Origin of the sequence: Nocardia asteroides (genome assembly GCF_021183625.1) — a bacterium.
GTDB classification, from domain to species: Bacteria; Actinomycetota; Actinomycetes; order Mycobacteriales; family Mycobacteriaceae; genus Nocardia; species Nocardia asteroides_A.
Map to the genome: position 1 here is coordinate 3,552,139 of NZ_CP089214.1, position 224,265 is coordinate 3,776,403.

Below are 224,265 nucleotides of genomic sequence, written 5' to 3' on the forward strand. Positions count from 1 at the left end.
AGCGGGTCACCACCGCCGTGCAGTTCGTGCTGGACAACCTGGAGCACTGGGACCGGGCCCAGGCCTTCCTGGAGCAGCTGGCAAGGGACCACCGGAAGTACGGCGTCGAGGCCGCGCACTACGACCTGGCCGGTCGCGCGCTGCTCGCGGCGCTGCGCACCTACCACGGCCGGGACTGGACCGTCGGGCTGGAGGAGGGCTGGACCGACGTCGCCATCCTGATCTCGGCGTCGATGGCGATCGGGGCCAACTCCGACAAGTCCCAGCCGTACTGGGAGGCGACCGTGGTCGGGCACCGGCGGGTGCTGGAGGACCTGGCCATCGTGCGGCTGCAGTCGGACAGCCCGATCCCCTACCTGGCCGGGCAGTACGTCCCGGTGATGCTGCCGCAGCGGCCCAAGATGTGGCGCTACCTCTCCCCCGCGATCCCGTCGAACCCGTACGGCGAGATCGAGTTCCACGTGCGCAAGGTGCAGAGCGGCTGGGTCAGCACCGCGGTGGTGAACGAGACCGCGGTCGGCGACCGCTGGCAGATCGCGGGCCCGCTCGGCAACCTGCACATCGACCGGGAGAGCGGCCGCGACGTGCTGCTGATCGGCGCGGGCACCGGCATCGCGCCGCTGCGCGCGCAGCTGATCGAGATGAGCCGCAGCGGGGTGAACCCGCGGGTGCACTTCTTCATCGGCGGCCGCTACCCGTGCGACCTCTACGACGTGGAGAACATGTGGCAGCTCTCGCAGAGCAACCCGTGGCTCACCGTCGTCCCGGTCTGCGAGCAGAAGACCAATCCGTGGTGGTACCCGCACGCGCCGAGCGAGGAGCCGTACGGCATGCACCGGCGGCTGATCGGTAATCTCGGTGCGGTCGTGGCGAGCTTCGGCGCGTGGGCGGACCGGCAGATCCAGATCGCGGGCTCGGCCACCATGATCGCCGACACCCGCCGCGCCCTGATGGCCGTCGGCACCCCGGAGTCGATCATCCAGAGCGACCCCGTCGGCTAACGGAAGAGAGACATGGACATCGATCCGAGCCCGCTGGACGGCCCCGACCCGCGCGCGGTGGGCGACGGTGAATGGTCGGCGACCGTGGTCGGGCACCACCGGCTCCGGCACGACGTCGCGGTGATCCGGCTGATCGGCGAGTTCGTCCCCTTCCGCGCGGGTCAATCGGTGCAGGTGCGGGTGCCGCAGCAGCCGACGGTGAGCAGGCGGTACTCGCCCGCGCTCCCGCCCTCGCTCGACGGCAAGCTGGAGTTCCACGTGCGCACCGTGCCCGGCGGCTGGCTGAGCGGCTCGATCGTGGCCGACACCCAGCCCGGCGACGAGTGGCGGATCAGCGCCCCGATGGGCAGCTTCACCATCGACCCGGCCGGCGACGAGGTGGTGCTGATCGCGGGCGGCACCGGGCTGGCGCCGATGCGCTCGCAGCTGCTCGAGCTGGCCAGGGCCGAGCAGCCGCCGCGCACCTACCTGTTCGTCGGCGGGCGCTCGCCGCGCGACCTCTACGCCGACGACATGCTCTTCCTGCTCGCCACCGAGCTGCCCTGGCTCACCGTGATCCCGGTCGTCGAGCGGCCGGACGACCCGAGCTGGCCGGACGAGTGGTTCGAGCGCTCCCGGGTCGACATCGGCTTCCCGGCCGAGGAGCAGCTGCACGGCACGCTGGCCGACGTGATCGGCTCGCACGGCGCCTTCGACCGGCATCAGGTGCTGGTCTGCGGCTCGCCGGGGATGACGCGGGCGACCGTGGAGAAGCTGATCGACATCGGCACCCCGGTGGAGCGCATCCAGTACGAGGGGCTGTAGCCGCTCAGAAGAGCGGGTCGTGCCGAATGTGGTCGGCCGGGGTGCCCGCCGCCATCAGCCGGAACTTGGTGGTCTGCACCATCGAGGGCGGCCCGGCGATCTGCACGTCCCGGTCGGTCCACGGGGTGTAGTTCGCCACCACCTTGCCCACCTGGCCGGTGAGCCGCGGCTCCAGCCCGGCCAGGTCGCGCTCCGGGTCGGTGGGGCCCTCGTACCACCAGGGGTTCTCGTCGCTCTCGGTGATCGGGGTGACGGTGAGCCACTTGTTCGCCATCGCCAGCTGGCTCAGCGTCTCCAGGTCGTAGAGATCGCACGGGTGGTGCCCGCCGACGAAGAGGTGCACCTTGGGGTTGGTGCGGCGCTGCGCCATCGCCATGAGCTGGGCGCGCAGCGGGGCCAGCCCGGTGCCGCAGGCCACCATGAGCATGGCGCGCTTGGTGTTGCGCGGCAGCCCGAGCCCGCCGAGCGGGGAGCCGAGCAGCCACTGGTCGCCGACCGCGGTGTTGGTCACGATGGCCGGGCTGACCCAGCCGCCGGAGACCCCGCGCACGTGGAACTCGACCTCGCCGCTCGCGTTCGGCGGCACCGCGGGCGAGAGGTAGCGCCACATCCGCGGCCGGGAGGGGATCTGCACGCTCAGGTACTGCCCCGCCGCGTACTGCATGGGCTGGTCCAGCTGCACCCGGACGACGGCGAGGTTGCGCAGCACCTCGCGGCGCTCGACCACCACCCCGCGCCAGGCCGACGGCGTCGTCTCCTTGGCGGCCGCGCCGATCATCGTGTTCGCGATGACCTCGAGCCCGCCGTCCCAGGCCTGCTCGACCTCGTCGGTCCACAGCTCGGTGCCGGTGAACTGCCGCAGCGCCTTCTTCATCGAGTAGCCGACGGCGATGTAGTGCTCCGGCCGCACCCCGTACTTACGGTGGTCACGGCCGAGCTGGGCCAGGAACGGCTGGAGCTTCTCCGGCTCGTCCAGTTTGTCCAGGGCGTAGGTGATGGCCTGCACCAGGCGGTCGCGCTGGGCGTCCATGGCGGCCGGGAAGAAATCGCGGATCTGCGGGTAATCGGTGAACAAGATCGCGTAGAAAGTCCGCGCGAGCGCCTCTCGGCCCCCCTCTTCCGCGGCAACCGCCTTGAACGTCGTCCTGACCAGCGCGACGGTCCGCGAATCCATTTGTGTCACAACCCCATTTCGCACGAGAACTCTACCGGGGAACACTTCGGCAGCCGATGGAAACGAGTCTAGGTGCAAGTTTGCCAGCGCGGGAGCGATGCACTGGAATATCACGCGCTTATTTCATAAAATACTGGATGGCCTGTTCAAAAAGCGCAATAAACCGACCGAAAGTTTGTGTAGCTGGGCGAATTCGGTCCAGATACCGCTGAAAAGGGCCGAAATGCCAAGAGCCCTCGACGGGCTCCGCTCCGGGAGCGGGTGCGCCGTCGAGGGCTGTTGATTTGCTGGCGAATTCCGAATTCGACGCGCTACCGCGCGTGTCTATTGCGCGGCTGCCAGACCACCAGCGCGGTACTGCGTTGCTGGGGCGCCAGATCCGGCCGGTAGCCCGCCCGCAGGCGTTCCACCTCCGCCGAGAGCTCGGCGACCTGTTCGCGCAATTCCTCGACCTGGTTGGTCAATTCGATGATCCGTTTGATACCGGCGAGGTTGACGCCCTCGTCCTGGGAGAGCCGCTGCACCTCGCGCAGCAGCTCCACGTCCCTGGCCGAGTAGCGCCTGCCGCCACCGGATGTCCGCTGCGGCGTGACCAGGCCGAGCCGGTCGTACGTGCGCAGGGTCTGCGCATGCATGCCTGCCAGCTGGGCCGCGACCGAGATCATGAAGAACTCGGCCCGCGCCGCGTTGGACATCTGTTTCGGATCGTCGGACATTACGCACCTGCCCATCCCGCACGAGGATCGAAGCCGCTGGTCTTCTCCGCCTCCTGATACCGCTGCAGCGCCTGGACGGCATTCTCGTCCAGCCGCGGCGGCACCGCGACCTTGACGGTGACCAGCAGGTCGCCCGCGCCGCCGCTGCGTTTCGGGACACCGCGCCCGCGCACCCGCAGGATGCGGCCGTCGGCGGTGCCGGGCGGCACCTTCACGCCGACCCGGCTGTCCAGCGTCGGCACCGAGACCGTCGTCCCGAGCACCAGCTCCGCGTAGCTCACCGGCAGCACCAGGGTCAGGTCGTCGCCGTTGCGGCCGAAGACCTTGTCCTGGCTGACGTGCACGCTGACGAACAGGTCGCCGGAGGGCGCACCGCGCAACCCGGCCTCGCCCTGTCCGGCCAGCCGGATGCGCTGCCCGTCACCGACGCCGGGCGGGATCCGCACGGTGATCGTGCGGGTCCGGTTCTGCACGCCGGTGCCGCGGCAGTCGACGCAGGGGTCGTCGATCAGCGAGCCGGTGCCACGGCACTCGTCGCACGGTTCGCTGAAGCCGAAGGCGCCCTGGTTCCGGCTGACCACACCGGCGCCGTTGCAGTTCGGGCAGGTGCGCGGGCTGGTGCCCGGCTTGGCACCGCTGCCGTGGCAGGTGGTGCACGGCGCCGGGCTGGTCATCCGCAGCGGGACCGTGACGCCCTGGGCCGCCTCGCGGAAGCCGAGGGTGGTCTCGGTCTCGACGTCGGCCCCGCGCCGCGGCCTGGTGGCCGCGGTACGCGGGCCGCCGCCGCGGTTGAAGAGCCCGCCGAGCAGGTCGCCGAGGCCGCCGTCGCCTGCGCCGGCCGCGCCGCCGCCGAAGATGTCACCGATGTCGAAGTTCTGGGAGAACCCGCCACCGGCACCGGGCTGAAAGCCGCCGCCGCGGCCGAAACCGCCGCCCCCGAACAGCTTCCTGGTCTCGTCGTACTCCCGGCGCTTCGCCGGATCGGAGAGCACGGCGTGCGCTTCGCTGACGGCCTTGAACCGCTCCTCGGCCCGGTTGTCGCCGGGCTTGGCGTCCGGGTGGTTATCCCGGGCGAGCTTGCGATACGCCTTCTTGATCTCGTCCTGCGTGGCGTCGGCGGAGACACCCAGCTCCTTGTAGAAGTCCTTTTCGATCCACTCCCGCTGGCTCACCGAGCATCTCCTCCTCTCGCGTCTCTATCGTCCGGTCGTCTCGGCATCAGCTGCTCCCGATGCCGCGTCGCTCTCGCCGGTCGTGGAATCCGCTGCCTCACCGGTCTTCTCACCCGATTCCGCCGGGTCTCCCGGCACCGCGTCGGTGACTCCGACGAGCGCGTGCCGCAGCACCCGCTCCCCGAAGCGGTAACCCTTGCGCATGACCAGGCCGAGCACCGGATCGGCGCCGCTGCCCTCGTGCTGCACGGCCTCGTGCAGGGTCGGGTCGAAGGCCTCGCCCACCGCGCCGAACTCCTCGAGCCCCTGCTTGCGCAGCGCCTCGGCGAGCTTGTCGGCGACCGCCTTGAGCGGGCCGGACTCCAGGTCGCCGTGCGCGCGCGCCCGGTCCAGGTCGTCCAGCACGCCGAGCAGTTCGGTGACGACGGCGGCCTTGGCCGAGTCGGTGGCGGCCTTGCGGTCGCGCTCGACCCGGCGCCGGTAGTTGGCGTACTCGGCGGTCAGCCGCTGCAGGTCCGCGGTCAGCTCGGCCTCCTTGCCCGCGGCGGGGGCCGCCGCCGCGGGGTCGGAGCCGTTGCCGTTCGACTCGCCGCCGATCTCGGTGTCCGGCTCGGGAGCCTTGTCCGGCTCCCTGACCTCACCGGACTCCGGATCGATCTTGCGCTTGTCGACGAAGGTGACCGGTTCCTGCTGCTCCGAGCTCACTTCTTCTCCGTGTCGACCGGCTCGTCCACGACCTCGGCATCGACGACCTGGTCGTCCGCCTGACCCTGCTGGGGCTGGCCGTCACCGGCCGCGCCGTCGGCGGCGGCGGACTCGTAGATCGCCTGGCCCAGCGCCTGGGACTCGGTGGCGAGCTTCTCCACCGCGGCCTTGACGGCGGCGATGTCGGTGCCCTTCAGCGCCTCGTTCGCCTCGGCGATGGCCGCCTCGACCTTGGACTTGATGTCCGCGGGCACCTTGTCCTCGTTGTCCGCGATGAACTTCTGGGTCTGGTGCACCAGCGACTCGGCCTGGTTGCGGGTCTCCGCCTCCTCGCGCCGCGCCTTATCCTCGGCGGCGTGCGCCTCGGCGTCCTTCACCATCCGGTCGATCTCCTCCTTGGACAGGCCGGAGCCGTCCTGGATCTTGATCGTGTTCTCCTTGCCGGTGCCCTTGTCCTTCGCGGTGACGTGCACGATGCCGTTGGCATCGATGTCGAAGGTCACCTCGATCTGGGGCACGCCGCGCGGGGCCGGCGGGATGCCGGTCAGCTCGAAGGAGCCGAGCAGCTTGTTGTGCGAGGCGATCTCGCGCTCACCCTGGAACACCTGGATCTGCACCGACGGCTGGTTGTCGTCGGCCGTGGTGAAGGTCTCCGAGCGCTTGGTCGGGATGGTGGTGTTGCGCTCGATGAGCTTGGTCATCACGCCGCCCTTGGTCTCGATGCCGAGCGAGAGCGGGGTGACATCGAGCAGCAGGACGTCCTTGACCTCGCCCTTGAGCACACCGGCCTGCAGCGCGGCGCCGACGGCGACGACCTCGTCCGGGTTCACGCCCTTGTTGGGCTCCTTGCCGCCGGTGAGCTCGCGGACCAGATCGGTGACCGCGGGCATCCGGGTGGAGCCGCCGACCAGCACCACGTGGTCGATATCGGCGACCTTGACCCCGGCGTCCTTCACGACCTGCTGGAACGGCGCGCGGGTGCGATCGAGCAGATCACTGGTGATCCGCTGGAACTCGGCGCGGCTCAGCTGCTCGTCCAGGAAGAGCGGGTTCTTGTCCGCGTCGACCGTGATGTAGGGCAGGTTGATCGAGGTGCTCTGCGAGGAGCTGAGCTCGATCTTCGCCTTCTCCGCGGCCTCGCGCAGCCGCTGCAGGGCCATCTTGTCCTTGGTCAGGTCGATGCCGGCGCTGGCCTTGAACTTCTCGACCAGCCAGTCCACGACGCGCTGATCCCAGTCGTCACCACCGAGGTGGTTGTCGCCGGAGGTGGCGCGGACCTCGACGACGCCCTCGCCGATCTCCAGCAGCGAGACGTCGAAGGTGCCGCCGCCGAGGTCGAAGACCAGGATGGTCTGCTCGGTCTCGCCCTTGTCCAGGCCGTAGGCGAGCGCGGCCGCGGTGGGCTCGTTGACGATGCGCAGCACGTTCAGCCCGGCGATCTGGCCGGCTTCCTTGGTGGCCTGGCGCTGGGCGTCCTCGAAGTACGCCGGAACGGTGATGACCGCGTCGGCGATCTCCTCGCCCAGGTAGGCCTCGGCGTCGCGCTTCAGCTTCATCAGCGTGCGCGCGCTGATCTCCTGCGGGGTGTAGTTCTTGCCGTCGATCTCGACGTTCCAGTCCGTGCCGATGTGGCGCTTGACGGAACGGATGGTGCGGTCGACGTTGGTGACGGCCTGGTTCTTGGCGGGCTGACCCACCAGCACCTCACCGTTCTTCGCGAACGCGACGATCGACGGAGTGGTCCGCGATCCCTCCGAGTTCGCGACGACGACCGGCTCACCGCCTTCGAGCACGGCGACTACCGAGTTCGTGGTCCCGAGGTCGATTCCGACCGCACGAGCCATAGTTGTTTCCTCCTTGTTGACGTACCGAGCTGTGTAACGCTGAGCGTGGTCGGCTCAATCCTGCACCCATCTCCGACGGGCGTCAACCGAAACTTGAGCTTGCCCCACTCAACCTTGTCGAATGACCACAACCGGGGGCTCGCGGGATCTATTCCCGGATCGCGGCGGCGAGCTCGTCGTCCAGGGTGACCCGGACCAGCGCGGCGGCCAGCTCGGCCCGCCTGCCGCGCGGCGCGAGCCCGGCGAGTTCGCGTTCGCCCCTCGGCAGCCCCACCGCCGCGGCGCCCTGCCCGGCGCGTTCGTCGAAGTACGGGCCGACCCAGGCCCAGACGTCCTGCACCTCGCGGAGGAAGATGGCGGCGCCGGTCGGGCCGATGCCCGTGAACTCACGGAGCAGTTCGGCGGCGCGCTCGCGGTCACCGTCCGCCTGCTCGGCGAGTTCGCGCAGGTCACCGTGGTAGCGGTCGAGCACGGCGCGGGCGTTCTCGCCGAGCCTGGTCGCGGTGCTCTCGTCGTAGCGGCGGTAGTGGCCGCGGCCGAGCGCGTCGACGAGCTCCTGCCACCCGGCGTCGGCCACCTTCCGCGGCGTGCCGAAGCCGCTGCGCACCAGCTCGCGGGCTGCCCCGATCGCCAGGTCGGCCGCGATCGGCGCGCTCAGCAGGTCGGTCAGCATCAGCAGCCGGAACAGCGGCGCCGGCTTGTCGTCGAGCGTGATGCCGGCCTGCGCGGCGAAGGTGCCGCCCGCCCGCTCCAGCAGCGCCGCGACGACGTCGTTTCGGCTCATGGTCGCCTCCTCTCGGGTCACCGGCGGTCTACCCGCTCGCCGACCGATCAATTTCGGCGGCCCGGACCGTCGGCACTGCCGAGACGACCACCAGAAGGAGGACCGGATGGATCGCGCCGAGATCATCGGGTGGACCGAGGAGGTGCGGCTGGCGGTGGCCGGGTTGCTGGCCACCCTGGAGCCGGCCGAGTGGCAGGTGCGGTCGCTGTGCCCGGCGTGGACCATGCACGAGCTGGCGGCGCACCTGACGCTCTCCACCCGGGACACGCTGCGCGGCACGCTGCGGGCGGCGGTGCGCGCCCGCTTCGACTTCGACCGGATGACCGAAGCGCAGGCGAAGGAGCGGGCAGCCCTGTTCACCCCGGCCGAGTTGATCGCGCAGCTCCGCGCGGACGCCGCCTCCCCGCGCCGCGCACCGGGCGCGGGTCCGCTCGACCCGCTGGCCGACTTCCTCGTGCACAGCCAGGACATCGCCCGCCCGCTCGGCCGCGCCCACGCGGTGCCCCTCGAGCCCACCCTCGCCGCGCTCGACCACGTGCGGACCAGCGTGTTCTGGGGCGCCCGTAAGCGGCTGCGCGGCATCCGGCTGGTCGCCACCGACTGCGACTGGAGCGGCGGCGACGGGCCGGACGAGCTCCGCGGCACCGCCTGCGACCTGCTGCTGGTCGCCAGCGGGCGGGCAGCCGGGCTGGTCGAGGCGACCGGGCCGGGGGTGCAGCGGGTGGCGGCGGCGCTGTAGAACCGCGCCGATCGGAATCCGCGCGGCCCGCCGGTCCGCGTGCAAAGCTGGTGATCATGAACGGGTTCCGGGCGGGGGTGCGCCGATGACGTCGGATGCCGGGCTCGATCCCGCCGCCGTCGAGATCGGCACCTTCCTGCCGCGATCACCGGAGCAGGTCTGGCGGGCGCTCACCGAACCGGCGCTGCTGGAGCGCTGGCTCATGCCGTCGGTGGGTTTCGCGGCGGCCGAGGGCACGCACTTCCTGTTCACCCTTCCCGCCGGTTCGCCGGGCGAGATCGCCTGCGAGGTGCTCACCGCGCGCGCCCCCGAGCAGCTCACCCTGGCCTGGGTCGACGTGCGGGCTCCCCGGCCCGCCCGCTGGCCGCTCGACCTGACCGTCCGGCCGCAGGGCCGCGGCACCAGGCTGCTGCTCACCCAGACCGGGTTCGACATCGCGGACCGGCGGCAGAAGATGGCCCGCAATGCCATGGAGCGCGGCTGGCGCTCCGGCCTCGCCCGGCTGGCCGACCTGCTCGACGAGGTGGATCCCTGAGAAGTGCCCGCGTGGAACAGAACTCGAACGCGGCCCGGCCGGATCTCGGCTAGAGCTGGCTGAGCGCGCCCTCGGCGCTGCGCGCGGCGGTCAGGCAGGCGGTGCTGGTTGCCTGGTCGGCGAGCGGGTGCTTGGCCCGGGAGCGCCACTTCCGGACGGCGTCGAGCGCGGCGGCGCGCATGGCGTCGGGGGCGGCGTCCGGCGGCAGCCCGAGGCGCAGGTGCGAGGCGATGCCGGTGCCGCCGACCAGGCGGTGCAGCTCGGCGAGATCGCCGGCGGGGAGCGGGAGTTCGTCGGTGCGCAGCCTGCCGAGCAGCCGGAGTTCGGCGAAGCCGTGCACGTCGGCGAGCAGGGTGCGCACCCGGGGCAGCAGCCGGTCGGCCTCGGTGCCCGGGTAGCCGCGCAGCACCCGGTCCAGCGCGGTCAGCGCGGAGTGCGCCTTGAGCTGGTCGGCGCGCTGGCCGAATTGGGTGTCGAGCACGGTGCGCAGCTCGTCGACGCCGCTGCGCGCGGTGAGCTCGGCGGCGAGCGCGGCGGAGTCCCTGATCCCGAGCCGGATCAGCGTCACCGCCATCCGGATGCCGAAGAGCCCGAAGCGCTCCGCGATCTGGAAGCGGAGTTCCGGCGGCACCGGCAGCGGGATGTCCTGGCGGGCGAAGCGGTCCGCGGAGAGCAGCGCGGCGCTCAGCTCCGCCGTCGGAACGGCGGCCAGCGCCTCGAAGGCCGCGTACTCCTGCTGGCGCAGCGTGGCGGCGGCGAAGGCGAGCAGCCCGGCGACCGGGATCACCGCCTGGCACAGCCCGGTTCGCTCCAGCTCGCCGGCGAAGCGGGCGGCGACGTCGCGCGCGGAGTGCAGCGCGTCCAGCGCGCCCGCGCCGATCTCGTCCGCCCTGGAGACCACGCCGATCACGCCGAGCGGCCCGGTACCGCCCGCGGTGCCGACGCCGACCCGCTCCAGGAAGCGCACGTCGGCATCGTCCAGCCTGCGCAGCAGGTAGACCACGGCGTCGGCGCCGGGCAGCGCGACGGCGGCGTCGTCCTCCGGGGTGAGCAGCCGCGCGGTGCGGCGGGAGACCTCGCGGGAGAGCGAGGAGGTGCCGGGCGTATCGATGATGGTGGTGGCGGCCAGCGGCGCGGCCGGCCACTCCACCTCCAGGTGGTCGATATCCCGCGGATGGCCGCTCTGCCAGCGCAATCCGTCCAGGTCGAAGGTGAGGCCGTGCGCGCCGCCCGCCCGGCGCACCACCACGTTGGCGCGGTCGCCGTCCGGCGCGAGCGCGGTGACGCTCGGCGTCGGGCCGTTGCGGTACCAGGTGACCACCCGGGTGCACTCGGTGGCGTCGGTGGGCGCGATGTCCTGCCCGACCAGTGCGTTCAGCAGCGTCGACTTGCCCGCCTTGATCGAGCCGGCGAGCGCGACCCGCAGCGGCTGCTCCAGCCGGTGCGCGCAGTCACCGAGCAGCGCGCGCGGCCGCGCGTCCCTGGCGAAGGCGCGGCGCGCGGTCTCGATCAGCGCCTGCGCCTCCGGCACGAGGCCGACGGCGCCACGGGTGGTTCCTGACGTCATCCGGTTACCGTACCGGCGGATTGCCCGGCAGTTGCGGGGTGTCCGCCGGTGCCAGCGCGACGGCGTGCCTGCGCAGTTCGGCGACGACCCGCAGCTGCCGCTCCAGCTCCGCGCAGCGCTCGGCGCGGCGGGAGGATTCCACGCTGGCGGCGTCCTGGGTGGCGCGCAGCGAGTCCTCCAGCGAGCGCAGCGCGCGCTCGGCGACGCCCGTGTAGTGGTCGCGCAGCGCGCGGTGGATGCGGTGCAGCCGGTCCTTCGATTCCTTGCCCGCCTGGAACGCGACGTCGTCGACGAAGCGGCGCACCGCCGTCTTGGCCTCGCCGCGGCGGCGCGCCAGCCTGGCCTGCTTGTCGTCCCGGAAGGCCTTGCCGCCGACCAGGACCCCGGCGCCGAGCGAGATCGGGTTCAGCATGGCGAGCCCGGCGAAGGTGCTCGCCAGCCCGACCATCAGCATGCCGCCGTACGACCCGCGCATGCCGACCAGCAGTTTGCTGCCGAAGCCGATGTCTTTCTCCAGGTCGGCGAGGGTGCCGGAACCCGCACGGCTGTCGCCGGATTCGAGCGCGCCGCGCACGTCGGGCAGCTCGACCGCGCCCAGCTCGGCGAAGTGCTCGGCGACCCGCTCGGCCAGCCGGGCCGCGCGCTCGTGGGTGAAGAGCAGGTTGTCGCCGAGCGCGCTGTCCACGCTCAGCCCGAGCCACTCCGCGATCCGCTCCCAGTGCCTGCCCGGGTCGTGGTCGTCGATCCACTCCTCGCCGTCGCGGGCGATGGCGCGCAGACGTTCGCGCAGGTCGTGGTCGGTGTCGCCGGCCAGGTCGGTGATGCCGTCGCCGAGCGTCTGCTGCCAGGACGCGGTGCGGCGGTGCAGCTCCTCGGCGGCTGCCTTGGCGGTGCGCAGCTCCTGCAGGGCCGCCGCGCCCCGGTCCGGGTCGCGCAGCGCGACGAGCTCGCTGCCGAGCGCGAGCGCGAGATGTTCGGCGGCGGCGGCGATGTCGCGGGCCACCCCGGCGCGCACGGCGGCCTGGTCGCGGGCGACGACCTCGTCGCGCAGGTACTGATAGAGCTCCCCGAAGCCCGATTCCCGGCCCAGCTGCTGGTCCCTGGTACGCATGGCGTGCTCGCGGAGCAGCGCGGAGACCGGGATGATCGGCAGCGGGAGCGCGGCGCGTTCGAGGTGGGCGACGTCGGCCTCGTGCACCCGGCGCCAGTGCGGGTACAGGTCGACCTTGGTGAGCAGCAGCGCGACCGTCGGGCACAGCTCGCGCACCTGGCGCAGGAAGGTGAGCTCGGGCTCGGTGAGTTCGGTGGAGGCGTCGGAGACGACCAGCACCGCGTCGGCCGTCGGCACCATGCCGAGCACCGTCGCCGCGCCCGGCCCCGAGCCGCCGACGCCGGGGGTGTCGACCAGCACGATGCCATCCGCGAGCAGCGGGTTCGGGGCGTGCAGCTCCAGCCGCAGCACCCGGCGGCCCTCGGCGAGCGGGGTGCGCGCGTCGATGCCAGCGACGGCGTCCGGCGGGATCGGAACCCGCACCTCCGGCGCGCCCGCCTCGGTGCCGGCGAGCACCAGCTCGGCGCGCGGCTCGTCGCCGTGCGCGAGCAGCATCGGGAGCGCCGTGCCGCCCCCATCGCCGACCGGGCACAACTCCGCGTTCAGCAGGGCGTTCACGAACCGGCTCTTGCCCTGGCCGAGTTGACCGGCGATCACGATCCGGCGGCGCGGGTCGCGCACCCGCTCGGCCGCGGCGTGCAGGCGGTCCACCAGGTCGGAGCGGTGCGCGGCGCGCGCCACCGCGATGGTCTCGGTGAGCACCGGGAGCAGCGGGAGGGCGGGGGCCGTCGGTGCGGTCATCAAGTCGCCTTTCGTCGCGCGGACGGGCTGTCCGTCCCGGCCGGGACGGACAGCCCGTGGATCATCGCCCGGATCAGTGGAACAGGCCGTGATCGGTGTCGGTGTCGACGTGCGCGTCGCTGCCGCTCTGCGAGGTGCCGAACAGGGAGCTCTCGCCGGTCACCGAGCTCGCTCCCGTCGCGCCGCCGCTGCCACCGCCGCTGAACGAGGTGTCGCCGAAGGCGCTGGAGACGTCGACCGAGTGCCAGGCGCTGTTCGCCGACGAGGCGGCGCCGGTGAGGGAGCCGCCCAGCGCGCCGGAGGCGCTGCCCGCCGCCGATCCGCCGAGTTCGGCGCCCGCCTGCGCGGTGGAGCCGATGGCGGTTCCGGCTTCGGCGGCGCCGTTCAGGGCGCCGCCGAGCTGGCCGGTCGCGGAGCCGCCGAGATCGGTGGCGCCGGTGAGGGTGCCGCCGAGGCCGGATTCCAGACCGGTGGTGACTTGGCCGCCGAGGCCGGTGCTGCCGTTCAGGGCGCCGCCGAGGTTGGTTTCCAGGCCGGAGGTGAGTTGGCCGCCCGCGCCCGCCGCGCCGTCGATCGCGCCGCCGAGGCCGGACTCCAAGCCGCTGCCGAGCTGGCCGCCCACACCCGCTGCGCCGCCCAAGCCGGACTCCAGGCCGCCCGCGAGCTGGCCGCCGAGACCCGCGGTCCCGTCCACCGCACCACCCAGGCCCGACTCCAGGCCGCCCGCGAGCTGGCCGCCCAGTCCTGCGGTCCCGTCCACCGCACCACCCAGGCCCGACTCCAAGCCGCCCGCGAGCTGGCCGCCGAGACCCGCGGTCCCGTCCACCGCTCCGCCGAGGCCCGACTCCAGGCCCGCGGCGAGCTGGCCGCCGAGACCCGCCGTTCCGTCCACCGCTCCGCCGAGGCCCGCGCCCACCTGGCCGCCGAGACCGGCCGCGCCGTCCACGGCTCCGCCCAGTCCGGACTCCAGGCCCGCGGTCAGCTGGCCGCCGAGACCGGCAGCTCCGCCGAGGCCGGTTTCGAGACCGCCCGCCAGCTGCCCGCCGGCGCCCGCGGCGCCGTCCACCGCGCCACCGAGCCCGGTTTCCAGGCCGCCGGCCAGCTGCCCGCCGAGGCCCGCGGTTCCGTCGAGTGCGCCGTCGAGGCCGGTGACCACGCCGCCGGTGACGCCGGAGAGCCCGGTCTCGAGTCCGGCCGCGGTCTCGCCGCCCGCCGCGAGCACGCCGCCGACGGTGCCGGCGAGGCCGGTCTCCAGGCCCGCTCCAGCCTGTGCGCCCGCGTTCAGGGCGCCGTCCAGCGCCCCGCCGAGCTCCGTGGTCGCGTCGACCGCGCCGCCCAGACCGGCACCCAGACCAGCGGCCGCATCCACCGCGCCACCAACACCCGCACCGAGACCGGCGGCCGCGCCGACCGCGCCACCGAGGCCCGCTCCGAGGCCAGCGGCGGAATCCACCGCGCCCTCGACTGCACCGCCGAGACCTGCACCCAGGCCGGCGGTCGCGTCCACCGCGCCACCAACACCCGCACCGACACCGACCGCACCGTCCACCACACCGCCGAGCGCGCCGCCGACGCCAGCGGTCGCGTCCAACGCGCCACCCAGACCAGCGCCGAGGCCGGCTCCGACACCGGCGGCACCATCGAGCGCGCCACCGAGGCCCGCGCCCACGCCCGCAGCGGCGTCGACCGCGCCACCCAAACCGGCCCCCAGACCAGCGGCCGCATCGACCGCGCCACCCACGTCCGCACCGAGGCCAGCGGCCGCGTCCACCGCGCCACCAACGCCCGCACCGAGACCGGCAGCACCGTCCACCACTCCACCGAGCGCGCCACCCAGACCCGCGGCTGCGTCCACCGCACCGCCGACGCCCGCGCCGACACCCGCCGCACCGTCAACCACGCCACCGAGCGCGCCACCCAGACCCGCACCGAGCCCGGCGGCCGCGTCGACCGCGCCACCCAGACCAGCGCCCACGCCGGCAGCGGCGTCGACTGCGCCGCCGACGGCACCACCCAGGCCAGCGGCCGCGTCGACGGCACCGCCGAGACCGGCACCCAGCCCCGCGCCGATACCCGCGACTCCGTCGAGCGCGCCACCGAGACCCGCGCCCACACCGGCCGCGGCGTCGACCGCACCGTTTACGGCTCCGCCGAGACCCGCGCCGAGACCCGCGGCGGCATCGACCGCACCGCCGAGACCGGCACCCAGACCGGCGGCGGCGTCCACCGCACCACCGAGGGCACCGCCGAGACCGGCACCGAGCCCCGCCGCCGCATCGATGGCACCGCCGAGACCGGCTCCCAGCCCCGCCGCCGCGTCCACCGCACCACCGACGGCACCGCCCAAACCGGCTCCCAGCCCCGCCGCGGCGTCGACGACTCCGCCGACGGCACCGCCGAGGCCGGCCCCGAGCCCGGCGGCCGCGTCAACAGCTCCACCCAGCCCCGCGCCGAGGCCGGCCCCGAGCCCGGCACCCAACCCGGCGGCGACGTCCACAGCCCCACCCAGCCCGGCACCCAACCCCGCCGCCACATCCACGGCCCCGTTCAGCGCACCGCCGAGCCCGGCGGTCAGATCGACCCCGGCATCCACAGCTCCACCGAGCCCGAGATCGATATCCGTGTCCACCGACCCCCCGAGCCCGAGATCGAGATCAGCGGCGGCCCCGATGGCAGCCGATCCGGCCGCGCCGATGACAGCGGCCGCGGCCGCCTGAGCCCCCGCCGCCACGATGGCCGACAACTGCGACCCGCCCGCGACGAACGCCGACTCCGCGACCATGGGCGCGACGGCGGCAATGTCCTCGGGGCTCACGTCACCGAGCCCGGCGGCGGCGAGCGCGCCGGTCGGGTTGTTGCAGTACCCCACCGCGGCTTCACGATCACGCAGCAGGTCGAGGATGAACTCGAGGATGGCGTTCGGGGTCATGGGGATCGTCTCCTGGTTTCGGCGGGGCCGATCGGCCCACTGCAGTCGGAATGCCTTTCACGCTAGGAGCGCGTGGTGTTACGCCGAAACGGGGCGCACCCCCAATGCTCGCGGGAACATTTCGTTAGGGGTTCGGAGCGCATTAGGGGAATTTCCCCGAACCTGCCCGGAATCGGTAACGGCGCTCCCCCAGCAACCGACAGAGCTGGTGCGCCGGGTGCGCACGCAGTAGGACAGCGACACATCGGACCAACAGTTCTCGAACGGGGTTCTCGCATGACACAGCGTCTGGCGCTCGGCATCACCGTCGGTGCGTACCGAGCGGCCGTCGCGGCCGCCGCGGCCGACGATCGCGACGGTGAAACCGCCCGGGTCACGGCGCATCCCAGCGTGCTACGGCTGACGGCGGATGCCGCGCCCGCGTTCGGCACGGCAGCCGCGCCGCGCGGCAGGCACTCCGGCGACACCGTGCTCGAGGGCTTCCTCGCCCGGGTCGGCGACCCGGTCGCGATCCTCGCCGAGGACGGATCCGAGCACGTCGCGGAGGATCTCGTCGCTACCTCGATCGCCTGCCTGATCGAGGAGGCGGCCGGGTACGCCGACCCGGTGACGGTCGCCTGCCACCCCGCCTGGTGGTCGAACCACACCGTGGAGGCGCAGCGTGCGGCGCTGGCGCGGGCCGGGCTGGACGACGTCACCCTCGTCCCCGAGCCCGCCGCCGTGCTGCGGCTGCTCGACACCGCGGACGCCACGCGCGCGGACGGCGCGGTGGTGGTCTACGACCTCGGCGCCACCGGCCTCACCGTCTCGGTGCTGCGCACCGGCGCGCAGTCCGGCATGCTCGCCGCCCCGGTCCGCAGCACCGAGGTGGCCGGTGCCGAATTCGATCTGCTCACCATGCGTTACGTGCTGGCAAATGCCATGGGTGAAAACGATTTCGACCCCTTCGACCCGGTGGTGGAACGGGAATTGTCGGCGCTGCGGGAACGGTGCCGGAAAGCGAAGGAAACCCTTTCCCGCGACACCGCCACCGTGGTCGAGGTCCGGCTGGACCCGGCGGCGGAGCCGCAGCGGATCCGGCTGGTCCGCGGCGAGGTCGAGGATCTGCTGCGCGCCCCGCTGCTGACCTCAGCCGAACTCGTCCGCGACGCGCTGCACCGGGCCGGGGTCGATCTCGGCGATGTCCGCCGGATCGTGCTCACCGGCGGCGGCGGCGCGATTCCGCTGGTCACCGAGGTGCTCTCCTCCGAGTTCGGGCTGCCGGTCGCGGCCGCGGGCGACCCGGAGAACGCCGCCGCGCGCGGCGCCGCGCTGCTCGCCGCCGATCTCGCGAGCAGCACGGTGCAGAACACCCCCGCGGTCGCCGCCGCCGACGACACCGCGACGACCAGGATCCCTGCGCTACTCCCCGATCTACCGGACCCGCCGCAACCGCACGGGCGGTTCACCGGCAGGCAGCGGGCCGGGATCGTCGCGGGCGCGGTGACCGCGCTCGCCCTGCTCGCCACCGGCACGCTCGCGCTCGGCACCGGAACCTTCAGCGGTGAGCCGACCCCGCCCAGCTCGGTGCAGAACGCGCCGCAGGCGCCCGACGCCGCAGGTGTCGCGGCCACCGACGCCCCGACCGCCCCCGGCGTCGGCACCGTCGACTCCACCGGCCTGCCGGTGACCGCGGCCCCCGGCACCGTCGCGAATTCCGGCGGCACTCCCGGCACCCCCAACACCCCCGCCGCCCCCGGCACCCCCGCCGCGCCGGGCGCCGCCACCCCCGACGGCCGGCCGACCCAGCAGGCCGGAAACCCGGCCCCCGACCAGCCCGCCCCCCAGGCCCCCGCCCCGGCGAACAACGGCGGCGCGACCCCGCCCCCCGCGAACAGCGGCGGCGCACCCCCGCAGACCGTCGTGATCCAGCCCCCCACCGTGCCGAGTCTGCCGACCCGCGTGCTCACCGACACCATCGACGATGTCGGCGACGGCGTCGGCGGCGTACTCGGCGGCGTCGGTGACGCGGTCGGCGGCGTCGGCGAGGTCCTGGGAGGCTCCGGTGGCTGAGGCTGCCTTCGACACCCTCCCGATCGCGCGCGAGATCCTCCGGGAACTCGAGGCCCGCTCCGCGGAGCCGACGGTCTACCTGGTGCGCGGCCGCTCCGGCACCGGCAAGTCCACCCTGCTCGCCGCCATCAGGGCGCAGCTGCGCTCGGCCGGAATCCCGGCCCGCGACACCGTCTCCGGCCACGCCAGGCCCGTACACACCCCGCCCCGCCCGGCCCCGGCGCGGACGGCCGCTCCCGCGCCGAACCGCCTCCCGCTGCAGGGCCGCCCCGCGCCCCGGCTGCCGGTGCCGAACCGGCAACCGCAGCCCCCGCGCCGCCCCGGCTCCCCCGCCGTGGTCGGCGCCGCACGGCCGCAGCAGGGGTCGCAGCGCGAGGCAGCGCTGGTGATCGACAACGCGCACACCCTCGGCGACGCCGAGCTGCTCGCGCTGTGCCGGGCGATCGACGCCGGGCAGCGCACCGTGGTGATCGCGGCCCAGCCGCGCCCGCACGACCAGCGGCTGCGCCGGCTCGCCGACACCGTCGCGCGGCGCGGCCGGGTGGTCGAGCTGCGCGCGCTCGGCGCGGCCGAGATCGTCCCCTTCGCCCGCGAACTCGGCATGGTGGTGCCGCGCTCGGTGGCCCAGCACATCCACCAGCTGACCGGGGGGAATCGCGGCGGCGTCGTCGCGGCGCTCGCCGCCGCCAGCACGGCCAGGCTTGACGCCGGAATCGCCACGGTCGACGCGGCCGTCACCGAGTGGGCCCGCAGCCTGCTCGGCGCCGTCGAGCCGGACCTGCTGGAGACGCTCGCGGTGGCCACCACCGGCACCGGGCTCGACTCCAGCGAGCTGGTCGAGGTGCTCGGCGTCCCGGCGGGCGCCGCCGACGCGCTGATCGACCGGGCAAGGGCGAGCGCGCTGGTCACCGACGCCGACCTGCTGCTCGACCCGGCCATCGCGCCGCTGCGCACGCTGCTCGGCGACCGCCGCTTCGTCGCGGTGCAGCGCAGGCTGCTCTCCGCGCGGCTGGACGCGGGGCTGCTGCGCGACCACACCGCGCTGCTGCTCGCCGAGTCCGGCGTGCGCGACGCCAGGCTGGCCGATTTCCTCTGCCACGCCGCCGAGAAGGCGGGCGCGGAGGCGGTCCGCTACTACCGCGCCGCCGTCGCCGCGGGCACCGACCCCGACGCCATCGCGCTGCCATGGGCCGAGGCCGCGCTGCGCGCGGGCGACGGCGAGACCGCGCTGCGGCTGGCCGAGCCGGTGCTGGCCCGGCTCGGCGGCGCCGACCCCGGTGTGCCCGGCCCGGCCGACGCCGCCCCCGACCTCGCCACCGCCGTCCGGATCTGCGCGACGGTGCTGGTCCGGCGCGGCCGTACCGCGCGCGCCGCGCAGCTCTACGGCTGGCTCGGCCCGCACCGCGCGGGCGCGGACTGGGCCACCGGCGCCGCCGTGCAGTACCTCGCGGGCGACGCGGCGGGCGCGGCCACCATGTCCGCGTCGGCGCGGCAGTGGCCGCCGACCGAGGCGAACGCGCACACCCGCCGGATCGTGGAGGCGCTGGCGCGCACCGTGACGCCGCGCCCCGACCCCACCGGCCGAGGCCGGATGGCCCTGCTGGAGGACGGCGAGGCGGGCACCGCCGCCGCGGTCTCCGGGCTGATCGGGGTCGCGCACGCGGCCGCGGCCACCGAGCGGCTGCTGCCGTGTGCCGCCACCACCATCGCCACGCTGCTCTGCCTGAGCATCGGCGAGCCGCGCCGCGCCATCGACGCGCTGCGCCGCTCCGAGGCCGACGGCAACGCGGGCCCGCAGCCCGCCGTGCTCGCGGCCTGGGCGGCCATGCTCGGCGGCGACGAGCGCACCGCGGCCGACCGGGTCGCCGCGTTCGACCACGCGGTCCTGGAGCCGAGGGACCGGCTGCTCGCGCACGGCGTCGCGATCGGGCTGGCCCGCCGCTCCGGCGACCACACCGCGCTCACCCTGGCCTGGGAGGCAGCGGTTCCGCTCTTCGACGAGGTCGACGCCGACCTGTTGACGCTGCTGCCGATCGGCGAGCTCTGGCTGGCCGGGATCCGGCTGCGCGACGAGCGCCGGATCGCCCCGCTGGTGGCCGCGGGCTACGGCGTGCTTCGCAGGCTCGGCGAGCCGCCCGCCTGGGCCAACGCCTTCCACTGGTACGGCGTGCAGGCCGCGCTCGCGCAGGAGCGCCCGGACGACCTGCTGCCGCACGCCGGGCAGCTCAGGGCCGCCGCCGAGGCGGGCGACCGGCACGCCGCCGTGCTCGCGCAGGCAGGCCGCACCTGGGTGCTCGTGCTGCGCGGCGAGGTGGCCGCGGTGGAGGTCGAGGCCGCGGTGGCGCAGCTGGCCGCGCTCGGCCTCACCTGGGACGCCGCCCGGCTGGCCAGCGAGGCCGCGCTCGCCGCGCGCGACCCCGCCGCGGCGACCGCGCTGCTCAAACTGGCCCGCACGGTCCGCGCGGACGCCAGGCCCGCCGACACCGCGCCGCGGCCGCGCGCGGGCGCGCCCGCCGCGAACCCGGTGGCAGGCGCCGACACCGCGGCCGTGCTCAGCGAGCGCGAGCGCGAGGTCGCCGAGCTGGTCCTGCTCGGCCTGACCTACCGAGAGATCGGCGCGCGGCTCTACATCTCGGCGAAGACGGTGGAGCACCACGTCGCCCGGATCAGGCGTCGAATCGGTGCCCAGTCCCGTTCGGAGTTATTGTCGATGCTCCGCGCCATGGGACACGGCTCGCTGCTGGTGTGACGCTGGTCGGGAAACCTGTCCGGGCGGACGCCGAAGCGAGGTAAACAGGATGGCCACTGGTGTGGGCCTGCGCATTGCCGACGACGAGTGCGTCGCGGCGATCGCGACCGACAGCGGGGCGGAGGGGGATCTTCCGGAGGGCGAGCCGCACTACATCGTCCGCACCTGTGTGCTGCACATGTCGGACGACGGCGACGCCGCGCTCGGCGGCGAGCCGCCGGAGGGCTACACGCACTCCATCCGGCACTTCGTCGGCGCCATCGGCGACCCGAACGGGGTCACGGTGGACGACGGCGAGGCGTACCGGGCCGAGGATCTGGTCGCGACGGCGCTGTTCTGCCTGATCAACCTCTCCGCCGACTACCTGGTCGGCCCGGCCGAGTTCTACGCCACGCACCCGAACAGCTGGCCGCCGGAGCACGTGCAGGGGCTGCGCGAGGCGCTGGACTACCTCGGGCTGCGCTCGGTGGTGCTGGTCGACGAGGAAGACCTGCCGCCCGCCGCCGGGCTGGATCGCGGCCGGACCCTGGCGCACCACGCGGCCCGCTCGGCGCTGGCCGCGGTGCTCGCCACCCCGGCGGGCACCACCCCGCCGGACCCGTCGGAGCCGCCGGTGCACGCGCTTGAGGTCACCGACGTGATCCCGAGCGTGGACGCCGCGGGCGCCCGCCCGCAGGCGTACTCCGCCGCCATGCCCGCCGCCGATCCGCTGGTGACCGAGCCGGGCGGCGAGCCGGGTAAGCCGGCCGCGACACCGGCCACCGTGCCGCCCGCGCGGCCGGAGCACCGCACCCGCAACCGGATCGTGCTGCTGATCGCCGCCGCGGTGGCGCTCGGCACGGTGCTCGGCGGGATCGGGATGGCGGTGATCTTCCGCGAGTCGTCGGACCCGAAGGTGCCGCCGCTGCCGGATGCACAGTCGTCGCTGCCGCCGGTCACCTCGACCACGGCGCCGGTGCCCCCGCCGCCACTGCCGCTCGGCGACGAGCCGCCGGTCGTGATCACCACGACCACCACCGACCCCGAGCCGACGCCGGAGCCACCGCCACCCCCGCCGACCAGCGAAGCGACGACGACTCCCGCGCCGACCACCGCCCGGACCACGCCCCGGCGGACCACCACGACGCTGGCTCCGTGGCAGCAACCGTGGCCGCCGACCTATCCGCCGGGATTCCCGACCTGGACTCTGCCCGGTGGCCGGTGAACGGGCCGACCGCCCGGTACTCCGGGGTAGATCATCCCGCTCGACCATTGCCCACGACCGATGGCGATTCGTGCCCTAGAGTGTTGCGCTGACCGGACTTTCCCTCTCGGGTGGTCCGCTGAATGAGGATTTTCGTGGGTGCGGTTCGCCCGTTCCCCACTGATGGCTGGCACGTGGGTGCCGACGAAGGGACTTCATGCGCAAGCTGGTGGCGCGTCGCGCCGCGGTCAGGGCAGCCGGCATCGCCGCCGCGACGACCGTCATTCTCGCTCCCCTGCTCTGCTCCGGCGCCGCCACCGCGGCGCCGGACCAGCTCGCCGCCGACGCGCTCCCCGCGGAACTGGTGCAGGCCATCGCCCGCGATCTGCAGCTCACCCCCACCGAGTACCTGGACCGCGCCGCGCGGGCCCAGGAGTTGCGCACCTACGCCTCCGACTTCCGCGCCGAGCGCCCCGGCGACTTCGCGGGCGCCTGGATCGGCCAGGACGGCAAGCCGGTCGTCGCGGTGACCTCCCCCGAGGCCGCGCAGATCGCCACCGCCGACGGCTACCAGACCAGGCTGACCCCGGTGAACGCCGACGGCCTCGAGGGCTCGCTGCAGCAGCTCGGCCAGTGGGTCAACACGCTGCCGAGGGAGGTGTCGCAGGCCATCCAGTCGGTCGCGATCGACTTCCTGAACAGCCAGCTGGTGGTCAGCATCGCCAACACCCCCACCGGCCACATGCTGAACGTGCCGACCCTGATCGCGAACGTGAAGGTCATCCTGACCCCCGGCGGCGGCGGGCCGGTGGAGCGCAGGCCGATGGCGGGCGACACCTACATCACCTCGAATCTCTCGCTGCAGGACAGCAACCTGCAGGGCGTCGATATCTGCTCGTTCGGTTTCAACAGCGTCGACGCCGCGGGCCGGGCGCTGAACATCAGCGCCGGGCACTGCGACCCCAAGCTCGGCGAGGGCGACCAGCGCGCCACCGTGTACCAGCCGAACGTCAGGGACATCCCGAACAGCCCGGCGCTCGGCTCCTTCACGCAGGCCAACCTGGGCGGGTCCAGCGGCCTCGACTTCTCGCTCATCGAGCTGAACGAGCACGCCGTCGGGCTCGGCATGGACCAGCCGTCGGTGCGCGGCTCCAACGGCACCACGCTGCACATCACCGGGGTCGGCGATCCGATCACCGGCGCGCCGATCTGCAAGTCGGGCCAGTCCTCCACCTTCACCTGCGGCTACGTCGTCGCGGATCGGGTGGAGACCCAGCTCTACACCGCGGAGGGGGAGAGTCGCACCATCCGCGGCTTCGCCAGCTCCGCCTGCACCCTCGGGGGCGACAGCGGCGGGGCGATCGTCTCCGGCACGCTCGCCCTCGGCATCACCAGCGGGTCGAACGCGGCCGACGCACCGAGCTGCAACGAGGCCAACGTTGCGCTCGCGCAGTACGGCGGCACGGCGACCCTCGGCATTCCGATCCGGCCCATCCTGGCCGAGATCGATGCCGCCTCCGGCGGTGGCGCGGGCTCCGGGATCACCGTCCGGACCAAGCCGGTCACGAGCTGAAATTCGGCAAACCGTCGGTGACCGCCGACACTCGCCGGATCTGTCCGAATCGCAACCACGCAGCACAGGGGACGAGTAGTGATAGCGGACCGCACACCATATAGTCTGGGCATGCTTCTGCCACGCAACGGCCGCAGGCGGCCGACCGCCCGCTCCGGAACATTCCGCAAGACCGTGATCGCGGCCTCGGCGGCGGCCCTGCTGTTCGGGCCCACCGCGGCAGTCGCCTCCGCCGACCCGGCCAACGACATGGATGCGCTGCCCGCCGAGCTGATCGCCGCCGTGCAGCGCGACCTGAAGATCTCCGCGGACGAGTACCTGAACCGCGCCGACCTCGCACAGCAGGTCGCCGCCTTCGCCACCAACGCCCAGCGGCAGTTCCCGCAGGTGTTCGGCGGGGCGTGGCTGGACGACGCGGGCCGCGCGGTGGTGGCGCTTTCCCAGGGCCCCGGCGCCGACGAGGCGCGGCAGGCCGCCGAGTCCGCCGGGTTCGAGGTGCGCAACGTCGCCAAGAGCGAGGCCGCGCTGCGCGGCGAGAAGAGCGCCTTCGAGCGCTGGCTCGACGGTCAGCCCGCCGAGATCGCGAACCTGGTGCGCGGCGTCGTCATCGACACCGTTAACAACAGCATCGCGGTCCGGGTCGACCAGGCCGGGCTGCCCATGCCGAGCTTCGTCGATCCCTCCCGGGTCATCGTGATGGCCCCGCCGATCGCGGGCGAGCAGGCCCCGAAGCCGCAGGCGACCGAGATCGCCGAGGCCAACGGCCAGCTGGCCGCCGGTGACGGCTACGCCTCGGTGGCAGGCGACACCTCGCTGCGCTGCTCGCTCGGGTTCAACGGCACCGACCGCAACGGCAACGTCGTGAACATCACCGCGGGCCACTGCAACCCGGACATCCCGTCGGCGGGCACCGGCAACGCGGCGGGCGTCTACGAGGTGGCCCGCGGCGACCGGCTCGGCGCGCAGCTCGGCAGCTTCCAGAAGTCGGTCCTCGGCAACCAGGACTACTCGATCATCCGGATCAACGACCAGGTGGCCGGGCGCTTCGCCAACAACACGGTGCGTGCGGGCGGCGCCGCCCCGATCGCCATCGACGGCGTGGCGAGCCCGGTCGTCGGCGCCCCGGTCTGCAAGTCCGGTGCGCGCACCGGCTTCAGCTGCGGCGTGGTGAACGCGATCGACCAGACCGTCCAGGTCGGCGACCGGGAGCTCACCCAGAGCTTCTCGGCCACCATCTGCGCGCTGCCGGGCGATTCCGGCGGCCCGCTGGTCTCCGGCCGGTTGGCGCTCGGCATCTCCAGCGCATCGTCGGTCGCCGACTACCCGGTGTGCGAGATCCCCAACCTGATCGGCGCGCTGACCGGCAATGTGCCGCAGCTCTTCGCGCAGCCGGTGAGCGTCGTGCTCTCGGACAACCCGGGGCTCCGGGTTCGTACCGGCTAGTAGGTACCGGGCAGTAGCCGAGAAGGCCGGGAGCGATTACGCTCCCGGCCTTCTCGCTGTTTCAGAGCCGGTGCGCATGGCCGGACCCGCCGAGATACAAGTCGGCGTAAAACGTCATTGCGCGGTCCAGGTTTCCGGCCCGCTACCGCTCGAACCGGAGGATTTTCGGGGCGCTGAGCGCCACGCTCCCGCATCAGAACCCCCAGCCGGAGGTCCGGGTACCCCTCCATCCGGAAAGCGCCCTACGGCCCCGGAACGCGAAACGGCCCGAACCTCCCAAGGGGAGATCCGGGCCGTGACCTGAACGGCAGTGCTTACTTGGGCTGCTCGGCGGCCGGCTTCGGCTTGTCGGCCCACTTGGAGGTGCCTTCGGCGGCGGTGATGGTGTTCACCAGGTCGATACCGGCGATGGCGAGCGCGGGGCCGCCGATCGCGATGGTGCCGAGGATGCCACCGATGCCCGCACCCGCGATGGCGGCCGGGATGCAGCCGACACCGAAGAGCGGCAGCCCCATGATGCAGCCGGTCACGCCGCCCGCGATGGCGCCGACGGCGGTGCCGAGGAAGCTACCGACCGCGGTCGCGATGCCGAACTGGCTGGCGAACTCGTTCTGCGCCCGCTGGTTCTCGATCGGCGAGGCGATCGGCTTGACGTTCACGTTGACCGTGTTCGCCTTCTCCTCGGGCAGGGCCGGCTGGGTCTCCGGGGTCAGCTCGAGGACCTTGCCGTCCTCCTTGACCACGGGCTTGACCGGGACCGAGATGTCACCGAGCGAGAAGTCGACCGGCAGCGTCATGACGACATTGCCCGCACCGTCCTTGACGCTGTAGTACTCGACCTCGTCGACGCCGTTGGTCTCCTTGGTGAGCTCGAACGTGCCACCCTTGAGGGTGGTGACGACCGTCTTGTCCACCAACTTCACCGAGTAGTTGATCGGGTCCGCGGACGGCTCGGCGGCCGGCGCGGGGTTCGCGTACGCCGTTCCCGCCCCCACGGTCAGCGCGCCGATGACCAGCGCGGCAGCCGCGGCGGTTCTCCGGAGATTCAATGCAGTGTCCAATCCATTTCAGGGGTTGTTCGCGGCCCGCTCTCTCCATACGCGAGAGCTCGTCATCCCGGAGCACAGGCGACCCGGGACCTCCCCGAGCGGTGTGGAAATCGGGCACGGCGAACAGAACGTCGTGAGCCTAATGGAACCGGCCCACGGATGCGAGATTCCTTACTATTGCTAGCGAGTTAGCGTGCCCTTATCGAGCTGGGCCTTCGCCACGGCATTTACCGTGATCATTGCTCCCCCACGGGGTGCGCGCGCAGAATTTCCCGTGACGTTCATCACAGGTGATTTTCCGGTCAAGCCCCAGCAAGACGGGGCAAACACCCGGAGGACAATCGTACGATGGACAGGGTAAGTTACCGGTGAGTAACTTACCCCGGGTTAGGATACGAGCCATTCGAGTACCGGCGGGTTTCCGAGCCCCGGCTCGACCCTGCTCGTGTTGCTTCTAAAAGAAAGGTCGCGACATGAATGCCCTGACACTGACGCTGGGCACGATTGGAGCAGCGCTCAGCCTGTTGTGCTGGGCGTCGTTCTTCGGCGGCGTCCGGGACATCGTCCGCGCCATCATGCTCGGTCAGTCCGCCCCCGATCGCTGGCGGCCGTTCTTCCCGCGCTTCAAGCAGATGGTGATCGAGTTCCTGGCGCACACCAGGATGAACAAGTTCCGCACCGTCGGCTGGGCGCACTGGCTGGTGATGATCGGCTTCATGGGCGGCGCCATCCTGTGGTTCGAGGCGTACGGGCAGACCTTCGATCCGGCCTTCCACTGGCCGATCATCGGCAATACCGCCGCCTACCACCTGTGGGACGAGCTCCTCGGGATCGGCACCATCGTCGGCATCGTGACGCTGATCGTCATCCGCCAGCTGAACCACCCGCGGGTGCCCGAGCGGCTCTCCCGCTTCAGCGGCTCGAAGTTCGCCCCGGCCTACGTCATCGAGACCATCGTCCTGCTCGAGGGGCTCGGCATGGTGCTGGTCAAGGCGGGCAAGATCGCGACCTACGGCCACGCCAACGCCTACACCGACTTCTTCACCATGCAGGTGGCCAAGCTGCTCCCGGCCAGCCCGAACATGGTGTCGATCTTCGCCTTCGTCAAGCTGATGTCCGGCATGGCCTTCCTGTACTACGTCGGCCGCAACATCACCTGGGGCGTGGCCTGGCACCGCTTCTCCGCCTTCTTCAACATCTACTTCAAGCGCGAGTCCGACGGCGGCGTCGCGCTCGGCGCGGCGAAGCCGATGATGTCCAAGGGCCGCGCCCTGGACATGGAGAACGTCGACCCGGACACCGACACCCTCGGCGCGGGCCGGATCGAGGACTTCTCCTGGAAGGGCTGGCTGGACTTCACCACCTGCACCGAGTGCGGCCGCTGCCAGAGCCAGTGCCCGGCCTGGAACACCGGAAAGCCGCTCTCGCCGAAGCTGCTCATCATGTCGCTGCGCGACCACGGCAAGGCCGTCGCGCCGTACCTGCTGGCCGGTGGCCGCAAGGATCCCGGCGGCGACGAGGTCGGGCTGGTGGACGCCGACGGCAAGCCGGACGAGGCCGCGCTGGCCCGCGTCTCCGACGCCGCCAAGGCCGAGGCCGAGCGGCCGCTGATCGGCGACCACGAGGCGAACGGCATCATCGACCCCGAGGTGCTGTGGAGCTGCACCACCTGCGGCGCCTGCGTCGAGCAGTGCCCGGTGGACATCGAGCACGTCGACCACATCATCGACATGCGCCGCTACCAGGTGCTCATCGAGTCGGAGTTCCCCTCCGAGCTGGCCGGGCTCTTCAAGAACCTGGAGAACAAGGGCAACCCCTGGGGCCAGAACGCCAAGGACCGGCTCAACTGGATCAACGAGCTGGAGTTCGACGTCCCGGTCTACGGCAAGGACGCCGAGAGCTTCGACGGCTACGAGTACCTGTTCTGGGTCGGCTGCGCGGGCGCCTACGAGGACCGTGCCAAGAAGACCACCAAGGCCGTCGCCGAGCTGCTCGCCACCGCAGGCGTGAAGTTCATGGTGCTCGGCCAGGAGGAGACCTGCACCGGTGACTCCGCCCGCCGCGCGGGCAACGAGTTCCTCTTCCAGCAGCTCGCCATGCAGAACATCGAGACGCTGAACGCGGTGTTCGAGGGCGTCGAGGATCGCAAGAAGAAGATCGTCGTCACCTGCGCGCACTGCTTCAACGCGCTCAGCAACGAGTACCCCCAGGTGGGCGGCTCCTACGAGGTCGTGCACCACACGCAGCTGCTGAACCGCCTGGTCCGGCAGAAGCAGTTGGTTCCCGTCGCCCCGGTGGCGCAGAACATCACCTACCACGACCCCTGCTACCTCGGGCGGCACAACAAGGTCTACAACGCGCCCCGCGAGCTGATGGCCGCCTCCGGCTCGACCCTGGTCGAGATGCCGAGGCACGGCGAGCGCTCCATGTGCTGCGGCGCCGGTGGCGCCCGCATGTGGATGGAGGAGCAACTCGGCAAGCGGGTCAATATCGACCGGGTCGACGAGGCGCTCTCCACCTCGCCCACCAAGATCGCGACCGGCTGCCCGTTCTGCCGCGTCATGCTGCACGACGGTGTGACCGCGCGGCAGGAGAGCGGGCAGGGTGAAGGTGTCGAGGTCATCGACGTCGCGCAGCTCATGCTCGACGCGATCGAACGGGTCGACGCGGCGGTGCTCACCGAGAAGTTGACGGTGGTGCAGGAGCCCAAGGTCGAGGTGGAGGCCGAGCCGGAGACCGTCGCTGAGCCGGTCGCCGAGGTCGTGGCCGAGCCGGAGTCGAAGCCCGCGGCCGCGAAGCCCGCCGGTGGTGGGCTCGCCATGAAGGGTGGCAAGGCGCCCGGTGGCAAGGGCCTCGCCATGAAGGGCCCGGCGAAGGCGCCCGGTGCCAAGGCAGCGGCTCCGGCCGACACCGATGCTCCCGCGGCCGACGCCGCCGACGCCGAGAAGAAGCCGGCTGCGAAGGCCGGTGGGCTCGCCATGAAGGGCGGCAAGGCGCCCGGTGGCAAGGGCCTCTCCATGAAGGGTCCTGCCAAGGCGCCCGGCGCCAAGGCGGCGGCTCCGGCCGACACCGCCGGCGCGGACGCGGATACCTCGACCGCCGAGTCGGCGGCAGCGGCTCCGGCCGCGGCACCGGCGAAGCCGGTCAAGGGTCTCGCCATGAAGGGCGCGGGCAAGGCGCCCGGTAAGGGTGCGCCCAAGCCGCCCGGTAAGAAGGCCCCGGCCGCCGCATCCGCCGAGGCGGAAACGTCCTCGAACGCGGCAGCTCCTGCCGAAGCCGAGGAAGCCTCCACGACGCCCGCCGAGGCGACCGAGAGCAAGCCAACCGTCGCGGCCAAGGGCCTGGCCATGAAGTCCGGCTTCAAGAAGGCCGGGCCGAAGGCGCCGGGCGCGTCCAAGCCCGCCGCCTCGGCCGAGGCGAGCGCGGCGACGCAGTCGTCGGCTCCGGCCGAGTCGCAGGCCCCGGCGCAGGCCGATGCCACGGCGACGGCGGAAGCCGAGGCGCCGGCTCAGGCGACCGAGAGCAAGCCGACGGTCGCCGCCAAGGGCCTCGCCATGAAGTCCGGCTTCAAGCGCCCCGGCCCCAAGGCGCCCGGCGCCCCCAAGCCGGCTCAGGCCGAGGAAGCTCAGGAGCCGCAGGCCGACGAGTCGCCCGCGGCGGAGACCCCGCAGCCGACGGCTGAGGAGACCCCTGCCCAGCAGGTCGAGGAGCCCCGGGCCGATACCGAGCCCGAAACCGCCGAACCGGAGACCACGGCATCCGCCGAGTCCACCGAGGGCGCGAAGGGCCACAGCGGCAACGGCTCCACCGGCACACCCCCGCCGCCCGCCAAGCCCGGCGGCCTCGGCTTCAAATCGGGAGCCAAGTCTCCCGGCCGCAAGGGCTGACCCACCCCAACGGAAAAGGCGCCCGGATCACCGATCCGGGCGCCTTTTCCGTCGCTACCCGAGCTCAGGGGGTGACGATGGGGAAGGCGGGGTCGAAAGTGTCGAGCAGGGCGACGAGCCGATCGAGTGCGCTTTCATCACCGTCGAGCTGCACAGTGCCCGCCTCGCTGAGCCGCGCGGTGGCGGCGGGTTGCAGCAGCACCGCGATCAACGCCTGCTTGGGCCCGGCGATGGTGAGCTGCGCTTTCGCGGAGTGCCCGCGACGGGCGTTGAGGACCCCGCGCCGGATCCAGGTGTTCCAGCGCTCGCCGGCGTCGGTGAACTCCAGGTTCAGGTGGATATCGGCATCGGCGGCCCGGTCGCCGACGATGTGCACCGCGAGGAAGTCGAAGAGCAGGTCGATCGGCATGGCCAGGATCGTGTCCTGGCTGGCGGTCACGAACGGCGGCGGCTGGGCGCCCGCGCGGAGTTCCTTGGCGGCGGAGAGGAAGATGCCACGCCACTGCGGCCCCTCGGACTGGTAGCCCATCTGCTCGTAGGCATCGGCCTGTACCTGCCTGGCCTCGGTGTTCTCCGGTTCGGCGAAGACCAGCGCGTGCAGGATCTGCACCGCCCACCGGTAGTCGCCCGCCTCGAAGGCCCGGCGGCCCTCGGCCAAAATCCGGTCGGCTCCGGCGAAGGCGACCAGCCGCTTCGCCGATTCCACGGGCGGGTGCGGGTGCAGCGAGACCGGGTCGCCGTCCCACATGCCGAGTTCCTTGGTGAACACCGCGCGCACGTCGTGGTGCAGGGTGCCGTGGTAGCCGCGGTTGGCCCAATCCCGGCGCAGCGGTTCGGGCAGCTCCAGCACCTCGGCGGCTTCGAGCGGCGTGTAGCCCTTGTTCGCCAGCCGCAGCGCCTGGTCGTGGATGAATTTGTAGGCGTCGCGCTGGGATTCGAGGAGGGCGGTGACGTTCTCGGTGCCCCACACCGGCCAGGTGTGCGGGCCGTAGTGCACCTGCACGGCATCGCCCCAGCGCTCGAGGGTCTCGTCGAGGTAGCGGGCGAAGTTGCGGGCGTCGCGGGTGCGGGCGCCGCGCAGGGTCTGGATGTTGTGCAGCGAGTGGTTGGCGTTCTCCGCACACGTCAGCGCGGCCAGTTCCGGAATCCAGATGTGCATCTCCTCCGGCGCCTCGGTGTCGGGGGCGTAGAGGAACTCGAACTCGATGCCTGCCAGTTCCCGCTTCTGGCCGGTCTCGGTGATGGCGTCGGTGGGCGAGAGGTAGGAGATCGAAACCCCCTTCGCGCTGTCGATGCCGATCCCGCAGGTCAGCTGGCCGCGCGGGCCGTGGTCGAGCAGCGCGCCGAAGGCGTAGAAGCTGCGCCGCGCCATCGCGTTCCCGGCGATGACGTTCTCTCCGATGGCGTACTTGTCGAACGCGAGCCCCGGCGCGACGATCGGCACCCGGCCCGAGGCCACCTGCTCGGCGTCGACGACGCCCTTGACCCCGCCGTAGTGGTCGATGTGGGTGTGGGTATAGATGATCGCCGCCACCGGCTTGTCGCTGACGTGCTCGCGGATCATCGACATCGCCTGGCGCGCGGCCTCCACCCCGGCCATGCAGTCGATCACCACCAGCCCGTCCTCGCCCTCGACCACGGTGAGGTTGGCGATGTCGTTGTTGCGGACCTGGTAGAGCCGGTCGGTCACCTTGAACAGCCCGCCGCGGGCCATGAGCCTGCTCTGCCGCCACAGACTCGGCTCCACCGAATCCGGCGCCTCCTCACCCGCCTCGGCGAGGTAGGTGTAGTTGTCCGGATCGAAGGCCACCGTGCCGTCGGGGCCGGTGTAGGCGCCGGGCAGTTCGGCGAGGAGCCCGCGGGTGACATCGGTGAAGTCACGCCGGTCGTCCATGGCGTACCGCTGCACCGCCTGCCGGTTCGCCTCGGCAGTGAACGACGTCGGCTCCTTCGGTCCCTGACACATGTGTCCTCCACGGCAAGTCGCGACGGCGGGATGTGGAGTCAGTGTCGCTGTCACCGCGGGGCGCGGGCCTCACCCGTTTCGGATGAGATCAGGGCATCCGGACGGGGAGAGCCCGGAACGGAAACGCGGCCGCGGCGCTGGTGCACCGCGGCCGCGCATCCCGGCCCGGGAGGACCCGGCTCAGCGGCTGAGCCTCGCGTACCGCGCGAGGTGCTCGTCGGCGGTGCCGAATTCCCGCTGAATGGCCGTGAGCCGCTTGAAGTAGTGCCCGATGGCCAACTCCTCGGTCATCCCCATCGCGCCGTGCAACTGCACCGCGTTCTGCCCGATGAACCGCGCCGCGCGGGCGATCGTCACCTTGGCGGCGGAGGCGGCGCGGGCGCGGGCGTCCGGTTCGGCGTCCAGAGCCGCGGTCACCAGGTGCGAAGCCGCGATGGCCTGCTCCAGCTCCATGTACATGTCCACCATGCGGTGCTGCAGCGCCTGGAAACTGCCGATCGGAACCCCGAACTGCTGCCGCTGCTTGGCGTACTCGACGGTGTCGGCGAGCACCTTGCCCATCGCCCCGACCGCCTCGGCGGAGACCGCGGCGATGGCGCTGTCGATGGTCGGCGCGATCACCTCCCAGGCGGCCCCCTCGACGCCGAGCAGCGCGTTCGGCGGGAGCCGCAGCCCGATGAGGGTGAGGTCGGCGCCGACGCGGTCGTCGATGGTGCGGTAGGAGTGCACCTCGACCCCGGCGGGCGGGTTCGCGGCGTCGAACTCGAGCAGGAAGAGCGAGATGCCGTGCTCGTCCCTGCGCTCGCCGGAGGTGCGGGCCGAGACGATCAGGTGGGTGGCGAGCGGGGCGCTGGTCACGACCACCTTGGCGCCGTCGAGCACCCAGTCCTCGCCGTCCCGGCGCGCGGTGGTGCCCACGTCGTGCAGCACGTGCCCGGCGGTCGACTCGGTGGCCGCGAAGGCGATCCTGGCGTCACCGGAGACGATCTGCGTGAGCACCTCGTCGGCCCGGTCGCCGCCCGCCCGGTCCAGCAGCCCGGCGCCGACCACGACGGTGTCCAGGAACGGCTCGACGACCAGCGCGCGGCCGAGCTCCTCGGCGATCACCCGCAGCTCGACGGCCCCACCACCGGACCCGTCCACCCGCTCGGGCAGCGTGGCGCCGAGAATCCCCAGCTCATCGGCGAATCCGCGCCAGACGGCCGGCTGCCAGCCCAGGTCGGATTTGGCCGCCGCGCGACTCTTCTCCAGGTCGTAGCGCGCACCGAGGTACGCGGCGAGCGCGGAGCGGAGCATCTCCTGCTCCTCGGTCAGGGTGAAGTCCATCAGAGCCCCAATGCTGCTTTGGCGAGGATGTTTCGCTGAATTTCGTTGCTGCCCGCGTAGATCGAGCCCGCGCGGTCGTTGAAGTAACGCAGCGGCGCGACGGCCTGCCACTCGGCGCCGCTGTGGTAGCCGTCGGCGGGCGGGGTGTAGCCCGCCACCGGGCCGCCGGGCATGGCCGCGTGCGGCTGGTAGATCCGGCCGCGCGGCCCGGCCGCCTCCAGCGTGAGTTCGGTGAGCTGCTGGCTCAGCTCGGTGCCGAGCACCTTGAGCATCGAGGAGGCCGGGCCGGGGTTCTTGCCCTTGGCCATGGCTGCGAGCGTCCGGTACTCCAGCACCTCGAGCACGTCGATGCGGATCCGCACGTCGGCGAGCTTGGCGGCGAAGGCCGGGTCGTCGATCAGCGGGCGGCCGTCCGGCCCGGGCTGCTCGGCGGCGGCGTCGCCCAGGTCCTGCGCCAGCACCTGCAGCCACGGCGCCGCTGCCCCGCCGCGCTCGTGCACCAGCAGGTACTTGGCGACGGTCCAGCCCTCGTCGATCTTGCCGAGGACGTTGCTCTTCGGCACCCGCACCCCGTCGAAGAAGACCTGATTCTGCACCTCTTCACCGGAGCTCATGACCAGCGGGCGGATCTCGATGCCCGGCTGGTTCATGTCGATCAGCACGAAGGTGATGCCCTCCTGCTTCTTCGTGCCGCGCGTGGTGCGCACCAGGCAGAAGATCCAGTTGGCCTCGGTAGCGTGCGTGGTCCAGATCTTGCTTCCGGTGCAGACGAAATCCTCACCGTCGTCCACCGCGGCCATGCTCAGCGAGGCCAGGTCGGAGCCGGCCTCCGGCTCGGAGTAGCCCTGACAGAAGAAGACCTCGCCGGTGAGGATGCGCGGGAGGAAGAACTCCTTCTGCTCCTTCGTCCCGAAGGCGATGATCGCCGGCGCCACCATCCGGATGCCCATCGGCGAGAGCGCGGGCGCGCCCGCCAGCGTGGACTCGCTGGCGAAGATGTGGTGCTGGGTCAGGCTCCAATCCTGCCCGCCGTACTCCACCGGCCAGTGCGGCGCCGCCCACCCCTTGCGGTGCAGGATGTGCTGCCACTCCATGCTGGCCTCGTGGTCCGGGTAGACGCTGGTCGCCAGCCGGCCGGCGCGCCGGATCTCCGGCGTCAGCTCGGCGTCGAGGAACGCCCGCACCTCGTCTCGGAAGGCCAGGTCGGCCTCGGACCAGTCGTATTCCATCTGTCCTCCCGGAGGGTTGTCGCTTCCCGCACTCTAGAGCAAAACTGATGGCGTCCGCCAGCACATGTATTGCGCTGGTCAGCAGCCGTGCAGGGTGAGTTCGGTGAACGCCTTGGCGTACCCGGCGGACTGGTAGACGTAGTCCCAGGCCCAGCGCGCCGGGGAGAGCCGCGGGCGGGGGTCGGCGAAGAGCAGTTCGCCGGGCCAGCACTGCCCGAGGATGTAGCGGGCGCGGGAGATGTGCGGGGTGAAGGTCACCACGATCACCCGGGTCCAGCCGCGCTCCGCCGCGAGCCGGGCCAGCTCCCGCCCCTCGCCACGGGTGGTGCGCGGGGCGGGGTCGAAGCAGCGCACCTCGAAGCTGTAACCGCCGTGGCAGATGCGGTTGACCAGGGGGCTGCCGTCGTACGGGTCGGAGAGGAGAACCAGCGGGGCGTAGCCGTCGCGGGCCAGCCGCAGCCCGAGCTCCTCGCGCCCGTCGTGCGCACCGCCGAGGACGAGGATCGCGTCGGCCGGCGCGGGGGCGTCGCGCTGCGGAGTCACGTAGACGGGCCAGAGCGCCGCGACGCAGAGCGCGGCGACCACACCGAGGAGCAGCGCCGCGCGACGGAACCCGGTCACCGCGCGATGCTAGCCCGCCCGGCCGCACCGAGGCGCTGCCCCCACGTTCGCGGCAACCGTGAACGCACGCCGCCGACCTGGGCCGACACCCGCCGGAGCGGCCACGAATCCCGACTTCTCCGCATGTACACCTACTGTTGCCACCCACCTTGCCTCGCTGACGCGACGCGGCCACAGTCGCGGCTTACCAATCGATCATGCGATGCACAGTCTTCGGAACCGGGTACCTGGGCGCGACGCATGCGGCGTGCATGGCCGAACTCGGACACGACGTGATCGGCGTCGACGTCGACCCGGGCAAGGTCGCCAAACTCTCCGACGGCGTGACGCCGTTTTACGAACCCGGTCTGGAGGCGGTGCTGCGCCGCAACCTGGACGCGGGCAGGCTCCGGTTCACCACCTCCTACGCCGAGGCAGCCGCGCACGCCGAGGTGCACTTCCTCGGCGTCGGCACCCCGCAGAAGAAGGGTGAGTACGCCGCCGACCTCGGCTACGTGCACGCCGTCGTCGACGAGCTGGCGCCGCTGCTGGAGCGGCCGTCGGTGATCGTCGGCAAGTCCACCGTCCCGGTCGGCACCGCGGCCGCGCTCGGCGAGCGGGCCCGCGCGCTCGCCCCGGTCGACGTCGAGGTGGCCTGGAACCCGGAGTTCCTGCGCGAGGGCTTCGCGGTGCGCGACACCCTGCGCCCGGACCGCCTCGTCCTCGGCGTCGACCCCGCCCGCGGTGCATCGGAATGGGTGGAGCAGCAGGTCCGCGAGCTGTACGCCGACCTGCTGAACGCCGAGGTCCCCTTCCTGCTGACCGACCTCGCCACCGCCGAGCTGGTCAAGGTCTCCGCGAACGCCTTTCTGGCGACCAAGATCTCGTTCATCAACGCCGTCTCCGAGGTCTGCGACGCCACCGGCGCCGACGTCACCGTCCTGGCCGACGCACTCGGCTACGACGAACGCATCGGCCGCCGATTCCTGAATGCCGGACTGGGTTTCGGAGGCGGCTGCCTCCCCAAGGACATCCGCGCCTTCATGGCCCGCGCGGGCGAACTCGGCGCCGGGCACGCCGTCGCCTTCCTGCGCGAGGTCGACAACATCAATATGCGCCGCCGCAGCAAGGTGGTCGACATGGCCGCGCAGGCCGTCGGCGGCTCGCTGCTCGGCGCCAACGTCGCGGTGCTCGGCGCGGCCTTCAAACCGGAATCCGACGACGTGCGCGATTCACCCGCGCTGAACGTCGCCGGAATGATTCAGCTCAACGGCGCCGTCGTCACCGTCTACGACCCCAAGGCGCTGGAGAACTCGCGCCGCATCTTCCCCACCCTCAACTACGCGACCTCGGTCGTCGAGGCCTGCGAGCGCGCCGACGTGGTGCTGGTACTGACCGAATGGGACGAATTCACCGCGCTGCGTCCAGTTGACCTCGAGCCCGTGGTGCGGGCCAGGCGCATCATCGACGGCCGTAACTGCCTCGATCGTGACGTTTGGCGGAAATCCGGGTGGGTATACGCGGGACTCGGCACGTCGTAGAGTTGACGCCGAGCAGGAGCGACTGCCGGACGACCAGTCCTGCCGCAGGTAACGTCGGACGACGACGGTATGTTCGGACCCGGGCTTACCGTCGGCAACCGGCGCGGGCTCGCATGTCGTGCGGTATTTCGACGAGATGGGCAGCTGATGAGTTCGGTACTGGGAGTTTCGGTGGGGGCAGGGGCCGTCCGTCTGGCACGCCCGCACGCCGGCTCCGCTCCCCAGCCCGGCCCCGCCTATGACGTGCAGACAATCCCGGCCGGTCGGAAGCCGATCGAAGAGCTCACCGCGGAGGCCATCGGCGTCACCTGCGAGGCCACCCCGGATATCGGCGCCACCGCCATCTCCTACCGCAGCGAACAGCAGGCACGCGCCTTGCGCGCCGCCATGGCACGGCAGCAACTCACCAACTACGAGCTGGTCCCCGAGGTCGTCGCCGCGCTGGAGTACGTGCACCGCACCGGCGAGATCCGCGGCATCTCCTCGCTCGTCGTCTACGACCTCGGCAGCTCCGGCCTCACCGTCAGCGTGGTCGACGCGCAGAACCGCGAGGTGCGGCACAGCGAGCGCACCAGCGACATCAGCGGCGACTACCTGGATTCGCTGATCCGCGAGCAGCAGATCGCCTCCGGGCGCATCGCGCACCCGCAAGACCCCGCCGGGCTCGCCGCTTTGGACGCGCTCTGCCGGGAAGCCAAGGAGCAGCTCTCCAGCAATACCGCGGTCGCGCTTCCGAGCGAGCAGGGCCTGGTCCTGTTGGCGCAGGAGAACTTCGAAGCTTTGATCATGCTGGCGATCGAATCGTCGGCGCGGATGGCGCGGGATGTCATCGTGCGCTCCGATCGTCCGGTGCACGGTGTGCTCGCCATCGGCGGCTGCGCGCGAATCCCACTGGTAGCCAAGGTACTCGAGCGCTGGATGGGCGTCCCGGTGATCGTCCCCGCCGAGCCGGAAACGGTGATGGCCCGCGGAGCCGCCCTGCTCGCCCGCCCGGTACGGCCCGTCGCGCCGCCGCCCCAGCACTCGCAGCCGGGGCATCCGCTCGTCGCCGTTCCCGGCGAAAATGGGCTCGACGACGCCGATCTCGCGCCCGCCTGGCTCTCCGCACCCGCCGCGCGCGGGGAACGCCGCGGGGTCAGCGGTGCGGTGCTCGCGGTGAGCGCGCTCGCCGTTCTCGCCGCTATCGGGCTCGGGCTCGGGTACGGGCCGCAGGTGCTGGAGCGGGATTCGCATCAGCAGGGTGAGGGTGATACCGCGGTGCCGACAACCAGTGTTCCGCGCACCACCACGCTCGACCCGTCGATCGCGGTCGCACCCGCCACCACCACCGAGACGGTGCACGAGTCGGTCGCCATCCCGCCTCGCCGCACCGAGACCACCGAGGACGTGGCGCCCGCCCCGGCCCCGCCCGGCCCCAACACCTTCGTTGTGCCCGGCCTGCCGCCCATCGTCGTCCCGACCATCCCGCCGCTCTTCCCGCCGCCGCGCTAGCAAATCCTGCCCGAGCCGGCTCAGGGCTGAGCCACACGGACTACGGCCCTCCCCTAAGCGGTGCGTTCACCGGTCCAGTTCGTTGAGCACCTCGACGATGAGTCCGCGAGCCTCACGGCCGTAAACAGCGGACGACCTGAGCGCCTCGAACATCCGGGCATACATGTCGATTTCCTGGGGCCGCGTGACCTGGATGCTGGCCGTGGGCGTTTCCAGCGCAACCAACGAGTCGTCGAAGATCCAGAATCCGGCCGATCCGACGGCCACCCGTTCGCGCATCAGCGGGATGATGCCCAGCGAGATGTTCTGCTGCGACATCAATTCGAGCAACCGGCCGAGTTGCCCGGCTTGAACCTCGGCAGTCCCGAACCACGTGCGCAACGCTTGTTCTTCGAGCAACGCGACGATGCGTTTACCGCCGTAGCGGATGACCCGCTGGCGTTCGAGCCGGACAGCTACGGCTTCGTCCACATCGTCGGCGGTGCCGAGGAACCGCACCCAGAACCGCAGCATCGAGGCCATGTACTCCGCTGTCTGGAATAGCCCGGGGATCACGTTGTGCTCGTAGATCCGGAACACGGCGGTGTGCTCGTAGCGCTGCGGGGTGTGGGCACCGAGGACTCTTTTCATCCCGGCGCGGCTCTGACGCTTGAATTCGAGGTATGCCGAATCGACCGCGCGAAGCGTCGCGATCAGATCCGCCAGCTGGTCATCGGCACCGCACACCCGGCACCATTCGCGGATGTCGTGGTCGGTGGGCGCCTGGGTGCCGTTCTCGATCTTCGACACCCGGGTGAAGTGCTGGTCCGTGGCGACGGCCAGTGCCCGGCCGGAGAGTCCCGCGTCCTTGCGCAACTCTCGCAGCCGGGCACCGAGCGCTGTGCGCGCCTGTTCAGCCGAGCTCGACGGGCTTGTATTCACGGTGCGGGATCGCCAGCGTCCACACCGCCTCGAATGCCGTGCGGCACCGCTGGATATCGACGGGATCGGTGGACGTGACCTTGGCCGTGCCCACACCGTTTCCGGCGTAGTGCAGGAAAACGACCAAGCGGTCATCGAACAGGTAGAAGTCGTTCCCCGGTATGGCGACCGACGACACGAACCGGCGCGGCACCCAGCGGATATCCTCGCCGGCGTCCACCATCGGCCCCGCGATGCTGTACGACCACCGCTGGTAGTCGCTCAGCGGTTCGGACACGATGCGCGCACGGCGCACCGAACGGCCCGCCTTCACATGACCGCGGAGGGTGGCGCACCAGCCCTGCAACCATTCGAGGTCATCCGGTTCGCCCGCCGCCCACTTCGCCAGGTACGGCAACTCCACCACCGTGCCGTACGCATCGCGCGTCTCGAGGTGAACCGACTCGCGATCGAACGTCGTCAGCAACCGGTCGAACTCGTCATCCGTTATCGACGCCACTGTCTCCCTGCCTGAAGAACGGGATCATCCGGTCCGGAATCTCCACGCACGCCTCCCCTTCCGGAATGTCCATCTGGGCCAGTGATCCGGGATCGGTCACCACCCAGCCCTGCACCACCCACGACCCCCGATCCGTGCGGTACACCGTCGGCGACCCGGTCGGATTCGATTCCGGATCCTTGCCGATGAACGTTAGCCGCATGACTGCTCCCCCTGCCTTCGGTATTGCGAACGATTGCGTCGCAGTGCCCATCGTGAAGGCTCGACACCGGGTGGTCAATTGCTCGCTGTTCAGCCCGAATCAGCGCTGCCGCAACAAATCGCAACAACGTTCCGAGCCACCGCGCCGCCTTCGTACCGTGTGGCTCGGCCCCGACGCCGGGTCGATGCCACGCGGGCACATCTGCCGGAAACGGCTCCGGTGGATGACGAACCCCCGGCGTCGGGAGCCATCGAACGGGAGGGTTCGACATGGTCCTCTGGCAGGTTGTCCTGATCGTCTTCTTCGCGGTCGTGCTCGTGTGGAGCGTCGCGTGGGCGCTGCTGTCCGCCGCGGGGCGACCGTCCGGCCCCTCGGTTGCCGACATCATCGCGCGGATCGAACGCGAGGACGGGTGAGGTGCCGCGGCCCGGCCCTCTATTCCCGTGAGTGCCGCGATCTGGGCGGCTCGTCATTGCGCGGCCACCCCTGCGGCGGCGGCACCGGCGCCCGAGTGCCCTGCGGCGGCGTCGGCGCATCCGCCCACGAGGAACTCGGCTTCATCGGCCGCCGCTTCCCGGACTCCTCCGCCCGGGAAGGACCGGCAGGCCGCCGCACCTGCCCGGTCCCCTGCCCCGGCGTCCGCGCCCCGGCCCGCGCGGGCTTCCGCGGGTCGACCGGCCGCCGACCGGAGCGCACCGGCTCCTTCGCCTTCTTGAACGGCCGCGCAAGCAATGTTGCGATGATCGTCGTGAGCGGCACCGACAGCGCCAGCGCGATACCACCGACTGCGGAGCGGGCGATTTCGATCGCTACCGCATCTCCGACCAGCACATCTTTGAAGGAGCGCCCCGCGACGCTGAAGAGCAGCAGCAGCGGCAGAGCACCACCGGCGTAGGCGAGCACCAGCGTGTAGACGGTGCTGGCGATGTGATCCCGCCCGACCCGCATGGCGGCGGCGAAGATCTCCCGCCGCGTTGCCTTCTCGTCCAGCGCCGCCATCTCGAACGCGGCCGCCGCCTGCGTGATCGTGACGTCGTTGAGCACACCGAGCGAGCCGATGATGAACCCGGCGAGCAGCAATCCGGTGATGCTGACGTGTTGCAGGTACGTGGCGACGTTGGTGTTCTGCTCCTCGGAGAGCCCGGTGATGCGGGTCATCCTGAGCGCGACCCAGGAGAGCCCGGCCGCCAAGACCATCGAGGTCAGCGTGCCGAGCAGCGCCGAACTGGTCCGTAGGTTCACGCCGTGCGCGAGGTACAGCACGGAGTACAGAATCAGCGAACCCGCTACCAGCGCAACCGGAATCGCGGGCTTGCCATCCAAGAGCGCGGGCAGCATGAAGACAACGAGGACGCCGAAGGCGAAGCCGAGCCCGAGTAGCGCCCGCAGTCCGCGCCAGCGGGCGACGGCGATGATCACCACCACGAAGACGATGGTGATGAGCGCCAGCGGAAACCCGCGCGCGTAGTCGTCGAACGAGTACATCGGCGTGCCGGAAGGATCCGCCTGCCGGACGATCCGGATCTCGTCGCCGACCCGCAGATCCGGCTGCCCGGGCCCGGGCGCGATCTCGAAGAGCGTGCGATTGCCCTGGTGTACCCCGGAGTCGATGCTGATCAGCGAACGCTGGCATTCGTAGGCATTCACCCGCGGCGCATCGGGCGCATCGGCGAACACCTTGCCGAGCGAGGGGCTTCCGCAGGGCCCGATGTCCTGCTGGACCACCGTCCCGGCTTCGGTCTGCACCGCGCCACCGCCCGCGTTCTGCATGGGCAGCGGAATCTCGACGTGCTGCTTGCTCGGCCAGAGCAGAACCGTGCCCGCCACCACCAGGATGCCGATCACGGCGAGCAGGCCGACGACCACCCTTGCCGCGGTCGCGCCGATCGCGATGGGACCGGAGTGGTCGTGATGGTGGTGGTGATGATCGCTCACCGGGCGAGCTTAAAGGATGTGGTTGTCATGTCCGCGAGTGCGCGGGAGGGTTGCCGCGAAGGCGGCGGGAAGAGGAATTCGGGAAGGGGCGGCGGAGAGCAGGGGGATGTCTCCGCCGCCCGCGAGCCGACGGCCCAGGGGGGTAGGCGGCCGGACCCGATGATCGGATTGTCCAGGGGGGGTAGACAATCCGACCGGGGCACTCGAAAGTGCCGAGGCCCACTGTACACAAACGTCCTCGTTTTGCGCTAGTCAGTCTTCAAAACTCGGATGTATCCATACATAGGGTTTGTTTCACCCCGCTTAAACAGGGGGTTTACTGCCTGTAGGAGGAGAGAAAGTTCCCGAAGCGCTCGATGGCGACGGCCAGATCGCGGGCCCAGGGCAGCGTCACGATGCGTAGGTGGTCGTGGTTCGGCCAGTTGAAGCCGGTGCCCTGGACCATCAGGATCTTCTCCTGCAGCAGCAGGTCGAGCACGAGTTTCTGGTCGTCGTGGATCTCGTGCACCTCGGGGTCGAGCCGGGGGAAGGCGTAGAGCGCGCCCTTGGGCTTCACGCAGGAGACGCCGGGGATCATGTTGAGCCGCTCCCACGCGACATCGCGCTGCTCCAGCAACCTGCCGCCGGGCAGGATCAGGTCCTCGATGCTCTGGTGCCCGCCGAGCGCCACCTGGATCGCGTGCTGCGCGGGCACATTCGGGCACAGCCGCGAGGAGCAGAGCAGGTCGATGCCCTCCAGGAAACCGGCGGCGTGTTCCTTCGGGCCGGTGATGGCGAGCCAGCCGGAGCGGTACCCGGCCACCCGGTACGCCTTGGAGAGGCCGTTGAAGGTGAGACAGAGCAGGTCCGGCGCCATGGTGGCGAGCGAGATGTGCTTGGCGTCGTCGTAGAGGATCTTGTCGTAGATCTCGTCGGCGAGGAGTAGCAGCTGGTGCCTGCGGGCCACGTCGGCGAGCTGCTGGAGCACCTCGGCGGAGTAGACCGCGCCGGTCGGGTTGTTCGGGTTGATCACCAGCAGCGCCTTGGTGCGGTCGGTGATCTTGGATTCGATGTCGGCGATGTCGGGCTGCCAGCCGTTCGCCTCGTCGCAGAGGTAGTGCACCGGGGTGCCGCCGGCCAGGCTGGTCATGGCGGTCCAGAGCGGGTAATCCGGCGCGGGGATGAGTACCTCGTCGCCGTTGTCGAGCAGCGCCTGCATGGTGATGGTGATCAGCTCGGAGACGCCGTTGCCCAGGTAGACGTGGTCGACGTCGAGCTCGGGGAAGCCGGGGACCAGCTCGTACCTGGTGACGATGGCGCGGCGGGCGGGCAGTATCCCCTTCGACTCCGAGTACCCCTGCGCGTTCGGCAGCGCGGCGATGATGTCGCGCATGATCACGTCGGGGGCCTCGAAGCCGAACGGCGCCGGGTTGCCGATATTGAGCTTGAGGATGCGGTGCCCCTCGGCCTCCAGCCGTGCCGCCTGCGCGTTCACCGGTCCACGAATCTCGTAGACGACGTTCTGCAATTTCGTGGACTGCTCGAGCACACGCTGGGCGGGATGACTGGGGCTCACCCGGTCCATGGTGCCACCAACCGCAACCGGATATCCGGCCCGGCTACCCTCCGGTAGCGAAAGGGTCCTGTTTCGCCGGACTGGACTCCTCGCAGGTCAGCCCTGGCCCCCCGGGATTCGGCGGACCGCCGTGCTGGCGCAGAACTCCTCGATCCGCTCGTCCAGTTCGCGCGCTCCGGCGGCGTCCCGGAAGTGCGGCGCGGCGATCCGCCTGCGCACTCCGCCGAGCCGCTCCTGCAGCTGTTTGATCCGTTTGTCCTCGTCCAGCGCGAGGACCGGCTGCAGCGCCTCGGCGGCGCCGTCCAGGCTGCCGTTCACCAGGTGCGCGGTGGCGTTGTCGACGCGGGCCAGCGATTCGGCGCCGTACGAGCGCTGGTGCGAGGGGCCGCTGGCGTAGAGCTCGATGGCCTGCTCGGTGGCGGCCAGCGCCGGGTCGGCGCGGCCAAGGTCGATGAGGGTCGCGCCCGCGTAGTACTGCGCCTTGGCCGCGCCGAAGCCGAAGACCCCGCCGATCTCGTCGTGCAGCAGGTCGGTGCTGCCCGCGCTCGCCCTGGCGTCCTCGGCGGCGTGGATGCAGCGTTCGACGTCGTCCACGCTGCCGAGCCGGGACCAGATCCGCGCCTCGATGTTCAGCAGCCGCACCCGCGCGGTCGGCGAGTCGGCGTAGTCCAGGCCGCTGCGGGCGAGCTCGACGCCGCGCCGCGGGCGGTCCGACCAGTACTCGACGAGCGCGTGCATGCCCCTGGTCCAGGCGCGCAGCCCGTTGTGGTTGCTCAGCTCCCCGTAGGCGAAGGCCGCGCGCACCTGGTCGCCCGCCGCGTCGTAGTGCCCGAGGTCGGTGCTGGCATTGGCGAGCAGCCCGGACAGGATGCCTGCCAGCAGATAGAGGTGGCTGGTGTCGGCGGGCTGCTGGCGCCCCTCGAGTAGTCGGTAGACGCGGCGGCGCACCCGCGTCATCTCGACCGCCATCGGTACCGGCGGGACGTGCACGTAGTCGTTCGCGATCCGCGACACGTCGGCGTCGAGCTGTTCCAGCGTGGTCGCGCCCACATTCGTGCTCTCGGCCCGGCCCGCGTGTTCGCTGGCCTCATGGGCAGCAGCCATGATCAGATCCCTCTCCGAAACCGCAGTCAGCGCATCGCCTCTCAGTGCGCCGGTGTCTATCAGCGCAAGCAGATCCGCGTCGCTGGAATACCCGATGCGCGCTCCGGCGCGAGCGCGCTGCTGGTTGTCGGGCTGCTGGGGATCGGGCTGCGGAACGGAGTGGCGTTCCTCTTGTGCATGCTCGATCAGCGCCGCGAAACGTGCCCGCACGACATCGTCGGACCTGGCGAGGGATGTATCCAGAGCGGCTTGATTGATCGGTCGTGGGCGGACCCGGGCGCCGCCCGCCTCCCACTTCGATACCAGGCGTTCGTGCACGCCGAGATGGGCGGCGAACTCCCGGATACTCATGCGCTTGGCATCGCGAAGGGCCCGGGCCTCTCTTCCTGACCAGTGCCGGACCACGATGACATCCCTTCCCGCACGAACTCTCCATCCCAGGGTACGGGCGGTTTGTGGGTGCGGCCACAAGGAATTCGCAATCGCTATCAGTGGCAGTGCGAGTGGGGCAGCGCAGGGGCAGCGCTCCGCTGGCGCGGGTGCGCTGCCGAGGCCGGGCGAACCACGCCATGCTGGGTCCATGGCAGGCGAGGAGGCGGCCATGGGCATCGACGAGCCGATCACCGTGCACGACTGGATGGCCCACTACCGCGACGAGTACGGCCTTCCGGTGGCCGAGCGCGGCGGCTACCTCATGCTGCCGATCACCGGGCGGCTCGGGGTGGTGCACGTGCCCGCCGTGCGCGCGCAGCGGGTGCGCGCCGCGCTGGATCGGCACGGGTCGAGGGGTCCCGTGCTGGCCAGGCAGATTCGCTGGAGCTTCCTCGCCGAGCCGGATATCGCGCCGGGGCCGCGGGTGCTGGAGTCACTCGGCCGCAACGGGATCGGATTGCCGGGCATCGGCAGCGCGGTCATGCTGCCCACCGGGTTCGGGCGCTGGACCAGGGAGGGCTGCCACTGGGTGATCCCGCCGGAGCGCGGCACCGAGCTGCCCGCGCTCTCCACCGTGCTGCGCACCGCGCTCGCCGCGACCGCCTAGCTAGGAGAAGTTCAGGTAGGAGCGGGAGGGAGTCGGACCGCGCTGGCCCTGGTATTTGGAACCCGCGGTCGCGCTGCCGTACGGGTGCTCGGCCGGGCTGCTCAGCCGGAACAGGCAGAGCTGGCCGATCTTCATCCCCGGCCAGAGCGTGATCGGCAGGTTCGCCACGTTGGAGAGCTCGAGCGTGATGTGCCCGCTGAAGCCGGGGTCGATGAAGCCCGCGGTGGAGTGCGTGAGCAGCCCGAGCCTGCCGAGGCTGGACTTGCCCTCCAGGCGTCCGGCCAGGTCGTCGGGGAGCGAGCAGACCTCCAGCGTCGAACCGAGCACGAACTCGCCGGGGTGCAGGACGAACGGCTCGCCGTCGGCCGGCTCGACCAGGCTGGTCAGCTCGTCCTGGCGTTTGGCCGGGTCGATGTGGGTGTAGCGGGAGTTGTCGAAGACCCGGAACATGCGGTCCAGGCGGATGTCGATGCTCGACGGCTGGATGGCGTTCTCCAGCAGCGGCTCGACGCCGAGCCGCCCGGCGGCGATCTCGGCGCGCAGGTCACGATCGGAGAGCAGCACGGGGTGAGCGTATCGTCCGGCCGATTGCGCCGGCTCGCCCCGGGTGCGATGACGAGGCAGATATCCTCGCACCTGTTCACCGGCGCGCCCGTCCCCGCCGGTATTCGCCAGTGACCGGAGGTTGTGCCGATGACCGAATCGAACCCGTTCGACCTGACCGGCCATGTGGCCGTGATCACCGGCGGCAACTCCGGGATCGGGCTCGGCTTCGCCCGCGGCTTGGCCAGGGCCGGTGCCGCCGTCTGCGTGATCGGGCGCAATGTCGAGCGCAACGAGGCCGCCGCCGCCGAACTGCGCGGCTTCGGCGGGCAGGTGCTCGCGCTGACCTGCGACGTCGGCGAGGAGCAGCAGGTCGTCGACACCATCGGCCGGGCCGCCGCCGAACTCGGCCGCATCGACTCCTGCTTCGTGAACGCCGGCGTCCCGCAGACCAGCAGCCCGTTCCTGGAGACCAGCCTCGCCGACTTCCGCTCGGTGACCGCGATCAACCTGGACGCCGCCTTCGTCACGCTGCGCGAGGCCGCGAAGGTGATCGTCGCGCAGGGCGACGGAGGCAGCCTGGTCGGGACCGCCAGCCTCGCCGCTCGGCAAGGTCCAGCGCGCGGGCAGTCGTACGCCGCGAGCAAGGCCGGGCTGATCGCCATGATGAACTCGATCGCCGTCGAGCTCTCCCGGCACGGCGTGCGCGCCAACTCGGTGCTGCCCGGGTGGGTCGAGACGCCGATGACCGAGGGGCTCTTCGCCTGGGACCGGTTCCGCGAGCGGGTGCAGCCGCGCGTCCCGGTCGGCCGCTGGGGCACCACCCGCGACTTCGAGTCCGTCGCGGTGTACCTGGCCAGCCCGGCCAGCGCCTTCCACACCGCCGACACGTTGCTCATCGACGGCGGATACAGCGTCTTCTGATGGCTCCGATCGGTGCGGCGATCCGGGTGTCCGGTGGGCTGATGAAGACCGGGGTGCGGGAGACGCGGGAGATCGGGGCGGAGGTGGTGCAGTTCTTCTCCGGGAATCCGCGGGGGTGGAGGGCGCCCGCTCTCGACGTCGCGGACGCCTCCGCCTTCCGCGACTACTGCGGTGCGGCCGGGATCGCTGTCTTCATCCACGCGCCGTACCTCCTGAACGTCGGCTCACCCGACCCCGCTGTGCTCGCGAACACCACTGCCGCGCTGGCCGAGTGCCTGCGGCGGGCCGCGCTGATCGGCGCCGCCGGGGTGGTGTTGCACGCGGGCTCGTCCATCACCCCCGAGTTCCGCGCCGAAGCGTTGCGGCGGCTTCCCGCGGTGCTCGGCCCGCTGCTCGACGCCGCGCCGGCCGGGCCCCGGCTGCTCATCGAGCCGACCGCAGGCGGTGGAGCCGCGCTGGCGTCCGACAGCGCGAGCACCGTCGAGTACTTCGCGGCGCTGGACGACGAGCGGGTCGGGTTGTGTCTCGATACCTGTCACCTGCACGCGGCCGGGGAGGATCTCTCGACGCCGTTCCGGCTCGGCAAGGTGCTGCGGGGGCTGGCTGTCGCGGTGGGGCGGCTGGATCTGTTGCACGTCAACGACAGTCAGGATCCGCGGGGGTCGAAGCGGGATCGGCACGCGTCGCTCGGGACCGGGTTTCTCGGTACGGGGCCGTTGCCGGGGTTGTTCGGGTCGCCGGTGCTGCGGAAGGTTCCGGTGCTGGTGGAGACGCCGGAGGCGGGGGCCGGGGTCGCGCTGCTCAAGGAGTTGCGGGCAGCGCGCGGCGCCACGCGATGAACTCGACCGCCGCGGCGGCCGCCTCTCTTCCCTTGTTGAACTCGTCCGGCTGGGATCGTTTGTCCAGGTCCGCCAGGTCGGTGATCGGCAGCACCTCGTTGATCACCGGTGTCAGGTGCTCGCGCGAGACCTCGGCGAGCCCGCGGCCGCAGGCGTCGACCACCATCTCGAAGTGGTAGGTGTCGCCCTTCAGCACCGCGCCCAGGCAGATCACCGCATCCAGCGCGGGGTCGCTGCGCAGGAGCAGGGTCACCGCCAGTGGCATCTCGAGCGCGCCCGGGACGAGATGCGTCGTCGGCTCCGCGGCACCCGCCGCACGCAATGTCGCGCGGCAGGCGTCGGCCATCCGGTCCACCTGCTCGCGATACCACTTGGACTGCACCACGGCCACTCGCGCGCCGGTTACGGCGGGCAGTCCGGAGGTGTCGATGGCGATCCGCACGAGCCCAAGCTATCCGCCGGTGGAGCGGGGTAGACCGACGTCCCCGACGATCGCCGCCTCCCGCCAGACCTCGGCGCGCAGGTCACCGGGCCCAGCGGGGACATCGGGGCGGGCGAGCACCCGGGCTCTGGCTCGGCCTGCCACGCCGACCATCGGGCGGAACCGCCGGAACACCTGAACCTCGCCATCCTGGCGGCCGCGCCACGGACCGAGGTAGACGTAGTCGGAGCCGAAGTCGTTGGCGGTGTTCAGCCGCGCTACTTGAACCGCCCAATCCCTGGCTTCCAGCGGCGACGCGGGCGTCAGCACCACGGTGCCGGAGCCGCCGCGCACCGTCCCCTCCTCCGGAACGTAATAGGGCCGGATCGATGAATCGCGGGCGGCCAGCGCCTGGTCGAGCCCGTGCGTGCGCCAGCGCACGGTCCCGGTGGAATGCCGCAGCGGCAGTGCCTTTTTCAGGAGCCGGTTCGACCGGTTGTCGAACGACGTGCACCAGCCGGGCACCAGCAGGATGCGCTCGGCCGGATCGGCGTCGAAGGGGGTCGGGGTGAGGAACGGGCGGTCGATCAGCACGACCGTGCCCGGCCTCGCCTGGTAGGCCAGCCCCCACAGCAGCCGGGCCAGCAGCGCGGCCCCGTGCGGATCGGACAGCACATGCCAGGTCTCGTGGAATCGGTTCGTGCTGAACCGCGCCTCGGCGCCGGGGCGCAGCGTGATCACCGTGTGCGCGGCACCGTTCAACCGCACCGCGTGGCGGTGCAGTTTCAGGCCGTCGACGACGGCTCGGGCGGTGCCCGGACGCTGCTGCTTCATCGCGTCCAGGAAGCCACAGAGCGCCGTCTCCGGACAACCGATTTTCGGGACGCCCCGACTGCGAGATTTGCGTCGCCCGGTGCCCGATCTGCTACGCTGGCGGTCGCGCTCCAGCGCATTGCCGATGTAGTTCAATGGTAGAACTTCTGCTTCCCAAGCAGATGGCGCGGGTTCGATTCCCGTCATCGGCTCCACCACGAAGACCAGGACTTTTGTCCTGGTCTTCGTGCTTTCCGGGACACTCTCACCGGACCGAGAGGCGGATCAGGGGGTAGTCGCGGTCCGACTTCTTCTGGTACTTCGCGTACCGCGGCTGCGCCTCGACGATCCGCGCCCAGGCGCGATCACGCTCGGCACCGTCGAGCCGGGTGGCAACAACAGGGGTGGCCGATGAGCCGTGCAACTCGACGGCGACCTGCTCGGGGTGCGCGCGGAGGTTGGCGTACCAGTCGGGGTTGCGGTCGCCGCCGCCGGAGGCGATGACGAGGCGGTCGGAGCCGTCGGCGAACCAGCTGAGCGGGGTTTCGCGCGGTTCACCGGACCTGCGGCCGACGGTGTGCAGGATCAGCACCTCCATGCCCATCATCGAGCCGCCCTTGCGGCGGATGCGGGTGGCGGTGCGGGCGTTCATCTTGCGCTGGAACCAGAGGGAGATGGACATGGTCAGCCCTTCTGGTTGATGCGGACGAGGTTGCCTGCGGGGTCGCGGAAGGCGCAGTCGCGGACGCCCCATGGCTGGTCGGTGGGCTCCTGGACGACGTCGGCGCCCGCGGACTGGACGCGGTCGAAGGTTGCGGCGAGGTCGGGGGTGGCGAGGTGGATGCGGGCGTAGCTGCCCTTCGCCATCATGGCGGCGATGGTGCCGCGCTCGGCGGCGGCGAGGTCGGGGTCGCCGTCCACGGGGTACAGCACGATCGAGGTCGCGCCGGGCGGGGCGACGGTGATCCAGCGCAGGGCGCCGGAGCCGACGTCGTTGCGGACCTCGAAGCCGAGGGCGTCGCGGTAGAAGGTGAGCGCGGCGTCGGGGTCGGTGTGCGGGAGGAAGGTCTGGTCGATGCTGAGTTCCATGACGGCAACGCTACGAGCGCGGCCCCTACCTGCGCTTCTCGATTCCTGACCGGTTCCGGCAACACCGGGATTCGTGCGAAAACCATTCGACCGCTTACTATTTCCGGCCATGAGGAAAATCGCGATGCTGGTGGGGACGGCCGCGGCCGCGGCGCTGACCGTGGCGGGGGCCGGGAACGCCGTGGCGGACCCGGCGATCGACGCCTACGTGCAGGCGGCGACGGCGGCGTGCGAAGAGCGGGGCTACACCTACGACGCACAGCAGGCCGCCGCCGGTTACCGGCCCGCCACCGTGCAGTGCGTCAACCGCAAGGCGCTGGCGCTGGTCTTCGTGCCGATCGCCGACGGCACCCCCTGCACCATCCTGGACGGCGTCAACCCCCGCGAGGGGCTCGCCACCGCGGGCGTCTGCCGCTAGCTGGCGAGCAGCCGCCGGAACTTGCTGCCCTGGAACACGAGCGGCTCGACATCGGCCCTGGTGGCGATGCGGTGGATCCGCAGGATGACCACGCTGTGGTCGCCTGCGGGCACCTCGGCCTCCGGCACCCCCTCGATCCAGGCCGACGCCCCGTCGATGAAGACCGACTCGCCGGTGCCGCGGTGCAGCTCGGAGCCGTGGAAGCGGTCGCCGTCGCGGGTGCCGAGCGCCTTGGCGGCGGCCTGCTGGTCGGTGCCGAGCAGGCTCAGCCCGAGGTGGCCGGCCTCGGCCAGCAGCGGCCAGGTGGAGCTGGAGTTCTGCACGCAGAAGGAGACCAGCGGCGGGTCGAGCGAGACCGGGACGAAGGTGCTCACCGCGAGGCCGTACGGCGTGCCGTCGATCTCGGCGGCCACCGCGACCACCCCGCTCGGAAAGTTCGAGAAGGCGCGGCGCAGGCCGGAGCCGTCAGCGGGGAATTCGAAGAGTTCATGCATGATTCGTCACTCCGGTACCCAGGATGAGCGCGTCGACCACCGGTCGCCAGCGCTCGGTATATGCGGTCAGGACTCCGTCCTCGGCGAATGTGCGGTCGGCGAGGTAGAGCCCGGGTAGCGCGGTGGTCGCGCCGATCTCGGTCAGGACCGGCTTGAGCAGCAGGTCCGGGGCGAGCGCGTGGGCGGGCCCCGCGCCGAGCATGAGCGGAACCGCGACCACCCCGGCCAGGCCGGTGCCGCCGTCGAACTGCTCCAGGAAGAGCTTGAGCAGCCCGGTGTAGGTGGCCTTGAAGGTCGGGCTGGCGAAGATCACCAGGTCGGAGGCGGCGGTCTGCTCCTTGGCCGCGGTGACGGCCGGGTCGCCCCAGCCGAGCAACCCCGCGCCGAATTCGACCAGGTCGATAACGGCGGGCTTCTCGCCCGGCCGCAGTCCCTCGGCGAGCAGGGTCGCGGCGGTCAGGGTGCGCGAGGCCGGCTTGGGGTTGCCGACCACGACGGTGACGGTCATGTCCTCTCCTTCCGCACGTTCTTCAGATGACGCCGTGCAGCGGTGGCGGCGTGCCCTGCAGCAGGGCGCGGCCGATGTGCTGATACTTCCACCGCACGGGGTCGTGCAGGGTGTGCGTGCGCGCATTGCGCCAGAAGTGGTCGAGGTCGGTGGCCATGCTCGCGCTGCGGGTGCCGCCCACCTCGAAGACGGCGGCCGCGACCTCGTTCGCGGCGCGGTCGGTGAGCACCTTGGCTGCGGCGACGGCCAGCGAGGCGTGCCCGGACGCCTCGGCGTCGGTGCTGCCCGGCGCCGGGGTGTGGCCGGTGGCCCGGTCCACGGCGGCGCCTGCGGCGGCCAGCGCCGCCTCGGCGGCGACCACCTCGACGCCGAGTTCGCCGAAGCGCTGGATGAGCAGCGGATCCTCCTCGGCCCTGGTGACCCCGGCCTCGAACCAGGGGCGGCTGGCGGTGCGGACGAAGCGGGCGGCGGCGTCCAGCGAGCCGCGCGCGATACCGGCGTCGATGGCCGCGTGCAGCAGCTGGGCGAAGGCGCCGTAGCCGGTGGGGGCGTTGACCGCGTCGGCCCGGGCAACCACCTGGTCGATACCCACCGCGACGCCGTCGAACTCGACGGTCCCGCTGCCGGTGGTGCGCTGGCCGAGCGCGTCCCAGTCGTCCAGGATGTGCACGCCGGGGGTGTTCGCGGGCAGGAAGGCGACGTACTCGCCGTCCGGCAGCCCGGTGCTGCCCGCCGGGTCGTCCAGCCGGGTGAGCACCGCGAGGATATCGGCGAAGAGCGAGCCGGTGCAGTAGAACTTGGTGCCGTCCACCCGGAACCCGCCCGGCGCGGGGCGCAGCGTCGTACAGATCCGCGCGCTGGTGCTGCTGCTCCGCTCGGCCTGCGCGTTGGCGAGCGTGGCGCCCTCCAGCACCGCGCCGAGGTAGCGGATGCGCTGCTGCGGCGAGCCCGCCAGCTTGAGCAGGTTGATGTAGACGAAGTGGCTGTGCGGGATCTGCGCGATGTTCGGGTCCGCGGTGGCGAGCACCCGGACCACCTCGGCCACCGCGCTCGGCGGCAGGTCGGCGCCGCCGAGCTCGGCGGGGACGGTGACGGCGAGCAGTCCGCTGGCCGCCAGCCGGGCGATCTCGGCGTGCGGCAGGGCGCGCTCCCGGTCCCTGGCCGCGGCCCCGGGCCCGAACTCCGCCGCCAGCTCGGCGGCGACCGCGAACGCCCACTCCGCCGAGCCGATCCGATCGGCGGCGACCGCGGTCATCAGCTCACCGCCACCGGCTGCTCGGCGACGGTCTGCTCGGCGGCTTCGAGCTCGCGCACCAGCGGGAGAACGTTGGCCCCGAAGTACTCGATCTCCTCCTGGAAGTGCAGGAAGCCGCCGAGGATCAGGTCCACGCCGAGCTTCTTGTAGGCGACGATGCGCTCCGCGACCTGCTCCGGCGTGCCGATGAGCTGGGTGCGGAAACCGTCGTTGTACTGCACCAGGTCCTCGAAGGAGGAGTCGGCCCACATGCCCTTGCGGTCACCGGTGGCGGCGCCTGCCTGCTGCACCGCGTCCCGGAAGCCCTCGACGGCGGGCTTGTTCGCCTTGGCGATGATCTCGCGCAGCGTCTCCCGCGCTTCCTTCTCGGTGTCGCGGGCGATGATGAAGCCGTTGAGACCGAAGTTCACCTCGCGGTTGCGCTCGCGGGCGTGCCCGCGCACGTCGGTGAGCTGCTCGGTGACGCCGTCGAAGTCCTTGCCGTTGGAGAAGTACCAGTCGGCGTAGTAGCCACCGTTGCGGCGCGCCGCGCTGGAGTTGCCGCCCTGGAAGAGCTCCGGGTTCGGGCGCTCGGGGGTGTTCAGCGGCTTGGGCTTGAGGGTGAAATCGCGGATGCGGTAGAAATCGCCGCCGTAGTTCACCTCGTCCTCGGTCCAGATCTTGCGGATCACCTCGAGGAACTCGCCGCTGCGGCGGTACCGCTCGTCGTGCTCCAGCCAGGGCTCGCCGAGCGCCTTGAACTCGCCGGCGAACCAGCCGGAGACCACATTGATGGCGAACCGGCCGTTCGAGAGGTGGTCGGCGGTGGCGCCGAACTTGGCCAGCACCGCCGGGTGCCAGAGCCCGGGGTGCACGGCCGCGATCACCTTGAGCCGCTCGGTGGCGCCGAGCAGCGCGAGGCTGAACGAGGTGGATTCGTGCTGGAACTCGGCGCCGTACGAGGCGGTGTAGCGGACCTGGGAGAGCGCGTAGTCGAAGCCGTTGTTCTCCGCGGTCTGCGCGAGCTTCCTGTTGTACTCGAAGTCCCAGCCGGTGCGCTGCTCGATATCGCTGGTGACCAGCCCCCCGCTGACATTGGGGACCCAGTAGGCGAACCGGACCTGCTCGGCGATCTTCTCGGTGGTCATACGTGTGCTCCCTGCGGTCGGCCGTGCCCAGCCGAGTCGGGGCCGGGCGGTCGGCGCCCGGCCGGGGTCTTCCTCCATGTCAGCACCGGCGACCGGATCGGCAGAGGTTTTGAATCCCCGCGATCCGATCGCCGGTGATCGCAACGTCAGGCCGAGGCCAGGTCCGCCTGGTATTCCGAGCGCGCGAAACGGCCCGCGGGCGCGAACTTCGCCAGCAGTTCGCCCGCGTCCTCGCCGGTGACCTGCGAGATGTAGGCGACGGCGTCGTCCGCGGACTCGATCGCGGCGAAGGGCTGCGGCCGGTGCAACAGCCCGACCAGCGCGGAGGCGAACTTCGGGTGCACAGCGGCGGCGGCGAAGAAGGCATTGCCGATCTCGCCGAACTCCGGGTCGCTGAGGAAGAGCCGGGTCACCTTGGCCGCGGCCTCGGCGCGGTAGCCGAGGAACTCCGCGTACCGCGCGCCGAGCCAGGCGGCGTCGAACGGCCCGTCGTGCACGGCCGCCGCGGCGACCAGCCGCTGCGCCTGCACCAGCCCGCCCTGCGCGCCCTGCCCGGCGACCGGGTCGTGCGCGACCGCGGTGTCGCCGAGCGCGCCGACCGGGTGGCCGCTCGCGGTATACCCGACGCCCTCGCGCACCACCGGGCGGACGGCCCCCTTCAGCCAGGAGTGCTTGTCCTCGGTGAGCGGGCGGGTGGCGAGCACCTCGGGCAGATCCCACTCGAGGTAGTCGCGGTAGAGCTGCTGCACGATCTCGTGCGCCGACTCCGCGGATTCGGCGGCGGCGAAGCGCTGCTCCCAGTCGCTGCCCGGGCGCGCCCAGCCGATGAAGGCCCAGGTCCAGCCGACGTCCTTGTGCAGGTACGGCCCCCACCACGCCTCGCCCTGGTCGGCGACGATGGAGAACAGGCTGTGCGCGCCACCCGCCGGGCTGCGGTGCGCGAAGACGTCGCGCCCGGCGCCGAGCCCGCCGACGGTGAGCGCGAGCAGCCTGCGCTGCGGCTCGTCGTAGACGGTGCGGGCGCTGTCCACCGGGAAGAGGTCGACGAGCCCGGCCTTACCGGTGGCGACCAGGGTGAGGTCGTGCTCGGCGGCGATGCCGTCCAGGGTCTCCCGGGTCACCGCCTCGACCACGAAGGTGCCGCCCCTGCGCCGGAATTCGGTGAGCCGCTCGTCGGCCTTGAGCCTGGTGTCGACCGCGACGCCGACGTAGCCGTCGAAGGTGCCGTCGAAGTCGATGAGCTCGGGGTGCTCCGGGCCGGGGCCCGCGATGCGCACGCTGAGCCCGGTGTGCCTGGGCGCGCGGCCGGTGTAGCTGTCCAGCCCGAGCGCGGATTCGGCCTGCTGCACCTCGCCGAACTCCAGCGCGGTGCCGGTGGCCGGGACGTCGTCGCGCAGCGCGCGCTGGTCCCTGTCGCTGTAGAGAGTCACGTCGAACCCGGCGTCGAGCAGGCCGAGTGCCGCCGTGACACCAGTCTGTCCGGCGCCCACGATCGCCGCGCTGCGGGTTCCGGGGGTCGAGGAAGTAGTCGATGTCATACCCGAAATGGTGCGGGCCGCGCTCCCGGCATCGGAGTATTGCGATCAGAGAGAATGGATTCCGGCTATTGCCGGGCAATAGCTTTACCATCGGCGGTATGTCGTTCGATATCACCGAACTCAGCGGCGACCGGGCCGAACAGTACCGTCAGCTGCGTGAACAGGCCGAATCGCTGCTCGCGGGGGAAACCGACCGGGTGGCGAATTCCGCGAATCTCGCGGCCCTGATTTTCCACGCCCTGCCGGATTTGAATTGGGCCGGTTTCTATTTCACTCGGGGCGAAGAACTGGTCGTCGGACCATTTCAGGGGAAGCCGGCCTGCGTGCGGATCGCGTGGGGGCGCGGGGTGTGCGGGACGGCGGCGGCGACCGGGGAGACGCAGGTGGTGGCGGATGTGCACGCCTTCCCCGGGCACATCGCCTGCGATGCCGACAGCCGGTCGGAGATCGTGGTGCCGCTGCGGCACGGCGGTGCGGTGGTCGGGGTGCTTGATCTGGACAGCCCGAAGCCCGGCCGGTTCGACGAGGTCGACCGGGCCGGGCTGGAGGGGCTGGTAGCTGTGTTCACCGCCACGCTCAGCGGCTGAAGTTCCCGGCGCGGGGCCGGGAGCTACGTACGCCGGATCAAACGGGCTTCCGCTCCCCCGCGCTCCAGGCGAAGGGGAGATCGGCGCCGTTGAGCAGGTGGTCGCCGATGGCGCGCGCCTTCTGGATGGCCGGGTTGTGCACCGAGACGGTGCGGGCATTGCGCCAGTGCCGGTCCAGCCGCAGCTTCTCCGAGGTGATCGAGGCGCCGCCGACCTCGAAGAGCAGCGAGGTGGCGGGTAGCACGGTCTCGATCACGCCGATCTGCGCCTGCGCGGCGGCCAGCTCGACCGCGACCAGGTCCGGTTCGTCCTTCGCGCCCGCCGCGAGCACGCGGTCGAGTTCGTCGGCGACGGCGAGCACGGTGGCGCGCGCGGTGAAGGCGGCGGCGGAGAGCTTGCCGATCACCTGCTGCACCAGCGGGTCGTGGCGCGGCAGGTCGCCCGCGGAGTGGGTGTAGCCGCGGGTGCGCGCGGCGACCCACTCGCGGGTGTCGCGCTCGGCCCGCGCGGCGATCCCGGCCAGCACCGCGAGCTGGAAGAGCTGCAGGTAGCCGGTGGAGTAGGTGGCGCCGGGGTTGCCGTAGCCGGGGCCGAGGATCCGATCCTCCGGCACGACCACGCCGCTGAACTCGGTGGTGCCGCTGGCGGTGAGCCGCTGCCCGAAACCGTCCCAGTCGTCGTGCAGGCGCACGCCGTCGGCATCGGCGTCGACCAGGATGCCGAGCCGCTCGCCGTCCCGGTCGGCGGCGACCAGGATGTGGTCGGCGTAGAGCGAGCCGGTGCTGTAGTACTTGGTGCCGTCCAGCACCCAGTCGGCACCGCGCTCGGTGAGCCGGGTCCGGTACCGGTCCACCGCGCCGACGCCGGGCTCGGTGATGGCGTTGCCGACCAGCGTCCCCGCGCCGACCTTGCGCAGCCACTCTTCGCGCACCGGCCCCGCCTCGGCGAGCAGCTGGTCCTCGACGAAGACGAAGTGCACCCGCAGCGCCTGCGGCAGGTTCGACTCCGCCGCGGCCAGGTCGATGAGCAGCCGGAACAGCTGCCGCACGCTCGCGCCGTAGCCGCCGGACTCCACCGGGGCGCGCAGCGCGCCGAAGCGGGCGGCGCGCAGCTCGGCCACCTCGTCGTAGGCGAGCCTGCGGTCCACTTCGCGCTCGACCGCGCCCTCGGCGATCCGCGCGAAGATCGGCTGGAAGATCCGGTCGAGTTCGGCGTCTGTCGTCTGCTGCGACTGGGTGGAGGTCATGGCCCAACGATGACCGAGCCGGGCCACGGCCTCACCCGTTGCGTTCAGGCGGATCGGAATCCGTTTTTCAGCGCGCTCCGGCCACGCACTCGGTGCCCATCTTGCTCCTGGCCTCGCGCGCCTTAGCGGCATCGGCTTCGCTCATGCCCATGTTCTGCGGGTCGGCCTGCACGGCGGCCTGGTCGTCGCTGATCAGCGTGCGCAGCCCTTCCTGCGAGATACCGGCGTCGACGAAGACCTTCGCGGCGCAATCGGCGAGCGACGCGGGCTTCAAGCCCTTGTCCTGCAGCGACTTCGAGAGGTCGGCGGCGGTCAGCGGCGGCGGTACGTCCGCGCCGCCACAGCCGGCCAGTACCGGCAGCGCGATCAGTGCCGCGACGATCAGGGTTTTCCGCACCCGAATCCTTCCCTCTGCGTGTGCATCCGCTGCGGATCATGCCGTACCCGCCGTGCTCCGCACCAGCCCCGGTCTCAGCGGGTGAGCGGCGCCAGGTAGCGGGTGGCGAAGGCGCGCAGCGCGGCCTCGTCGCGCAGATCGAACCAGCCGTCCGGGGTGAGCACGACGGACTGGGCCAGCCGCAGCGCGATCTCCGCGGCGGCGTCGGCGTCGAAATCGGGGTGCAGCGCACGGCACTGGGCGGCGAGGAATTCCCGGCAGGCCCGGAGAATCGGGGCGCCCTCGGTGGTGAGGTGCGGCAGGAAGGTCTCCGGCTCGCTGCGCAGCAGCCTGCCGATCAGCGGGTCGGTGCGGACCAGCAGGACCGCGCGCACGAACCCCTCGACCAGCCGCTCGGCGACGGTCGGGCGGTTCACGACCTCGGCGGCGATCTCGATGAGCACGTTCAGGATCCAGCGCTGCAGCGCCGCCGCGATCAGCTCGCTCTTGGTGACGAAGCGGCGGTAGACGGTGGTGCGGTTGACCTTCGCGCGGCGCCGGATGTCCTCCACCGAGACCCGGCGCAGGCCGTAGTCGCCGAGCTCGGCCAGCGCCGCGTCCAGGATGCGCGCGGTCACCGGGTCCTGCCCGGTGCCAGGCTCCTCCAGCAGCGCGGTGCTCACGCCGCCCCGCGCACCCTGGCGATCCCGGCCAGCGCGCGCGGCTGGTAGCGCAGCCGCTCCGGCAGCAGCGGCCAGACCCGGCGCACCAGGTGCACCAGCGCGGTGAAGCGCGCCCGCTCCAGCGGGCCCCACGGGAGCCCGAGCCGCTCCCGCACCGCGGGCGGCATGGTGCCTGCCGCGACCACCCGGTACTCCCGCATGAAGCGCTTGCCGAACAGCTTCCAGACCAGGTCGGGCACGAAGGGGATCCGCATCTCGGCCGGGTCGTCGAGCTGGGCCACCACCCAGGCCGCCGACTCGGTGACCTCGAGCTGCTCGGCGCAGACCCGGTCGAAGTAGGCGCGGAAGCCGCCCCAGTCGGCGGGCATCGGGCGTTCGCTGACGCCGTAGAGCCGGTACCACTGCTTGCCCTCGTCGTAGAAGCGGCGCCGCTCGGACTCGCTCAGCGGATGGTCGAAGATGTCCGCGGTCATCATGGCGGCCCACAGGAAGGTGGCGTGCGCCCAGTGGTACACCTCGGGGTCGAGGGCGTGGTAACGCTTGCCGTTGTGGTCGACGCCCTTGATGTCGCGGTGGTAATCACGCACCTTGGCGGCCGTGACCAGCGCCTCCGGGCCGTCGTAGACCACGCCCGCGATCTGTGGCACCGAGCGGAATATGCGCTCCCACGGCTCGGTGAAGAAGTTCGAGTGCTGGGTCACCCCCGCGCCGAGCCCGGGCAGCATGAGCTGCATGATCCCGGCGGCCGGGGCCAGCAGGTAGGTGCGCCAGTCGCCGAAGTACTGCCAGGTCAGGGAATCGGGACCGAGCGGGGTCGCAACCTGCTCCACGGAAGACATGGAGCAACAGTAATTAACTATTTGTTGCTCGGCAATGGGCTAGGGTTCCTGCCATGGTGAAGCTGAACCAGCACCGCACCGGCTCCGGCGAACCCCTCGTGCTGGTGCACGGCATCGGCAGCCGCTGGCAGGTGTGGGAGCCGCTCTTCGACCGACTGGGCGAATCGTTCGAGGTCATCGCGGTCGACCTGCCCGGTTTCGGCGGCAGCGCGCCGCTGCCGCACACCACGGTCGAGACGCTCACCGACGCGCTGGCCGAGTTCATCGCCGCCGAGGGGCTGCAGCGGCCGCACCTCGGCGGCAACTCCATGGGCGGGTTGATCACGCTGAACGTCGCCGCGCGCGGCCTCGCCCGCTCGGTGACGGCCTTCTCCCCCATCGGCTTCTGGGGTACCGCGGGCCGGGTGTGGTGCCAGCACTCGCTCGGCCGGGCGCGCGACCTCGGCCGGGCCATCGAGCCCCGGCTGCCCGCGCTGCTCGGCAACCCGGCGGGGCGCACCGCGTTCCTGGAGCTGGTCTTCGGCAAGCCGTGGCAGGTCACGCCCGAGGTCGCGCTCGCCACCGTCGATGGCGCGATGAACGCGCCCGGCTTCCCGGAGGCGCTGGCCTCGTTCCGCGACGCGCGGCTGCACGAACTCGGCGCGCTCGCCGACATTCCGGTGACGGTGGCCTGGGGCAACCGGGACATCCTGCTCACCTACGCCACGCAGAGCCGCAAGGCGCGGAAGCTGCTGCCGAACGCCAGGCACATCACGCTGCCCGGCAGCGGGCACACGCCGTTCTACGACGACCCGGCCGGCTGCGCGCGGGTGCTGCTCGACCAGCGCTGATCAGCCGCGGCGCGGGGCGAGCGAGGCCGGGTCGGCGGTGCCGAGCAGCACCCGCACGGCGGTGTCCCAGCGGCGCTGGATCTTCCGATTGCCCGCGACGTCACCGGTGAGCAAGGCCCGCATGGCGAGCCCGGTGACGATCTCGATGGTGAACTCGGTGATGATCGGCACCCGGCTGTCGTCCGGGAACTCGCTGCGGAACGCCTCGCGCACCCGGCTCTGCATCTGCTCGAAGAGCCGGACCTCCAGCGGCAGGAACTCCGCGCGCAGCTCCGGGTCGGTGCGCGCGGCCACCCACATCTCCAGCGCCGCGAGGAATTCCGGGCCGGAGAGCATCCGCGCGGTCAGGTCGACTGCGCGGGCAGGCCGGTCCTCGCCGTCGGGCAGCGCGTCGAACTCCGCCTCCAGCTGGGCGATCCGGCGCAGCGCGACGTGCTCCACCGCGCCCGCGAGCAGGTCGGCCCTGGTCGGGAAGTGGTGCTGCAGGGTGCCGCGCGGCACCTCGGCGCGCTTCTGCACCTCGAGCGTGGTGGTGCCCGCGTACCCGACCTCGACCAGGCTGGCCACGGCCGCGTCCAGCAGCCGCGCGCGCATGCGGGTGCGCCGCTGCTCCTGCGTCTCGCGGACCCGGGCGGGCACCGATCAGCGTCCCTGCCAGACCGGTTCGCGCTTCTGCGCGAAGGCGATCGCGCCCTCGGCGGCGTCCTTGGAGAACAGCGCGGGCAGCGCGATCTCGCCCTGCTTGGCGAAGGCGTCGGCGCTCGGCCAGTCCGGGGACTCGTCGATGATCCGCTTGCTCGCCGCCACCGAGAGCGGGGCCGCCGCAACGATCTCCGCCGCCAGCTCCAGCGCGACCTCGAGCGTCGTGCCCGGCTCGACCACCCGGTTCACCAGCCCCAGGTCGTAGAGGCGCTGCGCCGCGATCTGCCCGCCGGTGAGCGCGAGCTCGGCGACGATCGGCCGCGGCAGCCGCTGGGTCAGCCGGAGCACCCCGCCCGCCGCGGCCACCAACCCCCGCTTGACCTCGGGAATCCCGAAGCGCGCGGTGCTGGAGGCGACGATCAGGTCGCCTGCCAGCGCCAGCTCGAAGCCGCCCGCCAGCGCGTACCCCTCGACCGCCGAGATCATCGGCTTGCTCGGCGGCTTCGCCGTGATGCCGAGCGGACCGCGCTTCTCGGTGATCGGCATCTCGCCCTTCGAGGCGGCGATCAGATCCATGCCCGCGCTGAAGGTGTTCTCCGCGCCGGTGAGGACGAGCACCCGGGCGCTGTCGTCGGCTTCGAAGGCGTCCACCGCGGCCTCGATGGCGCGGGCGGTGGCCAGGTCGATGGCGTTGCGCGCCTTCGGGCGGTTCACGGTGAGCAGCATGATCGCACCCCGCTGCTCGACCAGGAGCGAGTCGGTCATCGCACAGTCCTCTCGGTGAGCAGGGTGAGCCGGTCGGCGGCCGCGATCTCGACGCCCGCGCCGAGCGGGTCGCCGTCGGCAAAGGCCGCGATGGTCTCCGCGTCCGAGGCCCGCACCAGTATGCGGGCACCCGCCGGGTTCAGGGCGCTGATCACGACAGCCTCCGGCTCGTCGGCGCGGTCGGGGCCGCTGCCCCTGCGGTACGCGACGGTGTACGACTCGACGGTGGCCCGGCCGGTGTAGCCGGGCGCGGTGGCCCGGCGGGCGGCGGGCACCTCGGGCTCCTCGGCGCGGAAGCGCGCGGCGGGCGGCCGGGTGGAGAGCACCGCGGCGCCGTGCTTGGTGATGTACCAGCCGAGCGCGGTGGCCAGCCCGAAATCGCCCGGGTGCGCGCGCAGCACCTGGACCAGGGCGGCCAGCGAGTGCGTCGTGTAGTTGTTGCCAGGCCCGCCGGCGAAGGTAAGCCCGCCGGTCAGGGTGAGCGGGCGCGCCGGATCGTCCAGCGCGAGCCCGAGCGCCTCGGCCGCCACCTGCACCGCAATCGGGAAGCAGGAGTACAGGTCGATGTGCGCGACCTCATCGATGCCGACCCCCGCGCTGCGCAGCGCGGCGCCGCCCGCCGCGGCGATCGCGGGCGAGGCGGCGAGGTCGGCGCGCTCGGAGACGAACCACTCGTCGGTGGCGGTGGCGGCGCCGTGCAGGAAGACCCAGCGGTCGTGCGGCACGCCCGCCGCGTCCGCCGCGGCGGCGCTGCACACGATCAGCCCGGCGCCCTGGTTCACCGTCAGGTTGGCGGTGAGCAGCTTCGGGTACGGCGTCGCGACCAGGCGATTCGCCGGGGTCGGCACGATCAGGTCGGCGACGGAGTTGCGCTCCGGCTGCCAGGCGAAGGGGTTGCCGGCGGCGACCTCGGAGAAGCGGGACCAGAGCGCGCCGATCCGCGCCAGGTGCGCCTCCTCGGTAAGCCCGAGCCGGGCGCGCAGCGCCGTCTCCATGAGCGCGTAGAAGTACACCGGACCCCAGAGCCCGGCGGCGTTCTCCATGTCCGAGTTCGGGCCGCGATCGGTGCCGACGACCTCGTCCGGCACCGCACCGGCGGGCTCCTCCGGCCAGCTCGGGGTGATGCCGGTGCGCGCCGCGGTGATCCCCGCGGCCACCGCCTCGGCGCCGGTGAGCAGCGCGACCTCGGCCTTCCCGTCCGCGACGGCCTGCGCCACCCGGCCGAGCAGCGTGATCGGGGCGTCGCCGCCGAAGCGCACCGACTGCAGGGTGCGGGCGGGGGCGACGCCGAGCTCGATGGCGGCCAGCGCCCCGAGATCCTCGTACGGCTTGCTCACCGGCGAGACCGCGGCGACCAGGTCGGCCGCGCGCAGCAGCCGGTCGCCGGTGCCGCTGTCGGCGCCCGCCCGGCGCAGCGCCTCGGCCGCGAGTTCGGCGGGGCCGGGCAGCCCGGGCTCCTTGCCGCGGTGCACCACCTGTCCGGCTCCGACCAGGACCGGGGTCCGTGGATCCACTCCGGCTGGCAGCATCGTTCCTCCGCTCGTCGGCAGTAACCGTCAACAGTGACGGTAACTTGGGACGGGCCGATCCGCCAGCGATCCGTTCCGGCAAGCCCTGGATTTTCTGGGCAGCGCTGTTAACATTCGTTCGATTTGCCAGACAGTCGGGGTGTGGCGCATCGCACAAAGGCGGGGGTGTGCGTCACGAGAACCCCGGCACGACGCCGGAGGCCCCCCACCGTGCAGAAGACCGCGAGCTTGATGCTGTCCGCCCTCACCGGACTCTCCGCCCTGCTCCTCACCACCGCGACGCCCGCGGCCGCCAATCCGAACGCCATCAACCCGATCCCGGTGCTGAACGGCAGCACCGGGCTGCCGAACCTGAACGGCCGCGCGCGGGCCGTCTTCCAGGTGACCGGCATGGCGAGCCCGAACAACACCCAGAGCTACAACGTGCTCGGCACCGACCTCGGCATCATGTGGGACAACGGCAGCGGCGAGATGCTCACCGCCTTCGGCGACACCGCGGGGCTCGGCTTCCCCAACCTGCTCGCGGGCAGCGTGTGGGCCTGGCGCAGCAATATCCTGCTGCGCAGCGATACCAGGGATCCCGCGAACGGCATCTACTTCGACAGCGCCGTGCGTGACGTTTTCGGCCAGGCCAGGGATCTGATCCCCAGCCCCAAGGTGCCCTTCCTGGAGATCAGCCGGATCCCCACCGCGGGCATCTCGGTCGGCGGGGTGCAGTTCATGAGCCTCATGTCGATCAAGACCTGGGACGCGGCCGGCCAGTGGACCACCAACTTCTCCGGGCTCGCCGCCTCCGCGGACAACGGCGAGACCTGGGCCGAGCTGCCCGCCACCAAGCGCCCCAACGAGGGCGGCAACGCCAACTTCCAGATGAACGCCTTCGTCGGCCGTGGCGAGTGGGTCTACGAGTACGGCACCCGCGCCGGCCGGAACAACGCCGCCTACGTGGCCAGGGTGAAGGGCGCCGACATCGGCAACCCGGCCGAGTACGAGTACTGGGACGGCGGCGACTGGAAGAAGGACGACGTGAACGCGGCCGCGCCGATCATGGGCGGCGTCGGCGAGCTCTCGGTGCTCTACAACGAGTACCTCGGCCAGTACGTCTCGCTCACCACCGACCCGTTCAACTCGGTGGTGCTGCGCCGCTCGCCCGCGCCGGAGGGGCCGTGGAGCGCGCCGGAGGTCATCATCGACACCCGTGAGCTGCCGTCGGCGTACGCGCCGTCGATCTTCCCCTACCAGACCGGGCGCGACCTGTACTTCATGACGACGGTGCACAGCCAGTACAACGTGGTGCTCATGCGCACCACGCTCTGACCCGCTTCCTAGACTGGGCGGCATGGATGCCGCCGCATGGGACGAGCGCTACGCCAGCACCGAGCTCGTCTGGGGCGCCCCGCCGAACAGCACCGTAGTCGAGCACATCCACGGCCTCGAGCGCACCGCGACCCCGCCACCCGAGCCGGACGGCACCGTGCCGGAGGGGCCGCGCGCGCTCGACCTGGCCTGCGGCGAGGGGCGCAACGCGCTCTGGCTGGCCACGCACGGCTGGCAGGTGCGCGCGGTGGACTGGTCGCAGGTGGCGGTGGACAAGGGGCGGACCGTCGCCACCCGGCTCTCCCGCTCGGTGCGCACCAGGATCACCTGGGAGTGCGCCGATCTCACCGACCCGGCCGCGCTCGCCGGGCGCTACGAGCTGGTGCTCATGGTCTTCCTGCACCTGCCGCCGGACGAGCGCAGGGCGCTGGTGCGCCGGGCCGCCGAGCTGCTGACGCCCGGCGGGACGCTGCTCGTGCTCGGCCACGACACCACGAACATCAGCGACGGGTACGGGGGGCCGCAGGATCCCTCGATCCTCTTCACCCCCGACGACATCCGCGCCGACCTGGGCCCGCTGTCCGAGCGGATCCGGATCGCGGTGGCGGAACGGGTGCTCCGGGCCACGGAGGATCGGGACGCCATCGATGCGCTCGTGGTCGCTCAGCGCCGCGAGGGCTGACCCGCCCAGCGGCGCAGCCACGGTTCGACGACTGCTTCGATCTCGTCGAAGCCGCGCCGGAACGAGTGCGGCTGGCCCTCGATCACGTGCAGCTCCGCGACGTCACCGGCATCCGGAATCCCGAACGGATCACTACCGCCGTTGATCACCACCACCTCGGCGCCGGACGCGGCAAGCAGCTCCTCGCGCCGCGACCGCTCCGGCTTCCCCGGCGGGTGCAGCGGAAAGGAAAGCGCGAGCACGCCACGCGCCCCCACCGCGGTGGCGGTCCGGCAGGCGACCCGCGCGCCGTTGCTGCGCCCGCCCTGCACCAGCGGCACCGGCCCGTAGCGCTCGCGCAGCGCGGCGACGACCTCGAGCCACGCCGTGTCCTGCTTCGCCGCCGACCCCGGCGCCCGCGCCCCGGCCACCCGGTACGGCTGCAACACCCGCGCCACCGCCGCCCCGCAGCGAAATGCCAGGTCACGAACGGTGAGCAGATCCCTGGCGTCGATCCCGCCGCCCGACCCGTGGGTCAGCAGCACCAGCAGCGACGGCTCGTCGGCGGCATCGATCTCGACCTCGGCCTGCCCCGCACTGGTGTCGATGCGCACGGTGCACGGTAACGGGTCGATGTTCCTCGCGTCACATCGAGCCGTTCCACTTTGCTACCTCATTACCGGCCGGTAATATGGAGAGTAAGTTACCCGCGAGTAGCTGCGTCCTGGGCGGGAACGGCAGACAACCGACCGCACCAACTCAACGGAGAGTGAGTACCGACATGGGTCACTACAAGAGCAACATCCGCGACCTGGAGTTCAACCTCTTCGAGGTGCTGGGCCTGGAATCACTGCTGGAGACCGGCGCGTGGGGCGATCTCGACGCCGACACCGTGCGCGAGATGCTCAAGGAGGTGCGCAGGCTGGCCGAGGGCCCGCTGGGCGAGTCCTTCGCCGAGACCGACCGCACCCCACCGACCTTCGACCCCGAAACCCACACGGTGCACCTGCCCGAGCCCTTCAAGAAGAGCTACCGGGCCATGCAGGACGGTGGCTGGGACCGGCTCGGCGTACCGGAGGAGCTCGGCGGCCTGCCGATGCCGCGCGCCGCGTACTGGGCCTTCGCCGAGCTGATCCTCGGCGCGCAGCCCGCCGCCTTCATGTACGCCGCGGGCTCCGGCTTCTCGCAGATCTTCCACGACAACGGCACCGACGAGCAGAAGCAGTGGGCCAAGATCATCGCCGAGCAGGGCTGGGGCGCCACCATGGTGCTCACCGAGCCCGATGCCGGCTCCGACGTGGGCGCGGGCCGCACCAAGGCGGTCCAGCAGGAGGACGGCTCCTGGCACATCGAGGGCGTGAAGCGCTTCATCACCAACGGCGACTCCGACGACCTCTTCCCGAACATCATGCACCTGGTGCTCGCCCGTCCCGAGGGCGCCGGCCCCGGCACCAAGGGGCTCTCGCTCTTCTTCGTTCCCAAGTTCCACTTCGACCCGCAGACCGGTGAGCGCGGCGAGCGCAACGGCGTCTTCGTGACCGGGCTGGAGCACAAGATGGGGCTCAAGGCCTCCTCCACCTGCGAGGTGACCTTCGGCGGGCACGGCGTCCCGGCCAAGGGCTGGCTGGTCGGCGAGGTGCACAACGGCATCGCGCAGATGTTCAACGTCATCGAGCACGCGCGCATGATGGTCGGCACCAAGGCCATCGCCACGCTCTCCACCGGCTACCTGAACGCGCTCGACTACGCCAAGCAGCGGGTGCAGGGCGCCGACCTGACCAAGATGGCGGACAAGGCCGCGCCGCGCGTGACCATCACCCACCACCCGGACGTGCGCCGCAGCCTGATGACGCAGAAGGCGTACGCCGAGGGGCTGCGCGCCGTCTACCTCTACACCGCCGCGCACCAGGACGTCGCGCTCGCCGAGCGGGTCTCCGGCGCGGACGCCGACCTCGCGGCCCGGGTCAACGACCTGCTGCTGCCGATCGTCAAGGGCGTCGGCTCGGAGCGGGCCTACCAGTACCTGACCGAATCGCTGCAGACCCTGGGCGGCTCCGGCTTCCTGCAGGACTATCCGATCGAGCAGTACATCCGGGACGCCAAGATCGACTCGCTCTACGAGGGAACCACCGCCATCCAGGCGCAGGACTTCTTCTTCCGCAAGATCGCCCGTGACCGCGGCGTCGCGCTCGGCCACGTGGCCGGGCAGGTGCAGAAGTTCATCGACTCGGAGGCGGGCAACGGCCGGCTCAAGGGTGAGCGCAAGCTGCTCGCCACCGCGCTGGAGGACGTGCAGGCCATGGCCGCCACCCTCACCGGGCACCTGATGGCCGCCCAGGAGGACTCGGCCGAGCTGTACAAGGTCGGGCTCGGCTCGGTGCGCTTCCTGCTCGCCGTCGGCGACCTGCTGATCGGCTGGCAGCTGCTGCGCCACGCCGAGCTGGCGATCGCCGCGCTGGACAGCGGGGCGGGCAAGGACGAGGCGTTCTACACCGGCAAGGTCGCCGTCGCGCAGTTCTTCGCGCGCAACGTGCTGCCGGAGCTGACCGCCACCCGCGCCGTCCTGGCCACCCTGGACAACGAGATCATGGAGCTCGACGAAGCGGCCTTCTGACCGCGACCAGCTGCTCGACGACGGCCCGGTGTACACCGGGCCGTTGTCGTTTCCGGGTGCGCCCCCTTCCGATTTCGGGGACAGCAGGCAGAATGGGCCACGCCGACCGGCTATGCAGAAGGGACCGCCTGGATGAAACGCTCGCTGTCAGCCCTGGTCACCGCCGGTGCGCTGGCCTTGACGCTCTCCGTCACCGGCGGCGCGCCGGCCGGCGCCGACCCGAACAACGTCAACCCCATTCCCGGCATGAACGGCCAGCCGCGCGGCCTGCCCCGGCTGCCTGGCCCGACCGAGGCCGTCTTCCAGGTCACCGGCATGGACAGCCCGAACCGCACCGAGCGGTACAACATGCTCGGCACCGACCTCGGCGTCATGTGGGACGGCAACGGCACGCTCTTCACCGCCTTCGGCGACAGCGCCGGGCTCGGCTTCCCGAACCTGCTCGCGGGCAGCATGTGGGCCTGGACGAGCAACGCGCTGTTCCGCAGCGGCAACCACGACCCGGCGAACGGCCTGCGCTTCGACAGCTTCGTGCCGAACCCGCTGCCGAGCCCCAAGATCCCCGGCATCGAGATCAGCCTGATCCCGACCGCGGGCGTCGCGGTCGGCGGCGACCAGTACCTGAGCATGATGTCGGTGCGGGCCTGGGGTGATCACGGCAAGTGGGACACCAACTTCTCCACCCTCGCCGTCTCGCACGACCACGGCCAGACCTGGGAGCAGCTCACCACCACCCGCCGCGCGAACGTCGACGGCCACGAGCGCTTCCAGCAGAACGCCTTCCTGAAGCGGGACGGCTTCGTCTACCGCTACGGCACCCCCGGCGGGCGGAACAACCCCGGCTTCGTCTCCCGGGTGCGCGAACCGGAGATCGCGAATATCGACGCGTACGAGTACTGGGACGGCAAGGAGTGGAAGCTCAATGATCCCCTCGCCTCCGCGCCGATCGTCGGCGGCGTCGCCGAGCTCTCGGTCAACTGGAGCGGCTACCTCGGTAAGTACGTCATGACCACCACCGACCCCACCAACTCGGTGGTCGCGCGCACCGCCGACGCGCCGGAGGGGCCGTGGAGCGAGCCGCGCGTGCTCGTCGACACCCGCGACCTGCCCAGCGCCTACGCCCCGATGATCTGGCCGTACCAGACCGGCGACGACCTGTACTACCTGCTCACCGTGCACAACCAGTACAACGTGCTGCTCATGCGCACGCCGCTGGACGCCCTGCGCTGAACACGCGATCGGCCCGCCGCGGGGAGCTCCGCGGCGGGCCGATGTGCGTTCCGGATCAGCCGATGCCGCTGTCCGCGCCGCCGCCGGTGGAGGAGCCGGTGCCGAGCAGGCCGAGCAGCGTGGTGAGCAGGACCGTGAGGCTGTCACCCTGGCTGGGCGGGGGCGTGGAGGGGGTGGCCGAGGCCAGCCCGGCGCCGAACATCAGCCCGGTGGCGGCGAGCACGGTGACTGCGGCGGCACGTACCTTCATGAAACTTTCCCATCATCCGATCTGAAACGGCGCTGTTTCGCCGTCCGTGCGGACTGTCTACCAGAGATCGCGTGCCGACAGACCGGTTTGTCCCGATGTGAATCATGTTTCCTTCTCATCCGAAGCGCGTCGTACGGGTGCAGAGTTCTCCGGTAGCCGCCTAGGATCGGGGCCCATTAGGGGATCGAAGGGGAATTGTGTGTCGGTCGATGAACGGACACCGGTGCGAATCGGCGTCGTCGAGGATCACGCGGTCATGGTGGCCGGGCTGCGGAACATCCTCGCCCCGCACCGGGAGCTGCGCATCGAGGCCGCCGCGGTGACCGTCAAAGAGCTGCTCGTCCAGGAGGTTCCGCTCGATCTGGTGATTCTCGACCTGCGGCTCAACGACGGCTCGTCGCCCGGCGACAATGTGAACAAGCTGCGCGAAGAAGGGCTGCGCACCCTGGTCTACACCTCCGGCGAGGACCCGTACCTCATGCGCGCGGCGGCCAGGGCGGGCGCCGTCGGGATAGTGCTCAAATCCGAACCGCCGGAACGGGTGGTCGAGGCGGTGCGCGCCGCCGCCCGCGAGGACGGCGAGCTCGGCACCGAACTGGCGCTCGCCATCGACGGCGACGAGGATTTCGCCGTCGACCTCCCGCCGCAGCTGCGCCAGGTGCTCGAGCTCTACGCCTCCGGCGAGACCGCGGCCAGGGTCGCGCACCTGATGGATATCGCCGAGGACACCGTCACCGAGTACCTCAAACGCATCCGCCGCAAGTACGAGGCCGCGGGGCGCCCCTCCGGAAACCGCGCCGAGCTGCTGAAACGAGCCGTGGAGGACGGATGGCTACCGATTCCGCGCCGCAAGGGGAGATGAGCACCGAGCTGCGGATGAAGCGGCTCTTCGCCCGCTTCGTCGCCTTCGGCTACCTGGCCTACTTCCTGGTGCTCGCCTCGGATATCGCGGACAGCGCGCGGTCCACCGCAGCCTGGTGGCTGCCGCTCGCCGTGGTCGCGGTCTTCGCGCCCGCGCTCGGGCTGGTGGTGGCCGCGGCCCCCGAGCGGCCGCACCGGCTCGGCCTCGCCGTCTCGGTGGCCGCCGCCGGTTTCCTGCTCGCCGTGGCCACCTGGCCGCTGGCCTGGGACGGGCACGAGGTCGATATCGACCACGGCGTCTGGCTCTCCACCATCCCCGGGCTGCCCGCGCTGGCCGTCGCCATCGTCTGGCCGCCGCTGCCGACAATCGCGCTGCTCGCCACCAGCATCGTCGGCGCCCAGCTCGTCAATGCCGCGCTCCGCCTGAACCCGCCGAACATCTTCGTGGAGATCACCTGGTCCTTCTCCTTCACCCTGCTCTACACCTGCGCCGCGCTCATGGCGCTGCGCACCGCCCGGCTGCTCGACCGCACCCGGTCGTCCGCCGAGGCCACCGCGGCGACCGCATCGGCCCGCGAGGCCAAGCAGGTCGAGCGGGCGCGGATCGACGGACTCACGCACGACTGGGTGATGAGCGCGCTGCTCGCCGTCGCTCGCACGCCCGATGATCCCGGCGTTGTTCGGCAGGCCGAGGAGGCGATTCGGCAGGTCGAACAGCTGCGCTCCGGGGTGCTCAGTGATGCGCCGTTCGACGCCGAAGCCGCTGCCGCGCATCTGCGTTCGGCCGCTGCGGCGGTCGACGCCCAGCTCGGTATCGAGCTGGAGGTGGCCTCGGAGTCCTCCTACCCCGCCGATGTGGTGCGGGCCATGGGAGCCGCGCTCGCCGAGGCACTGCGAAACAGTTTGCGGCACGCGGGAACCAATGCCGACCGTGCCGTCGCACTGCGGGTGGAGCCGCGTTCGCTCACCGCGGTGGTGACCGACGACGGGCGTGGGTTCGACCCCGCCGCGGTGCCGCCGGAACGTCTCGGCGTCAGCATCGGCATTCAGGGGCGGATGCGCCAACTGCCCGGCGGAGCCGCCGCGGTGACCTCCACGCCCGGGGTCGGGACCAGCGTCCGGCTCACCTGGCAGGCCGCATGAGCCGTGGCGACGCCTGGACGCTGCTCGGCGCCCGCACCTGGGTTGCCTGGGTGCTGACCGGGTGCTATCTGCTGGCCACCGTCGCGCAGCCGCTTGCCTCGTGGAACACCTACACCGCGTGCTGGCCCGTCGTCGGCGCCATTCTGCTTTTCACCCTGGCCGGGGTTGTTTTGATCGCCACCCCCGGGGATCCCATGCCGCTCTGGGCCACGGTCGTGATCGTGGTGGCCTGCCCGCTGGCCTGTGCCCTGCAGTTCAGCGCCATCGCGCTTCCGGTGCAGACGCCGCACCAGCTGTGGCCGGTGGGGGCCTCCGTGGTGCCGTACACCTTCCTTTGCGTGCGCCGCCGGATCGTCGCCGGCTGGATCGGCGGGATCTCGCTCACCCTGGTCAGCGTGGGCTGGACCGTCCTCACCGACCAGCCCCCCTCGTTCGGGATATCCATCTCGATCCTGAACGCCGGGCCGCTCATGATGAGCACCCTCTTCGCCGTCACCATCGTCCCCGCCGCAGACACCATCTACCGGCTGCGTGCCGAGAACACCCGGCGCGCGGCCGATGATGCCGCCGCCGGCGCCGCGCTCGCCGTCCGGGATGCGCGGTTACGCCGGTTGGATCGGCTCGTTCGTCCGGCGCTGGACCGGATCGCCGCCGGGCCGCCGTTCGGGGACTCGGAGATTTCCGAATTCCTCGTTCTTGAAGCGCATCTGCGCGACACGCTGCGAGCGCCCGGATTGGTCGGGGCCGAGCTGGATGCCGCTGTGCGGGCGGCTCGGAAGCGCGGCGTTCGGGTTCGATTGCACGACGACGGCGGGCTTACCGGAGCCGATCCCGTTCTGCGGGAACGGATCCACCGACGGATCGTCCAAGAGCTGGATACCGTCACCGACGGTGTTGTGACAGTTCGCATCCTGCCTTCGGGGCGGCGGAGGGCAGTCACCCTGGTGAGTTCGGGAACCGACGCGGTACGCCGACTGGATCTCGGCCGCGACGGCGTCGCCGCTCAGCCCTCCTCCTGACCAGACGGGATTCACGCCTGATCGGCGACTGCCAGCAGAATATCTCGCGATTTCGGTTCGACCGGGCCCGCAGGGTCAGGGGCATGAACTCACAGTTGACCAGGCTTGCGCCCCAGGAAGTCATGGCAGCCAGCAAATCCGAACCATAGGATGATTTATGTCACCAGAATTCGCCTATTTCAAATACCGAGCGCCGGAACCCGGTCGCAACCAGCCCGGTTCGGAAATCGGGAATGCGCAGCCGGTGGCACCGCTGAAGGTGATGGAGTCCTTGCCTCAGGCAATGTTACGGTGGGCTCGCTGCACTTGCCGGTGATGGATTCGATACTCGCGACCTTGCGCCCTGAGCCGCACAATGACTACCGAGTTGGCTACGAGAGTTCGGATGTAGATGCCGTTTCGGTGGTATTGCGGAATCGCAGGTTGGTTACGCCGTCGGCAATCGTAGTCTGAAAATCTGCGCGACGGGTGCGTCGACGACGACAGCCGAAATGCCCCGCTCTTCGAACGAGAACGGGGCATCCAGGTTGTCTCGCACAGTTGCCGCGGCGGGCCGGGATCAAAGGTGTGCGTTGACCTCGCCGCTGCCCGCGACTTCGATGCCCGCGCAAGATGATGACCACCGCCCCCAACGAGGACGACCGACCTGTGAGGAAGCTGTGCGGTACTCCTCGTCCTAGATGACCGCTGCGTTCAGTGGCAACGGAATCACGGGATCTGCGGGACCTCTGGCACCTGCGGAACCTGCGGGACCTCCGGAACCTGCGGAACCTCCGGCACCTCCGGCACCTGCGGAACCTCGGGGACCTCCGGCACCTCGGGGACCTCAGGGACCTCCGGCACCTGCGGGACCTCAGGGACCTCCGGCACCTGCGGCACCTCGGGGACCTCCGGAACCTCAGGGACCTGCGGGACCTCCGGAACCTCAGGGACCTGCGGGACCTCGGGGACCTCCGGAACCTCCGGCACCTGCGGAACCTCGGGCACCTCGGGGACCTCCGGGGTGCCCAACCCGGCGGAACCGGTGGAGGGGAGTCCGATCGGCGAGTTCACCACCTCGACCGAGCCGACCCCGGGGGCGGCGACCGCCATGCCGCTACCTGCGATCGCGATTCCCGCCGTTGCGGCGAGAGCAAAGCCGAACGAATGCAACTTGGTCATGTATCAAGCCCCTCGAAGGTTGCCCTGAACGCCCATCGTGTGTGGGCGCCGAGCGTTTCTACCACGATATTCAGGCTTATTCGGCAACGGCTTTGCGGTCGATTGCCAACCAAATGCCAAGTGTTCGATCTGCAATCTTTCAGACTGAGGAATTAGACCTCGCCGGAGCGGACAAAGAAGGCCCTACCTGGCCTTTCTCTACACAAGTATGACTACGGGGACCATCGGGCTATGAACCAACTAGAAGTTTGCGGAAGACCATGCCCCGAAAAATCGGGGCGCACGGCGAAGCCGCTACTCCCCCTCTTTGTCCTCGTCCTTCTTCTCGCACTTGACCACGGGAACCGGGTCGTACTTCACCGTGCGGGTGTGCCGGGAAATCTCCTGCCCCGTTTTGGCATCGCGGATGATGCGGGTGTCGGAGATGGTGAAGCCGGGGGCGCCGGTGGAGGCGATGCAGTCCTTGCCCTCGGGGAGGGTGACGGTGGTCGGCTCAGTGGGCTTGCTGCGCTCGCCGGTGATGGATTCGACGTTCACCGCCTTGGTGCCCCAGAGCCGGACGGTGATGTCCGACCCGCCCGCGACAGCCTCGATGTAGATGCCGTTTTCGGTGTTGTTGCGGAATTGCAGATCGATGGCGCCGTCGAAAACGGTGGCTTCGCGGGCGGCCGGGTAGCGCGAGATGTAGTAGCTGTGCTCGGTGTGGCCCGCGTCCTCCATTCCGGCGAAGTACGCGGCGTTGTAGAGGGTGGTGGCGAATTGGCTGATGCCGCCGCCGACGGCGGTGCTCGGCCTGCCGTGGTCGATGATGCCGGATTCCACATAGCCCTCGGCGGCGCCGCGCGGGCCGGTGAATTCATTGAGCGAGAAGGTGTCACCGGGCTTCACGACCGCGCCGTTCACTTTTTGCGCGACGGTGCGGATATTCACGCCGGAGGGGCCGCTGAAGCCGCTGGTGGTGAATTGGCCGACCGGCTCGACGATCCGCAACGCCTCGGCGGCCTGCGTGGTGAGCTTCGGTTCGACCTTCTCGTACACGGCCGGGCCGGTGCGGCCCGCGCCGGAGGCGACGGCGAGCGCGGCCAGCTGCTCCAGCGTCTTGGGCCAGTTCACCTTCTCGCCGACCACGCCGGGCACCACCCTGGCCGCGCCGCCGCCGACGGCGAACGAGGCGTCCTTCGGCTCCACCTCGGACTTGGCCAGCTGCGGGGCGAGCAGGCCGGTGAGCGCGGGCACGTCGAAGACCGGGGCGAGGCCGCCGGAGCCGTTCGGGACGAAGGTGAGGACGGTCGCGGTCTGGGCCGGGGTGAGCTCGGCGTCGCCGTCGCGGCCCGTGAAGCGGATGGGGGCGCTGACGGCGGGCTGCGCGACGGCGCGCAGCGTCTCGTCGACGGCCTCGGGGCGGACGGTGAGCGGGGCGGGCATGACGGGGAGGTCGAGCGCCTGCGCGGTCACCCAGCCGTTCAGCAGGGTGTCGCGGGCGCCCGCGCCGTCCAGGACCCGGCCCTGGACGGGCGGCACGCCGATCGGGCGGGTGCCGTCGAAGCGGATGGTTCCCTCGACGGTCGGGATGTCGTGCACGCGGATCTCGGTGAAGGTGCGGTCGAGTGCGGCCTCGTCGACCGCGGTGGCCACCGGGACCTCGCGGGTGGTGAAGAAGGAGGCGAGGCGAGTGAACGGGTTGGCCGGTTGATCGCCGACCCTGGCCCAGGTGCCGTCCCAGTCGATCTGCAGGCCGGCGGCGGCGGGGACGATCTGCTCGCGGACGTCGGCGATGGTGAGGTCGAGGGGCTGGGTGGAGCGGGCCTCGTAGCGGGAGCGCAGGACGACGTCGGCCTTGGCGGTGTCCATGCCGCCGACGTCGATGCCCGCGACGACCGTGCCGCGCGGGACCTGGCCGGAGGAGAGGAACCAGTCGGCGGCGTAGGCGAGGCCGGCGACGGCGAGTACCGCGCCCGCGGCTATGCCCGCTTTGCGCGCGGCGTTCGACTTGAGGAAGTCGGCGAAGGTGCGTTGCCGCGGGTGGGCGCCGCGGGGGCGGGAACCGTCGCCGTTCGTGCGGGCGCGGGTGGTTCCGGGTGGGCGGGTGTCCGTGCCCGCGCGGGGGTTCGGCGCCGGTGGGCCGGGGCGGGTGGCGCCTGCGCGCGGACCGGTCTCGGTGCGCGGGCCGGTATCCGGGCGACGTCCGGCGTCGGGGCGAGGTCCGGCCTCGGAGCGCGGACCGGCTGCCTGGTACGGGCCGGCGTTGGAGCGCGAGCCGGTGTCGAAATCAGGCTCGATACGGCCGCCCGGCCCGGCGTTGGAACGGCCGCTCGCGCCGGGCCCAAAGTCGGGACGGCCACCTGAGCCGGAGCCGCCATCAGGGCGGGAACCTGAGCCGAAATTGCCATCAGGGCGGGAGCCGGAGACGAAACCGCCATCACCGCGCCCATCGGGACCAGGACCGCCGTCGGGACGCGCACCAGGGGTGAAACCGCGCCCGCCGGGACCAGCTTCGCCGTGGGGGCGCGAGCCGGGGGCGAAACCACCGTCGCCCCGTCCACCGGACCCAGAAGCGCCATCAGCGCGCCCACCCGGCCCGGCACCCACATCGGAACGCCCCCCGGGAGCGCGACCGGGCCTACCGGCCCCGGCCCCCTCCACCCCCTCCGGCTCGCCCCAGAAGGCGAACCCCGCCCCGGCACTCCGCACCGGCGCCCCGCGGGGCGGGCTCTGCATCGGCTGCGTCGAGGCACGCGAATTCCACGCCTCAAGCTCCTCGGTCGCCGGCTCCCCGGCGATAGCGGGCCCTTCGGCCCGGCCGCGCGGCACCTGCGTCGGATTCCGATGATTGGCGAACTGCTCGGTTGGGTACTGATCGGTGGGTGACACCGGAGCGGGCGAGGCACCCGGATCGGGAACCTGGGTACCTTCGAGGAGCCTGCGCAACCCCACTTCGGTCCCGGAACGGCGGTCGCGCCGCCCCGAACTCGACTCGTCGGTCACGAACGGTCCTCCCCGCTGGAATGCACTTGTCGGACCCACACGGCGCGGGTCCTCGCCCACGATAATGGGCCACCCCGACGTCAGCAGCACGGACGAGCGGTGGCAAATCACCCGCAACGCCGGTGGCCGACACGCCGAAGGGCTCCGCGCAGTTGCCGGGTCGGGGGTCTGGCAACTACGCGGAGCCCACCTGCATATCGGCACCCCACACGGGGCGTTACAGCCCGCGCGGAATTTCTTCGGGTTCCGCTCGATCACGTCGGCGTGCGAGTTGCCGCTCCCGCGCGGAAGAATCAAGGCCACGACCCCCGGGGGCGTCGCACCGCGGGCACCGGCACCGACGAACGAGGAGTGGAACGGCATGCAGCTGGGAATGATCGGTCTTGGCCGGATGGGGGCGAACATCGTCCGCCGGGTGGTCGCGGACGGGCACACCGCCGTCGGCCTCGACCGGCAACACAGCAACATCGAAGCGCTCGCCGGTGAGCTCGGTGACCAGTTCGTCGGGACCACCGAGTTGGCCGACTTCGTCGGTGCCCTGCAGGCGCCGCGGGTGGTGTGGGCGATGATCCCGGCGGGGGCGACCAGCGCCCTCATCGACCAGGTCGCCGAGTTGCTGGAGCCGGGCGACATCGTCATCGACGGGGGCAACAGCCGCTACCACGAGGACATCGCGCGGGCCGCGAAGCTGAAACCGCTCGGGCTGCACTACGTCGACATCGGCACCTCGGGCGGGGTCTTCGGCCGCACCCGCGGGTTCTGCCTGATGATCGGCGGCGAGGCGGAGGCGGTCGCGCACCTCGACCCGCTGCTGCAGTCGATCGCCCCCGGTTTCGAGACCGCCGAGCGCACCCCCGGTCGCACCGGCGAGCCCGCCCCCGCCGAGCGGGGGTACCTGCACTGCGGCCCGGCCGGGGCGGGGCACTTCGTGAAGATGGTGCACAACGGCATCGAGTACGGGGCCATGGCCGCCTATGCCGAGGGGCTCAACATCCTGCACCGGGCGAACCTGGGCACGGTCGACCCGAAGGAGTTCTCCGCCGAGGAGACGCCGTTGGAGCGGCCCGAGTTGTACCGCTACGACCTGGACGTGCCGGAGATCACCGAGGTGTGGCGGCGCGGGTCGGTGGTCGCCTCCTGGTTGCTCGATCTCACCGCCGCCGAGTTGCACGCCGATCCGAACCTGGACGCCTTCGGGGGTCGGGTCTCCGATTCCGGAGAGGGCCGTTGGACGCTCGACGCCGCCATCGACACCGGCGTGCCGGTCCCGGTCCTCGCCTCGGCGCTGTTCGCGCGGTTCTCCTCGCGGGGGGAGGCGCAGTATGCGGACAAAGTGCTTTCGGCCATGCGGAAGGCGTTCGGGGGGCATGAGGAGTTGGCTGGCGGGTGATTCGGCAGAATTCTGCCGAAGAGCGGTCCAGAGCCGAGGAATCTCCCATTCAATCGAGTCAATCGGTTGAATTCTGCCTATTCGGCGTAAACTCACCTTCATAGCTGCCACTGCCGGAGAAATCGGCAGAATCTTGCCTATCGGAGGGTGTATGTCGGTGCGAGAGATCGGCAGCGCTATCCGCGCCGCCCGGCGCCGGTATCGGCTCACCCAGGAGCAGCTGGCCGAACTCGCGGGTACCTCGACCCGCACCGTCCGGGCGATCGAACACGGCACCGGCTCGACCGGCATCGGCACCGTCGCCGCGGTGGCGGGAACGGTCGGCCTTGCGATCGGCATCGTCGAATGAGCGATCTCCAGGACCTGAGGCAGGTCACCGCGGCCGACGTATTCAAGGCGGGCCGCCGCGCCGCCCGGCTCACCCGGAACCAGGACGGTGGTGTCGACTTCGGCTACCACCCCGACTACCTTCCGGACGGCCAGCCGATCGCGTTCACCCTCCCGGTCGGGCCGGAGATACTCCGGCGCCCGGCCGGTGCGGTACCGCCGTACTTCGCGGGGTTGCTGCCGGAGGGGCGGCGCCTCACCGTCCTGCGGCGAGCGGTGAAGACGAGCGAGGACGACGAGCTCAGTCTGCTGCTCGCGGTCGGCACCGACGCCCCCGGTGACGTGCAGGTGGTACCCGCCGGACGGTTGCCCGCCGACACTCCCGCGCTACTGCACGATGCGGAGCCGGCGGACCTGGAGTTCGGCCGGTTGCTCGATTCCGTCGACCCACATGCCATTCCGGGCGTGCAACCCAAGGCCAGCGCGTCGATGATCAGCCTTCCGCTCACCACGCACCTTGGCAGTTTCATCCTGAAATTGCCGCAACCGGAGTACCCGCACCTGATCGAGAACGAGTTCGCGCACCTGCTGGCCGCGCGCGACTTGCGCATTCCGGTTGCGGAGGCCGAACTGGTGACCGATCGCACCGGCACCACCGGGCTGCTGGTTCGCCGTTTCGACCGGACCGCCGAGTCCGGTCGTCTGCCCTTCGAGGACGCCGCACAGGTGCTGGGCCTGCCCCCCGCGTCCAAGTACCTGCCCGAGAGCGCGGACCTCGTCCGTGCCCTCGCCGGCGTTACCGCCGCGCCCGCTGTCGCGGTGCGAAACCTGTACCTGCAGTTCTTCTTCGCCTGGCTGACCGGAAACGGCGATCTGCACGCCAAGAACGTCGGTGTACTCCGCGCTGCCGAGGGCGGCTGGGTGGTCGCGCCGATCTACGACATCCCGAGCACCCTGATCTACGACGACGACGCCATGGCCGTCCCGATCGCGGGCCGCACCCGCAACCTGCGTGCCAGGGACTGGATCGCCTTCGCTGCCGACATCGGGCTCACCGAACGCGCCGCCGCCTCCGCCCGGCACGTTGCCCTACGCGCCGCCGACGGGGTCGACTACGCCCGCCTCCCCTTCACCGGATCACCCCTGCACCGGCTCGAACGCGAACTTCGAGCCCGCCGCCACGAACTGGACCGCTTCTGATCGGGGGTGGCGAACGGGAGCGGCACCCGGGCCTGAAACCCGGGTGCCGCAATGGAAAAGGCGATGAGCTAGCGCTCGATGATCGCCACGACTCCCTGCCCACCGGCGGCGCAGATGGAGACCAGCGCCCGGCCCCCACCGTTCTCGGCGAGCAACTTGGCGGTCGAGGCCACGATCCGCCCGCCGGTGGCGGCGAACGGGTGGCCGGCGGCGAGCGAGGAGCCGTTGACGTTGAGCTTGCTGCGGTCGATGGGGCCGAGCGCGGCGTCGAGGCCGAGGCGCTCCTTGCAGTAGGCGTCGGATTCCCAGGCGGCGAGGGTGCAGAGGACGACGGAGGCGAAGGCCTCGTGGATCTCGTAGTAGTCGAAGTCCTGCAGGGTGAGGCCGTTGCGGGCGAGCAGCCGGGGGACGGCGTAGGTGGGGGCCATGAGCAGGCCGTCGGGGCCGTGGATGTAGTCGACGGCGGCGACCTCGCTGTCCACCAGGTGCGCGAGGACCGGGAGGTTGCGCTCGGCGGCCCACTCCTCGCTGGAGAGCAGCACCGCGGAGGCGCCGTCGGTGAGCGGGGTGGAGTTGCCCGCGGTCATGGTGGCGTCGCCCGCCTTGACGCCGAAGACCGGCTTCAGGGTGGCGAGTTTCTCGATGGTGGAGCCGGGGCGCAGGTTGTCGTCCCTGGTCAGACCCAGGAAGGGGGTGATGAGGTCGTCGAAGAAGCCGCGGTCGTAGGCGGCGGCCATGTTGCGGTGCGAGAGGTAGGCGAGCTCGTCCTGCGCCTCGCGCGCGATGCCGAACTCCTTCGCCGTGATGGCGGCGTGCTCGCCCATGGAGAGGCCGGTGCGCGGCTCGGCGTTGCGCGGGATCTCGATGCCGACCATGCCCGGCCGCAGCCTGCCGACGAGCTTGGCGCGGTCCTTGCCGGTCTTGGCGCGGTTGATGTCGAGCAGCAGCTCGCGCAGCCCCTCGCTGACGCCGATCGGGGCGTCCGAGGTGGTATCCGTACCGCCGCCGATGCCCGCCTCGATGCGGCCGAGCGCGATGGCGTCGCCGACCGTGACGACGGCCTGCAGGCCGGTGCCGCAGGCGAGCTGCAGGTCGTGCGCGGGGGTGTACGGCGAGAGGGTGCTGCCGAGTACGCTCTCCCGGATCAGGCTGTGCTCGCCGACCCGCTTGAGCACGGCGCCGCCGGTGACCATCCCGAGCCGCTCGCCCTGCAGCCCGAACCGGCTGACCAGCCCGTCCAGCGCCGCGGTGAACATGTCCTGATTGGAGGCGTGCGCGTAGGCCTTGTCGGAACGGGCAAACGGAATGCGGTTGCCGCCCACGATCGCGACCGGGCGCGTGGACGTGTTCTTGGCTGAGGTGGTCACTCGTGTCTCCCCGTCGTGGTCGGTGTTTACACTAAACTTACTCTGGAGTAAGTTATTTGTCGACACAGCACCCCAGCACGCCGACATCCGAGAGAAAAGGTAGGAACAGTGGCCAAGTCCTCTGCCGCCAAAGGTGCGCCCAACCTCTACGGCTCCTTCGTCCACTCCGGCCCCGGCAAGTTCCTGGCGGGGAAGCTGGGGCTGCCGCAGCCGGAAGCGCTGCGCCGGTACAAGCAGGGTGAACCGGCGCTGCCCGGCCCGGTGCTGCTCGGCGGCAAGGGCCGGGTGGCCGAGCCGATCCGGGCGCTGCTCTCCGACTACACCTTCGCCGACACGCTCGCCCAGGGCACCAAGTACGGCGCGCTGGTCTTCGACGCCACCGGCATCGGCACCGTGGAGGAGCTCTCCCAGCTCTTCGAGTTCTTCCAGCCGGCCATGCGCAGCATCGCGCCCTCCGGCCGGGTGCTCGTCGTCGGCACCACCCCGGAGTTGACCGCTTCGGCCGACGAGCAGATCGCGCAGCGCGCGCTGGAGGGCTTCACCCGCAGCGTCGGCAAGGAGCTGCTCCGCGGCGGCACCGCGCAGCTGGTCTACCTGCACCCGGAGGCGTCGCCGGCCGCGACGGGGCTGGAGTCGACGCTGCGCTTCGTGCTCTCGGCCAAGTCCGCGTTCGTCGACGGCCAGGTCATCCGGGTCGGCAAGGACGACGCCGCGGTCACCGGGCTGGACTGGGATCGCCCGCTGGCGGGCAAGGTCGCCGTGGTCACCGGTGCGGCGCGCGGCATCGGCGCCACCATCGCCGAGGTCTTCGCGCGCGACGGCGCGACCGTGATCGTGGCCGACATCCCGGCCGCGGGCGAGGCGCTCTCGCAGACCGCGAACAAGGTCGGCGGCACCGCGCTGGCGCTGGACGTCACCGCGCCGGACGCCGCCGAGAAGCTGGCCGAATTCGTCACCGGCCGCTTCGGCAAGCTGGACATCATCGTGCACAACGCCGGCATCACCCGCGACAAGCTGCTCGCCAATATGGACGAGGGCCGCTGGAACTCGGTCATCAACGTCAACCTGGCCGCGCCGCACCGGATCACCGAGGGGCTGGTCGCCAGGGGCGCGCTCGCCGAGGGCGGCCGGGTGATCGACGTCTCCTCGATCGCGGGCATCGCGGGCAACCGCGGCCAGACCAATTACGGCGCCTCCAAGGCGGGCGTGATCGGCATGGTGAACGCCGAGGCGCCGAAGCTGGCGGAGCAGGGCATCACCATCAACGCGGTGGCCCCCGGCTTCATCGAGACGGCCATGACCGCGGCCATCCCGGTCGCCACCCGCGAGGGCGGGCGGCTGCTCAGCTCGCTGCTGCAGGGCGGGCAGACCGTCGACGTCGCGGAGACCATCGCCTACTTCGCCGGTCCGGCCTCGAACGCGGTGAACGGCAACATCCTCCGCGTTTGCGGCCAGGCCATGATCGGGGCGTGACGGTGCCCGTGCATAAAGGGACCGACGTGATCACCATCGACCAGCCGAAATCGAACGGCAGCCTGTACCTGAAGGCCGCGCTCGGCGCGGTGCCGCTCGGCAAGCGCGGCTCCGCCATCCCGGATCGGGCGATCGAGCTGAACGGCCTCCGGGTCGACCCGGAGCACCTGGCCGCCTACTGCCGGGCCACCGGGCTGCGCTTCAGCGACGCGCTGCCGCTCACCTACCCGTTCATCCTCACCTTCCCGGTGGTGATGCAGCTGGTGGTGGCGCGCGACTTCCCGTTCGTCGCGGTCGGCGCGGTGCACGCGGAGAACCTGATCGAGCGGACCAGGGACATCTCGGTCGCCGAGCCGCTCGACATCACCGCGCACATCGAGAATTTGCGCGAGCACCCGAAGGGGCTGCTGGTCGACGCGATCAGCGAGATCCGGGTCGGGCGCGAGCTGGTCTGGCGGCAGGTGACGACCTTCCTGCACCAGCAGCGCACCTCGCTCTCCGGCGGGCCGAAGGCCGAGCCCAAGCCGGACGAGGTCCCGCCGCCGCCGCTGCTCACCTGGCGGCCGGATCAGCAGCAGATCAGCCGGTACGCGGCCGCCTCCGGCGACCGCAACCCGATCCACGTCTCGGCGCTCGGCGCCAAGGCGTTCGGGTTCCCGAAGCCGATCGCGCACGGCATGTGGTCGGCGGCCAAGATCCTCGGCGCGGTCGAGGGGCGGGTGCCCGGCAAGGTGGCGTACGCGGTGAAGTTCGGGAAGCCGATCCTGCTTCCGTCGTCGGTGAACGTCTACGCCGACCGGGTGGAGGGTGGGTGGGATCTCGCCCTGCGCAACCCCAAGAAGGGGTATCCGCACCTGACCGGCACGTTGCGCTGAGTTCTGCCGCCCGCGGCGAAGTTCTGCCGGCGGCGGAAGACGAGGGGCCGCACCTCCAGGGGGAGGTGCGGCCCTTCGCGTCGGGCGGCGTGGCCCGCGCGGCCGCCCGGGTCGGTGCGGCTGTGCGGGGCGGTCAGCAGTTGCAGTCGCAGTCGCAGCAGCCGCACTCGCAGCAGTCGCAGTCGGAGCAGCAGTTGCTGCAATCGCAGCAGCTGCCGCAGTCGCAGCCTTCGCCGCAGTCGCCGCACTCCATCCGGGAGAGCCAGGCGTCCTTGCGCTCGCCGCTGCAGGGGCGGCGGTGCGAGGCGAAACAGGCGTAGCCGGAGGGGTATTGGAAGAGCAGGCCGAGCCCCTCGAGCAGGTTCGGCTTCTGGCCGGGCGCCTCGGGGAAGACGGCGACCGGGTGGTGCCGGGGCGGGCGCTTGGCGCGCAGCACGCCGACTTCGTGGCCGAGGCGGTGCAGGAGCCCCTCGAGCGGGTCGAGGAGCACCCAGCGCACGGTCGGGGTGGTGTCGAGTCCGGCGTCGGTGATGGCGGTGTGCAGGCCGCGCTCGGCCCGGCGCATGGCGCGGTACGCCTCGACCCGGTCGGTGCCGGTGGCGGTGAGCGGGTTGAACTTGCCCGCGGCCAGGTCGTCGTCGAGATCCTCGACCGCGTCGGCCAGGTGCGCCAGCGCGCCGAAGTGCCTGCCGACCGCGCGCAGCGGTTCGATGTTCTCCGGCTTGCCTGCCAGCACCGCGGTGTGCGCGACGAGTTCGCCCGCGCAGAAGGCGCTCGGCGCGAGCAGGTCTTCCAGGGTGAGCTGGGCGTGCTGCTCCAGCCGGGACTGCTCGGCGATGGCCGCGACCATCGGCCCGATGTCGAGCCCGATCGAACTCGCCTGAACGGCCGCCTTTTTCGCCCAGCGGCCGGAGACCGCGGCGACCGGGCGGCGCGCACCCCGCCGGATATCGCCGTCGCGGACGTGGTCATCCAGCTTGGCCGAGCCGAGCAGCAGCGAGGCGGTGCTCGCCAGCCGGACCCCCGGCGAGGTCGCGACCTCGGCCTTCCGCATGCCGCGCAGCGCGCACGGCCCGACCCCGGTGCGCACCGGGGCGGCCGCCGACTGCGCCTCGGTGAGCACGGTCAGCGCCATGGCGTCGGTATTGGTCGCGGTCCGGGCCAGCTGCCCGTGCTCGTCGCGGAGCCCGAGGCAGAGCCCGCACAGCTGGGCGTACCACTCGCCGGGAGCTATCCCGTGTCTGACCGCGCCGTGCGGACACGGCGTGAGGACTCCGAACATCGCAACCTCTACTCGGACTTCTTGCGGCCTGCCAGGCCGCGCCAGGCCAGGTCGTCGAGGAGGGCGACGGCCTCGGCGACCTCGATGCGGCCGCCGGCGACCCGGTCGGCGATGGCCTCGCCCGCACCGATCACGGCTGCGGCGACAATATCGAAGTTGGTGCTCGGATCGGCATAGCGGGCGCTGGATTCGAGCAGTTTCGCGGTGAGTTCGATAACCCGCTCCCTGGCGTTCTCGATCTCGGAGGCGAAGGTCTCCTGCCCGATCGCCTGCCGGTAGAGCACCTGCCAGGACTTACGGTTGCTGTCGACGAAGCCGAGGAACCCCTCCAGCGCGGTGCGGAGCTGCTCGTGCGGGGTGAGGTGCGGATTTCCCGCGGGCGCGACGGACTCGATGAAGCGTAGCCCCTCGCGCTGGATGCAGGCGCGGAAGAGCTCGTCCTTGGAGCCGTAGTAGAGGTAGAGCATGGGCTTGGAGATCTTCGCCTCGGCGGCGATGGCATCCATCGAGGTGTCGTGGAAGCCCTTCCGCGAGAACACCTCGACCGCGGCGTCCAGCATCTGCTGCTCCCGCACCGCCCGAGGGAGCCGCTTCGTTCCGCCCGCCATCCACTCTCTCCTACCGCATGGTGAGGCTCCTATATTACTCCAAGGTAAGTTCGCGCGAGCCCTAAATAGCCCAGCATTCGCCGGGGGTGCTCAGCAGGCGGGTAGCGCGCCCTTGTAGGCGGCCATGCGCAGCACCGAGGCGTCGACCCGGGTGAGCGGCAGCCTGCCGGTGGCGACGGCCTGCTCCAGCCGGTCCAGCACCGATGGGACGGCGTCGGTGCTGATCCAGAGGGCATTGTCGGCGCCGGCGACCAGGGCGGCCTCGACCGCCTCCTCGATCGACATCCGGTCGGTGATCGCTGCCATGCCGCCCAGGTCGTCGGTGAAGATCGGGCCGGTGAACGGCGCTGCGCCGTAGCCGGTGCCGTTGCGCAGCAGCGCCATCACCTCGGGGCTGATGCTGGCGGGGACGTTCGCGGTGGTCAGCCCGGGCACGTCCAGGTGCCCGATCATGACGCCGAGGCCGGAGCCGACCAGGTTGCGGAACGGCACCAGGTCGATGGCCTGCAGCTGGGCCAGGGGCGGGGTGCGCACGGCGCCGGTGTGCGAATCGCCGGAGCCGGAGCCGTGGCCGGGGAAGTGCTTGAGCACGCCGCCGACGCCGGTCTCGTGCAGCGCGCGGATGTAGGCGTCGGCGTAGGCGGTGACGGTCTCCGGGTCGGCGGAGAACGAGCGGTCGCCAATCACGGTGTCGTCCGGCTGGCTGCTGACGTCGATGTCGGGGGCGAAGTTCACGGTCACGCCGAGCTCGCGCAGCTTGGTGAGGCGCTGCACCGAGGCGGTGTAGAACTCGTCCGGGCTCATGGTCTGCGCGACCACGCGGGAGGACGGCGCGACGCCGATCAGGTCCTTCACCCGGGAGACGCGGCCGCCCTCCTCGTCGATGGTGACCATGAGCGGGATCGCCGACGCGGCCTTGACCGGCTTGATCTGCCCGCCCGCGAGCAGCGCGCGATCGGTCCAGCCGCCGATGAAGATGCCGCCGATCTGCTCGGTGCGCACCACGTTCGCCGCGTCCCCGGCGTCGGTCACGCCGACGGTGAGCAGCTGGGCCAGCTTCTGCCTGGTCGTGAGGGTGGCGAGGAACTCGGCGCCGCAGTCGCGGGCGACGGTGGTGACCGCGGGGGGCGCGGTGACCGGGGCGGTGGTGGTGGTCTCGGTGGCGGTGCGGGCGACGTCGCCGCTCGAGCAGGCGGTGGCGGCCGCGGCGATGAGGGCGAGCAGCAGCAGTGGCGGTCTCCGCATGGGGGTTCACGGTAGTGGGGTGCGGCGCCGGGGTTCGCGGCGGGTTGATTGCGGGGGTGTTTCGCGGGGTGACATCGCGGGGCGTGGATCGCGAGGCCGCCGTTTCGTGGTCGTTTCCGGTGCGCGAGCGGCGGTCCCGCCCTGCGGGCGGTTCACCTTAATCATGTTGCTGCACAACACGATTGATGTCGCGGCGGCACACGTGGTGGTGAGAATCCGGCAATCGGCACTTGTTCCCGACGTAACCATTCGGCAATAGCGCACTCGTGTACTCGATGACATCCCGAAACGCACTATTCCCCGAGGAGTCCCGGTGTCCGCACCCACCACGACCGATATCGACAAGGCCATCGAGGCGAACATCGCCGCATCGCTGGCCGAGATCCCGCACCCGGCGCTGCCGAAGGGCAGCAATATCTACGGCGCCACCAAGATCTTCCCGGACTACCGGGCGGAGGCGGGCGAGACCTACTTCACCCTGGTGCACGGGATCGCGCACGAATCCTCGGTGAGCTTCGTCGCGATCCTGCAGGCGACGAGGGCGCTGCGGAAGGGGTTCGAGTCGGCCATCTACTTCTACGGGCCCGGCGCCATCAACGCCGTCGCCACCCGCGGCTTCCCGACCACCGGGGACAGCGGGTTCCCCGGCGAGCAGAACATCAACGACGCGCTGGCGACCTTCATCAAAGAGGGCGGGAAGGTGTTCGCCTGCCGGTTCGGGCTGGCGCTGCACGGGGCGCGCGAGGAGGACCTGATCGAGGGCGTCATCCCGGCGCATCCGCTGGACGTGCAGGACGCGCTGATCCATTACGCCCGCAAGGGCGCCATTATCAACTCGACCTATCAGCTGTAGGACCAGCGATGAGCAATCTGTCGACCCGGATCGATCTGGCGCTGCTCGGTGTCCGCGTCGACGCGCCGGTCTCGCGGCGCGCGGGCGCGGGGCCGAGCGATGACGGGCACGTGCTCATCGGGGGCGTCGGCGCGGCGATTCCCCTGCGATCGGACAGCCCGTACTCGGTGCGGGACAACAGGTTGCTGCTGGACGGTGCCGATCTGGGGCTCGAGGTCGAGCCGGTCCGCAGGCCCGCCTTCTACGACCTGCGCACCGCCGACGGGGTCGGCTACGACAAGATCGCCCGGCTGCACGGCAAAGACGTGCTCGCCACGACCGTCGTGCAGACCTGCATCCGGTACGGCGCGGAGCAGCGCTGCCGGTTCTGCGCCATCGAGGCGTCGCTGGCCGCCGGTGACACCGTCGCGGTGAAGCGGCCGGAGCAGCTGGCCGAGGTCGCGGCGGCCGCGGTGCGGCTGGACGGGGTGCGGCAGATGGTGATGACCACCGGCACCTCGGCGGCGAAGGACCGCGGGGCGCGGCACCTGGCCCGCTGTGTGCGGGCGGTCAAGGCGGCGGTGCCCGAGCTGGCGATCCAGGTGCAGTGCGAGCCGCCGGGTGACCTGGCGACGCTCTCCGAGCTGCGCGAAGCGGGCGCCGATGCCATCGGCATCCACGTGGAGTCGCTGGACGACGCGGTGCGCGCCCGCTGGATGCCGGGCAAGGCGACGGTTCCGCTGGCCGAGTACCGGGCCGCGTGGGCGGAGGCGGTCCGGGTCTTCGGCCGCAACCAGGTCTCGACCTACCTGCTGGTCGGCTTGGGCGAGGATCCGGACGAGCTGGTGGCGGGGGCGGCCGAGCTGATCGAGCTCGGGGTCTACCCGTTCGTCGTCCCCTTCCGCCCGCTGGCCGGGACGCTCGCCGTTGCCGTCGACCGGGCGGTGGCGCCGCCGTCCGCGCTGGTGCGCGACGTGACCGTCCGGGTCGGCGCCCTGCTCGAGGCGGCCGGGATGCGGGGGTCCGGCCAGAAGGCGGGCTGCGCCGCCTGCGGAGCCTGCAGCCTCCTGCAGAACGCCGGAGGGTGAGATGTCAGCGATCTCAGCCCACACCGCGGGCCAGGCGGGCGCGGTTGCCCGCGAACCGAACATTCCCGCAGCTCCGGCCGCACCGGCGCACGCCCCCACGGCCGAAATCAGCCCGGCTCCAGGCACCCGGCCCCACCCCACGGCCGAAATCGGTCGAGCCGCGGAACGCGACGCGATACACCGCGCGATGAGCTGGAGCGACCTGCTCAACGGCGCGCACCGAGGCCGAGCACCCGACTTCAGCGTGCTCACCGGCCCGGCCCCCGACCCGTTCCTGATCCACCGCGCCGAGGAAGCCGACCTCCGCGCCTACCGGAATCTGCGCCGCGCGGCCTTCGTTCACGACCAAGCCCTGTTCGCCGGGTCGGACCGCGACGACCTGGACGACGACCCTCGCACGATCGTGCTGGTGGCGAAAGCCCAGGACAGCACCGTCCTGGGCGGCGTCCGCCTGGCCCCCGCCACCGACCCCGACATCGGCTGGTGGACCGGCAGCCGCCTGGTCGTCCACCCGCACCTGCGCACCGCGGGCGTCGGCGCCGCCCTGGTCCGTGCCGCCTGCGCGCACGCCGAGAACGCGGACGTCCTCCGCTTCGAGGCCACCGTCCAGGCCGCCCACGCGAAACTCTTCGCCCGCCTCGGCTGGGAACGCCTGGGCGACACCGCGATCAACGGCAGACCGCACGTCGCCGTGCGCTGGCCGATCGACCGCGTCGAACGGCTGACCAACGCCACGAAGGCACTGCTCGCCGAGGTCCTCGCGCCCCTGGCGACCGAGAACAACCTCGGCGGCACCGGCTTCCGCGGTGACGACGGCGCCCCCGTGCCCGGCAGCGACCTGATCGCCGCCTGCGACGCCATCCTCCCGTCGATGGTCGAGCGCGACCCCGAGTGGGCAGGCTGGTGCGCGGTCCTGGTCAACCTCAACGACCTCGCCGCCATGGGCGCCGACCCGGTCGGGCTGCTCGACGCCGTCGGCGCGCCGACCCGCTCGACGCTCACCGCGATCGTGCGCGGCCTCGCCGCCGCGGCGAGGGCCTGGGATGTGCCGGTCCTCGGCGGCCACACCCAGCTCGGCGTCCCCGCGGCACTCTCGGTGACGGCGCTCGGCCGCACCGCGACCCCGGTGCGCGGCGGCGGCGGCCGCCCCGGCCACGAACTGCGGCTGACCGCCGACACCGAGGGCGGCTGGCGCCCGGGATACCACGGCCGCCAGTGGGATTCGACCTCCCGGCGCAGCGGCGCGGAGCTGCGCGCGCTGGGCCGGGTGGTCGCCTGGGCCGCCCCGGCCGCCGCGAAGGACGTCAGCATGGCGGGCATCGCGGGCACCACCGGCATGCTCGCCGAGGCGAGCGGGCTCGGCGCGGAGCTGGACGTCGCCCGTATCCCCCGGCCCGAGCAGGCCGCCGTCGGCGCCTGGCTCACCTGCTTCCCCGGCTTCGCCATGCTCACCGCGGACCGCCCCGGCACCCCCGCACCCGCCACCGGCCCGGCCCGCTCCGCCGTCTGCGGCCGGCTGGTCCCCGGCGGCGGGGTGCGGCTGCGCTGGCCGGACGGCGCGACGACGACGGCGGTGCCAGGCACCGTCACTGGATTGGGAGAATCATGAACGACACCACCATCTCGGTGGCGGCCGCCGAATTCGGCCGCGACATGGAGACCTGCTACCGCACCATCGCCGAACTCGCCGACACCGCACGGCAGCGCGGCAGCAGCCTGCTGGTCCTGCCCGAGGCATGCCTCGGCGGGTACCTGCCCAGCCTCGGCGGCGGCGACGAGAGCCGGGAGGCGAGGGAGCGCCGGCTGCGCAGCTTGCCGCCCGCGCTGGAGCTGGACGGCCCCGAGCTGCGCCGGGTCGCCGAGATCGCCGGTGACCTCGTCATCACGCTCGGCTTCTGCGAGGCCGACGGCGACGCCAGGTACAACGCCGCGGTCACGCTGCACGGCGACGGCGTGCTCGGCAGCTACCGCAAGGTGCACCAGCCGCTCGGCGAGAACCTCTGCTACAGCGCCGGTTCGGAGTACCGCGCCTTCGACACGCCGGTCGGCCGGATGGGCATGCAGATCTGCTACGACAAGGCCTTCCCGGAGGCGGCGCGGGCGCTGGCGCTGGACGGCGCCGAGATCGTCACCTCGCTCTCCGCCTGGCCCACCGCGCGCACCGCGACGGTGGAGCGGCTGGAGGACGACCGCTGGCTGCACCGCTTCGACATCTTCGACCGGGCCCGCGCGGTGGAGAACCAGCTGATCTGGGTGGCCTCCAACCAGGCGGGGACCTTCGGCTCGCTGCGCTTCGTCTGCAGCGCCAAGATCGTCGGGCCGGGCGGCGAGATCCTGGCCACCACCGGGGTGCACCCGGGGCTGGCGACCGCGACCGTCGACGTGGCCGAGGCGCTGGAGCGGGCCCGCGGCGGCGGCATGTACAACCTGCGCGACCGGCGGCCGGAGCTGTACCACAGCGTGGTGCGCGAGCACGGCGTCACCGGGCGGGCGGCCGTCCATGTCTGAGCAGCTCGCCCCCACCCTCTGCCCGCCGCGGGTGCGGCAGCACGACGTGATCGTGGTCGGCGCGGGCCAGGCCGGGCTCGCGGTGAGCTGGCACCTGACCCGCCGCGGCATCGACCACCTGCTGCTGGAGCGCGACACCGTCGCGCACGAGTGGCGCGACGGCCGCTGGGACAACTTCACCCTGGTCACCCCGAACTGGCAGTGCGTCCTGCCCGGGTACGCCTACGACGGCCCCGACCCGGACGGCTTCATGGCGCGCGACGAGGTCTACCGCTTCGTCCGCGGCTACGCCGACAGCTTCGGCGCGCCGGTGCTGGAGCACGCCGGGGTACACGCGGTGACCAGGGCGCCGCGCGGCGGCTACGACCTGGAGACCGAGGCGGGCAGCTTCCACGCGAACCAGGTGGTGGTCGCGACCGGCGGCTACCACGTGCCGACGGTGCCGCGCTTCGCCGAGCGGCTGCCCGCGGCGATCACCCAGCTGCACTCCGCCGAGTACCGCAGCCCGGCGGCGCTGCCCGCGGGCGCGGTGCTGGTGGTCGGCACCGGGCAGTCCGGCGCGCAGATCGCCGAGGACCTGCACCTGGCCGGGCGCGAGGTGCACCTCGCGGTCGGCAACGCACCCCGGGTCGCCCGCTTCTATCGGGGCCGCGACTGCGTCGCCTGGCTGCACGACATGGGGCACTACGATGTCCCGATCGACGACCAGCCCGGCGGCATCGGCAAGCGGGAGAACACCAACCACTACGTCACCGGCCGGGACGGCGGCCGCGACATCGACCTGCGCCGCTTCGCGCTGGAGGGCATGGCGCTCTACGGCCGGATGACCGGGCTCGACCCGGACGGCACCGCCCGCTTCGACAGCTCGCTGGAGCGCTCCCTGGACGCCGCCGACGCGGTCGCCGACGGCATCAAGAACGCCATCGACGGCTACATCGCCCGCGCCGGCATCGACGCGCCGATCGAGCCGCGCTACACCCCGGTGTGGCGGCCGGAGCACGAGCGCACCGCGCTCGACCTGCGCGCGGCCGGGATCTCGACGGTGGTGTGGTCGGTCGGCTTCCGCACCGACTACCGCTGGCTGCGGGCGGGCGTCTTCGACGGCGAGGGCCACCCGTGCCACAACCGCGGCGTCACCACCTCGCCCGGGCTCTACTTCGTCGGGCTGCCCTGGCTGCACACCTGGGGCTCGGGGCGGTTCGCGGCGATCGCGCGGGACGCCGAGTACCTGGCCGAGCGGATCGCGGCGGCGGCGACCGCCACCGTCGCGGCCTGAGGGGCGGCGATGCCGACCACCAGGATCGCCGCGCTCGCCGGGCACTTCGGCGCCGACATCGGCCGCGCGCTGGAGAAACTGGACGGCATCGTCGAGCGGCTGCACGCCCAGCGCGTCGAGCTGCTCGTTCTGCCGGACGCCACGCTCGGCGGCTACATCGGCGACCTGCGCAACCCCGACCCGGCGACCGGCCCCGAGGCGATCGACCCGGACGGCCCCGAGCTGCGCCGGGTCAGGGAGATGGCGCGGCACATGACGATCTGCGTCGGCTACGCCGAGCGCGACGGCGAGCGCAGGTACAACGCCGCCGTCTGCCTGACCGGGGACGGCATCCTCGGCAGGCACCGCAAGGTGCACCAGCCCGCGGGCGAGCACCTGGCCTACGCCCCCGGGGACGGCTTCCACGCCTTCGACACCCCGGTCGGCCGGATGGGCATGCTCATCGACTACGACAAGACCTTCCCGGAGGCGGCGCGCACACTGGCGCTGGACGGGGCCCAGGTGATCGCCGCGCTCTCCGCCTGGCCGGCCAGTGTCACCGATCGGGCCTCCCGATTGCCGAACGATCGCCAGGCCCGGCTCTTCGACCTGTACGACCAGGCGCGGGCGGCGGAGAACCAGGTGGTGCTGGTGTCGTCGAACCAGACCGGGGTCACCGGGAACCTGCGGTTCCTCGGGCAGGCCAAGGTGGTCGGCCCCGGCGGCGACGTGCTGGCCAAGACCTGGTCCAAGGGCGGGCTCGCGGTGGCCGACATCGACGTGGCGGGCGAGGTCGAGCGGTCCCGCCGGGTGCTGCACCACCTGGCCGAGCGGCGGGTCGGCAGCTACCCGAACCTGCTCAGGGAGAAGGCCTTCTGATGCGGGTCGCGCTGCTCACCTACTCGACCAAGCCGCGCGGCGGCGTCGTGCACACCCTGAATCTGGCCGAGGCGCTGGCCGACGCCGGGGCCGAGGTCACGCTCTGGACCCTCGGGCGCGGCGGTGACCAGGGGTTCTTCCGGCCGGTGCGGGCGGGGGTGCGGGTCGAGGTGGTGCCGTTCGCCGCGCGCGATGGCGAGGGGGTCGGGCCGCGGATCCTGCGCTCGATCGAGGTGCTGCGCGCCGCCTTCGACCCGGCCGGGTACGACATCGTGCACGCCCAGGACTGCATCAGCGCCAACGCCGTCGGCCGCTGCGTGCGCACCATCCACCACCTGGACACCTTCAGCACGCCGGAGCTGGTGCGCTGCCACGAGCGCGCGGTGGTCGAGCCGTACGCGCGGATCTGCGTCTCCCGCGCGGTCGCCGACGAGGTGCGCGCGGGGTGGGGGTTCACGCCGACGGTGATCCCGAACGGCGTCGAGTACGAGCGGTTCGCGGCGGCGGCGCCGGACCGGCGGCTCGGGCGCTACGTGCTCGCGGTCGGCGGGATCGAGCCGCGCAAGGGCAGTATCGACCTGCTGGAGGCATTCGCCCGGCTGCCCGCGGGCCCGCGGCTGGTGTTCGCCGGGGGCGAGACGCTCTTCGACTACCGCGCGTACCGGGCCGAGTTCGACCGGCGCGCCGCCGAACTCGGGGTCGAGCCGCTGGTACTCGGCCCGGTGCCGCACGACGAGCTGCCCGGCTTGGTGGCCGGGGCCGAGGTGCTCGGGTTCCTCTCCACCAAGGAGGGTTTCGGGCTGGCGGCGATGGAGGCGCTCGCAGCCGGGGTCCCGGTGGTGTCGAGGGAGTTGCCGGTGCTGCGCGAGGTCTTCGGCGATGCCGTCACCTACGCGCGGGATGTCGCCGAGGCGGCGGTGCTGCTGGGGCAGGCGCGGGAGCCGTCGCCGGAGCGCCGGGAAGCGGGGCGCGCGCTGGCCCGCGGCTACGACTGGGCCGCCGCCGCAGCCGCGCACCTGGCGTTCTACCGGCAGCTCACGCCCGCCGACGCGCTGCGGTAGCGACCGAGTGTCTCCCGGTCGGCCCCTCCCACGCCGCGGGGCGATGTAATCTGGGTCACACAACCCTCGGGAGGTCGCCGTGCCCTGCGATCGAATGCTCATCGCCTACGACGGTTCCGACAACGCCAAGCGCGCCATCACCTACGCCGGCCGCTTCCTCAGCGCCGAGAAGGCGGTCGTGCTCACCGCGTGGGAGCCGATGGTGCGCCAGGCCGCCCGGCTCTCCGGGCTCTCCGGCGTCATGCAGCCGGAGTGGGTGCCGGAGGACGAGATCGAGGACATCGCCTACCAGGACGCGCGGGCGGTCAACGCCGAGGGGCTGCACCTGGCCCGGCTCGCCGGGCTCAATGCCGAGGCGCGCACCGAGGAGTCGAGCACCACCATCTGGAACGCCATCGTCGAGTGCGCCGACGAGCTCGACGTCGACATCATCGTGGCGGGCACCCGCGGCTCCACCGGGCTGCGCGCGCTGCTGCGCAGCAGCGTCGCCGACGCCGTGCTCAAGCACTGCCACCGGCCTGTGTTGCTGGTCCCACCGGGGCGGTGACCCGTTCCGGCCGTTCTAAGGTCGGAGCTATGACATCGTTCCTGCTCGCCACTCCGGCCGAGGTGCTGCGCGCGTACGGGACGCGCGCGGGATTCACCGATCCGGCGGCGGCCGCGGCGGCGCTGCGCGGCGGTGACCCGGTGGTCGGCGCGCTGCCCTTCGACCCGCGCAGGCCCGCGGCGCTGATCGTGCCGGAGCGGCTGGAGCGGAGCGCGCCCGGCCCGGTCGCCGCGGTGACGCTGCCCCCGCTGCGGGTAGTGGCCGAGCTGCCGTCGCCGGACGAGCACATCGCGCGGGTGACCAAGCTGGTCGAGCAGATCGGCGACCCGGCCGACCCGCTGCGCAAGGTGGTGGCCGCGCGCTCGGTGCTGGTCGGCACCGAAGCGCGGCGGATCGACCCGCAGGACGTGGCGGCGCGGCTGCGGCAGCGACATCCGGGCGCGCACGTCTTCGTCGCGGATCTCGCGGTGGCGGGGCGGCCGGGGGACGCGGTGGTCGGGGCGTCGCCGGAGGTGCTGGTGGCGCGGCGCGGCGGGGTCGTCTCGCTGCGGCCGCTGGCGGGCACGGTGCCCCGGCTCGCCGACCCGGTGGCCGACGCGCAGCGGGCGGAGGAGCTGCGGGCCGACGCCAAGAACCTGGCGGAGCACGCCTACGTGGTGGAGTGGATCCGGGAGCGGCTCGCGCCCGTCTGCCGGACGCTGCGCATCCCGGAGCGGCCGGAGCTGGTGCGCACCGACGCGGTCTGGCACCTGGCCTCGCCGATCGACGGCACGCTCGCCGACCCGGCGCCGAGCGCGCTCGAGCTCGCGGTGCTGCTGCACCCGACCCCCGCCGTCTGCGGCACCCCGACGCTCGCCGCGCTGGACCGGGTGGTCGACGCCGAGGAGGATCGCGGGTTCTACGGCGGCGCGGTCGGCTGGTGCACGCCGGACGGGGACGGGGAGTGGGTGGTCGCGATCCGCAGCGCGGAGATCGCGGCCGACGGGCACACGCTGCGCGCCTTCGCGGGCGGCGGCATCGTCGCCGGTTCCGACCCGCGCAGCGAACTGGACGAGACCACCGCGAAACTGCGCACCCTGCTCGGCGCGCTGGACTGCCCGGTGCCCGCAGGCCGAACGTGAGCAAAAGCGGCCCGTATCCCCGCGCGAACGTCACGGGCTGCTAGGTTGGCCCGGAACACGTGCCTGCCCCTTCCGTATTGGAGTACCGCGATGAAGTCCTTTGCCGTTCCCGGTCTCGTGAGTGCGGTCGCGGGCGCCATCATCGGCGCGATCGCGGTCTTCGTCATCACCGCCGCGGCGCAGCAGAACTCGCGGCCGGAGATCGACCGCAGCGGTGACGCCGATTCCTCGCTGCTCAACAACGTCGAGTACGGCAGCCGCTGACCTCGGCTCCACCCGTCGTCGGCACCAGCGCGCCACCCGCCGCCGGTGCCGATGACGACACCGCGCCGCTAGGCGGGCGCTGGTTCCTCGGCACCGTCGTCGCGGCGTTCCTGCTCTCCTTCCTGCAGACCCCCGGCCGCACCGTCGCCGACACCAAGTACGACCTCGCGCAGAATCCGCTCGGCTTCCTCGACCGGGCCGCGCACCTGTGGAGCAGCCAGGCCCCGATGGGCCAGGTGCAGAACCAGGCCTACGGCTACTTCTTCCCGCACGGCTCCTTCTTCTCGGCCGGGCACCTGCTCGGGCTGCCCGCCTGGGTCACCCAGCGGATCTGGTGGGCGCTGCTGCTGCTCGCCGGGTTCTGGGGCGTGGTCCGGCTCTGCCAGACGCTCGGCATCGGCAGCCGCGGATCGCGGGTCGTCGCGGCGGTGGCCTTCGCGCTGAGCCCGCGGGTGCTGACAACGCTCGGCTCCATCTCCTCCGAGACGCTGCCCATGATGCTCGCTCCCTGGGTCCTGCTCGCCCCCGCCGCGCTCGGCGTCGCGGCGGCCCGCCGCCGGGCAGGCGGCGCCGCCTCCCCCGCGGGCAGCGCGCTGGCACTCGCGCTGATGGGCTCGGTGAACGCCGTCGCGACGGTCGCCGCGTTCCTGCCCGCCCTGCTCTGGTGGGCCTCCTACCGCCCGGACCGCCGCTGGCTCCGCTTCACCGCGGCCTGGGTTCCGCTGCTCGTGCTCGCCACCTTCTGGTGGGCGGTCCCGCTGCTGCTGCTGGGCCGGGTGAGCCCGCCTTTCCTGGACTACATCGAGTCCTCCGGCGTCACCACGCAGTGGGCCTCACTCGCCGAGGTGCTGCGCGGCACCGACAGCTGGACCCCGTTCGTCTCGCCGGAGCGGATCGCGGGCGCGGTGCTGGTGACCCAGCCCGCCGCGGTACTCGCCACCGGGCTGATCGCCGCCGCAGGCATCGCCGGGCTCGCGCTGCGCTCCATGCCGCACCGGGGCAGGCTCACCCTGATCCTCTTCGCCGGCCTGGCCGGGATCTGCGCGGGCTACCTCGGCGTCATGGGCGGCCCGTTCGCCGAGCCGATCCGGGTCTTCCTCGACTCCGGCGGCGCCCCGCTGCGCAACGTGCACAAGCTGGAGCCGCTCATCCGGCTCCCGCTCGTGCTCGGCCTCGCGCACCTCTTCGCCCGGATTCCGCTGCCCGCATCGGTGCCGCTGCGCACCTGGCGCGGCGCGTGGGCGCACCCGGAGCGGGACCGCCGGGTCGCGGTGGCCGCGCTGGTGCTCGCCGCCATCGCGCTCTCCACCTCCCTGGCCTGGACCGGCAAGCTGGCCCCGCGCGGCGCCTACGAGGCCGTGCCGCCGTACTGGCTCGAGACCGCCGAGTGGCTCGCCGCCAATGCCGCCGACACCAGGGCGCTGGTCGTTCCCGGCGCGCCGTTCGGCAGCCAGGTGTGGGGGCTGACCAGGGACGAGCCGCTGCAGGCGCTGGCGTCGACGCCGTGGGCGGTGCGCGATTCGGTCCCGCTGAACCCGCCGGGCACCATCCGCGCCATGGACTCGGTGCAGCGGCTGATCGCCGACGGCCGCCCGTCGACCGGGCTGGCGCCGACGCTGGCGGCGCAGGGCATCGGGGTGCTGGTGCTGCGCAACGATCTGGACCCGGAGACCTCCCGCTCCACCCGGCCGATGCTGGCGCACCGCGCGCTGGACGGCTCGCCCGGGCTGCGCAAGGTGGCCGAGTTCGGCCCCGCGATCGCGGCCACCGCCATCGCGGAGGGGCTGGTGGTCGACGGCGACCTGCTCCCGGGGTACCCGGCGATCGAGGTCTACCAGGTGCAGACGCCAGGCATCGGAGCCCCCGAGCAGGTCGAATCCGGTGTCGGGGCACCGGATTCGTTCCCCGGTGCGTACAGCGTCGCGCTCGCCGACATCCCGGTGGTGCAGGGCGGCCCCGAGGTACTGGAGCGGCTGCGCCGCGACCCGGGCGCCCCGATCCCGGCGCTGCTCGCCGCCGACGCCGCCGCGGCCGGGCTGCCCGCCGGGCCGGTCACCGTCACCGACACCCCCGTGGCCAGGGAGACCGACTTCGGCCGAGTGGACAACCACAACTCCGCCGTCCGCGCCCCGGACGACGCGCGCCGCACGCACAACCTGGTGCCGGACTACCCGGTGCCGGGCGCGGCCCCGGTCGAGGGCGCGTGGAGCGGCGCCACCGTCACGGCGTCCAGTTCGGCGGCGGACGCCACCCAGATCGGCGGCGCCGCGCCGGGCAGCTCCACTGCCGCGGCGGTCGACGGCGACCCGTCGACCGCCTGGCTCAGCAATGGCGGCGAGTACGCGCTCGGCCAGTGGCTGCGGCTGGAGCTGGATCGGCCGATCAGCGCGGGGCAGCTCCGGGTGACCACAACCCCGGCCGCGCTCGGCGACCCGGTGAAATGGATCGAGGTGCGCACCGAGCGCGGCAGCGTCTCCGCGCGGATCACCGAACCCGGTGCGCCGGTGTCGGTTTCGCTGCCGCCGGGCAGCACCGACTGGGTCAGCGTTACCGCGATCCGGACCGAGGGTGGCACCCGCGGCGGGCAGTTCGGGATCGGCGAGATCGCGCTCGACGACTACTCCGCGCGGGACGCGCCGGTCCGGGTGCCGATCCGGCACACCGTCGCGCTGCCCCCGGTCTCCGGCACGCCCGCCGCGTGGGACCTCGGCCAGGAATTCCCCGGCCGCAGCGCCTGTTTCGACGCGCCGGACCGGATCCGCTGCCACAAGGGGCTCGCGCTCGCGCCGGAGGAGCCCGGCGCCTTCCAGCGCACCCTCGCGGTGCCGGAGCCGACCGAGGTGGTGCCCCGGCTCACCGTGCGCACCAGGCAGAGCCCGGAGCTGGAGGCGCTGCTCACCGACCCGGCCCGCCCGGTCGCGCGCGGCAGCGGCGACGTCGGCGACCTGCGCGGCTCCGCCTTCGCCGCTACCGACGGCGACCCGCGGACCAGCTGGACCGCGCCGGAGAACACTGTGCGGGACAGCCCCGACGGGCCGCCCACCCTCACCATCGAACTGCCGGAGCCCGCGCTGGTCACCGGGCTCGACCTCACGCCGTCGCTCGGCGGGCTGCCCGCCGCGCCCACCTCGGTCACGGTGAACCTCGGCAACGGGCCGCAGGTGCGCTCGCTGCCCGGCGACGGGGAGGAGCGGGCCGAGCCGAGCCGGATCGAGCTGTTCCCCACGGTCACCGACCGGATCGAGCTGAGCATCACCGCCTGGCGCACGGTCCTCGACCGCACCGCGCTCGGCTTCACCCTCGCCCAGCCGCCCGGGCTGGCCGAGGTGACCGTGCTCGGCCCCGGCTACCCGGCCCCCGCCCCGCCCGACCGGCTCGTCACGGTCCCCTGCGAGCTGGGCCCGGTAATCGCGGTCGGCGGCCGCACCCTGCGGACCTCGGTCACCGCGACCGCGGCGGAGTTGCGCTCGGGCGCACCGGTTCCCGCGGAGGTCTGCGGCGGCTCCGGCGCCGCGGCGGACGAGACGAACACCGCCGTCGAGCCCGGCGCCGCGCCGGACGACACGAACACCGCCGGGGAGCCCGGCGCCGCGCCGAATGAGTCCGGCGCGGGGGCCGGGGACGAAACGGGGCCCGATGGTGCGGAAGTCTCGGCGCCCGCAGCGGACACCGTCCTGCTCGCCGAGGGTGCGACCGAGGTCAACGTCGCCCCGACGGCCCTCTTCACCGTCGACCGCCTGCGCCTGGACCGCACCGACCCGCCCCCGGCCACCCCCGGTGACGGCACCCGCCTCCTCGTCCTCCCCCTGAGCACCAACGTCGGCTGGGAAGCGCACACCCCCGACGGCACCGCGCTGCGCCCGATCGTGGTCGACGGCTGGCAGCAGGGCTGGCTGCTCCCGCCCGGCGCGACCGGCCCGGTCACCGTCTCCTTCCCGGTCGACCGCTGGTACCGCCTCGGCATCTTCGGCGGCCTGCTCCTGCTCATCCCGCTCTTCCTGCTGGCCATCCCCCGCCGCGGCACCACCGCCGCCCCGGAACCACCCTGCCGCCCGTACCGCTCCCGGATCGCCGCCGGAATCGGCGTTCTCACGGTCACCGGCCTGATCGCGGGCCCGGTCGCGCTCGCCCTCGCCGCCGCGGGCTCGGCCGCCCTCGAGGTCATGCACCGCCGCGGCATCGAGCCCGGCCGCGCACTCCCCGTGATCGCGGGCACCGGCGTCCTCCTCGCCGCCGCCGCGCTCTCCACCGGCCCCTGGCGGCACCCCGACGGCTACGTCGGCGGAGCCCTCCTGACCCAGCTCCCCGCCGTGCTCGCGGTGATCGCGCTCGGCCTCGCCGCACTCCCCGAGCGCAAGCCCCGCCACTAGCCTGACCGCATGGAACGCTGCGCCGAGTGCGGTTTCGAGTACGACGACGCCAATCTGCCGACGGTCTCCGCGACCATCCGCGCCCTCGCCGCCGAGCACGTCGACATCCAGACCACGGCCGACCCGGCCGCCCTTCGCCGCCGCCCGGCGCCGGAGACCTGGTCCGCGCTGGAGTACGGCTGCCACCTCCGCGACGTCCTGCTGGTGCAGCGCGAGCGGCTGCTCGCGGCGCGGCGCGGCGACACCCCGGTCGCGGAGCCCATGGGCCGGGACGAGCGAGCCGAGCACGACGGCTACGCCGACCAGATCCCGATTGATATAGCGCGCCAATTGGCCGACGCCGCCGCGCTCTTCACGCACGCCTACGACCGGCTCGGCCCGGCCGACCGGGAGCGGCGGCTCGTCTACACCTACCCCGAGCGCGCGGAGCGCTCACTCGACTGGCTCGCGCTGCACACCGCGCACGAGCTGCGGCACCACCTGCTCGACGTCGAGCGTCAGGGTTTCGGCCGGTCGAAACGCCTGGCGAAGCGCTGGCACGGCGCCTCGACCAGCGCGTAGCTCGCCGCGGCCACCGGCAGCGTGAACACGACGGTGAGCAGCAGAACCTTCGGGAAACCGCCGCTGAACGGCAGGATGCCGAAGACCGGGAAGATCACCCACAGCACCGCCAGGTGCCAGATGAAGATGCCGTAGGACCAGCGCCCGACCGTCAGCGCTACCGGCGAGGAGAGCAGCGGGCGCGGCTGATCGCGCAGGACCAGCGGCGCGAGCAGCCCGAAGCCGATCAGCGACCCGAGCGCCATCTTCGCCACGTACTGCCAGGGTTCGGCGTGCACGAGGCCGGCCGGGCCCGCGATCTCGGTGGCCGAGAGCAGGAAGGCGAGCAGCGCCAGCGTCCACATCCAGCGCCTGCGCCCGGCGAATCGATCCCAGCGCGAACCCGGCTGGACGACGAAGACCAGCTCGGCCAGCAGCATCCCCACGGCGAACCAGGGCAGGTAGCCGGGCAGCCAGTTGTCGGCGTTGATGGCGTCCGGGGTCGGCACCGGGAGGAAGTTCCAGCCCAGCGTCACCGCGCCGAGCGCGAGCACGGCCGGGATGCGCCACCGAGCCGCCGCGCCCCGCAGCCGGACCACCGCGAGCGCGAGCAGCGGCAGCACCAGATAGAAGGCCACCTCCACCGAGAGGCTCCACATCTGGGTCAGCCCGTCGGTGAGTGTCAAGGGGACGAACACCTGCAGCAGCAACAGGTTGGAGACCCACACCCGCAACCCGGCGGTGGCCGCCGCGTTCGGCAGCAGCACCAGCACCAGCGCGACCACCACCCAGTAGGCGGGCAGGATCCGCGCCGCGCGGTGCCGGAAGTAGTACCCGGCCGAGGGCGCGGGGCCGTGCCCGCGCGCGGCCGCGGCGTGCGGGCGCCAGAGCAGGAAGCCGGAGAGCCCGAAGAAGAGCGCGACCGCCATGTCGAAGCGCGCGAGAATCGGCCCGACCACCGGAATCGCGGTGGTCGCGGTCTGGAATGCCACGTGCGTCACCAGCACGCCGAGCGCCGCGAGGCCGCGCATTCCATCCAGGGCCGGTACGAAGGACCGCGCCCGCACCGGCGCCGGAGCGGCGGCGGCGGGGGCCGGATCGGTGCGGGCGGTGGCGGTCACGGCACTCCAGTCTGCCCGGCCGCGGGCACTCGGGACGGCGGCAGCCTCGCCTGATTAGTCCCGATTACGTTTTATCCGTCCAATCCGGGCTCGGCACCGCATGGTAAGACATCGGGCTGTTAGTGTCTGGGCTCACGAGCAACGCGGCCCGCCCCGCTGCTCGCCGGAACGCTGTTCTACGACGAGGAGAGTTGCATGGCACTGAGTGCCGGAACCCGAAGGACGGTGGCCTGCCTGCTCGTGGGTCTCGGTGCGTTGCTGATCGTCGCGGCGCTGCTGATCCCGACCTACACGGTCGGCAAGGTCGCCAAGACTCCCCTCGACCTGGAGATCACCACGATCGCGGCGAGCCAGGAGGGCGAGGAGAGCCTGGTGCTCGACTCCAAGTCGCTCACCGCGCCCGAGGGATCGGCCAAGGTGGACAGCAACGTTCCGCTGATCTCGCAGCGCTTCCTGACCGTCGAGGACCCGTCGAACGCCGACGAGATGACGGTGCAGGCGGGCCAGACGCTGCGGCGGATCGACAAGCAGGGCGACACCGGCCTGCTCACCGCGACCGTCGACCGCGTCACCATCGACCGCACCACCGGTGAGCCGGTGAGCACCGAGCCGAACGGCTCGATCGCCGTGACCACCACCAAGGACGGCGAGAGCATCGCCGACCCGGTGCAGCACGTCGGCCTGCAGTACCGGTTCCCGATCGGCACCGAGAAGAAGACCTACCCGTACTTCGATCTCAACGCGCGCAAGACCTCCGACATGAACTTCATCGAGGAGACCGAGATCAACAACACCAAGGTCTACCACTTCCAGCAGGTCGTCGCGCCGACCAACCTGAACGAGGTGGTCGCGGCGCCGACCAACCGGCTGACCCTGCCCGCCGCCAAGTGGGGCGTCGAGGGCGGCGACACCCCGGTGACCATGTTCCGCTGGTACAGCAACACCCGCGACGTGTGGGTGGAGCCGCAGACCGGCACCGTGGTCAAGGGCGGCGAGGCGCTGAACATCTTCTACGGCCGCACCGGCGACAAGCCCGAGGTGACGGCGCTCAAGTCGCACGTGGTGTTCGACGAGAACACGGTCGAGTCGCAGCTCGCGGTGGCCAAGGACAACATCGACCGGCTCTCGCTGTACGGGCGGATCCTGCCGATCGTCTTCGGCGTGCTCGGCGTGCTCGCGCTGATCATCGGCGTGCTGCTCGGCCTGCGCAGCGGCGGTAGCGCCCAGCCCGCGGTGCAGCGCGCCGCGCCCTTCGGTGGCTCCGGCCCGTCGACCGCGCCGCCGACCGCGGGCAGGCCGCGCGGCAACCCGGACGCTCCGACCGAGCGGATCGACATCAACAAGCGGCCCTGAGGTCGCGGTAGAAAGGCCCCCGGTGCGCGCACCGGGGGTCTTCCTCATTTCGCGGGGAGGGTGGCGACGAAGCCGGCGCCGCGCGCGACCCAGGCACGCAGGGCCGCGTCGTCGGTGACGGCGGCTGCGGTGACCCGCAGCCAGCCGTCCAGTTCCCGGCCCGCCATGACCATGGGGGTCACCGCGGTGCCGTCGAGCAGCCGCCCGCCCTCGTCCGGGTCGACCCGGACCATGAGCCCGCCCTTTCCGCTCACCGCGACCGCCATGTGGCCGCGGATCAGGAAGGCGAGGCCGCCGAACATCTTCTTCTCGGTGAACGGACCCGGCTCCAGGAGCGCGCGAACCCGGTCGGCGAGTTTCTCGTCGTACGCCATCGGCACAGTGTGCGCCGAGGCACCGACACCTCAGACGGTGGCGCGCTGGGCGGCGGTGCGCAGGACGACCGCCGCGACCAGGGCCGTCGTCACCGTCGCGGTGCAGGCGGCCACGGTGACCAGCGCGGGCACCGAGTGCGCGAGCGTCGCCATGAGCGTCACCTCGACGGCGAGCCCGATCCAGGTGAGCGCGGCCGGGGCGGTGCGGTCGACCGCGATGGCGGAGAGCAGGGCGCCCTGCAGCACCGCGAGGATCGCGCCGTGCAGCGCGAAGAGCCAGAGCAGGTTCTGCACCGGCGCGTAGTCGGCACCGGCGAAGAGCGGGGCGAGCGGCGCCGCGAGCGCGGCGCCCGCCACCGCGGCGACGCCGATCCCGGAGAGCACCGCCAGCGCGTCCCTGATCGCGCGCGCCGACTGCGCGGGCTGCGCCATCCGCGGGTACAGCACCACGCCGACCGCCTGCGGCAGCCAGAAGGCGATCTTCGTCGCGATGGTGCCGAGCGCGTACCGGCCCGCGTCCGCCTCGTCCAGCACGATGCGCGCCAGGATCAGGTCCGCCGAGGAGAGCGCCATGAGCGCCGCCTGCAGCTGTGCCGCCCGCAGTACCGCGGTCACCCCCGCCGTGTGGTCACGGACGGTGGTTCGCGCGCCGGAACCGGCGGCCGGGATGCCGTCGGCGGCGCCCGCCGCGGAGCTCGCGGATCCGGCCCGCGCCGCATCGGGCACGTCGGCCCGGGTTCCGGCTGTGTAGCGGGCGTAGGCCGCCGCGGCGGCGAGGCCGACGGCGGCGGCGGCGAGGGCGGCCGCGGCGCCCGCGCCGACGGCGAGGACCGTGAGCGCGGGGACGACCCGCGCGATGCCGGTGCAGCCGAGCACGACCGCGAGCGCGCGGAACCGCCGCTGCCCCTGCAGGATCCCCTGCTCCCCCGAGACCAGGACCAGCGCGGGCGCGGCGACCAGCGCCGCAGCGCAGGCGAGCGCGCCGATATCGAGTGCCACCGACACCACCGGGACCAGCAGCGCGGCCAGCGCCGCCACGATGACGGCGCACCGGGTGCGGGTGGCGCGCAGCGCGGCGACCGGCGCACCCCGCACGAGTTCCCGCGCGATCACGTTCTGCAGGGCGAGCGCGGGCACCGCGCAGAGCAGCTGCACCGCGAGCAGGCTGGCGAACTCGCTGTACCCCGCCGCCCCGAGCCACCGCCCGGCCAGCAGCTGCAGCAGGTACCCCGCCGCATTGGCGATCATGGCGCCCGCGGTCACCAACGTCAGCTCCGCCACCAGGGGAGGACGACGCGCATCGGACACGGGCCCCATCGTCGCACCCGCCCCGCGGCCCGTGGCGCCCCGGCCCGGCGCGGGACCGTAGGGTGATCCGCCGTGAGCGAGTCAGGGCCGGAAGGCGCACCAGCTGTCGCCCGGCTGAGCGCCGCGGTGGTTCCGGCCTACAGCGCCGTGCTGACCCTGCTGATCCTCGCGCCACTGCTTGCCCCCGGCCACCTCCTGCTGCGCGATGCCGTGAGCACCCCGCGCTCGTACCTGACCGACGCCGCGCTCGGCCTCGGCGACGCGGCCCCGCGCGCGGTCCCGCAGGACGCGGCGCTCGCGGTGCTCTCCACCACGCTCGACGGCGGGCTGGTGGTGCAGGCCGTGCTACTGCTCGCGCTGTGCGGCGCGGGGCTCGGCGCCGCCGTGCTGGCGCGCCGCCTGCTGGATGCGCCGCTGTCCGCGCAGCTGGTCGCGGTGACGGTGGCGATCTGGAACCCGTACGTGGCCGAGCGCCTGCTGCAGGGCCACTGGAGCCTGCTCACCGGCTACGCCGCCCTGCCCTGGACGGTCCTCGCCGCCCTGCGCCTGCGCGACCCGCACGTCACCGGCCGGGCCCGGCTCGCCGCCTGGGCCGCGCTCGCCCTGTGCCTGGCGGCGGCGGGCCTCACCCCGACCGGCGCCCTGCTGGCCGGGGTGCTCGCCCTGCTCACCGTCGGATTACGCCGGATCCCGGGCACGGCCCTGCTCTGGCTCGGCACCGCCGCGCCGTGGCTGGTGGCGGCGGCGCTCTCCGGCTCCGCGGGCGAGCACTCGGACCCCGCGGGGATCGCCGCCTTCGCCGCCCGCGCGGAGCCGTGGCTCGGCACGCTCGGCGCGCTGGCCGGACTCGGCGGCATCTGGAATGCCGACGCCGTCCCCAGCACCCGCACCGGCCCGCTCGCCCTGATCGGCACCGCGCTGCTGCTCCTGCTGGTCCTGTTCGGGCTGCGCCGCCTGCTCGCCGCCGGGCCGCCGGACGAGACGGTGCTGCGCCGCACCCTCGCCGGGGTCGCGGTGGCCGCGGTCGTGCTGCCCGCGCTCGGCGCGACCGCGCTCGGCCTTGCCGTCGGCGAGCAGTTGGTGGCGGCGATCCCCGGCGCCGGGCTCCTCCGCGACACCCAGAAGTACGTCGCGCTGGCCGTCCCCGGCTACACCCTCGCGGCCGCCGCGGGCGCGATGGCGATCGCCCGGCGGGCGCAGGCCGCCGTCGCCGCGGTGCTGATCGCCCTGCTCACGCTGCCGCTCGCCGATCTGGCGTTCGGTGCGAGCGGGGCGCTGCGCCCGGTGCACTACCCGGCCGGGTGGGCGCGGGCGGCCGCCGCCGTCGACTCGGCGGGCCACCCCGGCGATATCGCGGTGCTGCCCGGCGGCATGTTCCGCCGTTTCCCGTGGTCAGGTGAGGCGCCGGTGCTCGACCCCGCCCCTCGCCTGCTCCCGGCCGACGTGCTGCAGACCGGCGAGCTCCCGGTGCGCGGCGGCACCGTCGCCGGCGAGGGGCGGCGCGCGGCGCGGGTGGAGCGGGCGCTGCTCGCCGGTGCGCCCGCCGCGGAGATCGCCGGTTCCGGCGTCGGCTGGGTACTGGTCGAGCACCGCACCCCCGGCCCGCTCGGCGCGTCCGCCCGCACGCTCGAGCAGCTCGGCGCCCCGGTCTACGCCGACGCCGACCTCACCCTCTACCTGGTCCCCGACCCCGTCGTCACCGACCGCCCCTCCCCGAACGCCCGCCGCATCGCGGGCGCCACCCACCTGCTCTGGGCCGCCCTCCTGATCGGCGGCGGCGCGGCAGCGGCCCTGCTCAGCCGAGCTCGGAACTCTCCGGCGCCGCGATCAACCCGCTGACGTACCCGCCCCGCGCCGCGGCGGCGAGCACCGCGTGCACCCCGTCCCCGGTCTGCTCCCAGGAGAACTCCCGCGCCCGCGCCCGCGCCTTCTCCCCCATGACGGCCCGCCCGGACCCGTCGGCGAGCAGCTCGGCGGCGGCCTCGGCGAGCTGCTCGGCGTCGTCGACGAGCACCCCGGTCACCCCGTCGACAATGGAGTCGGTGAGCCCGCGCGAACTGCGGTACCCGATGGTCGGCACCCCGTGCTGCGCCGCCTCGATGACGGCGAGCCCCCAGCCCTCCTTGCGCGAGGGGAGCAGCTGCACCCAGGCGCGGCCGAGCAGCTCGTGCTTGCGCTCCTCGTCCACGTGGCCGTGGAAGGTCACCGCGTCGTCGATGGCGAGTTCGCGCGCGTACGCCCGCAGGTTCTCCGCCCACCAGCCGCCGCCGACGACGTCGAGCCGCAGCCCGGGGAAGCGGGTGCGCAGCGCGGCGGTGGCGGCCAGCGCGTCCTCGATCTGCTTGTGCGGCACCAGCCGGGAGAGCACGACCAGCCGGGGCGCGGCGGCGCGGGTCTCCCGGTCGCCGGGGCGCACCCCGGCGGGGACCGGCTCGGCGCCGTTGCGCACGACGGCGATCCGCTCGCGCTGCACGCCGAGCGTGGCGAGCTCCTCGGCCGACGGCAGCGAGACGGTCAGGTACTGGTTGCGCCGGTGCACGCGCGGCGAGAGCCAGGACTCGATCCACCAGCCGACCCGGCCGACCAGGGTGCCCGCCACCGGCCACTGCTCGCGGTGCCCGTGGTGCACGAGCACGACGGCGGGCGCGCCCGCGGCGAGCGCGGCGAAGAAGGGGATGCCGTTCTGGGTGTCGATCACCGCGTCCGGCCGCAGCCCGCGCAGCGGGCCGAGCCCGATCCGGCCGAGCAGGATGGCGGCCAGTGCCCGCGGGTAGACGGTGTAGGGGCCGCCGCCGCGGCTGATCTCGATGCCGTCGATCCGCTCCCGGCGCGCCGCCCCCGGATACCCGGCGGTGCGCAGCGTGACCCTGACACCCTGTGCCGCCAGCCTTGCCCCGACCCGCTCCAGGTACCGCTCGCTGCCGCCGCCCTGCGGGTGCCCGGTGTCGCGCCAGCAGAGCAGGAGCACTTCGCGCACGATGGAGCTTCTCTCGTCGTCGTCGGCGGGGAATTTCGCTACACCCTATATCCCCCGCTCCGCCCCGGCCCGGACATCTCCCGGGCGGTCGCCCCGCGCCGCTGTGCGAGACTCGGCGCCGTGCTCCGAGCCGTGACCACCGCCCGCGACCCCCGTTTCGCCAGGCGCGCGACGCTGCGCCGCTCGCTGCGGCTGCTCGGCAGTTTCCGCTTCGAGCAGTCCGACCCCGCCGTCTTCTACGGCGGCCTTGCCACGGACACCGCGGAGCTGATCGCCGACTTCTACCTGGACGCCACCGGCCGCGACCTCACCGGCGCCACCGTGCTCGACGTCGGCGGCGGCCCGGGTTACTTCGCCGACGAGTTCGACCGGGCGGGCGCGCGCTACCTCCCGGTCGAGCCGGACCCGTCGGAGATGCACGCCGCGGGGCTCTCGGTGCCCGGCGCGGTGCGCGGCTCCGGCATGGCGCTGCCCTTCCGGGACGGCGCGGTGGACGTCTGCCTGTCCTCGAATGTGGCCGAGCATGTCCCCGACCCGTGGCTGATGGCCGACGAGATGGTCCGGGTGACCCGCCCCGGCGGGCTCGTCGTGCTCTCCTACACCGTGTGGCACGGCCCGTTCGGCGGCCACGAGACCGGGCCGTGGCACTACCTCGGCGGCGAGTACGCGGCGCGCAAGTACAGGCGCAAGCACGGCCGGGAGCCGAAGAACCGGTTCGGACGTTCCCTCTTCGCGGTCGGCGCCGCCGCCGGACTTCGCTGGGCAGCCAGGACTCCCGCGCAGGTAGAGGCGATTTTCCCGCGCTACCACCCGCGCTGGGCGTGGTGGCTGGTCCGCCTCCCGCTGATCCGAGAGCTACTCGTCAGCAATCTGGTCGTGGTGGCTATCGCACCGGACCGACCGGCCGGTCGCTGAGAGTTGGCTGTCAGGCCAGCTGGGCCACGGCGGAGACCAGCCCGCGCAGCCGGGCCGGGCGAGCCGCCCGCTCGGCCGCCGGGGCGGGCCACGGCGGCTCCTGCAGCGCCAGCCCGACCGTCTCCATGGCGGTGAGACCGACCTGACCGGCCAGAGCGCCGACCGCCATCACCGCCTCGGCCGCCTGCATCGCCGCGGTCGCCTGCTCCAGCGTGAGGGTGCGACCGGGCAGAAACGAGACCACCCAGCCTCCCGTGCCGACGGACTTGGCCTGATGGTCGGTCCGGTCGCTGGTCATCAGCGATCGTCCGATCACGTGCACCGCCATGTCGCGATCTCCCCAATCGGTCTCGGTTGTGTCTCGATCGAGCGGACTTTCAGTTACCAGCATCCATCGAACAGCAACAAAACGCAATAGTGCGTTTGGCGAAAAGCGAACCGGGAGGTCGGAATTCAGGCTGGTCGCGAGCGTGTGCGAACCGCAAACTAGAACACGTTACAGACAATCCGGACCCGAAAATGTAACGTGTTCCCATGCACTACGACAGCCTGTTCATCGGCGGCCAATGGACCGCTCCGGCCGGTTCCGAGCGGCTCCAGGTCATCTCACCGGCCACGGTCGAGCCGGTGGGCAGCGTCCCCCTGGTCACCACCGAGGATGTGGACAGAGCGGTCGCGGCCGCGCGCGCCGCCTTCGACTCCGGGTCGTGGCCGCACACCCCGCCTGCGGAGCGGGCCGCGGTGCTCACCAGGGCGGCCCGGCTGATCGAGCAACGCTCCGGCGATCTGCTCGCCGCGCTCACCGCCGAGATGGGCGCCACCGCGCTGGTCGGCGGGACGCTGAACCAGATCCCCGCCGTCGCCGCGCTGGACGCCTACGCCGGGCTGGCCGAGACCTTCCCCTGGCGGGAGACGCGCACCGGCGCCTTCGGCACCTCGCGGGTCTCGCGCGAGCCACGCGGGGTGGTCGCCGCGATCACCGCCTGGAACGTTCCGCTCTTCCTGGCCGCGAACAAGCTGGCCCCGGCGCTGCTGGCCGGCTGTGCCGTCATCCTCAAGCCGTCCCCGCTGACCCCGCTCAGCGCGAATATCGTCGCCGACATCTTCACCGAGGCCGGGCTGCCGGACGGCGTGCTCTCGGTGCTGCCCGCCGAGCCGGAAGCGGCGGAGTACCTGGTGACCCACCCCGGCGTGGACAAACTGACCTTCACCGGCAGCACCGCGGTCGGCCGCAGGCTCGGCGCGCTCGCCACCGAGCAGCTCAAGACGGTCTCGCTGGAGCTCGGTGGCAAGTCGGCCGCTATCGTCCTGCCCGACGTCGACCTGGCCGCGAGCGTGCCCATGCTGACCTTCGCCGGGCTGATGAACAGCGGCCAGGGCTGCGTGGCGCAGACCCGCATCCTCGCCCCGCGCAGCCGGTACGACGAGGTGGTCGACGCGGTCGTGGAGAACGTGCGCGCCATGAAGACCGGCGACCCGACCGACCCCGCGACCGTGCTCGGCCCGCTCATCTCCGAGCGCCAGCGCGACCGGGTGGAGAACTACATCGCGATCGGGCAGAAGGAGGGCGCGCGGCTGGTCCTCGGCGGCGGGCGGCCCGAGGGGCTGGACCGCGGCTGGTACGTGGAGCCGACCATCTTCGCCGACGTCGACAACTCCTCGACCATCGCGCAGGAGGAGATCTTCGGCCCGGTCCTCGCGGTGATCCCGTACGAGACCGAGGACGAGGCGGTCGCCATCGCCAACGACTCCGCCTACGGTCTGGCCGGCTCGGTGTGGACCACCGATATCGAGCACGGCGCCGAGATCGCGGGCCGGGTGCGCACCGGCACCTACGCCATCAATTGGTACGCCTTCGATCCGGGCGCGCCTTTCGGCGGCTACAAGAATTCCGGAATCGGGCGCGAAAATGGACCAGAAGGTCTGGATTCTTTCTGCGAACAGAAATCCGTTCTCATGCCGCTCGGCTACACGGAGTAGCCGAACTCAGTCCTCGAGGGTGACCACCCGGAGGACGGGCGCGGGTTCCGGGTCGGAGTCGACGATCTCCACCCGGAATCCAGGGGGCAGAACGGAATCGAGCCGGGAGGCGGCGCGCCGGAGCGGAGTGCTCGGCAGTACGTCACGCAGTGCACCGGTATCCAGATCGGTCATGTCCCGACACCTTCCGCGCGCCCATAATTCATTTCTCCAGGTCGAACGCGAGAAGCATAAGCCACCGAAGCCCGACCTCATGGCAACCAGGGAATTCCCCTCGAACGTGTCCGGTAAACACAAGCGCCGGAAATTCGTCAGCGCCGCAGCGCCCGGCGGTACGCGGCGGGCGTGCTGCCGGTGGCGGCGCGCAGGTGGCCGCGCAGCGCGGTGACGCTGCCGAAACCCGCCTGCGCCGCAACGACTTCCACCGGCAGGTCGGTGGCCTCCAGCAACTGCCGCGCCCGCAGCGTCCGCTGGGCTTCGAGCCAGCGCCGCGGCGTGCCGCCGACCAGGGCGGCGAAGCGCCGGACGAAGGTGCGCTCGCTCATCAGCGCGTGCGCCGCGAGCGCCGGAACATCGGGCACCGCGGCGGGATTCGCGGCGGCCCAGCTCAGCGCGCCGGCCTCGGTGCGCGGCGTCGGCGCGGCCGAGATGTACTGCGCCTGCCCGCCCTCGCGGTGCGGCGGGGTGACGTTCCAGCGCGCGAGGTCGGCGGCGGCCTGCGCGCCGAGTTCGCGGCGCACCAGGTGCAGGCAGAGGTCGAGCCCCGCGGAGCTCAGCACGGTACCCTCGTCGACGTAGAGCGCCTCGGGCCGCAGCCGGACGGCCCCGCGCGCGGCCGCCGCACGCAGCGCGTCGAGCACCTCGGGCGGTGGAGTCAGGGTGGGCAGCGCGATGCCGGGGACCACCACGATCTCCGCCGTCTCCAGCGCTGCCAGTCCGTGTTCGACGCTGAGATCGAAGCCGTTCGGCGTCCACACCGGGCCCGGTCGCAGCCCGCAGGTGCGCATCTCGAAGCCGGCGGACTGCCCGGTGGCGTCGGGGCCGTGCCGGAATGCCTGCACCGCGCAGCCGAGGTCGAAGGTCACGACGCCGTCCAGCGCGAGCGCGACCACCTGCCTCATGCCGCCCAGTTCGGCAGAGATCCGCGCATCAGTGGCATCCGCGCCACTCGTCCCGGCCGCGCACCTGCGCTGTACTGAGTGCGACAACAGGAGGAGGGGTCGAATGAGCGTGGACCACGAGGTCATCAGGGCGAACAGCGGGGCGCTGACCGCGGCGCAGCGCAGACGGCTGCGGGCCGAGATCGCGCGGATGCTGCCCGGGCTGCTCGCGGGGCGGCTGGCCGTGGCGGCGGGGCGCCGCGGGCGGGGGCGGGCCGACTCGGCGCGGGTGCCGGACTCGAGGGCGGCGCGGGAGGCGGAGGAGCTGGCGCGCGCCGAGCTCAGCACACCGGTGCTCGCGCACTCCTACCGCACCTACCTGTTCGGGAAGGCGCTGGCCGGGCTCGACAACGCCACCTACGACGACGAGGTGGCCTATATCGCCTGCCTGCTGCACGACCTGAACCTCGGCACGCCGACGGCGAACCGGTGCTTCGCGGTGGTCGGCGGGGAGCGGGCCGCGGCCTTCGCGCTCGGCGCCGGGCTGGCGCCGGAGCGGGCCGACGCGGTCGGCGCCGCGGTGGCGGCGCACATCACGCCGGGCGTGGCGGCGGATACCGGCGATCCCGGCGGGTTCGTCTCGGCAGGCGCCGCGGTGGACGTGATCGGCGCCCGGATCGCCGAACTGGACCGCGGTTGGCTCGGCGAGGTGCTCGCCGAGCACCCAAGGCACAACTGGAAGAAGGTGGCGATCGCGGCCCTCCGCGCCGAGGCGGCGGCCGTCCCGCGGGGCCGTACCGCGCTGCTGCTGGCCACCGGCTTCGTCCCCACCATCCGGCTCGCGCCCTTCCCGGAATAACGAAAGCGCGGCGCCCGGAATACTCCGGGCGCCGCGCTTTCGCAGGCGTACTAGTTCAAGCGCTGCTTGAGCGCCTCGAACTCGTCGCGCACGCCGGACGGCAGCTTGTCGCCGACGAACTCGAACCACTCCTCGATGAGCGGAATCTCCTTGCGCCACTCCTCGGCGTTCACCGCGAGCGCCTCGTCGACATCGGCCGCCTCGACATCGAGGCCGTCCAGGTCGAGCTGACCGGCGGTCGGCACGTGGCCGATGGCGGTCTGCTCGGCGGCGGCGGTGCCGTCGATGCGGCCGACGATCCACTCCAGCACGCGGGAGTTCTCGCCGAATCCGGGCCACAGGAAGCGGCCGTCGGCGCCCCGGCGGAACCAGTTCACGTAGAAGATCTTCGGCAGCTTCTCGGCGTCGGCGTTCTTGCCGATGTTGATCCAGTGGTTCAGGTAGTCGCCCACGTGATAGCCGAGGAAGGGAAGCATGGCCATCGGGTCGCGGCGCACGGTGCCGACCTTGCCCTCGGCGGCGGCGGTCTGCTCGGAGGAGAGCGTGGCGCCCATGAACACGCCGTGCTGCCAGTCGAAGGACTCGGTGACCAGCGGGACCGTGGTCTTGCGGCGGCCGCCGAAGAGGATCGCCGAGATCGGGACGCCCTGCGGGTCGTCCCACTCGGGCGCCAGGATCGGGCACTGCGACATCGGGGTGCAGTAGCGGGAGTTGGGGTGTGCGGCCAGCGTCTCCGTCTCGCGGAGGTACCAGTCGTTGCCCTTCCAGTCGATCAGGTGGTCGGGCTCGCCCTCCAGCCCCTCCCACCAAACGTCGTTGGTGTCGGTGAGCGCGACGTTGGTGTAGACGGTGTTGCCCGCCTCGACCGTGGCCATGGCGTTCGGGTTGGACTTCTTGTTGGTGCCGGGCGCGACGCCGAAGAAGCCGAACTCCGGGTTGACCGCGTACAGCTGCCCGTCCTTGCCGAACCGCATCCAGGCGATGTCGTCACCCAGGGTCTCGGCCCGCCAGCCGGGGACGGTGGGCTGGATCATGGCGAGGTTGGTCTTGCCGCAGGCGCTCGGGAAGGCGGCCGCGATGTAGTACGCCTTGTTCTCCGGGGAGATCAGCTTGAGGATCAGCATGTGCTCGGCGAGCCAGCCCTCGTCGTGCGCCATGGCCGAGGCGATGCGCAGCGAGTAGCACTTCTTGCCGAGCAGCGCGTTGCCGCCGTAGCCGGAGCCGTAGCTCCAGATCTCCCGGTCCTCCGGGAAGTGCGTGATGTACTTCGTGTCGTTGCACGGCCACGGCACGTCGGCCTGGCCGTCGGCGAGCGGGGCGCCGACGGAGTGCAGCGCCTTCACGAACGGCCGGTCGGTGCCGAGCTTCTCCAGCGCCGCGCGGCCCATCCGGGTCATCACCCGCATGGAGACCACGACGTACTCGGAGTCGGTCAGCTCGACGCCGAGCTTCGGGTCCTCGGCGCCGAGCGGGCCCATGCAGAACGGCACCACGTAGAGGGTGCGGCCACGCATGCTGCCGCGGTACAGCTCGGTCATGGTGGCGCGCATCTCGGCCGGGTCGACCCAGTTGTTGGTCGGGCCCGCGTCGGCCGCGGTCTTCGAACAGATGTAGGTGCGCGACTCCACCCGCGCGACGTCCGACGGATCGGAGAGCGCCAGGAAGGAGTTCGGCTTCTTCTTCGGGTCGAGCTGCTTGAACGTGCCTGCCTCGACGAGCTGAGTGGTGAGTCGATCCCACTCTTCGTCGGAACCGTCCGCCCAGACCACACGCTCCGGCTGCGTGAGTTCTGCGACTTCCTGCACCCAGGCGAGCAGTTCGGTGTGTTCGGTCGGCGCCTTGCCGTCGGATCCACGAAGACCAGGAATGGTCGCTGAAGTCATGAAAACTCTCCTGAGACGGGCAGCCGACCCGGTGCTCCGCCGCCTGGTCCTAGGCCCGTGACCAGCGCGAACACACCGAGCGCCACCATTGGCGGTGAAGCACCCGCTACGACCGATCGGCGGATCGCCCAACCGGGCGGCGTGTACGGACGAAGCGGACGCCCAGGTTCCTGCTTAAGAGGTTAACGCGATGTGACGATCGGTACGGCATCGGGATGGCTATGGAGTACCCAGGAGAAACCTATTTCACAACCGGAATCCATCGGTTCAGGCTTTCGATGTCGCGCTCGCAGGCACTGAGCTGACCTGGGCGTTCGGCGGCGGACCTGCGAATCCGGGCCTCCAGTTCGGCCACCCGGCGGTCGGTGTCCACCACCCTGGCAGCTGTGGCCTGTACCACATGATCGGAGAGCGCCGTCTCCGCGGTCACCAGTGCGGTCGCCACCCGCTGCTCCAGCTGGGCCTTCACGTTGACGAGCGCGTCGGCCGCCCACTGCCGGACGTGGTTGCGCGCGGCCACCTGGCCGCGCGCCCGCACCACCCAGGCGGCGGCGCCGGCGCCGAGCAGCAGGGTGACCGGGACGCTGGCCGCGTCCAGCGCGGGCAGCAGCGAGAACGGTGCGACCACGAGCCTGCCGATGCCGACGCCGGCGGAGGCGCCGAGCGCGATCATCAGGTTGTCCTCGACGCCGCGGTGCCTCGGCTCCGGGTCGGGGCCGACCCGGGGCGCCGGTTCGCGGCGGCGCAGCGGGACGGTCGCGCCCTCGCCGTCGACCTTGGTCGCGAGCTCGGCGGTGCGCTGCTCGATGGCGGCGTCCAGCGCCCCCGTGAGCTCGGTGACCGACCACTGCAGGTGGTCCGGGTAGGTGCCGAGGTCGGAGCGGGCCAGCTTGTCCAGCTCGGCGCGGGCGGCGGTGTGCAGCGCGCGGACCCGGGCGCCGACCTCGGTGAGCAGGTCAACCCTGGCCAGGTGCAGCTGGCCGCGCAGGGTGGCGATGGCGGTGGTGCGGCCGCCGTCGCGCGCCGCGATCAGCGCGGTCCGCTCGGCGCGCAGGGCGAGCTGGTCCGAGCCGGTCCTCAGCACGGTCACCTGGTCGGTGATGCGCTGCCTGGTCTCGGTGAGGACCCGGGTGGTCACCGCGGCGACCCGCTCCGGGCCGCCCGCGCCCGCGGCGGCGGCGCAGAGCTCGGCGTGCAGGGCGGCGAGGCCGGAGCGGTCGAGCAGGGCGGGGTCGCCGCCGCGGGCGGCCGCGGCGAGGCGGGCCGAGACCGGGAGGATCGGCAGTTCGAGCCCGGCGGCGCGGAGCAGCGCCTCGTCGCGGTCGCGGACCGCGCGCCAGTCGCGGTGCGCGTGCGTGCCGTTCAGGGCGAGCAGGACCTGCGTGCCGTCGGCGCGGAGCCTGCGCAGGAGGTCGACGGTGTCGTTGCCGAGCACGGTGCCTGCGTCGAGCAGGACGAGCGCGACCGGGCCGGGGGCGGCGCCGCGCGGGGAGGTGGTCTCCACCGAGGCGGCGATGCCGGGCACCGGGTCGGCGAGCGCGATGCGGGGCTCGAAGCGGGCCAGCTCGGTGCGGAGCACGGTGGTGTTGGCGTCGTCCGGGCCGATCAGGGTGACCCTGGAGCCGCTCCCGGTGCCGCGCACCGCCCGCAGCAGCGCCATGCCCTGCGGGTTCCAGCGCGCGATCAGCGCCTCCAGCTCGGGGGGAAGTTCCGTGCGCTGCTCCGGCCCGGACGCGGCCGTGGGCTCAGAGTCCGGCACCGCTGAGCCGTTCCCAGAGGCGCACGTAGCCCGCGTGCACGCGGAGCGCGGCGCGGCGGGCGGGGGCGGGCAGGTCGCCGCCGGCGACGGCGCGCCAGCGGTGGGCCCGGGCGAGGGCGTCGTCCGCGTCGGCGGGGGCGGGCGCGGGGTAACCGGCGGCGAGGTGCGCGACCTGGGGGCAGGCCAGCCCGGCGCGCAGCCCGAGCCAGCGCGCCTCGTCCCCGTCGAGGTGCCGCTCGAGCAGATCGCGGGCGACGCTCCCGCCCACCGGAACCGCGCGCGCCGCGAGCCGGGCGATCTCGTCGAGCAGCTCGCCGCCGCGCAGCGCCCCGATCTGCTCGTAGCGCTTGTGCAGCAGCCCGTGCAGCGGGTCGATCCCGGACGCCGCGTGCAGCAGCTGCAGCAGCGCCCGCGTCCCGATCAGGGGATCGTGCCGGAGCGCGGCGAGTGCGCAGTTCACCCCGTAGAGGTCCCAATCGCGGAGCAGCCGCTCGCGCACCGCGAGGTCGGGGCCGGGCGCGAGGAAGAGGTCGGGTGCGAGGGTGAGCGTCGGGTCGTCGCGCTCGGCGAGCGCGCGCAGCGCGGCGAGGTCGTCGGTGGAGACGGTGCCGGCCCTGGTCCGCACCGCCAGGCTCGCGACAACGGGGACGGTGGCGATGCCGAGCTCGGCGGCGCAGCGCTCGGCCGCCGCGACCGCGTCGGACCAGCGGGTGCCGATCGCGTCGGCCTTGTTCAGCACGACGACGGCGCGCTGCTCGGGCACCGCGTCCAGCGCGCGCCGGTCGGCGGGCAGCGGCGCGCCCGCGATCACGTACACCACGATGTCACCGTCGAGCACCGGGGCGGCGCTGCCCGGCTCGTCGACCGGCCCGGTCTGCACCGCGGAGATGAGCGCCAGCGCCGCCGCGACCGTGCTGCGCCCCGCCCCGGAGCGGCCGGTGATCTGGATGACCGGCGGCCTGCGCGCCTGCCGCGCCGCCGCGCCGAGCCGCTCCCCGATCCGCTGGTCGGCGGCGGCGCCGATGGCGAGGGTGCGCACCAGCTCGTCCAGCGGATCAGCCGCCCCTGGCACCGCGCCGGTGCGATCGACGGCCGTCGTCATCTGTGCTTCGCCCCCTCGCCGGGGCGGCCCGGCGCCCCGCTGCCCGGCATTGTGTCAGAGCCGGGTGGCGCCGTCAGTTGCCGCTGAAGAACCGGTTGACCCTGCGCACCGCCCAGGACGGCGCGTACTTGGCCGCGGTCGCCAGCACCTTGGCCTGCACCCCGATCTCGTAGTGCACCTTCTCCGGCCGCAGCCGGGTGCCCCGCCTGGTGGCCGCCCAGATGCCGTCGGCGACGTCGTCGGAGGTCAATCGGACCCCGAGCGAGCGGGTGCTGCCGATGTCGAGCCCGTCGACCATGGCGGTCGCGACGAAGAGCGGCCAGATCGCCAGCACCCGGATGTCGTGCTTGCGCCACTCCAGGTCGAGCGCCTCGGTGAGGCTCTTCACCGCGGACTTGCTCGCCCCGTACGTGGCCAGCTCGGGCTGGCCGTAGATGGCCGAGGCCGAGCAGAGGTTCACCACCTGCGCGCCCGCGGTGTCGCGCAGGTACGGGAAGGCGGCGTGCGTCCCGGTGACGACCCCGTTGAGATTGACGTCGAGCAGCGCGCGGTGCGCCGCGAGGTCGATCTCCTCGAACGGGCCGGAGCGCAGCAGCCCGGCGTTGTTGACCAGGACGTCGAGCCGCCCCGCGCGCTCGTGGAACTCGCGCAGCCGCAGCTCCCACTGCTCCCGGTCGGTGACGTCGAGCACCGCGGTGTGCAGGCTGCCTTCGGGCAGCTCGGCGGCGAGCCGGGAGAGCCCGACCTCGTCCACGTCGTAGGCACCGACCAGGTATCCGCGGGCCGCGAAGAGCGCCGCGGTGGCCCGGCCGATGCCGGCGGCCGCGCCGGTGACGAAGACGGTGGGTTTGCTCATGCCGCGCAGTGTAGTGCCGGGTGCGCGCGGCCCGGATGACGCGCGGGTAGCCGCAGGATTACGGGAGTGTTCCGAAACCCGTTGTCCGGCAGGGGAAATGTCCTTTTACCCAGGTGTAACGACGCGCCGCTTGTTTCCTGTCATTCGCTCGCGTTTCATCGTATGCATCAGTCTTCCACAGGCAGGAGCCCCCGATGACCCCGTTCCTGGTGACCTCCGGTTTCCACGAGAAACTCACCCGCATGCCGGTCGCGGAGTACCCGGGGACCGAGGGCTACATCGACGACGTGTACGCCAACCCCGGCGGCTCGCCCATGGCCTCCGGCTACTTCGAGCTGCGCCACACCGACGCCCCGCTGGACTACCGCTACGAGTACGACGAGATGAAGGTGGTGCTCGCGGGGGAGTTCCGGCTGGAGAACCCGGACACCGGGCAGGTGCTGATCGCCAGGGAGTCCGACGCCATCTTCTTCCCCAAGGGCTCGCGCATCCTGTTCTCCACCCCCGACCGCGCGCTCGCGTTCTACGTCGGGCTGCGCTCCTTCGCGCCGTGACCGTGAATCCGGCGACCACCAGCGTTCCGCACTGGTCGCCCGAGCCGGCGCCGGACCCGGGCGGGGCGCGGCGGCTGGTGCTCGCCGCGGGCGCGGCGGGCGACTTCGCGCTCGGCGCGGACGGGTCGGTGCCGGACGCGGTGTTCGCGGCGGCCGTGACCGGCGACCGCTTCCTGCTGGTCGGGAACGCCGCCGAGCTCGCCCGCGCCCGCGCCGACCTGCTCGCGGCCGGGGCGATCCCGGCGGAGATCACCGAGGTGCTCACGGCCGCCGCCGACCCGCACGCGGAGCAGCCGCGGGTCGTCTACTGCCCGCACTGCCACACCGGCAGCACCGGCACGGTCGCGATCGGGGGCATCGTGCCCTGCCCGAACTGCGGCATCGACCTCGTCGTCTACCACCACTACTCGCAGCGCCTCGGCGCCTTCCTCGGCTACTGCGCCGACGCCGAGGAGCGGGAGTGAGCGACGAACTGGTGGTCACCCGCGCGACCACGCTCTGCCCGGACGTCCGCGAGATCGTGCTGACCCACCCGGACGGCGGAATACTGCCGTCGTTCGCGCCGGGCAGCCACATCGGCCTGCACTGCGGCGCAGGCCCGCGGAATTCCTACTCGCTCACCGGTGATGGGCTCGACCCGCGGCACTACGCGATCTCGGTGCGGCTGGACCCGGCCGGACGCGGCGGCAGCCGGTGGGCACACGGGCTACGCCCCGGCGACCGGGTCCGGATCGACCCGCCGCGCAGCGCCTTCGCCCCGGTCGCGACGGCCAGGCACCACCTGCTCGTCGCGGGCGGAATCGGGGTGACGCCGCTCCTCGCCCACGTGCGCGCCGCACTGACCTGGGGCCGCTCCTTCCACCTGTACTACGCGCACCGCCCCGGCCGCGGCGCGCACTTGGACGAGCTGCGCGCGCTCTGCGGCGACCGGCTCCGGGTCGCGCACTCGGCGACGGCGCTGTGGGCCGCGCTCGGCCCGGCGCTGCGCCGCCAGCCGCTCGGCACCCACCTCTACGTCTGCGGCCCGGCCGCGTTGAACGAGGCCGTCACCGCGGCGGCCGCGGCGGCGGGCTGGCCGGAGCAGCGGGTGCACACCGAGGCGTTCGCCGCACCGCCGGTCGCACCGGGCGCCCCGTTCACGGTGCGGCTGGCGCGCAGCGGCCGCGAGTTCGCGGTCGGCGCCGAGCAGACCATGCTGGACGCCCTGCTCGCCGAGGGCGCCGCGGTGCCGAACCTCTGCAGACAGGGCGTCTGCGGCGAGTGCAGGCTTCCCGTCCGTTCCGGCCGCGCCGAGCACCGCGACTCCTTCCTCACCGCGGACGAGCGCGGCACCGCCGTGCTGCCCTGCGTCTCCCGCGCCACCGGCCGATTGGAGCTGGAGCTGTGAGCACCCCGACCGCCGACGTCGCCCGCTACCCCTTCCCGCTCCCCCGCGACGTCTACCGCTACAGCGCCAATATCGAGCCCGCGGGCGCACCGCGCGCCACCGAGGCGGGCTCCTGGGGCGCGCACCGGGTCGACATCGACCGCCACCTGCGCGCCGAGCTGGCCGAGCGCGCCCGGATCCTGCGCGCCGACCCCACCCGGCACCAGTGCCTGCCGCACATGCGCCCCGCCGCCTGGGAGGCGCTGCTGGTCTGCCTCGGCGAGCTGGCCGCCGCGCACCCGGCGTCCATGGCGCTGCGCCGGGACGGCGACCGGGTGTACTGGCGCAACGACCTGCTCGGCACCGAGCGCGAGTTCACCGTCGGCGACCCGGAGACCGAGCCGCTGCGCTTCCTCGGCACCCAGCTCCAGGAAGACGTGGTGCTACTGGACCAGCGCGCCGGGCAGCTGTGGGCGGACGCCGGGCTGGTCACCTTCGCGGCGGACTGGTCGATGCGCTTCGACCTCGGCATGAGCTTCCTGCAGATCCACGGGCCGGTGCCGCGGGTGCACACCGAGCGGGTGATCCCGCGGGCGCACGACTTCCTGCTCCGGCTGCCCGCGGGCCCCGGCTTCCGCCGCACCAACTGGACGCTCACCGTCGACGGCCGGCTGGACACCGCCACCGAGACCTACCCGGAGTGGGGCCGCGACCGCAGGACCGTCGCCGATGGCCCGCTCACCGAGGCAGGCGACCGGCTCTGCCTGCGCACCGAGGTGCAGCACCTGATCCGGCTCCCCTACTCCGGCGCGGTGATGTTTCTCATCCGCAGCTATCTGCTGCCGCTGCGCGAGCTGGCCGCGGTGCCCGCGTGGGCGGCCCGGCTGGCGGCCGTGCTCGCCGAACTCCCGCCCGACATGGCCGATTACAAGGGGCTGACCCGGACCCGCCCGGCCGCGATCGAATGGTTGCGGCAGTACGGCGGCGTGCCGCGCTGAGCGCCGCGAGCGCGGTCGGCTGCCGACGTGCTCGCGGGATGCTGGACAATGGGGGCGTGAACGACGCCGCCAACCAAACTGCCGAGTCGGTTCCGGGGCTGCCGTCCACAGCCCCGGCCCGCGAGCCACGCCACGGAGCCGCCTCCCGGCTCTACCCGCGGGTCACCAGTTTCCGCGCCCGCCGCGCCGCGCTGACGCCGAAACAGCAGCTGAGCTGGGATCGCACCTGGCCGGTCATCGGCCGCGACGTGGCCGACGAGCCGCTGGACGCCACCGCCTGGTTCGGCAGGGAGGCGCCGCTGGTGGTGGAGATCGGCTGCGGCACCGGCACCGCGACCGCGCTCATGGCGCAGGCCGAGCCGGAGCTGAACCTGATCGGCATCGAGGTCTACCGGCCCGGCCTTGCCCAGCTGGTGCAGCGGGTCGAGCAGGAGGAGATCCCGAACATCCGGCTGCTCCGCGGCGACGCGGTGGACGTGCTGGAGAACATGATCGCCCCCGCCTCGCTGACCGGCGTCCGGGTGTTCTTCCCCGACCCGTGGCCCAAGGCCAGGCACCACAAGCGGCGGCTGCTGCAGCCCGCCACCGTCGCGCTGATCGCCGACCGGCTGATCCCAGGCGGCACGCTGCACGTCGCCACCGACCACGCCGAGTACGCCGAGCAGATCGCCGAGGTCGGGGCCGGCGAGCCCCGGCTGACCGGGCTGAACGACGCCACCGGCGGCGATTCGGCGCGGCTCGCCGAGACCGCCCTGATCGGGGTGGAACGCCCGGTCACCAAGTTCGAGAGCAAGGCGCAGCGCGCCGGTAGCGCCATCACCGAGCTGGTGTGGGGGAAGATCGGGTCATGAGCGTCAGCGACACGACCCACGACGAGGTGGAGGTTGCCGGCGGAGCCAAGGGCGGCGAGACGCCCGCGACGGTCCGCCGGGTGCTGCTGGTCTGGGACGCGCCGAACCTGGACATGGGGCTCGGCGCCATCCTCGGCGGCCGCCCGACCGCCGCCTACCGGCCCCGGTTCGACGCGCTCGGCCGCTGGCTGCTCGCCCGCACCGCGGAGCTCTCCGCGGGCAGCTCGCTGCGGGTGGAGCCGGAGGCGACGGTCTTCACCAATATCGCGCCGGGCACCGCCGACGTGGTGCGGCCGTGGGTCGAGGCGCTCCGGAACGTCGGATATGCGGTTTTCGCCAAACCCAAGATCGACGAGGACTCCGACGTCGACGCGGACATGCTGGCCCATATCGAGCACCGCAACCGCGGTGCCGGACTGGCCGGAATCATGGTCGCCTCCGCTGATGGACAGGCATTTCGGGAGCCGCTGGAGCGGCTCGCCGCGGCCGGGGTGCCCGCGACGGTGCTCGGCTTCCGGGAGCATGCGAGTTGGGCCGTCACATCCGATACCCTCGAGTTCATCGACCTCGAGGACATCCCGGGCGTGTTCCGTGAACCCCTGCCCCGGGTGAGCCTCGACTCGCTGCCCGACGAGGGTGCCTGGCTGCAGCCGTTCCGGCCGCTAACGGCATTGCTCACCTCTCGCCCCGCCCAAGGAGTCGCTTAGTGTTCACACGCTGGGGCGATCTGGTCTTCAAGCTGCGCTTCGCCGTCCTCGGCATCGTCAGCGCGGCACTGCTCGCCCTCGGCGGCTACGGCCTCGGCCTCGGCGATCACCTGAGCTCCAGCGGGTGGGACGACCCCACCTCGGAATCGGCCGAGGCAGCGCGCATTTCGGACGAGGCATTCGGCCGCGACCACAACAGCGACGTGATCGTGCTGTACACCGCGCCGGAGGGGACGACGATCGAGGACCCGGCCTTCCGGGACAAGATCGTCGAGAGCCTGAACCGGCTGCCGCGCGAGCACCCGGAGCAGATCGCGAAGATCAACGGCGCCTACTGGCAGACCGAGACCGGCGCCGCCTCGCCGCAGACCTTCGGCTCCAAGGACAAGAAGTACACCTTCGCCTCGGTCGCCGTCGTCGGCGATGACGACACCACGATGGTGCGCAACTTCCGGGACGTCAAGGACGCTTTCGAGATCGACGGCATCGACGTCCAGGTGGCCGGGTTGCAGCCGGTGGCGGGCACGCTGAACGACACCATGGCCGAGGATCAGAAGCGGATGGAGCTGCTGGCCATCCCGGCCGTCGGCGTGCTGCTCTTCTTCGTCTTCGGCGGCCTGGTCGCCGCGGCGCTCCCGCTGGTGGTCGGCGGCCTCACGGTCATCGGCGCGTGGGGCATCGTGCGCTTCCTGACCCACTTCACCGAGGTGAACTCCTTCGTCTCGCCGGTGGTCTCGATGATCGGGCTCGGGCTCGCGATCGACTACGGGCTCTTCATCGTCAGCCGGTTCCGCGAGGAACGCGCCGAGGGGTACGACACCAAGGCCGCCGTGCGGCGCTCGGTGATGACCGCGGGCCGGACCGTCGTGTTCTCCGCGACCATGATCATCGCGAGCCTCGGCGGCATGCTGCTCTTCCCGCAGGGCTTCCTGAAGTCGGTCGCCTACGGCGCCATCGCCACCGTCTCGCTGGCCGCGATCACCGCGCTCACCGTGCTGCCCGCCATGCTCGCCATCCTCGGCAAGCGGGTGGACGCGCTCGGGCTCAAGCGGTTCCGCGCCACCAAGACCGCCGAGGAGGTGGAGAACAGCCTCTGGGGGCGCACCACCCGCTGGGTCATGCGGCACCCGCTGAAGATCGCCATCCCGATCACGATCATCCTGCTGCTGCTCATCATCCCGGTGAAGAACCTGGCCTTCGGTGGCATCAACGAGCGCTACCTGCCGCCCGACAACGCGACCAGGCTCGCGCAGGCCGAGTTCGACCAGATCTTCCCGCTGCGCAAGTCCGACCCGGTCCAGATCATCTTCGTCTCCACGGACACCACCGCCATCGGCCGGGTGCTCAAGGAGGTCAACCAGGCACCTGGTCTCGGCTCCCCGTTCGAGATCCCGACCAAGTCGCAGACCCAGCCGGAGGTCTTCCGCACCAACGCGACCCTGGCCGACTCGGAGAACGCCGACCCGACCATCGAGTACCTGCGCGCGATCGACGTCCCCGACAGCGTGACCATGCTGGTCGGCGGGCAGCCGACGATCCAGAAGGACAGCATCGACGCGCTGCTGCGCACGCTGCCGCTGATGATCGCGCTCGTGCTCTTCGTGACCACGCTGCTCATGTTCCTGACCTTCGGCTCGCTGGTGCTGCCGATCAAGGCCGCGCTCATGAGCGCGCTCGGCCTCGGCTCCACGCTCGGCATCCTGACCTGGATCTTCGTCGACGGCCACGGCGCCGGGCTGTTGAATTTCACGCCGCAGCCGATCATGTCGCCGGTGCTCGTGCTGATCATCGCGATCATCTACGGGTTGTCCGTCGACTACGAGGTGTTCCTGCTCTCCCGCATGGTCGAGGCGCGCAGCAAGGGCGCCTCCACCACCGAGGCGGTGCGCGTCGGCACCGCGCACACCGGCCGGATCATCACCGCCGCCGCGCTCATCCTGCTCGTCGTCACCGGCGCCTTCGCCTTCTCCGACCTGGTGATGATGCAGTACATCGCCTACGGCATGGTGGCCGCGCTCTTCATCGACGCCACCGTGCTGCGCATGCTGCTCGTCCCCGCCGTCATGAAGATGCTCGGCGACGACTGCTGGTGGGCGCCTGCCTGGATGAAGCGGATGCAGGAGAAGATCGGGCTCGGCGAGCCGCTGCTCGACGACGAGCGGCCCGGGGGCGACGACGTGGTCGACCTGGTCAAGACCACGCCCATCACCGACCCGGTGACGATGGTGATGCCCGCCGTCTCCAGCAGCAAGCTGCGCAAGACGCCGCGCAGGCCGCGCACGGTCGAGGAGATCGAGTCGGAGGCGCCGACGGCGCGGATCGGCGGGCGGCACGAGCGGCCCGCGAAGCGAGCGTCGGTGAAGCGGGGCGATTCCGGTTCGGGCGAGCGGCCCGGTGCCGATCGGGCCGGTTCAGCCGAGCGGCCCGGTTCCGAGCGGGCCGGTGCTGCCGGTGCCCCGATTCGGGCCGGTGAGATGCAGCGGCCCGGTGATCCGACGCGGCCGGGTGCGCCGAGGCGGGTCGAGGAGCCGCGGCGGGCGGGCGAGCCGGCGCAGGCAGGCGATCCGAGCCGGGTTGGTGGCTCGGCACGGCCGGGCGAGCCCTTGCGGGCCGGTGACACCGCGCGACCGGGCGATCCGCACCGGCTCGGCGGTTCGACGCCGACCGGGCAGCCGGGCGATCCGGGTCGATCCGTCGGTTCCGAGCCGGTGCGGCCCGGCGCTTCCCTGCGGCCCGACGAGCTGATGCGGCCCGGTGGCTTCGGGCCGGGCGAGCCCGTGCGTGCGAGTGACCCCGGGCGAGAGGGCACTGCGGGCTCCCGCGATGCCGGGCTCGCCGACGTGGGCCGCGCCGCAGCGGGTTCCGCCGTTCCCGGCCAGGCCCCGCTGCTGGACCTCTCCACCGGACAGTCCGATCCGGGCACCCCGCGCCCCCACGTGATCCCCCCCGGCCCGCACGACCCCTCCCGCCCGCAGGCGCGCCCGACGGGCCGCGCCCGGGTCCTCCCCCCGCGCACCGTCGACCAGCCGACGCAACCGCACTCCCCCGCGGACGACCACGGCCCGCACCGCCCCGAACCCGTACTCGGCGAAGCCGCACCGAGCGGCGCGGGCGCCACCCGGCTCGGCGGCGGCAACGGCGGCACCCCCGACGCCCCCACCCCGGAAACCCCCGGTCCCGGCACGGACGGCCGCAACAGCATCGAAGACTGGATGGCCGAACTCCGCTCCTCCCGCCGCCGCATCACCGCGGCCGAGGAGCCGCGCGCGGGCGACGACGGCCGCACGGTCAGCGTCAACGAGCTGCTGCGCAGGCGGGACGGGGAGTAGCACCGTCTCACCCCTCGGCGTCCGCGGCGGTCTCCTGCCGCTCCGCGGCCGCGTCGGCGAAGGCGCGGGCGTAGCGGGTTCCGGCGAGCAGGAGCAGGACGCCGACCACCAGGAAGGCGAGGACGCGGACCAGGCCGTCGAGGGTGGCGAGGTCGAAGAGGAAGAGTTTGGCGAGCGCCGCCGCGGTGACGAGCAACCCGGAGACCAGGGCGACCTTGGCGGCGGCGGGGGCGCGGGTGAGCAGGCGGAGGCCGTAGAAGAGCGCGGCGGTGGCACCGGCCATCCAGAGGATGGTGGCGGCGCTGTGGCCGGCGACGAAGCCGTCGGCGGCGCCGGTCGCCACGCCGATGGAGACCGTGGTGACGGTGGTGGCGTAGAGCGCGATTAGGGCGGCGATGACGCCGAAGACGGAGTCCGCGCCGGTGTCCCGGTTCGGGGCGACGGTGCGCAGGCAGCGGAAGCCGAGGCCCGCGACGGCGACGGCGAGCACCGCGGCGACGGCGGTGGTGAAGCCGAGGTCGTCGACCGCGAGGCGCTGGGTGGCGAGGGTTTCGGTGTTCGCCAGGGTGAACAGCAGGCCGGTGCCGATGACGCCGAAGGCGGTGCCGAGCAGGGCCGCGAGCAGCGACCTCGACTGGCTGCCGACGGCGAGGAAGCCGGCGGCGACCGCGAGGAGCGCGATCGGCAGCGTGTCGTCAGCGGTCACCGCGGTACAGGTGGCGAACAGCGCGAGCGCGCCCGCCACCGCGGCGGTGGCCCTCGTGTGCAGCGGAATGCGCAGCGACGCGGCGAATTTCGCGGAGGTGAGCGCGGCGGCGCCGAGCAGGGCGGCGGCGGTGACGCCGGAGACGACGGCCGCGGCGGGGCGGTCGAAGAGCGCGGGCATGCTCAGCAGCGGGACCGTGGACAGGGCGAAGGCGACGGTGGCGACGATGTCCTTCGGGCGGCGGCGCACGCTGTCGACCACGCCGACGGCGCCGAGCAGCGCGATCACGGTGGCGCCTGCCAGGATCCAGAGCACCCGGGAGTCGATGGGGTCGTCGATCACCGCCTCGCCGACGGCCCACAGGGTGGCGAGCACGGCGGGCAGGGTGCGGGCGATCTGCAGTGCGGGCCAGTCGAAGCGGCGGTGCACCGGGAGGCCCGCGGCCATGAGCACGATCAGGAAGGCGACGAGCGCGAGGTCACCGGTGACGGCCGGGGAGAGCACCGCGACGCCGGCGACCACCAGCACCGCGAACGGCTGCGAACGCCACTGCATGGCGAGGGCGACGCCGCCCGCGGCGATGCCGAAGGCGACGGCGAGGCCGGGGATCGGGTGCAGCCAGCCGTACAGGGTGGTCACGGCGAGGACGTCCAGGTAGCCACCGGCGATACCGGTTGCGGCGAGGGCGATGCCGCCGACCCGGCCGCCCGCGCGGCCGGAGACCCGGATTCCCGCGGCGACCAGGACCGCGCTGAACACCGCGCCCGCGGCGACCCGCGGGACCGGGCCGAACCAGCCCGCCTGCGCGGCCAGGACCAGCAGCATCACGACGCCGGTCAGCGTCACCGCGACGCCCGCGACGGCAAGCAGGCGGCTGACCACGCCTTCGCGCTGCCACCACGGCGGGGTCGTCCTCGGCGGGCGCGTGTATGGGGGCGGGGTTCCGGGCGGGCGCTGCCCGTAGGGCGGGACGCCCGGACGGGGTGCGGGCCAGGTGTTCGGACCGGATCCGGGCGGCGGTGCCATCTGTCCACCGGGCCCGGGCGGCGCCAACTGCCCACCGTGTCCGGATGACGGTGCCATCTGCCCACCGAGCCCGGGACGCCACCCGGCGCTCGGGTTGGGTGGCACCGGCGCACCCTGCCTGGCCTGCCGGGCGGAAGGCAAAACCGGACCACCGGCAGGCTGCCAACCGGGGGGCGGAACCTCCGGGCCACCGGCGGCAGGCTGCCAGCCGAGGGGCGGAACCGCGGGGCCACCGGCGACAGTCGGCGGGCCAAGGGGCGGAACCGCCGGACCACCGGCGATAGTCGGCGGGCCGGGAGCCGGAACCGCACGGGCACCGGCCGGATCACCGCCGGGCACCGGCCGCTTCCACACGCCGGCCGCGTCACCCGCGGCAGAACCCTCCGCCCCGGCGGAGCCGGCGGCAACCGACCCCGCGGCACCCCCCGCCGGAGAACCGGCGACGCCGGGCGCGATCTGGACCCGCAACAGGTCCAGATCGCGCCCGAGTGCGCCCATGCGCGTACCCAGATCGGTGAACTCCCCGGACAACCGCGCGACCAGGGCCGGATCGATGAGTGTGGTCATGCACCCATCGTCGGCGCGGCGGCGCCCCCCGGCATGAGTAGAAACCCCCGGCGCGCCGCCGGGATCTACCCGACCTGCGACTACGTAACGGTCAAGCGGGTGACGGCGTGCACCGCGGCCAGCACCGCGCCGCGCGCGGGCATGGCGAGCGCACCCGCGCCGGGTTCGCCGACCCAGTGGTAGCCGAGGCCGCTGTCGACCGTCGGCAGCATCACGTGACGCCCACTCGGCACCACGGTCACCCGATGCCCGGCGAGGGTGTGCCGCTCGCGAATGTCCAGCGGCGCGGCCGGGATCGGCGGGGTGACCAGGAAGGTCCAGCTACCGTCGCCGGGGTCGGCGATCACCGGCGCGGGCCGCTCCCGCTCCAGGCGGTTCAGCACGGCGCGGCCGAGCTCGGGCGGCATCACCACGGCGCCGAGCACCGAGCCGGTGCTCACGGTCGGGCGGCCGGCGAAGAGCTGGACCGGCAGCCCGTAGCGATGTCGGAGCAGGTACGCCACATCGTGCGGGGAGTGACAGGATTCGAACATCGCCCTCATCCCTCCCCCTCGTCGCGGGCGTCGAGTAGTAGGCCGCAGCTCTGTCGCTGTTCCGGTGTCGCAGGCCACGTCGCGCGTTCCGCGCTCCGGGCCCTTACGAAGATCTCGGGATGGGTGATCATTCGTTGCCCGCCCTTTGCAGGTCGTCAAAGTTGCAGAAATACAAACGTATTCCATGGACACGTCAACGAGTCGTACGCAATGTCCCACTCGGCACCCCAGATGCGGAATAGCGTCGTACCCTGAAACCTGGATTTAACAAAGGGGCAGGGTGGGCATGGACGATTCGACGATCGGAGTGCGGATCCGCTACTTCCGCGGGCGCGCGCTGACCCAGCGGCAGCTAGCGGACCAGGCCGGCGTCAGCGTCGATCTGGTGCGCAAGCTGGAGCAGGGCGGCAGGCAGACGGCGTCGATCGCGAGTCTGCAGAAGATCGCCCGCGCCCTCGACGTCGACATCGCCGACCTGATCGGCAAGAAGCAGGGCGGTGTCCCCTCCACCGACCCGGACGCGGGGATCGTCGCGATCCGCCGCGCCCTCACCCCCGTCGACGACCTGCTCGGCGCCGCCCCCGACGACCGCTCCGCCGACCTGGACGAGGGCCGCCGCGCGGTCGAGTACGCCTGGGGCGCCTACTGGACCGGCCGGTACGAACTGCTCACCTCGCTGCTGCCGACCGGGCTCACCCAGCTCCGCGCGACGGTGCACGCCGCGCGCAACGGCTCGGTGGCCCCGGCGAACGAGCTGCTGGCCCGGATGTACTGGGTCACCGGCTGCACGCTGGTGCACCTGGGCCAGACCGACCCGGCCTTCCTGGCGATCCGGCAGGCGCTCACCGCCGCCGAGCGCGGCGACGATCCGCTGCTGCTCGGCACGATTCGCGGCTCGGTCGCCTGGCAGTTGCTGGTCCAGGGCCGCTACGCCGAGTCGCGCGGGGTCGCGCTGCGCGCCGCCGCCGAGCTGGAGCCGGACGGCGAGGTCGCCGCGCCGCACCTGGCCGCCTACGGCTCGCTGGTGCTGCAGGGCGCGACGGCGGCGGGCCGCGCGCAGGAGGTTCCCGAGGCGCTCGCGCTGGTACAGGCTGCCGGCGAGGTGGCGGGGCGGCTCGGCGCCGACCGGCGCGACTACGAGACCTACTTCGGCCCGTCCCAGGTCGTCATGCAGACGGTGGACGTGAACGTCTCGGCCGAGCGCTACCCGGAGGCGCTGGCGGCCGCCGCCACCATGCCGGCGCGATGCGGGCTACCGCAGGCATCCCGGGCCAGGCACCTCACCGACACCGCGGTCGCGCTGACCCGAACCGGCAAGCGCGGACGGGCGCTGGACACCCTGCTCGACGCCGAGCGGGTCGGCGGCGCGGACTGGCTCAAGTACCAGACGCTGCCGAAGCACATCGTCTCGGAGCTGCTCGACCACGACCGCAGGCTGCCGCTGCGTACCTTCGCCCGCAGGCTCGGCGTACACGCCTGATCAGTGCTGATACCCCATCAGCTTGCGCCAGTGCGCGCTGAGCGGGTGCTTGGCGGTAACCGAGCCGAAGCGGACCCGGCCCGCCACGATCAGGTGCAGCCTGCCGAAGGGCGGGCCGGTGCGCACCTTGTTGCTGATGCTGGAGCCGATCAGGTCGATGTTGTTCAGGTCGACGGTGGTCTCGGTGGGGACGACAAGGGTGAGGCCGCTGCAGTAGTCGTCCATGTGCAGCTCGACCACCTGGGTGGTCATGATCGCCTGGGTGAAATCCAGCGTCACCGAGGACATCCAGGAGTTCAGCCGCAGCACCGGCGGCACCTGCCAGCGCCCCCTGCGGGTGACCCCGGACATCCTGGCCCGGATCACCGAGCCGCCGTCGCCGGAGATCGGCTGCGCCGGGCGGGGGGCGAAGGCGGGGCCGGGCGGGTAGTTCACGAAGTTCGACGTGGGCGCGGCGGGGCGGCCGACCAGCCGCATGCCGGGCAGGTCGATGAGCACGGCGTTGAGCTCGCCGCGGGTCTTGGCGGCCAGCGCGGTGTCCATCCGCTCGGTGAACTCGCCGAGCGAGAGCATGCCCAATCCGACGGCGCGCTGCAGCAATTGCCCGACGTGCTCGCGCTCGGCATCGGAGACCCGCAGCTCGCGATCGCTCACGTGCCGCGGGTGCGCGGGCTCGGCCGACAGCCCCGGCGCTCGCACGCCGTGCTGCTCCCGCGGCTGGTCGAGTTCCGCCTCCGCCACCGGGCCTGACTCGCGCACGCGGGCCTCCTCACCTGACTCTGCCTCGGACCCACCCATCCTTCGAGATTACCGACGGAATCGCCGCTGCGGCATCAGGGCGAACCCGGAGACCGGCCTCCTACTCGAGGCCCTGTTCGATGGCGTAGCGGGTGAGCTCGACCCGGTTCGCCAGCTGGAGTTTGCGCAGCGTGGCCTGCACGTGGTTCTCCACCGTCCGGTGGCTGAGGTTGAGCCTGCCCGCGATCTGCTTGGCGGAGAGCCCCTTGGCGACCATGCGCAGCACCTCGGTCTCCCGGTCGGTGAGCGCGGGGCGGTGCGGTTCGTCCGCGGCGGGCGGGGTGGTGGCGATCCGGCGGTACTCGCCGAGCACCAGCCCGGCCAGCCCGGGCGTGAAGACGGGCTGACCGGCCGCGGTGGCGCGCACCGCCTCGATCAGCTCGGTGGCGGAGGCGCTCTTCACCAGGTAGCCGGTGGCGCCGGCCTTGATGGCCTCGAGGACGTCGTCGCGCTCGGCGGAGGCGCTGAGCACGAGCACCCGGCTGTGCGGGGAGACCCGGAGCACCTCGGCGGTGGCCTGCGCGCCGGTGCCGTCCAGCAGCTGCATGTCCATGAGCACGACATCGGGCTGTACCGCGGCGGCCCTGCGCCCCGCGGTGCCGACGCCGTCGGCGGTGGCGGCGACGGTGAACCCCGCCTCCGCGAGGTCGCGGGAAACCCCGTCCCGCCACATCGGGTGGTCGTCCACCACCATCACCGAGACCTCGCGCACGCGGGGTCCACTCGGCGCGGGCGCGGGGCCTCCGTGGCTACGCTCCGCTCCCGCCTCCGGGCCTGACTCGCTCACACCACTCATCGTGCCACCCCCCGCAGGGGGATACGGAACTCCCACTCCGTGCCGAACCCGACCCCGCCGGTCTCCTCGGTGAGCAGCACCGCGGTGCCGCCGAGCGCGCCCAGCCTGCCGACGATGCTGCGCGACACCCCGAGCCGCCCCTCCGCCTCGGCCTCGGCCAGCCGCCCCGGCGGAATGCCGACCCCGTCGTCGCGCACGCTCACGATCAGCTCCTCGCCGGTGTCCTCCAGCAGGACATACGCCTTCGCCTCCGGCCCGGCGTGCTGCGCGACGTTCGCCAGCGCGTTGCGCACCGCCCCGTCCAGCTCGGCGGCGGCCGCGGCGCCGAGCAGCACCGGCTCGCCGGGGGTGGAGACCGACACGTCAGGCCGAGCCTGCGCGGTGAGCAGCGGCCGCAGGTCGACCTCGTCGCCGGGCTCGCCACCGGCCCGCCGCCCGCCCTGCTCGGAGAGCAGCACCCGCAGCGCCACCTCCTGCTCGCCCGCGCGCCGCGCGAGTTCCGCGGTGGCGCCGCCGATCTCGGTGCCGCGCCGCTTGATGTAGGCGAGCACCTGGAGCACGCCGTCGTGCACCTCGCGGGCCAGCCGCTCGCGCTCCTCGGCGGCCGCGGTGAGCCGCACCGCGCGCTCCACCTGGCCCTGCGCCCGGCGCGCGGTCTCGGCGGCGAGCCCGAGCGCGAGCCCGACCGAGACAAGCACCGGCACGGTGGCGTCGGTCCAGACGTCGTTGCCCCACTGGTCGCGCACGGTCAGCGCGACCGAGGCGATGAGCAGCCCGGAGAGCACACCGGCCACGGGGCCGCGCAGGATGGCCGCGGAGATCACCGCGTTGGTGGCCCAGAGCGTGGTCGGCAGGGTCTGGTGGCCGTGGTACCAGTCGTAGTCGGCGACCAGCCGGGTCGAGGCGATCAGCAGGATCACCACCACGTGGTCGCCGATCACCACCCAGACCCGCAGCCGCCGCGCCACCTCCGGAAAGTGCCACTGCGAGAGCATCAGCGCGCTCACCCCCGACCACACCGCCATCAGCGCGATCAGCACCCAGCTCAGCCGCTGGTTGTGGTAGTTCGGCACCGAGGCGACCTGCTGCCCCACCGCGTACAACAGGGTGACCAGGCGAAACGCCTGCGCGGCGCGCCAGAGCGGGGCGACGGCGGCGCCGGTCGAGTCCGTCCGGCGGCTCGCGCCCGCCGAGTCAGGCCCGCCCGGGTCGCTCATCGGCGTCGTCTTCGCCGGGTCGCGCGGCGGACTCCGGCCGTGCCGCCGGGTTACCGCCGGCATCCGGGGTGGACGGGTCCGCGTCACCCCGATCGGCCGCGCGCTTGCGCAGCGCCACCCGCGCCGACTCCTCGGCGGCGACGGTGCCCAGCTCCAGCCGGTCCGGTGCGGGCATGTCGTCCGGCTCGGCGTCGTAGAGCCCGCGCTCCGGGGTGACGGTCTGGATCTCCTCGAACATCTCCTCCGGCTCACCGGCGAGCAGCGAGCGGATGGCGGTGTTCAGCACCGCGACGATGGGCACCGCGAGCAACCCGCCCACGATCCCGGCGACCACGACGCCCGCGGTGATCGCCAGCACCACGCCGAGCGGGTGGATGCTCACCGCCCGGCCGAGCAGCAGCGGTTGCAGCACATGCCCTTCCAGCTGCATGACCGCGATGATGATGCCGAGCACGATCAGCGCGGTGACGAACCCCTTGGTGACCAGCGCGATGAAGACCGCGATGAAGCCGGCCAGGAAGGCGCCGATGATCGGGATGAAGGCGCCGACGAAGACCAGCGAGCCGAGCGGAAGCGCCAGCGGCACACCGAGGATCGCGAGTCCGGCGCCGATGCCGATGGCGTCCACCGCGGCCACAACGACGGTCGCCCGGACGAAGCCGACCAGCGAGCCGAAGCCGAGCCTGCCCGCGGTGCGGATGCGGGCGCGGTGCTCGGTCGGCACGATCCGGGTGACGAACTGCCAGATCTGCTCGCCACCGTAGAGGAAGAAGATCAGGATGAACAGGGTCAGGAAGGTGCCGGTGAGGATGTGCCCGACCACCGTCGCGGTGGTGAGCGCGCCGCTGGTCACACTGTCCTGATTGTCCTGGATGGTGCGGACGATGGTGTCGCCCGCATTGCGGATCTGGTCGTCGCTGAGGTGCGGCGGGCCGTTGATCAGCCAGTCCTGGATGGTGTGGATGCTGTTGGTGACCTCGTCGGAGAGCTGCGGCACGCCGTCGATGAACTGCTCGACCACGAAGGTCAGGACTCCGGCCACCAGCCCGATCGAGCCGAGCAGCGTGACGACGACCCCCGCCCCGCGCGGCACCCCCCTGCGCTGCATCCAGTCCACCAGCGGGGCAAGCAGCGCCGCCGCGAGCAGCGCGATGGCGATCGGGATCACCACGGTCGCCATCCGCTGCACGATCATGCTCAGCGCGAGGAAGGCGCCGAGGATCACCAGCAGCCGCCAGGCCCACTCCGCGCTCTGCCGGACCAGCGGGTGCACCGCGTCCGCCGGATGCCGCTCCGGCTTCGCCGCTGCCTCGGTCATTCCGCGAGCGTATCCGCCGCACGCGACACTCGGGAGTATGCCCGGAGCCGAAACGCTAGATTGTTTGTCGTGTCGGCCCCCCTCGAAGCAATCGCAGCGGTCAAACAGACCATGCGAACGCGGTGGCCGCTCTACCTGACCTCCATGCTGCTGGCCAATGCCTTCGGCGGCATCCTGGTCTGGGCCTTCATCCAGTACGGGCTGCCGGTTCCCGAGGGCGAGCAGGGCGGGCCGCGGCGGACGGGGCTGCTGGTCCCGGTCGCCGTCTTCGGCGCGGGCGGGGTGCTCAGCCTGACCGCGTCGGCGCTCATGCTGCGCCCGGTCATGCGCTGGCAGATGCGCGGCGGGCCGCCGAGCAGGCGCGAGCAGATGGCCGCGCTGCACGCCCCGCTGCGCCAGGCCATCGTGCACCTGCTCATCTGGCTGGTCGGCGGCGGCATCCTGACCGGCTTCATCCTGCTCGACTCGCCCGAGCTGGCGCTGGCGGTGATCGTCACCCAGTGCATGGCGGCGACCATCGTCTTCGGCTTCACCTACATGCTCGGCGAGCGCATCCTGCGCCCGGTCGCGGCGCAGGCGCTCACCGAGGGCACCTTCGACCACACGCTCACCCCCGGCGTCGGCACCAGGATGGCGATGACCTGGGGCATGGGCACCTTCGCGCCGACCATCGCGATCGTGCTGCTCTGCGTCACCCAGATCTCCTCGGACGTGAAGTTCTCCGCGCAGTCGCTCGCCGTCTCGATCCTGCTGCTCTGCGGCGTGGTGATCCTGCAGGCCCTGGCTCTGTCGATGCTCACCGGCTCCAGCATCTCCGACCCGGTGCGCCAGCTCAGCCAGGCCATCGACCGGGTGCAGGAGGGCTCGGTGGATGTGCAGGTCGAGGTGTTCGACGGCAGCGAGATCGGGCTGCTCCAGGTCGGTTTCAACCGGATGATGGAGGAGGCGGCGAAGCGCCGCCAGCTGCAGGAGCTGTTCGGCAGGCACGTCGGCGAGGAGGTCGCGCAGCGCGCGCTCGACTACGGCACCGAGCTCGGCGGCGAGACCAGGTTCGTCGCGGTGCTCTTCGTGGACATGGTCGGCTCCACCGCGACCGCGGCCGAGCGGCCGCCGACCGAGGTGGTCAGCCTGCTCAACGAGTTCTTCCGGATCGTGGTCGACGTCATCGACCGGCACCACGGCTTCGTCAACAAGTTCGTCGGCGACGCCGCGCTCGCCATCTTCGGCGCCCCGCTCGACCGCCCCGACGCCCCGACCGCCGCGCTCGCCGCCGCCCGCGAGCTGCGCGAGACGCTGCGCGAGGTGCCCGGCCTCGACATCGGCATCGGGGTCTCCGCCGGCCTGGCCGTCGCGGGCAATATCGGCGCCGCCAACCGCTTCGAGTACACCGTGATCGGCGACCCGGTGAACGAGGCGTCGCGCTTGACCGAGCTCGCCAAGGACCGCCCGGAGCGGGTGCTCGCCTCCGGCAGCGCGCTGTATTTCGCCGACGACGGCGAGCAGAGCTTCTGGACCACCGGCGAGGAGGTCCAGCTGCGCGGCCGCCGCCGGATGACGCTGCTGGCCTGGCCGCGGGAGCGCACCGGCGCGAGCGGTGCTGCCGACTCGGAACAGGCCCGTTGGCTAGGCTGAGACAGTGACGGCCAACGGCGAACGGGTGGGTACCCGGGCGCGCCGTGTCCCGAAACGCGCCCGGTACCGCTGGCTGCTCGGCGTCGCGGTGCTGGCGCTGCTCGTCGGCGAGGGCGTCTACCTCTGGCCGCGGCTGCACGAGAGCTGGCAGAAGCTCACCGAGATCCACTGGGGCTGGGTGGCGCTCTGCGTCGTCCTGCAGGCGCTCTCGATGAGCGGTTTCGGCCGGGTGCAGAAGCAGCTGCTGCGCGCGGGCGGGGTGCTGGTCAGCCAGTTGCGCTCGGTGGCTGTGGTCTACGGCGCGACCGCGATGTCGGTGACGCTGCCCGCCGGGCAGGTCTTCTCCACCGCCTTCACCTACCGGCAGACCAGGCGCTGGGGCGCCAATCCGGTGGTCGCCTCCTGGCAGCTGGTCTTCTCCGGGGTCGTCGCCGCGGCCGGGCTCGCGCTGCTCGGGGTGAGCGGGGCGATCCTGGCGGGCGACCGGATCGGTCCGGCTCAGCTGGTGCTCTCGCTCGCCGCGGTGGCCGCGCTCGCCACCGCGGGCAACTACCTCGCGCGCCGGCCGGGCTCGCTGGAGGCGCTGCTCCGGCGCGGGCTCGCGCTGGTCAACCGGGTGCGCAAGCGGCCGCGCGAGCACGGGTTGGCCAAGGTCACCGAGATGCTCGGGCAGCTGGAGTCGGTGCGGCTGAGCAGCACCGACGGTGCGCTGGTCGGGGTCTGGGCGGTGGTGCACCGGCTCGCCGACGTGGCCTGTCTCGGCGCCGCCTGCTACGCCATCGGCGGCGACCCGGTGTGGGCCGGGCTGCTCATCGCCTTCGCCGCGGGCAAGGCGGTCGGCTCGATCCCATTCGCGCCGGGCGGCATCGTCTACGTGGACGCCACGCTGATCTACGCGCTGACCGCCGCCGCCGGGCTGCCCGCCGCGCAGGCCGTCGCCGCCGCCTTCGTCTACCGCATGGTGAGCTTCGTGCTGGTCGCGATCGTCGGCTGGATCGTCTTCGCCTTCCTCTTCCGCACCCCGCACGCCGACGAGGCGGAGTACGAGCGGGAATTCGAATCCCGCCGCCCGCGCTGAGTCGGCCTGCCGCGCCCGGCATCGAAGCGAACCGCCGGTACGCTCGGAGCCCGTGAGGACCCTGGTGCCGCTGCTCGTCGATGTCGTGCTGGTGATCCTGTTCTGCGCCATCGGCAGGCGCAGCCACGAGGAGGCGGTGCTGGCCGGGCTGCTGCGCACGGCGTGGCCGTTCGCCGCCGGGCTCGCGCTCGGCTGGCTGGGCGCGCTGCTGCTGGCCAGGCGCACCGCCGACGCCTTCGACGGCTCCCTGCTGTGGCCGTCCGGCGTGCTGATCTGGGCGGTCACCCTGGCCGGTGGGATGGTGCTGCGCGCGGTCTCCGGTCAGGGCACCGCCTTCAGCTTCGTGCTCGTCGCAACCGGGGTGCTGGCGCTGTTCCTGCTCGGCTGGCGCGCGGCGGTCTCCGCACTGGGCTGATCCCGCTCAACGGGCGCGCGGCGGTCTCGGCGCCGGCCTGTTCCTGCTCAACTGGCGCGCCGCAGCTCCGCGCCGGCCTGATCCTGCCCGGCCGGGGCGCGGTCGCGCGGCGGCGAGTCAGGAGTCCGGCGCGGCCAGCGACTGGAGCAGCCGCGCCGCCATCCGCGCGGTGGCGTCGCCGCTGTCGACGGCGTCGATGTGGATGGCGAAGGCCAGGTCGCCCATGGTGGCGAGGAGCCAGCCGTCCGCGCCCGCGGTGGCCGCGAGCCCGCTGACGTCGCGGTAGCCGCGCACCGAGGCGAACTCGGGGCGGCCGGTGCCGTCGCGCAGCAGGCCGCGCAGCCGATCCACCATCTCCGGGTTCAGCCCGCCGAGCGGGGCGTCGGTGGCGCCGGGCCGGCCGACCTCGATCATCGGTGGCGCCAGCGCGCCGCGGGCGACCGCGGCGGTGGCGATGGCCATGCCGAACGGGCTGGCCAGGATGGCGTCACCGCCGCCGTTCTGGCTCACCTGCTCCGCACCGCGGCCGCCGGGCAGCCGCCCGGTGACCTCGTCCAGCCCCGGCACCTGGAAATCCACCCCGACCCCGAGCAGCGCCGCCGCGTCGGCGGCCTCCTGCCCGGTGACCTCCTGCGGCGGCTTGCCGTGCGCCACCGAGGCGACCAGGCGGAACAGCTCCGAGGTGCCGCCGACCGGGTAGAGCCCGGTGAAGGCGACCGGCCCGTGCTCGCTGGCCTGGCTGTTCTGCGCCACCGCGACCACCGCGCCGCTGGACGGCTGGATCGCCACGATCGAGGCGGGCGTCGCCGAGCTCACCACGGCGTCCTCGGCGGCGCGCTGCAACCGCTGGTCCATGGTGGCCGCGATATCCGGCCCGGGCGGGCCCTGATAACCCGCGACCTGCCCGGCGAACTTCCCGTCCGGCTCGAACAGCTGCACGCCCCAGCCGGAGTGCGCCTCCTGGCTCTCCTGCTGCACCTTGCGCAGCGCGTCGAGCATGGGCGACCAGACCCGGCGGTCGGCGGAGATGAGCCGCGGCTGCTTCTCGATCACGGCCCCCTGCACCGCGACCAGGTCGGGCTCCAGGATCTCGAAGTCGCCGTCGCGCAGGTTCACGGCGGTGATCGGCTTGCCCTGCGAGGTGGCGAGCTGCTGCATGAGCGCGGGGCCGGTGATCAGCGGGGCGACCGGTTCGATGGCGCGGGCCAGCGCGTCGGTGGCGGCGACCGGGTCGGCGATCCGGGCCGGGTCCAGCTTGACCACGTTGATGTTCTGCTCGGTCATCAGCGGCGCGCCCGCGATGTCGACCACCTTCGGCGCCGGCGCGGGCAGCGTGCGCACCAGCCGGACGGTGCGGTTGTTCTGCAGCGGCGGCATCACGACGCTCGGCTCCCAGGAGATCCGCCAGCCGATGGCGAGCTTGCGCACATTGCCCTGCAGCGAGTAGCGCCACTCCTTGTTCTCACCGAAGGACCAGTCGACGTCCATGCTGTACATCCCGGACTCCGCGTCGAGCGCGATGAACTGGGTCTTGGCGTAGTCGACGGTGCCGGGGGCGAGCCCCTCGAACATTTGCTCGAGAGTTGCCGAGGCGGCAGCGGGATAGGAGGTCAGCTGGGCGGCGCCGGAGTAGTCACGGTCGTCGAGCAGCTCCGTGAACCGTTCGACAACCGCCTCCGCCGCGTTCCGCTGCTCGTGTACACCGCATGATCCCATCGCGATCGCGATAGCCGCTACACCCACGAGTGCCAATGCGCTCCGGAGGCGAAAGCGGCGGGATCCCCACACATCCATGTCCGCCCACTCTTCACTCTTGTCACTTCAGCAACAAGACAACCGTATCCGACCAGTCTGCACCGGCGACACCTGGAGCACCGGGGACGCCACGCATGCTCAGCACCTTCATTGTGCCCCAACCCGGCGAACCGGGGCCGATCATGACCTCCGCCCGGCGCTGTCGAGACAACCGGCGCCGTTACCGTACCGGCCCCGCCGGGCGGGCGGGCCACCAACCGCCCGCTTCGGCGATTCGGGTGGATCCCGGGCGTGTTCGCGCTGAGCGCAACCAGTAACAGCCGCAGCGACGTAATCTTGTAATCACTGAAAGACGAGTGACAGGCAGGTGACGTCATGGGACACGGACAGCGACGCGGGTTCGGCAGGCCCGGCGGTTGGCAGCAGGCCGACCTCCCCGACGCGGCGGATGCCGCCGACTGGTTCGCCGGAAGATTGCCGGAGGAGTGGTTCGTCGGTGCGCCGACGCTGGAGATCGACCGGGACGAGATCGTGGTGATCGGCGAGCTCCGGCTGACGCCGCCCGGCGAGCAGCCCGGCGACGGCGAGCCGATCCCGGCGGCGACGAAGGAGGGCGCGATCGCGCGGTTCCGCGAGGGCACCCGCTCGGCGCGCATGCGGATCGCGGAGGAGGCGCAGCACCGCTACCGGCGCAATGTCGCCTGGGGCATCACGGTGGACGGCGAGCGGATCCTCTTCACCCACCTCGCGGTGCCGGTGATGACCCGGCTGCGGCAGCCGGAGCGCAAGGTGCTCGACACCCTGGTCGACGCGGGCGTCGCGCGGTCGCGGTCGGACGCGCTGGCCTGGACCGTCCGGCTGGCAGGTGAGCACGCCGAGTCCTGGCTGGCGGAGCTGCGCGCGGCCATGAAGACCGTCGACGACCTGCGCGCCGAAGGCCCGAAGGACCTCTGACCGCGGGCCGGTAGGGTGGCCCGCATGTCAGCTCCCGGCCCGATCCTGGTGCTCAACGGCCCGAACCTGAACATGCTCGGCACCAGGCAGCCGGAGGTATACGGCTCGGACACCCTCGACGACGTGCTGGCGCTCTGCCGCCGGACGGCGGAGCGGCACGGCCGCGAGATCGTGGCCTTCCAGTCCAACTCCGAGGGCGCGCTGATCGACCGGATCCACGCCGCGCGCGGCGTGGAGTCCGGAATCGTGATCAACCCGGGCGGGCTCACGCACACCTCGGTGGCGCTGCGCGACGCGCTGGTGATCCCGGAGCTGCCGATCGTGGAGGTGCACATCAGCAACGTGCACGCCCGCGAGGAGTTCCGGCACCACTCCTACGTCTCGCCGATCGCGACGGCGGTGGTCGCCGGGATGGGCGTCTTCGGCTACGCGGCGGCCGTCGAGTTCCTGATCCGGCGCGGCTGAGTCAGTTCAGCCGGAAGACCGGGAAGCCGGGCGCGATCCCGGCCAGCTGCTCGTCGGTGGCGTTCTTGTCGATGCCGTCGAAGAAGCGGCCGACCTCCCAGCCCCAGCGCCGCAGGTACTCGCGCAGCAGCGGGTTCTTCTCGGCGTCGGGCACCTCGACCGCGGTGAACGACTGCACCTTGCGGCCCAGCCGCAGCTCGCCGCCGCCCGCCGCGCGCAGGTTGCGCACCCACTGGGTGTGGCCGCGCGGGGAGACCAGGTAGCGCGCGCCGTCGATCTCCATCGGGTTCACCGGGACGGTGCGCCACTCGCCGCTCTTCCGGCCGCGCACGGCGAGCTCCCTCGACCCGGCCAGGCTGATGCCCCACTGCGCGAGCCTGCGCACGATCCGGTTGAAGACGTTGTCGCCGCCTGCGGGAGCGAGGTAGCGGGACTCGGCGTTCATGATTTCTCCTCTGTGAGCACTGCTCTCTGTTGAGAGAAGTGTTCCACGGATCGCATCGCCGAGTCAAGAGCAGTGCTCTCTATTTTTCAGCGCACCCAGGCCGCCATCACCTCGGCCAGTGCCGCCGCGCCCCGGTGGCAGTCCGCCGCCGCGGCGAACTCGTGCGGGGAGTGAGACACGCCGGTCGGGTTGCGGACGAAGAGCATGGCGGTCGGCACCCGCTCGGCCAGCACCCCGGCGTCGTGGCCCGCGGCGGTGGGGATCACCGGGACGTCGCCGAGGTGCGCGAGCGCGGCGCTCAGCCTGGCGCGCGGTTCGGGCGGGAATTCCACGATGGGTGAGCGGGATTCGGGTTCGGCGGCGAAGCCGATGCCGCCGTCGGCGGCGGCCTTGCCCGCCAGCGTCTCGATCTCGGCGACCAGGGCGGTCAGCGTGGCCTCGTCGGCGGCGCGGGCGTCCAGCCAGGCGCGGACCGCGGAGGGGATGGCGTTGGTGCCGTTCGGGGCGACCAGCACCTTGCCGAAGGTGGCGACGGCGCGGTGCTTCTCGGCGGTGCTGCGGGCGGCGTGCACGGCGGTGGCGAAGGTGAGCATGGGGTCGCGGCGGTCGACCAGGCGGGTGGCGCCTGCGTGGTTGGCCTCGCCGGTGAAGGTGAACTCCCAGCGGCCGTGCGGCCAGATCGAGGAGGCGAGGGCGATCGGGCGGTCCACCAGGTCGAGGGCGCGGCCCTGCTCGACGTGCAGTTCGACGAAGACGCCGATCCTGCTCGCCAGCAGTGGGTCTGGGCCGAGCGCGGCCGGGTCGCGGCCCGCCGCGCCCAGCGCCTCGGCCAGGGTGATGCCGTCGCCGTCGCGCAGCCGCAGGGCGCGCTCCGGGGCGAGCGCACCGGCGCTGAGCTGGGAGCCGATGCAGGCGACGCCGAAGCGGGCGCCCTCCTCGTCCACGAAGCAGGTGACCGCGACCGGCACCCGCGGGGTGATGCCGCGCTCGCGCACCAGATCCACCGCGGCGAAGGCGGAGACGACGCCGAGCGGGCCGTCGAAGGCGCCGCCGTCCGGCACCGAGTCCAGGTGCGAGCCGGTGACGAAGGCGTTCTCCGGTTCCCCGGTCCAGGCCGGGGGGAGCCACCAGGCCCAGAGGTTGCCGTTGCGGTCGATCTCGACGTCCATGCCGCGCGCCGCCGCGCAGCCGGTGAACCACTCGCGCAGCGTGAGATCCGCGTCCGCCCAGGCGAACCGCCGATACCCGCCCGTTCCCGGGTCCCGGCCGATGCTCAGGATCTCGTCCCACAGGGGATCGAAGACTCGCCCCGCGGCGGCCTGCGTGAACAGGCCGCTCACCGCGCTGCCCCGGTCGCCTGTGCCGGACCGGTTCCCGCCGACGGCGCTCCCGCCGGACCGGTGCCCACGGCCGCCGACGGCGCTCCCGCCGCCCCGGCGCACGGTGCGCCGCCGCAGCGCACCCGCCTCACCCCACCGCTCCGGGAATCCAGGAGGTGCCCGCGAGCGGAACACGGGCCATCGCCGACGCCTCGACGGTGAGCGCGACCAGATCCTCCGGCTCCAGGTTGCGCAGGTGCGACTTCCCGCAGGCGCGGGCGAGGGTCTGCGCCTCCATGGTCAGCACCCGCAGGTAGTTGGCGAGTCTGCGGCCGCCCTCGACCGGGTCGAGCCGGGCGGCGAGTTCGGGGTCCTGGGTGGTGATGCCCGCCGGATCCCGGCCATCCTGGAAGTCGTCGTAGCTGCCTGCCGCGCTGCCGAGCGCGGCGTACTCGGCGGCGTAGCGCGGGCTGTTGTCGCCGAGCGCGATGAGCGCGGCGGTGCCGATGGCGACCGCGTCCGCGCCGAGCGCCATCGCCTTGGCCACGTCGGCGCCGGTGCGGATCCCGCCGGAGACGATGAGCTGCACCTTCCGGTGCACCCCGAGCTCCTGCAGCGCCCGCGCCGCCTGCGGGATCGCCGCCAGCGTCGGAATCCCGACGTGCTCGATGAAGACCTCCTGGGTGGCGGCGGTGCCGCCCTGCATCCCGTCGACCACGACGACATCCGCCCCTGCCTTCACCGCGAGCTTGACGTCGTAGTAGGTGCGGCTCGCGCCGACCTTGATGTAGATCGGCTTCGCCCACTGCGTGATCTCGCGCAGCTCCAGGATCTTGATGGCCAGGTCGTCCGGCCCGGTCCAGTCCGGGTGCCTGCACGCGCTGCGCTGGTCGATGCCCTGCGGCAGCGTGCGCATCCCGGCCACCCGCTCGGTGATCTTCTGCCCGAGCAGCATGCCGCCGCCGCCAGGCTTGGCGCCCTGGCCGAGCACGATCTCGATGGCGTCGGCCTGCCGCAGGTCGTCCGGGTTCATCCCGTAGCGAGATGGAAGGTACTGGTAGACGAGAGTTTTGGACTGTCCTCGCTCCTCGGGGGTCATGCCGCCGTCGCCGGTGGTGGTCGAGGTGCCCATGGCGCTGGCGCCGCGGCCGAGCGCCTCCTTGGCCTGGCCGGAGAGCGCGCCGAAGCTCATTCCCGCGATGGTGATCGGGATGTCGAGGTGCAGCGGGTGTTCGGCGTTGCGATCGCCGAGCACCACGTCGGTGCCGCAGCGCTCCCGGTACCCCTCCAGCGGGTAGCGCGACATGGAGGCGCCGAGCAGAACCAGGTCGTCGAAGTGCGGCAGCCTGCGCTTGGCGCCCCAGCCGCGGATGTCGTAGATGCCGGTCTCGGCCGCGCGCTGGATCTCGGCGATCACGCCGCGGTCGAAGGTGGCGGATTCCCTCGGCAGTGTTCCGGTCATCGGTGGCCTCCTCAGTACGCGTTCGCGTTGTCGACGTGGAAGTGGTACAGCTCGCGGGCCGAGCCGTAGCGGGTGAACTCGGCCGGGTCGGCGTCGAAACCGGCGGCGGCGAGCAGCTCGGCCAGCTCGGCCAGGTGCTCCGGGCGCAGCTCCTTGCGCACGCAGTCGGCGCCGAGCGAGGCGACCCGGCCGCGCACGTAGATCCGCGCCTCGTAGAGCGAATCGCCCAGCGCCTCACCGGCGTCGCCGAGCACGACGAGCCTGCCCGCCTGCCCCATGAAGGCGCTCATGTGCCCGATATCGCCCCCGACGACGATATCGACGCCCTTCATCGAGATCCCGCAGCGCGCACCGGCATTGCCCTCGATCACCAGCAACCCGCCGTGCGCGGTCGCGCCCGCCGACTGCGAGGCGTCGCCCTCGACCCGCACGGTGCCGGACATCATGTTCTCCGCCACCCCGACGCCCGCGCTGCCCCGCACGGTCACGGTCGCGCGCTGGTTCATGCCCGCGCAGTAGTAGCCGACGTGGCCATCGATGGTGACCTCGACGTCGGCGTTCAGCCCGCAGGCCAGGGCGTGCGCCCCGCGCGGGTCGGTGATGGTCAGAGCCGCCGGCCGTTCAGGCCCCGCCAGCAGCGCGTTGACCGCCCGTACCCCCTCGGCCGTCGCGTCGATGGTGCCGGCAGGGGCCAGTTCTGTGATCACGGTCGGCGCCATAGGTACACCTCTTCCGGTTCGGGTTCGAAGATCCGGGCGTCGGCGACGCCGGGCAGCTCGGCGAGGGCGCGGTACTCCGACGCCATCGCCACCCAGCGATCGGTCTCCGCGACGATCGCCGGCTTGCAGGAGATGGCGTCGCGCACCACCGCGAAGGAGTCGGCGGTCGACACCAGCAGCGTGTAGAAGCCGTCGAAGACCTCGTTGAGCAGCAGCAGCGCCTTCTCCAGGTCGGCACCGGCCGCCAGCTGCTGCGCGACGAACCGCGCCCCCACCTCGGTGTCGTTCTCGCTGTCGAACTCGACGCCCGCGCGCCGGAGCTCGTGCCTGATGCTCATGTGGTTGCTGAACGACCCGTTGTGCACCAGGCACTGCCCCGGCCCCACCGAGAACGGGTGCGACCCCTCCGCGGTGACCGCCGACTCGGTCGCCATCCTGGTGTGCGCCACCCCCTGCCAGCCCTGCGCGGTGGGCAGCCCGAAGCGGTGCGCCAGCTCGGTCGGGTTGCCGACGCCCTTGAGCACGGTCAGCTCCGAGCCGAAGCCGATCACCCTGGCCGCGGGGACGGCCGCGCGCACCGCCGCGACCAGCGGCTCGTGCGCCACCGGGCCGTGCAGCACGACGGTGGGGTCCAGGTCGTGCGCCGCGATCGGTGCGCCCGTCGCCGTGCTCAGCAGCGCCGCGAGTTCGGCCGCGGGCAGCGGGCTGTCCAGCACCGAGACGGTGGTGTGCCCGGGCGGCGACCAGACCGGGTCGCCGTAGACCGCCATCCCGGCCGAGTCCGGCCCGCGGTCGCACATCTGGTCCAGCATGCCGGTGAGCAGCTCGCCCAGCCGGGGGTACAGGGTGGCATCACGCAGGTGAAGCCCGACGATTCCGCACATGGCGCTCGCTCTCAGAAGGCGGTGAGGTAGTGGTCGATCTCCCAGTCCGAGACCGTGTTGTGCCAGGCGAAGAACTCCGCGCGCTTGGCCTGCGCGAAGTAGGCGGCGACGCCGGGCCCGGCCACGTCGAGCGCGGCGGTGAGCACCGGGTCGGCCTCCAGCGCGTCCATGGCGTGCACCAGCGTCATCGGCAGGTCGGCGGCGGCGCCTGCGCCGAGCGGGCCGGGGTGCGCCGCGCGCTCGACCCCGTCCAGCCCGGCGGCGATGGTGGCCGCGGCGGCCAGGTACGGGTTGGCCGAGCCGTCCGCGCCGCGCAGCTCGACGCGGTTGCCGTCCGGCACCCGGAGGAAGTGCGTGCGGTCGTTGCCGCCGTAGGTGGCGCGCCGGGGTGACCAGGTGGCGCCGCTGGTGGTCGAGGTGGCGCCGGTTCGCTTGTAGGAGTTCACCGTCGGGGCGATGACGCCCTGCAGCGCGCAGGCGTGGTCGAGGATGCCCGCGACGAACGAGTAGGCCAGCGGCGAGAGCCCGAGCCCCTGCGGGTCGGCGCCGGGGAAGAGCGCCGTCTCGCCGCGCCACAGCGACAGGTGCAGGTGCATCCCGGAGCCGGTCCGGTCGGTGAACGGCTTGGGCATGAAGGTGGCCGTCATGCCGCGCTTCTCGGCGATCACCGAGAGCAGGTAGCGGGCGGTGATCACCCGATCGGCGGTGGTCATGGCGTCGGCGTAGTCGAAGTTCTGCTCGAACTGGCCGTTGCCGTCCTCGTGGTCGCTGGCGTAGTTGCCCCAGCCGAGCGCGTTCATCGCCGTCGAGATCTCGGTGAGGTGGTCGTACATCCGGGTGACGTCACGGGCGTCGTAGCAGGGCTGCGCGCTGACGTCGGCGGCGTCCGCCGTGGTCAGCGTGCCGCTCGCCCGGTCGACCAGGAAGTACTCGATCTCCGCGCCGACGTTCACCGCGTACCCCATGGCTGCGGCGCGGGCCAGCGTGCGCTGCAGGATCACCCGCGGCGCGAACGGCCACGGCTCGCCCTCGACGTGCGGGGTGCAGTGCACCAGCGCCAGCCCGGGGCGGACGAACGGGATCGGGGTGAACGAGGCCGGGTCCGGCACCGCGACCAGGTCGGGGTCGCGCGGCTCCTGGCCCATCATGCCCGCTGCGTACCCGGCGAAGCCGACGCCGTCGCGCTCGAGCTGGTCGATCGCCTGCACCGGAACGAGCTTGGCGCATGGCTTTCCGGAGAGCGTGGTGAAGAGCGCGAGCACGAAGGTGGTGCCGGACTCGGCGGCCAGCTCGCGCAGCGAGGGTGTGCTGGTCGGCAGGGTGGAGACGGTGGCGGTGTCTGACATGCGGGTGCTCCTGGGAGGTGGGGGAATCAACGCATCTCGCCCGCGCCGAGGTACGGGTGCGGGCTGGTGAGCGGCGCGCCCTCGGCGAAGCGGCTGAAGCGGAAGTCGGCGGGGTCGACGTTCGGCAGCGTGGTCGCGCCGTCGAGCAGCAGCTCGGCGGCGAGCCGCCCGACGGCGGGCGAGATCTTGAAGCCGTGCCCGGAGAAGCCGGTGGCGAGGAAGAGGCCGGGCAGCGGCGCGGGGCCGATGATCGGGTTGTAGTCCGGGGTCACGTCGTAGGCGCCCGCGTAGCTGCCGGTGACCCGCGGGTCGGGCATGGCGGGGAGCCGGTGCTCCAGCTTGCCGATCGCCCGCTCGACGGTGCTGTCGTCGGCGCGGTTCGGGTAGTCGTCCGGGTCGAGGTACTCGACCTCCGCGTGGTCGCTGTTGCCCGCGAGGAGTTCGCCGTTCGGCTCGCGGCACAGGTACTGCAGGCTCGCGAGGTCGGAGAGGACCGGCACCTCGGGGGTCGGCTCGCCCTGGTCGACCAGGACCAGCTGGGCACGCTGCGCGCGGACCGGGACGTCGAGGCCGAGCGGCGCGGCCAGCGCGGGCACCCAGGGTCCGGCGGCCAGGATCACGGTGCCCGCCGCGATGGTCTCGCCCGCGGTGGTGCGCACCCCGGTGACGGTGTCGCCGTCGCGCAGCAGCTCGGCGACCTCGGCGCCCTGCCGGATCCGGACGCCGAGCCGCCGGGCCGCGGCGGCGTAGGCCATGCCGGTCAGGTACGCCTCGCCGCGGCCGCCGAGCGGCTCGTAGGCGAAGGCGGCGAAGTCGTCCAGCCGCAGCCCCGGCCAGAGCTCGGCCATCTCGTCGTGGCCGATGAAATCGACGTCGATGCCGAGCCGCTGCTGCACGGCCACATTGGCCTTCAACGGATCGACGTTGTCCGGGCCGACCCCGACCACGTAGCCGCAGCGGCGATAGCCGAGGTCGTCGTCGAGGATCGCCTCGGCGTTGCCGAACACCTCGACCCCGTACCAGGACATCGCGGCGAGCGACGGCACCCCGTAGTGGCAGCGAACCACGCCGCTGGACTTGGCGGTCATGCCGGAGCAGAGCGTCGCCCGCTCCAGTACCAGCACGTCGGTGGCGCCGTGGTCGGCGAGCGACCAGGCGATCGCCAGCCCCTCCAGCCCGCCCCCGACGATCAGGTACTCGGCGGTAGTACCCATGAACCCGTCCTCGAATCTCATGTCGTGAATCGTTGTGTAATCACATGAAACTATTTGATCGTGACGGCACGGTCGCCTCGCTGTTACGAGCGCGTTGCGCCACGCGCGTGCTCGCGCGCACGAGTAACCACCCGGAACCGCCCGAATCGGGCGGGGATTAACTCCCGGTTCACCACGGGTCGTTTATTCGCAACATTCGACGGCGTTTACTGCTGTTCAACCGCACTGAGCTGCGGCCGCAAACATCCGGCACGACGGACGTAGGTGAGTTCAATGACAGAAGCCCTGGCGGCGGCCAATACCGCCTGGATTCTCGCCGCATTCACGGCGGTGGCCCTGATGGTCGCGGGCCTGGCGCTGTTCTACGGCGGCATGGTGAGCGTCCGCAGCACGCTGAACATGGCGATGATGGTCTTCGGTGCGCTGGCCGTCGTCGGCGTGCTGTGGATCATGTTCGGCTACTCCGTCGCCTTCGGCGACTCGGTGGGCGGCCTGCGCCTGATCGGCGACCCGCTGGAGTACTTCGGGTCGTCCAAACTCCTGGAGGCGCCGATCGAGCCGGGATTGCCACCGGCGCTCTTCTCGGCGTTCCAGCTGCTCTTCGCCGCCATCACGGTGGCGCTGATCGCGGGCGCCGTCGCCGACCGGATGAAGTTCGGCTCCTGGATGCTCTTCGCCGGGCTCTGGGCCACGCTGGTGTACTTCCCGGTGGCGCACTGGGTCTTCGCCTTCGACTCCGCCGACGGCGAGGTCAAGGGCGGCTGGATCGCCAACTCGCTGAAGGCCGTCGACTTCGCGGGCGGCACCGCGGTGCACGTCAACGCCGGTATCGCCGCGCTCGCGCTGATCCTGGTCATCGGCAAGCGGGCCATCTTCCCGCACGCCCCGCGGCCGCACAGCCTGCCGCTCACCATGCTCGGCGCAGGCATCCTGTTCTTCGGCTGGTTCGGCTTCAACGCCGGCTCCGCGCTGGCCGCGGGCAACAGCGCCGCCGTCGTCGCGCTGAACACCATGGCCGCCGCCTGTGCGGGCATCTGCGCCTGGCTCGTGGTGGAGAAGTTGCGGCACGGCCACGCCACCTCGCTCGGCGCCAGCTCCGGGCTGATCGCCGCGCTGGTCGGCATCACCCCCGCCTGCGGCGCGGTCTCCCCGATGGGCGCGCTGGCGGTCGGCGCGGTCTGCGGCGCCGTCTGCTGCCTGGCGATCACCATGAAGTTCCGCTTCGGGCTGGACGATTCGCTCGACGTGGTCGGCATCCACCTGGTCGGCGGCGTCATCGGCACCATCCTGATCGGCCTGCTCGCCGACCCGGCCGCGCCCTCCGGCGCCACCGGCCTCTTCTACGGCGGCGGGTTCGGGACGCTCGGCAAGCAGACGGTCGCCGTCCTCGCCGTCCTCGCCTACTCCTTCACCGTCACCTGGATCATCGCCAAGGTCATGGACCTCACCATGGGGCTGCGCGTCCCCGCCGACGCCGAGACCGAGGGCGTGGACGTGGTCGTGCACCGGGAGAGCGCGTACTTCCTGGAGAGCATCGAGCTGGCCGAGGGGAAGGTGGAGCCGGGGGCGGCTGTCGTCGCCGCCGAGGTGATGACCGAGAAGGCGGCGGCTCCGGCCACCACCTAGGTTTCACGTAAAACATTGAGCCGCATCGGGTGCCGACCCGGTGCGGCTCGGTGTTTCTACCGTTCCACGTGGTTGTCGGGGTACGCCGTGATCGCGAGGAAGCGGATGGGCAGCCGGACGAGTTCGTTCGGGCCGTGCGGGCCCTCGCCGTCCAGCAGCAGCGCATCACCGGGGCGCAGGGTGTACTCGGAGTCACCGTGGCCGTAGACCATCACGCCCTCCAGCATGTAGAGCAACTCGGTGCCCGCGTGCTGGAACAGGGGGAAGGTCTCGCTGGCCTCGGTCAGCGTGACCAGCACCGGCTCCAGCCGCTTGTGCTGGCCACGCAGCGCGCCGAGCAGCTCGTAGTGGTGCCCGACCCTGGTCCCCCGGCCCACGATCACCGCCCCGCTGCCCGCGCGGGTGTACACCGCCTCACGAGCGGCGTCGGCACCGCGGAACAGCGACGTCACCGGCACATCCAGCCCCTTGGCCAGTCCGGCGAGCGTACCGAGGCTGCACGAGGTCTGCGCGTTCTCGATCTTCGACAGCATGGCCTTGGAGATGCCTGCTTTGGCGGCCAGCTCCACCACCGACATGCTGCCTGCCAGCCGCAGGCTGCGCACCTGCCGCCCGATCACCTGCTCCAGCCCCGCCGCCGACGGCGCCGCCCGCTGTATCTCACGGTCGACCGGAGCCGGATCACCGGTATCACGATGCTCCTGTCGCCGAGCCGGTTCACGCATACGAGCAGCCTAGTGCGGCCACTGTCCGATACGCCCTGCAGCCGGAGTCGTCAGCGCGGGGCGCGGGATTCGCCGGGGATCGCGATACTCCCGGCCGCCAGGTGCTGCTCGACCTCCGCCGCAGGCAGCGGAGGCGTGATGAGGAAGCCCTGGGCACGGTTACATCCGAGCGCCACCAGCGTCCGGGCAGCAGCGGCCGTCTCGACACCCTCGCCGACCACGTCGAGGCCGAACTTCCCGGCGAGACCGACGATGGCCTCGATGATCGCCCGATCACTCGCGCTGTCGTTGACTACCTTGACGAAACTGCGATCGATCTTCACCGCGTCCAGCGGCAGCGCCTTCAGGTGCGGCAGCGTGTTGTAGCCCGTGCCGAAATCATCGATCGCGATCTGTAGGTGCAGCCGCTTGAGCGCCTGCAGCACCATCCGAGTCCGCGGCAGGTCCTGCAACGCCGCGTTCTCGGTGATTTCCAGGCAGACGAACCGGCCGTCGATGGCGTGCCGCATGAGGGCGCTCTCCACGCTATCGACGAAATCGGGGTGCCCCAGTTGCATCGGGGAGACATTGATACGCAGCGTCACCTCGGAGGCCACACCCCGGTGTCGCCAGTCGGCGAGTTGGGCACACGCGGCGCGGATCACCCAGTCACCGAGTTCCCCCGCTAGATTCGTCGCCTCGGCGACTCCGATGAAGGTGTCCGGAGGCAGCAGACCGCGGGTGGGATGCTGCCAGCGCACCAGGGCCTCCACCGCGAGCACCCGGCCTGTGCGCAGGTCGACCTCGGGTTGGTAGTGCAGGAGCAGCGAATCGTCGGAGACGGCGCTGTGGAGTAGCAGGGTGACGTCGTCGTGCAGGTCGTACTGCGAGAACAGCGCATCGGTGAACACCGCGACACCACTGCCGTCCTGGGTTTTGGCGGCCCGGAGTGCTTGATCGGCGCGCCGCAGCACGACCGCGGGCACCTCTCCCCTGGTCGCTACGGCGACACCGACGCTCACTCCGCAACTGACGGAGCGGCCATCGATCGGAATACCCGCTGCCAGCACCTGCCGAATCCGGGCCGCGGTGAACTCGGCGGACACGGTATCCATCGCCTTGGCCGGAACGACGACGAATTCCCCGTGCCCGAACCGCGCGACGACATCGGTGCGCTCGCAGTACTGCTTGAGCCGGGCGGCGATGGTTCGCAGCACCTCGTCGCCCGCCGCCCGGCCGAGGTGGTTGTTCACGATCGTCAACCGATCCACACTGATGAATAACGTGGCCACCGGCTCCGGCCACCCCGGCCGCAGGCGCTGCTGGAGATAGCCCATGAGAGCATGCTGGTTGAGCAGCCCGGTGAGATCGTCGTGCACCGCAGCGTACTGCACCTGCGATTCGGCCTCCAGGCGCGCCTGCTGCTGGGCCAGCAGGGACGCGATCACCACCAGCGCATCGATTTCGCCCCCGTCCCACATCCACTGCCCGTGCTTGACCAATCCGAGGACACCGAGCGATGCACCCCGGATCAGCAGGGGGACGACGGCGGAGGTGACCTGCTGATCGGAGTAGGAGTCGACGTGCCGAATCGTGGGCTCCACCGCCTCTTGGACCGCACGGAAGGGCGAGTGCGCTTGGTCGAAATACACGACGTCGAGCGGATCCGGGTCGGGTACCGACCGTGGGGGCCATTCGGCGATCAGCACGGTGGCCTGTCGCTGCCGATCGATGCGCCGGACGTAGGCGAAGTCGATGTCCAAGTGCTGCACGAGTTCGGTAAGCACGCGCTCGATCACGGATCGAACCGTGTCGCGCTCCACGCTGGCCAGCTCCGTCGCGGCCCGTGCGGTGAACGCACGCAGTTCCACCCCGGGAACCGGGCTCTCGGGGGGTATCTCAACAGGCAGGGCGGGACCGCCGGCTCGCCGGGCTCGGTGTCGGGGGTTGGTGCCGCCGGGGCCCGGTGGCGGCTGGTCGAGCAGCGCCCGAATGCGAACGATCTGGCTGCGCGCGGCTCGGCGGCGCAGCAGGGCGGGCCCCTCCTCGCCGAGCGAGGAGCGCTCGATGAGCATCTGCACCCGTCCGGCCGATTCGGCAGAGGTGCGGTCGTAGGAAGTCATTCCTGGCTCCTCAGGTGCAGGCGAGCGTGTTCGCGGATGCGGTACAGCCGGCGTTCGATCGCTTTGGGCGTGAACGCCTGGTTCGGAAAGAGATGCGCTACTTCGCGCTGGGTATATCCGTTCGCCACGGCGAGCAGGATCATCTTGTCGGTCTCGGTCAGCATGGCCAGGTACTTCTCCAGCAAGATCCTGGACGTCACCATCACGGAAGGGTCCTCGGTCGCGACGGAGGACCGACGCGCGTCCAGCAATTCGGCGATGGTGTCGTACTCCGGCGGAATCGGCTGGTGAATGCGTCTCCACCGCAACCCCTCACCGAAGGCCGCCGGAAATTGCAGCAGGCAGGTCCGGATGAAGTAGGTGCGCAATTGCGCACCCTGACACGGATCCCAACCCTGCCCGGCCTGGACCTGATCCCGGAACTTCCGCAGGGCGGCCGCCACCGTGCGTTCGATGACCTCGTGCCGGTAATCGCGCTCTGCGGCCAGCGCTTCGCGCTCCGATACACCGGCCTTCAGCCGAATCTGCTTCTCCGCCAGTTGCCGATAGATTTCCCCGGTCCAGATCCAAGGATCGAGAACTTGCACCGCGTACTCGGAGAGCGCCACGACCACGTGTTCCCATGCCGGGCCTCTGGCCTGCTCCGCACGGAGAACTTCGAACAGCTCCCGCTCGGCCGTCGCTTGGTCCGGCTCCGCCTCGGCTACATCAACGGGCCCGGCCTCGGAGCACTTCCCACAGGTGACACAGGGAGATACGAACCCCTGGTCGGGCGCGTCCGGGGGTCCGGCCGCTGAATCGGATCTCGCCATGCTTCTCCTCGCACCCCACGCGGTGACTGCTTGCACCGAACGCGGTCGCGCCGGTCGAAGGCAGTTATAGGAGTTTCGGCGCATCTCCCCCCGCGATACCGAGATATCCCTGCTCCACCGCTCGCCGCGGGGGAAGGCGGCGGTGGCGTCCTATGAGATCCGATGAGACATCGACCGAAAGGACTCCGCTGTGCGGATCAAGAGGCTGCCCGCCCACTCCCGAACCACCACGTACCTCGATCTTGTCGCCCTGCTGCTCATCCTCGGCACGGTGGTCGTGCTCGTGGCAATCGACGCGACCTCGGCCGTTCTCGCCGCGGCCGGTGGTACCACCGCCCTCTGCTACCGCGCCTGGCGAGAGCACGGCAGTCACCATCGCGAGAGTGCGAACCCGCACACCTCGGAATGACTGCCTCGCGGCGCGTACCGTGAGTGCCATGGCCACCGCACTCGGCCTCGCCATCCCCGGCAGCGTCCTGTTGCTCCTGCTGGTCGGCGGCTACGAGCTGAAACGCCGCCGACGCACGGATCTGGCGAGCGGGCGGATGATCTCGACCGTCCTCACCGACGAACTCACCGCCCTGCTCTACCCCACCAAGCGCATGGAGCTGGACCACCGAGCCGATATCTCGATGCTCCGGGACGAGGAGACCGACGGCGACCCGGTCGATCTGGAGCGCGGGACCGCGCGGATCCGGGAGCGGTGACCCCGGTCGCCATCGATTGCCGCCCAGCACCCGGTGTGACACGGTGGAGGTGAGCCCGACCAGGGCTTACCGGACGAGGGGTGCCGTACCCGGAGTGCGACAAGACGGCCCGAGGAGGGTCGACATGTCGTGGCTGCTCTTGGTGATCTCCGGGGTCATGGAGGCCGTGTGGGCGACCGCGCTCGGCCGCTCCGACGGCTTCACCCGGCTCACCCCGTCGCTGATCTTCGCCGTGGCGCTGCTCGCGAGCATGGCCGGGCTCGCGCTCGCCATGCGTGAGCTGCCGGTCGGCACCGCGTACGCGGTGTGGGTGGGGATCGGCGCGGTGCTCACCGTCGCCTACGCCATGCTCACCGGCGCCGAATCCGCGTCGGTCGCGAAGGCGCTGTTCCTGGTGATGATCGTGGGCGGGGTGGTCGGGCTGAAGCTCACGCACTGAGCCTCACTGCGGGATGTGCAGCTCCTCGCCGGTCTCCAGCAGCGACTTGAGGCCGGAGAGGATGCTCGGCCAGCCGCCCTGGACGCCGTCGAGCACGGGGCTGCCCGGCGCGAAGCCGTCGTGCACCACGGTCAGCTTCACCACCTCGCCCTGCTGCTCCAGCTCGAAGGTGACGGTGGAGCGCGGGTCGGCGGCCCAGCGCGGGAGGTCGTCGGCGGGCAGCTCGACCTCGGCGGCGAACTCGGCGTCGATGGTGTGCCAGGTGTACGAGAGCACCGTGAACGGCTCGGCTTTCACCACCACCTGCCCCTCGTCCGCGTGTGACCAGCCGCCGAGCGACCAGCGCATGGTGGAGCCGGGCTGCCAGTCGGTGTCGAAGGTGGCGCCCCAGTACTTGCTGGTGAAGGCGGGGTCGGTCAGCGCCTGCCAGAGCCGCTCGGGGGTGGTGCGGATGTAGGTGGTGTAGACGAAAGCGGTGTCGGTGGTGGTCATCGGTGCCTCCAGGGCAGCTTTGAGGTCGGCGAGCACGTGTACGCGCCCGCGGTGGTAGCGGTCGATCCAGCGTTCGGTGATGGCGTCGAGCGGGGCGGCGTTGAGGTGGTGCAGCTTCTCCCGGCCGCGGCGCCTGGTGGCGACGAGGTTCGCCGCCTCCAGCACCGCGAGGTGCTTGCTCACCGACTGCCGCGCCATGTCCAGCCCCGCGCAGAGTTCGCGCAGGGTCAGCCCGTCGGCGGCGCGCAGCGAGTCGAGCAACCGGCGGCGGGTGGGGTCGGCGAGTGCGCGGAAGACCGCGTCGTCCTGCTCCATACCGTCCTTCCAAAAGGCAACCTCGCGGCTGCATGTTCGACAATAGGCAGCTGATCAGCTGCCTGTCAATGGCAGCAAAACTCTGTCTAGATGTAGCACCACTGCTACATTATGAAGCTGAAAGGCTACGGGGAGGTGTCCATGAGCGTCGTAATCGACGTCGAAGAACTGCGCATGCGCTACGGCGACCGCGACGTCCTGCGGGACGTCGCGTTCCAGGTGCGCGAGGGCGAGGTGCTGGTGCTGCTCGGCCCGAACGGCGCGGGCAAGACCACGACCATCGAGATCCTGGAGGGGTTCCGGCAGCGCTCGGCGGGGCGGGTTTCGGTGCTCGGGCTGGATCCGGAGCAGGGCACCGAGGCGTGGCGCGCGCGGGTCGGGGTGGTGCTGCAGTCCTGGCGCGATCACAGCAAGTGGCGGGTGCGTGAACTGCTGGAGAACCTCGGCCGCTATTACGCCCCGTACTCCACGCCGGAGCGGGAGCGGCCCTGGCACCCGGACGAACTGCTCGAGGTAGTCGGGCTCTCCGAGCACGCGAACCGCAAGGTGCTGACGCTCTCCGGCGGGCAGCGCCGCAGGCTCGACGTCGCGATCGGCATCGTCGGCAGGCCGGAGCTGCTCTTCCTGGACGAGCCGACCGCGGGGTTCGACCCGGAGGCCAGGCGCGAATTCCACGACCTGGTGCACCGGCTCACCGACGAACTCCGCACCACCGTCCTGCTCACCACGCACGACCTGGACGAGGCGGAGAAGCTCGCCGACCGCATCCTGATCCTGGCGGGCGGCCCGATCATCGCCGACGGCTCGGCGGACGCGCTCTCCCGCAGCGTCGCCGGAGCCGCGGAGATCCGCTGGACCCGCGGCGGCGAGCGCTTCGTGCACACCGCGGTGGAGTCCACCGAGTTCGTGCACGACCTCTTCCGCCAGCACGGCGGCGAGATCAGGGAACTCGAGGTGCGCCGCGCCTCGCTGGAGGACACGTACATGACGCTGGTGCGGCGCTCCGAATCCGGCGCGGCCGACGTGCGCTCGCTCACGGAGGTATCCCGATGAACCCGGTCCTTGTCGCGGTCCGCACCGGGCTGCGCCGCGGCGTGATCGAGATCAGGCAGGTGCTGACCAGCGGGCAGGATCTGTTCGGGCTGGCGATCTATCCGCTCTCCGCGCTGATCACACTGTTCTTCATGCGCGATGCCACCTTCCAATCCAGCGGAATCGGGCTCGGCACGCTCGCCCTGCCGAGCCTGATCGGCGTGCTCATCGTCTTCAACTCGCTCTTCGGGATCGCCGCGGCGATCGCCACCGACCGCGAGGACGGCACGCTGCTGCGCGCCAAGGCGACGCCGAACGGCATGGCCGGCTACCTCACCGGCAAGATCGTCGCCGCCGCCGCGCTCGCGGTACTCCCCGCACTCCCGGTGCTGATCGGCGGGCTCGCGCTCATCGGCGACGGCCTCGACTTCGGCACCCCGGACCGCTGGCTCGCGCTCGCCGCGATCACAGCGCTCGGGCTGCTGGCCACGCTGCCGCTCGGCGCGGCGCTCGGGTCGCTCTTCACCAGCCCGCGCAACCTCGGCTACCTCTCGCTGCCGATCATGGGGCTGGTGGCGATCTCCGGCATCTTCTACCCGATCACCGCCCTGCCCGGCTGGCTACAGGCGGTCGCGCACGCGTTCCCGATCTACTGGATGGGGCTCGGCACCCGCGCCGCCATGCTCCCGGACTCGGCCGCCGCGGTGGAGCTCGGCGAGTCCTGGCGGCACCTGGAAACTGTTGCGGTGCTCGGCTTCTGGGCGGTGGTCGGGCTGGTACTCGCGCCGCCCTTCCTGCGCCGGATGGCGCGCCGGGAGTCCGGGTCGAGCGTCGCGGCCCGGCGCGAGAAGGCGCTGCAGCGTGCCTACTGAGGTCATCTACAACCGGATCGCGATGCTGCGCGCCGAGCGCGGGGTCTCCCGGCGGCAGCTGGCCGAGGCGCTCGGCGTGCACTACCAGACCGTCGGGTACCTGGAGCGCGGCGAGTACAGCCCGAGCCTGCACCTGGCGCTGCGGATCGCGGCGTACTTCGAGGTGGCCGTGGAGGTGGTGTTCGCCACGGCCCCCTTCCCGCGCATCGGCAGCGAGACCGGCTGAGCCGGTTCACGATTCGTTCGCCGGCGTCCGACGAGCGGCAACTCAGACCCGAGCGCGTAGGTATTGCTCCGCGATCCGCTCTCCCACGCGGACCAGCAGGGGCCGGGCCTGGGCCATGCAGCGGGCCGGGTCCGATTCCAGCTCCGTGAGCGGGTGACACCCCGCGAACCCCGCCTCGCGCACCTGCTCGGGGGTGAGCAGCGAGCGCCCCGGGGTGACGACACACGGCACCCCGGCCGCGGTCGCGGCGGCGAGCACGCCGAGCGGCGCCTTCCCGCGCAGGCTCTGCTCGTCGAACGACCCCTCCCCGGTGACGACGAGCGCGGCCCCGTTGACCAGGTCGGCGAAGCCGAGCAGCTCCAGCACCACGTCGATCCCGCTGCGCACCGTCACCGGCATCAGCACCGCCAGCGCGCCGAGCACCCCGAACCCCGTCCCACCGGCAGCGCCCGCCCCCGGCCGCGAGGTGGCATCGCCGTACCGCTCCACCGGGAATGCCTCCCCGACCACCCGGGCCCAATTCCCCAGCGCCGCCTCCAGAATCGCCAGCTCCCCCGGCCCGGCCCCCTTCTGCGGCCCGTACACCGCGACCGCTCCCGTGGGCCCGAGCAGCGGATTGTCCACATCGCAGGCGAGCGTCAGCCGAGCCCGGCGCAGCAGCGGGTGCAACCCGCCCGCATCCAGCCGAGCCGCGTCGGCGAGCGGCGCGCCGCCGGGCGGCACCTCCGCGCCCCTGGCGTCCAGGATGCGGGCGCCGAGCCCGCGCAGCAGCCCGGCGCCGCCGTCCGAGGAGGCGCTGCCGCCGAGCCCGAGCACCAAGCGCCGCGCGCCGGCTTCCAGCGCGTGCGCCAGCACCGTGCCGAGCCCGTCGGTGCCGCTGCCGAGCGGATCGAACCGCCCGGCGGGCAGCTTGGCCGCCCCGACCACCGCCGCCAGCTCCACCACCGCGGTGTCGCCGCGCACGGCGTAGGAGGTGGGCGTGGCGGCCCCGGTCGGCCCCGGCGCGATCAGCTCGACCCGCCGCCAGCCCGCCGTGACGAAGGCGTCGACGGTCCCGTCGCCGCCGTCGGCCACCGGCACCCGGTGGATCCGGGCGGCGGGCACCGCCCGCACCACCCCGGTCGCCAGCGCGTCGGCGACCTCGGGCGCACTCGCCGAACCCTTGAACTTGTCCGGGGCGAGGACCACCCGTTGACTCGGCTCCCGTGTCATCGACCCATTGTGGAACCCGGCGCCGATGCGCGCACCTCGGGCATCCGGATGCACGTGCAGCGCTACGGCAGCGGGGCCTGCTCGGCGCGGTCGATGCCGACCTCGCCGGTCTCCAGGTAGCGCACCACCGCGCCGTCCACCGCGCCGTTGCCGCGACCGAAGGTGCCGTGGTCGCCGCCGTCGACGACGATCAGCTTCCCGTGCACCGCGCGGGCCAGCGCCGGGCCGCCCTCGTAGGCGGTGAGCGCGTCGTAGCGGCTCTGCAGCAGCAGCGGCGGGGTGCGCAGCGCGGCGCCGTCCACCGCGACCGGCTTCGCCACCGGCCGCCACGACCCGCAGTTCATCCCGGCGCGGACCAGGTTGGCGCGAGCCTCCATGGCGCTGCCGCCGGAGGCTATGGTGCCCGCGGCGACGGCGATCAGCTCCGGCCGCGGCTCGACGGCGTTCTCGTTGCAGGTGATAGCGGTGAAGACCACCTGGCCGGTCGGGTCGGAGCTGCTCGCGCCCTCCAGCGCCAGCAGTTTGCCGATATTGCGCGGGTCGGCGTTGGCGTCCGACATGGCGCGGGCGAAGTTCGGCCAGAACGCGCGGGTGTAGGTGGCGACGGTGGTGGCGCCGAGCAGCGGCACCTGCGCCGAGGTGCCGCCAGCGACCAGCGTGCGGGTCAGGTTCTGCACCTTGCCGATCTGCTCGACGCTGCCGTTGAAGCCGTCGCGGGCGATCTCGGCGAGCGGCTCCGGCAGCGCGCCGGGCAGGTCGGAGACGGCGGCGGGCGGCGGGGTCAGGTTGGCGTACCAGCCGCCGCCCTGGTCGGCGACGAGCCGCACCCAGTTCCGGTAGACCTGCAGCGGGGTGTTGCCGAGGCCGTACTCGCCGTCGTGCTCGGCGATCCAGGCGAACAGGTCGTCCAGCCGCTGCTTGCCCGCCACCTGCTGCTGGGCGAACTCCTCGGTCCACACCCAGCCCGGGTTCACGTTGGAGTCGAGCACCATCCGGCCGGTGTGCTCTGGGAAGAGCGTCGCGTAGACGGCGCCGAGGTAGGTGCCGTACGAGGTGCCGAGGTAGTCGAGCCGCTCCACACCGAGCGCGGCGCGCACCGCGTCCAGGTCGCGGGCGGTGCTCTCGGTGGTGATGGTGTCCAGGTACCCGGGCAGCGCCGCCTCGCAGGTGGCGCGCATGTCGTCGCGGGGGCGCAGCGCGATGTCCTTGACGCCGGGCGGCGCGGGCTCGGCACCGGTCGGCTTCACCGCGCAGTCCAGGGGGGTGGACCAGCGCATGCCGCGCGGCTGCACCGCGATCCGGTCGTACTGCTCGAAGGCGGCGGGAAACGCATCGATCCGGCGGGCCCAGTAATCGAGGGCGTCCGCGCCGGGGCCGCCGGGGTTGGCGGCGATCACCCCGCGCTTCGGGCCCTCGGCCGGAATGCGGCTCACGGTCAGCTCGATCTGCGCGCCGTCCGGGTCGGCATGGTTCATCGGTACATCGATCACGGCGCACTGCACGCCGCGACCTGCGGGTACCGCTCCCTCCGGGCAGTCGCCGAAAGCCACAGCGGGCGCCGCCGCGGCGGGCGCGAGCAGGGCAGGGGTCGCCGTGACCGCACCGAGCAGTCCGGCCACCAGGAGCGCGGCCAGCCCGGCCGCGCGCTGTGCGCTCGTCATCTTCCGTCCCTCCCGGGCCCGCGCCGCGGCCGCCCCGAGCTCACGTACCGGGCGGCGGGCCACAAGCATTCTGTGCGGCGGAACCGCGTTCGACAAGTCCACCGCGGGGATAGGCGCTCCGCGAGGCGGATTCGAGCGCGCGATCGGGCCCCGCACCGAGTAGCGTCGAGCCATGGCGATCGAGGTCCGCACCAATACTGCCCTGGAGCGGTTCGAGCTCTACATCGACGGAACTCTCGCCGGGCACGTCGCATACCAGGACACCGCCGCCGAGCGCGCCTTCGTCCGCTCCGAGATCTACGCCAGCCCCGACCGCGGCCACGCGGCCACGCTCTTCGAGTCCGCGCTGCGCACCACCAGGGCGCAGGGCTTCGAGGTGCTGCCGATGTGTCCGCAGGTCAACCGCTATATCGAGAGCCGCGCCGAGCACGTGGCCGCGGTGCCGAGCTGGGCCCGCAGCCAGTTCGGGCTGCCGCTCTAGTAGGCGGCGACGGCCCCGTCCAGCGCGAGCTGCAGCTCGGCGCGGACCAGCCGGGAGATCTCGGCGGGGCGGGTCGGCAGCTCGGTCACCGGCAGCCCGAAGTAGAAAGACGAGCCTTTGACCTCCTGCTTGGACGGCTCCGTACCGTCGCCCGGCCGCGGGCCGTAGCTCAGCGCCAGGCTGAGCAGGGCGGGCGCGGCGCCGAGCTTCTGCGCGCGGAAGGCGATGTGCCCGATCCCGCTGCCCACCGGCTGCACCCGGCTGGGGTCGACCACATTGCAGGTGCCCTCCGGGAAGACCGCGAGGTGGTCGCCGCGCGCGAGCCGCTCCGCGCAGCTGTCCATCATGCGCTGACCTGCGGCGTTCACCGCGCGGAGGCCGTGGTCCTTGCCGCGGAACACCGGGATGGCGCCCATCATGTCGACCTGCTTGCGCAGCTTGGGATCGACGAACAGTTCATCCTTGGCCAGCACCCTGACCCGCCCGATGAGCCGGCGCAGCGGGCTGCGCCAGGCCGCCGCCGCCACCGTGTACGGGTCGTGCCTGGAGAGATGATTCACCGCGATCAGCAGCGGCCGCCCCGAGCGGACCAGGGCCCGCACCGCCTCCGGCGCGCCATCGGCGAAGTGCACCCGCGGCCGGAAGCGGCGGGCCAGAAAGGCGTACGCCGCCAACGCCTTCGCCCGGTTCTGCCGGTGATCGCGGTAGAAGTCGTAGACGGTGTCGAAGTCGTCGAGGAGCACCTCGGGCGGTCGCATGGCACGACTCTACGGCGCCGAGCGGCCGCTTTCCCACCGCAGAGGGCAAGCGCATCGGGGCGGCAACTGCGATGATGTCCGGGTGGCACGCGCAGACGACCCCGACGATCGCAGGACCCGCGGGCACGGCGACCACGGTCGCCGCGATCACCGGCCGGGCGAGTCCGCCGTGCGGGCAGGCAGTCTGCTGGTCTCCGCCATCGACCTCGCGGAGCCGACCTTCCGGCGCACCGTCATCTACGTCATCGAGCACAACGAGGCGGGCAGCCTCGGCGTCGTCCTGAACCGGCCCAGCGACACCGCCGTGCACGACGTGCTCCCGCGCTGGAGCGAGGTGGTCTCCGAGCCGCAGACGCTCTTCGTCGGCGGGCCGGTCAAGCGGGACGCCGCGCTCTGCGTCGCGACCGTCCGGGTCGGGGTATCGATCGCCGAGGTGAACGGCCTGCGCCGAGTCGACGGCCGCGTCGTGCTCGTCGACCTCGACGCCGACCCCGCCGATATCGGCCCCCTCATCGAGGGCGCCCGCATCTTCGCCGGCTACGCGGGCTGGACCTTCGGCCAGCTCGAGGGCGAGCTGGACAACCACGATTGGTACGTGGTCTCCGCCCTCCCCGCCGACCCCATCGCCCCCGGCCGCCCCGACCTCTGGGCCCAGGTACTGCGCAGGCAACCGCTCCCGCTCTCGCTACTCGCCTCGCACCCGATCGAACTAGAACGCAACTAGCCTCGTGTAACTCCTCGACAGAGGAGGACCACCCCGTGACCAATCCCCCGCTCCGGTGAGCCGATGGACGCACCGGAACCCCCGGCGGCCACCCAGCCGCCCCCGACCCACCCGGAGAACGCCCCGTGGGCAGCAGCCGACGACGACCGGGCCACGCTCATGGCCGCGCTCTACCACGAGCACGCGACCGTGCTCTGGCGCTACACCCTCGGCCTGGTCCGCGACGCGGGCCGCGCCGAGGACATCGTCCAGGAAACCCTGCTCCGCGCCTGGCAGCGCCCCGCCGTCCTCGACCAATCCACCCATTCGGCCAGAGCCTGGCTCTTCACCGTCGCCAGGAACCTCGCCGTGGATGAACACCGCAGCGCCCGCAACCGCCGCGAATTCCGCACCGACGCCCCACCCGAGCAGTCCACGCCCGACCACTCCGACCGTGCCCTCGACGGCTGGCTGGTCGCCGACGCCCTGGCCAAACTCGGCGCCGACCACCGCGAGGTAATCGTGCGCGCCTACTATCGCGGGCTCTCGACCCAACAGATCGCCGAGGAACTGGGTATCCCACCCGGGACGGTGAAATCCCGCATGCACTACGGCATGCGGGCCCTACGTCTCACGCTGCAGGAAATGGGGGTGACGAACCGATGACCGACATCGTCGACGACTACACGACGTGGGACGCGCCGTATGTGCTCGGGTCGCTCACCCGGGCGGAACGGCTGGAGTTCGAGGAGCACCTGGAGGGGTGCTCGCGGTGCCGGGATGCCGTCGCCGAGCTGGCCGGGATGCCGGGGTTGCTCGGGCTGATCGGTGCCGAGACCGCGCTGGAACTCGGCTCCGCGCCGGAACCCGAATCTCCCGAGGCCCCTGCCGACCTGCTCCCCCGGCTCGCCGCCGCGAGCGAACGGCAGCGCCGCCGCTCCCGCTGGGTCTCGGCGGGCGCCGCGCTCGCCGCCGCCGCCGCTGCCGTCGCCATCGCGGTCCCGGTGGTCACCGCGGTGACCGCTGACTCGGACCCGGTGAGCACCGAGCAGGTCTTCGCGGAGCGGTCGATGGAGCCGTTGCGGGCGAGTCCGGTCTCGGCCGACTTCCGGCTGCTGGCCGAGGGTGATCGCACCCGGATCGAGATGACCTGCAGTTACGCGCCCGGCGATGCTCGCTACACCTGGGAGTTCGGGCTGGTCGCCACCGGCGTGGACGGCACCCGATGGAATCTCGGGCAGTGGCCTGCGGGGCCGGGGGATGTGGTGACGCTGGAACGCACCGTCCCCACCACCCCGGAGCGCATCCGCAGTGTCGAGATCACCTCCGCCGCCACCGGCGACACGGTGCTCCTCGGCACGGTCTGAGTACGCCGGTGGCTCGTCCGGGCGGGACGGGTCACCGGCTCCGGTGGTCTCTTTGCGACACGTCCAACGTGGGCGTCGGTAGACGTACTGGCCTGGAGTATTGCCGTCACGCGCATCTCGGCGACATCCAACATGGTGCTGGCAATGACGAGTCGGCGTCGTTCACCCCTGGGTCCATTGCCCGATAACTGTGGTTATCGCGCTACTGACCCTGCGGCGGCGCGGTCCCCGATCGCGTCGGCGCCGGGCCGGAGCAATGTCGGTACAGTGCAAAGCGGGCGGTCGAAGCCAGTTGAGGTGGCTTCGACCGCCCACTTGCTGTCCCTGGAATGCCCTGGTCAGGCGGCGTCGTCGCGGGGATCGAGCATCGGTACGCCTCCCTCCTTCGCGGCGTCGTCGACCCAGTGGATGAAGGTCAGGATCGAGCCGCCGGCGTAGCGGCGGACCCGGTCCTGGATGGCCCGCAGGTCGTGGCCGGGCAGGAAGTCCCGCCGCGAACTCTCCCCGCACCCGCACGCGCACGGACGCAGCCGGAACTCGGCCTCCTCGGGCAGCTCGATGTAGCCGACCGGGTTCTGGGAGTTGTTCGACGCCGGGTCGGGCCGGCCGATCCAGGCGTCGTAGACCGGGTGTCCCGCGCTCAGCAGCGGCCCCTGGACCGCGAACCGGTCGTCGTACGGCACGACTTTCTCGACCTCGCCGATCGCGAGGACCTTCCCGCCGCCGACGATCAGCGCGAACTTCTCCCGCCCTAGCCGCTCGGAGTTGGCCTTCCACGTCCCGCGCCCGGACTCCCAGGCCTCCTCCTCGGTCATCCGCGGGAACCAGCCCACCCAGGGCCGGCCCATCGGGTCGGCGGGGACTTCGGAGTAGTGGGCGAGCTTGAACCGTACAGCCATAGTGGCACCTCTTCTATCGCGGTCAGTACGAGAATGATAGTAGACCATCTTTGCATTCCAGTCAAAACAAGTATCTAGCCCATCTTTTCTGGATGACTCGGAACGATGGCCTCTCAACTCTTTTATCCGGTAAGCAAGGTTGGGCGATAGCGGGCGGTCAGCGGTGGATCGGCCCTGGTGACTGGGTGGTACGGCTTGGTGTCGCGCAGAATCGGGCGATGTTCGGGTGGGTTAGCGCCATCGGCGCAAAGGAGTGGAAGCCGGCCGCTGCGGATGCGCGGGAGGTGATCGGTAAGCGGCGGGCAGCGCTCGGGCGCCGCGTGTCCCGGGTCCGGCTGCTACCCGCGGTGCTGGCCGCGCTTCTCGCCGGGCTGGTGGTCGCCTTCGGCGCCTACGGCGTCCTGCGCGCGATCACCCCGGTCGACGTGACCAAGACCGCCGCGGAGATCGACGTCACCCGGGTCGCGCTCACCGTCGTGGCCGGGGTCGGCGGGGTCGTCGCGCTGGTGATCGCCTACCGCCGCCAGCGCGACCTCGAACAGTCGCGGTTCGTCGAGCGCTTCGGCGCCGCCGCCTCCCAGCTCGGCGCCACCGACGTCGCGGTCCGCATCGCCGGGGTCTACGCCATGGCCGGCGTCGCCGACGAAACCGAAGGCTCCCGCCGCCAGCAATGCATCGACGTCCTCTGCGGCTACCTGCGCCTGCCCTATGACCCCGACCACGGCGCCAGCGGCCGCACCGAGCTCACCACCACCCGCCCCCGCATCGAGTACGAACCCGCCCGCGGCACGATCGAGGAGCGCGTCACCTACCGGCAGAACGACCGCGAAGTCCGCGCCACCATCGTCCACGTCATCGCCGACCACCTCCGCCCAGAAGCCGAATACAGCTGGTCCGACCGCAACTTCGACTTCCGCAACGCCCACCTCGAAAACGCCGACTTCGACCGCGCAACGTTCCGCGGCACCGCCCGCTTCACCGGCGCGACCTTCTCCGGACCCACCGCCTTCAAGGACACCACGTTCTGCGGTGACGCCTGGTTCGAGCACACGACGTTCTCCGGTGACGCCGTGTTCCTGAAAGCGAGCTTCTCCGCCGAGACCGAGTTCGAGGGTGCGACGTTCTCCGGCAACACCTTCTTCTCGGACGCGATCCTGTCCCACCCCTCCGGATTCGCGTACACCGTGTTCTCCGGCGCCATCACCCGGTTCGATCGCACGAGGTTCGCGCACAACACCATGTTCAGGAACGCGACCTTCTCCAGCGACACCGAGTTCAGGGGCACGACGTTCACCCACCTCACCGACTTCGTCGGCGTCACGTTCGCCGGCGCCGCCACCCGATTCGAGGACGTGGACTTCGGTGACCTCTGGGTCTCGTTCGATGAGCCGATGCGATGGGGGCCGCCGGCGCCGACGTTCGATTGGGACAGCGACCTCAGCCGCAAGCCAGGCAATGTCGAACCGCAGGGTTGGCCACCCGTCGCGTCACCAGCCCCGTAGCAGGGGCCCGACCTCGCAGAAGCTGGCCACCGATAAGCGGGGACTCGAGAGGTCAGCTCGTCGGCGGAGCAGCCGACTCTTAATCAGCGGGTTCGGAATAGGGCGTTTCTTGGCGGTTGCCGGTCCTTGGCCAGCGCGAGGCGGGATCAAGGATGAGGCCGCAAGCGGTGTGCTGGGGTCCCAGCTACCTACGGACGGTGACCATCACCGCCACGAGCTGAGTCCAGAGTCAACTACCACCCGAGACAGGACAATCACGCGAGGGGCGCAGACCACTAGTCGAGACCACTCCACGACCACCGCTCGGCCGGAACGAGGACCGAATCATCGATGGGTTCTCGGCCGAACTCGAAGCGCTGCTTCACTTCAGCCGAAGTCGCGAGAAATTCCTCGAACATGCCCGCCCCCGGCAGACGCTCGGCCAGCACCCGCACCTCATCCTCCAACCCAGCCTCCCCCAACCACTCCAGCAGCCCGGCCACCCCGCCCGGGTCGTCGAGGACGGCGTGCGCGGCGGCACGCTCGGCCAGCACCCGCACCTGATCCTCCAACCCGGCCTTCCCCAACTCCTTCAGCAGCCCGGCCACCCCGGGCGGGGAGTCGAGGGTGGCGTGCTTCCCGAACCCCTCCAGCAGCCCGGCCACGTCGCCCGAAACGTCGAGGACGGCGTGCGCGGCAGCGCGCTCGGCCAGCACCCGCACCTGATCCTCCAACCCAGCCTCCCGCAACCACTCCAGCAGCCCGGCCACGTCGCCCGAAACGTCGAGGGCGGTGTGCGCGGCAGCGCGCTCGGCCAGCACCCGCACCTGATCCTCCAACCCAGCCTCCCCCAACTCCTTCAGCAGCCCGGCCACCCCGACCGGGTCGTCGAGGGCGGTGTGTGCGGCAGCGCGCTCGGCCAGCACCCGCACCTGATCCTCCAACCCAGCCTCCCGCAACCACTCCAGCAGCCAGGCCACCCTGCCCGAGTCGTCGAGGGCGGCGTGCGCGGCAGCGCGCTCGGCCAGCACCCGCACCTGATCCTCCAACCCAGCCTCCCGCAACCACTCCAGCAGCCAGGCCACCCCGACCGGGTCATCGAGGGCGGTGTGTGCGGCAGCGCGCTCGGCCAGCACCCGCACCTGATCCTCCAACCCAGCTTCCCCCCACCCATGCAGCAGCCAGGCCACCCCGACCGGGTCGTCGAGGGCGGTGTGTGCGGCAGCGCGCTCGGCCAGCACCCGCACCTGGGCCTCCAACCCAGCCTCCCGCAACTCCTTCAGCAGCCGGGCCACCCTGCCCGGGTCGTCGAGGGCGGTGTGCGCGGCAGCGCGCTCGGCCAGCACCCGCACCTGGGCCTCCAACCCAGCCTCCCGCAACTCCTTCAGCAGCCAGGCCACCCCGCCCGGGTCGAGGGCGGCGTGCGCGGCAGCGCGCTCGGCCAGCACCCGCACCTGATCCTCCAACCCGGTCTTCCCCAACTCCTTCAGCAGCCAGGCCACCCTGCCCGAGTCGTCGAGGGCGGCGTGCGCGGCAGCGCGCTCGGCCAGCACCCGCACCTGATCCTCCAACCCAGCCTCCCGCAACCACTCCAGCAGCCCGGCCACCCCGCCCGGGTCGAGGGCGGCGTGCGCGGCAGCGCGCTCGGCCAGCACCCGCACCTGATCCTCCAACCCAGCCTCCCGCAACCACTCCAGCAGCCGGGCCACCCCGCCCGGGTCGTCGAGGACGGTGTGCGCGGCAGCGCGCTCGGCCAGCACCCGCACCTGGGCCTCCAACCCAGCCTCCCGCAACTCCTTCAGCAGCCGGGCCACCCCGCCCGGGTCGTCGAGGGCGGTGTGCGCGGCAGCGCGCTCGGCCAGCACCCGCACCTGGGCCTCCAACCCAGCCTCCCGCAACTCCTTCAGCAGCCGGGCCACCCTGCCCGGGTCGTCGAGGGCGGCGTGCGCGGCGGCCCAGTCCGCAGGTTGCGGGTTGTCGAAGGGCAGGGTCACGAGGGCAGCGGCGGCGGCGCTGTGGCCGCGATGGGTGGCGTTCTTCCATAGTTGGGCGGCGTCGCGGTAGTGCCCGCGATCCCAGCCAGCGTGGGCGAGGGTGTTCTGGGGGTCGGGGCCGGCGTGGCGGGCCGCGGCAGTCCAGAACTCATACGGTGGGGTCCGCTGGCCACGGGTTCGGCGACCGTGTTGGTCGAGGTAGTCGGCCAACTGATACACCGGTCGCCCTGACCCGCTGGTACGCGCTCGCCGCCGAGCTCCGCCCGTAGGTGCGTGTGCGTCTTGGCAGTCGTTGGTAGGGGTGATCGGGCCGCGGGCGCCCTTGCATTTATGGCTGGTCTCGGCCAGGGCCGCCTCGAACCAGTTGTTCTCGCGGGTGTCCCAGGTGAGTTGGTCGAGGTAGCCGGACGCGGCGTCGCGCAGCAGGGCGAACGGTAGAGCGTTGGGATGGCCCAGCCGGACCAGGTCCATCGCCGCTTCGATCACCGCTTTCCCGAACGGGCCGGCGAGGTTCTTGTAGAAGTGGACCAGTTCTGGTCCCCCGGCCAGGTACTGGGTGATCCTGCCCTCTTCGGCCTTCTCGATCGCCATCTCCAGACGCGGATCCTGCGGCGCGGCGGCGCGCATCGCGTCCAGGTCGGTGCCGGTGAACTTCTCGGGCACCGGGACCGTGGCCGGTTCCAGCAGCCTGCGGGTAGCTGATCCGTGATCGGAGCACAGAGCGGTGTAGTGCTCGTGCCACAAACTGCCCAGCACCAGGATCGGCGCCCGGCGGGGATCGGCCAGCACGCTCTGGAGCTGTTCGGCGAGCCGGCCACGCTCCTGGTCCCCCAGCGGCAGGAAATAGCGTTGAGTTTCGTTGAGCCACACCACGGTGCGCGACCCGAGACGCCCCAGCTGCTCGCTCAGCTCTTCGGGGCGATACGGCGAGGGATGCCACAACCGCCACCCTCCACCCGCCCGCAGCGGCTCCAGCGCCTGCCACAGGGCGCGGGTCTTCCCGGTTGAGGAATCGCCGAGCAGCACCACCATCGCGCTCGCACCGCCGAGCGCCTGCTCCACCACCCCCGCGACCGTCACGTCGTGAGCACGCCGCACATACGGCGGCAACCCGCTCACCACGGCCGCGCTCCGGTCGGTGACCGTGATCGTTTCGTGGACCTCGAGAGCGAACGGATCCAGCACCTGATCCAACGCCACGCCCGGCCGGAGCCGGGCATCGGAGTCCGCCCGCTCGTGCGCGGCCTTCCACTCGCCGAGCTCGTCGTCGGTGACACCCCACGCCCACAGCACCGGTGCCAGGTTCGCCCATTGCGGGAAGTACTTTCCGTGCACCCAGCCGTGGATCGTGGCCTGGACGGTGGTCACGTCCGGATGCTTGGTCAGCTTCACGTAGCTGATCCCCGCACTCTTGTGCAGAGCGTGCAGCGCCGCATGCAGGTCCTCGCGTGTATGCACCTCGCGTGGGTCGACCACCAACCCGCTCCCCTTCCTCGGTCCGCCATCCTGGCGTTCGGTGTCGTTCAGCCAGGCCACCCCAGCCCGGCCCCTCATCCTGGACCCGGCCACGACCTGCCCGCGCCGGATGCACCGAACAGCCCGCTCGGACAACGCTTACCAGCATGAACGCCACCGAGATCGTCGCCGTCATCGCTGTCATCGTGCTCGTCCTGCACAACGTTGCCCGGATCCCCGCCGCGCTCACCGAGATCCTGAACGCCTGCAAACCCCTCGTGCGCGCCGCCCGCGAACTCGTCGCGCTCGTCCGCAACGACACCACCCCCACCGAGGACACCCGCCACCCCGGCCACGACCGGGACCCTCCCTGCTGATCCCCGGCATCACGAAACCCCTGGCGGGCGCCGAGCACCCGCTGGGGGTTTCGCGCGTCGAAGACCAATCCACACCCCGAGGTTCCGGCCGTGCCTGGCAGCCGCAACCCGCAGCAGCACGCCACGCGGCCGGGGCAGGGCAGGACAGGTCAGTGGTGTTGCAGGCACCCCGCTCACCACCGGAACCAGAGCTCGGGCCCGGCGCGCCGGGCCGGTGCAGTGGGCCGCTCGGCCGCCAGCGGCTGTCGGTAGTTCGAATGACCGTGGGTTGCAGGGTTTTCGGCTAGGGTCGCCGGGCCGGTGCACCGTGGTGGCTGGTTTCGGCGTGCTGGGAGGGTGGTTGTGGAGATCGAGTTGAGCAAGGCCGTGGTCGGGCTGCGCGATGAGCTGCTGGCGGCATCGGCTGCTGGTGCGGGTTCGGCGTTGCCGTTCGTGGTGGGTCCGATCGAGTTGTCGTTCGAGGTCGAGCTGCGCGCGGATACCAAGGCCAAGGCGGGGTTCAAGGCGTGGGTGCTCACCGGCGAGGTCGAGGCCGGTACCGGGCGCACCCGCCGCCACCGGGTGAGCGTGACCCTGACCCCGCAAGCACCCGGCGGCGGGGACATCCTGGTCGGCAGCGAGGCCGCCGCCGCGGGCGAGGACGGCCCCGGCGACCTGTCCGGGCGCATCCCGGACTAGACGAGCGACGAGGGGGCTGGGGCGGTGCAGCGTGAGCGGGTGTTCCGGGTCACCGGCGCGGCGGCCGGGTCGGGGTATCTGATCGCTGCGCGGCTGGTGCTGACCTCGGCCCACGTCGTCGGCGACAAGGCCAAGGTGTCGATGTTTCGGCCCGGATTCGGCGGCCGCTACACCGGCACGGTGGTGTGGCGGGGCAGCCCCGGCGGGCGTGATGATGCCGCGCTGGTCCTGCTCGACGACCCCACCTGGACGCCGGAGCCGGCCCGCCCGGTGGTGTGGGGCCGGCTCGTCACCGACCGACCGAGGACGGACTGCCAGACGTGGGGGCTGCCGGACTTCGCCCAGCGCGAGGGCGCCGCGGCGGAGGGCGCGCAGCACACCGGGTGGATCAACCCGGGCAGCGGCACCGCGACCAACCATCACGTCGTCGAGCTCACCGAGTCCCCACCCACCGCCGCCTCGGGCAGCTCGCCGTGGCAGGGGATCTCCGGGGCCGCGGTGTTCTGCGAAGGGCTGCTGGCCGGGGTGGTCGCCGCGGACCCCGAACACCGCGAGCATGCCGCGCTGAAGGCGGTGCCGGCTTACGTGCTGCTGGCCGACCCGCAGTTCCGGGCCGCGGTCGAGAAGCATGCCGGGGCGGCGGGGTTGCGGTGGGAGCCGGTCGAGCTGGCCGGGTTGATGGATCAGCAGTCGCCGTTGCGGTTCTCGCCGGTGATGGGTTCGCCGGCGGGTCTGCTGCAGGCCCGCCGTGCGGTGGTGCCGTTCCGGCCCGGCCGCGAGCAACTGCTCGACGAACTCCACGCGTGGGCGAGCGAGCCCGGGGTCGGGGTACGGCTGCTGCACGGTCCGGGCGGGCAGGGCAAGACCCGGCTGGCGCACTACTTCGGTGAACAGCTCGCCGGGGCGCGGTGGTCGGTGCTGTGGCTCGACCCCGCTCATACCGATCCTGGCCGGTTACAGGGCCTCGGACAGGTGCGCACCCCGCTGCTGGTGATCGTCGACTACGCCGAGTCCCGCCCCGACCAGCTCCCCGTCCTGTTCGACGCCGTGGCCACAGCGGCGGCGGTGCCGGGCCGGAAGGTCAAGGTGGTGTTGCTGGCCCGCACGAGTGGGGACTGGTGGACCGACATCGCCGCGGGCAGCGCCGGCGCGGAGGAGATCACCGAGCTGGCCCGCGCCACCACCCTGGCCGCCCTGGACGCCACCGCGACCGGCCGCGAGGCCACCTACCGGGCCGCGGTCGCGGCCTTCGCCGCCGTCCTGCCCGCTCTGGCGCAGACCGGCGCCCACGACTGGCAGGACGCGGCTGCCCGGGTGCTGGATTCCCCGCCGCGTGATCCCGGGGCGGGGACCACCGTGCTGGGGGTGCAGATGCAGGCCTTGGCCGACCTGCTCGACACCGACGCTCACCTCGACTCCACCCACGCCGGCCGCACCCTGGAAGATCGGGTCCTGATCCACGAGCGCCGCTACTGGCGACACACCATGGCCGGCGCCGGGTTGGCCGAGGTGGGGGTGGCGGTGCTCGAAGACACCGTCGCGGCCACCGCCGTGCTCGGCCCTACCACCCCCGCCGACCTCGACGCGGTGATCGCGACCGTGCCGGAGCTGTCCGGCCAGCCTCTGCTGGGGCGGAAGGTGCGGGGCTGGCTGACCAGTCTCTACCCCGGCCAGACCGACACCGCCTTCGGTGGTCTCGCACCGGACCGCCTCGCCGAGTACCTCGTCGGCCGAACCATCCTCGATCCCGGCCGCACCATCATCGACACCCTCGCCACCACCATCACCGACCCCGACCGGGCCGAGTACCTGCTCACCGTGTGCACCCGCGCCGCCGCCCACCCCGCACTGGCCGCGGCAGGCGAGCACCTCACCCGCTGGTGCGCCCAGAACCCCGCCACCCTGCTGCCCGCCGCGATCGCCGTCGCCACCCGCGTCGAGAAACCCGAGCCCCTCACCACCGCCCTCGACCACACCATCCCCACCACCAGCACCGAAACACTCCAGAACCTGCACGACCTCATCCCGGAACAGACCCAAGCTCTCGCCCCCACCGCGGCCACACTGCTGCAAACCGTGGTAGACCGGCTCCGCCACACCGAGGACCTCGACGCATCGAACCTCGCCGGGAACCTGAACAACCTCGCGATCCGGCTCGGAGCGCTCGGCCGGCCCGAGGACGCCCTGACAGCGAGCGAAGACGCCGTCCGGCTCTGGCAGGCGCTGGCCGACCAGCGCCCCGACATCTACCAGCCCGCCCTCGCCATGAGCCTGAACACCCTAGCGAACCGGCTCGGAGCGCTCGGCCGGCCCGAGGACGCCCTGACAGCGAGCGAAGACGCCACCCAGCTCTGGCAGGCGCTGGCCGACCAGCGCCCCGACACCCACCAGCCCGCCCTCGCCATGAGCCTGAACAACCTCGCGGGCCGGCTCGGCGAGCTGGGCCGGCCCGAGGACGCGCTGACCGCGAGCGAGGAAGCCGTCCGGATCCGGCAGGCGCTGGCCGACCAGCGCCCCAACACCCACCAACCCGCCCTCGCCATGAGCCTGAACAACCTCGCGGTCCAGCTCGCCGAGCTGGGCCGGCCCGAGGACGCCCTGACAGCGATCGAGGAAGCCGTCCGGCTCTACCGGGCGCTGGCCGACCAGCGCCCCAACACCCACCAGCCCGACCTCGCCATGAGCCTGAACAACCTAGCGGTCCAGCTCGCCGAGCTGGGCCGGCCCGAGGACGCCCTGACAGCGATCGAGGAAGCCGTCCGGCTCTACCGGGCGCTGGCCGACCAGCGCCCGGAGGTGTATCAGGCCGCGTTGAGCCAGTCTCGACGGGTAGCTGCCTGGCTTTCCGGCGAAGAGTCGGGTGACATCTGGTAAATCCGTGTGCCCGTCGGCCGTAGTGCGCAGGCCAGCGGTTGTCGCTACAGCGAACAGCGTTAGCCGTGATCCGGGCAGAGCAAGGCACCATCGGTGCTCCAACCTCGCCCGGTGAGCAGCCGCAGCACGACCTCGGGCACCCGCCCGCTGGCCGCGCGGGCCTGGGCGGCGAGCTCGCCGCCGAGCAGCGGGCCTTCCTCGCAGTCCGGGTCGGCGCAGGCGATCGGGAACCGCTGGGTGGGCTGGCATTCGGCGCAGTGCCGGGTCGCGATGAGCCCGCCGTGGTTGTCGGTGGAGGTGTCGAGCTCGTACCAGCGGAACGCCACATCGGCGGCCAGCTGCAGCGGCCCGTAGGCCTGACTGGGCTCGGTCCCGCAGGTCGGGCACGGATCGGCCCGCCGCGCCCGGCCCCGCCCGGCCGAACCGCGCGGCGGCCGCATGATCTCCGCCACCGCCCGCGGCGCCGTCGCGGGCTCCGGAGCGGGCACCGCCGGCGCCGTGATCGCCTCGATGGCGACCACCCGCTGCACCACTTCCGGCGCGGGCGCCGCGGCGACCGGTTCCGGCGGGGCAGCGGCGGCCTCCACCGCGATCCGCGGCTCGGCACCGCGCACGGTATCCGGGCTCGCGGTGCTACCCGGCCTCGCCCCGGCGCGGGGCCGGGTGCCGTCGGTGTTCTTGGCGAGGTGGCCGTAGACGGTGGTGCGGCCGGCGCCGACGATGTCGGCGATCTGCTGCACGGTGTGGGCGCCCTCGTCGTAGAGCCGCTGGGCGAGCGCGGCCTGGTCCGGGGAGAGCTTGGAGGGCCGGCCACCGCGGCGGCCGCGGGCCCGAGCCGCGGCGAGGCCGTCGTGGGTGTTGGCGACGATGAGCTCGCGCTGGAACTCCGCGAGCACCGACAGCATCCCGAACATCGCCCGGCCCTCGGGGGTGTCGGTGTCGATGCCCTGCTCGATCACCTTCAACCCGATCCCGCGCTCACGGAGCTCGGCGCCGAGGGTGACCAGGTGCAGCATCGAACGGCCGAGCCGGTCCAGCCGGGTGATGACCAGGGTGTCGCCCTCCCGAGCGATCCGCAGCACCAGATCCAGCTGGGGCCGGGTGGCCTTGGCACCGGAGGCGACGTCGATGTGGACGTCGCGCTCGGCCACGCCGGCGCGGATGAGCGCGTCGCGTTGGTGGTCGGCGCGCTGCTCGGCGGTGGAGATCCGCCCGTACCCGATCAACATGGGTCGAAAATACCGCCGGACAGGGGTTTTGCGACGTTGATTTCCGACGCGAGTTGCCGACACTCACCACCAGCACCGACGGCTGGCCGGTGGCGGGTGTCGGAAAACGATCATTTCTCGACGGTCGAGCTGCAGACCGGTGAGCGAGTGCGCCCTTCAGCAGTCGGCTGGCACGGTGTCCTTTGCCAGCCGGAACTCGAATCGGATGGCGCCCGGGTTTGGGGAAGGCAGCACGATGGCTGCGCCGCGGCCCGGTGTCCATGCTCGGGGCACCAGGATGTAGTGGTCCCCGATGCGAGTCAGGGGGACCAGCCCGTCGTAGCGGTAGCGGTAAGCGGACTCGGTGTCGGGTTCGGATTTGCAGACCGTGGTCCGGACGTCTGTCTTCGGGAGATGGAGATCCTTCTCGCTGTAGATGACGACATGCGATTGCGCGGGGAGTTGTGCGGCCCACTCCCGGGCGCGTGTCTGTCCGACCGCGACGGAGTAGTCGGTGGCGATCCAGAACAAGCTGATGCCGACCATGATGAACAGGATCGACCATTCCGCGATGGCGGCCGGCGGTGGTTGTGGCGGCGTGGCTTCGGGCTGGGCTTCACGTTGTCGATTGCGCCGTTGCACCACGAGCAGCCACAGCATCAGCACGCCCACGATGATCGATATCGGCGCCACGCACAGCCCGCTGTTGAGCGGGGTCACGAAGTACATACGCGACAGACCGTTGAGGAAGACCCCAGCGGCGATCACCGCGATCGAGACGCTGGCCCACCGTGGTAGCCGACGGTCACGGACCTTGCCCGGTAGGGCGGTGTACCCCCACAGCAGAGCCATCCCGATCGTGCCGATGATGATCAACGGCACGAACAAGGCGTCGACGGTGCGCATCAGGTATTCGCGGATGCTCGGGTTCAGCGTGGTGGAATCGACCCCGAAGTAGTGGAAGAACCAGTAGACGTGCGCCCAGCCGAAGTAGAACAGCACGGCTGTCAGCAGCGTCGTCGGTGCCACCACCTGGCCGATCGACCTCGCGACATGGGTGAATCCGTCGAATGCCGACCCGGTCGCGGCGACCGGCGCTCGCTCTTCCGGCGACGACCCAGCATCGTCCACAGCGCTAGGAAGTGGGAACGGGTTTGGTGGCCCCGTTCCCTGTCGGCGGCTCGCTCTCCGTCGGCGGCTCGCTCTCCGTCGGCTCGTCGTCGGGGCTCTTCGGGTCCGATCCCTCCACGGCGCAGGGCAGCTTCTGTGGTTCCAATGTCCCTGTGTACAGCGTCAAGGTCGAGCCGCGCGGCAGGATCTGCCATCCGTTGGGGGACCTGTAGGGAAATTCGTCGGCGTTCTCCGGATCTTCGCCAGCTTTGCTGATGCCGATGGTCTGGACGAATTCGCAAATGCTGTATCCGTTGTATTCGTCGCCGTCGCCCTGCACGACCTCCACGTTGACGCAACCGCCGCACGCGATGGCTATCCACTCCACCGCGTTGGCGTGGATAGCACTGATCGCGCCGCCAATAGACTCGGTGAAGGCCGGGATGCGGATTGGCGCACCTGGCGCCGGTCCGCCATTGTTGTTCCTCGGAAGTCCAGGCGCTCCTCCCGAGCCAAGTGAGCCTCCCGACCCGGAAGCCGACTCAGGCGCTGGTGTCTGTGCGATGGATACCGAAGCGCTCGACGGTGTCGCCGCCGCGCTGCCGGTCATCCTCTCCGCACCGCCGGCTCCGGTTCCGGGCGGCGATGCGGCACACGCCGCGAGCGATAGTGCCAGCCCCGGCAGGAGCATCATCCGCCGGACGAACATGTCCTTCTCCTTCGTCTTGAAAGATTCGCGTCGGTACGTGATCGCTCACTGTGCGCTCCTCAGCGTCCGCCAGGCGGCGGCTCGATCGCGCAGGTAGCCGGCTACCCGATCCCGGGCAGGGCGGACTGGAGTTCACCGGCATCCCGCGCCCGAGTGGGTGTCAGCCGATGTAGGTTTCGCGGATTGCGATCTCACCGTTCGCGCACAGCCGGACGACACCGAGCTTCTCGGCTACCACGATCGCGGTCGTGTCCGAGGCGGTCGGCGTGAGCAGTTGCCAACCCTTGTGCGGTGTGCCGGTGTACTCCCACACCTCCCCTGTGGTGTGGCGCTGGTAGAGGCTCCTGCTCCCGGCGCCGATGTCGGTGGTGGCGGGGTTCTTGTCCAGCTCCTGCCACCCCGTGAAGGGGGTGCCGGTGTACTTCCAGATCCGACCGTTACCGTGCCGCTGGTACAGGACCCCGGGTGCCGCGGCAAGCTGCACGGTGACGGGGTTCTTGTCCAGCTCCTGCCAGACGTACGGCTTGCCGGTGTACTTCCAGATCCTGCCGTTGGCATGCCGCTGGAACAGATCGGACCCCGCGGCCACGATCTCGACCGTCGCCGGGTTCTTGTCCAGCTCCTGCCACCCCGTGAAGGGGGTGCCGGTGTACTTCCAGATCCGACCGTTACCGTGCCGCTGGTACAGGACCCCGGGTGCCGCGGCAAGCTGCACGGTGACGGGGTTCTTGTCCAGCTCCTGCCAGACGTACGGCTTGCCGGTGTACTTCCAGATCCTGCCGTTGGCATGCCGCTGGAACAGATCGGACCCCGCGGCCACGATCTCGACCGTCGCCGGGTTCTTGTCCAGCTCCTGCCACCCCGTGAGCGGAGTGCCGGTGTACCGGAAAATCCGGCCGTCGCTGTGCCGCTGGTAGAGATCCGAGGTACCTGCAGCGAGCTGCACCGTGGCCGGGTTCTTGTCCAGCACTGACCAGAAGGTCGCCATGAGATTCCTGCATTTCTTACGGTCAGCAACCCATTAATCGACCCGGGAAGCTGTGCGAATGAAGTGCCGGAGTCGACGGCACCGTTGCGGGTCCAGGCACGCGGAAGCACAACAGAGGCATTCACACTGTGGTGCGCGTTGCCGAGGGAGACCGATCGCTGTACAACAAGCGATCAGCAGCGGATAGCGCCCGGGCGCCGGCCCTTCGGGAAGAGCACCCGGCGAGCGTCCGAAGGCCTCCAGCCAGGGATGAGACCTGGGTCGGAGCCTCGGAAGACTGGGTCAAGCGCGGAAGAGCAGTCCGCGCAGCACCGCGATTATCGATCGATGGGTAGTGACACTTCAATCCCCCTTGCCAGGCCGAAGCCTGCTGTGCCGGCTCCTGTCCTGCCCCGAGCAGTCAACCGCAGCCGAGGACGATTGGCAGCAACAGCATGCGCCCGTCTCCCGCTCCCCGCTATGCCCCTCATTCGAGGGGCACCAGCCGCACCACGAACCCCACCGGCGTAGCGAGTGTCGCCCCATGCATGGTCGGAACGACCCTCCGAAAGGCCCTTGAACTGCCGATTCGATGCAGGGACGAACGCCTAGAAAGCCGGGATCAGCCCACGATCAGGGTGAACGATATTGCATCTGCAACTGCAAATGGACTTACGTCAACCCCCCTAGGTGCGGGACCAATGCCTGCAAAAATGAAGCTTTCAATGCCTGGTCCTGCACCAAGGACCTCCACCTTCCCCCGGCTGCCGAAGCGACCGCTGCAGCAGCAGCCAAGCGCGGGCGCCCCGACCGAGAGGCACCGCGTCGGTCGGCACCTCGGAGCATCGGGAACATTCCGACACCGGCGAACGGCTCCACCCGAGCCGGCGCGGCCTAGCCACTACAGCCGACGAGTCGACCTCCGGTCGAGCACCAGCCGACCTGAGCAACCCTTCGATACCAACTGGTGCTACTGGATCGCCGACTGTTCGTAAAACGAACTTGGTCTCAACCGGTCACCGCATCACTGCAGGTGAATGATGTCTGGTCGTGGAGGCGATGGTGGGCGGAGTGGTCGGTCGGTTCAGCGGGGAGCAGCAGGAGCGGATCTGGGACGGCTGGCGTGGCGGGGAGTCACTCGGGCTGATCGCCGGCGAGGTCGGGAGTACTCGCCCGCGGGTCGCACGATTGCTGCGGGCCAGTGGTGGGATCCGCCCGGTGCCTCGCCGCCGCCGGGCCGGACATCTGTCACTCGTCGAGCGGGAGGAGATCTCGCGAGGGATCGCCGCGGGCTGGTCGGCCCGGGTGATCGCGCAACGCGTTGGTAGGACGGCCTCGACGGTGTCACGGGAGATCGCCCGCAACGGCGGCAGAGAGGCCTATCGAGCGGTGGTGGCCGACTCGGCGGCGTTCGAGCGGGCGCGGCACCCGAAGCTGAGCAAGCTCGCCACCGATGCGTTGTTGCGTGAGGTGGTCGCGGCGAAGCTGGGCCAGGACTGGTCGCCGCAGCAGATCGCGTGGTGGCTGCGCCGCTGCCACCCCGGTGGGGCCCGGCGGTGGGTCTCGCATGAGTCGATCTACCGGGACCTGTACACGCCGTCACGGAAGTCACTCGACAGCAGCATGTTTCACCGACTGCGCAACGAGCGCCCGTGTCGGCGGCCGCGCCGCAAGACCGGGTCACACGGGCGTGGCCGGATCAGGAACATGGTCTCGATCCACGACCGCCCTGCCGAGGCCGACACCCGCGCGGTGGCCGGGCACTGGGAGGGAGATCTGGTGTTCGGGACACGGCCCTCGGCGGTGGCGACGCTGGTCGACCGCGCGACCCGCTACACGATGGTCGTGGCACTGCCCGACGGGTACCGGGCCGAGGCGGTCGCGGCAGCGTTGATCGATCACCTGGGTAGGTTGCCAGTGTCGTTGTGCAGGTCTCTGACCTGGGATCGGGGTAGGGAGATGGCGGCTCACGCCGCCGTCACCGCCGCGTTGTCGATGCCGGTGTATTTCTGCGATCCCCACCATCCCTGGCAGCGCGGCACGAACGAGAACACGAACCGGCTGCTGCGTCAGTACCCGCGCAAGAACGCCGATCTATCGACGTTGTCCCAGCACGAGCTCGACGCGATGGCCGCGAAGCTCAACCATCGTCCCCGGCTCGTGCTCGATTGGGCCGCCCCGGCCGAGGTCTTCGACACCGGATACCTGCAGCAGCGGCCGGCGGCACCGGTGGCCCGGTCGGCTTGCGATCATCGGACATCATGAGCGCCCGTGGACTACCCGACCTCGACGTGGTTCGAGTGCAGCGATGGTGCGCAAGCCAGGTACCCGAGCAGCTGCGCGGTGAGATCCGCGTCGAGTGCGACATCGCGCCCCGGCATCTGACGATCTGCGAGTGCCGACCGCCCTGGGAAGACGACCTCGGCCCCGAGTGGACCCGATTCCCCATCGCGCGCCTGCACCACACCAAGGCCACCGGGCTCTGGACTTTGTACTGGCGTGACCGGCACATGAAGTTCCACCGGTACCAGCCACTTGCGCCCAGCCCGCACGTCCAGGACCTGCTCGACTACCTCGACCAGCGAGCCGACCCCATCTTCTGGGGCTGACCCAGCCGACAACTACCCTGACGATGCACTGACCGGTTGAGACCAAGTTCGAGCTTGCCTTCGGCAAATGCACAGCGGCCACTGTCCGACTGCGTGGTCGCAGAGTGCTCGTCGGTCGTAGGGCTACGCCTGGAACTCTCCGGCCGACATGCCGGCTACGAAGGCTACCCAGGACGGCCTTGAGAACGTCAGAGCCGCGACACCCGGATTCTTGGAGTCCCGGACACCCAACTGCCCGTCGGGCAGGTACGCAACCTCCACGCAGTTCCCCTGATCAGCGCTGTAACTCGACTTGAACCAGCGGGGTTCACTCACTGCTCGAACTCCTTGACCATCTTCCGGAGCAGGCTTCTGCTCGCGTCCTCACCCAGCGTATGCCGTTGCAGGCGACGTGTGACATCCACGTACTGGGCCACTTCGCCTGGCTTCTCCAGATACATGCTTCCAGTGAGCGATTCCAGGTGAATGGCCGGCGGCGACGCCGGGTCCTCGAATTCCAGCATCGCGTAGTGGCCGATCGGGCTACCCATCGGAATGCCTGCGGCGAAGGGCAGTACGCAAACCGAGACATTGGGTCTCTTTCCTACTTCCGCGAGGTGCCGGAGCTGCGCAGCCATCACGGCGTCGTCCCCGACCCGGCATCGGAGCACCGCCTCGTTCAGGATTACCAGCAGATCGAGCGGGCGGTGCCGCCGGGTAATTCGCACTTGCCGCTCCATGCGCAACGCGAGCAGCCGCTGCCGCTCGTCGCCCGGCCACTCCGGGAAGGTGTTCTCGATCAAAGTGAGCGCGTACTCGGGTATCTGCAGCAGTCCCGGCACGATGGACGGCTGGTACACCGCCATCCGAAAAGCTTCGGCCTCCAGGCCGATATAGACGTCGAAATTCGCCGGAATCACGTCGCCATAGGCGTGCCACCAGCTCTTCTCACCGGCCTTGAGCAGTAGGCCGATCATTGCCTTGATCTGGTCATCCGGCATCTCGTAGACCCGGCAGAGGGCGTCCAGATCGCGCGCCTTCAATCTCGTCTTCTCCGCTGTTTCGAGCCGCTGTAGTACCGACGTGCTGATATCGGCCTCGATCGCCGCTTGCGCGATCGTCAACTTGACGGCCTGCCGCGCGTCGCGCAAATACGCGGCGAGCCGCCGACTTGCGAGTGTCGACCCACTGTCCCCCACCGCTACCCCCGCGAGTCCGTACTGGGTTTCCTGGCCCAAGAGATCGGTTCCCGTTCTGCGGCAACAAGTTACCTGCTGCGGGGTTCTTCGTCGGGGATTACGGAAACAGGATCTCAATGGTGTGGTGGAGCAATGAGCGAGAGCATGCATGATGCCCGTTTGCAGGCCGCGCGGGCCCGAGCCGCGGCACGGGGGCTTGAGGTCCGCAATCGGAAGTCCCCGCCGTGGGGCTTCGAACTTCGGAACCTACGGGATGAAATTCTTGACGAGGGCACGCTGACCGATATGGAGCGCGCGATCTCCTCGATCGATCCTGATGATCGCGTGGAGTCGATCAGGTGACCGCCGATATAGATGACCCCTTGTTGGACGATGCCCGCGAGCGGTACCAGGCAGTCCAGCGGCTCTGGGTCGCAATGGGCAGGCCGGAGCACGGCGAGCTGTGGAACCAGGTGCAGCGGTTCCGCGCACTGTTCATCGCCGTCTGGCGACGCGACAACGCCCAGCCGGCGGGGAGTTCCGCTGACTGGACGTAGCCGAGAGATCACGCCCGCGGCGGGCGAAGATCGAGCGGGACCAGAGGAAGCCGGCGATCCCGATGCCGACGCACCAGGCGAGGGCGATGATCCAGGAGTTGCCGATCTCGGTGCCCATGGCGCGGCCGGCCGCCTCGACCAGGTCGAAGCGGGTGAGCAGTTCGTCTGCGAGCCATTTGCCCTCGGCTCGGGGCTTCATCAATAGATACGAATGTATGCATGTTTTGGACACGCCACCCCCCGGGGGCGGGTCTCGGTTGTGCCGAGTCAGATGTCGAGATCCTCCACCTGGGGATGCCCGGCGATATCCACGATGCGCTCGTAGAGCTTGTCCGGGATCTTGCCCTTCAACTCGGGGTGGTCGTCGACGATCTCCAGCCGGAAATCACCCCAGTCCAGTTCGCCGATGCCGAGCATGCGGCGCCAGCTCTTCCAATCCCGCAGCGAGCCGGTGTCGGAGGGGTATTCGTTCCAATCGCTGTAGCGGGTATGCGCGACGAATTTGCCCTTGCGGCTGCGGTATACCCGCACGTGCAGCGCCCGCTCGTCGTCCATGTCGTTCAGCTCACCGAGCAGCACGCCGGAGAACCGGACCTGCCGCGCGCCGTTGTGCCCGACCCGGAGCACGATCTCCTCGAAGCCCTCGAGCCGCCCCTCCTCCAGTTCGATGAAGCGACGGAGGGCGGTGGTGACGGCACCGGAGAGGTTGCCGCCGACCAGCTCCTGCGCCCGCTGGAAGAGCGGGAGGTCGGTGTCCGCTACGTAGATCGTCTTGTTGGGCATGGCTCGACTATACGTAGATGTATATGTAGATACAACCCTGGGTTTCCGGGCGCCGGGTGAACCGGCGGCGGCCGGGCCCCGTGTCATCTCCCGAGGGGCGGTCGGCCGCGGCTGTGAACGCCGGGCGGATTCCCCGCGATGACTAGGTGGGCTTGCAATTCGGCCCGCGGAGGAGGTGGAACCGTGTCCGATCGAGTGGCTGATCACCTGGTCCGCGCTGTCGCCGCGCTCGGAGCGCGGCAGCTCTTCGGCGTTGACGGCGCCAATATCGAGGATATCTACGACGCCGTGTTCGCCTCGGGGGGTGCGGTGCGCGCCGTTGTCGCCAAGCACGAGTTCTCCGCCGCCACCATGGCCGACGGGTACGCGCGGGCCTCGGCCGGAATCGGCGTGGTCGCGGCGACTTCCGGTGGCGGGGCGATGAATCTCGTTCCGGGCCTCGCGGAATCGTTCACCTCGCGGGTGCCGGTGCTTGCCCTGGTCGGGCAGCCGCCGCGGGCCGGGGAGGGGAACGGCGCCTTCCAGGACACCAGCGGACTGGCGGGCACCATCGACGCCGAGGCGCTCTTCACGACCATCACCGGGTACTGCGCTCGAGTTCGGGGCGCCGCCGAGCTGCCCGGGCATCTTGATGGCGTCGCACTGGCGTTGCAACGCGGACTGCCTGCGGCGCTGTTGCTGCCCAAGGACATTCAGCAGGAGCGGATCGCGCTTCCGGAGTGGGTGCCGCCTGCCGCTGTTCCCCGGCACGATGTGGGGCGGCTGGCCGAGGTGCGGTCGCTGCTCGCCGCGGCGCGCGCGGCCGGAGGCGTTGTTGTGCTGGCCGGGGCGCAGGTCGGGATGGACGATGCCAGGGAGGAGCTGGCTCGGCTGGCCGGGGTGCTCGGTGCGGCGGTCGGGGTCGCGCCGGATGCCAAGGATGTCTATGACCAGGGTGCGCCTGGTTTTCGCGGGGTCGCGGGGACCATGGGGCATCCGGAGCTGCCCGCCGCTGTCGCGGCGGCGAGCGTGTGTCTGCTGGTCGGCAGCACGCTGCCAGGGCCGGCGCGGACCGGGCTCGATCTCGACGGTGTTCCGGTGCTGTCGGTGGGGCACAGTGAGCCGCATCCGCGTGCGCTGCACGCGCACAGCTCGGACCTGCGGCATACCCTCGCCGTCCTTGCCGACGCGCTGGAGCCCGAGCTGTGCGCCGCGGCCGTTCGTGCGCCGTTGACCGGGAGGGCGTCGAACCTGGTCTTCCAAACGCCCGAACCGGCCGCGGACCGAACCCCCGGCCGCATCGGCACGGGCGAGCCGACGGCCTGGACCGTGCCCACCGCCCCGCACGACGACGCTCCGACCCGCTTGCCGGTCCCGGAATCCACCGGCCCCGGCCTGCGCTACCGCGCGGTGGTCGACGCCATCACCGCCACACTGCCGCCGGGGAGCGACGTCTTCGCCGACGCGGGCAACACCGGCGCCGCCGTCGTCCACCACCTGCGCGTACCCGAGGACGGCCGGTTCGTGGTCGCCCTCGGCATGGGCGGCATGGGCTACGCCTTCGGCGCGGCCATCGGCGCCTGCCTGGCCCGCGGCAGGCGAACAGTCGTGATCGCCGGCGACGGCTCCTTCTACATGCACGGCATGGAGTTCCACACCGCCGTCCAGCTCGACCTACCCCTCACCGTGATCGTCTTCGACAACAGCGCGCACGGCATGTGCCTGACCCGCGAGCAGCTCTACTACGGCGACCGCTACAGCTTCAACCGCTTCCGCCCGGCCGAACTCGGCGACGGCATGGCCGCCATGTTCCCGGGCCTGCCCGCCTGGTCGGTGCGCACGACCGACGACCTGAGCACCGCGCTACCTGCGGCGTTCGATACCCCCGGCCCCTCGTTCGTCGCCGTGACCTGCGATCCCGACGAGATCCCCCCGTTCCTGCCCTTCCTCTCCGCCAACCCCTCCAGGAGTACCCCGTGACCGCTCTCAGCGACATCCCCATCCCCGTGATCCCCGGCGTCCTGCGCGTCGAGAACTCGGACCGGGACGCGACGCTACCCGTGATCCTCGATAACTTGCGCTCGGTGTACCCGCACGACGAGGTGTTCGGCACCTTCTGCCCGGTGCACATCGTGATCGACGCCCCGCCGCGCGAGGTGTACGAGTACCTCGCGCACACCCAGTCGCTGGCCGAGTGGACCTACAGCCTGCGCGGCTTCGCCGAGACCGAGGAGCCCGGCCTGTGGCAGGCGTGGGACAGGCTGGCCGAGGACACCGAGATCTACGCCCGCACCGTCGCGTACCCGGATTCCATGACCGTCGACTACCACTGCGCCTGGGACCAGGGCGAACACCTCTGGATGATCTACCTGATGCGGGTCGTCGACGCCCAGGTGGTCTTCGACCGCCCCGGCTCGGTGGTGCTCTGGACCAACTGTCACCACCCCTTCTACGAGAAGAACCCGTTCCCGGAGAAGGGCCCGAAGGAGCGCGAGGGCTGGGTCGGCGACTTCTGGCCGCTCTTCGGCCCCGGCCACCAGCTCGAGCTGGACAACCTCAAGGCCATCTGCGAATACCGCTACGCCAACAACCTCCCGCTGACCCCGGAGTGGATGCGATGAGCACCGTGAGCCTGGTCGACGTCGCCTCCTACCTGCCCGGCGACCCGGTCGGCACCGAGTACTTCACGCAGTACTCGCGGTCGGAGCGGCAGGCGCGCAACGTCATGTTCCGCGCGCCCGCCGCCCGGCACCACATCGCGCCCGGCGAGACCGCGGTCGACATGATCGAGCGCGCCACCGCCCCGCTCATCGAGCGGCACGGCCGCGACCTGATCAGCAATATCGACGTGCTGCTCACCCACGTCCAGTTGCCGGACAACCCGGTGCTCGGCAGCGGCCCCGAGGTCGCCCGCAGGCTGAATGCCCGCCCGGAGCACGTGCTCGACGTGCACAACGGCGGCTGCGCGGCGTTCATCCACATGATGGCGCTGGCCGCGAACCTGCTGCGGGCGAGCGGCGGCCGGACCGCGTTGGTCGCGGCGGCGCAGAACTGCGCGGGGCCGGTCTTCACCCAGTCCGAGATCCGCGGCATGCCGCAGGCGCCGGTGCCCGGCGACGGCTGCGGGGTCGGGCTGCTCGTCATGGACGACAGCGCGCCGATCCTGGACACGGAGTGCCGCACCTACCCGGAGTTCGCGGGTGACATGGCGTTCTCCACCGGCAGCGAGCGCCGCTATTGGGAGCCCGGTGACGGGCAGGCGTGCGTGCGCTTCTCCGAATCCAAGGTGGCCGCGGTGCTCGCCCGCGGCAACCGGCTGGTGCCGGAGGTGGCGTTCGCGGTCTGCGACCGGATCGGCACCAAGAGCAGCGAGGTCGACACCCTGGTCACCAACCAGCCGAACCGCCTCTTCCTGCGCAACTGGCACGACGCGCTGGAGCTCCCCGCCGAGCGGCACCCGGACACCTTCGACCGCTGCGGCAACCTCTTCGCCGCGGGCATCCCGGTGACGCTGGACCAGGAGAACCGGGCTGGCAGGCTGCGCAACGGCTCGACGGTGCTGCTCTCCGCCTTCGCGCACGCGGGCGACTTCGCGGCCGCGGCCGCCGTCCGCTGGGGCGCGGCGCGGTGAGCGTCCGGATCCACCCCGGTGACACCACGCCGCGGGACGGCACCTCGAGCAAGCTCCGCCGCTTCGACCTGAGCCTGAGCGAGAACCCGTTCCCGCCGCTGCCCGCGGTGCTCGAGGCGGTGCACCGCGAGCTGGCCGCGGCGAACCGCTATCCGGAGTTCCTGCCGGAGAAGTTGCCCGCGCTGATCGCCAGGGAGTTGCGGGTGCATCCCGACCAGGTGGTGGTCGGGGCCGGGGCGACCGGCGTCGCCATGCAGGTGCTGCGGGCGGTGGTGGAGCCGGGGCGGAGCATGGTGTTCGCCGCGCCCACGTTCGACGGGTACCCGATCATGGCCGGGATGGCGGGGGTGCGGGCGGTGCCGGTGCCCCTGGATGCCCGTGGCGGGCAGGATGTCCGGGCGCTGCGTCGGGCGATCGACCGGCACACCCGGTTGCTCGTGGTGTGCAGGCCGCACAACCCCACCGGGACCGTGCTTCCGCTTGCCGAGTTGGACGCGCTGCTGGCCCGGGTTCCGGCCCGGGTCACGGTGCTGCTCGACGAGGCGTACATCGAGTTCCTGGAACAGGCTGACCGGCCCGACCTGCACCACCTCATCGCCAAGTATCGGAACCTGCTGGTCCTGCGTACCTTTTCGAAGGCGTACGGGCTGGCCGGGCTGCGAATCGGCTACGCCGTCGGGGATATCGAGCTGGCGCGGCGGGTGCGGACTCAGCAGCTTCCGTTCGGGCTCGGGGCCGCTGCCGGGGCCGCCGTCGCCGCTTCGTACGCCGCGACCGAGGAGTTGCGGGCGCGGGTTCGGCGGATCACCGAGGAGCGGGATCTGCTGCGTGCGGCGCTGTACTCGATGGGGATCGAGGTGCCGGAGAGTCACGCCAATTTCCTCTACCTGCCGGGGCCGGGTGCGTCGAACGCACTGCGGCGGCGGGGGATCAAGGCGCGGTGCTACCCGGACGGGAGTGCGCGGATCGCGGTCGGGGATCCGGAGGCGGGGCGGGCGGTGTTGCGCGCCATGCGGATTCCGCAGTGATCGGGCCGTTCGGTCAGCGGCGGAACCAGCGGCGGCCGGGTCGGGGCGCGAGGCCGTGTGCCGCGGCGAAGGCCGTGGCGTCGTCGGCCACCGAGGTGGAGGGGCGGCCGCGGGCCCAGGCGGTGAACTTCTCCGGGAATTCGGGGCCGCACTGCTTGGCGAGCAGGGGGTAGCGCTTGGCTACCAGGCCCGCCCGTTTGCGGAGCAGGGCGGTGGCGGTGGCGGTGAGGTCGTCCGGGGCGAAGCCGGATGGGGGCGGGCCATCGGCGACCAGGGCTCGGATCAGCTCCGCCTGGCGGGTGGCGAGGTCGGGGAGGTCGCTGCTCACCGCCGGGCTCCGACAGCTCCGGTGATCCGCGTCCGGCCGGTGACGTCGGCGATGGCGTCCAGCTCGGCGAACAACTCGGCCGCGGGCGGGTAATTTCCGTCGCGCTCCAGCATGAGCGGGACGTCACGGTCGGTGGCGAACTCGCCGACCAGCTCGAGTACCGCCGCCGGGACCGCGGCGGTGTGCGTGTCGTGGTAGCGCCCGTCCAGCTCGTGTCCGCCGGCGATGTGGCAGTAGGCGATCCGCTCGGCGGGCAGCCGGTGCAGTTCGGTGCGCGGGTCGCGGGCGCGGTTGCGGGCGTTGGCGTACACGTTGGCGATATCGAGCAGCAGGTGGACGCCGGTCCGCTCGACGAGTTCGGTCAGGAATTCCGACTCGGTGAATTCGTCCTCGGGCCAGTCGAAGTGGCTGGTGATGTTCTCCAGCGCCAGTGGAACCGGCAGCTCGGCGGTGGTGCGCGCGATGTTCCGCGTGAGCGCGTCGAGTGCCGCCCTTGTGCGCGGCACCGGAAGCAGGTGGCCCGCTTCCAGCCCGTTCGCTCGAACGAACGACACGTGTTCGCTCACCAGCGGCGCGTTCAGTTCCCGCGCGCTCCGGGCCAGGTGCGCCACCCGCTCCGGCAGGACCGGCTCCGCACCGCCGAGCGAGAGCGAGACCCCGTGCGGCACCACCGGAATGCCGCGGTCACGCAGCGCGGCGAGCTCGTCCGGCACCCCGTGCGCCACCGTCTCCGCGATCACCTCGCAGAACCCGAGCCCCGGCAGCCCGGCGACCACGCCGCAGATCTCCGGCCGCCACCCGATCCCCAGTGCCCGCCCCGGCAGCAGGGCTTTCACCGGTCACCCACCGCAGCCGCCGCCACCGCCGCCACACCCTCCCCCTCCACCGCAGCTACTGCCGCTACTTCCGCCGTCCCCGCCACCGCCACCGCTGTCCCAGCCCGACGACGACGCGGGCGGCTCCGCCGCGCTGGCCAGCCCGGCATCGAAGGTGAGCAGCGCCGCGCCGCCGAAGAGCGCCGCACCGAGCGCGGCGGTGTGCAACCCGTACGTCTCGTAGGACGGCGCGTTCTGCGGCCGCAGGTACCCGTTGGCGATCACCGCCTGCGTGGTCGCCGCCCGGCCGAGCGCGGTCACCCGCGGCACCCGTGTCAGCATGAATCCGACGAACGCGAGGATGATCAGCAGGGCGAACAGGAAGCCGACCCCGTTCCCGTTCACGATCCCGGCGATGAACCGCACCAGCCCGAGCAGCCAGACGATCAGCACCGGCATCGCCGCGTCCCGCAGCTCCCGCCGATACCCGGGACTCGGCAGGTACCCGCGCGCGACCAGCCCGGCCCGCAGCAGCTTCAGATCCGGCCCCACCGCCCCGGCCAGCACCGCGACCTTGACCGGCGTGCCGGCCGCGATCCGGTCGTACACCGCCACGGTGAACGGATCCAGCCTGCTCCGATCACCGGCCGTGATGGCCCGGGCGGGCGTGCCGTCCGAACCGATCAGGTTCTCGGCGCGCAGCAGCGCGAGCGCCGCCAGCACCGGCCGGTTGTCGTCGATCAGCATGCCGAGCTCCGGCGCGGTCAGCTCCGACCCCGGCTTCTCCAGCCGCGGTTTCACCTCGTCCCGCCGGGTGACCCCGCGGCGCAGCCAGATCGCCGCAACCACCGCCGCGATCGCGACCGGGATGTACAGCAGGAGAAAGTCCGGCCCTGAGATTCCCCAGGTATCCGCCGCCGTGTCGACCACGCTCATCTCCACCTCACGATTCGCCGCGTTTCGCCTGATTATCGAGCTCCGCGGGCCCGCGCGCCAGATGGTTCCATGAACCCATGGCGAATTCCCCCCGACTGCGCCCCAACCCCGCGCCCGCGCACGGCACCGCCAGCCGCGAATGGTTCCGCCGCATCCTCGCCCGGCGCGAGTTCGTCCTCCGGCAGACGGTCATCGACCCCGGCGGCAGCAGCGGCTGGCACTACCACGACGGCACCCTGCTCGTCCTCGTCACCCGCGGCACCCTCGACCACCCCGACGCCCGCCGCACCCCCATCCGCTACCCCCGCTGGCGCGTCTTCCGCGAACCCAGCGGCCCGCGGTACCCGCATGTGGCCCGCAACTCCGGTTCGGAGCCGGTCACCATCTGGGTGCTCTACCGCAACCCACCGGGAGCCCCGCTCTCCCGGCACGTCGACCCGCTGGACTGAGCGTCAGGCCGGCTCGCAGGCCGAGCGCAGCGAGCACGCCCCGCAGGCGCTCCCGCATCCGCCGACCGGCTCGGGGACCAGCGGCGCGACGACCCGCTCGGCGGCGTTGGCGCCCGCACCGAGGGTGAGCACCGCGACCACCCCGACCACGGCGGCGACGATCAGCGCGACGAACCCGCCCGCGGCGAGCGCGACGAGACCGCCGGCGAAGAGCAGGAAGCCGGCGGCGACGGAGGTGGGGGCGGCGACGCGGTTGGCGAGCCGGAAGGTGGTGTCGTCGGTGAGCGCGGCCTCGGTGTGCACGCCCACGAAGCGGTTGCGCGGCAGCCGTCCGGTCAGCCCGAGCAGGCCGGTCGCGACGGCGACGGCGGCCGCGGCGAACAGGAGGAGAGCGACGACGAACACCCGAGTAGGTTATCCCACGGGCCCTGCGCACCCGCGCCGGCATCGTCAGGTGTGACGCCCGCTACCAGCGCAGATCCAGCCGATCGGATCTTGTTCGAGATGAGTGGGCCCACGTTCTACCCTGATAACCGGGTTCCGGACGAACAAGAAGGAAGGCTGAGCGGTGGATGACACGCGGGCGACCGAGAGCGGTGGCACCGAGAAGGACGGCCCGCGGCATCGGTACAGCGCCGAGCTCGCGGGGCGCATCGAGCGCCGCTGGCAGCAGACCTGGACCGAGCGCGGGACCTTCCACGCGCCGAACCCGGTCGGCCCGCTCGCCGGCGAGACCCCGGCCGACAAGCTGTTCGTGCAGGACATGTTCCCCTACCCGTCCGGCGCGGGGCTGCACGTCGGGCATCCGCTCGGTTACATCGCCACCGACGTCTTCGCCCGCTACCACCGCATGCGCGGCCGCAATGTGCTGCACGCGCTCGGCTACGACGCCTTCGGCCTGCCCGCCGAGCAGTTCGCGGTGCAGACCGGGACGCACCCGCGGGTGACCACCGAGTCGAATATCGCGATCATGCAGCGCCAGCTGGACCGGCTCGGCCTCGGCCACGACCGGCGCCGCTCGTTCGCCACCACCGACCCCGAGTACTACCGCTGGACGCAGTGGATCTTCCTGCGCATCTACAACGCCTGGTACGACCCGGAGGCGAACCGGGCGCGGCCGATCGCCGACCTGGTCGCGCAGTTCGCCGACGCGGCCCGCCCGACCCCGGACGGCCGGCCGTGGAACCAGCTGGCCCCCGCGGAACGCAATGCCGTGCTCGACTCGTATCGCCTGGTCTACCAGACCGATTCGGTCGTGAACTGGTGCCCCGGGCTCGGCACCGTGCTCTCCAACGAGGAGGTCACCGCGGACGGCCGCAGCGAGCGCGGCAACTTCCCGGTGTTCCGCAAGCGGCTGTGGCAGTGGATGATGCGGATCACCGCCTACTCCGACCGGCTCGTCGACGACCTGGACGGCCTGGACTGGCCGGAGAACGTGAAGACCATGCAGCGCAACTGGATCGGCCGATCCCGCGGCGCGCAGGTGAAGTTCGGCACCGAGGCCGGGTTCATCGAGGTCTTCACCACCCGCCCGGACACCCTGTTCGGCGCCACCTACGTGGTGCTGGCGCCGGAGCACGAGCTGGTCGACGCGCTCACCGCCGAGCAGTGGCCCGCCGACACCCGGGAGCGCTGGACCAACGGCGGGGCCGCGAACCCGCGCGCTGCGGTCGCCGCCTACCGCGCCGGAATCGCGGCCAAGTCGGAGCTGGAGCGCCAGGAGAACCGGGAGAAGACCGGCGTCTTCCTCGGCACCTACGCGATCAACCCGGTGAACGACGCGGCGGTGCCGATCTTCGTCGCCGACTACGTGCTGAGCGGCTACGGCACCGGCGCCATCATGGCGGTGCCCGGCCACGACCAGCGCGACTGGGATTTCGCGACCGCGCTCGAGCTGCCGATCGCCGAGGTGATCGCGGGCGGCGACGTCACCGTCGCCGCGCACACCGGCGAGGGGAAGCTGGTCAACTCGGGCTTCCTGGACGGGCTGGAGATCGAGGAGGCGAAAGCCACCGCGATCGCCCGGCTGGAGACGGTCGGCGCGGGCACCGGGACCGTCCAGTACAAGCTCCGCGACTGGCTCTTCGCCAGGCAGCGGTACTGGGGCGAGCCCTTCCCCATCGTCTACGACGAGGACGGCGCGCCGCACCCGCTGCCGGAATCCATGCTGCCGGTCCGGCTCCCCGAGCTGGAGGATTTCGCGCCGGTCACCTTCGACCCGGACGACGCGAGCTCCGAGCCGTCGCCGCCGCTGGCCAAGGCCACCGACTGGGTCGAGGTCGAGCTGGACCTGGGCGACGGTCTCGAGAAGTACCGCCGCGACACCAACGTCATGCCGAACTGGGCCGGAAGCTCCTGGTACCAGCTGCGCTACGCGGATCCGACCAACACCGAGGCGTTCTGCGCACCGGAGAACGAGGCGTACTGGCTCGGCCCGCGCGGCGCGGCCGACCCGGGCGGCGTCGACCTCTACGTCGGCGGTGTCGAGCACGCGGTGCTGCACCTGCTGTACGCGCGGTTCTGGCAGAAGGTCCTCTTCGACCTGGGCGAGGTCACCGGCAGTGAGCCGTACCGGAAGCTGTTCAACCAGGGCTACATCCAGGCGCACGCCTACACCGACGAGCGCGGCGCGTACGTGCCCGCGGCCGAGGTGACCGAGCGCGACGGCCAGTTCTTCTGGCACGAGCAGCGGGTGTTCCAGGAGTACGGCAAGATCGGCAAGTCGCTGAAGAACGCCATCTCGCCGGACGAGATGTGCGACCTCTACGGCGCCGACACCTTCCGCTTCTACGAGATGGCGATGGGCCCGCTCGACACCTCGCGCCCGTGGGCGACCAAGGACGTCGTCGGCGCACACCGCTTCCTGCAGCGGGTCTGGCGGCTGGTGGTGGACGAGGAGTCCGGCGCGGTCCGGGTCACCGACGCCGAGCCCACCGCGGCGACGCTGCGCGTGCTGCACCGCACCATCGCCGGGGTCGACGAGGACTACGCCGCCATGCGGGACAACACCGCGGGCGCGAAGCTCATCGAGCTCACCAACCACCTCACCAAGGCGTACCCGGACGGCGCGCCGCGCGCGGTGGTCGAGCCGGTGGTGCTCATGCTGGCCCCCATGGCCCCGCACATCGCGGAAGAACTGTGGGAACGCCTCGGCCACACCGATTCCCTGAGCACCGGCCCCTTCCCCGCCGCCGACCCGGCGCTGCTGGTCGAGGAGTCGGTGGAGTACCCGATCCAGGTGAACGGCAAGGTGCGCAGCCGGATCCAGGTCCCGGCCGACGCCGACAGTGCCGCCATCGAGGCCGCCGCGCTCGCCGACGAGAAGATCGCCGCCCTGCTCGACGGGGCGGCGCCGCGCAAGCTCATCGTCGTCCCCGGGCGACTGGTGAACATCGTCCGGTAGGCGCTACTCGACGACGCCGGGCTCGGTCTCGGCGAGCACCCAGTCGCGGTACCCGGGGTGCACGACCGCCACCGGCACCGCGACGACCTGCGGGGTGTCGTAGGGGTGCTCGGCGTCGGCGCGGACGATGATCTCCTGCACGTGCGCGCGGCGGGTGTGCAGGGTGACGAGCGCCTCGGGCTCGTCGGCGATCGCGCCCTCCCAGCGGTACAGGCTGCGGACGGCGGGCTGCAGGTTGCCGCAGGCCGCGAGGCGGTCGGCGAGCAGGCGGCGGGTGAAGCCGGCGAGCCAGTCGGCGTCCGCGGCGGTGATGCTGACGCTGACCAGTTCTTCATCGACGGGCATGGGTTTCCTCTCAGCGGCCGTACGGGCGGATGACGAGCTCGGTGGGGTGCGCGTCGCGCGGGGTCTCGATGGCGGTGCGCACGGTGCGCGCGACCGTCGCGGGGGTGAGGAATTCGGCCGGGTCGTACTCGCGGCCCTCACCCGCGGTGATCTCGCGCTGCATCTCGGTGTCGATCCGGCCGGGGTGGATGGAGGTCACCCGGAGCAGCGGCTCCTCCTGGCGCAGCGAATCACCCAGGGCGCGCAGCCCGAACTTGCTGGCGGCGTAGGAGGCCCAGCCCGGGTGCGCGCGCAGCCCGGCGCCGGAATTGATCAGCAGCACATGGCCGTTCGCGGCCCGCAGGGCGGGAAGCAGCAGCCTGGTGAGCTCGGCCACCGCGATCAGGTTGACCTCGAGGGTGCGCCGCCACTGGTCGACGGTGGAGTTCGCGACGGTGTCGATATCGGCGATGCCCGCGTTGTGCACGAGCACGTCGAGCCGCTCGATGGGTGCGGTCGCGGTGGCGACGGCGGCGTAGTCGGTGAGCTCGACCGGCCAGCCGGTGGCGTCCGGGAGCTCCGCGAGCACATCGGTGAGCGCGGGCAGGCTCCGCGCGCCGAGCAGCAGCCGGTGCGTCGGCGCGAGCTCGCGGGCGATGGCGGCGCCGAGCCCGCGGGCGGCTCCGGTGACGAGGGCGACGGGTTTCGCGGTCATGCGCCCAACGGTAGCGGCAGCTCCACGAGCTCCGAGCGCCTCCCGATACCCCGGGTGGTCCATACCACCCCGTACTGAACAGGCGAAACCACTGGAACCGCCGCAGAATGAACAGATGCAGCACCCCGGTTTCACGCCGACCCAGCTCGCGGCCCGCGCCGCCTACCTGCTGCGCGGCAACGACCTGGGCACCATGACCAGCGCGGCGCCCCGGCTCTACCCGCACATGTGGAGCTGGGACGCGGCCTTCGTCGCGGTCGGCCTCGCCCCGCTCAGCGTCGAGCGGGCGGTGATCGAACTCGACACCCTGCTCTCCGCCCAATGGAAGAACGGGATGATCCCGCACATCGTCTTCGCCAACGGCGTCGACGGCTACTTCCCCGGCCCGGCCCGCTGGGAGTGCCGCAAACTCGCCGCCAACGCCCCGGACGGCCCGGACACCTCCGGCATCACCCAGCCGCCGGTGCACGCCATCGCGCTGCAGCGCATCCTCGACCATTCGCGCAGGCACGGCCGCAGCACCAGGGCCGCCGCCGACGAGTTCCTGAACCGGCGCTGGGGCGACCTGGTGCGCTGGCACCGCTGGCTCGCGCACGCCCGCGACCCCAAGCAGACCGGCCGGATCACGCTCTACCACGGCTGGGAATCCGGGATGGACAACTCGCCGCGCTGGGACCGCGCCTACGCCAACGTCGTCCCCGGCGACCTCCCCGCCTACCACCGCGAGGACCTGCTCGTGGTGAGCGACCCCACCCAGCGGCCGTCGGACCGCGAGTACGACCGCTACCTCTGGCTGGTCGAGCAGATGCGCCGCTCCGGCTACGACGACTACCAGCTCGCCTCCACCATGAGCTTCGCCGTCGAGGACGTCTTCGTCACCGCGATCTTCGCGCTCGCCTGCGACGTGCTCGCCGACATCGGCGAGGAGTACAAGCAGCCGCGCGCCGACGTCAAAGAGCTACACGGCTGGGCCGAGCATTTCCGCAGCGGCGTGATAGCGACCACCGACCCGCGCAGCGGCGCCGCCCGCGACTACGACGTCCGGCTCGGCCGCTGGATCGACACCGAGACGCTGGCCGTCTTCGCGCCGCTGCTCTGCGGCGGGCTGCCGCGCGACACCGAGCGCGCGCTGCTCAAGCTCTTCGAGGGGCCGCGCTTCTGCGGCCACCCCGACCTCCGCTATCGGCTCCCGCCATCGACCTCGCCGGTCGCCAAGGACTTCCGGCCGCGCGAGTACTGGCGCGGCCCGGTCTGGCCGGTCATGAGCTGGCTCTTCTCCTGGGTCTTCGCCCGCCGCGGCTGGGCGGAGCGCTCGCTCACGCTGCGCGCGGAGGGGTTGCGGCAGGCAGGCGACGGGAGTTTCGCGGAGTACTACGAGCCGTTCACCGGGGCGCCGCTCGGCAGTATGCAGCAGTCCTGGACCGCGGCGTCGGTGCTGGACTGGCTGGGCTGACGCCCGGCCCACGGCGGGGGCCGGGCGCGCGGGCTCAGACGCCGATCCGGCCCTGACCACCCTTCCAGGCGACGACGACGGACGGCCGCGGCTGGGTGGTTCCCCCGTCGGGCCAGTGCGAGGCCGGGTTGTCGGCGGAGGCGTCGTCCTTCTCGCCCGGGTGCTGGACGCAGACCAGCACGCGGGATTCGGTGACGACGGGGCCGCAGGTCTCGGCGCCCCTGGGGACGGTGAGGAACTGCTTGGTCTCGCCGCGCCGGTCGCCGTCGAGCACCACCGAGAAGAGGCCGTCGTTGGCCTTGAGGGCATTGCCGTCGGTGGAGATCCAGAGGTTGCCGTACTGGTCGAAGGCCAGGTTGTCGGGGCAGGAGATCGGGCTGACCTTCGACTTGTCGAAGCCGCCGTAGTAGGTGTCTGCGGCGTTCGGGTCGCCGCAGACGAGCAGCAGCGACCAGCTGAAGCGGGTGCCGGTGTGGTCGTCGTCGAGCTCGAGGACCTGGCCGTTCTTGTTCAGGTTGCGCGGGTTGGCCTCGTCGGCGGCGGCTTTGCCGTCCTTGCCCCTGTTGTCGTTGTTGGTCAGCGCGACGTAGACCTTGCCGGTGACCGGGTTGGGTTCGAAGTCCTCGGGGCGGTCCATCTTGGTGGCGCCGACCTTGTCCGCGGCCAGCCGGGTGAAGACGGCGACCTCGGCGGCGCTCATGCCGTCGACCTTGGAGGTGCCCTTGCCGTCGGGGCCGGTCTCCAGCAGCGGGATCCACTCGCCGGTGCCGGTGAAGCCCTGCGGCGCGGGGAGTTTGCCGGTGCCGTCGATCTGCGCGGCGTGGTCGCCGGTGAGCTTGGCGACGTAGAGCGTGCCCTCGTCCAGGATGGTCATGTTGTGCCGCATGGCCGAGGCGCCGGTGCCGGACTGCACCTTCTTGGCGGAGACGAACTTGTACATGTAGTCGAAGCGCTCGTCGTCGCCGGTGTAGGAGACGACGGCGCCGTCGGCGGTGACGTAGATGCTCGCGCCCTCGTGCTTGAACCGGCCCATGGCGGAGTGCTTGACCGGCACCGACGCGGCGTCCCACGGGTTGACCTCGACGACGTAGCCGAAGCGGTTGGCCTCGTTGGGTTCCTGCGCCAGGTCGAAGCGCCTGTCGGTGCGCTCCCAGACGTTGGTGCTCGCGCCCTCGGCGAACCCGTACCGCTTGAGCCGGGCCGCGGCGACAGGCTCGGTGACGGCCTGCGCGTTGGCGAAGTAGCCGTGGAAGTTCTCCTCGCCGGAGAGCACGGTGCCCCACGGGGTGGTGCCGCCGGCGCAGTTGGCGAAGGTGCCGAAGATTTTGTTGCCCGCCGGATCGGCGGCGGTCTTCACGAAGTCGCTGCCCGCGGCCGGGCCGGTGAGCAGGAATTCGGTGTTCGCGGTGATCCGGCGGTTGTGCGGGCCGAAGGCGGGGGTCAGCTTGCCGGAGCCGTTCTCGCCCTCGACCTCGACCACCGCGAGGCCGTGCGCGGCCTTGCTGATGGCGATCTGTTCGTCGGTGGGGTTCTTGGCGTCGTAGCCGCGGAACATGTGCGGGCCGGTGGTGTACTCGTGGTTCACCACGAGCAGGAAGGCGTTGGGCCGGCCCTCGATCGGCAGCAGCGCCGCGAAATCGTTGTTGTAGCCGAACTGCTTCTCCTGCGCGGCGGCGGTCTGCCGGTCGAAGTCGAAGGCGGGGGCGTCGGCGAAGAGCGGGTCGCCCCAGCGGATCACGACGGACTGCTCGTAGCCTTCCGGAACCCGCACGGCGTCGTCGGTGTTCGGCGCGACGGCGGTGAAGGTGGTTCCGGTGCCGTCCGACGCGGCGGCGGCCTTCGAGGTCTCGGTGGAGCCGCCGTCGTCACCACACGCCGCCAGCGCACTCGCCGCGCCGACCGCGAGCACCGCGGCCGCGCCGCCCCTGAGCAGGCCGCGCCGATTCAGGGAGCTGACGATATCGCCGAAGTAGGCGCCGTCCGAGGTGTTCGGGGCCGGGTGGAAGCAGGCGTTGGCGCACTTGTATTCGCAGGTAACGCGGGCGCGCGCGGAGCGGCCGTCGTGCGCGGTGAAGAGGGTGAGCGGTTTCGGGGTCACTGCGGCTCCTGATATCGGCGTCGGCCGCACGGTAGACGATGTTCGCCAGGGGGAATCGACGGCGAGGTGAACAGCCACCCAATTAGGTAACCCTCAATTTGCCGGGCAACCGGCGAGCATCCGCCGAACGCGAACGATCCCGGTGTCTCTTCCGGAGACACCGGGATCGGTGGGGGGCGGGGCTCGGCGGCGGCGGCTGTCATGCGCTGACCGGGATGGCGATGACCACCTCGCTCTCGTCCTGCGGCAGGTAGTGCGTCCGGAGGATCCGGCCGACCTGCACGTGCCCGACCGCGGTCGGCGGCACGTACTTCTCGGTGCGGGCGGTGAAGGTGCTGCCGTCCGGGCGGGTGACGACCAGCCCGAGCACCACTCTGGTGTGGCCGTCGCGGATCTCGCCTGGCACCGAGAGCGTCTGCACCACGGCCTGGGTCGCGATGCCACGCTCGGCGATGTCGAGTTTGCCGCGGGTGGTGAAGCCCTTGCGCAGCATCGCCTCGTTCATGGCGTGCTGCGCCGCGCGCTGGTCGCCGGAGAGGTCGATCTCGACCTTGTCGGTGCGGTGCGGCAGGTAGCGGACCGGCAGCACCACGCCGGGGCGGAGCATCGCCATCTGGTGCTGCGGGACGACCAGCTTCGCCACCGAGGGGAAGACCTTGCCGTCGGCGCCCTCGACGCTCAGGTCGATCCGCAGCTGGGGCTGGTGGTTCAGGGTCACGCCGGTGTGCCGGACCGCCCGCACCGTGCCGAGCCCGACCCCGGCGTTGCGGTACTCGGCCGAGTTGTTGCCGGTGAGCGCGGAGAGGATGCCGTCGCCGGTGAAGGCGAAGACGATCGGGGTGACGGTCAGCGCGATGATCGGCAGCGCCATCTGCGGGCCAACCCAGGCCAGGATGTCCTGGCCGTACTCGTCGGGGCCGTCGTAGGTGAGGCCGTGCAGGAGGTAGTAGCCGAAGGCGACGACCAGGAAGGCCGCGGCGACGGCGCGGGCGATGGTCTTGAGGTTCATGGTGGTCTTTCCGGTGCGGGCGGGAGGGGTCAGCCGTTGACGACGGTGGTGCAGGCGAAGGTGATCTCGAAGGGGATGTTCTTCGGGCCTGCGAGGGGGTTGGTGAGGTCGACCCCGCCGACGCCTTCGCCGGTGACGGTGTAGGTGGTGCCGTTCTTGGTGACCTTCGCCGAGCCGCCGGGGGCGCCGGCGCCGTAGCCGACGGCGTAGGGGGTGCCGCTGTTGCCGCCCTTGGTTCCGGCGATGGCGACGGCCTGGACGGTGTCCTCGCCCTGGAGGGTGGCCGAGACGCTGAAGTTGCCGTAGGTGGTGTTGTTCAGGTCGGTGAGGGCCAGGGCGAGGGTGCCGCCCTGCTTGGCGCAGGTGGTGTCGAAGCGGGCGTCGATGGTCGTGCCGTCGACCTTGGCGGTGGAGCTGCTGGAGGTGCTGACCGGGGAGGGGGTGCTGGTGGTGGTGTTGTCGCTGCAGCCGGTGACGAGCAGGGCGAGGGTAGCGGCCGCGGCGGTGGTGGTGGCCGCGAGGCGGTTGGTGCGCATGGGTTTTCGTTCCTTCGTTCTCGGGTTGTTCGGCTTCCGGTTCGGCCGTTGAGATGAAGGTAGGAGGGGTTCGCGCCCTACCGATCCCAGCTTTCGCCACGGGCAAGGCGCTAACCTGGTGCGATGCGACGACCCCGGGCCGCTGTGCTCGACGAGGTGTGGCGCGGACTCGACGGATTGGCGCCGCTCAGCGGTCCCCAGGGCGGGCCGCTGCGCCGCACCGTGAAACTGGTGCTCGACCCGCTGGTGATCCGGCCGGTGCAGTACCCCGCCTGCGCGGGCTCGGTGCTCGACGCCGACGGCATCGCCCTGCTCACCGCGCGGCTGCACGCCGCCGCCGACGACCTGCGCGCGACCGCCGCCTGGTTCACCCTGCTCAAGCAGGTGCGCCGGGCCTCGAAGATCACCGACGGCAACCCGCAGGACCTCTACTTCCAGCGCTGTTTCGAACTGGCCGCCACCCGCGGCACCCCGGAGCCGTTGCGCGACCGGCCCGTCGCCGAGGCCGCGCTGCGCGAGATCCACGACAACCCGGCGGGCCGCACGGTCGCCGTGCTCCGCGCGCACCTCACCGACCCGGCGCGCGCCGCCGAGTTCGCCGCGCTGCTCGCGACGGCGTGGGCCCGCCGCCCGCTCACCGATACGCCGACCCCCGACCACGCCGCCGCGCTGCACACCCTGCTCGACGCCTGCGCCGCCGCCCGGCTCACCGACGGCGTCGACAACGGCCTGCGGACCTTCGACGACCTGCTCGACGCGCACGCGGGCACGCACGCCGGGATCGAGCTCTGGCAGGTGGTCACCGGCTGGACCGCCGCCGAGCTCGGCTTCACCGCGCGCCCGGTGCCGCAGCAGCCCGCGGTCGGCAGCTCCGCCGCGACCGCGCAGCTGGGGCGGCCGTTCGACCGCACGGTGTACGAGCGGGTCTTCACCGTGCTGCAGGGCGGCACCGAGCGGGCCGACCTGCCGACCGTGCCCGAGCTGGTCGCCGCCGAGGTCGCGCGCAGCTGCGCGCCGCTGGCGCTGCTGGACGAATCGCTGCGGCTCACCGCCGCCGCCGGGATCGCGCTCGCGCTCGGGCTCGCCCCGGCCGGGGCGACCAGGCCCGCGCCGGACGGGACGCCGGGAACCGAGCCGGATGCCACCGCCGCGCACCGGATCGTGAACGGGCGCTGGCGGCGCGAGGCGTACGTGCTCGCGGCTCGGCGGCTCTCGGTGGCCGGTGCGCCGGGGCCCGACGCCGAGCCGCTCGCCGCCATCGCCGCCGACCTGTCCCGGCCGTGGCGGCCCTACCTGCGCAGGCTCTGGGTTCGGCTGCACGGGCGGGATGTGCGCGCCGCGCCCGTGTACGACCCGGACGAGCTGTGGGACCTGCTCGACGGGGTCGCCCGCTCGGTCATGCTCGATCACCGGATGCGGGTGAAACAGGTGCTCAGCGCGCGCGCCGAACTGGAGACCCCGGCACAGAGGGCGGGCTGATGGTGACCGTCGATGTGCGCGGGGTCGATGGGTTGACCGTGCTCGCTCCCGTCGGGGCGCCGACCGTGCTCGATCCGGTGCCGGGGGTCGGGGTGCTGGTGCTCGAGGTGTCGGGTGGGCATCTGACCTGGGATCTGTTCGGTGACAGTGTGGTTCCGGCGGCGGTGCTCGACGATCCGGCGGCCGCGCAGGACTGGTTGTGGGCGCTGTACGGCGAAGCGGCGGCGGTGGCTGTGGCCGATGGCGTCGACGGGCCGCTGGACGCCGAACCGGCCGATCCCGGGCAGGCCGAGGACGCCCGGCGGCTCGCGTACGCGCACTGGGCCGCCCGCTGGTGGCCCGCCTCCACGCTGGACGGGATCGCCGCGCTCGACCCCGGGCTGCTGGACGCCGAGATCGCCGAGCTGACCGCCGCCTGCGACGCGCTGGTCGACGGTGCCGACGCGGTGGTCGCGGCGGCGGTCGAGGTGACCGCGCGGGCGGAGGACTACGCGCTGGCCGCCGGGGACGGGGTCCGGGAGGGGATGGTGCTGCGGCGCGGCAGTACCGGGTGGGCCTGGCATCGCTGCCCACCCGGGGTTGTCGATGCCTCCGAGCAGGCGCTGACCTGGGAGTCGGTGCGGCAGGGCGGGTCAGGGGTGCTGCGGGTCGACGTCGTCGCGGCGCCGCGGACGGTGCCGGTGCTGGTGCCCGCGCACCTGCGGCCCTGGGTGCGGGTCGGGGAGCTGCGTGCTCCGCTCGATGCGGCCGCCGATCACTGGGTCACCACGCTCGCCACGCCGGAGGTCGCGGAGCCGGAGCTGTTCGTTCCCGGAGTCGGCTCGGCGCAGCCGGATTCGGCGGCGGATCGGGTCCGGGTGCGGGAGTTCGCCCGTGCCAGGTTGTCCGGGGCCGGTTCCCTCCTGCGCGCGGAGAGCGCGGCCGCCGCCGATGACTCCGACTTCTGATCCCGGCTCGGTCGGCAAACCGGAAGGGGCGGGCGACGCCATGCTGGCAGCGGGGGCCGCGGCGTACGCCAGGGGCGACGTCACCGAGGCGCTGCGGATCTTCCGCGCGGCGAGCACCGGCCCGGACGAAGCGATCCGGCTCGCCGCCCTGACCAACGCCGCGAGCATGCACGACGAACTCGGGCAGCACGCCGAGGCACTCCCCCTGCTGCGCGAGGCGCTCGCGCTCATGCCCGCCGACGCGATCCGCGTGCGTCCGCACGCCCTGATCAACCTCTCCCAGGTCCAGCAACACCTCGGCGACCTCGAGGGCGCGCAGGTCTCCCTCGACGAAGCCCGCACCCTGCTTGCCGACAGCACCGACCCGGAGCTCGGCCGGGTCCGAGTCGCCTGCCTGCTCTCCCGCACCGCCGTCGCCATCCACCGCGACCACTGGTCCCGCGCCCTGGAGCTCGCCACCGAATCCCTCGACGCCGCCGTCCGATTCGCGCCCGACCTGGCCGGACACCCCCTGCTGAACCTCGCCGCCGCACACTTCGAAACCGGCCGCACCGACCTCGCCCTCGACTTCGCCGCCCAGGCGAGAGCCGCCTTCACCGAGGCGGACGACCCCAATGCCCGCGCCGAGGCCGACCAGAACACCGCCATCATGCTCGCCCGCAGCGGCCGCCCCGCCGAGGCGGCCGAGCCGCTGCGCCGCAGCCAGGAGTACTTCGAGCGGGCCGGGCTCGCGCACCGAGCCGGAATCGGCGCCAAGCTGCGCGGATTCCTGGCCGAGGGCGCCGAGCAGTTCGCCGCCGCCGAGGCCGCGTACGGGGGCGCGCTGGCCCGATTCGAGGCGTCCGGCGCGGTGCTCGACGCCGCGGAGGTCCGGGTGCGGCTGGCGACCGTCGCCGCCCGCACCGGCCGCCTCCTGGACGCCGAAACCCTGCTCGACCAGGCATTTTCGACCTGCGCGGAGCGCGGCATGACCACCCGCTGTGCCCAGATCGACTACTGGCACGCCGCGCTGATCGAAGCGGCCCAACCGGACCGGGCACTCCTGGCCCGCGGCACCGACCTCGCGGTGATCGCCGCCCTCGCCCTCGACGCCGTGCGCTTCACCTTCGCGGACGGCACCCAGCGCGCCCGCTGGCACGACGAGATCGCCGACCCGGCGCTGCAGGTCGCCTTCCGCCTCGCCTACGCCTCCGGCAACGGTCAGCTGATCGCCGAACTGATCGAAACCCGGTGCGCCGGAACCACCATCGACCTGGACCGCAGCACCGGAGCCGCGGCAGCACCGACCCTGCCGCTGACCTGGATCGACCCACCGGACGAACAGGGCGGCGCACTCACCGCGGGCGGCGCGCTGGAGCTGGGCATCGCACTGGCCGAGGTCGCCGCCGCCGCCGGCCTCGCGGTCGCCCCACCGCCGCGGATCGCCCTGCCGGACGGCCGGATCGCCCTGGCCGCGCACCTCGCCGCCGCCGAGCAGCGCTACGGCAGGCCGGTACGGGACAGCCGGGTGGTCCGGCTATGACCCCGACGGCCTACATCCGGATGGCCGACGCCGGTGATCTCTACCTCTGGTGGCGCTGGGAGAACCACACCGCCGCACCGGGAATCGGCGTCGTCCCCGAGGCCCAGCTCCGAGCGGCATTGGACGAACTCACCGCCGCCCTGCCCGACCCTGCCGCACCCGGCAGCCTGGAGAACGCGCTCACCGCGGGCGCGCTCGCCGACCCGCACCGCGAACAGCACCTGGCCGAGCAACTCGCCCGCGCCTTCCTCCCCTACAACCTCGCCGTCGCCCTGCACGAGCTCATGACCAGCGGCATCCGCCCGCACCTTCGCATCCAGCCCGCGCCGCGGGTGGCGCAGGTGCCCTGGGAGCTGCTCGCCCCCGACCCGGCGGTCCGGCTGATCGAGATCGCCGACATCAGCCTGCTGCCGCCGGTCAGCGTGGTCAGGGCCCGCGAACCGCGCCCGTGGGACCCCGCCCTTCCGGTGGTCGCCGTGCTCGACCCGCGCGTACCCGGTTTCCGCGCCGACTCCGCGCTCGGCTCGGTGCTCGGCCGCCCCGACCCGGCGATGCCGGTGGCCCGCCGGGTCGCCGAGTACGCCGCGACCGGCAGGCTCGCCCCGCGGGCCGCGACCCCGGCCGAAGCCTTCCGCCGCACCGACCTCGACCGCGAGCTGCTCGGCGAGCTGCTGCGCGCGGGCGCGAGCAGGCTGCTGTACGTCGGCCACGTCACCGCCGCCGCGCCGGAGTCCGGCCGCAGCGAGGAGGCCGCGCTGCACCTCGCCTGCCCCGCCGAGCTGCCCGGCTTCGCGGCCCCGCTGCGCACCCACCGCCCCTTCACCGCGAAGGACCTGCTGCTCGGCTCGCACACCCGCGACCCGGACCCGCAGCCGGGCAACCGGCTCTGGCCGATCCCGGCGCGGGTCGCGCTGATCGCCTGCGAGAGCGGCGGCGACCTCCGCTTCGGCGAGGCGCTCGGCCTGGTCACCGCGATGATCGCGGGCGGAGCCGAGCTCGTCACCGCCTGCCGCTGGCCGCTCCCCACCGACCTCGCCGTGCAGCGCCTGGCCGGCGCCCCCGCCACCGCGACCCCGCTGCAGGACACGATCTGCGCCATCGACGCCGCCCACGAACACCCCGCCCCCGTCACCGCGCACGCCGACTGGCAGCGCGCCCGCCTCACCGCCTGGCGCAGCACCCCCTCGCCCACCACCGCCCCGGTCCTCTGGGCAGCGCCGGCGACGGTCTACAGCACCTGATCGAGGAAGGTGCGGAGGCGGGGGGTTTCGGCATTGTCGAAGACGGCGTCGGGGGCGCCGTGCTCGACGACGACGCCCCGATCCATGAAGACGACGGTGTCGGAGACCGAGCGGGCGAAGCCCATCTCGTGGGTGACGACGACCATGGTCATGCCGCCGGAGGCGAGCTCGGCGATGAGCGCGAGCACACCCTTGACCAGCTCCGGGTCGAGCGCCGATGTGGCCTCGTCGAAGAGCATGAGCTCCGGCTCCATGGCCAGCGCGCGGGCGATGGCGACGCGCTGCTGCTGGCCGCCGGAGAGGTTGCCGGGGCGCGATTCGACCTTGTCGGCGAGCCCGACCCGCTCGAGCTGCTCGACGGCGACCGCGCGGGCCCGCTCGGCGGAGAGCCCCTTGAGCTTGCGCGGGCCGAGCGCGACATTGTCGACGACCGACCGGTGCGGGAACAGGTTGAACTGCTGGAAGACCATGCCGATCCGGCGGCGCAGCCGGTCCGGGTCTTCGGTGAGCACCGACTTGCCGTCCAGCAGCAGGTCGCCGCTGTCCGGTTCGTGCAGCCGGTTCAGGACGCGGAGCAGGGTGGACTTGCCCGACCCGGACGGCCCGATCACGGTGACCGTCCGGCCCGCGTCGACGTGCAGGTCGACGCCGCGCAGGATGTGGGTGCGGCCGAGGGTGAGGTGCAGCCCGGTGCCGGTGAGCGAAGCACTCATGTTCAGCGTCCTTCGGTGATGGCGGCCTGGTCCGCCGGGTCGATGGGCCGGTCCGGGCGGCCGGTGCGCATCCGCCGGTCGATGTAGTTCACCAGGTGCGTGAGCGGGATGGTCAGCAGCAGGTACACGAGCCCGGCGGCGACCAGCGGCGAGAGGTTGCCGGTCTGCGCGTTGAGGTCGCGGCCGACCGCGAAGAGCTCGCGCTGGCTGACCAGCAGGCCCAGGAAGTAGATCAGCGACGAGTCCTTGATCAGCGCGATGAACTGGTTCATCAGCGCGGGCAGCACCCGGCGCACGCCCTGCGGGATGATCACCAGCGTCATGGCCTGCCGGTAGCCGAAGCCGATCGCGCGCGCCGCCTCCAGCTGCCCCGGCTCCACCGACTGGATGCCGGAGCGGAAGATCTCGCCGATGTAGGCCGAGGCGAGCAGCGCCAGCGCCACCGCGCCGAGCCAGTACGGGTTGTTGCCGGTGATATTGCGGACGACGGGGCCGATGCCGAGCCCGATGATCAGGATGATCACCACCGCGGGCAGCCCGCGGAAGATGTCGGTGTAGACCCGGGCCGGCCAGCGCAGCCACCGGGTGCGCGCGATGCCCGCCACCGCGAGCAGCATGCCGATCACCGTGCCGAGCACGCCGGAGACCACGGCGAGGATCAGGGTGTTCGGCAGCCCGGTCTCGAGCAGCTCCGGGAACGCCTGCTTGTACAGCGACCAGTCGAAGAAGGTGTCGCCGAGCTGCTGCAGCGTCGATTTCGGGGCGGCCGCGGCCTGTTCCGGCTGCTCGTTCTGCGCGGCGAGCGCGCGGAAGTCGGGCAGCTCCGGGGTGGGCGCGGCGCGCGAGCCCGGCTTCCAGCCCGGCGGCAGCTCGCGCGGCACCCAGTCCTGGTAGAGCCGGGCGTAGGTGCCATCCGCGATCACCGCGTCCAAGCCGCTGTTCAGGGCGTCGAGCAGGGGCTGGTTGGTCTTGGCGGCGGCGTAGCCGACGAAGTTGTCCAGGCTGAAGGTGTTCTCCGCGACGGTGATCGGGTCACCGGGCGCGATGGCGCCGTCGGCCTGCGCGGAGGGCGCCACCCAGACGTCGACCTGGCCGGATTTCAGGTTCGCGTAGGCGGTGTTGTAGTCCGGGAACTTCACCGGGTCCAGCCCGAGCTGGTTCACCACGAACTCGTCCTGCACGGTGCCCTGCACCACCGCGATCCTGGTGTCCGGCTTCAGGTCGGCGAAGCTCGTTATCGCGCTGCCCGCGGGGGTGACCAGCGAGAAGTAGCCGAAGTCGTAGCCGTTGGTGAAGCCGACGAGCTGGCGCCGTGCGTCGGTGGTGGTGATGTTCGACGAGCCCACGTCGTACCGCCCCGCGGCGACGCTGGCGAGCAGGCCGGAGAAGTCGGTGGTGGCGAAGTCGACGGTCAGCCCGAGCTTGGCGGCGATGGCCTTCAGCAGCTCGTTGTCGAAGCCGGTGACCTGGTTGGCGCTGTTCACGCAGATGCTCGGCGGGGCGTCGGAGAGCGTGCCGACGCTGAGCCTGCCCGGCGTGATCAGCCCCAGCTTGCCGACGTCGATCGAGCTCAGCGGCACCACGTTCGGGGTGGTGTAGCGGTCGGCGCCCGCGCCCTGCGGGGCGGCGAGGTTGGCCGGGGCCGCCGAAGCCGCCGTCGGCCCCGGCGGGGCGCACAGGTCACGGGCCTGGCCGCCGCCGTCGCCCGAGCCGCACCCGCTCAACACGAGCGAGGCGACCGCGAGGACCGCGGCGAGCAGGGCCGACGAGCGCACCGCACGGGAGACCGACATGGGAATCCACCCTAGCCGCGCGGTAGCGAATCACGGGCTATCAGGCGTCTCACAGCGCGAAACCCTTGCGCACCGCGGTCAGGACAGCCCGACCACCGACTCCGGGTTCACCTCGTCCCGCCACCGGATCGCCTCCTCGACCTGGCCCAGGTCGTAATCCGGCCCGCTGGTGCCCACCGTGAAGAGCGTGACGCCAGCCGCGTGGAAATCCTTCGCCCGCTCCACCCCCGGCCACGCCGTCGACTTCTCGATCCGGCCCGCGTCGGTGCCTGCCGCGGCCGCGTGCTCGGCCAGGATATTGCTCTTGCGGGTGAAGGTCTCCAGGTCGCCGAAGCTGTGCCAGATGTTGCCGTACTCGGCCACCAGCCGCAGCGTCTTCTTCTCGCCGCCGCCGCCGATCAACACCGGGATGTGCCTGGTCGGCGCGGGGGTGAGCTTCTTCAGCCTGGCGTCGATCCGGGCCAGCCCGTCCTTCAGCAGCGCGAGGCGACTGCCCGCGGTACCGAACTCGTAGCCGTACTCGTCGTAGTCGCGCTCGAACCAGCCCGCCCCGATGCCGAGGATGAGCCTGCCCCCGCTGATGTGGTCCACCGTGCGCGCCATATCGGCGAGCAGGTCGAAGTTCCGGTAGCCGCCGCCGGTGACCAGCGCCCCCAGCTCCACCCGCTCGGTCTGCTCGGCGATCGCGCCGAGCATGGTCCAGCACTCGAAGTGCGCGCCCTCCGGGTCGCCGGTGAGCGGGTAGAAGTGGTCCCAGTTGAAGACGATGTCCACCCCGGCGTCCTCGGAGCGCAGTACCGCGTCCCGGATGAGCTGGTACTCGGGGGCGTGCTGCGGCTGCAGCTGAACTCCGATGCGAACCGGTCGGCTCATGCTCTGCTCCTCGTCTTCCGTTGGGTGTTCCCGGGGCGAGGCTACCGGCGGGACCCGGTCGCCGCCGGGGGCGCCGCGACCGGACGGGCAGCCTCCCCCGCCGCCGCTGATTTCGGTATGGGCACGCCCGGCCTGGTGATCGCGGGCGCCGAACTCCCGGTGCGCCCGCCGCAGCTGCTGCGCACTCCGGGCGACCGGATCGTGCTCGACGCCTAACTGCGCAGCGCCGCCGACCGCTACTGCCCGATCGAGTGCGAGGTGCTGGTCGGTGCCTCGTAACCGGCCGCGCGGCCGGGGCAGCGCTCGCCGTCCGCCCGCGCACCGGATAGCATCCCGGCGATTCCCCTACTCGGATCGTCCGGCACGTTCCTGCCGGTGAAGGGATGGTCATTCACCGTGGCCACGGTTACTTTCGAACACGCCACCCGGCTCTACCCGGGCAACCCCACCCCCGCCGTCGACCGCCTCGAGCTGGAGATCGCGGACGGGGAGTTCCTCGTTCTGGTCGGCCCGTCGGGCTGCGGCAAGTCCACCTCGCTGCGCATGCTGGCCGGGCTGGAGGAGGTGAGCGACGGGCGCATCCTGATCGGCGCGGACGACGTCACGCACGCCGAGCCCAAGGACCGCGACATCGCGATGGTGTTCCAGAACTACGCGCTCTACCCGCACATGTCGGTCGCGGAGAACATGGGGTTCGCGCTCAAGCTCGCCAAGGTCCCGAAGGAGGAGACGCGGGCCCGGGTGCTGGAGGCGGCCAAGCTGCTCGACCTGGAGCAGTACCTGGAGCGCAAGCCGAAGGCGCTCTCCGGCGGGCAGCGGCAGCGCGTCGCCATGGGCCGGGCGATCGTGCGGCAGCCGCAGGTGTTCCTGATGGACGAGCCGCTCTCCAACCTGGACGCCAAGCTGCGTGTGCAGACCCGCACCCAGATCGCACAGCTGCAGCGGCGGCTCGGCACCACCACGGTCTACGTCACGCACGACCAGGTCGAGGCGATGACCATGGGCGACCGGGTCGCGGTGCTCAAGGACGGCAAGCTGCAGCAGTGCGCGACCCCGCGCGACCTCTACCGCGACCCGGCCAACGTCTTCGTCGCCGGCTTCATGGGCTCGCCCGCCATGAACCTGTTCACCCTCCCGGTCAGCGACGGCGCGGTACACCTCGGCGGCTGCCCGATCCCGGTGCCGCGCTCGGTGACCGACGCCTGCTCCGGCGCGCTCACCGTCGGCATCCGGCCGGAGCACTTCGAGCTCGGCGGCGATTCCGGAATCGCCATGGAGGTGGACGTCGTCGAGGAGCTCGGCTCCGACGCCTACCTCTACGGGCGCACGCTCGGTGATTCGCCGACCGGGGCCAACGAGACCGTCGTGGCAAGGGCGGATTGGCGGAATCCGCCGCCGAAGGGTGCGAAGTTGCAGCTCGGGGTCGGTGCGGAGCACGTGTACTTCTTCGACGCGGCGAACGGGAGCCGGCTCAACTAGGCATCCGGGGCCGGTGGACCGTCGCGCACGGTCCACCGGAACTCCGCGAAACAAGCTGGTATGCGGCGATTGTCAGCGACGCCGCACGAATTCCCTGTTCAACCGAACTCCGATCTCTTCCAGCTCGACCTCCGCACCGGACTCACTGCGCACCTCCACCCGCACCGCCTCCCCGGTCGCCTCCTCGACCAGCAGCAGCGGCGCGGGCCCCTCCTGCAGATACCTGTCCCCCCACTGCATGAGCGCGAGCACAACGGGCAGCAGATCCCGGCCCATCGGGGTGAGCACGTATTCGTGCCTGGTGCGCTGCCCCTCCTCCCGGTACGGCTCCTTGGCGAGCAGCCCGGCGGCGGTCAGTTTGCGCAGCTGCGCGGCTGCGGCGGCGTCGGTGATGCCGACCCGCGCGGCGAACCCGTCGAAGCGGGTGGTGCCGTAGTACGCCTCGCGCATGATCAGGATCGCCGAGCGGGTGCCGACGAGGTCGAGTGCCTTGGCGATCGAGCACTCGGTCGGCCGCCAGGCGGCGAGATCGGCGAGGGGTCCTTCCATCACGGCTGCCATGGCGCACATCATACCCAATCTGACTTGACTCGACTAATGCCAGAGGAGAAACTGGCTATGTCGAGGTAGAGCCAGACGGCTCCCCGGACGGAAGGAAGCACGATGCGAGACGCAGTCATCGTCGAAGCGGTCCGCACTCCGATCGGCAAGGGCAAGCCGACGGGCGCGCTGCACGGGGTACACCCGGTCGATCTGCTCGCCCACTCGCTGCGCGAGGTGGTGCACCGGGCCGGGATCGATCCGGCCCTGGTGGACGACGTCATCGGCGGCGTGGTGACGCAGTCCGGCGAGCAGAGCGTGAACCTCACCCGCAGGGCGGTGCTCGCGGCGGGCTTCCCGGAGTCGGTGCCCGCCACCACCGTCGACCGGCAGTGCGGCAGCAGCCAGCAGGCGGTGCACTTCGCGGCGCAGGGCGTGATCTCCGGCGCCTACGACGTGGTGATCGCGGCCGGGGTGGAGTCCATGAGCCGGGTGCCGATGGGGTCGAGCGTGCTCGGCGCCGACGACATCCTCGGCACCGGCTTCGCCGAGCGCTACCCGGAGGGGCTGGTCGGGCAGGGCATCAGCGCCGAACTGATCGCCGCGCGCTGGGGGCTGAGCCGGACCCGGCTGGACGAGTTCGCCCTGGCCAGCCACGAGAAGGCGGCGCTGGCCACCAAGAACGGCGCCTTCGCGGCCGAGCTCGCGCCGCTCGCCGGGCTCGCCACCGACGAGGGCATCCGCACCGGAAGCAGCCTGGAGCTGCTCGGCGGGCTGCGCCCGGCCTACTACGACGAGGCGATCGCGGCCCGCTTCCCGGAGATCGGCTGGAACATCACGGCGGCCAACGCCAGCCAGATCAACGACGGCAGCGCGGCGGTGCTCATCATGAGCGGCGAGAAGGCCGCCGAGCTCGGGCTCACCCCGCTGGCCCGGCTGCACAGCTTCGCCGTCGTCGGCGACGACCCGCTGCTGATGCTCACCGCCGTCATCCCGGCCACCCGCAAGGTGCTGAGCCGGGCCGGGCTGGAGCTGGCCGACATCGACCTGGTCGAGATCAACGAGGCGTTCGCCGCGGTGGCGCTGGCCTGGGCCGACGACACCGGGGCCGACCTGGCCAAGGTGAACGTCAACGGCGGCGCCATCGCGCTCGGGCACCCGCTCGGCGCGTCGGGCGCCAGGCTCACCACCACGCTGGTGCACGCGCTGCGCGAGCGCGGCGGGCGGTACGGGCTGCAGACCATGTGCGAGGCGGGCGGGCTGGCCAACGCCATGATCCTCGAGACCCTCTGAGGATCAGCGCAGTTCGCTGAGGGCGAGTGCGAATACCAGGCCGAGCAGCCAGGCCTCGACGATCACCGGGACGGCGACCGCGGGGCCCCAGCCGATCGGCCTGCCGTACCGCACTCGCTCCCACACGTGCGCGACCGCGACCACCGCCCCGAACACCAGCCCGCCCCAGGCGATCAGCGCGGCGGGCCACACCTCGCCGAGGCCGTCCCCGCGCTCGTCGGCGAAGAGCCCGTAGAGCGGGACCAGCGCGACGGCGAGCCCGGCGACCAGCAGCGCGATCAGCACGGCCGCGACCGTGCGCAGCAGGTCGAGCGGCGAGGCCGGGCGGGGGTCGCGCCACTCCGGGCGCCGGGAGGCGAAATCGAACCACCGAGCCATGCCTCCCCCTTCACCCCCTCCAGCGTGCCGCCGGAATGCCCGCCGCGCAGCCGGATCAGCTCAGCCCGCCGGAAACGATCCCGATACCGATGCCGAACCCGCCGACGACGAGCGCCAGCGAGAGCACACCCCAGACCCACATGGGCCAGCGCTGCCAGGCGGCGATCGGGAGCATGACGGCGCCGACCAGGACCCCGAGCCCGGCGCCGCCCCAGGAGACGATCATGCCGGTGCCGATGAAATCGCAGTCCCGGCCGAGGGTGCACGAGTCGGCGGCGAAGGCGAAGAACATGGTGGCGAAGACCGAGCAGAGCGCGAGCAGGAAGGCGAGGGCGTAGAGCACGATGGCGATCGCGGTGTCGGCCGCGTTCAACGGGCGCCGGCCCGGCGGGGGCGGCGGGGGCGGCCGGCCGTAGTCGAACCGCGGTTCGTGCGGAGCTGGGTAGGCGGTGGTCATGGGAAGATCTTCGCAGGTGAGGGGGCTCGGGGGGAGGTAAGCGACGGGCGCCGGCCCGGTCACGCCGAGATTCCCGCCGAGACGATGCGGTAGCCGATGAGGAAACCGCCGATGACGAGGATCAGCGGGACGACGCCCCAGATCCAGAGCGGCCGGCGGCGCCAGGCGGCGATCGGCAGCATGACGGCGCCGACCAGGACGCCGAGCCCGGCGCCGCCCCAGGAGGCACCCATCCCCGAGCCGACGTAGTCGCAGCTCTTGCCGCCGTAGCTGCAGGAATCGGCGGCGAAGGCGAAGAAGATCGTCGCATAGGCGGAGCAGGCCGCCAGCACGAGCGCGACGAAGTACAGCACGATGCCGAGCGTCACGTCGAGCGGGTCGAGCTCCTTCTTCACGTGCGGCGAGGGCGGCGGAGGTGGCGCGGCGCCGTACCGCGGGTCGGGGTAGGCGGTGGTCATGCATCGATATTCGGCGCGGACCGGGCTGCCGGGTACCGGGAAACTACTCGAGTGCGTCCAGGGGTTTCCGGCGCTGCGGCAGAATTCCGGCATGCTGGTTTACGCGATCCCGCTGCGCACCCGGTTCCGCGGCATCACCGTGCGCGAGGGCATGCTGCTGGAGGGCCCGCGCGGCTGGGGCGAGTTCTGCCCGTTCCCGGAGTACGACGACCGCGAGGCGGCGAACTGGCTGGCCACCGCGCTGGAGCAGGCGAACGACGGGTGGCCCGAGCCGGTGCGCACGCGGATTCCGGTGAACTGCATCGTGCCGGCCGTCGATCCGGAGCGGGCGCGCCGCATCGTCGCCGAATCCGGCTGCGGCACCGCCAAGGTGAAGGTCGCCGACCACCCGGACTCGCTCGGGGAGGACATCGCGCGGGTCGAGGCGGTGCGGGACGCGCTCGGGCCGGGCGGCGCGGTGCGGATCGACGCGAACGCGGTGTGGGACGTCGACACCGCGGTCACCCGGATCCGTGCGCTGGAGCGGGCCGCGGGCGGGCTGGAGTACGCGGAGCAGCCGTGCCGCACGATCGAGGAGCTGGCCGCGGTGCGCCGCCGGGTCGGGGTGCCGATCGCGGCGGACGAATCCATCCGGCGCGCGGAGGACCCGCTGCGGGTCGCGGTGGCGGGGGCCGCCGATATCGCGGTGATCAAGTGCACGCCGCTGGGCGGGGTGCGCCGGGCGCTGCGGGTGGCCGAGGCGGCCGGGCTGCCGTGCGTGGTGTCGTCGGCGCTGGAGACCGGGGTGGGGTTGGGCGCGCAGCTGGCGCTGGCCGGGGCGCTGCCGGAGCTGACGCACGCCTGCGGGCTCGGCACCGGGGCGCTGTTCACCGGCGACGTGCTGGCCGAGCCGGTGCTGCCGGTGGACGGATTCCTCGCGGTGCCCGCCGCGCCGCCGGTGCCGGATCCGGAGCTGCTCGAGCGCTACCGGCACCCGGACCCGGAGCGCACCCGGTGGTGGATCGAACGCCTGGAGCGGGTGCGCGCGCTGCTCTGATCCGGGCAGATACTCGCGGTGCACCGGACAGTTCCGGACAGATCGGTCACCGGTCCCGCCGGCCGAGCGGCGCCCGCGGCCGAGCGAGGACCCTCCGGTGGCAGGCACGCCGGTTCGGGGCGCGCCCTTCACCCGATACCGGCACCCGTTCCGAGCAGCGCGGAGCGCAGCAGCAAGGCCGCCTCCGGCCCGACCACGCCGTCCAGCAACGTCAGGTAGCGGGCGCAGAAGGCGGGGCCGTGCGCGGGCTCGGCGGGTTCGGGCGGCGCCAGGTGGTGCGCGAGTTCGTGCAGCACCACCAGTTCGCGCAGCGCCCACACCCGCCCCACCGGCACCGCGAGCACCGCGCCATCGGGTTCGTAGTGCGCCGCGCCCGCCCCGCGCCTGGCCCGCACCCGCACCGGAACGGCCGCCCGCGGCCACTGCGCGCGCACCCAGTTCAACGCCAGCACCCGCTCGACGTACCCGGCCACCGACTCCACCGACCCGAACCGCCGTTCCACCGGCAGCGTGAGCTGCGACCCGAAGACCTCGACGGTGCGGTTGCCGAACTCGTCGGCCCGCTCGAAGGCTCCCCGCACGAGCTGCTCCGCGTCGTAGACGGCACCCCGCTGGCTGTCGCGCGGGGTCACGGCGCGGGTAGCTCGCCGCGCGGGGCGCCCAGCTCGGGTGCGGGGCCGAGCCGCGCCGCCCGGCCCGCGCGATCACCGGCCCGGCGCGCGTCCGCGGACGGGGTGAGCGAGGCCGCCGCACCGCGCCAGGTGCCGCGCGCCTCGGAGGTCCTGCTGTAGAAGTCGGTGAGCTCGAGTTCCTTCTCGCGCAGTGCGATCGCGGTGCCGGGCGAACCGGCCTCGGCAGGCGCATCGGCCTCCCGCACCACCTCGGCCTTGACCTCGGCGAGCCGCTTGCCGACCCGGGCCGCGAACGCCGCCTGGAAGTTCAGCCGGGCGGTGACCGGGGCGACCGGCGCGGCGACCCGGCGGCGCACGGTGCGCCCGAGCCGCCGCTCCACCACCACCTTCTCGACGGTGGCCGAGCGGTAGCCGCCGGACTTGATGTACTGGTCGCTCGCCCGCACCATCTGCACCAGCAGGCTGCTGTAGAGCGCCTCGCAGACGTCGATATCACCGGCGAAGCCGTAGGCGTAGACCTGGGTCGAGGTGCGCGCGACATCGCAGCGCACATCGTTGGCCGCGGCGATCGCGACGAACAGTTGAACGTACGTGCGCAGACCTTTCCGGCCCGGCTCGCCGATCAGAATCACCCGCTGGATCGGCGCGGCGCGGCGCTGCCTGCCCGCCACGTGCGCCCGCGCGACCGCGAGGTCGATCGCCGAGCGGGTGGCCAGCCGCTGCGCGGCGGCCAGGAACGCCTCGGCCTCGTGCTCGTTGTCGGTGGACTCGGCCTGGCGCAGCAGCCCGCCGATCCGGGTGAGCATCCGGTCCGGGACCGCGTTCGGCGAAGTCATCCCGGCCAGCCTAGCGAGCCGGCCGAAGGGGGAACGCGCTCCAGCGCTTCCGATGAACACCATGTATCTTGCCTTGTGCGTCGGCTGATGTGCCGCCGCTCACGTCTCGACCCGGGAGTGTTCGTGATGGCTTTGCCGCAGGTGTCGTCCCTCCGTTCGTCGCTGGTGCCGCGGGCGTCGCTGGCGATCGCCGCCGCGGCGCTGCTCACGGCGACGTTCGCGTCGGCCTGCTCCAGTGGTGACGGTGGCAACCCGACCTCGGAGAATCTCGACGGCCGCGGCCCGATCACCTACGTGGAGGGCAAGGACACCACCGAGACCGGGGTGGTGAAGCAGATCATCGAGCGCTGGAACGCCACCCACCCGAACGAGCAGGTGACGTTCAAGGAGCAGTCCAACGACGCCAACCAGCAGTACGACGACCTGGTCGAGCACATGCGCTCGAAGCAGTCCGGGTACGACGTCGTCGCGCTGGACGTCCCGTGGACCGCGGAGTTCGCGGCCAAGGGCTGGATCCAGCCGCTGAAGGACACCTTCGCGATCGACACCGCCGCGCTGCTCTCGCCGACGGTCGCGAGCGCCACCTACAACGGCACGCTGTACGCGGCGCCGCGGAACACCAACGGCGGCCTGCTCTTCTACCGCAAGGACCTGGTGCCGACCCCGCCGCGCACCTGGACCGAGATGCTCGCCCAGTGCCAGGTGGCGCGGGACAACAACATCGGCTGCTACGCCGGCCAGCTGGCCCCCTACGAGGGCCTCACGGTGAACACCGCCGAGGTGATCAACGCCTACGGCGGCACCTTCGTCGGCCCGGACGGCAAGACCCCGACGGTGGACAGCCCGCAGGCCCGCACCGGCCTGAACACGCTGGTCGACGCCTACAAGAAGGGCGACATCCCGCGCGAGGCGATCACCTTCAAGGAGCCGGAGAGCGGCAACGCCTTCGCCAACGGCAACCTGCTCTTCCTGCGCAACTGGCCGTACTTCTTCGGCGAGGCGGGCGGCGACGCATCGCAGGTCAAGGAGAAGTTCGGGGTGGCCCCGCTGCCCGGTGAGAACGGCGTCGGCGCCTCGACGCTCGGCGGCTACAACGCCGCGATCAGCGCCTTCTCCAAGAACAAGGCGACCTCGCTCGACTTCCTCCGCTTCCTGATCTCGGAGGAGGCGCAGCAGATCGTCGCCTCCGGCGCGCTGCCCTCGGTGCGCGCGTCGATGTACGACGACCCGGCCCTGATCGCGCAGATGCCGTACCTGCCCGCGCTCAAGGAGTCGATCGCGAGCGCGGTGCCGCGCCCGGTCACCCCGTTCTACTCCGCCGTGTCGAAGGCCGTGCAGGACAACGCCTACGCCGCGCTGAACGGCACCAAGTCGGTGGACGACGCGATCATCGGCATGCAGAAGGGCATCGAGACCGCCGGTAACTGACCGGCTCGAGCACGCCCGGCGTAGCGAAACCCGTAGGAGAGAGAACGTGTCGGATCCTTCGGGAACGGCCACCCTGGTCGAGGAAAAGCCATCCGGGGAACGCGAACCCGGCTTCGGCGCGGCGCTGGCCACCGAGTGGCGCAAGTCCCGCCGGGCCTGGCTGTTCGTGCTCCCGGTGCTGACCGCGCTCACCGTGGTCATCGGTTACCCGGTGTTCCGGGCGCTCTGGATGTCCTTCCAGAAGGACCCGGGGCTGGACAAGGCCACCGGCATGTTCGTCGAGGGCGGCGGCGCCGGCTTCACGAACTACACGCACTGGCTGCTGCAGCAGTGCCAGGCCGCGGGCGGGCTGGTGCCGTGCCCGACCGGAACGCTCGGCTCGCAGTTCTGGATGGCGGTCGGCGTCACGTTCTTCTTCACCGTGGTCACCGTCTCGCTGGAGGTGGTGCTCGGGCTGGCGATGGCCGTGGTGATGGGCAAGACCTTCCGCGGCCGGGCGCTGCTGCGCGCCGCGGTGCTCATCCCGTGGGCCATTCCGACCGCCGTCACCGCGCGGCTCTGGGAGTTCATGTTCCAGTACGACGGCGTGGTGAACCGGCTCCTCGGCACCGAGATCCTCTGGACCTCGGACGCCTGGCCGGCCCGCTTCGCGGTGATCGCGGCCGACGTCTGGAAGACCACGCCGTTCATGGCGCTGCTGCTGCTCGCCGGGCTGCAGGTGATCCCGGCCGACGTGTACGAGGCGGCCAAGGTGGACGGCGCATCGGCCTGGCAGCGCTTCGTGCACATCACGCTGCCGCTGCTCAAGCCCGCACTGCTGGTCGCGGTGCTCTTCCGCACCATGGACGCGCTGCGGATGTTCGACCTGCCCGCGATCATGACGCTGGGCAACCCGGCCACCAAGACCCTCTCGATCCTGGTGGTCGAGCAGGTGCGGCAGGGGCCGAACAGCGCGGCCGCGCTCTCGACGATCACCTTCCTGATGATCTTCGCGGTGGCGTTCGTGCTGGTGAAGGTCCTCGGCGCGAACGCGGTCCGCACGCAGGAGGAGCAGCGCAAGGCATGAGCACCGCCATCGACACCGGAAAGCCCGAAGCCACCCGCCCCGCGGTGCCGAACAAGCAGCCGTGGTCCAAGCGGCTCGGCACCGTCCGGCTCTACCTCGGCGCGCTGATCGTGCTGCTCTGGGGGCTCGCGCCGTTCTACTGGATGATGGTGACCGCCTTCCGCGATCCCGCCTACCAGTTCGATAACACCCCGTGGCCGACGCACGTGACGCTGGAGAACTTCCGCAACGCGTTCGACACCACCCGCGGCAACGACTTCGGCAAGGCGCTGCTGAACAGCGTCATCATCGGGTTCGCGACGACGGTGGTGGCGCTGGTCATCGGCATCCTGGCGGCGTACGCGCTGGCCCGGATCCAGTTCCGGGGCAAGTACATCGTCTCCGGGCTGATCCTGAGCGCCTCCATGTTCCCGGTGGTGGTGCTGGTGACCCCGCTGTTCCAGCTGTTCAGCGATATCGGCTGGATCGGGCAGTACCAGGCGCTGATTATCCCGAACATCTCGTTCGTGCTGCCGATGACGGTGTACATCCTGGCCTCGTTCTTCGCCGAGCTGCCCTGGGAGCTGGAGGAGGCCGCGCGGATCGACGGCGCGAGCAAGCTGCAGGCCTTCCGGCTGGTGATGCTGCCGCTGGCGGCGCCCGCGGTCTTCACCACCGCGATCCTCGCCTTCATCGCGGCGGTCAACGAGTACCTGCTGGCCCGGCTGCTCTCCAACAGCGCCACCGAGCCGGTGACCGTCGCCATCGCGCGCTTCTCCGGCAACGACCCGCTGGTGCAGCCGTACGCGGCGATCATGGCGGCGGGCACCATCGTCACGGTGCCGCTGGTGATCATGGTGCTGCTGTTCCAGCGCCGGATCATCTCCGGGCTCACCGCGGGCGGCGTCAAGAGCTGATCGGGCCGTCGCCACCGGGTAAAGTCGGGGGACGTCACCGCGGGGTTCGCGGGAAGCCGCACCGGGAGTTCGCCGCCGCTTTCGGAAGGAGAGGCTCGTGAGCTCGTCCGAAGAGCCCCCCGCACCCCGGAGATCGCCGCAGCCCGTCTACGACGAGACCGCGCACTGGAAGCCGCTGCCCGGCGCCGCGCTGCGCGGGAGCACACCGCCCGGCGCGCCGGTCCCGCCGCGGCGCACCCGCGGCCAGCGGCTGCGCAGGCTGCTGCTGGCGCTCACCGTCGTCTTCGTCGCCGTGCCCGCGCTGCTCTTCGTGCTGGTCTACTGGAGCGCCGAGATCCCGAGCCCGGAGAACGCGCAGGGCGCCCGGATCGCCACCGTGCTCGCCGCCGACGGCAGCACCGTGCTCACCACCGTGGTGCCGCCGAACGCCAACCGCACGCCGACGCCGCTCGCCGATGTCCCGGTACCGGTGCGCCAGGCCGTGCTCGCCGCCGAGGACCGCGACTTCTACAGCAACCCCGGCTACTCGACCAGCGGCTTCCTGCGCGCCGTCCGGGACAACCTGCTCGGCCACGACAACGCGGGCGGCGGCTCGACCATCACCCAGCAGTACGTGAAGAACGCCTTCCTCGGCCACGACCGCACCGTCACCAGGAAGCTGCGGGAGCTCGTGATCGCCGCCAAGATGGCGCGGCAGTGGAGCAAGGACGACATCCTCGCCGCCTACCTGAACACCATCTACTACGGCCGCGGCGCGTACGGGATCGCCGCCGCCGCCACCAACTACTTCGGCAAGCCGGTGCCCGAGCTGACCACGGCCGAGGGCGCGGTGCTCGCCGCCGTCATCCGCTCGCCCTCGATCCTGACCCCGGAGACGCACCTGCCGCAGCTGCGCGACCGCTGGCGCTACGTGCTCGACGGCATGGTCGAACTCGGCACGCTCACCGCCGCCGAGCGGGATGCCACCGCCTTCCCGAACATCATCCCGGTCACCGACATCCCGGATACCAGCACCGCGCTCGGCCCCGAGGGGCTGCTGCGCACCCAGGTGCTGCGCGAACTCGCCGACTCCGGCATCGACGAGCAGCAGCTGAACACCGGCGCGCTGCAGATCACCACCACCATCGACGCCCGCGCGCAGCAGGCCGCGCTGGACGCGGTGACGAGCAGGCTCGGCCCGCAGCCGCCGCAGCTGCGCGGCGCCGTCGTCTCCGTCGACCCGCGCTCCGGCGCGGTGCGCGCCTACTACGGCGGCACCGACGGCACCGGCTACGACTTCGCCGCCGCCCCGCTGCAGACCGGCTCGGCGTTCAAGGTCTTCGCCGCCATCGCCGCGCAGCAGCAGGGGATCCCGCTCACTCGGACCTTCGACAGCGGCCCGGTCACCGACCGGGACGTCACCATCACCAACGTCGGCGGCGAGAGCTGCGGCAAGTGCAGCCTCGCCGAGGCACTGAAGCGCTCGCTCAACACCGTCTACTACCGGCTCACCATGGCCATGTCGGACGGGCCGGGCTCGATCGCCGACGCCGCGCACCTGGCAGGCATCCCGGAGGAGCTGCCCGGCGTCGGGAAGACGCTCACCGAGAACGGCGCCGCGCCCTACAACGGCATCGTGCTCGGCCAGTACCTGGTGCGCCCGATCGACATGGCAGCTGCCTACGCCACCCTCGCCGCCGGCGGCGTCCACCACCCGCCCTACTTCGTGCAGCGGGTGGTGACCGGGGGCGGCGAGGTGCTGCTCGACCGCGGCGACCCCGGCCGCGGCGAGCAGCGCATCCCCCGCGCCATCGCCGACAACACCGTCCGCGCCATGCTCCCCGTCGCCGGCTACTCCAACAACCACGGGCTCGCGGGCGGCAGGCCGTCCGCCGCCAAGACCGGCACCACCCAGCTCGGCGAGACCGCCGCCAACAAGGACGCCTGGATGATCGGGTTCACCCCCGCGCTCGCCACCGCGGTCTGGATCGGCACCGACCTGCCGCAGCCGCTGCGCACCGCCCGCGGCGGCGACATCTACGGCTCCGGGCTGCCCGCCGACATCTGGAAGGACACCATGGACGGCGCGCTCGACGGCACCCCCGTCGAACAGTTCCCCGACGCCGCGGCGCCGCAACCCGCCGCCCCCGGCGGCGGATTCGGCATCTTCGAGCCGGAGACCGGCACCGCGCCGAGCCCCGCGCCCGCGGAACCCTTCATCGTGATCCCGCCCGCCACCTCCGGCCCGGCCCGGCCCGGCGAGCTCTTCCCCGGTCTCAGCGGCCGCTGAACGTGTTGCTGCCAAGATCACGGTTACGCCTACCCGGTCCCCGCGGAACCACGGACGTGGCAGCATCGTTGGCCAGAGTGAGAGCTAACCGGAGTGAGAGCGACGCATGGGCCGGACCTCGGTGGTCCCGGCCGGCCGGAACCGCGCCGACCTGCGACGAAACCGCACGAAGGGCTCGAGCCGCGAACGACGCGCCGGGCGCGGGGCCGACAGCGTCGCCGGGCGGGCGATGCGGGAGGATAGCGCTCGAGCGACGACGAAAGACGAGACATAGGGGCTACGCCGGTGGATTTCAATGTCGTTGACCGTCCCGAGACGCTGGTGGCGGGAACAGTACTTCGCAGCCCGGCGCTCGCGGTCGAGGGACCGCGGCGGGCGAAGGTCGAAGAGGCGTGGAAGCGCAACCTCGCCCGCAGGCTGCCCGGGCCGCCGACCACGGCCTACGTCGACCACGCCCCGGAGATCAACTCGTACCTCACGCACATCGTCGGCTACCGCTGCCGGGGCCTGGACGACCTGCAGGCCGGTGACGTGCTCGCCCGAGTGCCCGCCGGACGCTTCGCCCGCTTCACCGCCAGCGGCGACAACCTCGGCGACACCATCGTCTCCATCTGGCGCACGGTGTGGGACGCCGAGGCCGCGGGCAAACTGGTGCGCTCCTACACCGGCGATGTCGAGCAGTACCCCGACGCCCGCACCGTCGAGGTGTTCGTGGCGCTGGCCGACGAACACGGGAACAGGTAGGACATGGCTGTGGACTTCGAACTCGTCACCCTGGACGAAATCCTGGTCGCGGGGTTGACGGTGCCGCTGACCGGACGGGAGGTCGCTGCCCGCGACCTCGACCTGGTGAACTTCACCTGGGATCGGTATCTGGCGCGGGAGAAGACCGTGACCAGGGCCGCCGCCTACATCGGGCAGAACGATCACGCGGTCGCGGTGCTCGGGTACGAGGTGCCGGGGCTGGACGATGTCGACCCCGGCGACGTGCTGACGCGGATTCCGCAGGGGCGCTACGCGCGCTTCGTCGTCTCGGACAAGCCGTACGACCTGCTGCGGACCGCATGGGCGCAGGTGGCGAAAGCCGAGGCGGCCGGGACCATTACGCGCTCGCACACCGCCGAGCTGGAGCGATACACGGGACCGACCTCGGTCGAGGTGTACGTGTCGCTGGACTGAAGACGCGCGCCGTGCGCGGCCGGTCGGCCGCGCACGGCGCGTTGTCTCTGCGGGTGTAACTGGTTACTCGGCCCCGATGATGAAGGCTTCCAGCTGGGTGCGGGCGATATCGTCCGCGAGCTGCTTCGGGGGGGACTTCATGAGGTAGGCGCTGGCCGGGATGACCGGGCCGCCGATGCCGCGGTCCTTCGCGATCTTGGCGGCGCGGACGGCGTCGATGATGATGCCCGCCGAGTTCGGCGAGTCCCAGACCTCGAGCTTGTACTCCAGGCTCAGCGGGACGTCGCCGAAGGCGCGACCCTCGAGGCGGACGTAGGCCCACTTGCGGTCGTCGAGCCAGCCGACGTGGTCGGACGGGCCGATGTGCACGTCGTTGGCGCCGAGCTCCTTCTTCAGGTTGCTGGTGACGGCCTGGGTCTTGGAGATCTTCTTCGACTCCAGCCGCTCCCGCTCCAGCATGTTCTTGAAGTCCATGTTGCCGCCGACGTTCAGCTGCATGGTGCGGTCGAGCTGCACGCCGCGATCCTCGAAGAGCTTCGCCATGACGCGGTGCGTGATGGTGGCGCCGACCTGGCTCTTGATGTCGTCACCGACGATCGGGACGCCCGCGTCGACGAACTTCTGCGCCCACACCGGGTCGGAGGCGATGAAGACCGGCAGCGCGTTGACGAAGGCGACGCCCGCGTCGATCGCGCACTGCGCGTAGAACTTGTCCGCCTCCTCCGACCCCACCGGCAGGTAGGAGACGAGCACGTCGGCCTTCGAGTCCCTCAGCACCTTGACGACATCCACCGGCTCGCTCTCGGAGAGCTCGATGGTCTCGGCGTAGTACTTGCCGATGCCGTCCAGGGTCGGGCCGCGCTGCACCGTGATGTCGGTCGGCGGCACGTCGGAGATCTTGATCGTGTTGTTCTCGCTGGCGAAGATCGCCTCGGCCAGGTCGAACCCGACCTTCTTCGCGTCCACGTCGAACGCGGCGACGAACTTGACGTCGCGCACGTGGTAGGGACCGAACCTGACGTGCATCAGCCCGGGCACGGTAGCGTTCTCGTCCGCATCCTGGTAGTACCGCACGCCCTGGACCAGCGACGAGGCGCAGTTGCCCACACCCACGATGGCGACGCGTACTTCGGTGGCGTTGTCAGCCTTGTCGATGTCACTCATGGCCGATATTTCCCTCTTTCTGTGGTGCCGCCTTCGTCGATTGCTCTGCGGCAATCAACTCGTTGAGCCAGCGCACTTCACGCTCGCTCGATTCCAGTCCGAGCTGATGGAGCTGCCGGGTGTAGCGATCGAGTGAGCCGCTCGCCTTCTTGATGGCCTCCCGGAGTCCTTCTCGGCGCTCCTCGACCTGACGCCGCCTGCCCTCCAGAATCCGCATCCGCGCCGCGGCGGGGGTGCGGCTGAAGAAGGCGAGGTGCACGCCGAAGCCGTCATCGGTGTAGTTCTGCGGCCCCGTGTCGGCGAGCAGTTCGGTGAACCGTTCCCGCCCCTCCGGAGTCAGGTGGTAGACGCGCCGCGCCCGCCGCATCGTCGCGCCGGTGACGCTCTCCTCCGCGATCAACCCATCCGTCTGCATTCGCCGCAGGGTGGGGTACAGCGACCCGTAGGAGAACGCGCGGAACGGCCCGAGCAGGCCGGTGAGCCGCTTGCGCAGCTCGTAGCCGTGCATGGGTGCGTCCAGGAGCAGCCCGAGGATTGCCAGTTCGAGCATCGGGCCTCACCCCCTGACTTGTCGACAGATCTAACCGATGGATGCGACTTACCACTATATCGGGCCGATATAACATCGCATGCAGAAGGTCGGCTCAATCGGTATAGCCGCAGTTCAGGACGGTTTATTGATCGCCAGGGGTTCGCCGTCGAGCGTGGTCTCCAGGTAGCCGGAGCGGGTGTCAGCGCCGCGCACGTAGATCCGGACGATCGGCGGGGACTCGCTGCGCGCGCCGGACTCGCGCTGCACGATGATGTGGCTGATCGTGCCGTCCGGCAGCCCGACCGTCCGCGGCGCGCCCGCGAGCAGCCCGGCGAGCCTCGGCACCCCGAGCGCGGCGAGGTCGAGGGTCTGTTCGTCCGGTTCGCGGCCGCTGCTCGCGGTGTACCGGTCGAAGCCGCCGTCGTAGCGGTAGTCGGCGGTGCTCTGCGGGCTGCCCGGCAGCACCCGGTCGACCAGCACGTACTCCGGGTAGAAGGTGGCCTCGTCGGCGATGGTCTCGCCGAATTCGGCGCGGTACTCGGCGAGGAAGTAGGCAATGCCGGCTCCGCTGGTGAGGATCGGCACCTGCTCGTCCGGGCCGCCCGGCCCGCCGCAGCTGCTCAGCAACCCGGCCAGCAAACCGAGCGCGGCGGCACCGGCCAGCACCGCGAGCGGCGCCTGCCAGCGGCGCGGGCTGCGCCGGTCGACCCGGACGATCGGGGCGTCCACCAGGTTCGCGGGCACCTGCAGATCCACCACCAGCGCGTCCAGCTCGCCGAAGGACTTCGCACGCATGGCCGCCGCGGTGCGCGCGCTGTGCTCGGCCGCGCTCAGCTGGCCGTCCGCCAGCGCGGCGTCCAGCACCGAGCAGGCGTCCACCCGGTCACCGTCCCGCGCCCGTACGCCGTCGGTTCGCTGCGCCATCCGCTCGCTCCTCAATTCTTGAAGGGCCAGACGTTGGCGACCCGCCCCGTTCCATCCATCAGCACCCGGCCGTACTCGGAGAACTCGGTGCTCACCGAGACGTCGACCGAGGTCGCGCCGCGCGGCAGGCCGTACCTGGCGTAGGAATCGGTGCCGATCAGCTCGACGCTCAGGTGCGAGACCGCGCCGTCGCGCAGGTTCGCGGCGGCGGGGGCGTCGGCCAGTGCGGTGCCGATGCCGCCGAGATCGAGCACGCCGAGATCGACGACCGGGGTGTCCACCTTGCGCGTGGTGACGTCCCGGTCCTGCTCGAAGCCGCCGCGATAGGTGTAGTGCACCAGGCGATTCGGCTGCCCGGGGAGGGCGCGCGCGATGCTCGCGTGCTCGGGGAACAGGTCGATCTCGTCGGCGC

General features: G+C 71.8%; 207 protein-coding genes, 1 tRNA gene, 2 pseudogenes and 1 riboswitch (2 of these 211 cut by a window edge). Of the genes and pseudogenes, 100 read left to right on the forward strand and 110 right to left on the reverse strand.

Going from position 1 to position 224,265, the window contains the following annotated elements:
- Positions 1-1,001 carry the 3' portion of an FAD-binding oxidoreductase gene (locus LTT61_RS16955; protein WP_233014884.1) on the forward strand. The gene continues 160 nt to the left of window position 1, outside the view, so only the last 1,001 of its 1,161 coding nucleotides appear in the window; its start codon lies beyond the left edge, outside the window; its stop codon occupies positions 999-1,001.
- A 12-nt stretch (positions 1,002-1,013) separates the two neighbouring features.
- Positions 1,014-1,805 (forward strand): FAD-binding oxidoreductase, encoded by a 792-nt coding sequence (locus tag LTT61_RS16960; RefSeq protein ID WP_233014886.1) that lies wholly within the window; start codon positions 1,014-1,016, stop codon positions 1,803-1,805.
- A gap of 4 nt (positions 1,806-1,809) precedes the next feature.
- On the opposite strand, the gene LTT61_RS16965 is transcribed toward LTT61_RS16960, so the two are convergent.
- From LTT61_RS16965 to LTT61_RS16990, 6 genes are all read right to left on the reverse strand, one after another.
- A complete protein-coding gene (locus LTT61_RS16965; protein ID WP_233014888.1) occupies positions 1,810-2,979 on the reverse strand; it encodes a globin domain-containing protein in 1,170 nt (389 codons plus the stop codon).
- A gap of 311 nt (positions 2,980-3,290) precedes the next feature.
- On the reverse strand, positions 3,291-3,695 hold the full coding sequence (locus tag LTT61_RS16970; RefSeq protein WP_233014890.1) for a heat shock protein transcriptional repressor HspR: 405 nt from the start codon (positions 3,693-3,695) through the stop codon (positions 3,291-3,293).
- A complete protein-coding gene (gene dnaJ, locus LTT61_RS16975) occupies positions 3,695-4,867 on the reverse strand; it encodes a molecular chaperone DnaJ (protein ID WP_233014900.1) in 1,173 nt (390 codons plus the stop codon). The genes LTT61_RS16970 and dnaJ overlap by 1 nt, the downstream gene beginning before the upstream one ends.
- A gap of 24 nt (positions 4,868-4,891) precedes the next feature.
- Positions 4,892-5,572 carry a nucleotide exchange factor GrpE gene (grpE, locus tag LTT61_RS16980; RefSeq protein WP_233014902.1) on the reverse strand — a complete coding sequence of 227 codons (681 nt, stop codon included), beginning with the start codon at positions 5,570-5,572 and terminating at the stop codon, positions 4,892-4,894.
- Positions 5,569-7,416 carry a molecular chaperone DnaK gene (gene dnaK, locus LTT61_RS16985; protein WP_233014904.1) on the reverse strand — a complete coding sequence of 616 codons (1,848 nt, stop codon included), beginning with the start codon at positions 7,414-7,416 and terminating at the stop codon, positions 5,569-5,571. The genes grpE and dnaK overlap by 4 nt, the downstream gene beginning before the upstream one ends.
- 148 nt (positions 7,417-7,564) lie before the next feature.
- Entirely contained in the window at positions 7,565-8,200 is a 636-nt protein-coding gene (locus LTT61_RS16990; RefSeq protein WP_233014906.1) for an endonuclease, read from the reverse strand.
- Between the two features lie 106 nt (positions 8,201-8,306).
- Between LTT61_RS16990 and LTT61_RS16995 the strand changes: the two genes are divergently transcribed.
- Together LTT61_RS16995 and LTT61_RS17000 are read left to right on the forward strand one after the other, a co-directional pair.
- The gene (locus LTT61_RS16995) at positions 8,307-8,939 is read left to right on the forward strand and encodes a maleylpyruvate isomerase family mycothiol-dependent enzyme (protein ID WP_233014908.1); all 633 of its coding nucleotides are present in this window, start codon (positions 8,307-8,309) and stop codon (positions 8,937-8,939) included.
- An 85-nt stretch (positions 8,940-9,024) separates the two neighbouring features.
- A complete protein-coding gene (locus tag LTT61_RS17000) occupies positions 9,025-9,474 on the forward strand; it encodes an SRPBCC family protein (protein WP_233014910.1) in 450 nt (149 codons plus the stop codon).
- Positions 9,475-9,523: 49 nt separating this feature from the next.
- On the opposite strand, the gene LTT61_RS17005 is transcribed toward LTT61_RS17000, so the two are convergent.
- The 4 genes and pseudogenes from LTT61_RS17005 to LTT61_RS32965 all read right to left on the reverse strand — a co-directional run.
- Entirely contained in the window at positions 9,524-11,041 is a 1,518-nt protein-coding gene (locus LTT61_RS17005; RefSeq protein WP_233014912.1) for a dynamin family protein, read from the reverse strand.
- A 4-nt stretch (positions 11,042-11,045) separates the two neighbouring features.
- On the reverse strand, positions 11,046-12,893 hold the full coding sequence (locus LTT61_RS17010) for a dynamin family protein (protein ID WP_233014914.1): 1,848 nt from the start codon (positions 12,891-12,893) through the stop codon (positions 11,046-11,048).
- A gap of 73 nt (positions 12,894-12,966) precedes the next feature.
- Entirely contained in the window at positions 12,967-13,491 is a 525-nt protein-coding gene (locus tag LTT61_RS17015) for a hypothetical protein (protein ID WP_233014915.1), read from the reverse strand.
- 2,232 nt (positions 13,492-15,723) lie between these two features.
- Positions 15,724-15,822, reverse strand: a pseudogene (locus tag LTT61_RS32965) (hypothetical protein); the annotation flags it as partial.
- 276 nt (positions 15,823-16,098) lie between these two features.
- Between LTT61_RS32965 and LTT61_RS17025 the strand changes: the two are divergent.
- The 5 genes from LTT61_RS17025 to LTT61_RS17045 all read left to right on the forward strand — a co-directional run bounded on the left by LTT61_RS17025 (position 16,099) and on the right by LTT61_RS17045 (position 24,822).
- Positions 16,099-17,874, forward strand: a complete 1,776-nt coding sequence (locus LTT61_RS17025; RefSeq protein ID WP_233014920.1) for an Hsp70 family protein — start codon at positions 16,099-16,101, stop codon at positions 17,872-17,874.
- Positions 17,867-20,623 (forward strand): LuxR C-terminal-related transcriptional regulator, encoded by a 2,757-nt coding sequence (locus LTT61_RS17030; protein ID WP_233014922.1) that lies wholly within the window; start codon positions 17,867-17,869, stop codon positions 20,621-20,623. The genes LTT61_RS17025 and LTT61_RS17030 overlap by 8 nt, the downstream gene beginning before the upstream one ends.
- A gap of 49 nt (positions 20,624-20,672) precedes the next feature.
- Positions 20,673-21,827 (forward strand): hypothetical protein, encoded by a 1,155-nt coding sequence (locus LTT61_RS17035; RefSeq protein WP_233014923.1) that lies wholly within the window; start codon positions 20,673-20,675, stop codon positions 21,825-21,827.
- A gap of 196 nt (positions 21,828-22,023) precedes the next feature.
- Entirely contained in the window at positions 22,024-23,379 is a 1,356-nt protein-coding gene (locus tag LTT61_RS17040; RefSeq protein ID WP_233014925.1) for a S1 family peptidase, read from the forward strand.
- A gap of 111 nt (positions 23,380-23,490) precedes the next feature.
- Positions 23,491-24,822: a S1 family peptidase gene (locus LTT61_RS17045; RefSeq protein WP_233014927.1), complete on the forward strand. Its 1,332-nt coding sequence runs from the start codon at positions 23,491-23,493 to the stop codon at positions 24,820-24,822.
- Between the two features lie 314 nt (positions 24,823-25,136).
- Here the strand turns inward: LTT61_RS17045 and LTT61_RS17050 are convergent, their stop codons facing one another.
- On the reverse strand, positions 25,137-25,871 hold the full coding sequence (locus LTT61_RS17050; RefSeq protein ID WP_233014929.1) for a hypothetical protein: 735 nt from the start codon (positions 25,869-25,871) through the stop codon (positions 25,137-25,139).
- A gap of 473 nt (positions 25,872-26,344) precedes the next feature.
- Here LTT61_RS17050 and LTT61_RS17055 point away from each other — a divergent pair, with 473 nt between their 5' ends.
- Positions 26,345-29,758 carry a (Fe-S)-binding protein gene (locus tag LTT61_RS17055; RefSeq protein WP_233014931.1) on the forward strand — a complete coding sequence of 1,138 codons (3,414 nt, stop codon included), beginning with the start codon at positions 26,345-26,347 and terminating at the stop codon, positions 29,756-29,758.
- A 64-nt stretch (positions 29,759-29,822) separates the two neighbouring features.
- On the opposite strand, the gene LTT61_RS17060 is transcribed toward LTT61_RS17055, so the two are convergent.
- The 4 genes from LTT61_RS17060 to LTT61_RS17075 form a co-directional block, all read right to left on the reverse strand.
- Positions 29,823-31,724 carry an alkyl/aryl-sulfatase gene (locus LTT61_RS17060; RefSeq protein ID WP_233014933.1) on the reverse strand — a complete coding sequence of 634 codons (1,902 nt, stop codon included), beginning with the start codon at positions 31,722-31,724 and terminating at the stop codon, positions 29,823-29,825.
- A gap of 180 nt (positions 31,725-31,904) precedes the next feature.
- Positions 31,905-33,050 carry an acyl-CoA dehydrogenase family protein gene (locus tag LTT61_RS17065; RefSeq protein ID WP_233014935.1) on the reverse strand — a complete coding sequence of 382 codons (1,146 nt, stop codon included), beginning with the start codon at positions 33,048-33,050 and terminating at the stop codon, positions 31,905-31,907.
- Positions 33,050-34,279 (reverse strand): acyl-CoA dehydrogenase family protein, encoded by a 1,230-nt coding sequence (locus LTT61_RS17070; protein ID WP_233014937.1) that lies wholly within the window; start codon positions 34,277-34,279, stop codon positions 33,050-33,052. Before LTT61_RS17070 ends, LTT61_RS17065 begins: the two co-directional genes overlap by 1 nt.
- Positions 34,280-34,357: 78 nt before the next feature.
- Positions 34,358-34,900: a YdcF family protein gene (locus LTT61_RS17075; RefSeq protein ID WP_233014939.1), complete on the reverse strand. Its 543-nt coding sequence runs from the start codon at positions 34,898-34,900 to the stop codon at positions 34,358-34,360.
- Positions 34,901-35,097: 197 nt separating this feature from the next.
- On the opposite strand from LTT61_RS17075, the gene LTT61_RS17080 reads away from it, so the two are divergent.
- Both LTT61_RS17080 and LTT61_RS17085 read left to right on the forward strand, forming a co-directional pair.
- Complete coding sequence (locus tag LTT61_RS17080; protein WP_233014941.1) at positions 35,098-36,420, forward strand: UDP-glucose dehydrogenase family protein; 1,323 nt, start codon at positions 35,098-35,100, stop codon at positions 36,418-36,420.
- Between the two features lie 171 nt (positions 36,421-36,591).
- The gene (locus LTT61_RS17085) at positions 36,592-37,911 is read left to right on the forward strand and encodes an Hsp70 family protein (protein ID WP_233014943.1); all 1,320 of its coding nucleotides are present in this window, start codon (positions 36,592-36,594) and stop codon (positions 37,909-37,911) included.
- A 66-nt stretch (positions 37,912-37,977) separates the two neighbouring features.
- Here the strand turns inward: LTT61_RS17085 and LTT61_RS17090 are convergent, their stop codons facing one another.
- The 3 genes from LTT61_RS17090 to LTT61_RS17100 are packed head-to-tail and all read right to left on the reverse strand — an operon-like array spanning position 37,978 to position 39,533.
- Entirely contained in the window at positions 37,978-38,832 is an 855-nt protein-coding gene (locus tag LTT61_RS17090; RefSeq protein WP_233014945.1) for a helix-turn-helix domain-containing protein, read from the reverse strand.
- Positions 38,804-39,331 (reverse strand): DUF6879 family protein, encoded by a 528-nt coding sequence (locus tag LTT61_RS17095; RefSeq protein WP_233014947.1) that lies wholly within the window; start codon positions 39,329-39,331, stop codon positions 38,804-38,806. Before LTT61_RS17095 ends, LTT61_RS17090 begins: the two co-directional genes overlap by 29 nt.
- Positions 39,312-39,533: a hypothetical protein gene (locus tag LTT61_RS17100; RefSeq protein ID WP_233014949.1), complete on the reverse strand. Its 222-nt coding sequence runs from the start codon at positions 39,531-39,533 to the stop codon at positions 39,312-39,314. The genes LTT61_RS17095 and LTT61_RS17100 overlap by 20 nt, the downstream gene beginning before the upstream one ends.
- 269 nt (positions 39,534-39,802) lie before the next feature.
- On the opposite strand from LTT61_RS17100, the gene LTT61_RS17105 reads away from it, so the two are divergent.
- Positions 39,803-39,949: a hypothetical protein gene (locus LTT61_RS17105; protein WP_233014951.1), complete on the forward strand. Its 147-nt coding sequence runs from the start codon at positions 39,803-39,805 to the stop codon at positions 39,947-39,949.
- Between the two features lie 265 nt (positions 39,950-40,214).
- Here LTT61_RS17105 and LTT61_RS17110 read toward each other — a convergent pair.
- The 3 genes and pseudogenes from LTT61_RS17110 to LTT61_RS17120 form a co-directional block, all read right to left on the reverse strand.
- Positions 40,215-41,468: pseudogene (locus tag LTT61_RS17110) on the reverse strand (YibE/F family protein); the annotation flags it as partial.
- Between the two features lie 316 nt (positions 41,469-41,784).
- Entirely contained in the window at positions 41,785-43,032 is a 1,248-nt protein-coding gene (locus LTT61_RS17115) for a pyridoxal phosphate-dependent aminotransferase (protein WP_233014953.1), read from the reverse strand.
- Positions 43,033-43,119: 87 nt separating this feature from the next.
- Positions 43,120-44,478, reverse strand: a complete 1,359-nt coding sequence (locus LTT61_RS17120) for a helix-turn-helix domain-containing protein (RefSeq protein WP_420094650.1) — start codon at positions 44,476-44,478, stop codon at positions 43,120-43,122.
- Between the two features lie 229 nt (positions 44,479-44,707).
- Between LTT61_RS17120 and LTT61_RS17130 the strand changes: the two genes are divergently transcribed.
- On the forward strand, positions 44,708-45,166 hold the full coding sequence (locus tag LTT61_RS17130) for a hypothetical protein (protein ID WP_233014959.1): 459 nt from the start codon (positions 44,708-44,710) through the stop codon (positions 45,164-45,166).
- Here the strand turns inward: LTT61_RS17130 and dcd are convergent, their stop codons facing one another.
- A complete protein-coding gene (gene dcd / locus LTT61_RS17135; RefSeq protein ID WP_233014961.1) occupies positions 45,167-45,730 on the reverse strand; it encodes a dCTP deaminase in 564 nt (187 codons plus the stop codon).
- Between the two features lie 129 nt (positions 45,731-45,859).
- Between dcd and LTT61_RS17140 the strand changes: the two genes are divergently transcribed.
- Positions 45,860-46,633, forward strand: a complete 774-nt coding sequence (locus LTT61_RS17140; protein WP_233014963.1) for an SDR family NAD(P)-dependent oxidoreductase — start codon at positions 45,860-45,862, stop codon at positions 46,631-46,633.
- Positions 46,633-47,472, forward strand: coding sequence for a deoxyribonuclease IV (locus tag LTT61_RS17145; RefSeq protein WP_233014965.1), 840 nt, complete (start codon positions 46,633-46,635; stop codon positions 47,470-47,472). The genes LTT61_RS17140 and LTT61_RS17145 overlap by 1 nt, the downstream gene beginning before the upstream one ends.
- On the opposite strand, the gene ribH is transcribed toward LTT61_RS17145, so the two are convergent.
- On the reverse strand, positions 47,435-47,914 hold the full coding sequence (gene ribH / locus LTT61_RS17150) for a 6,7-dimethyl-8-ribityllumazine synthase (protein WP_233014967.1): 480 nt from the start codon (positions 47,912-47,914) through the stop codon (positions 47,435-47,437). The genes LTT61_RS17145 and ribH overlap by 38 nt on opposite strands.
- A gap of 9 nt (positions 47,915-47,923) precedes the next feature.
- A complete protein-coding gene (locus LTT61_RS17155) occupies positions 47,924-48,727 on the reverse strand; it encodes a hypothetical protein (RefSeq protein ID WP_233014968.1) in 804 nt (267 codons plus the stop codon).
- A gap of 120 nt (positions 48,728-48,847) precedes the next feature.
- Between LTT61_RS17155 and LTT61_RS17160 the strand changes: the two genes are divergently transcribed.
- Positions 48,848-48,921, forward strand: a tRNA-Gly gene (locus LTT61_RS17160).
- A gap of 50 nt (positions 48,922-48,971) precedes the next feature.
- Here the strand turns inward: LTT61_RS17160 and LTT61_RS17165 are convergent.
- The gene (locus LTT61_RS17165; RefSeq protein ID WP_233014970.1) at positions 48,972-49,388 is read right to left on the reverse strand and encodes a nitroreductase family deazaflavin-dependent oxidoreductase; all 417 of its coding nucleotides are present in this window, start codon (positions 49,386-49,388) and stop codon (positions 48,972-48,974) included.
- Positions 49,389-49,390: 2 nt separating this feature from the next.
- Positions 49,391-49,795: a VOC family protein gene (locus LTT61_RS17170; protein ID WP_233014972.1), complete on the reverse strand. Its 405-nt coding sequence runs from the start codon at positions 49,793-49,795 to the stop codon at positions 49,391-49,393.
- A 109-nt stretch (positions 49,796-49,904) separates the two neighbouring features.
- Between LTT61_RS17170 and LTT61_RS17175 the strand changes: the two genes are divergently transcribed.
- Positions 49,905-50,213, forward strand: a complete 309-nt coding sequence (locus LTT61_RS17175) for a hypothetical protein (RefSeq protein ID WP_233014974.1) — start codon at positions 49,905-49,907, stop codon at positions 50,211-50,213.
- On the opposite strand, the gene LTT61_RS17180 is transcribed toward LTT61_RS17175, so the two are convergent.
- From LTT61_RS17180 to LTT61_RS17200, 5 genes are all read right to left on the reverse strand, one after another.
- The gene (locus tag LTT61_RS17180) at positions 50,210-50,707 is read right to left on the reverse strand and encodes a flavin reductase family protein (RefSeq protein WP_233014976.1); all 498 of its coding nucleotides are present in this window, start codon (positions 50,705-50,707) and stop codon (positions 50,210-50,212) included. The two genes, LTT61_RS17175 and LTT61_RS17180, sit on opposite strands and share 4 nt — an antisense overlap.
- Positions 50,700-51,215: an NADPH-dependent FMN reductase gene (locus LTT61_RS17185; RefSeq protein WP_233014978.1), complete on the reverse strand. Its 516-nt coding sequence runs from the start codon at positions 51,213-51,215 to the stop codon at positions 50,700-50,702. Before LTT61_RS17185 ends, LTT61_RS17180 begins: the two co-directional genes overlap by 8 nt.
- Before the next feature lie 22 nt (positions 51,216-51,237).
- Positions 51,238-52,470 (reverse strand): SfnB family sulfur acquisition oxidoreductase, encoded by a 1,233-nt coding sequence (locus tag LTT61_RS17190; RefSeq protein ID WP_233014980.1) that lies wholly within the window; start codon positions 52,468-52,470, stop codon positions 51,238-51,240.
- Positions 52,470-53,597: a dimethylsulfone monooxygenase SfnG gene (gene sfnG, locus LTT61_RS17195; RefSeq protein WP_233014982.1), complete on the reverse strand. Its 1,128-nt coding sequence runs from the start codon at positions 53,595-53,597 to the stop codon at positions 52,470-52,472. Before sfnG ends, LTT61_RS17190 begins: the two co-directional genes overlap by 1 nt.
- A 146-nt stretch (positions 53,598-53,743) precedes the next feature.
- The gene (locus tag LTT61_RS17200; protein WP_233014984.1) at positions 53,744-55,135 is read right to left on the reverse strand and encodes a styrene monooxygenase/indole monooxygenase family protein; all 1,392 of its coding nucleotides are present in this window, start codon (positions 55,133-55,135) and stop codon (positions 53,744-53,746) included.
- Positions 55,136-55,233: 98 nt separating this feature from the next.
- Between LTT61_RS17200 and LTT61_RS17205 the strand changes: the two genes are divergently transcribed.
- Positions 55,234-55,722 carry a GAF domain-containing protein gene (locus tag LTT61_RS17205; RefSeq protein WP_233021049.1) on the forward strand — a complete coding sequence of 163 codons (489 nt, stop codon included), beginning with the start codon at positions 55,234-55,236 and terminating at the stop codon, positions 55,720-55,722.
- A gap of 37 nt (positions 55,723-55,759) precedes the next feature.
- Here the strand turns inward: LTT61_RS17205 and LTT61_RS17210 are convergent, their stop codons facing one another.
- The 4 genes from LTT61_RS17210 to LTT61_RS17225 form a co-directional block, all read right to left on the reverse strand.
- Positions 55,760-56,968, reverse strand: coding sequence for an acyl-CoA dehydrogenase family protein (locus tag LTT61_RS17210; protein ID WP_233014986.1), 1,209 nt, complete (start codon positions 56,966-56,968; stop codon positions 55,760-55,762).
- Between the two features lie 67 nt (positions 56,969-57,035).
- Positions 57,036-57,365 carry a hypothetical protein gene (locus LTT61_RS17215; protein ID WP_233014988.1) on the reverse strand — a complete coding sequence of 110 codons (330 nt, stop codon included), beginning with the start codon at positions 57,363-57,365 and terminating at the stop codon, positions 57,036-57,038.
- 74 nt (positions 57,366-57,439) lie between these two features.
- Positions 57,440-58,027, reverse strand: coding sequence for a TetR/AcrR family transcriptional regulator (locus LTT61_RS17220; protein ID WP_233014990.1), 588 nt, complete (start codon positions 58,025-58,027; stop codon positions 57,440-57,442).
- Positions 58,024-58,866, reverse strand: coding sequence for an oxygenase MpaB family protein (locus LTT61_RS17225; RefSeq protein ID WP_233014992.1), 843 nt, complete (start codon positions 58,864-58,866; stop codon positions 58,024-58,026). Before LTT61_RS17225 ends, LTT61_RS17220 begins: the two co-directional genes overlap by 4 nt.
- A gap of 53 nt (positions 58,867-58,919) precedes the next feature.
- On the opposite strand from LTT61_RS17225, the gene LTT61_RS17230 reads away from it, so the two are divergent.
- Positions 58,920-59,696, forward strand: a complete 777-nt coding sequence (locus LTT61_RS17230) for an alpha/beta fold hydrolase (RefSeq protein ID WP_233014994.1) — start codon at positions 58,920-58,922, stop codon at positions 59,694-59,696.
- Here the strand turns inward: LTT61_RS17230 and LTT61_RS17235 are convergent, their stop codons facing one another.
- Genes LTT61_RS17235 through LTT61_RS17245 form a run of 3 tightly spaced genes read right to left on the reverse strand, consistent with a single transcriptional unit; the run spans position 59,697 to position 62,632 of the window.
- Positions 59,697-60,335 (reverse strand): TetR/AcrR family transcriptional regulator, encoded by a 639-nt coding sequence (locus LTT61_RS17235; protein ID WP_233014996.1) that lies wholly within the window; start codon positions 60,333-60,335, stop codon positions 59,697-59,699. It abuts the gene before it with no gap.
- 3 nt (positions 60,336-60,338) lie between these two features.
- Positions 60,339-61,103, reverse strand: a complete 765-nt coding sequence (locus LTT61_RS17240) for a crotonase/enoyl-CoA hydratase family protein (protein WP_233014998.1) — start codon at positions 61,101-61,103, stop codon at positions 60,339-60,341.
- Complete coding sequence (locus LTT61_RS17245; protein WP_233015000.1) at positions 61,100-62,632, reverse strand: thiolase C-terminal domain-containing protein; 1,533 nt, start codon at positions 62,630-62,632, stop codon at positions 61,100-61,102. The genes LTT61_RS17240 and LTT61_RS17245 overlap by 4 nt, the downstream gene beginning before the upstream one ends.
- Positions 62,633-62,863: 231 nt before the next feature.
- Between LTT61_RS17245 and LTT61_RS17250 the strand changes: the two genes are divergently transcribed.
- Together LTT61_RS17250 and LTT61_RS17255 are read left to right on the forward strand one after the other, a co-directional pair.
- Positions 62,864-63,949, forward strand: coding sequence for a DUF4185 domain-containing protein (locus LTT61_RS17250; protein ID WP_233015002.1), 1,086 nt, complete (start codon positions 62,864-62,866; stop codon positions 63,947-63,949).
- 22 nt (positions 63,950-63,971) lie between these two features.
- Entirely contained in the window at positions 63,972-64,631 is a 660-nt protein-coding gene (locus tag LTT61_RS17255) for a class I SAM-dependent methyltransferase (protein WP_233015004.1), read from the forward strand.
- Here LTT61_RS17255 and LTT61_RS17260 read toward each other — a convergent pair.
- Positions 64,613-65,224 (reverse strand): alpha/beta family hydrolase, encoded by a 612-nt coding sequence (locus LTT61_RS17260; protein ID WP_233015006.1) that lies wholly within the window; start codon positions 65,222-65,224, stop codon positions 64,613-64,615. The genes LTT61_RS17255 and LTT61_RS17260 overlap by 19 nt on opposite strands.
- 167 nt (positions 65,225-65,391) lie before the next feature.
- Between LTT61_RS17260 and LTT61_RS17265 the strand changes: the two genes are divergently transcribed.
- Both LTT61_RS17265 and LTT61_RS17270 read left to right on the forward strand, forming a co-directional pair.
- A complete protein-coding gene (locus LTT61_RS17265; protein WP_233015008.1) occupies positions 65,392-67,224 on the forward strand; it encodes an acyl-CoA dehydrogenase in 1,833 nt (610 codons plus the stop codon).
- 132 nt (positions 67,225-67,356) lie between these two features.
- On the forward strand, positions 67,357-68,454 hold the full coding sequence (locus LTT61_RS17270) for a DUF4185 domain-containing protein (protein ID WP_233015010.1): 1,098 nt from the start codon (positions 67,357-67,359) through the stop codon (positions 68,452-68,454).
- 55 nt (positions 68,455-68,509) lie between these two features.
- On the opposite strand, the gene LTT61_RS17275 is transcribed toward LTT61_RS17270, so the two are convergent.
- Complete coding sequence (locus LTT61_RS17275) at positions 68,510-68,704, reverse strand: hypothetical protein (protein WP_233015012.1); 195 nt, start codon at positions 68,702-68,704, stop codon at positions 68,510-68,512.
- Between the two features lie 199 nt (positions 68,705-68,903).
- On the opposite strand from LTT61_RS17275, the gene LTT61_RS17280 reads away from it, so the two are divergent.
- Genes LTT61_RS17280 through LTT61_RS17290 form a run of 3 tightly spaced genes read left to right on the forward strand, consistent with a single transcriptional unit; the run spans position 68,904 to position 71,727 of the window.
- Positions 68,904-69,566 carry a response regulator gene (locus LTT61_RS17280; RefSeq protein WP_233015013.1) on the forward strand — a complete coding sequence of 221 codons (663 nt, stop codon included), beginning with the start codon at positions 68,904-68,906 and terminating at the stop codon, positions 69,564-69,566.
- On the forward strand, positions 69,533-70,708 hold the full coding sequence (locus LTT61_RS17285; protein WP_233015015.1) for a sensor histidine kinase: 1,176 nt from the start codon (positions 69,533-69,535) through the stop codon (positions 70,706-70,708). Before LTT61_RS17280 ends, LTT61_RS17285 begins: the two co-directional genes overlap by 34 nt.
- A complete protein-coding gene (locus tag LTT61_RS17290) occupies positions 70,705-71,727 on the forward strand; it encodes a hypothetical protein (RefSeq protein ID WP_233015017.1) in 1,023 nt (340 codons plus the stop codon). Before LTT61_RS17285 ends, LTT61_RS17290 begins: the two co-directional genes overlap by 4 nt.
- A gap of 708 nt (positions 71,728-72,435) precedes the next feature.
- Here LTT61_RS17290 and LTT61_RS17295 read toward each other — a convergent pair.
- Together LTT61_RS17295 and LTT61_RS17300 are read right to left on the reverse strand one after the other, a co-directional pair.
- The gene (locus LTT61_RS17295; RefSeq protein ID WP_233015019.1) at positions 72,436-72,888 is read right to left on the reverse strand and encodes a hypothetical protein; all 453 of its coding nucleotides are present in this window, start codon (positions 72,886-72,888) and stop codon (positions 72,436-72,438) included.
- Between the two features lie 294 nt (positions 72,889-73,182).
- Positions 73,183-74,739, reverse strand: a complete 1,557-nt coding sequence (locus tag LTT61_RS17300) for a VanW family protein (protein ID WP_233015021.1) — start codon at positions 74,737-74,739, stop codon at positions 73,183-73,185.
- 1,495 nt (positions 74,740-76,234) lie between these two features.
- Between LTT61_RS17300 and gnd the strand changes: the two genes are divergently transcribed.
- The 3 genes from gnd to LTT61_RS17315 all read left to right on the forward strand — a co-directional run bounded on the left by gnd (position 76,235) and on the right by LTT61_RS17315 (position 78,790).
- On the forward strand, positions 76,235-77,263 hold the full coding sequence (gnd, locus tag LTT61_RS17305) for a phosphogluconate dehydrogenase (NAD(+)-dependent, decarboxylating) (protein ID WP_233015023.1): 1,029 nt from the start codon (positions 76,235-76,237) through the stop codon (positions 77,261-77,263).
- A gap of 151 nt (positions 77,264-77,414) precedes the next feature.
- The gene (locus LTT61_RS17310) at positions 77,415-77,612 is read left to right on the forward strand and encodes a helix-turn-helix domain-containing protein (RefSeq protein ID WP_233015025.1); all 198 of its coding nucleotides are present in this window, start codon (positions 77,415-77,417) and stop codon (positions 77,610-77,612) included.
- On the forward strand, positions 77,609-78,790 hold the full coding sequence (locus tag LTT61_RS17315; protein ID WP_233015027.1) for a type II toxin-antitoxin system HipA family toxin: 1,182 nt from the start codon (positions 77,609-77,611) through the stop codon (positions 78,788-78,790). The genes LTT61_RS17310 and LTT61_RS17315 overlap by 4 nt, the downstream gene beginning before the upstream one ends.
- 68 nt (positions 78,791-78,858) lie before the next feature.
- Here LTT61_RS17315 and LTT61_RS17320 read toward each other — a convergent pair whose 3' ends face one another.
- Positions 78,859-80,157, reverse strand: a complete 1,299-nt coding sequence (locus LTT61_RS17320) for an acetyl-CoA C-acetyltransferase (RefSeq protein WP_233015029.1) — start codon at positions 80,155-80,157, stop codon at positions 78,859-78,861.
- A gap of 108 nt (positions 80,158-80,265) precedes the next feature.
- Between LTT61_RS17320 and LTT61_RS17325 the strand changes: the two genes are divergently transcribed.
- Both LTT61_RS17325 and LTT61_RS17330 read left to right on the forward strand, forming a co-directional pair.
- Entirely contained in the window at positions 80,266-81,630 is a 1,365-nt protein-coding gene (locus LTT61_RS17325) for a 3-oxoacyl-ACP reductase (RefSeq protein ID WP_233015032.1), read from the forward strand.
- A 26-nt stretch (positions 81,631-81,656) separates the two neighbouring features.
- The gene (locus tag LTT61_RS17330) at positions 81,657-82,505 is read left to right on the forward strand and encodes a MaoC family dehydratase (RefSeq protein ID WP_420094818.1); all 849 of its coding nucleotides are present in this window, start codon (positions 81,657-81,659) and stop codon (positions 82,503-82,505) included.
- 133 nt (positions 82,506-82,638) lie between these two features.
- Here LTT61_RS17330 and LTT61_RS17335 read toward each other — a convergent pair whose 3' ends face one another.
- The 3 genes from LTT61_RS17335 to LTT61_RS17345 form a co-directional block, all read right to left on the reverse strand.
- The gene (locus LTT61_RS17335; RefSeq protein ID WP_233015034.1) at positions 82,639-83,787 is read right to left on the reverse strand and encodes a DUF5685 family protein; all 1,149 of its coding nucleotides are present in this window, start codon (positions 83,785-83,787) and stop codon (positions 82,639-82,641) included.
- A gap of 8 nt (positions 83,788-83,795) precedes the next feature.
- Entirely contained in the window at positions 83,796-84,395 is a 600-nt protein-coding gene (locus LTT61_RS17340) for a TetR/AcrR family transcriptional regulator (protein WP_233015036.1), read from the reverse strand.
- Positions 84,396-84,485: 90 nt separating this feature from the next.
- Positions 84,486-85,640: a glycoside hydrolase family 3 N-terminal domain-containing protein gene (locus LTT61_RS17345; RefSeq protein WP_233015038.1), complete on the reverse strand. Its 1,155-nt coding sequence runs from the start codon at positions 85,638-85,640 to the stop codon at positions 84,486-84,488.
- A gap of 313 nt (positions 85,641-85,953) precedes the next feature.
- Between LTT61_RS17345 and LTT61_RS17350 the strand changes: the two genes are divergently transcribed.
- From LTT61_RS17350 to LTT61_RS17405, 12 genes are all read left to right on the forward strand, one after another.
- Entirely contained in the window at positions 85,954-86,493 is a 540-nt protein-coding gene (locus LTT61_RS17350; protein WP_233015040.1) for an MSMEG_0572/Sll0783 family nitrogen starvation response protein, read from the forward strand.
- 8 nt (positions 86,494-86,501) lie between these two features.
- The gene (locus LTT61_RS17355; protein ID WP_233015042.1) at positions 86,502-87,560 is read left to right on the forward strand and encodes an MSMEG_0568 family radical SAM protein; all 1,059 of its coding nucleotides are present in this window, start codon (positions 86,502-86,504) and stop codon (positions 87,558-87,560) included.
- 187 nt (positions 87,561-87,747) lie between these two features.
- Positions 87,748-89,169: an MSMEG_0567/sll0787 family protein gene (locus LTT61_RS17360; protein WP_233015044.1), complete on the forward strand. Its 1,422-nt coding sequence runs from the start codon at positions 87,748-87,750 to the stop codon at positions 89,167-89,169.
- Positions 89,166-90,068, forward strand: a complete 903-nt coding sequence (locus tag LTT61_RS17365; RefSeq protein ID WP_233015046.1) for a carbon-nitrogen hydrolase family protein — start codon at positions 89,166-89,168, stop codon at positions 90,066-90,068. Before LTT61_RS17360 ends, LTT61_RS17365 begins: the two co-directional genes overlap by 4 nt.
- The gene (locus LTT61_RS17370; protein ID WP_233015048.1) at positions 90,061-91,344 is read left to right on the forward strand and encodes an MSMEG_0569 family flavin-dependent oxidoreductase; all 1,284 of its coding nucleotides are present in this window, start codon (positions 90,061-90,063) and stop codon (positions 91,342-91,344) included. The genes LTT61_RS17365 and LTT61_RS17370 overlap by 8 nt, the downstream gene beginning before the upstream one ends.
- 9 nt (positions 91,345-91,353) lie before the next feature.
- Complete coding sequence (locus tag LTT61_RS17375) at positions 91,354-92,202, forward strand: carbon-nitrogen hydrolase family protein (protein ID WP_233015050.1); 849 nt, start codon at positions 91,354-91,356, stop codon at positions 92,200-92,202.
- Entirely contained in the window at positions 92,202-93,263 is a 1,062-nt protein-coding gene (locus LTT61_RS17380) for an MSMEG_0565 family glycosyltransferase (protein ID WP_233015051.1), read from the forward strand. The genes LTT61_RS17375 and LTT61_RS17380 overlap by 1 nt, the downstream gene beginning before the upstream one ends.
- A gap of 79 nt (positions 93,264-93,342) precedes the next feature.
- Positions 93,343-93,810 (forward strand): universal stress protein, encoded by a 468-nt coding sequence (locus LTT61_RS17385; protein WP_233015053.1) that lies wholly within the window; start codon positions 93,343-93,345, stop codon positions 93,808-93,810.
- 29 nt (positions 93,811-93,839) lie between these two features.
- Positions 93,840-94,931 (forward strand): isochorismate synthase, encoded by a 1,092-nt coding sequence (locus tag LTT61_RS17390; RefSeq protein WP_233015055.1) that lies wholly within the window; start codon positions 93,840-93,842, stop codon positions 94,929-94,931.
- 90 nt (positions 94,932-95,021) lie between these two features.
- Entirely contained in the window at positions 95,022-95,195 is a 174-nt protein-coding gene (locus tag LTT61_RS17395) for a DUF2613 domain-containing protein (protein WP_233015057.1), read from the forward strand.
- A 110-nt stretch (positions 95,196-95,305) separates the two neighbouring features.
- Entirely contained in the window at positions 95,306-99,565 is a 4,260-nt protein-coding gene (locus LTT61_RS17400) for an alpha-(1->3)-arabinofuranosyltransferase domain-containing protein (RefSeq protein ID WP_233021051.1), read from the forward strand.
- A gap of 9 nt (positions 99,566-99,574) precedes the next feature.
- A complete protein-coding gene (locus LTT61_RS17405) occupies positions 99,575-100,126 on the forward strand; it encodes a DinB family protein (protein ID WP_233015059.1) in 552 nt (183 codons plus the stop codon).
- On the opposite strand, the gene LTT61_RS17410 is transcribed toward LTT61_RS17405, so the two are convergent.
- Positions 100,063-101,226, reverse strand: a complete 1,164-nt coding sequence (locus LTT61_RS17410; protein ID WP_420094651.1) for an acyltransferase family protein — start codon at positions 101,224-101,226, stop codon at positions 100,063-100,065. The genes LTT61_RS17405 and LTT61_RS17410 overlap by 64 nt on opposite strands.
- A gap of 195 nt (positions 101,227-101,421) precedes the next feature.
- On the opposite strand from LTT61_RS17410, the gene LTT61_RS17415 reads away from it, so the two are divergent.
- Positions 101,422-102,579: a DUF3068 domain-containing protein gene (locus LTT61_RS17415; protein WP_233015061.1), complete on the forward strand. Its 1,158-nt coding sequence runs from the start codon at positions 101,422-101,424 to the stop codon at positions 102,577-102,579.
- A 44-nt stretch (positions 102,580-102,623) separates the two neighbouring features.
- Here the strand turns inward: LTT61_RS17415 and LTT61_RS17420 are convergent, their stop codons facing one another.
- Both LTT61_RS17420 and LTT61_RS17425 read right to left on the reverse strand, forming a co-directional pair.
- Positions 102,624-102,953, reverse strand: a complete 330-nt coding sequence (locus LTT61_RS17420; protein ID WP_233015063.1) for a TfoX/Sxy family protein — start codon at positions 102,951-102,953, stop codon at positions 102,624-102,626.
- Between the two features lie 30 nt (positions 102,954-102,983).
- The gene (locus LTT61_RS17425; protein ID WP_420094652.1) at positions 102,984-104,270 is read right to left on the reverse strand and encodes a polysaccharide biosynthesis protein; all 1,287 of its coding nucleotides are present in this window, start codon (positions 104,268-104,270) and stop codon (positions 102,984-102,986) included.
- A gap of 63 nt (positions 104,271-104,333) precedes the next feature.
- On the opposite strand from LTT61_RS17425, the gene LTT61_RS17430 reads away from it, so the two are divergent.
- Positions 104,334-106,100, forward strand: a complete 1,767-nt coding sequence (locus LTT61_RS17430) for a hypothetical protein (protein ID WP_420094653.1) — start codon at positions 104,334-104,336, stop codon at positions 106,098-106,100.
- Here LTT61_RS17430 and LTT61_RS17435 read toward each other — a convergent pair.
- Positions 106,057-107,238, reverse strand: a complete 1,182-nt coding sequence (locus LTT61_RS17435) for a glycosyltransferase family 4 protein (RefSeq protein ID WP_233015065.1) — start codon at positions 107,236-107,238, stop codon at positions 106,057-106,059. The genes LTT61_RS17430 and LTT61_RS17435 overlap by 44 nt on opposite strands.
- 120 nt (positions 107,239-107,358) lie before the next feature.
- Between LTT61_RS17435 and LTT61_RS17440 the strand changes: the two genes are divergently transcribed.
- On the forward strand, positions 107,359-108,153 hold the full coding sequence (locus tag LTT61_RS17440) for a class I SAM-dependent methyltransferase (RefSeq protein WP_233015067.1): 795 nt from the start codon (positions 107,359-107,361) through the stop codon (positions 108,151-108,153).
- A 10-nt stretch (positions 108,154-108,163) separates the two neighbouring features.
- On the opposite strand, the gene LTT61_RS17445 is transcribed toward LTT61_RS17440, so the two are convergent.
- Entirely contained in the window at positions 108,164-108,481 is a 318-nt protein-coding gene (locus LTT61_RS17445) for a hypothetical protein (RefSeq protein ID WP_233015069.1), read from the reverse strand.
- Between the two features lie 206 nt (positions 108,482-108,687).
- Here LTT61_RS17445 and LTT61_RS17450 point away from each other — a divergent pair, with 206 nt between their 5' ends.
- A complete protein-coding gene (locus LTT61_RS17450; RefSeq protein ID WP_233015071.1) occupies positions 108,688-110,133 on the forward strand; it encodes an aldehyde dehydrogenase in 1,446 nt (481 codons plus the stop codon).
- A 6-nt stretch (positions 110,134-110,139) separates the two neighbouring features.
- Here LTT61_RS17450 and LTT61_RS17455 read toward each other — a convergent pair whose 3' ends face one another.
- Together LTT61_RS17455 and LTT61_RS17460 are read right to left on the reverse strand one after the other, a co-directional pair.
- A complete protein-coding gene (locus LTT61_RS17455; protein WP_233015073.1) occupies positions 110,140-110,307 on the reverse strand; it encodes a hypothetical protein in 168 nt (55 codons plus the stop codon).
- A gap of 137 nt (positions 110,308-110,444) precedes the next feature.
- Entirely contained in the window at positions 110,445-111,254 is an 810-nt protein-coding gene (locus tag LTT61_RS17460) for a GlxA family transcriptional regulator (RefSeq protein ID WP_233015075.1), read from the reverse strand.
- A 103-nt stretch (positions 111,255-111,357) separates the two neighbouring features.
- Between LTT61_RS17460 and LTT61_RS17465 the strand changes: the two genes are divergently transcribed.
- Positions 111,358-112,092, forward strand: a complete 735-nt coding sequence (locus LTT61_RS17465) for a phosphohydrolase (protein WP_233015077.1) — start codon at positions 111,358-111,360, stop codon at positions 112,090-112,092.
- 50 nt (positions 112,093-112,142) lie between these two features.
- Here LTT61_RS17465 and LTT61_RS17470 read toward each other — a convergent pair whose 3' ends face one another.
- The 4 genes from LTT61_RS17470 to LTT61_RS17485 all read right to left on the reverse strand — a co-directional run bounded on the left by LTT61_RS17470 (position 112,143) and on the right by LTT61_RS17485 (position 117,692).
- Positions 112,143-113,975, reverse strand: a complete 1,833-nt coding sequence (locus LTT61_RS17470) for a phosphoenolpyruvate carboxykinase (GTP) (protein WP_233015079.1) — start codon at positions 113,973-113,975, stop codon at positions 112,143-112,145.
- A 241-nt stretch (positions 113,976-114,216) separates the two neighbouring features.
- Positions 114,217-115,734: a hypothetical protein gene (locus LTT61_RS17475; RefSeq protein WP_233015081.1), complete on the reverse strand. Its 1,518-nt coding sequence runs from the start codon at positions 115,732-115,734 to the stop codon at positions 114,217-114,219.
- Positions 115,721-116,836, reverse strand: a complete 1,116-nt coding sequence (locus LTT61_RS17480; RefSeq protein WP_233015083.1) for a hypothetical protein — start codon at positions 116,834-116,836, stop codon at positions 115,721-115,723. The genes LTT61_RS17475 and LTT61_RS17480 overlap by 14 nt, the downstream gene beginning before the upstream one ends.
- Before the next feature lie 73 nt (positions 116,837-116,909).
- The gene (locus tag LTT61_RS17485; RefSeq protein ID WP_233015085.1) at positions 116,910-117,692 is read right to left on the reverse strand and encodes an SDR family oxidoreductase; all 783 of its coding nucleotides are present in this window, start codon (positions 117,690-117,692) and stop codon (positions 116,910-116,912) included.
- A 194-nt stretch (positions 117,693-117,886) separates the two neighbouring features.
- On the opposite strand from LTT61_RS17485, the gene LTT61_RS17490 reads away from it, so the two are divergent.
- From LTT61_RS17490 to LTT61_RS17520, 7 genes are read left to right on the forward strand one after another with little or no spacing between them, the layout of a single operon-like run.
- Positions 117,887-118,246 carry a cupin domain-containing protein gene (locus tag LTT61_RS17490; RefSeq protein ID WP_233015087.1) on the forward strand — a complete coding sequence of 120 codons (360 nt, stop codon included), beginning with the start codon at positions 117,887-117,889 and terminating at the stop codon, positions 118,244-118,246.
- A complete protein-coding gene (locus LTT61_RS17495) occupies positions 118,243-118,710 on the forward strand; it encodes a dimethylamine monooxygenase subunit DmmA family protein (protein ID WP_233015089.1) in 468 nt (155 codons plus the stop codon). Before LTT61_RS17490 ends, LTT61_RS17495 begins: the two co-directional genes overlap by 4 nt.
- Positions 118,707-119,633, forward strand: coding sequence for a PDR/VanB family oxidoreductase (locus LTT61_RS17500; protein ID WP_233015091.1), 927 nt, complete (start codon positions 118,707-118,709; stop codon positions 119,631-119,633). The genes LTT61_RS17495 and LTT61_RS17500 overlap by 4 nt, the downstream gene beginning before the upstream one ends.
- Positions 119,630-120,610, forward strand: a complete 981-nt coding sequence (locus tag LTT61_RS17505) for a heme-dependent oxidative N-demethylase family protein (RefSeq protein ID WP_233015093.1) — start codon at positions 119,630-119,632, stop codon at positions 120,608-120,610. The genes LTT61_RS17500 and LTT61_RS17505 overlap by 4 nt, the downstream gene beginning before the upstream one ends.
- Positions 120,611-120,648: 38 nt before the next feature.
- Positions 120,649-121,461 (forward strand): tRNA (guanosine(46)-N7)-methyltransferase TrmB, encoded by an 813-nt coding sequence (gene trmB / locus LTT61_RS17510; protein ID WP_233015095.1) that lies wholly within the window; start codon positions 120,649-120,651, stop codon positions 121,459-121,461.
- Positions 121,458-122,168, forward strand: coding sequence for an NYN domain-containing protein (locus LTT61_RS17515; protein WP_233015097.1), 711 nt, complete (start codon positions 121,458-121,460; stop codon positions 122,166-122,168). Before trmB ends, LTT61_RS17515 begins: the two co-directional genes overlap by 4 nt.
- Entirely contained in the window at positions 122,168-125,497 is a 3,330-nt protein-coding gene (locus LTT61_RS17520; protein ID WP_233015099.1) for an MMPL family transporter, read from the forward strand. Before LTT61_RS17515 ends, LTT61_RS17520 begins: the two co-directional genes overlap by 1 nt.
- Positions 125,498-125,504: 7 nt before the next feature.
- Here the strand turns inward: LTT61_RS17520 and LTT61_RS17525 are convergent, their stop codons facing one another.
- Positions 125,505-127,085 carry a DUF2339 domain-containing protein gene (locus LTT61_RS17525; RefSeq protein WP_233015101.1) on the reverse strand — a complete coding sequence of 527 codons (1,581 nt, stop codon included), beginning with the start codon at positions 127,083-127,085 and terminating at the stop codon, positions 125,505-125,507.
- Positions 127,086-127,876: 791 nt separating this feature from the next.
- Complete coding sequence (locus tag LTT61_RS17530; RefSeq protein ID WP_233015103.1) at positions 127,877-128,329, reverse strand: hypothetical protein; 453 nt, start codon at positions 128,327-128,329, stop codon at positions 127,877-127,879.
- A gap of 286 nt (positions 128,330-128,615) precedes the next feature.
- Here LTT61_RS17530 and LTT61_RS17535 point away from each other — a divergent pair, with 286 nt between their 5' ends.
- On the forward strand, positions 128,616-129,809 hold the full coding sequence (locus LTT61_RS17535) for a helix-turn-helix domain-containing protein (RefSeq protein WP_233015105.1): 1,194 nt from the start codon (positions 128,616-128,618) through the stop codon (positions 129,807-129,809).
- On the opposite strand, the gene LTT61_RS17540 is transcribed toward LTT61_RS17535, so the two are convergent.
- The 4 genes from LTT61_RS17540 to LTT61_RS17555 all read right to left on the reverse strand — a co-directional run bounded on the left by LTT61_RS17540 (position 129,810) and on the right by LTT61_RS17555 (position 133,938).
- The gene (locus LTT61_RS17540; RefSeq protein ID WP_233021055.1) at positions 129,810-130,463 is read right to left on the reverse strand and encodes a DUF1707 SHOCT-like domain-containing protein; all 654 of its coding nucleotides are present in this window, start codon (positions 130,461-130,463) and stop codon (positions 129,810-129,812) included. It lies immediately after the preceding gene.
- Positions 130,464-130,668: 205 nt separating this feature from the next.
- On the reverse strand, positions 130,669-131,301 hold the full coding sequence (locus LTT61_RS17545) for a response regulator (RefSeq protein ID WP_233021056.1): 633 nt from the start codon (positions 131,299-131,301) through the stop codon (positions 130,669-130,671).
- A 98-nt stretch (positions 131,302-131,399) separates the two neighbouring features.
- Positions 131,400-132,620, reverse strand: a complete 1,221-nt coding sequence (gene macS / locus LTT61_RS17550; RefSeq protein WP_233015107.1) for a MacS family sensor histidine kinase — start codon at positions 132,618-132,620, stop codon at positions 131,400-131,402.
- Positions 132,598-133,938 (reverse strand): AI-2E family transporter, encoded by a 1,341-nt coding sequence (locus tag LTT61_RS17555; RefSeq protein WP_233015109.1) that lies wholly within the window; start codon positions 133,936-133,938, stop codon positions 132,598-132,600. Before LTT61_RS17555 ends, macS begins: the two co-directional genes overlap by 23 nt.
- A gap of 111 nt (positions 133,939-134,049) precedes the next feature.
- Between LTT61_RS17555 and LTT61_RS17560 the strand changes: the two genes are divergently transcribed.
- Genes LTT61_RS17560 through LTT61_RS17570 form a run of 3 tightly spaced genes read left to right on the forward strand, consistent with a single transcriptional unit; the run spans position 134,050 to position 137,063 of the window.
- Positions 134,050-135,570, forward strand: a complete 1,521-nt coding sequence (locus LTT61_RS17560) for an adenylate/guanylate cyclase domain-containing protein (RefSeq protein WP_233015111.1) — start codon at positions 134,050-134,052, stop codon at positions 135,568-135,570.
- Positions 135,571-135,574: 4 nt separating this feature from the next.
- A complete protein-coding gene (locus LTT61_RS17565; protein WP_420094654.1) occupies positions 135,575-136,648 on the forward strand; it encodes a lysylphosphatidylglycerol synthase transmembrane domain-containing protein in 1,074 nt (357 codons plus the stop codon).
- A 52-nt stretch (positions 136,649-136,700) separates the two neighbouring features.
- On the forward strand, positions 136,701-137,063 hold the full coding sequence (locus tag LTT61_RS17570; RefSeq protein ID WP_233015113.1) for a DUF3054 domain-containing protein: 363 nt from the start codon (positions 136,701-136,703) through the stop codon (positions 137,061-137,063).
- A 117-nt stretch (positions 137,064-137,180) separates the two neighbouring features.
- Here the strand turns inward: LTT61_RS17570 and LTT61_RS17575 are convergent, their stop codons facing one another.
- On the reverse strand, positions 137,181-138,779 hold the full coding sequence (locus LTT61_RS17575) for an NTF2-like N-terminal transpeptidase domain-containing protein (protein ID WP_233015115.1): 1,599 nt from the start codon (positions 138,777-138,779) through the stop codon (positions 137,181-137,183).
- Between the two features lie 414 nt (positions 138,780-139,193).
- Between LTT61_RS17575 and LTT61_RS17580 the strand changes: the two genes are divergently transcribed.
- On the forward strand, positions 139,194-139,772 hold the full coding sequence (locus tag LTT61_RS17580) for a hypothetical protein (RefSeq protein ID WP_233015117.1): 579 nt from the start codon (positions 139,194-139,196) through the stop codon (positions 139,770-139,772).
- A 24-nt stretch (positions 139,773-139,796) separates the two neighbouring features.
- Entirely contained in the window at positions 139,797-140,237 is a 441-nt protein-coding gene (gene aroQ, locus LTT61_RS17585; protein ID WP_233015119.1) for a type II 3-dehydroquinate dehydratase, read from the forward strand.
- Position 140,238: 1 nt separating this feature from the next.
- On the opposite strand, the gene LTT61_RS17590 is transcribed toward aroQ, so the two are convergent.
- The 7 genes from LTT61_RS17590 to LTT61_RS17620 form a co-directional block, all read right to left on the reverse strand.
- Entirely contained in the window at positions 140,239-140,682 is a 444-nt protein-coding gene (locus LTT61_RS17590) for a nitroreductase family deazaflavin-dependent oxidoreductase (protein ID WP_233015121.1), read from the reverse strand.
- Positions 140,683-140,768: 86 nt separating this feature from the next.
- The gene (locus tag LTT61_RS17595; protein ID WP_233015123.1) at positions 140,769-142,022 is read right to left on the reverse strand and encodes an allantoate amidohydrolase; all 1,254 of its coding nucleotides are present in this window, start codon (positions 142,020-142,022) and stop codon (positions 140,769-140,771) included.
- Between the two features lie 127 nt (positions 142,023-142,149).
- Positions 142,150-143,463 (reverse strand): FMN-binding glutamate synthase family protein, encoded by a 1,314-nt coding sequence (locus LTT61_RS17600; protein ID WP_233015125.1) that lies wholly within the window; start codon positions 143,461-143,463, stop codon positions 142,150-142,152.
- Between the two features lie 11 nt (positions 143,464-143,474).
- A complete protein-coding gene (locus tag LTT61_RS17605; protein ID WP_233015127.1) occupies positions 143,475-144,182 on the reverse strand; it encodes a protein glxC in 708 nt (235 codons plus the stop codon).
- Complete coding sequence (locus tag LTT61_RS17610) at positions 144,167-145,066, reverse strand: class II glutamine amidotransferase (RefSeq protein WP_233015129.1); 900 nt, start codon at positions 145,064-145,066, stop codon at positions 144,167-144,169. The genes LTT61_RS17605 and LTT61_RS17610 overlap by 16 nt, the downstream gene beginning before the upstream one ends.
- Positions 145,067-145,077: 11 nt before the next feature.
- Entirely contained in the window at positions 145,078-146,412 is a 1,335-nt protein-coding gene (gene glnT / locus LTT61_RS17615; protein ID WP_233015131.1) for a type III glutamate--ammonia ligase, read from the reverse strand.
- A 26-nt stretch (positions 146,413-146,438) separates the two neighbouring features.
- Positions 146,439-147,626, reverse strand: coding sequence for an NAD(P)/FAD-dependent oxidoreductase (locus LTT61_RS17620; protein WP_233015133.1), 1,188 nt, complete (start codon positions 147,624-147,626; stop codon positions 146,439-146,441).
- A 273-nt stretch (positions 147,627-147,899) separates the two neighbouring features.
- Between LTT61_RS17620 and LTT61_RS17625 the strand changes: the two genes are divergently transcribed.
- Positions 147,900-149,252, forward strand: coding sequence for an ammonium transporter (locus tag LTT61_RS17625; RefSeq protein ID WP_233015135.1), 1,353 nt, complete (start codon positions 147,900-147,902; stop codon positions 149,250-149,252).
- A 56-nt stretch (positions 149,253-149,308) separates the two neighbouring features.
- Here LTT61_RS17625 and LTT61_RS17630 read toward each other — a convergent pair whose 3' ends face one another.
- Genes LTT61_RS17630 through LTT61_RS17640 form a run of 3 tightly spaced genes read right to left on the reverse strand, consistent with a single transcriptional unit; the run spans position 149,309 to position 152,891 of the window.
- Entirely contained in the window at positions 149,309-149,977 is a 669-nt protein-coding gene (locus tag LTT61_RS17630; RefSeq protein WP_233015137.1) for a helix-turn-helix domain-containing protein, read from the reverse strand.
- A gap of 50 nt (positions 149,978-150,027) precedes the next feature.
- Positions 150,028-152,079 (reverse strand): putative bifunctional diguanylate cyclase/phosphodiesterase, encoded by a 2,052-nt coding sequence (locus LTT61_RS17635; protein ID WP_233015139.1) that lies wholly within the window; start codon positions 152,077-152,079, stop codon positions 150,028-150,030.
- A complete protein-coding gene (locus LTT61_RS17640; RefSeq protein WP_233015141.1) occupies positions 152,076-152,891 on the reverse strand; it encodes a hypothetical protein in 816 nt (271 codons plus the stop codon). Before LTT61_RS17640 ends, LTT61_RS17635 begins: the two co-directional genes overlap by 4 nt.
- Before the next feature lie 190 nt (positions 152,892-153,081).
- Between LTT61_RS17640 and LTT61_RS17645 the strand changes: the two genes are divergently transcribed.
- The 3 genes from LTT61_RS17645 to LTT61_RS17655 all read left to right on the forward strand — a co-directional run bounded on the left by LTT61_RS17645 (position 153,082) and on the right by LTT61_RS17655 (position 154,037).
- Positions 153,082-153,300, forward strand: a complete 219-nt coding sequence (locus LTT61_RS17645; protein WP_233015143.1) for a hypothetical protein — start codon at positions 153,082-153,084, stop codon at positions 153,298-153,300.
- A gap of 28 nt (positions 153,301-153,328) precedes the next feature.
- Positions 153,329-153,598 (forward strand): DUF6191 domain-containing protein, encoded by a 270-nt coding sequence (locus tag LTT61_RS17650; RefSeq protein ID WP_233015145.1) that lies wholly within the window; start codon positions 153,329-153,331, stop codon positions 153,596-153,598.
- A gap of 47 nt (positions 153,599-153,645) precedes the next feature.
- Positions 153,646-153,712, forward strand: a riboswitch (guanidine-III (ykkC-III) riboswitch).
- Between the two features lie 10 nt (positions 153,713-153,722).
- Complete coding sequence (locus tag LTT61_RS17655; RefSeq protein WP_233015147.1) at positions 153,723-154,037, forward strand: DMT family transporter; 315 nt, start codon at positions 153,723-153,725, stop codon at positions 154,035-154,037.
- Between the two features lie 3 nt (positions 154,038-154,040).
- Here LTT61_RS17655 and LTT61_RS17660 read toward each other — a convergent pair whose 3' ends face one another.
- Positions 154,041-154,844 (reverse strand): ArsR/SmtB family transcription factor, encoded by an 804-nt coding sequence (locus tag LTT61_RS17660; RefSeq protein WP_233015149.1) that lies wholly within the window; start codon positions 154,842-154,844, stop codon positions 154,041-154,043.
- A 141-nt stretch (positions 154,845-154,985) separates the two neighbouring features.
- Here LTT61_RS17660 and LTT61_RS17665 point away from each other — a divergent pair, with 141 nt between their 5' ends.
- The 3 genes from LTT61_RS17665 to LTT61_RS17675 are packed head-to-tail and all read left to right on the forward strand — an operon-like array spanning position 154,986 to position 156,974.
- The gene (locus LTT61_RS17665; RefSeq protein WP_233015151.1) at positions 154,986-155,897 is read left to right on the forward strand and encodes an ABC transporter ATP-binding protein; all 912 of its coding nucleotides are present in this window, start codon (positions 154,986-154,988) and stop codon (positions 155,895-155,897) included.
- Positions 155,894-156,748, forward strand: a complete 855-nt coding sequence (locus LTT61_RS17670) for an ABC transporter permease (RefSeq protein WP_233015153.1) — start codon at positions 155,894-155,896, stop codon at positions 156,746-156,748. The genes LTT61_RS17665 and LTT61_RS17670 overlap by 4 nt, the downstream gene beginning before the upstream one ends.
- Positions 156,738-156,974, forward strand: a complete 237-nt coding sequence (locus tag LTT61_RS17675) for a helix-turn-helix transcriptional regulator (RefSeq protein ID WP_233015155.1) — start codon at positions 156,738-156,740, stop codon at positions 156,972-156,974. Before LTT61_RS17670 ends, LTT61_RS17675 begins: the two co-directional genes overlap by 11 nt.
- 42 nt (positions 156,975-157,016) lie before the next feature.
- On the opposite strand, the gene LTT61_RS17680 is transcribed toward LTT61_RS17675, so the two are convergent.
- Both LTT61_RS17680 and LTT61_RS17685 read right to left on the reverse strand, forming a co-directional pair.
- Positions 157,017-158,186, reverse strand: coding sequence for a glycerate kinase (locus tag LTT61_RS17680; RefSeq protein WP_233015157.1), 1,170 nt, complete (start codon positions 158,184-158,186; stop codon positions 157,017-157,019).
- 62 nt (positions 158,187-158,248) lie between these two features.
- On the reverse strand, positions 158,249-159,847 hold the full coding sequence (locus tag LTT61_RS17685; RefSeq protein WP_233015158.1) for an alpha/beta fold hydrolase: 1,599 nt from the start codon (positions 159,845-159,847) through the stop codon (positions 158,249-158,251).
- A gap of 172 nt (positions 159,848-160,019) precedes the next feature.
- Between LTT61_RS17685 and LTT61_RS17690 the strand changes: the two genes are divergently transcribed.
- Positions 160,020-160,328, forward strand: a complete 309-nt coding sequence (locus tag LTT61_RS17690; protein ID WP_233015160.1) for a GNAT family N-acetyltransferase — start codon at positions 160,020-160,022, stop codon at positions 160,326-160,328.
- Here LTT61_RS17690 and LTT61_RS17695 read toward each other — a convergent pair.
- Positions 160,325-161,086, reverse strand: a complete 762-nt coding sequence (locus LTT61_RS17695; RefSeq protein ID WP_233015162.1) for a lysophospholipid acyltransferase family protein — start codon at positions 161,084-161,086, stop codon at positions 160,325-160,327. The genes LTT61_RS17690 and LTT61_RS17695 overlap by 4 nt on opposite strands.
- A gap of 82 nt (positions 161,087-161,168) precedes the next feature.
- On the opposite strand from LTT61_RS17695, the gene LTT61_RS17700 reads away from it, so the two are divergent.
- The 3 genes from LTT61_RS17700 to LTT61_RS17710 all read left to right on the forward strand — a co-directional run bounded on the left by LTT61_RS17700 (position 161,169) and on the right by LTT61_RS17710 (position 163,156).
- Positions 161,169-161,810, forward strand: coding sequence for a YqgE/AlgH family protein (locus LTT61_RS17700; protein WP_233015164.1), 642 nt, complete (start codon positions 161,169-161,171; stop codon positions 161,808-161,810).
- A 63-nt stretch (positions 161,811-161,873) separates the two neighbouring features.
- Positions 161,874-162,455 carry a sigma-70 family RNA polymerase sigma factor gene (locus LTT61_RS17705; RefSeq protein ID WP_269821753.1) on the forward strand — a complete coding sequence of 194 codons (582 nt, stop codon included), beginning with the start codon at positions 161,874-161,876 and terminating at the stop codon, positions 162,453-162,455.
- A complete protein-coding gene (locus LTT61_RS17710) occupies positions 162,452-163,156 on the forward strand; it encodes an anti-sigma factor family protein (protein ID WP_233015166.1) in 705 nt (234 codons plus the stop codon). Before LTT61_RS17705 ends, LTT61_RS17710 begins: the two co-directional genes overlap by 4 nt.
- A gap of 338 nt (positions 163,157-163,494) precedes the next feature.
- On the opposite strand, the gene LTT61_RS17715 is transcribed toward LTT61_RS17710, so the two are convergent.
- Entirely contained in the window at positions 163,495-164,055 is a 561-nt protein-coding gene (locus LTT61_RS17715; RefSeq protein ID WP_233015167.1) for a hypothetical protein, read from the reverse strand.
- 92 nt (positions 164,056-164,147) lie between these two features.
- Between LTT61_RS17715 and LTT61_RS17720 the strand changes: the two genes are divergently transcribed.
- Positions 164,148-165,557: a pentapeptide repeat-containing protein gene (locus LTT61_RS17720; RefSeq protein ID WP_233015170.1), complete on the forward strand. Its 1,410-nt coding sequence runs from the start codon at positions 164,148-164,150 to the stop codon at positions 165,555-165,557.
- Between the two features lie 275 nt (positions 165,558-165,832).
- Here the strand turns inward: LTT61_RS17720 and LTT61_RS17725 are convergent, their stop codons facing one another.
- Complete coding sequence (locus LTT61_RS17725; RefSeq protein ID WP_233015172.1) at positions 165,833-169,006, reverse strand: hypothetical protein; 3,174 nt, start codon at positions 169,004-169,006, stop codon at positions 165,833-165,835.
- A 146-nt stretch (positions 169,007-169,152) separates the two neighbouring features.
- Here LTT61_RS17725 and LTT61_RS17730 point away from each other — a divergent pair, with 146 nt between their 5' ends.
- The 3 genes from LTT61_RS17730 (at position 169,153) to LTT61_RS17740 (ending at position 172,914) form a co-directional block, all read left to right on the forward strand.
- Positions 169,153-169,362 carry a hypothetical protein gene (locus LTT61_RS17730; protein WP_233015174.1) on the forward strand — a complete coding sequence of 70 codons (210 nt, stop codon included), beginning with the start codon at positions 169,153-169,155 and terminating at the stop codon, positions 169,360-169,362.
- A 342-nt stretch (positions 169,363-169,704) separates the two neighbouring features.
- Positions 169,705-170,040, forward strand: coding sequence for a trypco2 family protein (locus LTT61_RS17735; protein WP_233015175.1), 336 nt, complete (start codon positions 169,705-169,707; stop codon positions 170,038-170,040).
- Between the two features lie 24 nt (positions 170,041-170,064).
- Positions 170,065-172,914 carry a tetratricopeptide repeat protein gene (locus LTT61_RS17740; protein WP_233015177.1) on the forward strand — a complete coding sequence of 950 codons (2,850 nt, stop codon included), beginning with the start codon at positions 170,065-170,067 and terminating at the stop codon, positions 172,912-172,914.
- 59 nt (positions 172,915-172,973) lie between these two features.
- Here LTT61_RS17740 and LTT61_RS17745 read toward each other — a convergent pair whose 3' ends face one another.
- The 4 genes from LTT61_RS17745 to LTT61_RS17760 form a co-directional block, all read right to left on the reverse strand.
- Positions 172,974-174,143 (reverse strand): recombinase family protein, encoded by a 1,170-nt coding sequence (locus LTT61_RS17745; protein ID WP_233015179.1) that lies wholly within the window; start codon positions 174,141-174,143, stop codon positions 172,974-172,976.
- A 156-nt stretch (positions 174,144-174,299) separates the two neighbouring features.
- Positions 174,300-175,253 (reverse strand): hypothetical protein, encoded by a 954-nt coding sequence (locus LTT61_RS17750; RefSeq protein WP_233015181.1) that lies wholly within the window; start codon positions 175,251-175,253, stop codon positions 174,300-174,302.
- A 4-nt stretch (positions 175,254-175,257) separates the two neighbouring features.
- Entirely contained in the window at positions 175,258-175,941 is a 684-nt protein-coding gene (locus LTT61_RS17755; RefSeq protein WP_233015183.1) for a hypothetical protein, read from the reverse strand.
- A gap of 160 nt (positions 175,942-176,101) precedes the next feature.
- On the reverse strand, positions 176,102-176,929 hold the full coding sequence (locus LTT61_RS17760) for a hypothetical protein (RefSeq protein ID WP_233015185.1): 828 nt from the start codon (positions 176,927-176,929) through the stop codon (positions 176,102-176,104).
- 1,038 nt (positions 176,930-177,967) lie between these two features.
- Here LTT61_RS17760 and LTT61_RS17765 point away from each other — a divergent pair.
- Together LTT61_RS17765 and LTT61_RS17770 are read left to right on the forward strand one after the other, a co-directional pair.
- Positions 177,968-179,173 (forward strand): IS30 family transposase, encoded by a 1,206-nt coding sequence (locus LTT61_RS17765; RefSeq protein WP_233021059.1) that lies wholly within the window; start codon positions 177,968-177,970, stop codon positions 179,171-179,173.
- Positions 179,170-179,517 (forward strand): DUF3024 domain-containing protein, encoded by a 348-nt coding sequence (locus LTT61_RS17770; protein WP_233015187.1) that lies wholly within the window; start codon positions 179,170-179,172, stop codon positions 179,515-179,517. The genes LTT61_RS17765 and LTT61_RS17770 overlap by 4 nt, the downstream gene beginning before the upstream one ends.
- 123 nt (positions 179,518-179,640) lie before the next feature.
- On the opposite strand, the gene LTT61_RS17775 is transcribed toward LTT61_RS17770, so the two are convergent.
- Positions 179,641-179,832 carry a DUF397 domain-containing protein gene (locus tag LTT61_RS17775; RefSeq protein WP_233015189.1) on the reverse strand — a complete coding sequence of 64 codons (192 nt, stop codon included), beginning with the start codon at positions 179,830-179,832 and terminating at the stop codon, positions 179,641-179,643.
- Positions 179,829-180,734: a helix-turn-helix domain-containing protein gene (locus LTT61_RS17780; protein ID WP_233015191.1), complete on the reverse strand. Its 906-nt coding sequence runs from the start codon at positions 180,732-180,734 to the stop codon at positions 179,829-179,831. The genes LTT61_RS17775 and LTT61_RS17780 overlap by 4 nt, the downstream gene beginning before the upstream one ends.
- Positions 180,735-180,827: 93 nt before the next feature.
- On the opposite strand from LTT61_RS17780, the gene LTT61_RS17785 reads away from it, so the two are divergent.
- Positions 180,828-181,037 carry a hypothetical protein gene (locus LTT61_RS17785; protein WP_233015193.1) on the forward strand — a complete coding sequence of 70 codons (210 nt, stop codon included), beginning with the start codon at positions 180,828-180,830 and terminating at the stop codon, positions 181,035-181,037.
- A 132-nt stretch (positions 181,038-181,169) separates the two neighbouring features.
- Here the strand turns inward: LTT61_RS17785 and LTT61_RS17790 are convergent, their stop codons facing one another.
- Positions 181,170-181,430: a hypothetical protein gene (locus LTT61_RS17790; RefSeq protein ID WP_233015196.1), complete on the reverse strand. Its 261-nt coding sequence runs from the start codon at positions 181,428-181,430 to the stop codon at positions 181,170-181,172.
- Positions 181,431-181,498: 68 nt separating this feature from the next.
- Complete coding sequence (locus tag LTT61_RS17795) at positions 181,499-182,014, reverse strand: EXLDI protein (protein ID WP_233015198.1); 516 nt, start codon at positions 182,012-182,014, stop codon at positions 181,499-181,501.
- 138 nt (positions 182,015-182,152) lie between these two features.
- Here LTT61_RS17795 and LTT61_RS17800 point away from each other — a divergent pair, with 138 nt between their 5' ends.
- Genes LTT61_RS17800 through LTT61_RS17815 form a run of 4 tightly spaced genes read left to right on the forward strand, consistent with a single transcriptional unit; the run spans position 182,153 to position 186,652 of the window.
- Positions 182,153-183,973, forward strand: a complete 1,821-nt coding sequence (locus LTT61_RS17800) for a thiamine pyrophosphate-binding protein (RefSeq protein WP_420094655.1) — start codon at positions 182,153-182,155, stop codon at positions 183,971-183,973.
- Positions 183,970-184,614: an SRPBCC family protein gene (locus LTT61_RS17805; protein ID WP_233015202.1), complete on the forward strand. Its 645-nt coding sequence runs from the start codon at positions 183,970-183,972 to the stop codon at positions 184,612-184,614. The genes LTT61_RS17800 and LTT61_RS17805 overlap by 4 nt, the downstream gene beginning before the upstream one ends.
- A complete protein-coding gene (locus LTT61_RS17810; RefSeq protein ID WP_233015204.1) occupies positions 184,611-185,624 on the forward strand; it encodes a 3-oxoacyl-ACP synthase III family protein in 1,014 nt (337 codons plus the stop codon). Before LTT61_RS17805 ends, LTT61_RS17810 begins: the two co-directional genes overlap by 4 nt.
- Before the next feature lie 8 nt (positions 185,625-185,632).
- Positions 185,633-186,652, forward strand: a complete 1,020-nt coding sequence (locus tag LTT61_RS17815; RefSeq protein WP_233021060.1) for a pyridoxal phosphate-dependent aminotransferase — start codon at positions 185,633-185,635, stop codon at positions 186,650-186,652.
- Between the two features lie 13 nt (positions 186,653-186,665).
- Here the strand turns inward: LTT61_RS17815 and LTT61_RS17820 are convergent, their stop codons facing one another.
- From LTT61_RS17820 to LTT61_RS17830, 3 genes are read right to left on the reverse strand one after another with little or no spacing between them, the layout of a single operon-like run.
- On the reverse strand, positions 186,666-186,980 hold the full coding sequence (locus tag LTT61_RS17820; RefSeq protein WP_233015206.1) for a hypothetical protein: 315 nt from the start codon (positions 186,978-186,980) through the stop codon (positions 186,666-186,668).
- Complete coding sequence (locus LTT61_RS17825) at positions 186,977-187,816, reverse strand: DUF692 domain-containing protein (RefSeq protein ID WP_233015208.1); 840 nt, start codon at positions 187,814-187,816, stop codon at positions 186,977-186,979. The genes LTT61_RS17820 and LTT61_RS17825 overlap by 4 nt, the downstream gene beginning before the upstream one ends.
- Before the next feature lie 3 nt (positions 187,817-187,819).
- Complete coding sequence (locus LTT61_RS17830; RefSeq protein WP_233015210.1) at positions 187,820-188,731, reverse strand: TIGR04222 domain-containing membrane protein; 912 nt, start codon at positions 188,729-188,731, stop codon at positions 187,820-187,822.
- A 77-nt stretch (positions 188,732-188,808) separates the two neighbouring features.
- Between LTT61_RS17830 and LTT61_RS17835 the strand changes: the two genes are divergently transcribed.
- Complete coding sequence (locus LTT61_RS17835) at positions 188,809-189,180, forward strand: hypothetical protein (RefSeq protein WP_233015212.1); 372 nt, start codon at positions 188,809-188,811, stop codon at positions 189,178-189,180.
- Between the two features lie 3 nt (positions 189,181-189,183).
- On the opposite strand, the gene LTT61_RS17840 is transcribed toward LTT61_RS17835, so the two are convergent.
- On the reverse strand, positions 189,184-189,585 hold the full coding sequence (locus tag LTT61_RS17840) for an SdpI family protein (RefSeq protein ID WP_233015214.1): 402 nt from the start codon (positions 189,583-189,585) through the stop codon (positions 189,184-189,186).
- A 163-nt stretch (positions 189,586-189,748) separates the two neighbouring features.
- On the opposite strand from LTT61_RS17840, the gene leuS reads away from it, so the two are divergent.
- A complete protein-coding gene (leuS, locus tag LTT61_RS17845; protein WP_233015216.1) occupies positions 189,749-192,583 on the forward strand; it encodes a leucine--tRNA ligase in 2,835 nt (944 codons plus the stop codon).
- 3 nt (positions 192,584-192,586) lie between these two features.
- Here leuS and cutA read toward each other — a convergent pair whose 3' ends face one another.
- On the reverse strand, positions 192,587-192,928 hold the full coding sequence (gene cutA, locus LTT61_RS17850) for a divalent-cation tolerance protein CutA (RefSeq protein ID WP_233015218.1): 342 nt from the start codon (positions 192,926-192,928) through the stop codon (positions 192,587-192,589).
- 10 nt (positions 192,929-192,938) lie between these two features.
- Positions 192,939-193,622: an SDR family oxidoreductase gene (locus LTT61_RS17855; RefSeq protein ID WP_233015220.1), complete on the reverse strand. Its 684-nt coding sequence runs from the start codon at positions 193,620-193,622 to the stop codon at positions 192,939-192,941.
- Between the two features lie 115 nt (positions 193,623-193,737).
- Between LTT61_RS17855 and ggh the strand changes: the two genes are divergently transcribed.
- Entirely contained in the window at positions 193,738-195,075 is a 1,338-nt protein-coding gene (ggh, locus tag LTT61_RS17860) for a glucosylglycerate hydrolase (protein ID WP_233015222.1), read from the forward strand.
- Positions 195,076-195,109: 34 nt separating this feature from the next.
- Here the strand turns inward: ggh and LTT61_RS17865 are convergent, their stop codons facing one another.
- The 3 genes from LTT61_RS17865 to LTT61_RS17875 all read right to left on the reverse strand — a co-directional run bounded on the left by LTT61_RS17865 (position 195,110) and on the right by LTT61_RS17875 (position 198,718).
- On the reverse strand, positions 195,110-197,173 hold the full coding sequence (locus tag LTT61_RS17865) for a PhoX family protein (protein ID WP_233015224.1): 2,064 nt from the start codon (positions 197,171-197,173) through the stop codon (positions 195,110-195,112).
- A 199-nt stretch (positions 197,174-197,372) separates the two neighbouring features.
- Positions 197,373-198,182, reverse strand: coding sequence for a hypothetical protein (locus tag LTT61_RS17870; RefSeq protein WP_233015226.1), 810 nt, complete (start codon positions 198,180-198,182; stop codon positions 197,373-197,375).
- 29 nt (positions 198,183-198,211) lie between these two features.
- On the reverse strand, positions 198,212-198,718 hold the full coding sequence (locus tag LTT61_RS17875) for a lipoprotein LpqH (RefSeq protein ID WP_233015228.1): 507 nt from the start codon (positions 198,716-198,718) through the stop codon (positions 198,212-198,214).
- 123 nt (positions 198,719-198,841) lie between these two features.
- Between LTT61_RS17875 and LTT61_RS17880 the strand changes: the two genes are divergently transcribed.
- The 4 genes from LTT61_RS17880 to LTT61_RS17895 are packed head-to-tail and all read left to right on the forward strand — an operon-like array spanning position 198,842 to position 203,907.
- Positions 198,842-200,197, forward strand: coding sequence for a hypothetical protein (locus LTT61_RS17880; RefSeq protein ID WP_233015230.1), 1,356 nt, complete (start codon positions 198,842-198,844; stop codon positions 200,195-200,197).
- Positions 200,197-201,144, forward strand: coding sequence for a hypothetical protein (locus tag LTT61_RS17885; RefSeq protein WP_233015232.1), 948 nt, complete (start codon positions 200,197-200,199; stop codon positions 201,142-201,144). The genes LTT61_RS17880 and LTT61_RS17885 overlap by 1 nt, the downstream gene beginning before the upstream one ends.
- Positions 201,128-202,666 (forward strand): tetratricopeptide repeat protein, encoded by a 1,539-nt coding sequence (locus LTT61_RS17890; protein ID WP_233015234.1) that lies wholly within the window; start codon positions 201,128-201,130, stop codon positions 202,664-202,666. The genes LTT61_RS17885 and LTT61_RS17890 overlap by 17 nt, the downstream gene beginning before the upstream one ends.
- Positions 202,663-203,907: a CHAT domain-containing protein gene (locus LTT61_RS17895; RefSeq protein ID WP_233015236.1), complete on the forward strand. Its 1,245-nt coding sequence runs from the start codon at positions 202,663-202,665 to the stop codon at positions 203,905-203,907. Before LTT61_RS17890 ends, LTT61_RS17895 begins: the two co-directional genes overlap by 4 nt.
- On the opposite strand, the gene LTT61_RS17900 is transcribed toward LTT61_RS17895, so the two are convergent.
- The 3 genes from LTT61_RS17900 to LTT61_RS17910 all read right to left on the reverse strand — a co-directional run bounded on the left by LTT61_RS17900 (position 203,895) and on the right by LTT61_RS17910 (position 207,286).
- Complete coding sequence (locus LTT61_RS17900) at positions 203,895-204,620, reverse strand: amino acid ABC transporter ATP-binding protein (RefSeq protein ID WP_233015238.1); 726 nt, start codon at positions 204,618-204,620, stop codon at positions 203,895-203,897. The two genes, LTT61_RS17895 and LTT61_RS17900, sit on opposite strands and share 13 nt — an antisense overlap.
- A gap of 2 nt (positions 204,621-204,622) precedes the next feature.
- Positions 204,623-206,413 carry an ABC transporter substrate-binding protein/permease gene (locus LTT61_RS17905; protein ID WP_233015240.1) on the reverse strand — a complete coding sequence of 597 codons (1,791 nt, stop codon included), beginning with the start codon at positions 206,411-206,413 and terminating at the stop codon, positions 204,623-204,625.
- Between the two features lie 78 nt (positions 206,414-206,491).
- The gene (locus LTT61_RS17910) at positions 206,492-207,286 is read right to left on the reverse strand and encodes an LLM class F420-dependent oxidoreductase (protein ID WP_233015242.1); all 795 of its coding nucleotides are present in this window, start codon (positions 207,284-207,286) and stop codon (positions 206,492-206,494) included.
- A 396-nt stretch (positions 207,287-207,682) separates the two neighbouring features.
- Between LTT61_RS17910 and LTT61_RS17915 the strand changes: the two genes are divergently transcribed.
- Positions 207,683-208,765 (forward strand): ABC transporter ATP-binding protein, encoded by a 1,083-nt coding sequence (locus LTT61_RS17915; protein WP_233021061.1) that lies wholly within the window; start codon positions 207,683-207,685, stop codon positions 208,763-208,765.
- A 72-nt stretch (positions 208,766-208,837) separates the two neighbouring features.
- Here the strand turns inward: LTT61_RS17915 and LTT61_RS17920 are convergent, their stop codons facing one another.
- On the reverse strand, positions 208,838-209,338 hold the full coding sequence (locus LTT61_RS17920) for a winged helix-turn-helix transcriptional regulator (protein WP_233015244.1): 501 nt from the start codon (positions 209,336-209,338) through the stop codon (positions 208,838-208,840).
- 90 nt (positions 209,339-209,428) lie between these two features.
- Between LTT61_RS17920 and LTT61_RS17925 the strand changes: the two genes are divergently transcribed.
- The gene (locus LTT61_RS17925; protein ID WP_233015246.1) at positions 209,429-210,598 is read left to right on the forward strand and encodes a thiolase family protein; all 1,170 of its coding nucleotides are present in this window, start codon (positions 209,429-209,431) and stop codon (positions 210,596-210,598) included.
- 3 nt (positions 210,599-210,601) lie between these two features.
- Here the strand turns inward: LTT61_RS17925 and LTT61_RS17930 are convergent, their stop codons facing one another.
- The 3 genes from LTT61_RS17930 to LTT61_RS17940 are packed head-to-tail and all read right to left on the reverse strand — an operon-like array spanning position 210,602 to position 211,891.
- Positions 210,602-210,976: a hypothetical protein gene (locus tag LTT61_RS17930; RefSeq protein ID WP_233015248.1), complete on the reverse strand. Its 375-nt coding sequence runs from the start codon at positions 210,974-210,976 to the stop codon at positions 210,602-210,604.
- A gap of 55 nt (positions 210,977-211,031) precedes the next feature.
- Positions 211,032-211,433 (reverse strand): hypothetical protein, encoded by a 402-nt coding sequence (locus LTT61_RS17935; RefSeq protein WP_233015250.1) that lies wholly within the window; start codon positions 211,431-211,433, stop codon positions 211,032-211,034.
- 59 nt (positions 211,434-211,492) lie between these two features.
- On the reverse strand, positions 211,493-211,891 hold the full coding sequence (locus tag LTT61_RS17940; RefSeq protein WP_233015252.1) for a hypothetical protein: 399 nt from the start codon (positions 211,889-211,891) through the stop codon (positions 211,493-211,495).
- Between the two features lie 91 nt (positions 211,892-211,982).
- Between LTT61_RS17940 and LTT61_RS17945 the strand changes: the two genes are divergently transcribed.
- Positions 211,983-212,927 (forward strand): o-succinylbenzoate synthase, encoded by a 945-nt coding sequence (locus LTT61_RS17945; RefSeq protein ID WP_233015253.1) that lies wholly within the window; start codon positions 211,983-211,985, stop codon positions 212,925-212,927.
- Positions 212,928-213,055: 128 nt separating this feature from the next.
- On the opposite strand, the gene LTT61_RS17950 is transcribed toward LTT61_RS17945, so the two are convergent.
- Positions 213,056-213,559 carry a TIGR04338 family metallohydrolase gene (locus LTT61_RS17950; protein ID WP_233015254.1) on the reverse strand — a complete coding sequence of 168 codons (504 nt, stop codon included), beginning with the start codon at positions 213,557-213,559 and terminating at the stop codon, positions 213,056-213,058.
- Positions 213,556-214,395 carry a DUF2786 domain-containing protein gene (locus tag LTT61_RS17955; RefSeq protein ID WP_233015255.1) on the reverse strand — a complete coding sequence of 280 codons (840 nt, stop codon included), beginning with the start codon at positions 214,393-214,395 and terminating at the stop codon, positions 213,556-213,558. Before LTT61_RS17955 ends, LTT61_RS17950 begins: the two co-directional genes overlap by 4 nt.
- A 126-nt stretch (positions 214,396-214,521) precedes the next feature.
- Between LTT61_RS17955 and LTT61_RS17960 the strand changes: the two genes are divergently transcribed.
- The 6 genes from LTT61_RS17960 to LTT61_RS17985 all read left to right on the forward strand — a co-directional run bounded on the left by LTT61_RS17960 (position 214,522) and on the right by LTT61_RS17985 (position 221,233).
- Positions 214,522-215,823, forward strand: a complete 1,302-nt coding sequence (locus tag LTT61_RS17960) for an ABC transporter substrate-binding protein (protein WP_233015256.1) — start codon at positions 214,522-214,524, stop codon at positions 215,821-215,823.
- A 46-nt stretch (positions 215,824-215,869) separates the two neighbouring features.
- On the forward strand, positions 215,870-216,889 hold the full coding sequence (locus LTT61_RS17965; RefSeq protein ID WP_233015257.1) for a carbohydrate ABC transporter permease: 1,020 nt from the start codon (positions 215,870-215,872) through the stop codon (positions 216,887-216,889).
- Positions 216,886-217,785: a carbohydrate ABC transporter permease gene (locus LTT61_RS17970; protein WP_233015258.1), complete on the forward strand. Its 900-nt coding sequence runs from the start codon at positions 216,886-216,888 to the stop codon at positions 217,783-217,785. The genes LTT61_RS17965 and LTT61_RS17970 overlap by 4 nt, the downstream gene beginning before the upstream one ends.
- A 97-nt stretch (positions 217,786-217,882) precedes the next feature.
- Positions 217,883-220,054, forward strand: a complete 2,172-nt coding sequence (locus LTT61_RS17975) for a transglycosylase domain-containing protein (RefSeq protein WP_420094656.1) — start codon at positions 217,883-217,885, stop codon at positions 220,052-220,054.
- 285 nt (positions 220,055-220,339) lie between these two features.
- Positions 220,340-220,798: a GyrI-like domain-containing protein gene (locus LTT61_RS17980; protein WP_233015259.1), complete on the forward strand. Its 459-nt coding sequence runs from the start codon at positions 220,340-220,342 to the stop codon at positions 220,796-220,798.
- A 3-nt stretch (positions 220,799-220,801) separates the two neighbouring features.
- Positions 220,802-221,233: a GyrI-like domain-containing protein gene (locus LTT61_RS17985; RefSeq protein ID WP_233015260.1), complete on the forward strand. Its 432-nt coding sequence runs from the start codon at positions 220,802-220,804 to the stop codon at positions 221,231-221,233.
- A gap of 63 nt (positions 221,234-221,296) precedes the next feature.
- On the opposite strand, the gene LTT61_RS17990 is transcribed toward LTT61_RS17985, so the two are convergent.
- The 4 genes from LTT61_RS17990 to LTT61_RS18005 all read right to left on the reverse strand — a co-directional run.
- Positions 221,297-222,397 carry an inositol-3-phosphate synthase gene (locus LTT61_RS17990; protein ID WP_233015261.1) on the reverse strand — a complete coding sequence of 367 codons (1,101 nt, stop codon included), beginning with the start codon at positions 222,395-222,397 and terminating at the stop codon, positions 221,297-221,299.
- On the reverse strand, positions 222,390-222,947 hold the full coding sequence (locus tag LTT61_RS17995; protein ID WP_233015262.1) for a PadR family transcriptional regulator: 558 nt from the start codon (positions 222,945-222,947) through the stop codon (positions 222,390-222,392). The genes LTT61_RS17990 and LTT61_RS17995 overlap by 8 nt, the downstream gene beginning before the upstream one ends.
- Before the next feature lie 114 nt (positions 222,948-223,061).
- Positions 223,062-223,853, reverse strand: coding sequence for a DUF1707 SHOCT-like domain-containing protein (locus LTT61_RS18000; protein WP_233015263.1), 792 nt, complete (start codon positions 223,851-223,853; stop codon positions 223,062-223,064).
- Positions 223,854-223,864: 11 nt separating this feature from the next.
- A protein-coding gene (locus LTT61_RS18005; protein ID WP_269821906.1) for a DUF1707 SHOCT-like domain-containing protein crosses the window boundary here: on the reverse strand, positions 223,865-224,265 show its final stretch. The gene runs 685 nt beyond the window's last position; 401 of the gene's 1,086 nt are visible here — the last part of the coding sequence; the start codon falls outside the window, past its right edge — the gene reads right to left on this strand; it ends in the stop codon at positions 223,865-223,867.

Coding starts and splice junctions, on each gene's coding strand:
- LTT61_RS16960 (WP_233014886.1), top strand. CDS start 1,014: ATGGACATCGATCCGAGCCCGCTGGACGGCCCCGACCCGCGCGCGGTG.
- LTT61_RS16965 (WP_233014888.1), bottom strand. CDS start 2,979: ATGGATTCGCGGACCGTCGCGCTGGTCAGGACGACGTTCAAGGCGGTT.
- LTT61_RS16970 (WP_233014890.1), bottom strand. CDS start 3,695: ATGTCCGACGATCCGAAACAGATGTCCAACGCGGCGCGGGCCGAGTTC.
- dnaK (WP_233014904.1), bottom strand. CDS start 7,416: ATGGCTCGTGCGGTCGGAATCGACCTCGGGACCACGAACTCGGTAGTC.
- LTT61_RS16990 (WP_233014906.1), bottom strand. CDS start 8,200: ATGAGCCGAAACGACGTCGTCGCGGCGCTGCTGGAGCGGGCGGGCGGC.
- LTT61_RS16995 (WP_233014908.1), top strand. CDS start 8,307: ATGGATCGCGCCGAGATCATCGGGTGGACCGAGGAGGTGCGGCTGGCG.
- LTT61_RS17000 (WP_233014910.1), top strand. CDS start 9,025: ATGACGTCGGATGCCGGGCTCGATCCCGCCGCCGTCGAGATCGGCACC.
- LTT61_RS17005 (WP_233014912.1), bottom strand. CDS start 11,041: ATGACGTCAGGAACCACCCGTGGCGCCGTCGGCCTCGTGCCGGAGGCG.
- LTT61_RS17010 (WP_233014914.1), bottom strand. CDS start 12,893: ATGACCGCACCGACGGCCCCCGCCCTCCCGCTGCTCCCGGTGCTCACC.
- LTT61_RS17025 (WP_233014920.1), top strand. CDS start 16,099: ATGACACAGCGTCTGGCGCTCGGCATCACCGTCGGTGCGTACCGAGCG.
- LTT61_RS17035 (WP_233014923.1), top strand. CDS start 20,673: ATGGCCACTGGTGTGGGCCTGCGCATTGCCGACGACGAGTGCGTCGCG.
- LTT61_RS17040 (WP_233014925.1), top strand. CDS start 22,024: ATGCGCAAGCTGGTGGCGCGTCGCGCCGCGGTCAGGGCAGCCGGCATC.
- LTT61_RS17045 (WP_233014927.1), top strand. CDS start 23,491: ATGCTTCTGCCACGCAACGGCCGCAGGCGGCCGACCGCCCGCTCCGGA.
- LTT61_RS17055 (WP_233014931.1), top strand. CDS start 26,345: ATGAATGCCCTGACACTGACGCTGGGCACGATTGGAGCAGCGCTCAGC.
- LTT61_RS17060 (WP_233014933.1), bottom strand. CDS start 31,724: ATGTGTCAGGGACCGAAGGAGCCGACGTCGTTCACTGCCGAGGCGAAC.
- LTT61_RS17065 (WP_233014935.1), bottom strand. CDS start 33,050: ATGGACTTCACCCTGACCGAGGAGCAGGAGATGCTCCGCTCCGCGCTC.
- LTT61_RS17070 (WP_233014937.1), bottom strand. CDS start 34,279: ATGGAATACGACTGGTCCGAGGCCGACCTGGCCTTCCGAGACGAGGTG.
- LTT61_RS17080 (WP_233014941.1), top strand. CDS start 35,098: ATGCGATGCACAGTCTTCGGAACCGGGTACCTGGGCGCGACGCATGCG.
- LTT61_RS17100 (WP_233014949.1), bottom strand. CDS start 39,533: ATGCGGCTAACGTTCATCGGCAAGGATCCGGAATCGAATCCGACCGGG.
- LTT61_RS17105 (WP_233014951.1), top strand. CDS start 39,803: ATGGTCCTCTGGCAGGTTGTCCTGATCGTCTTCTTCGCGGTCGTGCTC.
- LTT61_RS17115 (WP_233014953.1), bottom strand. CDS start 43,032: ATGGACCGGGTGAGCCCCAGTCATCCCGCCCAGCGTGTGCTCGAGCAG.
- LTT61_RS17120 (WP_420094650.1), bottom strand. CDS start 44,478: ATGAGTATCCGGGAGTTCGCCGCCCATCTCGGCGTGCACGAACGCCTG.
- LTT61_RS17130 (WP_233014959.1), top strand. CDS start 44,708: ATGGCAGGCGAGGAGGCGGCCATGGGCATCGACGAGCCGATCACCGTG.
- LTT61_RS17140 (WP_233014963.1), top strand. CDS start 45,860: ATGACCGAATCGAACCCGTTCGACCTGACCGGCCATGTGGCCGTGATC.
- LTT61_RS17145 (WP_233014965.1), top strand. CDS start 46,633: ATGGCTCCGATCGGTGCGGCGATCCGGGTGTCCGGTGGGCTGATGAAG.
- LTT61_RS17155 (WP_233014968.1), bottom strand. CDS start 48,727: ATGAAGCAGCAGCGTCCGGGCACCGCCCGAGCCGTCGTCGACGGCCTG.
- LTT61_RS17165 (WP_233014970.1), bottom strand. CDS start 49,388: ATGTCCATCTCCCTCTGGTTCCAGCGCAAGATGAACGCCCGCACCGCC.
- LTT61_RS17170 (WP_233014972.1), bottom strand. CDS start 49,795: ATGGAACTCAGCATCGACCAGACCTTCCTCCCGCACACCGACCCCGAC.
- LTT61_RS17175 (WP_233014974.1), top strand. CDS start 49,905: ATGAGGAAAATCGCGATGCTGGTGGGGACGGCCGCGGCCGCGGCGCTG.
- LTT61_RS17180 (WP_233014976.1), bottom strand. CDS start 50,707: ATGCATGAACTCTTCGAATTCCCCGCTGACGGCTCCGGCCTGCGCCGC.
- LTT61_RS17185 (WP_233014978.1), bottom strand. CDS start 51,215: ATGACCGTCACCGTCGTGGTCGGCAACCCCAAGCCGGCCTCGCGCACC.
- LTT61_RS17190 (WP_233014980.1), bottom strand. CDS start 52,470: ATGACCGCGGTCGCCGCCGATCGGATCGGCTCGGCGGAGTGGGCGTTC.
- sfnG (WP_233014982.1), bottom strand. CDS start 53,597: ATGACCACCGAGAAGATCGCCGAGCAGGTCCGGTTCGCCTACTGGGTC.
- LTT61_RS17200 (WP_233014984.1), bottom strand. CDS start 55,135: ATGACATCGACTACTTCCTCGACCCCCGGAACCCGCAGCGCGGCGATC.
- LTT61_RS17205 (WP_233021049.1), top strand. CDS start 55,234: ATGTCGTTCGATATCACCGAACTCAGCGGCGACCGGGCCGAACAGTAC.
- LTT61_RS17210 (WP_233014986.1), bottom strand. CDS start 56,968: ATGACCTCCACCCAGTCGCAGCAGACGACAGACGCCGAACTCGACCGG.
- LTT61_RS17225 (WP_233014992.1), bottom strand. CDS start 58,866: ATGTCTTCCGTGGAGCAGGTTGCGACCCCGCTCGGTCCCGATTCCCTG.
- LTT61_RS17230 (WP_233014994.1), top strand. CDS start 58,920: ATGGTGAAGCTGAACCAGCACCGCACCGGCTCCGGCGAACCCCTCGTG.
- LTT61_RS17240 (WP_233014998.1), bottom strand. CDS start 61,103: ATGACCGACTCGCTCCTGGTCGAGCAGCGGGGTGCGATCATGCTGCTC.
- LTT61_RS17245 (WP_233015000.1), bottom strand. CDS start 62,632: ATGCTGCCAGCCGGAGTGGATCCACGGACCCCGGTCCTGGTCGGAGCC.
- LTT61_RS17250 (WP_233015002.1), top strand. CDS start 62,864: ATGCTGTCCGCCCTCACCGGACTCTCCGCCCTGCTCCTCACCACCGCG.
- LTT61_RS17255 (WP_233015004.1), top strand. CDS start 63,972: ATGGATGCCGCCGCATGGGACGAGCGCTACGCCAGCACCGAGCTCGTC.
- LTT61_RS17265 (WP_233015008.1), top strand. CDS start 65,392: ATGGGTCACTACAAGAGCAACATCCGCGACCTGGAGTTCAACCTCTTC.
- LTT61_RS17270 (WP_233015010.1), top strand. CDS start 67,357: ATGAAACGCTCGCTGTCAGCCCTGGTCACCGCCGGTGCGCTGGCCTTG.
- LTT61_RS17275 (WP_233015012.1), bottom strand. CDS start 68,704: ATGAAGGTACGTGCCGCCGCAGTCACCGTGCTCGCCGCCACCGGGCTG.
- LTT61_RS17285 (WP_233015015.1), top strand. CDS start 69,533: ATGGCTACCGATTCCGCGCCGCAAGGGGAGATGAGCACCGAGCTGCGG.
- LTT61_RS17290 (WP_233015017.1), top strand. CDS start 70,705: ATGAGCCGTGGCGACGCCTGGACGCTGCTCGGCGCCCGCACCTGGGTT.
- LTT61_RS17295 (WP_233015019.1), bottom strand. CDS start 72,888: ATGACCAAGTTGCATTCGTTCGGCTTTGCTCTCGCCGCAACGGCGGGA.
- LTT61_RS17300 (WP_233015021.1), bottom strand. CDS start 74,739: ATGGACACCGCCAAGGCCGACGTCGTCCTGCGCTCCCGCTACGAGGCC.
- gnd (WP_233015023.1), top strand. CDS start 76,235: ATGCAGCTGGGAATGATCGGTCTTGGCCGGATGGGGGCGAACATCGTC.
- LTT61_RS17310 (WP_233015025.1), top strand. CDS start 77,415: ATGTCGGTGCGAGAGATCGGCAGCGCTATCCGCGCCGCCCGGCGCCGG.
- LTT61_RS17315 (WP_233015027.1), top strand. CDS start 77,609: ATGAGCGATCTCCAGGACCTGAGGCAGGTCACCGCGGCCGACGTATTC.
- LTT61_RS17335 (WP_233015034.1), bottom strand. CDS start 83,787: ATGTTCGGAGTCCTCACGCCGTGTCCGCACGGCGCGGTCAGACACGGG.
- LTT61_RS17340 (WP_233015036.1), bottom strand. CDS start 84,395: ATGGCGGGCGGAACGAAGCGGCTCCCTCGGGCGGTGCGGGAGCAGCAG.
- LTT61_RS17345 (WP_233015038.1), bottom strand. CDS start 85,640: ATGCGGAGACCGCCACTGCTGCTGCTCGCCCTCATCGCCGCGGCCGCC.
- LTT61_RS17355 (WP_233015042.1), top strand. CDS start 86,502: ATGAGCAATCTGTCGACCCGGATCGATCTGGCGCTGCTCGGTGTCCGC.
- LTT61_RS17360 (WP_233015044.1), top strand. CDS start 87,748: ATGAGCTGGAGCGACCTGCTCAACGGCGCGCACCGAGGCCGAGCACCC.
- LTT61_RS17365 (WP_233015046.1), top strand. CDS start 89,166: ATGAACGACACCACCATCTCGGTGGCGGCCGCCGAATTCGGCCGCGAC.
- LTT61_RS17370 (WP_233015048.1), top strand. CDS start 90,061: ATGTCTGAGCAGCTCGCCCCCACCCTCTGCCCGCCGCGGGTGCGGCAG.
- LTT61_RS17375 (WP_233015050.1), top strand. CDS start 91,354: ATGCCGACCACCAGGATCGCCGCGCTCGCCGGGCACTTCGGCGCCGAC.
- LTT61_RS17380 (WP_233015051.1), top strand. CDS start 92,202: ATGCGGGTCGCGCTGCTCACCTACTCGACCAAGCCGCGCGGCGGCGTC.
- LTT61_RS17390 (WP_233015055.1), top strand. CDS start 93,840: ATGACATCGTTCCTGCTCGCCACTCCGGCCGAGGTGCTGCGCGCGTAC.
- LTT61_RS17395 (WP_233015057.1), top strand. CDS start 95,022: ATGAAGTCCTTTGCCGTTCCCGGTCTCGTGAGTGCGGTCGCGGGCGCC.
- LTT61_RS17405 (WP_233015059.1), top strand. CDS start 99,575: ATGGAACGCTGCGCCGAGTGCGGTTTCGAGTACGACGACGCCAATCTG.
- LTT61_RS17415 (WP_233015061.1), top strand. CDS start 101,422: ATGGCACTGAGTGCCGGAACCCGAAGGACGGTGGCCTGCCTGCTCGTG.
- LTT61_RS17420 (WP_233015063.1), bottom strand. CDS start 102,953: ATGGCGTACGACGAGAAACTCGCCGACCGGGTTCGCGCGCTCCTGGAG.
- LTT61_RS17425 (WP_420094652.1), bottom strand. CDS start 104,270: ATGGGGCCCGTGTCCGATGCGCGTCGTCCTCCCCTGGTGGCGGAGCTG.
- LTT61_RS17445 (WP_233015069.1), bottom strand. CDS start 108,481: ATGGCGGTGCACGTGATCGGACGATCGCTGATGACCAGCGACCGGACC.
- LTT61_RS17450 (WP_233015071.1), top strand. CDS start 108,688: ATGCACTACGACAGCCTGTTCATCGGCGGCCAATGGACCGCTCCGGCC.
- LTT61_RS17455 (WP_233015073.1), bottom strand. CDS start 110,307: ATGACCGATCTGGATACCGGTGCACTGCGTGACGTACTGCCGAGCACT.
- LTT61_RS17460 (WP_233015075.1), bottom strand. CDS start 111,254: ATGAGGCAGGTGGTCGCGCTCGCGCTGGACGGCGTCGTGACCTTCGAC.
- LTT61_RS17465 (WP_233015077.1), top strand. CDS start 111,358: ATGAGCGTGGACCACGAGGTCATCAGGGCGAACAGCGGGGCGCTGACC.
- LTT61_RS17470 (WP_233015079.1), bottom strand. CDS start 113,975: ATGACTTCAGCGACCATTCCTGGTCTTCGTGGATCCGACGGCAAGGCG.
- LTT61_RS17480 (WP_233015083.1), bottom strand. CDS start 116,836: ATGACGACGGCCGTCGATCGCACCGGCGCGGTGCCAGGGGCGGCTGAT.
- LTT61_RS17485 (WP_233015085.1), bottom strand. CDS start 117,692: ATGAGCAAACCCACCGTCTTCGTCACCGGCGCGGCCGCCGGCATCGGC.
- LTT61_RS17490 (WP_233015087.1), top strand. CDS start 117,887: ATGACCCCGTTCCTGGTGACCTCCGGTTTCCACGAGAAACTCACCCGC.
- trmB (WP_233015095.1), top strand. CDS start 120,649: ATGCTGGACAATGGGGGCGTGAACGACGCCGCCAACCAAACTGCCGAG.
- LTT61_RS17515 (WP_233015097.1), top strand. CDS start 121,458: ATGAGCGTCAGCGACACGACCCACGACGAGGTGGAGGTTGCCGGCGGA.
- LTT61_RS17530 (WP_233015103.1), bottom strand. CDS start 128,329: ATGTTCGAATCCTGTCACTCCCCGCACGATGTGGCGTACCTGCTCCGA.
- LTT61_RS17535 (WP_233015105.1), top strand. CDS start 128,616: ATGGACGATTCGACGATCGGAGTGCGGATCCGCTACTTCCGCGGGCGC.
- LTT61_RS17545 (WP_233021056.1), bottom strand. CDS start 131,301: ATGGTGGTGGACGACCACCCGATGTGGCGGGACGGGGTTTCCCGCGAC.
- macS (WP_233015107.1), bottom strand. CDS start 132,620: ATGAGCGACCCGGGCGGGCCTGACTCGGCGGGCGCGAGCCGCCGGACG.
- LTT61_RS17555 (WP_233015109.1), bottom strand. CDS start 133,938: ATGACCGAGGCAGCGGCGAAGCCGGAGCGGCATCCGGCGGACGCGGTG.
- LTT61_RS17560 (WP_233015111.1), top strand. CDS start 134,050: ATGCGAACGCGGTGGCCGCTCTACCTGACCTCCATGCTGCTGGCCAAT.
- LTT61_RS17575 (WP_233015115.1), bottom strand. CDS start 138,779: ATGGGATCATGCGGTGTACACGAGCAGCGGAACGCGGCGGAGGCGGTT.
- LTT61_RS17580 (WP_233015117.1), top strand. CDS start 139,194: ATGGGACACGGACAGCGACGCGGGTTCGGCAGGCCCGGCGGTTGGCAG.
- aroQ (WP_233015119.1), top strand. CDS start 139,797: ATGTCAGCTCCCGGCCCGATCCTGGTGCTCAACGGCCCGAACCTGAAC.
- LTT61_RS17590 (WP_233015121.1), bottom strand. CDS start 140,682: ATGAACGCCGAGTCCCGCTACCTCGCTCCCGCAGGCGGCGACAACGTC.
- LTT61_RS17600 (WP_233015125.1), bottom strand. CDS start 143,463: ATGACCGGAACACTGCCGAGGGAATCCGCCACCTTCGACCGCGGCGTG.
- LTT61_RS17605 (WP_233015127.1), bottom strand. CDS start 144,182: ATGGCGCCGACCGTGATCACAGAACTGGCCCCTGCCGGCACCATCGAC.
- LTT61_RS17610 (WP_233015129.1), bottom strand. CDS start 145,066: ATGTGCGGAATCGTCGGGCTTCACCTGCGTGATGCCACCCTGTACCCC.
- glnT (WP_233015131.1), bottom strand. CDS start 146,412: ATGTCAGACACCGCCACCGTCTCCACCCTGCCGACCAGCACACCCTCG.
- LTT61_RS17620 (WP_233015133.1), bottom strand. CDS start 147,626: ATGGGTACTACCGCCGAGTACCTGATCGTCGGGGGCGGGCTGGAGGGG.
- LTT61_RS17625 (WP_233015135.1), top strand. CDS start 147,900: ATGACAGAAGCCCTGGCGGCGGCCAATACCGCCTGGATTCTCGCCGCA.
- LTT61_RS17630 (WP_233015137.1), bottom strand. CDS start 149,977: ATGCGTGAACCGGCTCGGCGACAGGAGCATCGTGATACCGGTGATCCG.
- LTT61_RS17635 (WP_233015139.1), bottom strand. CDS start 152,079: ATGACTTCCTACGACCGCACCTCTGCCGAATCGGCCGGACGGGTGCAG.
- LTT61_RS17640 (WP_233015141.1), bottom strand. CDS start 152,891: ATGGCGAGATCCGATTCAGCGGCCGGACCCCCGGACGCGCCCGACCAG.
- LTT61_RS17650 (WP_233015145.1), top strand. CDS start 153,329: ATGGCCACCGCACTCGGCCTCGCCATCCCCGGCAGCGTCCTGTTGCTC.
- LTT61_RS17655 (WP_233015147.1), top strand. CDS start 153,723: ATGTCGTGGCTGCTCTTGGTGATCTCCGGGGTCATGGAGGCCGTGTGG.
- LTT61_RS17660 (WP_233015149.1), bottom strand. CDS start 154,844: ATGGAGCAGGACGACGCGGTCTTCCGCGCACTCGCCGACCCCACCCGC.
- LTT61_RS17665 (WP_233015151.1), top strand. CDS start 154,986: ATGAGCGTCGTAATCGACGTCGAAGAACTGCGCATGCGCTACGGCGAC.
- LTT61_RS17670 (WP_233015153.1), top strand. CDS start 155,894: ATGAACCCGGTCCTTGTCGCGGTCCGCACCGGGCTGCGCCGCGGCGTG.
- LTT61_RS17680 (WP_233015157.1), bottom strand. CDS start 158,186: ATGACACGGGAGCCGAGTCAACGGGTGGTCCTCGCCCCGGACAAGTTC.
- LTT61_RS17685 (WP_233015158.1), bottom strand. CDS start 159,847: ATGACGAGCGCACAGCGCGCGGCCGGGCTGGCCGCGCTCCTGGTGGCC.
- LTT61_RS17690 (WP_233015160.1), top strand. CDS start 160,020: ATGGCGATCGAGGTCCGCACCAATACTGCCCTGGAGCGGTTCGAGCTC.
- LTT61_RS17695 (WP_233015162.1), bottom strand. CDS start 161,086: ATGCGACCGCCCGAGGTGCTCCTCGACGACTTCGACACCGTCTACGAC.
- LTT61_RS17705 (WP_269821753.1), top strand. CDS start 161,874: ATGGACGCACCGGAACCCCCGGCGGCCACCCAGCCGCCCCCGACCCAC.
- LTT61_RS17710 (WP_233015166.1), top strand. CDS start 162,452: ATGACCGACATCGTCGACGACTACACGACGTGGGACGCGCCGTATGTG.
- LTT61_RS17715 (WP_233015167.1), bottom strand. CDS start 164,055: ATGGCTGTACGGTTCAAGCTCGCCCACTACTCCGAAGTCCCCGCCGAC.
- LTT61_RS17720 (WP_233015170.1), top strand. CDS start 164,148: ATGACTCGGAACGATGGCCTCTCAACTCTTTTATCCGGTAAGCAAGGT.
- LTT61_RS17730 (WP_233015174.1), top strand. CDS start 169,153: ATGAACGCCACCGAGATCGTCGCCGTCATCGCTGTCATCGTGCTCGTC.
- LTT61_RS17745 (WP_233015179.1), bottom strand. CDS start 174,143: ATGTTGATCGGGTACGGGCGGATCTCCACCGCCGAGCAGCGCGCCGAC.
- LTT61_RS17755 (WP_233015183.1), bottom strand. CDS start 175,941: ATGTTCGTCCGGCGGATGATGCTCCTGCCGGGGCTGGCACTATCGCTC.
- LTT61_RS17760 (WP_233015185.1), bottom strand. CDS start 176,929: ATGGCGACCTTCTGGTCAGTGCTGGACAAGAACCCGGCCACGGTGCAG.
- LTT61_RS17765 (WP_233021059.1), top strand. CDS start 177,968: ATGGTGGGCGGAGTGGTCGGTCGGTTCAGCGGGGAGCAGCAGGAGCGG.
- LTT61_RS17770 (WP_233015187.1), top strand. CDS start 179,170: ATGAGCGCCCGTGGACTACCCGACCTCGACGTGGTTCGAGTGCAGCGA.
- LTT61_RS17785 (WP_233015193.1), top strand. CDS start 180,828: ATGAGCGAGAGCATGCATGATGCCCGTTTGCAGGCCGCGCGGGCCCGA.
- LTT61_RS17790 (WP_233015196.1), bottom strand. CDS start 181,430: ATGAAGCCCCGAGCCGAGGGCAAATGGCTCGCAGACGAACTGCTCACC.
- LTT61_RS17795 (WP_233015198.1), bottom strand. CDS start 182,014: ATGCCCAACAAGACGATCTACGTAGCGGACACCGACCTCCCGCTCTTC.
- LTT61_RS17800 (WP_420094655.1), top strand. CDS start 182,153: ATGACTAGGTGGGCTTGCAATTCGGCCCGCGGAGGAGGTGGAACCGTG.
- LTT61_RS17810 (WP_233015204.1), top strand. CDS start 184,611: ATGAGCACCGTGAGCCTGGTCGACGTCGCCTCCTACCTGCCCGGCGAC.
- LTT61_RS17830 (WP_233015210.1), bottom strand. CDS start 188,731: ATGAGCGTGGTCGACACGGCGGCGGATACCTGGGGAATCTCAGGGCCG.
- LTT61_RS17835 (WP_233015212.1), top strand. CDS start 188,809: ATGGCGAATTCCCCCCGACTGCGCCCCAACCCCGCGCCCGCGCACGGC.
- cutA (WP_233015218.1), bottom strand. CDS start 192,928: ATGCCCGTCGATGAAGAACTGGTCAGCGTCAGCATCACCGCCGCGGAC.
- LTT61_RS17855 (WP_233015220.1), bottom strand. CDS start 193,622: ATGACCGCGAAACCCGTCGCCCTCGTCACCGGAGCCGCCCGCGGGCTC.
- ggh (WP_233015222.1), top strand. CDS start 193,738: ATGCAGCACCCCGGTTTCACGCCGACCCAGCTCGCGGCCCGCGCCGCC.
- LTT61_RS17870 (WP_233015226.1), bottom strand. CDS start 198,182: ATGAACCTCAAGACCATCGCCCGCGCCGTCGCCGCGGCCTTCCTGGTC.
- LTT61_RS17875 (WP_233015228.1), bottom strand. CDS start 198,718: ATGCGCACCAACCGCCTCGCGGCCACCACCACCGCCGCGGCCGCTACC.
- LTT61_RS17880 (WP_233015230.1), top strand. CDS start 198,842: ATGCGACGACCCCGGGCCGCTGTGCTCGACGAGGTGTGGCGCGGACTC.
- LTT61_RS17885 (WP_233015232.1), top strand. CDS start 200,197: ATGGTGACCGTCGATGTGCGCGGGGTCGATGGGTTGACCGTGCTCGCT.
- LTT61_RS17890 (WP_233015234.1), top strand. CDS start 201,128: ATGACTCCGACTTCTGATCCCGGCTCGGTCGGCAAACCGGAAGGGGCG.
- LTT61_RS17895 (WP_233015236.1), top strand. CDS start 202,663: ATGACCCCGACGGCCTACATCCGGATGGCCGACGCCGGTGATCTCTAC.
- LTT61_RS17900 (WP_233015238.1), bottom strand. CDS start 204,620: ATGAGTGCTTCGCTCACCGGCACCGGGCTGCACCTCACCCTCGGCCGC.
- LTT61_RS17905 (WP_233015240.1), bottom strand. CDS start 206,413: ATGTCGGTCTCCCGTGCGGTGCGCTCGTCGGCCCTGCTCGCCGCGGTC.
- LTT61_RS17910 (WP_233015242.1), bottom strand. CDS start 207,286: ATGAGCCGACCGGTTCGCATCGGAGTTCAGCTGCAGCCGCAGCACGCC.
- LTT61_RS17920 (WP_233015244.1), bottom strand. CDS start 209,338: ATGATGTGCGCCATGGCAGCCGTGATGGAAGGACCCCTCGCCGATCTC.
- LTT61_RS17925 (WP_233015246.1), top strand. CDS start 209,429: ATGCGAGACGCAGTCATCGTCGAAGCGGTCCGCACTCCGATCGGCAAG.
- LTT61_RS17930 (WP_233015248.1), bottom strand. CDS start 210,976: ATGGCTCGGTGGTTCGATTTCGCCTCCCGGCGCCCGGAGTGGCGCGAC.
- LTT61_RS17935 (WP_233015250.1), bottom strand. CDS start 211,433: ATGACCACCGCCTACCCAGCTCCGCACGAACCGCGGTTCGACTACGGC.
- LTT61_RS17940 (WP_233015252.1), bottom strand. CDS start 211,891: ATGACCACCGCCTACCCCGACCCGCGGTACGGCGCCGCGCCACCTCCG.
- LTT61_RS17945 (WP_233015253.1), top strand. CDS start 211,983: ATGCTGGTTTACGCGATCCCGCTGCGCACCCGGTTCCGCGGCATCACC.
- LTT61_RS17955 (WP_233015255.1), bottom strand. CDS start 214,395: ATGACTTCGCCGAACGCGGTCCCGGACCGGATGCTCACCCGGATCGGC.
- LTT61_RS17960 (WP_233015256.1), top strand. CDS start 214,522: ATGGCTTTGCCGCAGGTGTCGTCCCTCCGTTCGTCGCTGGTGCCGCGG.
- LTT61_RS17970 (WP_233015258.1), top strand. CDS start 216,886: ATGAGCACCGCCATCGACACCGGAAAGCCCGAAGCCACCCGCCCCGCG.
- LTT61_RS17985 (WP_233015260.1), top strand. CDS start 220,802: ATGGCTGTGGACTTCGAACTCGTCACCCTGGACGAAATCCTGGTCGCG.
- LTT61_RS17990 (WP_233015261.1), bottom strand. CDS start 222,397: ATGAGTGACATCGACAAGGCTGACAACGCCACCGAAGTACGCGTCGCC.
- LTT61_RS17995 (WP_233015262.1), bottom strand. CDS start 222,947: ATGCTCGAACTGGCAATCCTCGGGCTGCTCCTGGACGCACCCATGCAC.
- LTT61_RS18000 (WP_233015263.1), bottom strand. CDS start 223,853: ATGGCGCAGCGAACCGACGGCGTACGGGCGCGGGACGGTGACCGGGTG.